Annotated in this window: 201 protein-coding genes, 2 tRNA genes and 12 pseudogenes (2 of these 215 cut by a window edge); 106 read left to right on the top strand and 109 right to left on the bottom strand. The window is 64.2% G+C overall.

The window, feature by feature from the left end:
- The 7 genes from ACI6S0_RS19525 to ACI6S0_RS19495 all read left to right on the top strand — a co-directional run.
- Positions 1–1,143, top strand: the 3' portion of a protein-coding gene (locus tag ACI6S0_RS19525) for a lactate utilization protein B (protein ID WP_434404032.1). 273 nt of this gene lie to the left of the window's left edge; 1,143 of the gene's 1,416 nt are visible here — the last part of the coding sequence; its start codon lies beyond the left edge, outside the window; the stop codon is at positions 1,141–1,143.
- Complete coding sequence (locus tag ACI6S0_RS19520) at positions 1,140–1,778, top strand: LutC/YkgG family protein (RefSeq protein ID WP_434404031.1); 639 nt, start codon at positions 1,140–1,142, stop codon at positions 1,776–1,778. The genes ACI6S0_RS19525 and ACI6S0_RS19520 overlap by 4 nt, the downstream gene beginning before the upstream one ends.
- Positions 1,779–1,857: 79 nt before the next feature.
- On the top strand, positions 1,858–2,697 hold the full coding sequence (gene kduI, locus ACI6S0_RS19515; RefSeq protein WP_099234210.1) for a 5-dehydro-4-deoxy-D-glucuronate isomerase: 840 nt from the start codon (positions 1,858–1,860) through the stop codon (positions 2,695–2,697).
- A 107-nt stretch (positions 2,698–2,804) separates the two neighbouring features.
- A complete protein-coding gene (gene kduD / locus ACI6S0_RS19510) occupies positions 2,805–3,560 on the top strand; it encodes a 2-dehydro-3-deoxy-D-gluconate 5-dehydrogenase KduD (protein WP_434404030.1) in 756 nt (251 codons plus the stop codon).
- A 90-nt stretch (positions 3,561–3,650) separates the two neighbouring features.
- A complete protein-coding gene (locus ACI6S0_RS19505) occupies positions 3,651–6,047 on the top strand; it encodes a beta-galactosidase (protein ID WP_434404029.1) in 2,397 nt (798 codons plus the stop codon).
- Positions 6,044–7,255, top strand: a complete 1,212-nt coding sequence (locus ACI6S0_RS19500) for a glycosyl hydrolase 53 family protein (RefSeq protein WP_434404028.1) — start codon at positions 6,044–6,046, stop codon at positions 7,253–7,255. Before ACI6S0_RS19505 ends, ACI6S0_RS19500 begins: the two co-directional genes overlap by 4 nt.
- Complete coding sequence (locus ACI6S0_RS19495; protein WP_434404026.1) at positions 7,255–8,196, top strand: glycoside hydrolase family 43 protein; 942 nt, start codon at positions 7,255–7,257, stop codon at positions 8,194–8,196. The genes ACI6S0_RS19500 and ACI6S0_RS19495 overlap by 1 nt, the downstream gene beginning before the upstream one ends.
- On the opposite strand, the gene ACI6S0_RS19490 is transcribed toward ACI6S0_RS19495, so the two are convergent.
- From ACI6S0_RS19490 to ACI6S0_RS19460, 7 genes are all read right to left on the bottom strand, one after another.
- Positions 8,152–9,594, bottom strand: a complete 1,443-nt coding sequence (locus ACI6S0_RS19490; RefSeq protein WP_434404025.1) for an efflux transporter outer membrane subunit — start codon at positions 9,592–9,594, stop codon at positions 8,152–8,154. The two genes, ACI6S0_RS19495 and ACI6S0_RS19490, sit on opposite strands and share 45 nt — an antisense overlap.
- Positions 9,587–10,489 carry an efflux RND transporter periplasmic adaptor subunit gene (locus tag ACI6S0_RS19485; protein ID WP_004209329.1) on the bottom strand — a complete coding sequence of 301 codons (903 nt, stop codon included), beginning with the start codon at positions 10,487–10,489 and terminating at the stop codon, positions 9,587–9,589. Before ACI6S0_RS19485 ends, ACI6S0_RS19490 begins: the two co-directional genes overlap by 8 nt.
- Positions 10,486–10,701, bottom strand: coding sequence for a DUF1656 domain-containing protein (locus tag ACI6S0_RS19480; RefSeq protein WP_004209328.1), 216 nt, complete (start codon positions 10,699–10,701; stop codon positions 10,486–10,488). Before ACI6S0_RS19480 ends, ACI6S0_RS19485 begins: the two co-directional genes overlap by 4 nt.
- Positions 10,698–12,797, bottom strand: coding sequence for an FUSC family protein (locus ACI6S0_RS19475; protein WP_434404024.1), 2,100 nt, complete (start codon positions 12,795–12,797; stop codon positions 10,698–10,700). The genes ACI6S0_RS19480 and ACI6S0_RS19475 overlap by 4 nt, the downstream gene beginning before the upstream one ends.
- The gene (locus ACI6S0_RS19470; RefSeq protein WP_037508040.1) at positions 12,794–13,243 is read right to left on the bottom strand and encodes a MarR family winged helix-turn-helix transcriptional regulator; all 450 of its coding nucleotides are present in this window, start codon (positions 13,241–13,243) and stop codon (positions 12,794–12,796) included. Before ACI6S0_RS19470 ends, ACI6S0_RS19475 begins: the two co-directional genes overlap by 4 nt.
- 104 nt (positions 13,244–13,347) lie before the next feature.
- Positions 13,348–13,650 (bottom strand): hypothetical protein, encoded by a 303-nt coding sequence (locus ACI6S0_RS19465; RefSeq protein WP_434404023.1) that lies wholly within the window; start codon positions 13,648–13,650, stop codon positions 13,348–13,350.
- Positions 13,651–13,673: 23 nt separating this feature from the next.
- On the bottom strand, positions 13,674–16,559 hold the full coding sequence (locus ACI6S0_RS19460; protein ID WP_434404021.1) for a M16 family metallopeptidase: 2,886 nt from the start codon (positions 16,557–16,559) through the stop codon (positions 13,674–13,676).
- Positions 16,560–16,745: 186 nt separating this feature from the next.
- Between ACI6S0_RS19460 and ACI6S0_RS19455 the strand changes: the two genes are divergently transcribed.
- Entirely contained in the window at positions 16,746–18,413 is a 1,668-nt protein-coding gene (locus tag ACI6S0_RS19455; protein ID WP_434404019.1) for a M28 family metallopeptidase, read from the top strand.
- Positions 18,414–18,508: 95 nt separating this feature from the next.
- Positions 18,509–21,088: an ATP-dependent chaperone ClpB gene (gene clpB / locus ACI6S0_RS19450; protein ID WP_004209321.1), complete on the top strand. Its 2,580-nt coding sequence runs from the start codon at positions 18,509–18,511 to the stop codon at positions 21,086–21,088.
- Between the two features lie 97 nt (positions 21,089–21,185).
- Here the strand turns inward: clpB and ACI6S0_RS19445 are convergent, their stop codons facing one another.
- Together ACI6S0_RS19445 and ACI6S0_RS19440 are read right to left on the bottom strand one after the other, a co-directional pair.
- Positions 21,186–21,458, bottom strand: coding sequence for a hypothetical protein (locus ACI6S0_RS19445; protein WP_004209319.1), 273 nt, complete (start codon positions 21,456–21,458; stop codon positions 21,186–21,188).
- 98 nt (positions 21,459–21,556) lie between these two features.
- On the bottom strand, positions 21,557–22,831 hold the full coding sequence (locus tag ACI6S0_RS19440) for an aspartyl/asparaginyl beta-hydroxylase domain-containing protein (RefSeq protein WP_206435065.1): 1,275 nt from the start codon (positions 22,829–22,831) through the stop codon (positions 21,557–21,559).
- A gap of 103 nt (positions 22,832–22,934) precedes the next feature.
- Here ACI6S0_RS19440 and ACI6S0_RS19435 point away from each other — a divergent pair, with 103 nt between their 5' ends.
- Positions 22,935–23,966 carry a hypothetical protein gene (locus ACI6S0_RS19435; RefSeq protein WP_434404018.1) on the top strand — a complete coding sequence of 344 codons (1,032 nt, stop codon included), beginning with the start codon at positions 22,935–22,937 and terminating at the stop codon, positions 23,964–23,966.
- Positions 23,967–24,070: 104 nt separating this feature from the next.
- Here the strand turns inward: ACI6S0_RS19435 and ACI6S0_RS19430 are convergent, their stop codons facing one another.
- Positions 24,071–27,028, bottom strand: coding sequence for a TonB-dependent receptor (locus tag ACI6S0_RS19430; protein ID WP_010337510.1), 2,958 nt, complete (start codon positions 27,026–27,028; stop codon positions 24,071–24,073).
- Positions 27,029–27,416: 388 nt separating this feature from the next.
- Between ACI6S0_RS19430 and ACI6S0_RS19425 the strand changes: the two genes are divergently transcribed.
- Complete coding sequence (locus ACI6S0_RS19425; RefSeq protein WP_434404017.1) at positions 27,417–27,965, top strand: hypothetical protein; 549 nt, start codon at positions 27,417–27,419, stop codon at positions 27,963–27,965.
- A 3-nt stretch (positions 27,966–27,968) separates the two neighbouring features.
- On the opposite strand, the gene ACI6S0_RS19420 is transcribed toward ACI6S0_RS19425, so the two are convergent.
- Genes ACI6S0_RS19420 through xseA form a run of 3 tightly spaced genes read right to left on the bottom strand, consistent with a single transcriptional unit; the run spans position 27,969 to position 30,549 of the window.
- On the bottom strand, positions 27,969–28,823 hold the full coding sequence (locus tag ACI6S0_RS19420; RefSeq protein WP_434404016.1) for a M23 family metallopeptidase: 855 nt from the start codon (positions 28,821–28,823) through the stop codon (positions 27,969–27,971).
- Positions 28,820–29,032 carry a DUF2093 domain-containing protein gene (locus tag ACI6S0_RS19415; protein WP_004209312.1) on the bottom strand — a complete coding sequence of 71 codons (213 nt, stop codon included), beginning with the start codon at positions 29,030–29,032 and terminating at the stop codon, positions 28,820–28,822. The genes ACI6S0_RS19420 and ACI6S0_RS19415 overlap by 4 nt, the downstream gene beginning before the upstream one ends.
- Before the next feature lie 23 nt (positions 29,033–29,055).
- The gene (gene xseA, locus ACI6S0_RS19410) at positions 29,056–30,549 is read right to left on the bottom strand and encodes an exodeoxyribonuclease VII large subunit (protein WP_434404014.1); all 1,494 of its coding nucleotides are present in this window, start codon (positions 30,547–30,549) and stop codon (positions 29,056–29,058) included.
- Between the two features lie 7 nt (positions 30,550–30,556).
- Here xseA and purD point away from each other — a divergent pair, with 7 nt between their 5' ends.
- Entirely contained in the window at positions 30,557–31,834 is a 1,278-nt protein-coding gene (gene purD, locus ACI6S0_RS19405) for a phosphoribosylamine--glycine ligase (RefSeq protein ID WP_313393325.1), read from the top strand.
- Between the two features lie 98 nt (positions 31,835–31,932).
- A complete protein-coding gene (locus tag ACI6S0_RS19400) occupies positions 31,933–32,502 on the top strand; it encodes a hypothetical protein (RefSeq protein WP_434404013.1) in 570 nt (189 codons plus the stop codon).
- Here ACI6S0_RS19400 and ACI6S0_RS19395 read toward each other — a convergent pair.
- Entirely contained in the window at positions 32,499–33,455 is a 957-nt protein-coding gene (locus ACI6S0_RS19395) for an acyltransferase family protein (RefSeq protein ID WP_434404012.1), read from the bottom strand. The genes ACI6S0_RS19400 and ACI6S0_RS19395 overlap by 4 nt on opposite strands.
- Positions 33,456–33,605: 150 nt before the next feature.
- On the opposite strand from ACI6S0_RS19395, the gene ACI6S0_RS19390 reads away from it, so the two are divergent.
- Positions 33,606–34,304: a GDSL-type esterase/lipase family protein gene (locus tag ACI6S0_RS19390; protein WP_434404011.1), complete on the top strand. Its 699-nt coding sequence runs from the start codon at positions 33,606–33,608 to the stop codon at positions 34,302–34,304.
- Here the strand turns inward: ACI6S0_RS19390 and ACI6S0_RS19385 are convergent, their stop codons facing one another.
- Genes ACI6S0_RS19385 through ACI6S0_RS19370 form a run of 4 tightly spaced genes read right to left on the bottom strand, consistent with a single transcriptional unit; the run spans position 34,305 to position 38,452 of the window.
- Positions 34,305–35,102, bottom strand: a complete 798-nt coding sequence (locus tag ACI6S0_RS19385) for a 3'(2'),5'-bisphosphate nucleotidase CysQ (RefSeq protein ID WP_434404010.1) — start codon at positions 35,100–35,102, stop codon at positions 34,305–34,307. It abuts the gene before it with no gap.
- A complete protein-coding gene (locus ACI6S0_RS19380) occupies positions 35,089–36,435 on the bottom strand; it encodes a TldD/PmbA family protein (RefSeq protein WP_434404009.1) in 1,347 nt (448 codons plus the stop codon). Before ACI6S0_RS19380 ends, ACI6S0_RS19385 begins: the two co-directional genes overlap by 14 nt.
- Positions 36,436–36,474: 39 nt before the next feature.
- Positions 36,475–37,395, bottom strand: coding sequence for an NAD(+) diphosphatase (gene nudC, locus ACI6S0_RS19375; RefSeq protein WP_434404008.1), 921 nt, complete (start codon positions 37,393–37,395; stop codon positions 36,475–36,477).
- A complete protein-coding gene (locus tag ACI6S0_RS19370; protein ID WP_434404007.1) occupies positions 37,382–38,452 on the bottom strand; it encodes an A/G-specific adenine glycosylase in 1,071 nt (356 codons plus the stop codon). The genes nudC and ACI6S0_RS19370 overlap by 14 nt, the downstream gene beginning before the upstream one ends.
- A 26-nt stretch (positions 38,453–38,478) precedes the next feature.
- On the opposite strand from ACI6S0_RS19370, the gene ACI6S0_RS19365 reads away from it, so the two are divergent.
- From ACI6S0_RS19365 to ACI6S0_RS19345, 5 genes are all read left to right on the top strand, one after another.
- Complete coding sequence (locus tag ACI6S0_RS19365; RefSeq protein ID WP_069338756.1) at positions 38,479–39,021, top strand: DUF721 domain-containing protein; 543 nt, start codon at positions 38,479–38,481, stop codon at positions 39,019–39,021.
- Between the two features lie 41 nt (positions 39,022–39,062).
- A complete protein-coding gene (locus ACI6S0_RS19360; protein WP_004209297.1) occupies positions 39,063–39,731 on the top strand; it encodes a thioredoxin domain-containing protein in 669 nt (222 codons plus the stop codon).
- A gap of 44 nt (positions 39,732–39,775) precedes the next feature.
- Positions 39,776–40,510 (top strand): thioredoxin domain-containing protein, encoded by a 735-nt coding sequence (locus ACI6S0_RS19355; RefSeq protein WP_004209296.1) that lies wholly within the window; start codon positions 39,776–39,778, stop codon positions 40,508–40,510.
- Positions 40,511–40,587: 77 nt separating this feature from the next.
- Positions 40,588–44,031 (top strand): chromosome segregation protein SMC, encoded by a 3,444-nt coding sequence (gene smc / locus ACI6S0_RS19350; RefSeq protein WP_434404005.1) that lies wholly within the window; start codon positions 40,588–40,590, stop codon positions 44,029–44,031.
- A 76-nt stretch (positions 44,032–44,107) separates the two neighbouring features.
- Positions 44,108–45,214, top strand: a complete 1,107-nt coding sequence (locus tag ACI6S0_RS19345) for a pyridoxal phosphate-dependent aminotransferase (RefSeq protein ID WP_434404004.1) — start codon at positions 44,108–44,110, stop codon at positions 45,212–45,214.
- Here ACI6S0_RS19345 and ACI6S0_RS19340 read toward each other — a convergent pair.
- Both ACI6S0_RS19340 and ubiA read right to left on the bottom strand, forming a co-directional pair.
- A complete protein-coding gene (locus ACI6S0_RS19340) occupies positions 45,211–46,677 on the bottom strand; it encodes a phospholipase D-like domain-containing protein (protein WP_434404003.1) in 1,467 nt (488 codons plus the stop codon). The two genes, ACI6S0_RS19345 and ACI6S0_RS19340, sit on opposite strands and share 4 nt — an antisense overlap.
- Positions 46,674–47,582, bottom strand: coding sequence for a 4-hydroxybenzoate octaprenyltransferase (gene ubiA / locus ACI6S0_RS19335; protein ID WP_434404002.1), 909 nt, complete (start codon positions 47,580–47,582; stop codon positions 46,674–46,676). Before ubiA ends, ACI6S0_RS19340 begins: the two co-directional genes overlap by 4 nt.
- 95 nt (positions 47,583–47,677) lie before the next feature.
- Between ubiA and ACI6S0_RS19330 the strand changes: the two genes are divergently transcribed.
- Both ACI6S0_RS19330 and ACI6S0_RS19325 read left to right on the top strand, forming a co-directional pair.
- Positions 47,678–48,424, top strand: coding sequence for a 16S rRNA (uracil(1498)-N(3))-methyltransferase (locus ACI6S0_RS19330; protein ID WP_004209289.1), 747 nt, complete (start codon positions 47,678–47,680; stop codon positions 48,422–48,424).
- Positions 48,425–48,525: 101 nt separating this feature from the next.
- On the top strand, positions 48,526–49,899 hold the full coding sequence (locus ACI6S0_RS19325; RefSeq protein WP_434404001.1) for a glutamate--cysteine ligase: 1,374 nt from the start codon (positions 48,526–48,528) through the stop codon (positions 49,897–49,899).
- Positions 49,900–49,917: 18 nt separating this feature from the next.
- On the opposite strand, the gene ACI6S0_RS19320 is transcribed toward ACI6S0_RS19325, so the two are convergent.
- Genes ACI6S0_RS19320 through ACI6S0_RS19310 form a run of 3 tightly spaced genes read right to left on the bottom strand, consistent with a single transcriptional unit; the run spans position 49,918 to position 52,519 of the window.
- Entirely contained in the window at positions 49,918–51,219 is a 1,302-nt protein-coding gene (locus ACI6S0_RS19320) for a methyltransferase family protein (RefSeq protein WP_434404000.1), read from the bottom strand.
- A gap of 50 nt (positions 51,220–51,269) precedes the next feature.
- Positions 51,270–51,905 (bottom strand): DUF1345 domain-containing protein, encoded by a 636-nt coding sequence (locus ACI6S0_RS19315; RefSeq protein ID WP_434403999.1) that lies wholly within the window; start codon positions 51,903–51,905, stop codon positions 51,270–51,272.
- Positions 51,906–51,943: 38 nt separating this feature from the next.
- A complete protein-coding gene (locus tag ACI6S0_RS19310; protein ID WP_434403998.1) occupies positions 51,944–52,519 on the bottom strand; it encodes a peptidase S14 in 576 nt (191 codons plus the stop codon).
- Positions 52,520–52,660: 141 nt separating this feature from the next.
- Between ACI6S0_RS19310 and ruvA the strand changes: the two genes are divergently transcribed.
- The 4 genes from ruvA (at position 52,661) to ACI6S0_RS19290 (ending at position 56,684) form a co-directional block, all read left to right on the top strand.
- A complete protein-coding gene (ruvA, locus tag ACI6S0_RS19305; protein ID WP_037513240.1) occupies positions 52,661–53,266 on the top strand; it encodes a Holliday junction branch migration protein RuvA in 606 nt (201 codons plus the stop codon).
- Positions 53,267–53,341: 75 nt separating this feature from the next.
- The gene (locus ACI6S0_RS19300; protein WP_434403997.1) at positions 53,342–53,647 is read left to right on the top strand and encodes a GIY-YIG nuclease family protein; all 306 of its coding nucleotides are present in this window, start codon (positions 53,342–53,344) and stop codon (positions 53,645–53,647) included.
- Positions 53,648–53,705: 58 nt separating this feature from the next.
- The gene (gene ruvB, locus ACI6S0_RS19295; RefSeq protein WP_004209282.1) at positions 53,706–54,728 is read left to right on the top strand and encodes a Holliday junction branch migration DNA helicase RuvB; all 1,023 of its coding nucleotides are present in this window, start codon (positions 53,706–53,708) and stop codon (positions 54,726–54,728) included.
- Positions 54,729–54,905: 177 nt separating this feature from the next.
- Entirely contained in the window at positions 54,906–56,684 is a 1,779-nt protein-coding gene (locus ACI6S0_RS19290) for an AMP-dependent synthetase/ligase (protein ID WP_434403996.1), read from the top strand.
- Between the two features lie 14 nt (positions 56,685–56,698).
- On the opposite strand, the gene ACI6S0_RS19285 is transcribed toward ACI6S0_RS19290, so the two are convergent.
- The 3 genes from ACI6S0_RS19285 to ACI6S0_RS19275 form a co-directional block, all read right to left on the bottom strand.
- Positions 56,699–57,100: a hypothetical protein gene (locus tag ACI6S0_RS19285; protein WP_434403995.1), complete on the bottom strand. Its 402-nt coding sequence runs from the start codon at positions 57,098–57,100 to the stop codon at positions 56,699–56,701.
- Positions 57,101–57,168: 68 nt separating this feature from the next.
- Positions 57,169–57,891 (bottom strand): hydroxyacylglutathione hydrolase, encoded by a 723-nt coding sequence (gloB, locus tag ACI6S0_RS19280; RefSeq protein WP_434403994.1) that lies wholly within the window; start codon positions 57,889–57,891, stop codon positions 57,169–57,171.
- A gap of 4 nt (positions 57,892–57,895) precedes the next feature.
- The gene (locus ACI6S0_RS19275) at positions 57,896–58,330 is read right to left on the bottom strand and encodes a VOC family protein (protein WP_434403993.1); all 435 of its coding nucleotides are present in this window, start codon (positions 58,328–58,330) and stop codon (positions 57,896–57,898) included.
- Between the two features lie 101 nt (positions 58,331–58,431).
- Between ACI6S0_RS19275 and ACI6S0_RS19270 the strand changes: the two are divergent.
- Positions 58,432–59,138, top strand: a pseudogene (locus ACI6S0_RS19270) (SIMPL domain-containing protein).
- Positions 59,139–59,142: 4 nt separating this feature from the next.
- Here the strand turns inward: ACI6S0_RS19270 and ACI6S0_RS19265 are convergent.
- Complete coding sequence (locus ACI6S0_RS19265; RefSeq protein WP_136185983.1) at positions 59,143–60,036, bottom strand: tetratricopeptide repeat protein; 894 nt, start codon at positions 60,034–60,036, stop codon at positions 59,143–59,145.
- Positions 60,036–60,788, bottom strand: coding sequence for an alpha/beta fold hydrolase (locus ACI6S0_RS19260; protein ID WP_434403992.1), 753 nt, complete (start codon positions 60,786–60,788; stop codon positions 60,036–60,038). The genes ACI6S0_RS19265 and ACI6S0_RS19260 overlap by 1 nt, the downstream gene beginning before the upstream one ends.
- A gap of 158 nt (positions 60,789–60,946) precedes the next feature.
- Here ACI6S0_RS19260 and ACI6S0_RS19255 point away from each other — a divergent pair.
- Positions 60,947–61,033: transfer RNA gene (locus tag ACI6S0_RS19255), tRNA-Leu, on the top strand.
- A 325-nt stretch (positions 61,034–61,358) separates the two neighbouring features.
- Here the strand turns inward: ACI6S0_RS19255 and istB are convergent.
- Both istB and istA read right to left on the bottom strand, forming a co-directional pair.
- The gene (istB, locus tag ACI6S0_RS19250) at positions 61,359–62,165 is read right to left on the bottom strand and encodes an IS21-like element helper ATPase IstB (RefSeq protein ID WP_434403989.1); all 807 of its coding nucleotides are present in this window, start codon (positions 62,163–62,165) and stop codon (positions 61,359–61,361) included.
- A pseudogene (gene istA / locus ACI6S0_RS19245) lies at positions 62,155–63,677 on the bottom strand (IS21 family transposase). Before istA ends, istB begins: the two are co-directional and overlap by 11 nt.
- 117 nt (positions 63,678–63,794) lie before the next feature.
- Between istA and ACI6S0_RS19240 the strand changes: the two are divergent.
- A pseudogene (locus tag ACI6S0_RS19240) lies at positions 63,795–63,929 on the top strand (IS3 family transposase); the annotation flags it as partial.
- A gap of 213 nt (positions 63,930–64,142) precedes the next feature.
- Here the strand turns inward: ACI6S0_RS19240 and ACI6S0_RS19235 are convergent.
- Positions 64,143–65,436 (bottom strand): annotated as a pseudogene (locus ACI6S0_RS19235) (IS110 family transposase).
- A gap of 153 nt (positions 65,437–65,589) precedes the next feature.
- Here ACI6S0_RS19235 and ACI6S0_RS19230 point away from each other — a divergent pair.
- Both ACI6S0_RS19230 and ACI6S0_RS19225 read left to right on the top strand, forming a co-directional pair.
- Positions 65,590–65,895, top strand: a pseudogene (locus tag ACI6S0_RS19230) (integrase core domain-containing protein); the annotation flags it as partial.
- Positions 65,896–66,566: 671 nt separating this feature from the next.
- Positions 66,567–67,327 (top strand): IS5 family transposase gene (locus ACI6S0_RS19225; RefSeq protein ID WP_434403988.1). Its coding sequence is split into 2 segments (ribosomal slippage): positions 66,567–66,891 and positions 66,891–67,327, totalling 762 coding nucleotides; the frame shifts between segments, so codons are not numbered across the junction.
- Between the two features lie 231 nt (positions 67,328–67,558).
- Here ACI6S0_RS19225 and ACI6S0_RS19220 read toward each other — a convergent pair.
- Positions 67,559–68,143, bottom strand: coding sequence for a CmcI family methyltransferase (locus ACI6S0_RS19220; protein WP_434405967.1), 585 nt, complete (start codon positions 68,141–68,143; stop codon positions 67,559–67,561).
- A gap of 136 nt (positions 68,144–68,279) precedes the next feature.
- A protein-coding gene (locus ACI6S0_RS19215) for an IS3 family transposase (RefSeq protein ID WP_139278864.1) occupies positions 68,280–69,643 on the bottom strand; the annotation gives its coding sequence in 2 pieces (ribosomal slippage) (positions 68,280–69,293 and positions 69,296–69,643; 1,362 coding nt in all).
- A gap of 115 nt (positions 69,644–69,758) precedes the next feature.
- Here ACI6S0_RS19215 and ACI6S0_RS19210 point away from each other — a divergent pair.
- Together ACI6S0_RS19210 and ACI6S0_RS19205 are read left to right on the top strand one after the other, a co-directional pair.
- Positions 69,759–70,736 (top strand): annotated as a pseudogene (locus ACI6S0_RS19210) (IS5 family transposase); the annotation flags it as partial.
- Between the two features lie 133 nt (positions 70,737–70,869).
- Positions 70,870–71,013: pseudogene (locus ACI6S0_RS19205) on the top strand (IS5/IS1182 family transposase); the annotation flags it as partial.
- A gap of 74 nt (positions 71,014–71,087) precedes the next feature.
- On the opposite strand, the pseudogene ACI6S0_RS19200 reads toward ACI6S0_RS19205, so the two are convergent.
- The 6 genes and pseudogenes from ACI6S0_RS19200 to ACI6S0_RS19175 form a co-directional block, all read right to left on the bottom strand.
- A pseudogene (locus ACI6S0_RS19200) lies at positions 71,088–72,076 on the bottom strand (IS5 family transposase); the annotation flags it as partial.
- Positions 72,077–72,304: 228 nt separating this feature from the next.
- Positions 72,305–73,864 (bottom strand): hypothetical protein, encoded by a 1,560-nt coding sequence (locus tag ACI6S0_RS19195; protein ID WP_434403987.1) that lies wholly within the window; start codon positions 73,862–73,864, stop codon positions 72,305–72,307.
- Between the two features lie 75 nt (positions 73,865–73,939).
- Complete coding sequence (locus ACI6S0_RS19190) at positions 73,940–76,525, bottom strand: hypothetical protein (protein WP_434403986.1); 2,586 nt, start codon at positions 76,523–76,525, stop codon at positions 73,940–73,942.
- Between the two features lie 154 nt (positions 76,526–76,679).
- Positions 76,680–77,327: an ABC transporter ATP-binding protein gene (locus ACI6S0_RS19185; protein ID WP_434403985.1), complete on the bottom strand. Its 648-nt coding sequence runs from the start codon at positions 77,325–77,327 to the stop codon at positions 76,680–76,682.
- On the bottom strand, positions 77,327–78,124 hold the full coding sequence (locus ACI6S0_RS19180; RefSeq protein ID WP_434403984.1) for an ABC transporter permease: 798 nt from the start codon (positions 78,122–78,124) through the stop codon (positions 77,327–77,329). The genes ACI6S0_RS19185 and ACI6S0_RS19180 overlap by 1 nt, the downstream gene beginning before the upstream one ends.
- Before the next feature lie 2 nt (positions 78,125–78,126).
- Positions 78,127–79,290, bottom strand: a complete 1,164-nt coding sequence (locus ACI6S0_RS19175) for a Wzz/FepE/Etk N-terminal domain-containing protein (protein ID WP_434403983.1) — start codon at positions 79,288–79,290, stop codon at positions 78,127–78,129.
- A gap of 137 nt (positions 79,291–79,427) precedes the next feature.
- On the opposite strand from ACI6S0_RS19175, the gene ACI6S0_RS19170 reads away from it, so the two are divergent.
- Genes ACI6S0_RS19170 through ACI6S0_RS19145 form a run of 6 tightly spaced genes read left to right on the top strand, consistent with a single transcriptional unit; the run spans position 79,428 to position 84,919 of the window.
- Positions 79,428–80,612 (top strand): polysaccharide biosynthesis/export family protein, encoded by a 1,185-nt coding sequence (locus ACI6S0_RS19170; protein ID WP_434403982.1) that lies wholly within the window; start codon positions 79,428–79,430, stop codon positions 80,610–80,612.
- A 31-nt stretch (positions 80,613–80,643) separates the two neighbouring features.
- Positions 80,644–81,210 carry a dTDP-4-dehydrorhamnose 3,5-epimerase gene (rfbC, locus tag ACI6S0_RS19165; RefSeq protein ID WP_434403981.1) on the top strand — a complete coding sequence of 189 codons (567 nt, stop codon included), beginning with the start codon at positions 80,644–80,646 and terminating at the stop codon, positions 81,208–81,210.
- Positions 81,211–81,213: 3 nt separating this feature from the next.
- Entirely contained in the window at positions 81,214–82,281 is a 1,068-nt protein-coding gene (gene rfbB / locus ACI6S0_RS19160) for a dTDP-glucose 4,6-dehydratase (RefSeq protein ID WP_434403980.1), read from the top strand.
- Positions 82,278–83,165, top strand: a complete 888-nt coding sequence (rfbD, locus tag ACI6S0_RS19155; protein WP_434403979.1) for a dTDP-4-dehydrorhamnose reductase — start codon at positions 82,278–82,280, stop codon at positions 83,163–83,165. Before rfbB ends, rfbD begins: the two co-directional genes overlap by 4 nt.
- A 22-nt stretch (positions 83,166–83,187) precedes the next feature.
- On the top strand, positions 83,188–84,057 hold the full coding sequence (gene rfbA / locus ACI6S0_RS19150) for a glucose-1-phosphate thymidylyltransferase RfbA (protein ID WP_434403978.1): 870 nt from the start codon (positions 83,188–83,190) through the stop codon (positions 84,055–84,057).
- Positions 84,058–84,100: 43 nt separating this feature from the next.
- Positions 84,101–84,919 carry a class I mannose-6-phosphate isomerase gene (locus ACI6S0_RS19145; RefSeq protein WP_434403977.1) on the top strand — a complete coding sequence of 273 codons (819 nt, stop codon included), beginning with the start codon at positions 84,101–84,103 and terminating at the stop codon, positions 84,917–84,919.
- 334 nt (positions 84,920–85,253) lie between these two features.
- Here the strand turns inward: ACI6S0_RS19145 and ACI6S0_RS19140 are convergent, their stop codons facing one another.
- The 4 genes from ACI6S0_RS19140 to ACI6S0_RS19125 form a co-directional block, all read right to left on the bottom strand.
- Positions 85,254–86,747 (bottom strand): phosphomannomutase, encoded by a 1,494-nt coding sequence (locus tag ACI6S0_RS19140; RefSeq protein ID WP_434403976.1) that lies wholly within the window; start codon positions 86,745–86,747, stop codon positions 85,254–85,256.
- A gap of 46 nt (positions 86,748–86,793) precedes the next feature.
- Positions 86,794–87,879 (bottom strand): mannose-1-phosphate guanylyltransferase/mannose-6-phosphate isomerase, encoded by a 1,086-nt coding sequence (locus ACI6S0_RS19135; protein WP_434403975.1) that lies wholly within the window; start codon positions 87,877–87,879, stop codon positions 86,794–86,796.
- Positions 87,880–88,243: 364 nt separating this feature from the next.
- On the bottom strand, positions 88,244–88,723 hold the full coding sequence (locus ACI6S0_RS19130; RefSeq protein ID WP_434403973.1) for an RES family NAD+ phosphorylase: 480 nt from the start codon (positions 88,721–88,723) through the stop codon (positions 88,244–88,246).
- Positions 88,720–89,154: an antitoxin Xre/MbcA/ParS toxin-binding domain-containing protein gene (locus ACI6S0_RS19125; protein WP_434403972.1), complete on the bottom strand. Its 435-nt coding sequence runs from the start codon at positions 89,152–89,154 to the stop codon at positions 88,720–88,722. Before ACI6S0_RS19125 ends, ACI6S0_RS19130 begins: the two co-directional genes overlap by 4 nt.
- A 326-nt stretch (positions 89,155–89,480) precedes the next feature.
- On the opposite strand from ACI6S0_RS19125, the gene ACI6S0_RS19120 reads away from it, so the two are divergent.
- A complete protein-coding gene (locus ACI6S0_RS19120) occupies positions 89,481–90,647 on the top strand; it encodes a nucleotide sugar dehydrogenase (protein ID WP_434403971.1) in 1,167 nt (388 codons plus the stop codon).
- A 74-nt stretch (positions 90,648–90,721) separates the two neighbouring features.
- Positions 90,722–91,477: a class I SAM-dependent methyltransferase gene (locus ACI6S0_RS19115; RefSeq protein WP_434403970.1), complete on the top strand. Its 756-nt coding sequence runs from the start codon at positions 90,722–90,724 to the stop codon at positions 91,475–91,477.
- Between the two features lie 6 nt (positions 91,478–91,483).
- On the opposite strand, the gene ACI6S0_RS19110 is transcribed toward ACI6S0_RS19115, so the two are convergent.
- The gene (locus ACI6S0_RS19110) at positions 91,484–92,311 is read right to left on the bottom strand and encodes a phosphotransferase family protein (RefSeq protein WP_434403969.1); all 828 of its coding nucleotides are present in this window, start codon (positions 92,309–92,311) and stop codon (positions 91,484–91,486) included.
- A 31-nt stretch (positions 92,312–92,342) separates the two neighbouring features.
- The gene (locus ACI6S0_RS19105) at positions 92,343–93,002 is read right to left on the bottom strand and encodes a cupin domain-containing protein (protein ID WP_434403968.1); all 660 of its coding nucleotides are present in this window, start codon (positions 93,000–93,002) and stop codon (positions 92,343–92,345) included.
- Between the two features lie 138 nt (positions 93,003–93,140).
- Between ACI6S0_RS19105 and ACI6S0_RS19100 the strand changes: the two are divergent.
- Positions 93,141–93,425, top strand: a pseudogene (locus ACI6S0_RS19100) (tyrosine-type recombinase/integrase); the annotation flags it as partial.
- Here the strand turns inward: ACI6S0_RS19100 and ACI6S0_RS19095 are convergent.
- Complete coding sequence (locus tag ACI6S0_RS19095) at positions 93,396–94,427, bottom strand: tyrosine-type recombinase/integrase (protein ID WP_434405966.1); 1,032 nt, start codon at positions 94,425–94,427, stop codon at positions 93,396–93,398. The pseudogene ACI6S0_RS19100 and the gene ACI6S0_RS19095 overlap by 30 nt on opposite strands.
- A 257-nt stretch (positions 94,428–94,684) precedes the next feature.
- On the opposite strand from ACI6S0_RS19095, the gene ACI6S0_RS19090 reads away from it, so the two are divergent.
- Positions 94,685–95,767, top strand: coding sequence for an IS5 family transposase (locus ACI6S0_RS19090; RefSeq protein ID WP_434403967.1), 1,083 nt, complete (start codon positions 94,685–94,687; stop codon positions 95,765–95,767).
- 136 nt (positions 95,768–95,903) lie between these two features.
- Positions 95,904–96,398, top strand: a pseudogene (locus tag ACI6S0_RS19085) (IS3 family transposase); the annotation flags it as partial.
- Positions 96,399–96,611: 213 nt separating this feature from the next.
- On the opposite strand, the pseudogene ACI6S0_RS19080 reads toward ACI6S0_RS19085, so the two are convergent.
- Positions 96,612–97,905, bottom strand: a pseudogene (locus ACI6S0_RS19080) (IS110 family transposase).
- 153 nt (positions 97,906–98,058) lie between these two features.
- Here ACI6S0_RS19080 and ACI6S0_RS19075 point away from each other — a divergent pair.
- Positions 98,059–98,406: pseudogene (locus ACI6S0_RS19075) on the top strand (integrase core domain-containing protein); the annotation flags it as partial.
- 228 nt (positions 98,407–98,634) lie between these two features.
- Here ACI6S0_RS19075 and ACI6S0_RS19070 read toward each other — a convergent pair.
- Genes ACI6S0_RS19070 through ACI6S0_RS19060 form a run of 3 tightly spaced genes read right to left on the bottom strand, consistent with a single transcriptional unit; the run spans position 98,635 to position 101,708 of the window.
- The gene (locus tag ACI6S0_RS19070; RefSeq protein WP_434403966.1) at positions 98,635–99,591 is read right to left on the bottom strand and encodes a phytanoyl-CoA dioxygenase family protein; all 957 of its coding nucleotides are present in this window, start codon (positions 99,589–99,591) and stop codon (positions 98,635–98,637) included.
- A 39-nt stretch (positions 99,592–99,630) separates the two neighbouring features.
- On the bottom strand, positions 99,631–100,392 hold the full coding sequence (locus tag ACI6S0_RS19065) for a DUF5672 family protein (RefSeq protein WP_434403965.1): 762 nt from the start codon (positions 100,390–100,392) through the stop codon (positions 99,631–99,633).
- Positions 100,389–101,708, bottom strand: coding sequence for a glycosyltransferase family 2 protein (locus tag ACI6S0_RS19060; RefSeq protein WP_434403964.1), 1,320 nt, complete (start codon positions 101,706–101,708; stop codon positions 100,389–100,391). Before ACI6S0_RS19060 ends, ACI6S0_RS19065 begins: the two co-directional genes overlap by 4 nt.
- 457 nt (positions 101,709–102,165) lie before the next feature.
- Between ACI6S0_RS19060 and ACI6S0_RS19055 the strand changes: the two genes are divergently transcribed.
- From ACI6S0_RS19055 to ACI6S0_RS19045, 3 genes are read left to right on the top strand one after another with little or no spacing between them, the layout of a single operon-like run.
- Positions 102,166–102,864 (top strand): AAA family ATPase, encoded by a 699-nt coding sequence (locus ACI6S0_RS19055; RefSeq protein WP_434403963.1) that lies wholly within the window; start codon positions 102,166–102,168, stop codon positions 102,862–102,864.
- Complete coding sequence (locus tag ACI6S0_RS19050) at positions 102,861–103,028, top strand: hypothetical protein (RefSeq protein WP_434403961.1); 168 nt, start codon at positions 102,861–102,863, stop codon at positions 103,026–103,028. Before ACI6S0_RS19055 ends, ACI6S0_RS19050 begins: the two co-directional genes overlap by 4 nt.
- Complete coding sequence (locus ACI6S0_RS19045; RefSeq protein WP_434403960.1) at positions 103,025–103,237, top strand: hypothetical protein; 213 nt, start codon at positions 103,025–103,027, stop codon at positions 103,235–103,237. Before ACI6S0_RS19050 ends, ACI6S0_RS19045 begins: the two co-directional genes overlap by 4 nt.
- A gap of 56 nt (positions 103,238–103,293) precedes the next feature.
- On the opposite strand, the gene ACI6S0_RS19040 is transcribed toward ACI6S0_RS19045, so the two are convergent.
- Positions 103,294–103,602, bottom strand: a complete 309-nt coding sequence (locus ACI6S0_RS19040) for a hypothetical protein (protein WP_434403959.1) — start codon at positions 103,600–103,602, stop codon at positions 103,294–103,296.
- Positions 103,603–104,249: 647 nt separating this feature from the next.
- Complete coding sequence (locus ACI6S0_RS19035; protein ID WP_434403958.1) at positions 104,250–104,648, bottom strand: hypothetical protein; 399 nt, start codon at positions 104,646–104,648, stop codon at positions 104,250–104,252.
- A gap of 66 nt (positions 104,649–104,714) precedes the next feature.
- On the opposite strand from ACI6S0_RS19035, the gene ACI6S0_RS19030 reads away from it, so the two are divergent.
- A complete protein-coding gene (locus ACI6S0_RS19030; RefSeq protein ID WP_434403957.1) occupies positions 104,715–105,119 on the top strand; it encodes a MerR family transcriptional regulator in 405 nt (134 codons plus the stop codon).
- Between the two features lie 215 nt (positions 105,120–105,334).
- Here ACI6S0_RS19030 and ACI6S0_RS19025 read toward each other — a convergent pair whose 3' ends face one another.
- The 4 genes from ACI6S0_RS19025 to ACI6S0_RS19010 form a co-directional block, all read right to left on the bottom strand.
- Positions 105,335–106,519 (bottom strand): PepSY-associated TM helix domain-containing protein, encoded by a 1,185-nt coding sequence (locus ACI6S0_RS19025; RefSeq protein WP_434403956.1) that lies wholly within the window; start codon positions 106,517–106,519, stop codon positions 105,335–105,337.
- A 2-nt stretch (positions 106,520–106,521) separates the two neighbouring features.
- Positions 106,522–108,627, bottom strand: a complete 2,106-nt coding sequence (locus ACI6S0_RS19020) for a TonB-dependent siderophore receptor (protein WP_434403955.1) — start codon at positions 108,625–108,627, stop codon at positions 106,522–106,524.
- Positions 108,628–108,844: 217 nt separating this feature from the next.
- The gene (locus tag ACI6S0_RS19015) at positions 108,845–110,227 is read right to left on the bottom strand and encodes a nicotinate phosphoribosyltransferase (RefSeq protein WP_434403954.1); all 1,383 of its coding nucleotides are present in this window, start codon (positions 110,225–110,227) and stop codon (positions 108,845–108,847) included.
- 53 nt (positions 110,228–110,280) lie between these two features.
- Complete coding sequence (locus ACI6S0_RS19010) at positions 110,281–111,345, bottom strand: bifunctional nicotinamide-nucleotide adenylyltransferase/Nudix hydroxylase (protein WP_434403953.1); 1,065 nt, start codon at positions 111,343–111,345, stop codon at positions 110,281–110,283.
- A 105-nt stretch (positions 111,346–111,450) separates the two neighbouring features.
- Between ACI6S0_RS19010 and ACI6S0_RS19005 the strand changes: the two genes are divergently transcribed.
- Positions 111,451–112,125, top strand: coding sequence for an NUDIX hydrolase (locus ACI6S0_RS19005; protein WP_434403952.1), 675 nt, complete (start codon positions 111,451–111,453; stop codon positions 112,123–112,125).
- Positions 112,126–112,655: 530 nt separating this feature from the next.
- On the opposite strand, the gene ACI6S0_RS19000 is transcribed toward ACI6S0_RS19005, so the two are convergent.
- Positions 112,656–113,168 carry an outer membrane protein assembly factor BamE gene (locus tag ACI6S0_RS19000; RefSeq protein ID WP_004209273.1) on the bottom strand — a complete coding sequence of 171 codons (513 nt, stop codon included), beginning with the start codon at positions 113,166–113,168 and terminating at the stop codon, positions 112,656–112,658.
- Positions 113,169–113,330: 162 nt separating this feature from the next.
- Here ACI6S0_RS19000 and ACI6S0_RS18995 point away from each other — a divergent pair, with 162 nt between their 5' ends.
- From ACI6S0_RS18995 to dinB, 3 genes are read left to right on the top strand one after another with little or no spacing between them, the layout of a single operon-like run.
- The gene (locus tag ACI6S0_RS18995) at positions 113,331–113,858 is read left to right on the top strand and encodes a ubiquinol-cytochrome C chaperone family protein (protein WP_434403951.1); all 528 of its coding nucleotides are present in this window, start codon (positions 113,331–113,333) and stop codon (positions 113,856–113,858) included.
- Complete coding sequence (locus ACI6S0_RS18990) at positions 113,855–114,400, top strand: YceD family protein (RefSeq protein WP_004209271.1); 546 nt, start codon at positions 113,855–113,857, stop codon at positions 114,398–114,400. Before ACI6S0_RS18995 ends, ACI6S0_RS18990 begins: the two co-directional genes overlap by 4 nt.
- Positions 114,401–114,448: 48 nt before the next feature.
- Positions 114,449–115,546, top strand: a complete 1,098-nt coding sequence (gene dinB, locus ACI6S0_RS18985) for a DNA polymerase IV (protein WP_434403949.1) — start codon at positions 114,449–114,451, stop codon at positions 115,544–115,546.
- Positions 115,547–115,549: 3 nt separating this feature from the next.
- Here the strand turns inward: dinB and ACI6S0_RS18980 are convergent, their stop codons facing one another.
- Positions 115,550–116,353, bottom strand: coding sequence for an EipA family protein (locus ACI6S0_RS18980; protein ID WP_434403948.1), 804 nt, complete (start codon positions 116,351–116,353; stop codon positions 115,550–115,552).
- A 231-nt stretch (positions 116,354–116,584) separates the two neighbouring features.
- Here ACI6S0_RS18980 and ACI6S0_RS18975 point away from each other — a divergent pair.
- Together ACI6S0_RS18975 and ACI6S0_RS18970 are read left to right on the top strand one after the other, a co-directional pair.
- Positions 116,585–116,676 (top strand) — tRNA-Ser (locus tag ACI6S0_RS18975).
- Positions 116,677–116,875: 199 nt separating this feature from the next.
- Complete coding sequence (locus tag ACI6S0_RS18970; protein WP_004209236.1) at positions 116,876–117,151, top strand: HU family DNA-binding protein; 276 nt, start codon at positions 116,876–116,878, stop codon at positions 117,149–117,151.
- Positions 117,152–117,261: 110 nt separating this feature from the next.
- On the opposite strand, the gene ACI6S0_RS18965 is transcribed toward ACI6S0_RS18970, so the two are convergent.
- On the bottom strand, positions 117,262–118,791 hold the full coding sequence (locus tag ACI6S0_RS18965; RefSeq protein ID WP_434405965.1) for a UxaA family hydrolase: 1,530 nt from the start codon (positions 118,789–118,791) through the stop codon (positions 117,262–117,264).
- A gap of 46 nt (positions 118,792–118,837) precedes the next feature.
- On the opposite strand from ACI6S0_RS18965, the gene uxaC reads away from it, so the two are divergent.
- Complete coding sequence (uxaC, locus tag ACI6S0_RS18960; protein WP_434403947.1) at positions 118,838–120,247, top strand: glucuronate isomerase; 1,410 nt, start codon at positions 118,838–118,840, stop codon at positions 120,245–120,247.
- A gap of 4 nt (positions 120,248–120,251) precedes the next feature.
- On the opposite strand, the gene ACI6S0_RS18955 is transcribed toward uxaC, so the two are convergent.
- Positions 120,252–121,286, bottom strand: a complete 1,035-nt coding sequence (locus ACI6S0_RS18955) for a LacI family DNA-binding transcriptional regulator (protein WP_434403946.1) — start codon at positions 121,284–121,286, stop codon at positions 120,252–120,254.
- Positions 121,287–121,377: 91 nt separating this feature from the next.
- Here ACI6S0_RS18955 and ACI6S0_RS18950 point away from each other — a divergent pair, with 91 nt between their 5' ends.
- The gene (locus ACI6S0_RS18950; protein ID WP_434403945.1) at positions 121,378–121,929 is read left to right on the top strand and encodes a phosphotyrosine protein phosphatase; all 552 of its coding nucleotides are present in this window, start codon (positions 121,378–121,380) and stop codon (positions 121,927–121,929) included.
- Here the strand turns inward: ACI6S0_RS18950 and ACI6S0_RS18945 are convergent.
- The 4 genes from ACI6S0_RS18945 to ACI6S0_RS18930 all read right to left on the bottom strand — a co-directional run bounded on the left by ACI6S0_RS18945 (position 121,898) and on the right by ACI6S0_RS18930 (position 127,101).
- A complete protein-coding gene (locus ACI6S0_RS18945) occupies positions 121,898–123,106 on the bottom strand; it encodes a carboxylate--amine ligase (protein ID WP_434403944.1) in 1,209 nt (402 codons plus the stop codon). The genes ACI6S0_RS18950 and ACI6S0_RS18945 overlap by 32 nt on opposite strands.
- Entirely contained in the window at positions 123,103–124,083 is a 981-nt protein-coding gene (locus tag ACI6S0_RS18940) for a polysaccharide deacetylase family protein (protein ID WP_434403943.1), read from the bottom strand. Before ACI6S0_RS18940 ends, ACI6S0_RS18945 begins: the two co-directional genes overlap by 4 nt.
- 157 nt (positions 124,084–124,240) lie before the next feature.
- Positions 124,241–124,738 (bottom strand): flavin reductase family protein, encoded by a 498-nt coding sequence (locus ACI6S0_RS18935; protein ID WP_004209228.1) that lies wholly within the window; start codon positions 124,736–124,738, stop codon positions 124,241–124,243.
- A gap of 101 nt (positions 124,739–124,839) precedes the next feature.
- Positions 124,840–127,101 carry an NADP-dependent malic enzyme gene (locus tag ACI6S0_RS18930; RefSeq protein WP_037509024.1) on the bottom strand — a complete coding sequence of 754 codons (2,262 nt, stop codon included), beginning with the start codon at positions 127,099–127,101 and terminating at the stop codon, positions 124,840–124,842.
- Positions 127,102–127,238: 137 nt separating this feature from the next.
- On the opposite strand from ACI6S0_RS18930, the gene mutS reads away from it, so the two are divergent.
- Complete coding sequence (gene mutS / locus ACI6S0_RS18925) at positions 127,239–129,881, top strand: DNA mismatch repair protein MutS (RefSeq protein WP_434403942.1); 2,643 nt, start codon at positions 127,239–127,241, stop codon at positions 129,879–129,881.
- Positions 129,882–129,890: 9 nt separating this feature from the next.
- Complete coding sequence (locus ACI6S0_RS18920) at positions 129,891–132,653, top strand: [protein-PII] uridylyltransferase (protein ID WP_434403941.1); 2,763 nt, start codon at positions 129,891–129,893, stop codon at positions 132,651–132,653.
- Between the two features lie 23 nt (positions 132,654–132,676).
- On the opposite strand, the gene ACI6S0_RS18915 is transcribed toward ACI6S0_RS18920, so the two are convergent.
- The 13 genes from ACI6S0_RS18915 to ACI6S0_RS18855 form a co-directional block, all read right to left on the bottom strand.
- Complete coding sequence (locus ACI6S0_RS18915; RefSeq protein ID WP_434403940.1) at positions 132,677–133,177, bottom strand: L,D-transpeptidase family protein; 501 nt, start codon at positions 133,175–133,177, stop codon at positions 132,677–132,679.
- Entirely contained in the window at positions 133,174–134,235 is a 1,062-nt protein-coding gene (gene ribA, locus ACI6S0_RS18910; protein WP_048938000.1) for a GTP cyclohydrolase II, read from the bottom strand. The genes ACI6S0_RS18915 and ribA overlap by 4 nt, the downstream gene beginning before the upstream one ends.
- Positions 134,235–135,032 (bottom strand): exodeoxyribonuclease III, encoded by a 798-nt coding sequence (gene xth, locus ACI6S0_RS18905; RefSeq protein ID WP_004209222.1) that lies wholly within the window; start codon positions 135,030–135,032, stop codon positions 134,235–134,237. Before xth ends, ribA begins: the two co-directional genes overlap by 1 nt.
- A 247-nt stretch (positions 135,033–135,279) precedes the next feature.
- Positions 135,280–135,918, bottom strand: coding sequence for a LolA family protein (locus ACI6S0_RS18900; RefSeq protein ID WP_434403939.1), 639 nt, complete (start codon positions 135,916–135,918; stop codon positions 135,280–135,282).
- Between the two features lie 407 nt (positions 135,919–136,325).
- Positions 136,326–138,650: a DNA translocase FtsK 4TM domain-containing protein gene (locus tag ACI6S0_RS18895; RefSeq protein ID WP_434403938.1), complete on the bottom strand. Its 2,325-nt coding sequence runs from the start codon at positions 138,648–138,650 to the stop codon at positions 136,326–136,328.
- Positions 138,651–138,881: 231 nt separating this feature from the next.
- Positions 138,882–139,373: a GNAT family N-acetyltransferase gene (locus tag ACI6S0_RS18890; RefSeq protein ID WP_434403937.1), complete on the bottom strand. Its 492-nt coding sequence runs from the start codon at positions 139,371–139,373 to the stop codon at positions 138,882–138,884.
- Positions 139,370–140,287, bottom strand: a complete 918-nt coding sequence (locus tag ACI6S0_RS18885) for a DMT family transporter (RefSeq protein ID WP_434403936.1) — start codon at positions 140,285–140,287, stop codon at positions 139,370–139,372. Before ACI6S0_RS18885 ends, ACI6S0_RS18890 begins: the two co-directional genes overlap by 4 nt.
- 15 nt (positions 140,288–140,302) lie before the next feature.
- A complete protein-coding gene (locus ACI6S0_RS18880; RefSeq protein WP_004209215.1) occupies positions 140,303–140,533 on the bottom strand; it encodes a hypothetical protein in 231 nt (76 codons plus the stop codon).
- Complete coding sequence (gene ispG / locus ACI6S0_RS18875) at positions 140,530–141,675, bottom strand: flavodoxin-dependent (E)-4-hydroxy-3-methylbut-2-enyl-diphosphate synthase (RefSeq protein ID WP_434403935.1); 1,146 nt, start codon at positions 141,673–141,675, stop codon at positions 140,530–140,532. The genes ACI6S0_RS18880 and ispG overlap by 4 nt, the downstream gene beginning before the upstream one ends.
- Before the next feature lie 51 nt (positions 141,676–141,726).
- Entirely contained in the window at positions 141,727–143,028 is a 1,302-nt protein-coding gene (locus ACI6S0_RS18870; RefSeq protein ID WP_004209213.1) for an OmpP1/FadL family transporter, read from the bottom strand.
- A gap of 422 nt (positions 143,029–143,450) precedes the next feature.
- The gene (gene pgmG, locus ACI6S0_RS18865; protein ID WP_434403934.1) at positions 143,451–144,833 is read right to left on the bottom strand and encodes a phosphoglucomutase/phosphomannomutase PgmG; all 1,383 of its coding nucleotides are present in this window, start codon (positions 144,831–144,833) and stop codon (positions 143,451–143,453) included.
- Positions 144,834–144,852: 19 nt separating this feature from the next.
- Positions 144,853–145,311, bottom strand: a complete 459-nt coding sequence (locus ACI6S0_RS18860; RefSeq protein ID WP_434403933.1) for a J domain-containing protein — start codon at positions 145,309–145,311, stop codon at positions 144,853–144,855.
- Positions 145,311–146,117, bottom strand: a complete 807-nt coding sequence (locus tag ACI6S0_RS18855; protein WP_004209209.1) for a division plane positioning ATPase MipZ — start codon at positions 146,115–146,117, stop codon at positions 145,311–145,313. Before ACI6S0_RS18855 ends, ACI6S0_RS18860 begins: the two co-directional genes overlap by 1 nt.
- A gap of 108 nt (positions 146,118–146,225) precedes the next feature.
- On the opposite strand from ACI6S0_RS18855, the gene panC reads away from it, so the two are divergent.
- Positions 146,226–147,071, top strand: coding sequence for a pantoate--beta-alanine ligase (gene panC, locus ACI6S0_RS18850; RefSeq protein ID WP_037519253.1), 846 nt, complete (start codon positions 146,226–146,228; stop codon positions 147,069–147,071).
- Between the two features lie 15 nt (positions 147,072–147,086).
- Here the strand turns inward: panC and ACI6S0_RS18845 are convergent, their stop codons facing one another.
- The 4 genes from ACI6S0_RS18845 to hemE all read right to left on the bottom strand — a co-directional run bounded on the left by ACI6S0_RS18845 (position 147,087) and on the right by hemE (position 149,617).
- Positions 147,087–147,215 carry a hypothetical protein gene (locus ACI6S0_RS18845; RefSeq protein ID WP_434403932.1) on the bottom strand — a complete coding sequence of 43 codons (129 nt, stop codon included), beginning with the start codon at positions 147,213–147,215 and terminating at the stop codon, positions 147,087–147,089.
- Positions 147,216–147,388: 173 nt separating this feature from the next.
- Entirely contained in the window at positions 147,389–147,997 is a 609-nt protein-coding gene (locus tag ACI6S0_RS18840; RefSeq protein WP_004209206.1) for a hypothetical protein, read from the bottom strand.
- A gap of 118 nt (positions 147,998–148,115) precedes the next feature.
- Complete coding sequence (locus ACI6S0_RS18835) at positions 148,116–148,556, bottom strand: CopD family protein (RefSeq protein ID WP_010335790.1); 441 nt, start codon at positions 148,554–148,556, stop codon at positions 148,116–148,118.
- The gene (gene hemE, locus ACI6S0_RS18830) at positions 148,556–149,617 is read right to left on the bottom strand and encodes a uroporphyrinogen decarboxylase (RefSeq protein ID WP_434403931.1); all 1,062 of its coding nucleotides are present in this window, start codon (positions 149,615–149,617) and stop codon (positions 148,556–148,558) included. The genes ACI6S0_RS18835 and hemE overlap by 1 nt, the downstream gene beginning before the upstream one ends.
- A gap of 291 nt (positions 149,618–149,908) precedes the next feature.
- Between hemE and ACI6S0_RS18825 the strand changes: the two genes are divergently transcribed.
- From ACI6S0_RS18825 to ACI6S0_RS18770, 12 genes are all read left to right on the top strand, one after another.
- Complete coding sequence (locus tag ACI6S0_RS18825; protein ID WP_026108809.1) at positions 149,909–150,736, top strand: pyruvate, water dikinase regulatory protein; 828 nt, start codon at positions 149,909–149,911, stop codon at positions 150,734–150,736.
- The gene (locus ACI6S0_RS18820) at positions 150,733–151,326 is read left to right on the top strand and encodes a Maf family protein (protein WP_004209202.1); all 594 of its coding nucleotides are present in this window, start codon (positions 150,733–150,735) and stop codon (positions 151,324–151,326) included. Before ACI6S0_RS18825 ends, ACI6S0_RS18820 begins: the two co-directional genes overlap by 4 nt.
- Entirely contained in the window at positions 151,323–152,147 is an 825-nt protein-coding gene (gene aroE / locus ACI6S0_RS18815) for a shikimate dehydrogenase (RefSeq protein ID WP_434403930.1), read from the top strand. Before ACI6S0_RS18820 ends, aroE begins: the two co-directional genes overlap by 4 nt.
- A gap of 11 nt (positions 152,148–152,158) precedes the next feature.
- Positions 152,159–152,752 (top strand): dephospho-CoA kinase, encoded by a 594-nt coding sequence (coaE, locus tag ACI6S0_RS18810; RefSeq protein ID WP_434403929.1) that lies wholly within the window; start codon positions 152,159–152,161, stop codon positions 152,750–152,752.
- Between the two features lie 32 nt (positions 152,753–152,784).
- The gene (dnaQ, locus tag ACI6S0_RS18805; protein ID WP_004209199.1) at positions 152,785–153,486 is read left to right on the top strand and encodes a DNA polymerase III subunit epsilon; all 702 of its coding nucleotides are present in this window, start codon (positions 152,785–152,787) and stop codon (positions 153,484–153,486) included.
- Between the two features lie 71 nt (positions 153,487–153,557).
- On the top strand, positions 153,558–154,154 hold the full coding sequence (gene hpf / locus ACI6S0_RS18800; RefSeq protein WP_010335785.1) for a ribosome hibernation-promoting factor, HPF/YfiA family: 597 nt from the start codon (positions 153,558–153,560) through the stop codon (positions 154,152–154,154).
- A gap of 130 nt (positions 154,155–154,284) precedes the next feature.
- Positions 154,285–154,752, top strand: a complete 468-nt coding sequence (locus ACI6S0_RS18795; RefSeq protein WP_010335784.1) for a PTS sugar transporter subunit IIA — start codon at positions 154,285–154,287, stop codon at positions 154,750–154,752.
- A complete protein-coding gene (locus ACI6S0_RS18790) occupies positions 154,712–155,209 on the top strand; it encodes a PaaI family thioesterase (protein ID WP_434403928.1) in 498 nt (165 codons plus the stop codon). The genes ACI6S0_RS18795 and ACI6S0_RS18790 overlap by 41 nt, the downstream gene beginning before the upstream one ends.
- Positions 155,202–155,552 carry a DUF1491 family protein gene (locus tag ACI6S0_RS18785; RefSeq protein WP_004209195.1) on the top strand — a complete coding sequence of 117 codons (351 nt, stop codon included), beginning with the start codon at positions 155,202–155,204 and terminating at the stop codon, positions 155,550–155,552. Before ACI6S0_RS18790 ends, ACI6S0_RS18785 begins: the two co-directional genes overlap by 8 nt.
- 175 nt (positions 155,553–155,727) lie before the next feature.
- The gene (locus tag ACI6S0_RS18780) at positions 155,728–156,399 is read left to right on the top strand and encodes a cell wall hydrolase (protein ID WP_063975995.1); all 672 of its coding nucleotides are present in this window, start codon (positions 155,728–155,730) and stop codon (positions 156,397–156,399) included.
- Between the two features lie 103 nt (positions 156,400–156,502).
- Complete coding sequence (locus tag ACI6S0_RS18775) at positions 156,503–156,997, top strand: MmcB family DNA repair protein (protein ID WP_434403926.1); 495 nt, start codon at positions 156,503–156,505, stop codon at positions 156,995–156,997.
- 20 nt (positions 156,998–157,017) lie between these two features.
- Positions 157,018–157,392, top strand: a complete 375-nt coding sequence (locus tag ACI6S0_RS18770) for a hypothetical protein (protein WP_434403925.1) — start codon at positions 157,018–157,020, stop codon at positions 157,390–157,392.
- A gap of 18 nt (positions 157,393–157,410) precedes the next feature.
- Here the strand turns inward: ACI6S0_RS18770 and ACI6S0_RS18765 are convergent, their stop codons facing one another.
- Positions 157,411–158,049 (bottom strand): ankyrin repeat domain-containing protein, encoded by a 639-nt coding sequence (locus tag ACI6S0_RS18765; RefSeq protein ID WP_004209192.1) that lies wholly within the window; start codon positions 158,047–158,049, stop codon positions 157,411–157,413.
- Positions 158,050–158,093: 44 nt separating this feature from the next.
- On the opposite strand from ACI6S0_RS18765, the gene ACI6S0_RS18760 reads away from it, so the two are divergent.
- Genes ACI6S0_RS18760 through ACI6S0_RS18745 form a run of 4 tightly spaced genes read left to right on the top strand, consistent with a single transcriptional unit; the run spans position 158,094 to position 160,132 of the window.
- Positions 158,094–158,747 (top strand): SCO family protein, encoded by a 654-nt coding sequence (locus ACI6S0_RS18760; protein ID WP_099231183.1) that lies wholly within the window; start codon positions 158,094–158,096, stop codon positions 158,745–158,747.
- A gap of 3 nt (positions 158,748–158,750) precedes the next feature.
- Positions 158,751–159,176 (top strand): YcgN family cysteine cluster protein, encoded by a 426-nt coding sequence (locus ACI6S0_RS18755; protein WP_010335778.1) that lies wholly within the window; start codon positions 158,751–158,753, stop codon positions 159,174–159,176.
- Entirely contained in the window at positions 159,133–159,867 is a 735-nt protein-coding gene (locus ACI6S0_RS18750; protein ID WP_434403922.1) for a M48 family metallopeptidase, read from the top strand. The genes ACI6S0_RS18755 and ACI6S0_RS18750 overlap by 44 nt, the downstream gene beginning before the upstream one ends.
- 4 nt (positions 159,868–159,871) lie before the next feature.
- Positions 159,872–160,132, top strand: a complete 261-nt coding sequence (locus ACI6S0_RS18745) for a hypothetical protein (RefSeq protein ID WP_004209188.1) — start codon at positions 159,872–159,874, stop codon at positions 160,130–160,132.
- Here ACI6S0_RS18745 and ACI6S0_RS18740 read toward each other — a convergent pair.
- Positions 160,129–160,953: a rhodanese-related sulfurtransferase gene (locus tag ACI6S0_RS18740; protein WP_434403919.1), complete on the bottom strand. Its 825-nt coding sequence runs from the start codon at positions 160,951–160,953 to the stop codon at positions 160,129–160,131. The genes ACI6S0_RS18745 and ACI6S0_RS18740 overlap by 4 nt on opposite strands.
- Positions 160,954–161,018: 65 nt before the next feature.
- Between ACI6S0_RS18740 and pdeM the strand changes: the two genes are divergently transcribed.
- Entirely contained in the window at positions 161,019–161,678 is a 660-nt protein-coding gene (gene pdeM / locus ACI6S0_RS18735) for a ligase-associated DNA damage response endonuclease PdeM (RefSeq protein ID WP_434403918.1), read from the top strand.
- A 190-nt stretch (positions 161,679–161,868) separates the two neighbouring features.
- The gene (locus tag ACI6S0_RS18730) at positions 161,869–164,664 is read left to right on the top strand and encodes a TonB-dependent receptor (protein WP_434405964.1); all 2,796 of its coding nucleotides are present in this window, start codon (positions 161,869–161,871) and stop codon (positions 164,662–164,664) included.
- Here the strand turns inward: ACI6S0_RS18730 and ACI6S0_RS18725 are convergent.
- A complete protein-coding gene (locus ACI6S0_RS18725) occupies positions 164,642–165,376 on the bottom strand; it encodes a YggS family pyridoxal phosphate-dependent enzyme (RefSeq protein WP_434403917.1) in 735 nt (244 codons plus the stop codon). The genes ACI6S0_RS18730 and ACI6S0_RS18725 overlap by 23 nt on opposite strands.
- A gap of 23 nt (positions 165,377–165,399) precedes the next feature.
- Between ACI6S0_RS18725 and ACI6S0_RS18720 the strand changes: the two genes are divergently transcribed.
- The 3 genes from ACI6S0_RS18720 (at position 165,400) to ACI6S0_RS18710 (ending at position 166,780) form a co-directional block, all read left to right on the top strand.
- The gene (locus ACI6S0_RS18720; RefSeq protein ID WP_434403916.1) at positions 165,400–165,954 is read left to right on the top strand and encodes a thiamine phosphate synthase; all 555 of its coding nucleotides are present in this window, start codon (positions 165,400–165,402) and stop codon (positions 165,952–165,954) included.
- A 96-nt stretch (positions 165,955–166,050) separates the two neighbouring features.
- Entirely contained in the window at positions 166,051–166,374 is a 324-nt protein-coding gene (locus tag ACI6S0_RS18715; protein WP_010335771.1) for a carboxymuconolactone decarboxylase family protein, read from the top strand.
- Positions 166,358–166,780, top strand: a complete 423-nt coding sequence (locus ACI6S0_RS18710; protein ID WP_434403915.1) for a putative quinol monooxygenase — start codon at positions 166,358–166,360, stop codon at positions 166,778–166,780. The genes ACI6S0_RS18715 and ACI6S0_RS18710 overlap by 17 nt, the downstream gene beginning before the upstream one ends.
- Before the next feature lie 61 nt (positions 166,781–166,841).
- On the opposite strand, the gene ACI6S0_RS18705 is transcribed toward ACI6S0_RS18710, so the two are convergent.
- Positions 166,842–167,570 (bottom strand): hypothetical protein, encoded by a 729-nt coding sequence (locus ACI6S0_RS18705; protein WP_004209179.1) that lies wholly within the window; start codon positions 167,568–167,570, stop codon positions 166,842–166,844.
- Between the two features lie 234 nt (positions 167,571–167,804).
- Here ACI6S0_RS18705 and ACI6S0_RS18700 point away from each other — a divergent pair, with 234 nt between their 5' ends.
- The 6 genes from ACI6S0_RS18700 to ACI6S0_RS18675 all read left to right on the top strand — a co-directional run bounded on the left by ACI6S0_RS18700 (position 167,805) and on the right by ACI6S0_RS18675 (position 175,235).
- The gene (locus tag ACI6S0_RS18700; RefSeq protein ID WP_004209178.1) at positions 167,805–168,251 is read left to right on the top strand and encodes a DUF3576 domain-containing protein; all 447 of its coding nucleotides are present in this window, start codon (positions 167,805–167,807) and stop codon (positions 168,249–168,251) included.
- A 103-nt stretch (positions 168,252–168,354) separates the two neighbouring features.
- Positions 168,355–170,868 carry a leucine--tRNA ligase gene (gene leuS, locus ACI6S0_RS18695; RefSeq protein WP_434403914.1) on the top strand — a complete coding sequence of 838 codons (2,514 nt, stop codon included), beginning with the start codon at positions 168,355–168,357 and terminating at the stop codon, positions 170,866–170,868.
- 64 nt (positions 170,869–170,932) lie between these two features.
- On the top strand, positions 170,933–171,478 hold the full coding sequence (gene lptE / locus ACI6S0_RS18690; protein WP_099231167.1) for an LPS assembly lipoprotein LptE: 546 nt from the start codon (positions 170,933–170,935) through the stop codon (positions 171,476–171,478).
- Entirely contained in the window at positions 171,475–172,503 is a 1,029-nt protein-coding gene (gene holA, locus ACI6S0_RS18685) for a DNA polymerase III subunit delta (protein ID WP_004209175.1), read from the top strand. Before lptE ends, holA begins: the two co-directional genes overlap by 4 nt.
- A gap of 43 nt (positions 172,504–172,546) precedes the next feature.
- Complete coding sequence (gene msrB, locus ACI6S0_RS18680) at positions 172,547–172,951, top strand: peptide-methionine (R)-S-oxide reductase MsrB (protein ID WP_004209174.1); 405 nt, start codon at positions 172,547–172,549, stop codon at positions 172,949–172,951.
- A gap of 190 nt (positions 172,952–173,141) precedes the next feature.
- Positions 173,142–175,235, top strand: a complete 2,094-nt coding sequence (locus ACI6S0_RS18675; RefSeq protein WP_159367659.1) for a transglycosylase domain-containing protein — start codon at positions 173,142–173,144, stop codon at positions 175,233–175,235.
- A 9-nt stretch (positions 175,236–175,244) separates the two neighbouring features.
- Here ACI6S0_RS18675 and ACI6S0_RS18670 read toward each other — a convergent pair whose 3' ends face one another.
- Entirely contained in the window at positions 175,245–176,210 is a 966-nt protein-coding gene (locus tag ACI6S0_RS18670; protein ID WP_017499460.1) for a retroviral-like aspartic protease family protein, read from the bottom strand.
- Positions 176,211–176,488: 278 nt separating this feature from the next.
- Between ACI6S0_RS18670 and rho the strand changes: the two genes are divergently transcribed.
- Positions 176,489–177,745 carry a transcription termination factor Rho gene (rho, locus tag ACI6S0_RS18665; protein ID WP_004209171.1) on the top strand — a complete coding sequence of 419 codons (1,257 nt, stop codon included), beginning with the start codon at positions 176,489–176,491 and terminating at the stop codon, positions 177,743–177,745.
- A gap of 116 nt (positions 177,746–177,861) precedes the next feature.
- Positions 177,862–178,581: a YjbE family putative metal transport protein gene (locus ACI6S0_RS18660; RefSeq protein ID WP_004209170.1), complete on the top strand. Its 720-nt coding sequence runs from the start codon at positions 177,862–177,864 to the stop codon at positions 178,579–178,581.
- 39 nt (positions 178,582–178,620) lie between these two features.
- On the opposite strand, the gene ACI6S0_RS18655 is transcribed toward ACI6S0_RS18660, so the two are convergent.
- From ACI6S0_RS18655 to ACI6S0_RS18645, 3 genes are all read right to left on the bottom strand, one after another.
- Positions 178,621–179,643: a phytanoyl-CoA dioxygenase family protein gene (locus ACI6S0_RS18655; protein WP_434403912.1), complete on the bottom strand. Its 1,023-nt coding sequence runs from the start codon at positions 179,641–179,643 to the stop codon at positions 178,621–178,623.
- Positions 179,644–179,791: 148 nt separating this feature from the next.
- Positions 179,792–180,763 (bottom strand): quinone oxidoreductase family protein, encoded by a 972-nt coding sequence (locus ACI6S0_RS18650; protein WP_434403911.1) that lies wholly within the window; start codon positions 180,761–180,763, stop codon positions 179,792–179,794.
- Entirely contained in the window at positions 180,763–181,464 is a 702-nt protein-coding gene (locus ACI6S0_RS18645; protein ID WP_434403909.1) for a dienelactone hydrolase family protein, read from the bottom strand. The genes ACI6S0_RS18650 and ACI6S0_RS18645 overlap by 1 nt, the downstream gene beginning before the upstream one ends.
- A 164-nt stretch (positions 181,465–181,628) precedes the next feature.
- On the opposite strand from ACI6S0_RS18645, the gene ACI6S0_RS18640 reads away from it, so the two are divergent.
- The 7 genes from ACI6S0_RS18640 to pepN all read left to right on the top strand — a co-directional run bounded on the left by ACI6S0_RS18640 (position 181,629) and on the right by pepN (position 190,142).
- Entirely contained in the window at positions 181,629–181,886 is a 258-nt protein-coding gene (locus ACI6S0_RS18640; RefSeq protein ID WP_004209166.1) for a DUF6489 family protein, read from the top strand.
- Entirely contained in the window at positions 181,887–183,173 is a 1,287-nt protein-coding gene (mnmE, locus tag ACI6S0_RS18635) for a tRNA uridine-5-carboxymethylaminomethyl(34) synthesis GTPase MnmE (protein WP_434403908.1), read from the top strand. It abuts the gene before it with no gap.
- Between the two features lie 89 nt (positions 183,174–183,262).
- Positions 183,263–185,113, top strand: coding sequence for a tRNA uridine-5-carboxymethylaminomethyl(34) synthesis enzyme MnmG (gene mnmG, locus ACI6S0_RS18630; protein WP_434403907.1), 1,851 nt, complete (start codon positions 183,263–183,265; stop codon positions 185,111–185,113).
- Complete coding sequence (gene rsmG / locus ACI6S0_RS18625) at positions 185,110–185,751, top strand: 16S rRNA (guanine(527)-N(7))-methyltransferase RsmG (RefSeq protein ID WP_434403906.1); 642 nt, start codon at positions 185,110–185,112, stop codon at positions 185,749–185,751. The genes mnmG and rsmG overlap by 4 nt, the downstream gene beginning before the upstream one ends.
- Positions 185,748–186,530: a ParA family protein gene (locus ACI6S0_RS18620; RefSeq protein WP_004209162.1), complete on the top strand. Its 783-nt coding sequence runs from the start codon at positions 185,748–185,750 to the stop codon at positions 186,528–186,530. Before rsmG ends, ACI6S0_RS18620 begins: the two co-directional genes overlap by 4 nt.
- Positions 186,527–187,456: a ParB/RepB/Spo0J family partition protein gene (locus tag ACI6S0_RS18615; protein ID WP_004209161.1), complete on the top strand. Its 930-nt coding sequence runs from the start codon at positions 186,527–186,529 to the stop codon at positions 187,454–187,456. Before ACI6S0_RS18620 ends, ACI6S0_RS18615 begins: the two co-directional genes overlap by 4 nt.
- An 82-nt stretch (positions 187,457–187,538) precedes the next feature.
- A complete protein-coding gene (gene pepN, locus ACI6S0_RS18610; RefSeq protein WP_434403905.1) occupies positions 187,539–190,142 on the top strand; it encodes an aminopeptidase N in 2,604 nt (867 codons plus the stop codon).
- 42 nt (positions 190,143–190,184) lie between these two features.
- Here the strand turns inward: pepN and ACI6S0_RS18605 are convergent, their stop codons facing one another.
- The 4 genes from ACI6S0_RS18605 to ACI6S0_RS18590 are packed head-to-tail and all read right to left on the bottom strand — an operon-like array spanning position 190,185 to position 193,764.
- The gene (locus ACI6S0_RS18605; protein WP_434403904.1) at positions 190,185–190,799 is read right to left on the bottom strand and encodes an ABC-type transport auxiliary lipoprotein family protein; all 615 of its coding nucleotides are present in this window, start codon (positions 190,797–190,799) and stop codon (positions 190,185–190,187) included.
- Positions 190,800–190,810: 11 nt separating this feature from the next.
- Positions 190,811–191,773: an MlaD family protein gene (locus ACI6S0_RS18600; RefSeq protein WP_004209158.1), complete on the bottom strand. Its 963-nt coding sequence runs from the start codon at positions 191,771–191,773 to the stop codon at positions 190,811–190,813.
- A 3-nt stretch (positions 191,774–191,776) separates the two neighbouring features.
- Positions 191,777–192,652, bottom strand: a complete 876-nt coding sequence (locus ACI6S0_RS18595; RefSeq protein WP_004209157.1) for an ABC transporter ATP-binding protein — start codon at positions 192,650–192,652, stop codon at positions 191,777–191,779.
- Positions 192,652–193,764: an MlaE family ABC transporter permease gene (locus ACI6S0_RS18590; RefSeq protein ID WP_004209156.1), complete on the bottom strand. Its 1,113-nt coding sequence runs from the start codon at positions 193,762–193,764 to the stop codon at positions 192,652–192,654. The genes ACI6S0_RS18595 and ACI6S0_RS18590 overlap by 1 nt, the downstream gene beginning before the upstream one ends.
- A gap of 98 nt (positions 193,765–193,862) precedes the next feature.
- On the opposite strand from ACI6S0_RS18590, the gene ACI6S0_RS18585 reads away from it, so the two are divergent.
- Positions 193,863–194,537, top strand: coding sequence for an HAD family hydrolase (locus ACI6S0_RS18585; protein WP_434403903.1), 675 nt, complete (start codon positions 193,863–193,865; stop codon positions 194,535–194,537).
- A gap of 4 nt (positions 194,538–194,541) precedes the next feature.
- Here ACI6S0_RS18585 and ACI6S0_RS18580 read toward each other — a convergent pair whose 3' ends face one another.
- From ACI6S0_RS18580 to ACI6S0_RS18565, 4 genes are all read right to left on the bottom strand, one after another.
- Positions 194,542–196,395, bottom strand: a complete 1,854-nt coding sequence (locus ACI6S0_RS18580) for an AsmA family protein (protein WP_434403902.1) — start codon at positions 196,393–196,395, stop codon at positions 194,542–194,544.
- A 67-nt stretch (positions 196,396–196,462) separates the two neighbouring features.
- Complete coding sequence (locus ACI6S0_RS18575; protein ID WP_434403901.1) at positions 196,463–197,395, bottom strand: 2-hydroxyacid dehydrogenase; 933 nt, start codon at positions 197,393–197,395, stop codon at positions 196,463–196,465.
- Complete coding sequence (locus ACI6S0_RS18570) at positions 197,395–198,735, bottom strand: cystathionine gamma-synthase family protein (protein WP_434403900.1); 1,341 nt, start codon at positions 198,733–198,735, stop codon at positions 197,395–197,397. The genes ACI6S0_RS18575 and ACI6S0_RS18570 overlap by 1 nt, the downstream gene beginning before the upstream one ends.
- Positions 198,736–198,937: 202 nt before the next feature.
- Positions 198,938–201,295 carry an arylsulfatase gene (locus ACI6S0_RS18565; RefSeq protein ID WP_434403899.1) on the bottom strand — a complete coding sequence of 786 codons (2,358 nt, stop codon included), beginning with the start codon at positions 201,293–201,295 and terminating at the stop codon, positions 198,938–198,940.
- 163 nt (positions 201,296–201,458) lie between these two features.
- Here ACI6S0_RS18565 and ACI6S0_RS18560 point away from each other — a divergent pair, with 163 nt between their 5' ends.
- On the top strand, positions 201,459–203,870 hold the full coding sequence (locus tag ACI6S0_RS18560; protein ID WP_434403898.1) for a ligase-associated DNA damage response DEXH box helicase: 2,412 nt from the start codon (positions 201,459–201,461) through the stop codon (positions 203,868–203,870).
- Positions 203,871–203,904: 34 nt separating this feature from the next.
- On the opposite strand, the gene ACI6S0_RS18555 is transcribed toward ACI6S0_RS18560, so the two are convergent.
- From ACI6S0_RS18555 to gyrB, 4 genes are all read right to left on the bottom strand, one after another.
- Positions 203,905–204,648, bottom strand: coding sequence for a DJ-1/PfpI family protein (locus tag ACI6S0_RS18555; RefSeq protein WP_434403897.1), 744 nt, complete (start codon positions 204,646–204,648; stop codon positions 203,905–203,907).
- A 52-nt stretch (positions 204,649–204,700) separates the two neighbouring features.
- Positions 204,701–205,240 (bottom strand): COG3650 family protein, encoded by a 540-nt coding sequence (locus ACI6S0_RS18550; protein ID WP_434403896.1) that lies wholly within the window; start codon positions 205,238–205,240, stop codon positions 204,701–204,703.
- Positions 205,216–205,779: a DNA-3-methyladenine glycosylase I gene (locus ACI6S0_RS18545; RefSeq protein ID WP_434403895.1), complete on the bottom strand. Its 564-nt coding sequence runs from the start codon at positions 205,777–205,779 to the stop codon at positions 205,216–205,218. The genes ACI6S0_RS18550 and ACI6S0_RS18545 overlap by 25 nt, the downstream gene beginning before the upstream one ends.
- A 130-nt stretch (positions 205,780–205,909) precedes the next feature.
- Positions 205,910–208,417: a DNA topoisomerase (ATP-hydrolyzing) subunit B gene (gene gyrB / locus ACI6S0_RS18540; RefSeq protein WP_278985141.1), complete on the bottom strand. Its 2,508-nt coding sequence runs from the start codon at positions 208,415–208,417 to the stop codon at positions 205,910–205,912.
- 85 nt (positions 208,418–208,502) lie between these two features.
- Here gyrB and ACI6S0_RS18535 point away from each other — a divergent pair, with 85 nt between their 5' ends.
- Positions 208,503–208,982: a hypothetical protein gene (locus ACI6S0_RS18535; protein WP_434403894.1), complete on the top strand. Its 480-nt coding sequence runs from the start codon at positions 208,503–208,505 to the stop codon at positions 208,980–208,982.
- Here the strand turns inward: ACI6S0_RS18535 and ACI6S0_RS18530 are convergent, their stop codons facing one another.
- The 3 genes from ACI6S0_RS18530 to ACI6S0_RS18520 form a co-directional block, all read right to left on the bottom strand.
- Positions 208,983–209,489: a DUF1993 domain-containing protein gene (locus ACI6S0_RS18530; RefSeq protein WP_010335739.1), complete on the bottom strand. Its 507-nt coding sequence runs from the start codon at positions 209,487–209,489 to the stop codon at positions 208,983–208,985. It lies immediately after the preceding gene.
- Between the two features lie 16 nt (positions 209,490–209,505).
- Entirely contained in the window at positions 209,506–210,699 is a 1,194-nt protein-coding gene (locus ACI6S0_RS18525; protein WP_434403893.1) for a hypothetical protein, read from the bottom strand.
- Positions 210,700–210,837: 138 nt separating this feature from the next.
- A complete protein-coding gene (locus tag ACI6S0_RS18520; protein ID WP_004209138.1) occupies positions 210,838–211,443 on the bottom strand; it encodes a YczE/YyaS/YitT family protein in 606 nt (201 codons plus the stop codon).
- Between the two features lie 88 nt (positions 211,444–211,531).
- Between ACI6S0_RS18520 and ACI6S0_RS18515 the strand changes: the two genes are divergently transcribed.
- A complete protein-coding gene (locus ACI6S0_RS18515) occupies positions 211,532–212,995 on the top strand; it encodes a PLP-dependent aminotransferase family protein (protein ID WP_434403892.1) in 1,464 nt (487 codons plus the stop codon).
- A 67-nt stretch (positions 212,996–213,062) separates the two neighbouring features.
- Here ACI6S0_RS18515 and ppa read toward each other — a convergent pair whose 3' ends face one another.
- Together ppa and ACI6S0_RS18505 are read right to left on the bottom strand one after the other, a co-directional pair.
- Complete coding sequence (gene ppa / locus ACI6S0_RS18510) at positions 213,063–213,605, bottom strand: inorganic diphosphatase (protein WP_004209136.1); 543 nt, start codon at positions 213,603–213,605, stop codon at positions 213,063–213,065.
- Positions 213,606–213,642: 37 nt separating this feature from the next.
- On the bottom strand, positions 213,643–215,574 hold the full coding sequence (locus ACI6S0_RS18505; RefSeq protein WP_434403891.1) for a M61 family metallopeptidase: 1,932 nt from the start codon (positions 215,572–215,574) through the stop codon (positions 213,643–213,645).
- 140 nt (positions 215,575–215,714) lie between these two features.
- Here ACI6S0_RS18505 and hisS point away from each other — a divergent pair, with 140 nt between their 5' ends.
- The 6 genes from hisS (at position 215,715) to ACI6S0_RS18475 (ending at position 223,103) form a co-directional block, all read left to right on the top strand.
- Positions 215,715–217,037, top strand: coding sequence for a histidine--tRNA ligase (hisS, locus tag ACI6S0_RS18500; RefSeq protein ID WP_434403890.1), 1,323 nt, complete (start codon positions 215,715–215,717; stop codon positions 217,035–217,037).
- Positions 217,037–218,128 (top strand): peptide chain release factor 1, encoded by a 1,092-nt coding sequence (gene prfA, locus ACI6S0_RS18495; RefSeq protein WP_010335732.1) that lies wholly within the window; start codon positions 217,037–217,039, stop codon positions 218,126–218,128. The genes hisS and prfA overlap by 1 nt, the downstream gene beginning before the upstream one ends.
- Positions 218,125–218,946 (top strand): peptide chain release factor N(5)-glutamine methyltransferase, encoded by an 822-nt coding sequence (prmC, locus tag ACI6S0_RS18490; protein ID WP_434403889.1) that lies wholly within the window; start codon positions 218,125–218,127, stop codon positions 218,944–218,946. The genes prfA and prmC overlap by 4 nt, the downstream gene beginning before the upstream one ends.
- Before the next feature lie 311 nt (positions 218,947–219,257).
- Positions 219,258–220,016 carry a DUF4167 domain-containing protein gene (locus ACI6S0_RS18485; RefSeq protein WP_333702341.1) on the top strand — a complete coding sequence of 253 codons (759 nt, stop codon included), beginning with the start codon at positions 219,258–219,260 and terminating at the stop codon, positions 220,014–220,016.
- Positions 220,017–220,135: 119 nt separating this feature from the next.
- Positions 220,136–221,539: a DUF4139 domain-containing protein gene (locus tag ACI6S0_RS18480; protein WP_434403888.1), complete on the top strand. Its 1,404-nt coding sequence runs from the start codon at positions 220,136–220,138 to the stop codon at positions 221,537–221,539.
- Positions 221,540–221,552: 13 nt separating this feature from the next.
- Positions 221,553–223,103 (top strand): DUF4139 domain-containing protein, encoded by a 1,551-nt coding sequence (locus ACI6S0_RS18475; protein ID WP_434403886.1) that lies wholly within the window; start codon positions 221,553–221,555, stop codon positions 223,101–223,103.
- A gap of 3 nt (positions 223,104–223,106) precedes the next feature.
- Here ACI6S0_RS18475 and ACI6S0_RS18470 read toward each other — a convergent pair whose 3' ends face one another.
- Together ACI6S0_RS18470 and ACI6S0_RS18465 are read right to left on the bottom strand one after the other, a co-directional pair.
- A complete protein-coding gene (locus ACI6S0_RS18470) occupies positions 223,107–223,487 on the bottom strand; it encodes an acyl-CoA thioesterase (RefSeq protein WP_004209127.1) in 381 nt (126 codons plus the stop codon).
- Positions 223,477–223,776, bottom strand: a complete 300-nt coding sequence (locus ACI6S0_RS18465) for a hypothetical protein (protein WP_004209126.1) — start codon at positions 223,774–223,776, stop codon at positions 223,477–223,479. The genes ACI6S0_RS18470 and ACI6S0_RS18465 overlap by 11 nt, the downstream gene beginning before the upstream one ends.
- Positions 223,777–223,861: 85 nt before the next feature.
- On the opposite strand from ACI6S0_RS18465, the gene ACI6S0_RS18460 reads away from it, so the two are divergent.
- Positions 223,862–224,290 carry a CBS domain-containing protein gene (locus ACI6S0_RS18460; protein WP_004209125.1) on the top strand — a complete coding sequence of 143 codons (429 nt, stop codon included), beginning with the start codon at positions 223,862–223,864 and terminating at the stop codon, positions 224,288–224,290.
- Positions 224,291–224,315: 25 nt separating this feature from the next.
- On the opposite strand, the gene ACI6S0_RS18455 is transcribed toward ACI6S0_RS18460, so the two are convergent.
- Positions 224,316–224,412, bottom strand: partial view of a lipopolysaccharide biosynthesis protein gene (locus ACI6S0_RS18455; RefSeq protein WP_099234606.1) — the 3' end only. Its footprint extends 1,391 nt past the window's final position; the window shows 97 of its 1,488 coding nt (coding positions 1,392–1,488); its start codon lies beyond the right edge, outside the window — the gene reads right to left on this strand; its stop codon occupies positions 224,316–224,318.

Genomic DNA, 224,412 nt, shown 5'->3' with positions numbered 1-224,412 from the left:
GATGAGGCCTGCGACATCGTCATCGCCCTGTGCAAGGCGGCGAAGGCCAAGAGCGTCGCCCGGTCCAAGTCGATGCTGGGCGAGGAAATCGGCCTGCCCCATGCGCTGGCGGAAGCGGGCATCGGCCGGGTCGAGACGGATTTGGCCGAACATATCATCCAGTTGGCCGACGAGCGGCCCTCGCACATCATCTGGCCGGCGATGCACAAGACCCGCGAACAGGTGTCCGCCCTGTTCAAGGCCAAGCATCGCACGCCGCATGAGGAAGAGACGATCGCCGCCATGGCGGAAAGCGCGCGGCGCGAGCTGCGCACGCAGATGCTGGGCGCGGATGTCGGCATTTCCGGCGCCAATTTCCTGATTGCCGACACGGGCGCAATCTGCACCGTCACCAATGAGGGCAATGCCGAGCTGTCGCTGGTCCCGCCGCGCGTCCATATCGTGACCGCCGGGATCGAGAAGATCGTGCCGAGCATGCCGCATGCCGTGCATATGCTGCGGATGCTGGCGCGATCCGCGACCGGCGCGGCGCTGACCCAATACACGACCTTCTACACCGGCCCCAGGCGCCCCGGCGACCGGGACGGACCGGAGGAAATGCATATCGTGCTGGTCGACAATGGCCGCACCCAGATGCGCGAGGACGGGCTGGCCGAGATGCTGCGCTGCATCCGTTGCGGCGCCTGCATGAACCATTGCGTCGTGTTCCGGCAGATTGGCGGCCATGCCTATGGCGGCACCTACCCCGGCCCGATGGGCGCGGTGCTGACCCCGGTGCTGGACGGGCTGAAGCAGAGCCGCGACCTGCCCAATGCCTGCACCATGAACGGCAAGTGCCAGGAGGTGTGCCCGGTGCGCATTCCGCTGCCGACGCTGCTGCGCGGCTGGCGCGAGAAGAGCTGGCGCGAGGGGCTTGAGCCGCAATCCTTGCGCGCGGGGCTGGGCCTATGGGCCTGGGTCGCGACCCGGCCACGCCTCTATCGGATGGGCACCGGCCTGGCGGTGCGGGCGATGCGGCTGCTGAGCAGCAAGGGCTGGATCAGCAAGCTGCCGCTGGCGGGCGGCTGGACCCGCTATCGCGACATGCCCAAGCCCGCGGCCCAGACCTTCATGGACCAATATCGCAAGGAAAACGGCCGATGAATGCGCGCGAGGCCATCCTTGGTCGCCTGAAAGATGACAGCGAAGTTGACATAGCGGCGGAGGCTGCGGCGCTGCTCGGCACGCCGGAGCGGCCGGCGGTCGATGTCGCCCATGTCGAGGCGGAATTTCTGGCGCGGCTGGCGCTGCCCAGCGTCAGCGCCAGTCATGACGTTATCGAAACGATATCGGACCTGCCCGCAGCGGTCGCGCGCTATCTGGATGCGCAGGGCGAGGCGCGCGCGCTCTGCCTGCCGCCCGACCCGCGTCTGTCGGGCTGCGACTGGAGCGGCTTTGCCCTGCACCAGGATGCCGCACCCGACGAGGCGGCAGCGCTGGCGATCGCGCGCAAGGGGATTGCCGAGACCGGGTCGCTGGTCTTCGAGACCAGCCCGCAGGCGCCGATGCTGCCCAATTTCCTGACGCTGCACCATCTGGTGCTGCTGCGCGTGGCCGACATCGCCCCCTGGCTGGAGGAGGCGCCGCTCGCCGGGCCGCAGCCGCGCGCCCATTACTGGATCACCGGCGTGTCGGGCACGACCGATATCGAGGGCACCTATGTACGTGGCGCCCATGGCCCCCGCTTCCTGCATGTCATCCTGCTGCGCGGCGATTTTCCTCATATGTCGGAACAATAGTCCACATTCCGGGAAAACAGGCTTACATTCGCCGCCTGCGCCGTTATAAGCTTCTGCAAAATTTGGATGGAGATTCCCGATGTTCGACAAGACCTATTATGCGACCCACCCCGACATGATGGAGTGCGTGTCGAACGAGGAGCTGCGGGATCGCTATCTGATCGGCGGGCTGTTCCGTGACGGCGAATGCGTGCTGAACTACACCCATGCCGAGCGTTTCGTGATCGGCGGCGTGGCGGTGGCCGATGCGCCGGTGAAGCTGCCGGCGCAGACCGAGCCGGCTTCGGCGGCGGGCCATCCCTTCCTGGAGCGGCGCGAGCTGGCGATCGTCAATGTCTCGGGCGTCGAAGGCACCGTGACCGTCGACGGCGAAGTCTTCACGCTCGGCAACAAGGATTGCCTCTATGTGACGATGGGCGCCAAGGACGTGGAATTCGCCGGCGCCGGCGCGCGCTTCTATCTCGCCTCCTGCCCGGCGCACAAGGCGTTCACCACCCGCAAGCTCGGCATCGCCGACGCCAATGCGCTGGAGCGCGGCAGCCTGGAGGAATCGAACGAACGCACCATCTTCCAGCTCGTCATCCCCGGCATCTGCGACAGCGCGCAGCTGGTCATGGGCCTGACCGTGCTCAAGCCCGGTTCGGTGTGGAACACCATGCCCCCGCACATCCATGAGCGCCGCAGCGAGATTTATTTCTATTTCGAGCTGGATGGCGATGCCGACCGCGTCTTCCACTATATGGGCGAGGGCGATGCGATGCGTCACATCGTCATGGCAAACGAGGAAGCGGTGATCTCGCCGCCCTGGTCGGTCCATATGGGATCGGGCACCAAATCCTATGCCTTCATCTGGGCGATGGCCGGCGAGAACCAGGACTATACCGACATGAACGTGCTGGACATCTGCCAGCTGGCCTGAGCCCCCCTCCCTTCAGGGAGGGGACGGGGGAGGGCATGTCTACGACGCCAATCTCCAAAACCCTCCCCTAACCCCTCCCGCAAGCGGGAGGGGGATTTGGAGCTTATATGAGCAACATCTTCGATCTTGGTGGCAAGGTCGCCATCGTCACCGGCGCCAATACCGGCATCGGCCAGGCGATCGCGCTGTCGCTTGCCGCAGCCGGCGCTGACATTGCGGCGGTCGGCCGCACCCCGGCGGAAGAGACCGTCGAGAAGGTCCGGGCGCTCGGCCGCAAGGCGGAGATCGTCTCGGCCGACCTGTCGAGCATCGAACCGGTGCAGCGCGTCGTCGACGAGACGATCGCCAAGCTGGGCGGGCTCGACATCCTGATCAACAATGCCGGCATCATCCGCCGCGCCGACAGCGTCGACTTCACCGAGGAAGACTGGGACGCGGTGATCGACACCAACCTCAAATCCACCTTCTTCCTCGCCCAGGCGGCCGGGCGGCACATGCTGGCGCAGGGCAGCGGCAAGATCGTCAACATCGCCTCGCTGCTGTCGTTCCAGGGCGGCATCCGGGTGCCGAGCTATACCGCGTCCAAGAGCGGCGTCGCCGGCCTGACCAAGCTGCTGGCGAACGAATGGGCGGCCAAAGGCGTCAACGTCAACGCGATCGCGCCGGGCTATATCGCCACCAACAACACCGCCGCGCTGCAGGCCGACGAAACCCGCAACCGCCAGATCCAGGAACGCATCCCGGCCGGCCGCTGGGGCGACCCGAGCGACATTGGCGGCGCCGCCGTGTTCCTCGCTTCGCCGGCGGCCAATTATATCCATGGCCATGTCCTGGCCGTCGATGGCGGCTGGCTGGCTCGCTGATATCCCGTCCTGCGCCTGCCAGCGGGTGGGCGCAGGACGGACCTGACCGAAGAGGAGGGCTCAGCCTCCCGTTTCATCACAGGAGGACGGATGCCCGATATCGACCGGCGCACGGCGCTGACTGCCACGGGCCTTGCCGGCCTGGGTCTTGCCCTTCCCGCTGACGCCCTGGCCCAGACGGCCAATAGTCTGGATGCGCGCAAGCCGGGCCTGCCGCTCAAATCCGGCCATCTCCATATGGGCACCGGCGCCGGGCCGCAGGGGCGGATCGGCATCACCAATCTCTATCTGACCCGCGACGACCGGCCCTGGCTGCCGGTGATGGGCGAATTTCACTTCACCCGCTTCCCGAGCGCCTATTGGGAAGAGGAATTGCTGAAGATGAAGGCGGCCGGTGTCGGCATCGTCGCCTCCTATGTGCTGTGGAACCATGTCGAGCTGGCGCCCGGCAGGATCGACTGGACCGGCGACCGCGATATCGGGCGTTTCGTGCGGCTCTGCCAGAAACATGGCCTGCTCTTCTTCCTGCGGCCCGGCCCCTGGGGCCATGCCGAGGCGCGCTTTGGTGGCATCCCCGACTGGATCGCCGGCAGCACCCGCACGCGCAGCAATGACCCCGCCTATATGGCGCAGGTCGAGCGCTTCTGGCGCGGGCTGCACGATCAGCTCACCGGGCTGATGTGGAAGGATGGCGGGCCGATCGTCGGCATGCAGGTCGAGAATGAATATAATCTGGGTGGTCCCGGACAGGGCCGGGAGCATATCGCGGCGCTGAAGGCGCTGGCGCTGCGGATCGGCTTCGACGTGCCGCTCTATACCGTGACTGGGTGGGACCAGACCGTCTATCCCAAGGGCGAAGTGGTGCCGGTGCATGGCGGCTATCCCGACGAACCCTGGTCGGCGAAGACGGTGAAACTGCCGCCCAAGGAAAATTACCTGTTCCGCTTCGACAGCCGGGTGAGCGGCGACCTGGGCGCGCAGACGCGCGGCGGGCGGCGCGGCGACGCCGACAGCGACATGGCAGATACGCCCTTCCTGGGCGCGGAATATGGCGGCGGCGTGCCGGTCATGTATCGACGGCGGCCTTTGTTGCAGCCGGCCGACGTGGCGGCGGCGGTGACGACGCAGGTCGGATCGGGCGTCAATCTGCTGGGCTATTATATGTTCCATGGCGGCGCCAACCCGCTGGCGAACGGGCGCATGCTGGAGGAAACGCAGCGGTCGGGCGGCTATAATGACTGCCCGGCGATCGGCTATGATTTCCAGGCGCCGATCGGCCAATATGGCGAGGTCAATCCGGTCAGCGCAGCGTTGCGCCCGCTCCATTATTTCCTGGCCGCCTATGGCGAGACGCTCGCGCCGATGACGGTGCATGCGCCGGCGGTGCTGCCGGCCGACAAGGATGACCTGAAGACGCTGCGCTGGGCGGTGCGGGCGAAGGGGGACAGCGGCTTCCTGTTCGTCAACAATCATGTCCGCCAATATGGCACGGCGGCGCATCCCGGCACGCAGTTCGATGTAACATTGGCCGGCGGCACGGTTCGCCTGCCGAGCCGGCCGGTGACGATCGCACCGGGCGACAATTTCTTCTGGCCGATCGGCATGGATCTGGACGGGGTGCGGCTCGACTGGGCGACGGCGCAGCCGGTGACGCGCATTGCCGACAGGGACGGGCCGATCCATGTGATGGCGGCCTGCCTGCCCGGCCCGGTCGAGCTGGCCTTCCCGGCCGGGACGAAGGTCGATGCGCCGGCACGCAGCGAAGGCGGGCGGGTGATCGTCCAGGTGCCACCGTCCGCAACGCGCCCGGTGCGGGTGACCGGCGCGGACGGGCGATCGGTGCGGCTGCTGCTGATCGACCGGGAGGCGGCAAAGCGCATCTGGGTCGGCGAGATCGGTGGCGAGCGGCGCGTGGTGCTGAGCGCGGCGGATGTGCTGTTCGGGCCGGACGGGCTGGAACTGCGCCAGCGCGGCGAGGCACGTTTCGCCTGGCAGATATTGCCCGGCAAGGCGGCGATGATGACGGCGAAGGCGACAGATATCGTGCCCCTGCCCTTCACCCGGACGCGCGAGGCCGGCACGGCGCCGCCGATCGAGATTGGCGGACCGGCGAAAGCGGCGATGCAGCCCCTGCCTGAGGCGCACAAGGCGGCGGCGGCCTTTAGCTTCACCATCCCCAAGGATGTTCTGGCGGAGGGCGGCGACGCTTTTCTGGAGATCGACTGGCGCGGCGATATCGGCCGGCTGTTCGATGGCCCCGACATGCTGGACGATGCCTATTGGGACGGACGGGTCTGGCGGATCGGCCTGAAGCGCTTTGCCGCGCGGCTGGGCCGGCCCTGGACGCTGACGGTGATGCCGCTGCGCGCCGATGCACCCATCTATCTGGACGATGCCGCGCGGGCCAAGCTGCCGGCGGGGGCGCAGGTCGCGACGCTGGAGACACTGCGCATCGTACCGGAATATCGCATGGAGGTGAAGGCATGACCCGGTTCACGCGCCGCGGCACATTTGGCCTTGCCACCCTGCCCCTGCTGGCCCGGCCGGCGCTGGCCAAGGTGAGCAAGAATGGCGCACGGCTCGGCCCCTATCTGATCGGTGCCGATGTGAGCTGGGTGCCCGAGGATGAGGCGGCGGGGGCGCGCTATTTCGTGGACGGGGTGCAGAAAGACCCGATCCTGATCCTGCGCGATGCCGGGTTCAACGCGATCCGGCTGCGCATCTTCGTCGATCCGGCCAAAGGCTATTCCAGGCGGGAGCCGGACAAGGGCTGGGCCGGTCTGGCCCAGACGGTGAAGCTGGGCAAGCGCGTGCGCGATGCCGGCATGGGGCTGGTGCTGAGTTTCCATTATAGCGACACCTGGGCCGACCCGGAGCATCAGGCGGTGCCGGCGGCCTGGGCCGGTTATGACCTGCCGGCGCTGGCCAAGGCAGTCGAGGCACATACGCACGACACGCTGGTGGCGATGCGGGCGGGCGGCGCGCCGGTCGACATGGCGGTGATCGGCAATGAGACGACCTTCGGCATGTTGTGGCCTTATGGCCGGGTGAAGCTGTCGACGTCGACCGGCAATCCGGTGACCGACGCCAATCATGCCAGGGTCGGTGACGTCGGCGGGTTCGACGGCTTTGCCGCACTGCTGCGCGCGGGGATTGCCGGTGCGCGCCGGGCCGAGCCGGGGGTGGCGATCCAGGTGCATAATCATCTGGGCCGGCACTGGCCGATCGTGCGCGAATGGACCGATGCGCTAATCGCGCGGCAGGTGGATTTCGATGTGGTCGGCTTTTCCTGCTACCAGCAGCGGGCGCAGGGCGACTGGGCCACGACCTTCAGCGAATATGTGAAGCGCTATCCCGACAAGGGGTTGCTGGTCGCCGAATATTCAAGCCGCAAACGCTATATCAACGACCTGGTCCATGCCCTGCCCGGCAAGCATGGTTGGGGCACGTTCATCTGGGAGCCGATCCGGCACCAGGAGGCTATTTTCGACCAGGACGGGCATAATGCCGGCGAAGGCGCCAAGCCCGACCTGATTAGCCAGGGGCTGAACGGGGCGGAGGCACCGGGCGGGCTGGCATCGCAGCAGCCGGCCGTGCCGAAACCCGAACCGACCGGGCCGATGGGCCATGGCGGCGACTATGTCGCCAATGAGCTGCTCGACCTCTACCCGCAAATGGCCAAGGATTATCGCTGATGAGACGGCGCGACTTCACATTGGGACTGGGTGCAATGGCGCTGGCGGGATGTGCCACCCGGTCGGCGGCGCGCGCCGATGACCTGCTGGTCTTTGCCTATTTCACCACCGGCAAGGGCGAGGCCGACGGCCTCAAGCTGGCGGTGAGCGAGGATGGCTTTGCCTTTCGCACGCTGGCGGGCGGGCGCAGCCTGCTGGTGCCGCAGGTGGGCGAGAAGAAGCTGATGCGCGACCCCTATCTGTTCGCGGACAAGGGCGTCTATCATCTGCTGTGGACCACCGCCTGGGAAGGGGTGACGATCGGCCATGCGACCAGCCGCGATCTGGTCCACTGGTCGCCGCAGCGCGCCATCCCGGTCATGCAGGACGTGCCCGGCACCCGCAATTGCTGGGCGCCCGAAGCGGTGCGCGATCCGGCGACCGGGCGCCACATCCTGTTCTGGTCGAGCACGGTGGAGGGCCGTTTCACCGAGACGGCGGGGACGTCGGAGTCGGGCTATAATCATCGGCTCTGGTCGGTCAGCACCAGTGATTTCGAGACGTTCAGTGCGCCCGCGCCGCTCTATGATCCCGGCTTCAGCGTGATCGACGGGACATTCGCGCAGGGCCCGAGCGGCGGCCTCTACCTGATCGTCAAGGACGAGACGGTGCAGCCGCCGCACAAATGGCTGCAGGTGGCGAAGGCGGACAGCCCGACCGGGCCGTTCGGCCCCCTGTCGCCGCCCTTCTCGCCCGGCTGGGTCGAAGGGCCGATGAGCGCGCAGGTCGGTGATGCGCTGCTCTGCTATTATGACGTCTACAAGGAAGGTCGCTGGGGCGCGGCGATGACGCGCGACATGGTTAGGTGGACCGACGTCAGCGCGCGCCTGACCATGCCGGCCGGCGCGCGCCACGGATCATTGCTGCGCGTTCCCCGCGCCCTGGTTGCCGGTATCGTCTGAGGTCCAGCCGCCGCCCAGCGCCAGGAAGATGGCGATCTGGTCCTGCACCAGCTGGACGCGGGCGGCCGCGGCCGAGGATTCGGCGCTGGCGAGGCTGCGCTGGGTATCGAGCAGGTCGAGGAAATCGCTGCGGCCAAAGCGGAACAGCTTGTTCGCCTGCCCCGCCGAGACATTGGCGCTGTCGCGCGCGCGATCGAGCGCGGCGGCCTTTTCCGCATCGCGGCGATAGGTTTCGAGCGCGGTTTCGGTCTGGCGCAGCGCTTCGAGCACGCTGCCGTCGAAGCTGGCGAGATCGGCCTGCACCTGGGCATCGGCCTGGGCGATACGGGCGCGAACCACCGGGCGATTGGGGAAGGTCCAGCTGATGAGCGGGCCGAGGCTGAAGCCGAAGGCGGAGCCGGAGCCGAAATCCTTGAGCGGGCCGGACAGGCCGACCGAGCCGCCGATGCTGACCTGCGGATAGAGATCGGCCATGGCGACGCCCAGGGTCGCGGTGTCGGAGGCGATCATGCGTTCGGCCTGGCGGATGTCGGGGCGACGGCGGATCAGCGCCGTGCCATCGCCCACCGGCAACGGCGCACCGAGCGATGGCAGGGTCGCGCAGCCCTCCACATCCCTGGGGTAATCGGCCGGCGGACGGCCGAGCAGGGTAGCGAGCAGATAGAGGCCGCTCTGGCGCTGGGCTTCATAGACCGGCAGCGTCGCCTCGCTCTGGTCCACCGCCGCCTGGGCGCGGCTGACGTCGAAGGCAGTGCCACGACCGCCCTTGAATAGGCGCTGGGTGGCGTTGAGCGTATCGCGCTGGAGCGAGACGACCCGGCGATTGACGCCAAGCGCATAATTGGCGGCGCAGACCTGGGCATAGGCCTTGGCAGTGGCGGCGGCGACGCTGACGCGGACATAGTCGCGCGCGGCGGTCACCGCCTCGACATTGGCGCCGCTCGATTCGATCGCGCGGCGGATGCGGCCGTTGAGGTCGAGCGGATAGGAGGCGCTGAGGCCGAAATCATAGCTGACCGAGCCGGGCAGATGCTGGGTCACGCCCGAGGGACGCGCCAGCGTTTCGCCGCCGCTAATCGTGGTGCTGATCTGGCGCCCGGCCTCCGTCTCGCGCAGCACGGCCTGTGCCGCGGTGAGATTGGCGTCGGCGACGCGCAGGTCGGTATTGGCGGTCAGCGCTTCGGCGATCAGTGCGTCGAGCCGGGGGTCGTTATAGAGTTTCCACCAATGGTCGGGCAGGTCGGCATTGCTGAAGCCCGCGCCCTGCGCCGACTGGAAGGCGCCCTGCGCGCCCGGTGCGGTCGCGGCCGAATGTTCGGGCGGATGATAGTCCGGCCCGGCGGTGGCGCAGGCGCTGAGCGCCAGTGCCAGCAAGGATGTGGTGATACCCTTATGCATGGCGGCAGCTTTCCGGCTTGGCATCCTTCTTCGCCGGTTCGACCGTCACCGTGGCGGTGCGGCCCGAGATCAGCGTGATATTGGCCGGGACATTGGTGAGCTTCACCCGAACCGGGATGCGCTGGGCGAGGCGGACCCAGGAGAAGGTCGGCTCCACCGTGGGCAGGAGATTGCCGGAATCGCTGCGGGTCGAGTCATTGATGCCGTAGGCGATGCTTTCGACCTTGCCGTGCAGATCCTGCTTCTCGCCCATCAGGCGGACAGTGACGGGCGCGCCGATGCAGACCAGAGGCAACTTGGTTTCCTCGAAATAGCCCTCGACCCGCAGGCTGTCGCTGTCGATCAACGCCATCGCCTGGGTGCCGGCGCCGAGATAGTCGCCGGGGTGAAGATCGAGATTGGTGACGACGCCATTCACGGAAGCGCGGACCTGGGTGCGCTTGAGGTTCAAGGCGGCGGCGTCGCGCGCACTCCGTGCCTCGGCCAGCGCGGCCTGCGCCGTGGCGACGCGGGCGACATTCTGTTCATGGCTTTCCTTGGCGACGAGGTCGCCCAGCGCCAGATCGCGGGTAGCCTCCCGCCGGGCCTGGCCGAGCGTCGCCTGGGCGCTGGCGATCTGCGCCTCCGCCTGTTCCAGCGCCAGCGCATAGCGCGGCGTGTCGATGACGAAGAGCAGGTCGCCCGCCTTCACCTGCTGGTTGTCGCGCACCGCGACCGAGGTGACGAGGCCACCGATATCGGGGGTCACGCGCACCACGTCGGCGCGCACACGGCCGTCGCGGGTCCAGGGGCTGCGCTCATAATGGTTCCACATCCACACCGCGACGATGACGGCGAGGATGACGATGATGATGGTGGCGGCGCTGCGGATCAGCGTCCCGGTCAGGCGGTTCATAGGCGGATTCCCAGCATCGGAACGAGAATGGACAGGCCCCCGAGCGTCAGCACGAACAGGCTGAGGTCGACGAGTGCCCGATAGGCGAGAAAGCGGTAGAGGCCGAACGCCGCGATCAGGCGGGTGAGGCCATAGGTGAGGATGAGCGCGGCCAGCGCCAGCGCCAGCAACGTGGGGAAGAAGACCCCGTCGATGGACAATTCGCCGGTCATGCGGGGACTCCGGTCAGGGGGGGCATGGGTGGCATGCGATAGCCGGCGCTGTCGGCGAAGAGATTACGCCGCAGGCTGACCAGCGCCAGGATCGCATCGCGGCGGACCGAGGGCGCGGGATTGGCGGCAAGGTCGCCGATGGCGCTGTCGATGTCATCGAGCAGGGCGGGATCGGCCGATGCCGGCGCATCGGGATCGAGCCGGCGATAATGGTCGGCCACGCCGCCCAGCACCCGGCCAAGCGGGGCGCCTTCGTCAAAGGGAAGATCGACCCGGAGCTGGCGCAGTTCGCCGATGGCGACACCGGTGCGCAGGTCGCGCAGTGCGTCATAGAGCGGCTTGCCGCTGTCGGTGCGGATGGCGGCGAGGCGTGGGGCGAGCAGCGCGATACGATCGAGCATGCGGTTGATCCAGCCGCGCACATCGGGCTGGGTCATGAGGTTGGCGCGGGTGGCGATATCCGCCCAGCCGGCGCGCACGGTGCGGCGCACGGCGCGCTCCACCCCGGCCGATTGCAGCAGGCCGGCCATGATGATGGCGAACCAGATGCCGACAAGCTGTGCCACCGAGCCGTTCACATAGGAGGCGAAGGCGCTGACATAGGCACTGGAGAGCAGCACCGGACTGCCCAGGCCGAGCAGCGTCGGCAGGGCAATGCCCATCCAGCGCGGCGAGGCCATCATTGCGCCCAATATCAGCAGCGGCGGCGCATAGGCCAGAGCGAGCATGGCGAAGCCGTCGAGCCGGGGCATGATGGCATAGCCATAGAGAGCACCGAGGAAGGTGGCGATGATGGTGCCGATCATGAAGCCCTTGAGCGGGGCGAGCGGATTGTCCGACGCGGAGAAGAGGGCGAGGAAGACGCCGGCCAGCATCACCGCGCTGCCACCGTCATGCCAGCCGCTGCCGATCCACAGGGCACAGCCGATCGTCACCGTCATGAAGGCGGCGAAGGCGCCGCGCGCGGCCCCGGCATAGTCGCGATGCAGTTCCCGGTTGCGGCGCCCCTCCAGCAGTTCGGCGACGCGCGGCGTCACCGGGCTGCGGCTGTGGGTCAGCATCTGGTCGAACAGGTCGCGGCAGTCGCGATGGACGGCGATCAGCGTGCCGAGGCGGGAATAGAGGCTGAGCCGCATCATGCCGGCCCAGTCCATATCGCTGTCGGCTGCCGGTTCGAGCGCGGCGCAGCGGTCGATCAGCGCCTGGGCACCGGCGGCGCGGGTCGCGCTGTCGGTGCCGGGATGGTCGAGCCAGTCGCGCGCATCGGCGATCAGCTGTTCGACCTGGGCCGGGACGATGCCGCCATTGGCCTGTTTCAGCATGGCCAGCCGATCCTCCACCGCGGCGCCGAGCGGCAGCAGCAGCGAGAGTTGGTCCTGCATCGCGCGCACGGTGCGGACGCGCGGCGCGAGGCGGCTGATGTCGAAGGGCAGATGGATCGACATCTGGTGCAGTTCGGTGACGTCCTGCGCCAGGCGGCGGCGTTCGGCATCGAGGCCGGGCACCGGATCGGTCGCGATCGCGTCGCGCGACCAGCGTTCGGCGTCGCGCAGCATGGCTTCGACGCGGGCGAAGAGGTTGCCGGTGATCGAGCCGGGCAGGACGACGCCATGGACGATGCTGCCGCAGGCGATACCGATCCAGATTTCCTGCACGCGCAGGGTGGCGACGGTGAAGATGGTCTGGGGCGAGTCGACGTCGGGGAAGACGATCAGGCAGGCGCTGTAGCCGGCCAGCACGAACATGTAGGAGCGCGGCGTGCGATCGAGCAGCGAGACGAAGACGCAGAGCGCCAGCCAGGCGGCCATGGCGAGGGTCAGCAGTTCGGGCGAATTGACCAGCGGCGGGACGATCGCGACCGAGAAGGCGGCGCCGACGATGGTGCCGATGGCGCGGAAGATCGCCTTGGAAATCACCGCGCCGGCGAGCGGCTGGGCGACGATATAGGAGGTGAGGAAGGCCCAATAGGGGCGTTCCAGGCCAATGCTGAGCGCCACATAAAGGGCCAGCATCGCCGCCAGGAAACATTTGAGCGAGAATAGCGCGGCGGGAACGCCAAGGCGCTCGCTCCAGGCTGACAAAGCGGCCTTTTTCATGACTGGCCCCGGCGCTCCCCGATACGGCGTCGCAGCAGTTCTAACAGATTGACGGCGGTCTCGATATCCGCGTCCGGCACACCATCGAGCAGGTCGTTGCGCATGTTGCTGAGCCGCGTTTCGATGCGGCCGACAAGGTCGCGGCCGGAAGTGGTGAGCGACAGGCAGTTGGACCGGCGATCCTCGGGATTGGGGGTGCGCTCGATCAGGGCGGCGGCCTGAAGATGGTCGAGGGTGCGGACCAGCGACGGCTGGGTGATGCCCAGCACATCGGCCAGCTCGATCTGGCGCACGTCGGCGCCCAGCCGGTCGAGATAGAGCAGGCACCAGCCGGCGGAATTGGAGACGCCGAATTCGGCCAGGGTGGAATCGGCAAGCTGGCGCCAGAGGCGCGCGATCTGCGGCATATTATGCGCCAGGGCGCGCTGAAGTTCGGTCCGATTCACGAACGCTTAGATAGCTAACTAATTTTATAGTGCAACGGGTCGGCCATGAATTTTTGGTAATGTCGGTTGCGGCCCGGCGTGAACCGGGCCGCAGCCGATCGGGATTATGCGCGACGCGCGCCGGTGAACGGCGCGGCACCAAAGGCGCCGAGCTGCATCGTGCCGGTCAGGCTTTCGCCGGTGATTTCGGCTTCGCATTCCAGCGTCATCGGCATGGGGATGGTCATTTCCATCTTCCATGTGAGCTTGTTGCCGGCGACCACGCCGTCCTTGACGTCGAGCGAGCCCATCATGCCGGCAAAGGTGCCGTTGAAACGGTCGCCCGTGCTGATCACGGTGAACACGCCGGTCTGTTCGCCCAGCGGGGTCTTAGCCACGCAATCATAGGCACCATCCACTGCAGCCATCTCACTTCTCCTTTACGTTAGCGTCAATCAGCCAATGTGCCCATTTCCACCGGCAGGCCGACCGCGTCAAGCTGGGGCTTCACCAATTTCGCATCGCCGACCACGACCCAGATCAGCCGATCGGGGTTGATCGCCTCGCGCGCGGCCTGATCCATCTGCGCCGCGGTGATGGCGCGATAGGTGGCCGGCAGGGTGGCGTAATAGTCGTCGGGCCGGCCGAGCAGATTGTTGCGCATCATCGCCGAGAGCAGGTCGGACGAGGTTTCGAAGCTGCCGGGCAGCGACAGGATCTGGCCGTTGATGGTCTGGTCGCGCTCCGCCTGGGTCGTGCCCTTGCTGGTCAGGAAATCCTTGATGTCCTGGCGCGCGGCGATGATCGATTCGCCGGTCTTGTCGGTCTGGACCGGGGCATAGACCAGCAGCGGGATGGTTTCCTTGACGCCGGGCATGCCGGTGCCCGCGCCATAGGCCCAGCCCTTCGCCTCGCGCAGGTCCATGGTCAGGCGCGAGGTGGTGCTGCCGCCCAGCACCTCGTTCGCGGTGATGAGGGTGACCGGATTGTCGGTGCCCGCCTTGTTGGTGAGCTGGCCGGCGAGGATCATCGACTGCGGGCTTTGCGGCTTGTCGATGAGGACGATGCGCGACGGGCGCATCATGCGGTCCATGCGGAACAGCTTGGCGCCCTTGGCAATGGCCGGCGCCTTCCAGTCGCCGAAGCGCTTTTCGAGCAGCGGCAGCAGTTCAGCCAGCGTCGTGTCACCGGTGGCGAAGATGGTCGCATTGTCGGGGCGCATCCATGTGTCATGGAAGGCGACCAGATCGGCGCGCGTCACCGCCTTCACCCCGCTTTCGGTGCCCGAACCGGTGAAGGGAATGCCATAGGGATGGGCCTGGCCATAGAGCATCGGCGGCAGCATGCGCTGGGCGATGGCCATGGGCTGGGTCTTTTCCGCGGCGATGCGGGTCAGCATCTGGCTGCGCAACCGCTCCACTTCCTTGGGATCGAAGGCGGGATTGCGGATGATGTCGGCGAGCAGGCCGAGCGAGGCGTCGAGATTGGGCTTGAGCGCATAGAGGCCGACATTGGTCGCATCCATGCTGTTGGCCGCGCTGATGCCGGCGCCCAGGCGTTCCTGCTCCTCGGAAATCTGCACCGAATTGCGGCTGGTGGTGCCTTCGTCGAGCAGGGCGGTGGTGAGCGCGGCGGTGCCGAGCTTCTGCCGGTTGTCGGCGGCATTGCCCGCGTCGAAGGCGACCGAGACCTTCACCACCGGCACGGTGGCGCGGCGCGAGAAGACGACCGACATGCCGTTGGACAGCTTCGCGCGCTCGACCGGCGGGAAGACCAGATCCTTGACCGGCTCGATCGGCGGCTCGGCCACCTTGGTCGGCGGCGGGGGCGTGCCGACCTTGGGCGACGGGCCATTGGGATCGCGGAAATGGGCGGGATGCATGGTGGCGCTGCCCGTCGGCGCATTGCCGGCGAGCGCATTATCCTCGGCCGAGCGTTCGCCCGGCGACACGGTCAGGCGGAAGACCGGACGGCCCAGCCATTTGCGCGCGGCGGCCGAGACGCTGGCGGGCGTCGCGGCGGCATAGATGGCGAGATCCTTCTTATATTTGCCGGGATCATTGGAATAGACCGCGCCTTCGGCCAGAGTCACCGCCTTGCCGGAGAAGCCGCCAACCTTTTCGAGACCACCGATCGTGCCGGAGAGCTGCTGGGTCGCGGCGCGCAGCACCTCGTCCGCGCTCGGCCCCTTGGCGAGATAGTCGGCGAGCAGCGCGTCGAGCCGCTTGCCCACGGCGACCGGATCCTGGCCCGGCTTCACGTCGACGGTGATCTCGACCATCGACAGCTTCTCGAACGGCTGGATGCTGGCCTTGACCGCGACCGCCACCTTCTCGTCGCGGACCAGGATATTGTCGAGGCGCGAGGAGCCGAGGCCGCCGAATACCGAGAGGGCAAGGTCAAGCTGCTGCAGGTCGGGCGAATTGACGCCGGGGACGATCCAGTTGCGGTAGAGGCGGGTGGCAGCGACATTGTCGTGCATCACCTTTTCCACATCCTTGTCGAGCGTCGGCACGGTCGCGTCGACATCCTGCGGGGCCGGGCCCGACGCGATGTTGCCGAACCATTTTTCGACCTTGGCCCTGGCGGTCGGCACGTCGATGTCACCGGCCAGCACCAGGGTGGCATTGTTGGGGCCATAGTGAGTCTTGAACCAGCTCTGGACGTCGGCAAGGCTGGCCGCGTTCAGATCCGCCATCGAGCCGATGGTCGAGTGGCGATAGGGATGGCCTTCGGGCAGCATGCCGGCAAGCTGGGCATATTCGACCAGGCCATAGGGCTCATTCTCGCCCATGCGCTTTTCATTCTGGACGACCCCGCGCTGGGCATCGAGCTTGGTCTGGGTCACGGCGCCGAGCAGATGGCCCATGCGGTCGGATTCCAGGAACAGTGCGCGATCGAGCGCGCCGGTCGGCACCGTCTCGAAATAATTGGTGCGGTCGAACCAGGTCGTGCCGTTCCAGTCGGTGGCGCCGATATCCTCCAGACGGCCGAAGAAGGGACCGTCGGCATTTTCCGAGCCGTAGAACATCAGATGTTCGAACAGATGGGCAAAGCCGGTCTTGCCGGCGGGCTCGAAGCGCGAGCCGACATGATACCAGACCGAGACGGCGACGATCGGCGCCTTGCGATCGGTATGGACGATGACCCGCAGACCGTTGGGCAGGCGAAATTCCTGATAGGGGATGTCCACCGCCGAAACGAGGCTGGAGAGCGGCGCGGGCGCGGCGGCTGCGGTGGCCGGGGCGGCCAGCGCGGCGGAGCCAAGCGGCGCGAGCGCCAGCGCGGACAGGCCGAGCATCAGGGGAAGCCGGCGGGACATGCGGGTAAGGATCATGAAGGCCTCTAGGAAAGGAGGGCAGTCGATGCGGCCGGAACGAACTCCGCCGCGATGGCGCGCAGCATAGCGGGGCGTGATAGCGGCGCAATACGCATGATATCGACAAGCGGAGGCTGGACAGCGACGGGGCGCAGCGGCAAGTCTGCACGCCATCATCCATAGAGACGGAAAGTCCCCGATCCCATGAAACGCCTGGCCCTGCTGGCCGCCACCGCCGCCCTTGTGCTGCCCGCCACCCTGCCCGCTCAAACAGCAACCCCGGCCGCAGCCGATGCGCCGACCTTTTCGGCCGCCGCTGTGCGCGCCCATGTCGAATTTCTGGCCGACGACCTGCTGAAAGGGCGCGACACCGGTAGCGAAGGGCATGAAATCGCCGCCCGCTATGTCGCCAGCCAGTTCGATGGTCTGGGCCTCAAGCCCGCCGGCGACAACGGAAGCTGGCTGCAGCGCATCGGCTTCCAGAAGACCGAGCGCGCCAAGACGCCGGGCACGCTGACCGTCACCGGTCCGGCCGGCACCAAAAGCTTCACCCATGCCGGCGACGTGCTGATCGGCATGAACGCGGCCGAACCCAAGCTGGACGTGTCGGCGCCTTTGGTGTTCGTCGGCTATGGCCTGGAAAATGCGCGGCTCGGCCTCAACGACTATGCCGGGCTGGACGTGAAGGGGAAGATCGTCGTCACCCTGCGCGGCTATCCCAAGGGACTGCCGAGCGAGGAAGGCGCGCATCTGTCCGCCACCAAGGGCAAGATCGCCGAGGCGCATGGCGCGATCGGCATGCTCTCGATCGGCACGCTCCAGTCGATGAAGGCCCGCCCCTGGAACCGCATGGTCCAGTTCGCCGATGAGCCCGACTTCACCTGGGTCTCGCCCGAGGGCGTGCCGTTCGACGCGGCCCCCGGCATCCGGGTCGGCGCCAGCCTGGACGATGCCGCAGCGCAGGCCGTGTTCGCCGGCGCACCGACCAGCATCGCCGCGATCCGCAAGCAAGCCGACAAGGTCGGCGGCAAGCCCAAGGGCTTTGCGCTCAAGTCGAATGTCCAGATCCAGGTGGAAAGCGTCAGCGAGCGGGTGACCAGCCCCAATGTCGTCGCCATCCTGCCCGGCAGCGACCCCAAGCTGAAGGACGAGTATGTCGTCCTGTCGGCGCATCTCGACCATATCGGCATCAGCCCGGCAAACCCCGGCGACAAGCCCGACACCGACCGCATCAACAATGGCGCGCTGGACAATGGCGCCGGCATCGCGACCATGCTGGAAGTGGCGCGTGCCATGGCCCAGTCGCCCAACAAGCCGCGCCGGTCGATCGTCTTCCTGGCTTCCACCGGCGAGGAGAAGGGCCTGCTGGGCGCGGACTATTATGCCCGCCACCCCACCGTGCCGGGCAAGCAGATCGTCGGCAATGTCGACCTCGACATGCCGCTGCTGCTCTATCCCTTCACCGATGTGATCGCGTTCGGCGCCGACCATTCGACGCTGGGGCCGATCGTCGCCAAGGCGGTTGCGCCGATGGGGATCAAGCTGGCCGCCGACCCGATGCCGCAGGAAACCATCTTCGTGCGGTCGGACCATTATATGTTCGTGAAGCAGGGCGTGCCCGCCGTCTTCCTGGCGACCGGCTATGCCAATGGCGGCGAGAAGGCCTGGGGCGAATTTCTGAGCGGCGCCTATCACCATCCCGGCGACGACATGACGCAGAAGATCGACTGGGATGCGGGCGCCCGCTTTGCCGAGGCAAATTATCGCATTGCGCGGGTTATGACCGATAGCGACACTCCGCCGCAATGGTACAAGGCGGACTTCTTCGGCGACCTGTTCGCACCGGAAGCGGCCAAGGCGCCCAAGCAGTAAGTAAAATAGGCAAGGGGCGCGGATTTTTTGCCCGCGCCTCTTGTGTGTCATTTTTGCAACATTACATCGCCAGCAATGCCTTGAAGGGGATGCTAATGAACCTCGAAAAATTCACCGACCGCGCCAAGGGTTTTCTCCAGTCGGCGCAGACCGTTGCGATCCGCATGAACCATCAGCGGATCAGCCCCGAACATCTGTTGAAGGCGCTGCTGGAAGATGAGCAGGGCATGGCGTCCGGCCTCATCAAGGCGGCGGGCGGCGATGCCGCGACCGCGCTGCGCGAGACCGATGCCGCGCTGGCCAGGGTGCCGGCCGTGTCGGGCAGCGGCGCGCAGCAGACGCCGGGCCTGGACAATGACGCCGTGCGCGTGCTCGATAGCGCCGAGCAGGTGGCGCAGAAGGCGGGCGACAGCTTCGTCACCGTCGAACGGCTGCTGCTGGCGCTGACGCTGGCAACGACCACGACGGCGGGCAAGGCGTTGGCGACCGCCGGCGTGCGCGCCGAGGCGCTGAACGGCGCGATCAACCAGCTGCGCGGCGGCCGCACCGCCGATACCGCCGGCGCGGAAGACCGTTATGATGCGCTCAAGAAATTCGCGCGCGACCTGACCGAGGCGGCGAAGGCCGGCAAGCTTGATCCCGTCATCGGCCGCGACGAGGAAATTCGCCGCACCATCCAGATCCTGGCGCGCCGGACCAAGAACAACCCGGTGCTGATTGGCGAGCCGGGCGTCGGCAAGACCGCGATCGCGGAAGGGCTGGCGCTGCGCATCGCCCATGGCGACGTGCCCGATACGCTGAAGGACCGCACCTTGATGGCGCTCGACATGGGGTCGCTGATCGCCGGCGCCAAATATCGTGGTGAGTTCGAGGAGCGGCTCAAGGGCGTGCTCGACGAGGTGAAGGGCGCGGACGGACAGATCATCCTGTTCATCGACGAGATGCACACGCTGATCGGCGCGGGCAAATCCGAAGGCGCGATGGATGCCGGCAACCTGCTGAAGCCGGCGCTGGCGCGGGGCGAGCTGCATTGCATCGGCGCGACCACGCTCGACGAATATCGCAAATATGTCGAGAAGGACCCGGCCCTCCAGCGGCGGTTCCAGCCGGTGTTCGTGGGTGAGCCGACGGTCGAGGACACGATTTCGATCCTGCGCGGCATCAAGGACAAATATGAGGCGCATCATGGTGTGCGCATCGCCGACGGCGCGATCGTGGCGGCAGCGACCCTGTCCAACCGCTATATCACCGACCGTTTCCTGCCCGACAAGGCGATCGACCTGATGGACGAGGCGGCGAGCCGCATCCGCATGGAGGTGGAGAGCAAGCCCGAGGAAATCGAGAATCTCGACCGGCGGATCATGCAGTTGCAGATCGAGCGCGAGGCGCTGAAGAAGGAAAGCGACCAGGCGTCGAAGGACCGGCTGGCCAATCTGGAGACCGACCTCGCCAATCTGGAGCAGCAGTCGGCCGAGCTGACGACGCGCTGGCAGGCGGAGAAGGACAAGATCGCCAGCGAAGCCAAGCTGAAGGAACAGCTCGACGCGGCGCGCCTGCAGCTGGAGCAGGCGCAGCGCGGCGGCGACTATGGCAAGGCCGGCGAGCTGCAATATGGCACCATCCCGCAGCTGGAAAAGCAGCTGGCCGAAGCCCAGGGCGCGTCCAAGGGCGCGATGCTGCGCGAGGAAGTGACGGCCGAGGATATTGCCAGCGTCGTGTCGCGCTGGACCGGCATTCCGGTCGACCGGATGATGGAAGGCGAGCGCGAGAAGCTGCTGGCGATGGAAGCGGAACTGGGCAAGCGGGTGATCGGCCAGGCCGATGCCGTGCGCGCGGTGGCGACCGCCGTGCGCCGCAGCCGGGCGGGTCTGCAGGATCCGAACCGGCCGCTGGGCAGCTTCCTGTTCCTTGGCCCCACCGGCGTCGGCAAGACCGAGCTGACCAAGGCGCTGGCCGGTTTCCTGTTCGACGACGAGAGCGCGATGGTGCGCATCGACATGAGCGAGTTCATGGAGAAGCACTCGGTCGCCCGGCTGATCGGCGCGCCTCCGGGCTATGTCGGCTATGAGGAAGGTGGCGTGCTGACCGAAGCGGTGCGGCGCCGGCCCTATCAGGTCGTGCTGTTCGACGAGGTCGAGAAGGCGCACAGCGATGTGTTCAACGTGCTGCTGCAGGTGCTGGACGATGGCCGCCTGACCGATGGCCAGGGCCGCACCGTCGACTTCACCAACACGATCATCGTGCTGACGTCGAACCTGGGCAGCCAATATATCGCCGCCCAGCCCGACGACGAGCCCGTCGAGAAGGTCGAGGACCAGGTGATGGAGATGGTGCGCAGCCATTTCCGCCCCGAATTCCTCAACCGTCTGGACGAGATCATCCTGTTCCACCGTTTGGGGGCCGGCCATATGGCGCCGATCGTCGATATCCAGGTGGCGCGGGTGCAGAAGCTGCTGAAGGATCGGAAGGTGGTGCTGAACCTGACCGACGGCGCGCGCGCCTGGCTGGGCCGGGTCGGCTATGATCCCGTCTATGGCGCGCGGCCGTTGAAGCGGGCGGTACAGCGTTACCTGCAGGATCCGCTGGCCGACCTGATCCTGCGCGGCGAGGTGCCGGACGGATCGACGGTGAAAGTGGAAGACGGCGACGGCGCGCTGAAACTCAGTGTCGGCTAATACAAGGCAGGCCGATGGCGATGCCATCGGCCTGCGCATGCGTAGAAATCGGGCCGGTCATGCGAGCACAGGCAAAATAGCATGCCCGCAGGCCGGCTCAGCCGTTCGGGTTCATGCCCGCCCGGCTACGGGTGATCATGTCATCGGCATCACGATTTTGCTGCTCGCTGATCGCCCGCCATTCGGCATTGGTCTTGCAGACACGCTCCTTGCGCACCAGCGAACCCGTGACCTCCAGACGGCGGCAACGCACGGCATTGGGATCATTCCGATCCAGCTTCGCGTCCGCCGCAGGGGCCTGCGCATCCACGACGACGCTGCTGCCGAGCAGCGTCAGCCCCAGGGTCAGTTGAACCAAAAACACCTTCATGATGAAACTCCAGCCATCGGTTCGGTCGAACCGAAATCCATGCAATAATCCTGATATAAATGCCGCATCACAGCAAGTCACAACTGCGTTGCGCGTCCTTATTCCGGCGGCCGATGCGAACTCTGATCTGCAGCTGCATAATAGCGAGCCAACAATTGCTGCTCCAGCGGCGTAAGATGCGGATTCCAAACGTCAAAAATCAGGACAGCGCGCAAGGCGTCACTGTCATTCCACGCTTCATGCTCGATCGTATCGTCAAAGGCGAAAGCTTCGCCCTCGACCCAGGCGCGGGTTTCACCACCGACACGGAAGCGGCAACCGGGCGGCACGATCAGCGGCAGATGGATGATCGTGCGGATATTGGTGACGCCGGTATGCGCCGGAATATGAGCATGCGGCCGCAGCAGCGAGAAAAAGGCCGAAGGGGCACGTCCATCGATGTCGCTGCGCGGCAGCGACTCCAGGATGGCGGCCGTTTCCGGGCATAAATCGCAGACCGCATCATTGCGACGACCATATTCCCACAGGAAACAGGCACCCCAGTCAAGCGACTGGTCCAGTGCCGTCCATTTGTTCGTCGGTGTCCCGTCCTCCAGCCGGACATAAGGGCGAAGCAGGTCATCGCCATTTTCAAGCAGGTTGAGCAGTTCGGCGCGGATCGCATCGGTTTTCGCCTCAAGCTGCGCCATCCATGGGAAGTGAGAGCGGTCGAAAAATTCATCGGCTGGCAGAAACGGAAAATGAAGGCCCGAACATTCATTATGGTAGATGCGCCGCCGCCCCAGCAGCCGGTCCATGCCGGCCTGGAATCGCCGCGTCTCGCCAGGATCAAGCCCCTCCATCGCCGGCTGAAGCGCGGCATCCATTTCCTGCGCGAAGCCCGACATGCGCTGGGCAACAAAGGCCCGCGCCTCGGCCAGCCGATCAGTGAGCGCGGGTGGAAGATCCTCATATCCCGACGCCAGTGCCAGGACGTTGCCCCAGCGCTGGGTCGCAGCGGCCAATTCTCCTGCCCGCTCCTCCCATTCCGCGAGCCTCAGCTGGGCCATGAAGTGAGTCTGGTCGAGCGTGACCACCTGTTCCAGCGCCCGGCGTTCGCCATCGCTGTTCCCCGCACCGCGGGCCGCCGTCGCAAGATTCATCCACAGCGCCGGCTCCTTCGGATCAAGCTGCGCCGCCTGCTCGAAAAAGCCAAAGGCTTCTTTCGCCTGCCCCATCGTCAGCGCCAGCATGCCGCGCCGGTTGAGCAGTTGCGGCGAATTGTCCGCCTGCCGCAATGCGGCGTCCAACTGGCGCGCTTCCTCGGCGCGATCCCCCCGGCTGCGCGCACCATCTGCCGCGCGCAAATAATCTTCCACCATTATCGTCATCATCATTCCCCCTGCACCGAAACTGCCCAAGGGCCGGCCATCCGGCAACCCGAAATCGGCGGGCCGACGCTTGTCGTTCCAAGGGGAGCATGCGATGGCTCCGGCAATGAACGACAAGGTCACCGACATGGGCGCGATCGCCCGCAATCCGGCCTGGCTGGCGCATCGTTATGATGAACGACAGGACCAGATCCATCTGATCCATGTGGACCGCGAACAGCGCGCGTCCGCGACGTTCCTGACCGACGAATATCTGAAGTCCGATCCGCCATTGGTGGTCAGCCGCAGCGCGATGCTGGCCGAGGCGCCCGCGCCGGCGCCGATGCATTTCATTTTTCATACCGCCTATTGCTGCTCGACGCTGCTGGCGCGCGCGCTGGATCGGCCGGGCATGGCTTCGACGCTGAAGGAACCGGTGCTGCTGAACGACATGGTCGGCTGGCGCCATCGAGGTGGCACAGGGCGGCAGATCGCGATGGTGATGGACCAGGGACTGGGCCTGCTTGCCCGTCCGTTCGCGGCGGGCGAAGCGATGATCATCAAGCCGTCCAATATCGTCAACGGACTGATCCCGGCGATGATGGCGATGAAGCCGGATGCGAAGGCGCTGTTGCTTTACGCGCCGCTGGAACAATATCTCTCCTCCATTGCCCGCAAGGGACTATGGAGCCGTCGCTGGGCGCGGGAATTGCTGATCAAGCAGATACGCGACGGCGCCATTCCCTTCGGCTTTGACCAGAGCGACTATCTGGAACTGACCGACCTGCAGGCGGCAGCAGTGGGATGGCTGGCCCAGAAGGCGCAATTTGCCGCGCTGCTGCAATCGCTGGGCCCCGATCGCGTGCGATCCCTGGACAGCGACCGGCTGATGGCAGAACCCGCCAGCAGCATGGCGGAACTGATCCGCCATTTCCGCCTGTCGATCGACGATGGCGGGATCGATGCGATATTGGCCGGCCCCGCCTTCACCACCGACAGCAAGACCGGCAACGCCTTTGGCTCCGAGCGGCGCAACGATGACAAGAGGCAGGCGATCGCCGCCCATGGCGAGGAGATCGCGATGGTGCTGCGCTGGGCCGAAGAACTGGCGACGCGGTTTGAAGTACCGATGCAACTGGACCATGGCCTGAACGGATAAGGCGGACCCGCCGCCCCAGCGCCGACGCAATATCGATTGGACAATAAAAAAGAGGCGGATCCTGCGATCCGCCTCTCTTTTTGTTCAGATGGTTCCGATCAGGATCAGAACTTCATCTTCGCGCTGACGGCGAAACGACGGCCCAGAGCGTCATAGGTCGACGGATAGGTGTTACCGCTGTTGTAGGCGGTCGAACCAACCGAACCACCGACGATCGGGGGCTTCTTGTCGAACATATTCATGACGGTGAAGGTCAGGGTCACGTTATCCGACACGGCGGCGCGGGCCGTCAGGTCGAAATAGTCGTAAGCCTTGATCTTGCGGAACTGCGAGTCAACCACGCAGCCATCCGGATCCGCACCGGCCGGGTCTTCGCAACCCGAGTCCAGACCGGCCTGGATATCGTCAGCCAGCTGCTGCGGCTCGAACTTCACATTGTCGATATGGCGCCACAGGAGCGACAGGTCGACATCACCGAAGGTGAAGGTCGTGCGCTGCGACCAGGAGAACTTCGGCTGGATCGAAGCACAGTTGACCGAATAGTAGCCAACGCAGTCACGGCTCGCCGATTCCGGGCTCGACTGGAAGGTCGAGCTGTTCGTCCAGTTGCCGTTGAACGACAGGTTCAGCGTCGCGAAGTTGAACTCATGCTTATAGTTCAGCGACAGGTCGATACCGTCGGTCTTCAGGCGGCCCAGGTTCGACAGCGGCATGTACAGGCCGGTCGCAACCAGACCGTTCATGCTGCCATCTTCACCGCGACCGATGTTCAGACAGGCGGCGCTCGAGGCGCTGGCTGCGGTGACGTTGCCGAAGCAAGCGTCCATCACGTCGCCCGGAGTCGGGGTGGTGATCGCGTCCTTCACCTTGATGTTATAATAGTCGATGCTGGCGTTGAAGCCCGGCAGGAAGGTCGGCGTGAAGGTGGCGCCAACGCCCCAGCTGTCCGAAGTTTCCGGCTTGAGGTTCAGGTTGCCGCCGCTCAGGTTGTTCACCTGCGCAGCCGACGGCTGCTCGATCAGACCGATGGTCGAAGCAGGCGCGCCCTGAGCGATACAGATCGCCGTCAGGTTGGCATTGCCGACCGGGTTGGTACCGGCGCAGGGGTCGGAGGCCAGGTTGGTCAGGCCGATGGTCTGCGGGGTGAACAGTTCCGACACGTTCGGCGCACGGACGGCGCGCGAATAGTTGCCACGGAACTTCAGGTCAGCGACCGGAGCCCAGCTACCTTCGAACTTGTAGGTCCAGGTGTCGTAGCTCGGGCTGCTCGGCGCGTCGACCGAGTAGCTGGAGTAGCGAACGCCAGCGCCGACCGACAGCAGCTTCGCGAAGGGACGGTCTTCGATCAGCGGGGCAATCAGTTCGCCATAAGCTTCATAGACGTCGAAGCCACCGTCGACGTTCGGCTGGGCACCGCCAGCACCGCCCAGATCGTTCGCCTGCGACAGCAGGTCGGATTCGATCGACGCGGTGTACTTGCGATATTCGCCACCGACGGCGAAGCCGATCGGGTTCGACGCCAGCGGCGAGGTCACGCCGAAGTCACCGCTCAGCGTGGCGTGCGCCTGGGCCAGGGTGGTCTTGGTGGTGATCTGGCTGTTGGCAGTCAGATAGTCGACCATGTCCTGGGTGATCGAGCCGGTCGGGCCGAAGATGTTCAGCGGAACGCACGTATCCGACCCGTCAAGGCAGGTGGTGGTGTTGGTCGCCAGCAGCGCGTTACGAACGCGCGAGTTGAGCGTGTAGCCCTTCTGCGTCTGGACCTGCTCCGATTCGCCATAGGAACCGCCGACGTCCCAGCTCAGGTGCGAGCCGATGTCGCCCTGGAAGCCCAGTGCATAGTCGAAGAAGGTGGTCTTGAATTCCGAGATACGCGGACCGGCTTCGACCGCACGACGCGACAGCGTGGTGCTGAAGGTGCGGTAGTTCGGATCGTTCGGATCCGTCGCAGCAGCAGCAGCCGAGCACTGCGCGGCGGTCAGGCCATTGCCGTTACAGAACTGATTACGGATGCCATCGGTCAGATAGGGATTGCTGTAGGGAACCACGACCGACAGGCCGAAGGCGCCCGACGGAGCGATGATGGTGTTGACCGTGTTCTTCGAGAACATGCCACGGGTATAGGCCTTGACCGAGTCGCTGATCTCGTAATTGGCCTGGCCGAACATGTTGAAACGCTTAAACGGCGTCTGGAAGATGTTGTACGGATTGAAGTTGTAGCGCGAGTAGGTCGGAACCAGCGAGCTGCCGTCCGGAGAGACCTGCAGCGTGCCGGCGCCCGGCACGGTCATGCGCGAAGGCGTGGCAGTGCCCGAACCCTGGCACGAGATACATTCGGCCAGATAGGATTCCAGATAGGTGCTCGAGAAGGAACGGTCGCCCTGATAGACGGGATCGACTTCCTGATAACCGATGCTGAACACGGCGTTACCGCGGCCGTCATCGAAGTTCGCGCCCATGGTGACGTCAGCGCGGAAGGCATTGCCGTCGCCCTGTTCGGTCAGCTGTTCCGAAACGGTCCCTTCGAAGCCCGAGAAGTCCTTCTTCAGGATGAAGTTGGCCACGCCGGCGATGGCGTCGGCGCCATAGGTGGTCGATGCGCCACCGGTCAGCACGTCGACGCGCTCGACGAGCGCCAGCGGAACGTTGTTAAGATCGAAAACGCCGCCAAGGCCATAAGGCACCATGCGACGGCCGTCGATCAGAACCAGGTTGCGGTTCGAACCCAGACCACGAAGATCGAGGGTCGATGCACCGCCGTTGCCGTTGTTCACGGCCGAACCGATGCTGGGAACGACACCCGGAATTTCACGGAGCAGCTGTTCCGCGTTGTTGCTCTGCTTCAGTTCGATTTCGTCCGACGTGGTTGCCAGGACCGGGGTCGACTGGGCCAGGTTCGGATTCTTGATCAGCGAGCCGGTGACGATGATGGTGTCGGCGGCTTCCGCATCGGCAGCCTGCGGCGCATCCTGCGCGAACGCGGCCGTCGCGATCAGCGACGCACCGAGGATCGCCGGAGCGGCGCTGGCACGCAGCAGTGCCCTCTTCGAAAATGTCTTCACGTTTCCAGTCCCTTGCTCTGGAGTTGGGCAGTCACCTGCCTTCATGTGTACCTACAAGGGGATAAGGTGCCCGACAGCGATCCCCCCGTACGGATTGGCGGAACCTGCGCGGTGGGAAAGCTGCTGTAAAGCGCGGGAAATCGTAGTTTGCCGCTTTTGGACAGGGCTGTATCAAAAATGCAACAAGGCGTAATAACCGCAATTTTACACCTGATAAGCAAGATAATTTCACGGTGATTGAAATGATTGCAGCAATGCTGCATTTGCGAGCAAATCAGCGATCATAATATGACCTTGCACCCATCTGCGCTGCGCCAGCCCGGCCGCCCTTGACCTTCTTTCAGGCCGGTGCATGCTGCAGCCCTCATCCGGCGAGCGAGAAAGAATCATGCGCACCAAGGCCATTTCAAGCCTATTTCTGACCCTTTCCCTTTGCCTGGCGACAACCCAAAGCATCGCGGCATCCCGCCAGCAGCCCAAGCCCGAAATTTTCACGGACCTTTTGCAATGTCGTGAAATCCCGGACGACAAGACCCGCCTGGCCTGTTTCGATCGACAGGTTGCCGCTATGGATGGCGCGGCGCAGCGTGACGAAGTGGTCGTGCTCGACAAGAGCGAGCTCACCAAGACCCGGCGGACCCTGTTCGGCTTCTCCTTCCCCAAATTGCCGTTCCTGGGCGACGATGATGACAAGGCGGACACGCCCGAAGCCGAAGGTCTGTCGCAGATCGAAGCGAAGATTTCAGCGGTGAAGAGCATGGGCTATGGCAAGTGGCTGATCACCCTGGAGGATGGCGCGCAGTGGATGACCACCGAAGCCGTTACCGGCCGTGATCCAAAACCGGGCAACATGATCGAGATCAAGCGCGGCGCCATCGGCAGCTTCCTGGGCAAGGTCGAGGGCGGACGCGCCTTGCGGGTCAAGCGCGTCGGCTGATCCCTATCGCGGTTGCGGCATCGGCCCGGCGAGCAGCAGCGGGTCGATGCGCGCGTCGTTCCATTTCATGCCCCAGTGAAGATGGGGGCCGGTGGCGCGGCCGGTGGCACCGATCGCGCCGATGCGTTGCCCCTGTGCCACATGGTCGCCGGGCTTCACGTCGATCCGCGACAAATGCAGGAAGGCGCTGTTGAGGCCATGGCCATGGTCGATCATCAGCAGATTGCCCTCCAGCGTGAAGGGGTGATCGGCGGCCAGGATCACCACCCCGTCCGCCGGCGCCACTACCGGCTCGCCGGTCGCGCCGGCGACATCCACGCCGCCATGATAGGCGCCGGGCTGGCCCTGATAGATGCGCTGCGACCCGAACAAGCCGGAAATCCGGCCGAGGCGCGGCCAGATGAAGGTCTGGCGCCAACCCTGTGCCTCCGTCACCTTGTCACGGGCGGCAGCGATCTGCTCCAGTTCGGGCTTGCGCAGGGCGAGGAAGGCCTCGCTGCTTTTCGTCGGGCGCAGCGGCGCATTGATCCGTTCTAGCCGCCATTCGCGCGGGGCGACGGTAAGGGTTCGGTCGATAACCCGGCCATCCGACAGGCGCGCGCTGAGCTTCGCAGGTGGCGGCGCATCGCGATCGAAGGCGACCAGGAAGCGGCCATCGGCATCGACGGGAACCAGTTGGTCGCCGAAATGGAGCGCGACCGTGCCGGCCGGCGCGGTGCCGAGCAAAGTGCCGCCCTGGATCGCCGGACCGGACAGGATGAAATCGGGTCCAGCCACACTCGTCGGCGCCGCGCGCAGCATCGCCGGGGCAAGCGGCAGCGCGGTGAGGGCCAGCAAAGCGGCGAGCCGGCGGGTCATCCGGCGGCGCGTGCCTTCAGTTCCGCCTCGACCGACAAAGCGGCGCTGGCATAGGGTTCCTGCCGGGCGATCGACCAGTAGCGCAGATCCTCCAGCGGGATGCGCTGGCCGGATATGGCGCACAGCACATGGTCGCCGGCCTGCAGCACGCGGAAGCTGTAGGGCATATAATGCAGCCGGGCCGGGCGGTCGCGGTTGGACATCAACATGAATCAGGCCTTTCTGCGGCGCATCAGGAGAAGAGATCCTGCTGGCCGCCTTCAACATTTTCGCGTGGCTTGCGCGCGGGACGGGATGGAGCGGATATAGCGGGCGCGGGCGCGGCCTCAAGGGGCGCGGCGGCGTCGATCGCGGCGGCCACGGCGCCATCGGCGAAGTGCAGGCTGACCTGGCCCGCGGCCTGTGCATCGGTGACCGAGCGGATCAGCCGATCGCCCGCCATCACCCGAGCAAAGCCGCGCTGCAACGGCAGATCGGGATTGACCGAGGTGAAGAGGCGCGAGAGGCGATCGAAGGCGGTCGCGCGGTCGCGATAGACGCGGGTCAGATAGTCGGGGCGCAACTGCAACCGGTCGACCCGCTCCGCCGCGCGGCTGACATATTGGCGCAGCAAGGCCGGGCGCAGCGCGCCACTGACCTGGCCCAGATGGGCGCGGGCGTCGGCGAGACGGTGGCGCAGGCCGCTGTTGAGACCGTCGGACAGAAGGTCGAGCCGCTGCCGCTGTGGCGCGAGCAGGGTGTCGGGCGTCGGCATCAGCCGCGCCTGCATCTCCAGCCGTTCGCGCGCCTGCATCGCCCCGCGCCGCACCGCCCGGCCCGAGCGCAGGCCCATCTCACCCAGCATCGCCAGCAGTTCGGCGCGGACCGGCACCGCCATTTCGGCGGCGGCCGTGGGCGTGGGCGCGCGCATGTCGGCGGCATAGTCGCACAAGGTCGTGTCGGTTTCATGCCCGACCGCCGAGATGGTCGGGATCGAGCATTCGGCAACCGCGCGGACGACGATTTCCTCGTTGAAGCTCCATAGATCCTCGATCGAGCCGCCGCCGCGCGCGACGATGACGAGATCGGGCCGGGGCAGCGGGCCGCTGCCGTCCATGGCGGAAAAGCCGCGCACGGCGCGGGCAATCTGTTCGGCTGCGCCTTGCCCCTGGACCAGCACCGGCCAGAGCAGCACCTGGGTCGGGCAGCGATCCGCCAAACGGTGGAGAATGTCGCGGATCACCGCGCCGGTGGGCGAGGTGACGACGCCGATGGTGCGCGGCAGGAAGGGCAAGCGGCGCTTGCGATCGCGGTTGAACAGCCCTTCGGCCGCCAGCTTCGCCTTGAGCTTTTCGAGCAGCGCCATCAGCGCGCCTTCGCCCGCCAGCTCCATCCGGTCGATCACGATCTGATATTTGGACCGACCGGGATAGGTGGTGAGCTTGCCGGTGGCGATCACCTCCACCCCGTCCTGTGGCTGGAAGGCGAGCCGCTGCGCCCCGCCCTTCCACATCACGCCGTCGAGCACGGCATTATCGTCCTTGAGCGCCAGATAGAGATGGCCCGAGGCCGCGCGCTTGAAGCCGGAAATCTCGCCGCGCAGGCGGACATGGCCGAAGCGATCCTCCACCGTCCGCTTCAGCAGGCCCGACAATTCGCTGACACTGAGCGGCGGCGCGTTGTCCCCCGCCCTTTCCTCGGCTAACAGGCGGCCCGAACTGTCATAGGCATCAAATTCCGGGGACATGGCCGAGATGAACATCCTTCTGCTTGGCGGCGGCGGCCGCGAACATGCGCTGGCGTGGAAGCTGGCACAATCGCCACGCCTCTCGACGCTTTATGCGGCGCCTGGCAACCCCGGCATAGCCCAGCATGCCACGCTGGTCGACCTCGACGCGACGGATCATCGCGCGGTGCTGGATTTCTGCACCCGCCATTCGATCGCGCTGGTGGTGATCGGGCCGGAAGCGCCGCTGGTCGACGGCCTCGCCGATAACCTCCGCACCATGGGCGTCGCCGTGTTCGGTCCCGACAAGAAGCCGGCGCAGCTGGAAGGGTCCAAGGGCTTCACCAAGGATCTGTGCCAGCGCGCCAACATCCCGACCGCCGGCTACATCCGCGTCACCAGCAAGGATGGCGCGATCGCCGCGCTCGACGATTTCACTTTGCCGGTGGTGATCAAGGCCGATGGCCTGGCCGCGGGCAAGGGCGTGATCATCGCCGAAACGCGGCAGGAAGCGCTCGACGCACTCGACACCATGTTCTCCGGCGCGTTCGGCAAGGCCGGCGAGGAAGTGGTGCTGGAAGAGTTCATGACGGGCGAGGAAGCCAGCTTCTTTGCCCTGACCGACGGCAGCGCCATCCTGCCCTTCGGTTCGGCCCAGGATCACAAGCGCGTCGGCGACGGCGACACCGGCCCAAACACCGGCGGCATGGGCGCCTATAGCCCGGCCCGTGTGCTGACGCCCGAACTGGAAGCGCAGGTGATCGAGCGGATCATCAAGCCGACGGTCGAGACGCTGGCGGCCGAAGGCATGCCCTATTCCGGCGTGCTCTATGCCGGGCTGATGCTGACCGAGGAAGGCCCCAAGCTGATCGAATATAATGCCCGGTTCGGCGACCCCGAATGCCAGGTGCTGATGATGCGCTTCGACGGCGACCTGGTCGAATTGCTGCTGGCGGTGGCCGAAGGCAGGCTGGCCGAGCAGGGGCCGGTCGCGCTGGCCGATCGCACCGCGCTGACCATCGTGATGGCGGCCAATGGCTATCCCGGCACGCCGGAAAAGGGCGGCGCGATCAAGGGGATCGACGCAGCCGAGGCACAGGGCGCCCGCGTCTTCCATGCCGGCACGGCGGAGAAGGATGGTGCGATCGTCGCCAATGGCGGCCGCGTGCTGAACGTCACCGCCACCGGCGATACGGTGGGCGCGGCGCAGGCCGCCGCCTATGCCGCGGTCGACGCGATCGACTTCCCGACCGGCTTCTGCCGCCGCGACATTGGCTGGCGCGAGGTCGCCCGCGAGGCGCAATAAGGGCCAAACCGGCGCGGGATCGGGACATGTCCCCCTTGTCCCGCGCCGCCAAGCGTCCTTAAATAGGGCGACATATCCATTCCGGGAGGCAAAGGGCGATGCAGGAATTCTTCATGGACTATGGCCTGTGGCTGCTGATCGCGCTGCTGGTCGTGATCGGCCTGGTGTTCCTGCTGTCGGGCAAGGGCAAGTCGGCCGTGGCGGAAGACCCCGCCCCGGTGGCACCGCCCGTCGCCGCCGAACCGATTGCCGAGCCTGTCGTTGCGCCGTTGGTGGCGACGCCCGATCCGGTGTCGGTTGCCGAGCCCGTGGTCGCCGAGCCGGTCGCGGTCGAGCGGGTGGTCGAGGAAGCGCCTGCGCCCGCGCCTGTGATCGAACCGACGCCGGCGCCGATCCCGTCATCGCCTGCCGTCGCGGCACCGAGCGATGGCGCCGACGACCTGCTGAAGCTGAAGGGCGTTGGTCCCAAGCTGGGCGCATTGCTGACCGAGCTGGGCGTGACACGCTATGCCCAGATCGCCGGCTGGAGCGACAGCGACATCGCCGCGATCGACGCGAAGCTGGGCAATTTCAAGGGGCGGCCGGTGCGCGACCAGTGGATCGACCAGGCCAAATATCTCGCCGCCGGCGACATTGCCGGCTTCGAAGCGAAATATGGCAAGATCTAAGCTGTGACCGGTTCCGGTTGCATGGCGACCGGGGCCGGCCTGCGTTGCGGCACCGCGCCCAGCAACAGGGGCGGCAATCGCCCCTGCCCCGCAAGCGCGCTGGCGATGTAGAGCAGCAGCACCGCACCAGCGAGGATGACGGCGCCATGCGGGTCGAGCATCGCCACCAGCCCCATCACCAGCGGATGCCAGAGATAGAAGAACAGGCTTTCGCGCCCGATCCGGTTGATCGGGCCGAAATGCAGGCGCACCGCCGAGATGCTGGGCAGCAGCGCAATCAGCGCCAGACACATGAGCAAGCGGGCGGGCACGAAGGCAAGCGCATTGCCGGTGCCATAGAGATCCGACCACCAGAACAGTCCCAGCGCCCCGACCAGCAGCACGGGCCACAGATAGCGTTTGGGCATGCCCCGTTCGGTCATCAGCATGCCGAAGAAGAAATAGACGGGGTAGCGCAGGAAACGGCTGTCGGGCGACAACAGGCTGCCGCCCACTGCACCATGGTCGAGGCCGAAACTATACATGGTGGCCAGGCTGACGGGCGTGCCGATCGCCAGCAGCACAAGCGGCGAAAGTGGTAGCAACCGGGTCACCAGGATCAACAGGAACAGCGCCGGCACATACCAGAGATGGAAGGGCGGACGCAGCAGCAGATCGAGCGGGGTCTGCCAGGAAAGCAGGCCGCCGCTGGCAAGCCAGTAGACAAGCATCGCCACTGCCCAGGGCAGCAGCATGCGTCGGCCATAGCGGCTGAACATCTCGCCCGTCGGCATGGAGCGGGTGCGCGTGACGTTGAGCAGATAACCGGAAATGCCGATCATCAGCGGCATGCGGAAACCCGAGCCGATCCACAGCAGGACATGCTGCTGATGCGTCAATTCCATCGCGTGCCCGCCCATGACGAGCAGGATCAGCAAGCCTTTCAGCAGGTCGATCGACGGGTTCTTGGTCACGATATGCTCGCAAAATTTGCCATCGAAACGATAGCGTCACAATATTGCCAAGCTCTTAAAATCCGCAATGGCATCATTCCGTCGCAGCCATCTTTTCTTAAGGAAAATATCGTTTAGACTTCGGCCATTAGCAGGAGGGTCGCCATCATCTTGCAGAGACTGGATACAGCTTTGGGCAAGCGTCTGCTGGCCCTGTCGATTTTTTGCGTGATCGTCGGGGGCTGGTTCGCCTTCACCCATTATCGCGATGCCAGCCAGACCCTGCCGGACGGGCAGGGGCGCGAAGGGCCATGCGCCCTGTGGTTCGTGGGCAGTTCGTCGATCAAGCGCTGGACCAGCCTGGAGCAGGACATGGCGCCCTGGGTCGCGCATAATCGCGGCATCAACAGCGCCACCTTCAACGAGATATTGCCGCGTTTCGCCAATATCGCGCCGGGAACGCCAAAACCGGCGGCGATCATCCTCTATGCCGGCGAGAATGATCTGGCGGGCGGGCGACAGCTACGGCCGATCTTCCACGATATGGCCCGCTTCCTGGAGATGCGCAGCGACATGCTGGGCAATGTGCCGGTCATCATCCTGTCGATGAAGCCCAGTCCGGGGCGCTGGGCGATCTTTCCGCAGCAGCAAATCTATAATGATGCGACCCGGCGGCTGATCCCGCACATGCAGAATGTCCATTATGCCGACATCACCACGCCACTGCTGAAGGACGGCAAGCTGGGCGACAATTATCAGTCCGACAAGGTGCATATGAACGCGGCCGGTTACCGCATCTGGGCCGATGTCGTGCGGGCTAGACTGAAAGAGGTGCTGCCCGTCCAGACGGTGAAGGCCTGCGCCGGCTGATCAGGCCTTGCCCAATATTTCCTTCGCGCGCGGCGCGAGGCGGGCGGCGGCGGCCGCATGGATGCCCGGCGCCGCGCAGAGCAGGCCGAAGGCGACCGGCTGGGGCCGGTTGAAGGCGAGCGGATCGCCCAGCGCGTCGGTGACGATGGCGCCGGCCTCCTGCGCGATCAGGGCGGAGGCGGCGACATCCCATTCATTGCCCCAACGCACGGTGGCGACCAGATCCGCCTCGTCGGCGGCGACCATCGCCATGCGCAGCGCAATGCTGTTGGGCTTGTCCACGGTGACGAGATCGCGGTCGGCGCGCGGCAGCTGATCGGCGGGCACGCGGGCGCCGGGCAGCATGGTGCGATTACCGGCATGGAGCGGCACGCCATTGCGGGTCGCCCCCTGCCCGGCCTGCGCAATCCACAATTCCTTGCGTGCGGGCGCCGCCAGAATACCGAGCCTGACCGCGCCATCCTGCACCAGGGCGACCGAGACCGCCCAGCCGGGCCGGCCGCGCAGATAGTCGCGGGTGCCGTCGATCGGATCGACCACCCAGACGCGCGATACGCCGAGCCGATGGACGGTATCGGCCGTCTCCTCCGACAGCCAGCCGGCCTGCGGATCGATCGCCGCCAGCCGCTCGCGCAGCATGACGTCGATTTCCAGGTCCGCCTCGCAGACCGGATGGCCGGGCACCTTTTCCCACTGGCGCACACGCGTCTCGCCATCGGCCCATAGCGCCAGCGCGCGATCGGCCGCATCGGTGACCGCCGCGACGACGGCCGGCAACAGAGGCTCAGCCGCCGGCAACGGTCATCCCGTCGACGCGTAGGGTCGGCACGTTCATGGCATAGCGGAACATCAGGTCATTGGCCGGCACCAGGGTGCGGAACATGTCCTTCAGATTGCCGGCGATGGTGATTTCGGACACGGCCGGGCCGACAGCGCCATTTTCGATCAGGAAGCCGGCGGCGCCGCGGCTATAGTCGCCGGTCACGCCATTGACGCCCATGCCGATCAGTTCGGTGACATAGATACCGCGCTTCACATCGGCCATCAGTTCGCCGACCGACACGCTGCCCGCTTCCATATGGACATTGGTGATGCCCGCACCCGGCGCACCGGCGCCGCCCCGGCTGGCATGGCCGGTGGGTTCCAGGCCAAGCTGCCGAGCCGAGGCGCTGTCCATCAGCCAGCCGGTCAGCACGCCATCCTCGATCAGCGCGCGGCGCTCGACCGGCAGCCCTTCGCCGTCGAACGGGCGCGAGCGCAGGCCGCGCAGCAGCAGCGGATCGTCGATGACCGTGATCTTGCTGTCGAAAAGCGTTTCGCCCAGCGAGTCCAGCAGGAAACTGGAGCGGCGGGCGATCGCCGGGCCGACCATGCCGCCGATCAGATGACCGACCAGGCTGGAGCCGATGCGCGGATCGAAGATGACCGGCATGACGCCGCTTTCGACCTTGCCCGGATTGAGCCGCGCCACGGCGCGCTGGCCGGCGCGTATGCCGACCGCTTCGGCATCGTCCAGATCCTTGAGATGGCGGCTGGCATGGCTGGCATGATCGCGCTGCATGTCGGCGCCGCTGCCCGCGAGCACGCTGGCCCAGGTCGAATGGTTGGTCGCGGCATAGGCGCCGGCAAAGCCATGGCTGGTGGCGAGCGCGACCTGGCTGCGGCCGCTAGCGGCGCCGCCGCCTTCGCTGTTGGTGATGCCGGGGATGCTGCGCGCCGCTTCTTCCGCGATCAGCGCACGTTCGCGCAGCGCGGCGGGTTCAGGCTCTTCCTCGTCCACCAGGTCGAGCGAGGGCGCGCGCTTTCTGAGCAGCCGATCCTCCGGCGCGAGGCCGGCATAGGGATCTTCCGGTGCCTCGCGCGCCATGGCGATGCTGCGATCGATCAGGGTGGCGAGCGTCGCCGGGTTCATGTCCGACGCGGAAATGCTGGCCGAGCGCTGGCCGATGAAGACGCGCAGCCCGATCTCCTCACCCTCGGACCGTTCGACATCCTCCAGCGCACCAAGCCGCACCGCCACCGTGGTCGAGGCGTTGCAGGCATAGATGGCGTCGGCCGCGTCCGCCCCCGCCTTGCGCGCCGTCGTCACCAGATCCTGCGCGCGCGACTGGGCTTCTTCGAGGCTGAGCATAAGGGGAGGTCGATCCTGTAGTGAAGACGAAGCCGGGCCTTACGCCCTTGCGTCGGACGGGGCAACCGCGCCGCGCAGCCAATGGTCGAGCAGATGCCAGGCGACCGCCATGCGCGGCGGTGCCAGGAAAGGCGCGTCGGGATCGCCGGCCAGCGCGGCGGCGACGCCATCGGCATCGCACCAGAAGGCATGTTCGATCTCGGTCTCGTCCAGGGTCAGCGCGGGATCGTCGCACTGGGCGGTGCAGGCGATCATCAGCGAGGACGGAAAGGGCCAGGGCTGGCTTATCACATAGCGGACCGAATGGACCGTGATGCCGGCTTCCTCCTTCAGTTCGCGCGCGACCGCTTCCTCGACCGTCTCGCCCGGCTCGATGAAGCCGGCGAGCGCGGAATAGCGGCCGGGCGGCCAGCTATGCTGGCGACCAAGCAGGACACGGCCCTGATGTTCGGCGAGCATGATCGAGACCGGATCGACGCGCGGGAAATGTTCGGAGGCGCAGGATTCGCAGCGGCGCGCCCAGCCGGCCTTGTGCGCATGGGTCGGCCCACCGCAGACCGAGCAGAAACGGTGGCGGGCATGCCAGAAAACCAGGCTGCGCGCGGTGCCGTAGAGCGCCACGTCGGACGCGGAGACGAGATCGGCGAGGCCGCGCGATCGCGGCGTCGCATTGGGGCCCTGTTCCAGCGTCTCGACCAGATGGGCGAAGATCGGCCGATCCTGCAGGTCGACGCCGAGCAATACGTGCTCCTCGATCCGGGCATCGGGACCGAGCGGGGCGAGAGCCAGGCCATGATCGTCCGTCACCGGTTCGAGGCCTTCGAGGACCAGCAAACGGGCGTCAGGCGAGGCAAAGGCCTGCGCATGGAGCGCGGGATTGCTGCGGATATGATCGACCCGATCGAGCGTGCCGCCGACGAAACCGGGCAGGCCGTGCGCTTGGGGGTCAGTTCCGTGCATCGTCCGTCATCTCCTTCATCGCCGCATCGGCCGCCCGCGCGAACAGGGTGGGCAGCCCCGCCTCGCCGATCCGGGCGCGCGGCCACCATTCGCCCGCGCCCGCCGGCACATGGTCCATCCCCACATGGGTAGCGTGGACGCTGAGCGCCAGCGAGAAATGGGTGAAGACATGGGCGACCGGCGGATCGATCGTCCGCCACTGCGCGGCGAAAGGCGGGGTGGCGTCGGGCGCCGCATTCCAGTCGGAACTGGGCAGCGCGCGCATGCCGCCCAGCAATCCCTTGTCCGGGCGACGCACCAGCCAGACCTGGCCGTCGCTCCGTTCGATCCACCAGGCATGGCCCAAGCGATGGGGCTTGGCCTTTTTCGGCGCCTTGACCGGGAAGGCGGCCGGATCGGCAGTGCGCACCGCCGCGCAATCCTGACGCAGCGGGCAGATGCCGCAGGCCGGGTTGCGCGCCGTGCAGATGGTGGCGCCCAGGTCCATCATCGCCTGGGCAAAATCGCCGGCGCGCAGATCCGGCGTGATGCTGTCGGCCGCCGCGCGTATTTCCGGCCGGGCGGCGGGCAAGGGCGTCGCTATCGCGAACAGGCGGGCGACCACCCGTTCGACATTGGCGTCGACCACTACGGCGCGCCGGCCAAAGGCAATCGCGGCGACGGCGGCGGCGGTATAGGCGCCCAAGCCCGGAAGGGCGCGCAATGCATCTTCGGTATCGGGGAAGCGGCCGCCATGGTCGGCCACCACGGCGCGGGCGCAGGCCAGCAGGTTGCGGGCGCGCGCATAATAGCCCAGTCCTGCCCAGGCCGCCATCAGGTCGGCGTCGGCGCTGGCGGCCAGATCCTCCACCGTCGGCCAGCGGACCGTGAATTTCTCGAAATAGGGGCCGACCACCGCGACCGTGGTCTGTTGCAGCATCACTTCGGACAGCCAGACATGATAGGGATCGGCCGCATTGGCGCCCGGCGGCGCGCGCCAGGGCAGGCGCCGGGCATGGACGTCATAATGGGCCAGCAGATCCCGTGCGATTTTTGAACCCGACATCTCGACGCGCATGGCGGCCCTATGCCATGTAGCGCGCCATGACGGAACGCCCCCCGACCGCGAAAAAGACGAGCCGCGCCGCGCCGCCGGCCGAGCGCCCCCGCGTGGGTGCGCCGCGCGCGATCGCCGACCTGATGCCGGAGATCGGCCGTACCGCCTTTCGCAAGTTCGGTTTCGTCCAGTCGAGCATCGTCACCCGCTGGAACGATATCGTCGGCGCCGACTATGCCGCGATCACCGCGCCCGAATCGATCCGCTTCCCAGTGGGCCAGAAATCGGGGGGCACGCTGCAACTCACCGTGATGAGCGGCCATGCCCCGATGATCCAGCATGCGCTGCCCGACATTATCGAGCGGGTGAACCGCTTCTTCGGCTATGCCGCCGTCGCCAAGGTGGCGATGAAGCAGGGCATGGTCGGCCCCGCGCCGGTCGAGCGGCGTCCGCCGCCCCGCAACCTCAAACCCATTCCGGTCGAGCTGGGGGATTCCCTGCGCGACATCGGTGACCCGGAATTGCGCAAAGTCCTCGAATCGCTGGCACAGGGGCTTGCGAATTCGAATGGCCTGCCCAAGATCGGTTGATGCAACCCGCCCCGTCCGGGGCGATGCCTTAGGACTGCCCCATGACCAAGTTCCGCCTTTCCCTGCTTGCCCTGATCGCCGTTCCCGCCATCGCCGTCGCCGCCGCGCCCAACTGGGTCGCGCAGGTGGTACGCTCGCCGATCGGCGGCCATGTCATGGGCAACCCCGCCGCGCCGACCAAGCTGGTCGAATATGTGAGCTATACCTGCAGCCACTGCGCCCATTTCGTGAATGATGCGAGTGCATCGCTGAAGGCCGATTATGTGAAGGGCGGCAAGGTCAGCGCCGAAGTGCGCAACGCGGTGCGCGACAAATATGACCTGACCGCCGCGCTGCTGGCCCGTTGCGGCGGCGCCAAGCGCTTCATGGGCAATCATGAGGCGCTGTTCGCCAACCAGGATGCCTGGATGGAGCAGATCATGGCGTACGACAAGGGCGCCGCCAAGCCGACCGAGCAGAAGGCGGCGCTGCGCGACATCGGCCAGAAGACCGGCCTCTATGCGCTGATGAACAAGCGCGGCTTCACCAATGCGCAGCTGGACGCCTGCATCGCCGACCCGGCTTCGGAAAAGGCGATCCTGGCGATGACCGACGAGGCGTGGAACAAGGTCAAGATCACCGGCACGCCCGGCTTCGTCGTCAACGGCACGCTGGTCCAGGGATCGACCTGGGAGTTGCTCAAGGCCGCATTGCCCGCAGCCGCCCGCTGATCTAAACCGTCCCCAACTATCCATAATTCGGAGCGTCGCCCGTCGTGAAAGTCCTGTCCGGCCTTGCCCTTATCGCCCTGTCCCTGACGCTTGCCGGTTGCGGCAAGAAGGATGAGGGCAATGCAACCTCCGCCGCGCCGATCGCCGCCGTGTCCGCGCCCGCCGGCACCAGCTGGTCGGAAACCGTCGCCGAAACGCCCGAGGGCAATTTCGTGATGGGCAATCCCAATGCCAAGCTGAAGCTGGTCGAATATGGCTCCTTCACCTGCAGCCACTGCCGCGACTTCGCCCATGAATCGTCGGAAGAACTGAAGGCGATGGTCGATAGCGGCAAGATCAGCTACGAATTCCGCGTCTATGTCCGCGACCCGATCGACATCACGACGGCGCTGCTGGCCCGTTGCGGCGGCAAGGACATCTATTATCCGCTGTCGGAACAGTTCTTCGCCAACCAGAGCGCGATGTTCGAAAAGGCGCAGGGCCTGGGCGACGCCCCCTATCAGGCGATGGTGTCGGCGCCGCCGGCGCAGCGTTTCGGCCAGCTGGCCAACGCGCTGGGCCTCATCGACTATGCCAAGCAGCGCGGCATTGCCGAGGATCAGGCCAAGCAGTGCCTGGCCGACACGGCAACTGCCGAGAAGCTGGCCAAGGGCGTCGAAGCGGCCAATGCCCAATATAATATCTCCGGCACGCCGACCTTCCTGATGAATGGCGTGGTGGTCGAGAATGCCTCGTCCTGGCCGGTACTGAAGAACAAGCTCAAGGAAGCGGGTATCTGATTGGCGCAAGGGGGGGCGACATCTGAAGGCCTGAGGCCCAAGGAGACCGGGGCGGCACCCTGCCCCGGCGTTTCCCCATGCAGATAAAGCGGCTCAAGCTTTCGGGCTTCAAGAGCTTCGTCGATGCGACCGAATTGCGCATCGAGCCGGGCCTGACCGGCATTGTCGGCCCCAATGGCTGCGGCAAATCCAACCTCTTGGAAGCGATCCGCTGGGTGATGGGCGAATCCAGCGCCAAGTCGATGCGCGGCGGCGGCATGGAGGATGTAATCTTCGCCGGCACCACCAGCCGGCCGCAGCGCGACTTTGCCGAAGTGTCGCTGCTGACCATCCAGGAACAGGGCGAGCTGTTCAACGCGGTCGATGTCGGCGCGGATGGCGAACTGGAAGTCACCCGCCGGATCGAGCGCGGCGCGGGCAGCGCCTATCGCGCCAATGGCAAGGATGTACGCGCCAAGGATGTGGCGCTGATCTTCGCCGATGCCGCCACCGGCGCGCACAGCCCGGCGCTGGTCAGCCAGGGCCGGATCGCCGCCGTCATCGCCGCCCGGCCACAGGAACGGCGCGCCATGCTGGAAGAGGCGGCGGGGATCGCCGGCCTGCATGTCCGGCGCAAGGATGCCGAGCAGAAATTGCGCGCGGCCGAGGGCAATCTGGCCCGGCTGGACGAGATATTGGCCGACATGGACAGTCGTGCCGGCAATTTGCGGCGTCAGGCGCGCGCGGCGGAACGCTATATCCGCCTGTCCGAACAGATCCGCATTGCCGAAGGCCGGGTGATCTTCGCCCGCTGGCGCGAGGCCAATGCCAGTGCCGAGGCGGCGCGGGCCGAGGCGAAGCTGGCCGAAGCCACGGTGGGCGCGGCGCAGGAGGCGCTGACCGCGGCCAATGTCCATAGCGGCGCGGCCGTGATCGCGCTGGCCGAGCGGCGGGCCGAGGCATTGGCGACGCGCGATGCCGCCAGCGAATCCGGCCACCAGCTCAACACGCTGAAGGCCGAGCGCGACGGGGTGGTGCGCCGGCTGCATGATCTGGCGCAGCAGGCGGCGCGGCTGGACGAGGATCGCGAGCGTGAAGGCACGCTGGCCAATGACGCGGCCGAGGCGATCGCGCGGCTGACCGCCGAGGTTGCGAGCCTAAAGGCCCGGATTGCCGAGACCGAGGCGATGCGTCCCGATTTCGCCGCGCGCATCGCCCGCGCCGAGGATGGCGCACGCGATGCCGAGCTGGAGCTGGCCAGGGCGATGGCAAAACAGGCGGGCGAGCAGGCCGAGCTGCGCGTCGCGGAGGCGGCGCTGGCGGCGGCGCGCGACCGGCTGGGCCGGGCGGAGCAGGCGATGCGGCGGCTGGAGGGGGAGGCAGCGGCCTTGCCCGATGCCGCACCGCTGGAAGCGAAGCGCGACGAGGCGGCGGCGGCGCAGATCCGCGCCAATCACGATCGCGAGGCAGCGGAAGCGGCGATCGCGACGGCCGAGACGGAGCGGCAGGTGGCGAGCGAGGCGCGGGCGGCAGCGGAGGCCGCGCTGGCATCGGCGCGGGCGGCGCTGGCGGCGCTGGACAGCGAGGCGACGGCGCTGCGCAAGGCCATCGATACTGGCGGCAGCGGCCGGGCGCGGGCGCTTGACCAGTTGAAGGCGGCACCGGGTTATGAGCGGGCGCTAGCGGCAGCGCTGGGCGATGATCTGGAAGCACCGATCGGGGCCGAGGGGCCGCGCCGCTGGGCGGGTGCTGACGCGTTGAAGGATGATCCCGGCTTGCCCGACGGCGCCAGCCCGTTGGCCGCGCACGTGACCGCACCCGCGGCGCTGGCGCGGCGGCTGGCGCAGGTGGCGGTGGTGGAGAAGGATAGCGGCCAGGCGTTGCACGTGGGCCAGCGGCTGGTGACGCTGGATGGGCAATTGCGGCGCTGGGACGGCTATGTCGCGGTCGAGGGTGGCGCGGCGGCGGCCGAACGACTGATCCGCATCAACCGGCTGGAGGCGATCGATGCCGCGCGTCCGGCAGCGGCGCAGGCGGTCGAGACGGCACAGGTGGAACAGGCCGAGGCTGGCGCGCGCGAGAAGGCGGCGGTGGATGCGCTGGCGGCCGGGCGCACCAAGCTGAGCGATGCGGACCAGCGGCTGCGTGCCGCCCTGCGCGCGGCGGACGAGGCGGCGGGGGCGCTGGAGCGGCTGAGCGGCAAGCGCGAGGCGATCGAGGAACGGCTGGCCGAGGCACGGCGCGACCAGGGGACGGCGCAGGCCGAGCATGACAAGGCGTCGGCCGCGCGCGCCGCCCTGCCCGATGGCGCCGAGACGCGGGCGCAGGTGGCGGCGCTGTCGCAGGCGAGCGAGAAGGCGCGCATGGCCGTCAGCCAGTTGCAGGCCGACCAGGCGCTGGCCGACCGGGCACTGTCGAGCGACCGCGAGCGCATGGCGGCGGCCGATGCCGAGGCCAAGGGATGGAATACCCGCGCCGGCGAGGCCGCCAAGCGCATCGCCGCCATGGCATCGCGCGGCGAGACGGTGGTGCAGGAGCGCGCCGCAATCGAGGGCCAGCCCGAGGCGCTGGGCGCGAGCATCGCCACGCTGACCGAGGAGCGCGAGGCGCAGGTCGAACGCGCCGAACAGGCCCGCCGCGCCGAGATCGACGCCGAGGCAGTGCTGAAGGCGGCCGAGAAGCGTGCCGCCGATGCCGGCGAGGCGCTGGCCGGTGCGCGTGAGGCACGGGCGACGGCAGTGGCGCGGGCAGAGGCGGCGGACGAGCGGCGGATCGAGACCAATCGCCTGTCGGGCGAGCGGTTCGAATGCCCGCCGCCGGTGCTGCCGGAGAAACTGGGCTTTCCCAGCGCCGACATCCGCATCGCCCAGAGCGAGCAGGCCGAACATGATCGCCTCTCGGCCGAGCGGGAGCGGATCGGCCCGGTCAATCTGGTCGCGGCGCAGGAGTTGGAGGAGCTGGAGACGATCCAGGCGACCAGCCGGGCCGAAAGCGCGGAACTGACCCAGGCGATCAACCAGCTGCGCGGATCGATCGGCAGCCTCAACCGCGAGGGGCGGCAGCGGCTGCTCGCCGCGTTCGAGGCGGTGGACGGCCATTTCCGCCGGCTCTTCACGACGCTGTTCAATGGCGGCCAGGCGCATCTGGAACTGATCGACAGCGACGATCCGCTGGAGGCGGGGCTGGAGATCATGGCCCAGCCGCCGGGCAAGAAGCTGGCGGCGCTGACCCTGTTGTCGGGCGGCGAACAGGCGCTGACCGCGGTGGCGCTGATCTTCGGCCTGTTCCTCACCAATCCGGCGCCGATCTGCGTGCTGGACGAAGTCGACGCGCCGCTGGACGATGCCAATGTCGAGCGTTTCTGCGACCTGCTCGACGCGATGGTCGCCCAGACCCGCACCCGCTACCTGATCGTCACCCATAATGCGGTGTCGATGGCGCGGATGCACCGGCTGTTCGGCGTCACCATGGTAGAGCGCGGCGTCAGCCGGCTGGTGTCGGTCAACCTGCACGGCGCCGAGGCGCTGCTGGCGGCGCAATAGGGCCAGCGCTGCGCAACCGGTCCTTGCCGCCGCGCGTCGGCTGGCCAAGCTGGCGGCCTGATCACGGAGTTGTGCCATGGACCTGCCGCCCTTTGCCCTCGACCATTGGCTGTCGGCCTATGATTTCGCGACGCCGCCGATCGCCTATAATCTGGCTTCGAGCACCGGGCCGCGCTGGAGCGTGGCGGAGATTTGCGCGCTGGGCGACGCGCCGCTGGCGATCGACGACACCGTGCTGAGCTATGCCCCGCCCGAGGGAAGCGCGGCGTTGCGCGCGGCGATCGCCGCCTTTCATGACAGCGAAGCTGACAGGGTGGTGGTGACCACCGGATCGTCGGAGGCCCTGTCGATCTTCTTCTGCCTCGCGGCGCGACCGGGCGCGCATATGCTGATGCCCGATCCGGGCTATCCGGCCTATAAGGCGGTGGCGCAGGCCTGGGGGCTGGGGACGCGGCACTATGCGCTGACCCGCGAAACCGGCTTTGCGCAGGATGTGGATGCGATCCTGGCGCTGGTCGATGGCGACACCGCCGGGGTGGTGGTCAACACGCCGCATAATCCCAGCGGATCGGTGATGCCGCGCGCCGAGATCGCACGGCTGGCGGCGGCACTGGCCGAGCGCGGCGTGCCGCTGCTGGTCGACGAGGTTTATCATCCGCTCTATTTCGGCGCGCCGCAGCAATCGGCCGCCGGCATCCCCAACGCCTATGTCACCAGCGACATGTCCAAGGCGCTGTCGCTGCCGGGGTTGCGGATGGGCTGGATCATCGCGCCCGACGACGCGCAGCGCGCCCGGATCATCGATGCGCGCAGCTATTTCACGATCAGCAGTTCGCCGCTGCTGGAACGACTCGCGACCCATGCGCTGGAGCATAGCGCAGCCATCACCGATCGGTTGAAGGCCGTTGCCACTGTCAACATCGCTGTCCTCGACCGGCTGATCGCGGAAGCGAATGGCAAGCTGCAATGGGTGCGGCCGCAGGGTGGCACCACCGCCTTCCCCTGGCTGGGGGACGGGCGCGACAGCCGGCCGCTGTGCGAGGCGCTGGCGGCGCAGGGCGTACTGCTGGCGCCGGGCGACTGTTTCGGCCAACCGGCGCATATCCGGCTGGGCTTCGCGCAGCAGGCCGAAGGCTTCGCGATCGCGGTGGAGCGGATCGCGACTGCCCTCACCATAGTTTAGCTCCGGCCGAACCAGCCCTTCATCCGGCGGAACAGGCCGCGTTCGCTGACCGGCTCGAACATCTCGTCCGGGCCTTCTGGATCGAGCACCTCATTGTCGGCGAGCCAGGCCTGGACATCGGCAAGGTCCGGCACCTCATAGGGGCGCAGGGTGCGGCCGGGCTTGGTGCGCAATTCCTCGATCGCGGCGATCAGGCCGCGCTGGGCGATCACCGCCGACACACGCTCGCGCGGCAAATCGAGATGTTCGGCGATCAGGTCGTCGCGAATGGCGAGAATGGTTTCCTGCCGGCCGTCATTGCCGGGCAGCGCGGTGTCGATCACCACGTCGCATTCGGTGTCGAGCCGCATCGAGCGGTTGTTCATGTTGGACGAGCCGACGCGGATCAGCCGATCATCGACGATCAATATCTTGGCATGGACATAGATGGGGGCGCCGCGCGTGGTGAACGGGTGGTAGATGCGCAGCTTGCCATGCGGGTCGCGCTCCTTGAGCGCCTCGAACAGGCGGGCGCGCGCCGTGTCCATCGCCTGCTGTTCCAGCCAGCCATCGGCCTGGAGCGGGTTGATGATGACGATGTCCGGCCCGTCGGGATCGCCCAGCCGCTTGGCGATCGCCTCGGCAATGCGGCGCGAGGCGAAATATTGGCTTTCGGCATAGATGCAGTGCCGGGCGGCGGCGATCTGGTGGAGATAGAGCTTCTCGATCTCGATCAGCTCTTCCTGATCGTCCATCTTCGGCGCGGAGCGGGCGATGGCGACATCGACATGCTCGAAATGGACCGGCAGCGCGTCGGGCCAGCAATCATATTCGCCCTCGACCGGGGCCAGTTCATCGCCGCCGGCGCCGACCCAGCGGGCGCGGGCATGGTCGCCCAGCGCCATCGCCACCGGTCCCTGCAAGGCGGTCGTCGCATCATGCCAGGGGCCATAGGGCGAGCCGTCCGGATGGCGGCGCCCCAGTTCCTCGTCACGATGATGGCGCGTGTCCCAGCGGTCGCCGGTCATGTCGATGCCGCCGCAAAAGGCGAAACAATCATCGATCACGACGATCTTCTGATGATGGGAGGCGGCGGGCGGATGATGGCCGTCCAGCTTCACCGTGACGCGCGGATGGGCCATCCATTTGAGCGTGGTGAAGAGGTTGGTCGGCCGGACCATCGACTTCATCGCGCCCATGTCCCAGCGCAGCAGATAGATTTCCAGGTCCGGCGTGCGTTCCACCAGCCAGCTGATGAAGTCGCCGATCACCACCGGCGCGCCATCATCGGCCTGGTCCTCGCGGATCAGGCTGATCGCGGCGTCGAAATCCCAGCCGATCAGCATGATCCGCTTCTTCGCCTTCAGCATCGCGGCGCGGGCATGGCGGAAATAGGCGTCGGCATCGACGATCACGCTGGCGCGCACCGCCTGTTCGATGCGCCAGCAATCCGCGCCGGGGGTGGGAAGGCCGGTCATTCTCATGCGCCGGCACTCCCGACGACCAGACAGGCAAGGAACATCAGCAATCCTGCAAAACGGTTGGAGCGGAATTTGACGAGCGGATCGGTGCCGTCTTCCTTCAGCGTGCCGACCTGCCAGAGCAGATGGGCGGCCATCGGCGCCAGCGCGACCAGCGCCAGCAGCTGCGGCCGGACCTGCCAGATGGCATAGGCCCACAGCGCGAGCGCGACGAGATAGCAGAGCGTCACCCCGCCCCGGACATGGCGGCCCATCGACAAGGCGCTGGAGCCGATGCCGATCAGTGCGTCATCCTCCCGGTCCTGCAACGCATAGATGGTGTCATAGCCCAGCACCCAGAAGATGCAGCCGGCATAGAGGCACAGGCCCGGCAGGGTCAGCGCGCCGGCAATCTCGCTCCAGCCGACCAGCGCCGCCCAGGAAAAGACGATGCCGAGCCAGACCTGCGGCCAGCCGGTGATCCGCTTCATGAAGGGATAGGCGGCGACCAGCGCCAGCGAGCCGAGCGCCACGACCTGGGCATAGCCGCTGAGCTGAAACAGCACGATCAGGCCGATCATGCAGAGCACGAGCAGCCAGGCCCAGGCGGTCTTGACCGACATCGCGCCGCTGGCGAGCGGGCGGGCAGCGGTGCGGGCGACCCGCGCGTCGAGATCGCGATCGACGATGTCGTTGAAGACGCAGCCTGCGCCGCGCATCGCGATGCTGCCGAGCAGCAGCCACAGGATCAGCGGCCAGCGGGCAAAGGCACCGCCCGCCAGTGCCACGGCCCAGGCGCCGGGCCAGAACAGCAGCCACCAGCCGATCGGCCGGTCGAGTCGGGCCAGAGAGGCCAGGATTCGCGGGGTTTCCGGCAGGCGCGCGAGCAGGCCGCGCGCTTCGCTGTCGGGGACGATCGACTGATTCACTGCAACTCCGTTCGTCCCGCGCTTGTCGGGAACGCGCTTTCCTCTTTAGGGAAGATCGGGCCGACGACAAGCGCGGCCGGAATGGACGAGACAAAATGACCGCTACCCCCGCCTGGCCGCCGCAGAGCGCCCCGCGCCTGCATGTCGAAACGCTGCTGGGCGAAGGGGTCGCCGTGCCGGTGGACGGCAATGGCGCCCATTATCTGATCAGCGTGATGCGGGTGAAGCCGGACGATATCGTGCTGCTGTTCGACGGCAAGTCGGGCGAATGGGCCGCGCGGGCGCGCGATATCCGCAAGCGCGACCTGGTGCTGGAATGCGTGCAGCAAACCAAGCCGCCGGAGGTGGTGCCCGATTTCTGGCTGTGCTGCGCGCCGATCAAGAAGGGGCGGATCGACCTGATCGCGGAAAAGGCGTGCGAGCTGGGCGTGGCGCGACTGCAGCCGGTGCTGACCCGGCGGGCGGTGGTCGACAAGCTCAATCTCGACCGGCTGCACGCCCATCTGGTGGAGGCGGCCGAACAATGCGGCCGCACCGCCCTGCCCGAGCTGACCGAGATGGTGAAGCTCGACGCGCTGCTGAAGGGCTGGTCAGCGGAGCGACATCTGTTCTTCGCCGACGAGACCGGCGGCGCATCGCTGGACGAAACCTTGCGCGCCCATCCCGGCCCGGCGGCCTTCCTGGTCGGGCCGGAGGGCGGATTCGACCCGGCCGAGCGCGACGCGATCCGGGCGACGCCGGGGGCAGTGCCGGTGTCGCTGGGCCCGCGAATCCTGCGCGCGGAGACGGCCGCGATCGCCGCCACGGCGGCCTGGATGACGGTGAATGGCGACTGGGGCTAATGGTTTTCTTCCGCAACCAATTGAAGCGGACATAGGCCTGCCTTATCTGTCGCATTCGCGCCTCGATTTGACGCGCAAAGGGGAAAGATTAAGGGCGGGGCATGAGCACCAGAACAGACTCGGGCGGACATGATCCCGTCATCGAAAGCCGCGACCAGCTGATCGCGGCCTTTGCCAAGGGCGCCAAGCCCAAGGATCGCTGGCGGATCGGCACCGAACACGAGAAATTCGTCTATTCGACGAAGGACCATCACGCCCCGGCCTATGAGGAAAAGGGCGGCATCCACACGCTGCTGATCGGCCTGACCCGCTATGGCTGGAGCCCGGTGTTCGAGGGCGAGAATATCATCGCTTTGTCCGGCGCCGACGGCACCATCAGCCTGGAACCGGCGGGCCAGCTGGAACTCAGCGGTGCGCCGCTCGACAATCTGCACCAGACCTGCGCCGAGACCGGCCGCCATCTGGAACAGGTCAAATATGTCGGCGACATGCTGGGGCTGGGCTTCCTGGGGCTGGGCATGTGGCCCGACAAGACCCGCGCCGAGCTGCCGATCATGCCCAAGGGCCGGTACGACATCATGCTGCGGCACATGCCGCGCGTGGGATCGATGGGCCTGGACATGATGCTGCGCACCTGCACCATCCAGACCAACCTCGACTATGGCAGCGAGGCGGACATGGTGCAGAAGTTCCGCGTCTCGCTGGCGCTGCAGCCGCTCGGCACCGCGCTGTTCGCCAATTCGCCCTTCACCGAGGGCAAGCCCAACGGCTTCCTGTCCTATCGCAGCCATATCTGGTCGGACACCGACCCGCTGCGCACTGGCATGCTGCCCTTCGTGTTCGAGGATGGCTTCGGTTACGAGCGCTATGCCGACTATGCGCTCGATGTGCCGATGTATTTCGTCTATCGCGACGGCAAATATATCGATGCGGCGGGGCTTTCGTTCCGCGACTTCCTGGACGGCAAGCTGTCGGTGCTGCCGGGCGAGAAGCCGACCGAGAAGGATTGGGAGGATCACCTCTCCACTGCCTTCCCCGAAGTGCGCCTCAAGAGCTTCCTGGAAATGCGCGGGTCCGACGGCGGCCCGTGGAATCGCATCTGCGCGCTGCCGGCCTTGTGGGTCGGCCTGCTCTATGACCAGGGCGCGCTCGACGCCGCCTGGGATCTGGTCAAGGACTGGAGCATGGAGGAGCGGCAGATACTGCGCGATTCCGTGCCGAAGCTGGGCCTGGACGCGCCGGTGTCGGGCGGGCGCACGCTGCGCGACATCGCGCCACAGGTGCTCGACATCGCTCGCTCAGGGCTGGCCGCGCGCCAGCGGTTCAACGCCGCGGGCGACAATGAGACCGGCTATCTGTCGGCCCTCGACGAAGTGATCGCCACCGGCAAGACCCCGGCTGAGCGGCTGCTCGACCGCTATCATGGCAAATGGGGCGGCGATGTCAGCCGCGTCTATGCCGAGGAAAGCTTCTGATCTTCTACAGCCCGCCGGTCATTCGGCGGGCTGGGTTTCCCGTGGCGCGTCCGGCTTGCGGCCGATTACCCAGGCGAAGAAGCGTGGCACCAGCGCATTGCGCGCCATCCAGTCGCTATAGGCCTGATAAGCGGGATCGGCGGACAGATGCTGTTCCTCCGTCTTGGCCCGCCAATAATAGACAGCGTTGGTGACCCCCAGCAGCGCGCAATTGCGCACCATGTCGGTCAGGCTGCCCGTGGTGGTGAGGAAGGGCAGCGACGAGAACCACCAGAAGAGATTCTTGGTCAGATAGGCCGGGTGGCGGGTCCAGCGATAGGGCCCATGGGTCAATATGCCGCGATGGGTGAGGTTGGAGAAGCGGATGCCGAAGGCGACCGTCGCCCAGGCATAGATGGCGGTCAGCAGCACCAGCAAGGCGCCCAGCCCCCATTGCAGCGCCGGCATGCCCTGCGTCCAGACATCCCATTCGGCGCCGCCGCCATGATAGTCGAACGGCCCGCCCGCCCCCATCATGACGAAGGGCGGATAGCAGAGCAAAGCCGCGAGCCAGCCGCCCAGATAGGGATTGGCGGTGCGGATATGGGAATCCAGCGGTTTCATCGTCAGCAGATAGCCGACCGTCGCCATGCAGACGTCGATCATGAACATGATGCCGATCAGGAGACCGGTCAGCGCGACCGGATTGTGCAGCAGGTCGTCAAGCCGCCAGTCGATGACGCTGGAAAAATTGCCCGGCACGATGCTGATCATGAAGGCGGTGAAAAAGCCCTTCACCGCCCAGGCGCGGGCATGGTTGGCGACCTGCGCCATGTCCGCCTTGCCGGCCGCGCCGCCAATGACCCATTGGCCGAAGGCGAAACAGGCATCGCGCGGTTCGACCAGCCGGCGGTCGAGCCACATGACATAGGGAATGGACAGCAAGAGCAGCCAGGGCGCCGCCGCCATGAGCAGATCCATGGCGAAACGATAGCTGCCGGTCCAATACCAGCGGCCGATGCAGTAGCAGACGGCAATCGCGAGCCACGTCGCCCACAGGCCTGCGATCTTCACCAGGCTGATGTCGAGCATGCTGCGGACCGAGCGGGGCGGTGCGTTCCAGTCGACGCCGGTGCTGGGGTTGCGATGCACCTTGTCTACCAGCAGCGACCAGAGCACCATCGGTATGCCGCACGCGACCACCGCGGCCAGACCGGCATTCGGCCCGTTCATGCCATAATGGCGCGCCACCAGGGTCCAGAGGCCGAGGCCGACGAGGCCGGCAATGCCGACACCATGGCTGACGGCGGATTTGGGGCAGGGATCGACGCTCTTGCTCATGGGACCGGGCTTATAGCCGATATTGGTAAGCAAGCCATGAAGCCCATGGCTCAACCGCCCAATACGTTGATGGTGAAGGCCAGGATGCCGAGGTTGAAGACGAAGGCGGCGAGGCAGTGGAGCGTCACCGTGCGGCGCATCCCGGTCGCGGTGATCGACACGTCGGAGGTCTGGAAGGTCATGCCGAGGGTGAAGCCGAAATAGAGGAAGTCCCAATAGACCGGCTCGTCCGTGTCCGGGAAATCCAGGCCGCCCGCATCCTTGCCCTTGTCATCGGCGAGGTAGAAGGCATGGGCATAGTGCATTGCATAGACGAGGTTGGAAAAGAGCCAGGCGATGACGAGCGTCGCCAATAGCAGCACGACGCTTTCCGCATCGGGATGGCCCGGCGCGCTGGCGGCGACACCGACCGCGATCAGGATGACGATGCACACCACCCCGGTCAGCAGCAGCATCAGTTGCCGGTTGGCGTCGTTGAGCACGGCCTTGCGCCGCATCTGTGCCGGATCGGAATCGATCAGCGGCACGGCGGCGAGACAGAAGGCGATGGCGGCCAGGTCGAACCCGCCCATCACCGCCTCATGCCAGGGCAGCCAAAGGGCCAGCGGCGCGATCGACAACAGCAGCATGAGGAACATGCCATAGCGCCAGGGAAAGAGGGTGGATCGCGTCTGCGTCTTGGCCATGGCGCATCAAAGGCCTGAAAATGCCGCCGCGCAAGCGTTTAGAGCACGGTCGCCACCAGGCAGAGCGCGGCTGCCTCATTGGCTTCCAGATACCAGTTTTCCGGCGCGCGCTGCAGCACCTCCTCCATCGTCACCTGCGATCCCAGGATCAGATTGGCAAAGCCCTCATTCTGGATCGCGATCGATGCCTCGATCTCGTGCAGCGAGGCCTTCAATGTCGCGATGCAGGTGGAGAGCGGCCCTTCGAGATGGATATTCTTGGTGATGAGCCGCTCATGGATCATCAGCCGGGTGCCGCGCGTCAGATAGCGATTTTCGGTGGCGAAGAAGCTCATGAAGGTGGCGCCGGCGGAATAGACCGCGGTCTTGCCGAGGAAGACCAGCCGCCGTTCGGGATAGAGGTCCGAATGGAAGCGGATATCCTCCCCCATCATCCGCGCGATCTCCGGATCGCCGCCCAGGGTGGAAATTTCCACCACCACCAGCCCCTGCTGCGGCGCGGTGGACAGGCAATTTTTGAAATGCAGATACATGCCATGATCGACCACGCCCGACAGCATGATCGCGGGAAATTCGAAATCCTTGGGGGTCAGCATCGGCGCGGTCATCAGCATCGTCTCTTGGTCCTCTGGCGGATGGCAATCGACCGGCATTACGCACGGGCCGCCATTTGGTGCCCGAGCGGCCATGCGCTTTTGTCTGGCGCAGGGCGCAAGAGGCTGTAAAGAACAGATCATGACCATGGGGCAATGGCGATGATCGCGAAACTCAAAGGACGGCTGGACAGCACGGGCATCGACCATGCCATCATCGATGTCGGCGGGGTCGGCTATCTGGTCGGCGCGTCATCGCGGACGCTGGCGGCGCTCGGCCCGGTGGGCGAGGCGGTGACCATCCATACCGAGATGCTGGTAGCCGAGGATTCGATCCGGCTGGTCGGCTTTGCCCGCGCCGAGGAGCGCGACTGGTACCGGCTGCTGACCCATGTGCAGGGCGTGGGATCGCGCGTGGCGCTGGCGATATTGTCGGCGCTGGAACCGCTGGAACTGCATCGCGCGATCATGATGGGCGACAAGGCGATGATCGCGCGTGCCAATGGCGTTGGCCCCAAGCTGGCCCAGCGCATCGTCAATGAGCTGAAGGACAAGATCGGCGCCGCCCCGGCCGGTGCGCCAGGCATGCCGGGCGTGGTCGCGCTGCCGACCGGCAGCTTTGCCGCCGACGCGCTGTCGGCGTTGCAGAATCTGGGCTTCAAGCCGGCCGAGGCGAGCGGCGCGGTGGCCGCCGCCGAAGAGGAACTGGGCGACGGCGCCAGCCTTGACGCGCTGGTCCGCCTGGCGCTGCGGAAGGCGGCGAAGTGACGGCCTTCCGCCAAGGCCGTCATGCTGAACTTGTTTCAGCATCCATGGCGCCGGCTGCACCGAACGGAGGCATCAATGAAGCAGCCGTGCGTCTATATTCTGGCGAGTCAGCCATACGGCACGCTCTACATCGGCGTGACCTCCAACTTGCTGGGCCGGTTGATGCAGCATCGCGCAAGCAGGACGCCGAGCTTTACCGCTCGATATGGCGTCCATCGGCTTGTCCGCTACGAAGCCTGCGATACGATGGAACAGGCCATCCTTCGCGAAAAACAGCTGAAACGGTGGCATCGCCAATGGAAAATCAATCTCATCGAAGCCGACAATCCACAATGGCGCGATCTGGCGATGGAATTGGGATTGCCCCCCTTAAGTCCGTGACGGGGGCAGGATGGATGCTGAAACAAGTTCAGCATGACGAAATGAGTGATATCCGCTGATGAGCGAAGAGGATCGCCTGATCACCCCCGCCCGTCGTGCCGAGGATGTCGATGCGGCGTTGCGGCCCAAGTCGCTCGACGAATTTGTCGGGCAGCAGGCGGCGCGCGAGAATCTGCGTATCTTCATCCAGGCGGCGCGCACCCGTGGCGAGGCGCTGGACCATGTGCTGTTCTTCGGCCCGCCGGGCCTTGGCAAGACGACGCTGGCCCAGATCGTCGCCAAGGAAATGGGCGTGGGTTTCCGCGCCACGTCCGGCCCCGTGATAGCCAAGTCCGGCGACCTGGCCGCGTTGCTCACCAATCTGGACGAGGGCGATGTCCTGTTCGTCGACGAGATTCACCGGCTCAATCCGGCGGTCGAGGAAGTGCTCTATCCCGCGATGGAGGACCGGGCGCTCGACCTGATGATCGGCGAGGGACCGTCGGCCCGCTCGGTGCGGATCGACCTGCCGCGCTTCACCCTGGTCGGCGCAACAACGCGCCAGGGGTTGCTGACGACGCCGCTGCGCGATCGTTTCGGCATTCCGGTGCGGCTGCAATTCTACACGGTCGATGAACTGGAGCTGGTGGTGCGGCGCGCGGCGCGGCTGCTGGATCTGGCGATCACGTCGGACGGCGCGATCGAGATCGCCCGCCGGTCGCGCGGGACGCCGCGCATCGCCGGGCGGCTGCTGCGCCGGGTGCGCGACTTTGCAAATGTCGCCGGCGCCCCGACCGTCGATGCCAAGGTGGCGGACGCGGCGCTGCAGCGGCTGGAGGTCGATCATCTCGGCCTCGACCTGATGGACCGGCGCTATCTCCACATGATCGCCGACATCTATCGTGGCGGGCCGGTGGGGGTCGAGACGCTGGCGGCGGGGCTGTCCGAAGCGCGCGACACGATCGAGGAAGTGGTCGAACCCTATCTGATCCAGTTGGGGCTGATCGCCCGCACCGCACGGGGGCGTTGCCTCAACGGGCCGGGCTGGAAGCATCTGGGCCTCAATCCCCCGGCCGGGTCGCAGGACGGGCTGTTCGACTGATCCCATTGGCGCTTGCGCCATTCGGCCAGCCTTTCTAGAGCGCGCGCTTTCCCGATTCGACGCAGCGATATGCGCCGAAACCGGTTATTGTGCATGGCCGTTACGGCAAGGCCGGGCTATAGCCAGCTGGCGCTGCAGGCGCGCGGCAGACGCGCCGATGTAAGAGGAGTTGAGCCTGTGAGGGCGATCGAACGTTTCCCCAATCTGGTCACCATGTTCTTTGCCCGTGCCAAGGAAAAGGGCGACGCGCCCTTCCTGTGGCGCAAGACGCAGGGGACTTGGCAGTCGCTGAGTTGGGCCGAAGTCGCGCGCCAGGTGGCGGCGATGGCGGCCGGGCTGAAGGCGGAAGGGCTGAAGCCCGGCGATCCGGTGATGCTGGTCAGCGAAAATCGCCCGGAATTCTGCATCGCCGACCTCGCCATCATGGCGGCCGGCTGCATCACGGTGCCGACCTACACCACCAATACGACGCGTGACCATCAGCATATCCTGACCGACAGCGGCGCGCGTGCGGTGATCGTGTCGACCGCCAAGCTGGCGACCACGCTGATGCCCGCGGTGCTGCGATCGCAGGTCAGCCTGGTCATTCCGATGGAGCCGATCCGCGGTGCGCAGGGCAATTATACCTGCCGCCTGTGGTCCGACCTGATCGCCGCCCATCCGGCCGATGTCGATGCCTGCGCGCTGGCCCAGACCGCCGTGCGCAGCGACCAGGCGTGCATCATCTATACCAGCGGCACCGGCGGCGCCCCGCGCGGCGTGATGCAGCATCATGGCGCGATCCTGGCCAATGTCGAAGGCGCGGGACAGGTGGTGCTGGAGGATTTTGGCTGGGGCGACGAGGTTTTCCTGTCCTTCCTGCCCCTGAGCCATGCCTATGAGCATAGCGGCGGCCAGTTCCTGCCGATGCTGCTGGGCGGGCAGATCTATTATGCCGAAGGGCTGGAGAAGCTGGCCAGCAATATCGAGGAAGCCCGGCCGACCATCATGGTCGTGGTGCCGCGCCTGTTCGAGGTGCTGCGCACCCGCATCATCAAGTCGATCGAGAAGCAGGGCAAATTCCCCACCTATCTGCTCAACCAAGCGCTGCGGATCGCCGCCAAGGAGCAGCAGGGCAAGTCGTCGATCGTCGACCTGCCGATGAAGGCGCTTTTGGCGCGCACCCTGATCCCCAAGATTCGCGCGCGGTTCGGCGGGCGGATGAAGGCGCTGGTGTCGGGCGGCGCGCCGCTGAACCCGGATGTCGGCCTGTTCTTCGAGGCGATGGGGCTGATGCTGCTGCAGGGCTATGGCCAGACCGAGGCCGGGCCGGTGATCAGTTGCAACCGCCCCGCCGCCGGCATCGCGATGGACACGGTCGGCCCGCCGCTGGACGGGGTCGAGGTCAAGATCGCAGAGGATGGCGAGATATTGGTGCGCGGCGAGCTGGTGATGCACGGCTATTGGCGCAACCCGGCCGAGACCGAGAAGGTGCTGAAGGATGGCTGGCTGCACACCGGCGACATTGGCGAGATCGACGATCGCGGCCGCATCCGCATCACCGACCGCAAGAAGGATCTGATCGTCAACGACAAGGGCGACAATGTGTCCCCACAGAAGGTCGAGGGCATGCTGACGCTGCAGCCGGAGATCGGCCAGGCGATGGTCTATGGTGATCGTCGCCCGCATCTGGTCGGCCTGCTGGTGCCGGATTCGGAATGGACGATGGAATGGGCGGCGGCCAATGGCCGGCCGATCAAGGGCATCACCGATGATCCGACCTATCTGGCGGCGCTGCGCGCGGCGGTCGACCGGGTTAATGACGATCTGTCGGTGATCGAGCGGGTGCGCCGCTTCATCTTGGCGGATGAGCCGTTCGCGATCGAGAATGAGGAACTGACGCCGTCGATGAAGATCCGACGCCATGTCATCCGCAAACGCTATCAGGACCGGCTGGACGCGCTCTATAAAGGGTAAGCGCGTCCCCGGACCTATTTTGCCGGTGCGCGATAGGGGATGAAATCGCCCAGCGCGCAATTGCCGGTGGCGATGCCGCTGACCAGATCGGCGCTGCTCGTGATGTCGCCCCGGCAATATTGCGAGCCGAAGGTGCGCACGATCATCGTGTCGCCGCGCGCCAGGCCGTTGCAGCTGCCGATCAGTTCATTCTTGTAGATGAGCTTGCGGCTGACCCTGTACAGCAGCGTATTGCCGCTGATGACGGTGAAATTGGTCTGCGGCTCGCGATTGACGCAGGTCAGCTTGTCGCCCGGCACCAGTCCGGCCAGCGCCTTGTCCATCTTGGCCGCCTGCTTCTCGGTCAGCGGTGTGGGCTCATAAGTGCCGCTGCAGGCCGCCAGCGCCAGCGGGGCCAGACATATCCATGCGCGCATCGCCTCTCTCCATCCATGTCCTTGCAAACAGGACGCCATGATAGCGCGGAATCCGTCGAGGACCGCGCCTAAAATGCGTCCTTGCCAGCGCGCCGCTCCGCCAGTTGGGCGACGTCCTGCGCGCGCATGAAGATGTTGGTGTCGCGTTCCAGCGCAATCGTCGTGGGCACTGTCGGCTCGCCATGCGCACGGGTCGCAACGACATCCGCCATGCGCGCCTGAAGCGCGGCATTGTCCGGCTCCACCGTCAGCGCGAAGCGGCCGTTGCTCTCGGTATATTCATGCGCGCAATAGACGATGGTATCGCCCGGCAGCGCCTTGAACCGCTGCATATTGGCGAACATCTGCGCCGCCGTCCCTTCGAACAGGCGGCCGCAGCCCATGGCGAAGAGCGTGTCGCCAACGAAGAGGATCGCATCATCGGCCAGATGATAGGCGATATGGCCGGCAGTATGGGCGGGGACGGCCATCACCATGGCGACATGATCGCCGATGCGGACGCTGTCCCCCTCCCCCACCTGCCGGTCGAGCGTGTCGATCTTCGCCGCTTCGGCCGCCGGGCCGGTGATGATGCAGCCGGTCGCGGCCTTGATGCCGGCATTGCCGCCGACATGATCGGGGTGCCAATGGGTGCTCCAGATCTGGTCGATGGTCCAGCCGCGTTCCGCAGCCGCCGCCAGCACGGGGTCGGCGACCGAGGGGTCGACCGCGACCGTCTGGCCGCTGGCATCATCATGCAGCAGCCAGACATAATTGTCCGAGAGGACGGGGACGCGGACGACCTGCAGCATCGGCTTACCAGGCGCCGATATTGGGCATCGACACCCAGGGTTCGGCCGGGTCGAGCCGGCCATCCTGCAGCAGTTCGACCGAGATATTGTCGGGGGTGCGGATGAAGGCCATGTGGCCATCGCGCGGCGGGCGGTTGATGGTGATGCCGGCGTCCATCAGCCGCTGGCAGGTCTCGTAAATATTATCGACCTGATAGGCGAGGTGACCGAAATTGCGCCCGCCATCATAGATTTCAGCCGGGCTGCCATCTGCCGGCGGCCAGTTGTAGGTCAGTTCCACCTGTGCATCTTCATCGCCCGGTGCGGCGAGATAGACCAGAGTGAAACGACCGGCCTCGCTGTCGAACCGCTTGACCTCCTTGAGACCGAGCAGTTCAAAAAAGGCGATGGTCTTGTCGACGTCCGTGACACGGATCATCGTGTGCAGATATTTGAGCAAGGTTTTCTCCGTTCGTCGCCATCAAGCGACGGTTCATCGGCAGATTGGCAGATATCCCCTAAATAGGACCGGGACCGGCCCGGCGGAAGAGGAAAGCGATCATGGCTCTGGAAATGCGGGACAAGGTGCTTCTGGGTTCGGCGGTGGTACTGGCGATCGGCGTGGTCGCGGGCGGCTATCTGCTGGGTGACGGCCTCAAGCGCGCCAGGGCGGCGGACCGGTCGGTCACGGTGCGGGGCCTGGCCGAGAAGGACGTGACCGCCGACCTTGCCACCTGGTCGATCAGCTATTCGGCGACCGGCACCGACCTGCCGACGGTGCGCGCAGAGATCGACGCCAATACCCGGGAACTGAAGGCCTATTTCGCCAGCCTGGGGTTCAAGCCCGATGCGCTGACCCCGGTTGGCGCGGGCGTGAACCAATATCTCAACAATGGCATCAACAATATCACCATCACCCAGCGGTGCTGCTGCGCACCACCGATATTGCCCGCGCCCAGCGGGCCGTCGCGCAGCAGTTCGACCTGGTCCGGCGCGGCGTGACGCTGCAGGAAGGATCAGGGATGCGCTACAGCTTCACCAGACTCAACGACCTCAAACCCCCGATGGTGGCGGCGGCGACACGCGATGCGCGCGCGGCGGCCGAGCAGTTCGCCAAGGATTCAGGGGCCGGCGTCGGCGGTATCAAGAGCGCGACCCAGGGCTATTTCTCGATCGACCCGCGCGACGGCGAGGGTGGCGACGGATCGAGCGACACGCCCTACAAGAAGGTGCGCGTCGTCACGACCGTGGATTTCTACCTGAAATAGCGGCTCAGTTCGCCGGAGGTGATGCCGGCGCCGGCAGTCGGCCCAGATTGTCGGCCGCTGCCTTGCCGGCCGGCGCATCCGGCGCCAACTTCACCGCCCGCTGCCAGGCCGAGCGGGCGATGTCGGCATGGTCGGTCAGGACGGCGATATTGCCCTCCTCCAGCGCGACCGAGGCATCATCGGGCGACAATTGCACGGCGCGGGCGATATGCGCCTGGGCCAGTGCCAGTTCGCCGGTGCGGCGCGCCAGCGTAGCCGACAGCAGCCAGGCGAGCGGATCCTTGGGCGCCTGGGTCAGAGCAGTGTCGAGCGATCCGCGCGCGCCATCGACATCGCCCAGCGCCACCAGCGCGCGGGCGCGGTCGAGATGCAGTTCGCCCTTTTCCATGCCGTCGGGCAAGCCACGCGCCAGTGCCGCGTCGAAATCCTCCCGCGCCTTCTTCGCGTCGCCGCTGGCAAGGGCGGCATTGCCGGCCTGACCCCAGAGGCGCGCGCTCTGCACGATCTCGCCGCCGCGCTCGGCTTCCTCGGCGGCCTGTTCGAAGGCGACGATCGCCGGCCCCCAGCGTTCGGCCCGCGACAGGGCAAAGCCCATACAGTGGCGGGCGTAGAAGCTGCCGCCGTCGATCCGCCAATTCTGGGCGAAGGTGATTGCCTTGTCCGGCGATTCCAGCGCCTGGTCGAGGCAGGCCTGGAACGGTCCGGCAAATTTGGCCGGGACCGGGATGCGCCCGTCGGCGTCCGGCGCCGAACGGGCGGCCGCGGCCTGCTGCACTGACGCTGCGGAGGCGGCGGCCGCGGCGGCATCCTCCTTCTTCTTGCGGCTGTTGCGCATCACCGCCTCGATCTCGGGATCATAGGCCTGCATGAACATCAGGAGGGGGAGGATGACGGGCATCAGCGATTGTCCAGAAGAGCAGCGACGGTGCGGATCAGCAGGGCGATGTCGCCGTCGCGGGAAAGGCGATGGTCGCCATCCTTAATGAGCAGCGCCTGCACATCGGATGAACGCAGCCGATCGGCCGTGCGCAACGCGATTTCCCAGGGGACATCCGTATCGCACTGGCCCTGGAGCAGCCGGACCGGGCAGTCGATCGCGATTGCATCGTCCAGCAGGCGATGCGCCTGACCGGACTGCCAGAAATCCAGCGTCGTTACATAGGGATGGTCGCCATAGGGCGTGGGTTCCTCGATCCGCCCCTCGGTCGCCAGCAGCGCCTTGTCGGCATCGGTAAAACCCCACTCCGTGAAGTCGGGCGCGGCGGCGATGCCGACCAGTCCCATGATGCGTTCCGGGCGCGCCAGCGCGATCAGCAGCGCCAGCCAGCCGCCCATCGACGATCCGACCAGCAGCAGCGGCCCCTGCGTCAGCCCGTCGATCAGGGCCAGAGCATCGTCACGCCAACTGGCGAGCGTACCATCCTCGAACCGGCCCTCGCTGGCGCCGCAACCGGCATAGTCGAGCCGCAGCATCGCCCTGCCCTGCTCGGCGGCCCAGGCGTCGAGCGCGAGCGCCTTGCTGCCCTCCATGTCGGACATGTAGCCCGGCAGGAAGATGATGGTCGGCCCCTGCCCCGGACGATGGCGATAGGCGAGGCGCAGCCCGTCGGCACGCGCAAGAAATTGGGGGGAAGATTCGGGCGCGTTCAAGTTTCAAAGGCTCCATCGCTGTGGACCGGGGCACGGCATGGCCCCGGATTGCCATGTTTTGACGGCAAAAATAGCCCTTTCCCGTGAAAGTTCAAAAAAAACGCATTGCCGCGTTGACAGGTCTGGAGGCCGCCGTTAGAGGCGCACTCCTACCCCGTGCCCAGATGGCGGAATTGGTAGACGCACCAGCTTCAGGTGCTGGCGATCGCAAGGTCGTGGAGGTTCGAGTCCTCTTCTGGGCACCAGCACTTCTCAAGTGCTTGAAATCTCTCGGGGATCGTCCGAAAAACGGTCCCCAGAGAGCATCTGCTACCCCAAACTGCTACGGGAAAATGGCCCATCATCAGGCCGAAAATCCCGGAAAACCGTGCTTGTTGAGGGCCGTGTTTGCTACGGTAAGCTGCTACGGGATTTGCCCCGTGGCGTGCTTCGACGGGGGCAAAAACTCTACTATCGGCACACCGTCCCGGTGGACGCCCAGCGGCTGCTGAATCGGCTCGAAATCTGGCGCCGTTGATTTCCGCTGAGAAGTGACCCGGGTTTTCCATCGAGAAGTGACCCGTCTGCGGATTATGTTTCGGGTGTCATGGGTGGGTCAACTCGTGGTTTTCTCCTTTGGGTTCTGGCCTGCTTGGCAGAGCTGTTTTTGAAGCGGAAGCTATCGTTGCCGGTCTCCAGGATATGGCAGTGATGGGTAAGCCGATCGAGAAGCGCCGTGGTCATTTTGGCGTCGCCGAACACGGTGGCCCATTCGCTGAAGCTCAGGTTTGTGGTGATGATGACGCTGGTGCGCTCGTAGAGTTTGCTCAGCAGATGGAAGAGCAGCGCGCCACCTGAAGCACTGAACGGCAGATATCCAAGCTCATCCAGGATAACGAGATCGGAGTGCAGGAGGCGATTGGCGATCTGACCGGCCTTGCCCTGTGCTTTTTCCTGCTCGAGCGCATTGACCAGTTCGACCGTCGAGAAGAAGCGGACGCGCTTTCGATGATGTTCGATGGCCTGGATGCCCAGCGCCGTTGCCACATGGCTCTTGCCGGTGCCAGGACCGTCGACCAGCACGATATTGTCGGCGATGTCGATGAAGTCGCAGCGATGCAACTGACGCACCAGAGCTTCATTGACCTCGCTACTGGTAAAGTCGAAGCCGGCCAGATCGCGATAGACAGGGAAGCGCGCGATCTTGAGCTGATAGGCCACAGATCGAACCTCCCGTTCTGCTGTCTCGGCTTTGAGCAACTGGGAGAGGATCGGGATGGCGGCTTCGAACGCTGGAGATCCCTGTTCCATAAGATCGGTGACGGCCTGTGCCATGCCATGCATCTTGAGGCTGCGGAGCATGACGACGATGGCGCCGCTGGCAGGGTCATGACGCATGACGCTTCTCCTTGCGCAGATCATCATAGCGTTCGACATTGGCCATCGGCTCGCTGACCAGCTTGAGCGCCTGGGGCGCCGTCACCGGCGGCGTGGAGATCGGTTTTCCGTCGACCAGCCTATAGAGCAGATTGAGGATATGGGTCTTGGTCGGAACGCCAGCCTCCAGCGCCATGGTGACCGCCGTCAGCACCAGTTGCTCATCATGATGAAGAACCAGCGCCAGTATTTCGACCATTTCCCTGTCGCCGCCGGGATTGCGCAACAGATGTCGCTGCAGACGCTGGAACGCATCGGGTAGCTCAAGGAAGGGCGCTCCGTTGCGCAGGGCGACGGGTTTGCGCTGCACGACCGCCAGATAATGGCGCCAGTCATAAACCGTATGACCTGGACCGTCGTGAGAGCGGTTGATGATGCGCTGATGTGCGCAGATTGGCTGCCCCTCGGCGACGACCTGAAAGCGATCAGGATAGACGCGCAGGCTGACAGTGCGATTGGCGAAAGAGGCCGGTACGCTGTAGCGATTGCGCTCAAAGTGGATGAGGCAGGTCGGCGATACCCGTTTGCGATATTCCACAAAACCATCGAAGGGCCTGCCCGCAACCATCAGACACTCAGATTCATCGGCCCGGGCATTGGCAACCGATCCGGGTTCGATCCCGTGAGGGATGTCCTCCCATAACGCCTTGCAGCGCTCCTCCAGCCACAGGTTCAGCGCATCAAGGCTCTCAGCCTGCGGCGTGGGTTGCCACAGACGGTGCCGCGCATCCTGGACATTCTTCTCGACCTGCCCCTTTTCCCATCCCGCAGCCGGGTTACAGAACTCAGCTTCGAACAGATAGTGGCTGACCATCGTCAGGAAGCGTGCGTTGACGGTGCGTTCCTTGCCACGCCCGACCTTGTCGACGGCCGTGCGCATATTGTCATAGATACCCCGGCGCGGCACGCCGCCCAGCACGCGGAAGGCGTGATTATGGGCGTCGAACAGCATCTCATGGGTTTGCAGAAGGTAGGCGCGCACGATGAATGCCCGGCTGTAACTGAGCTTGAAATGCGCAACCTGCAGCTTGGTCCGAACCCCGGCAATGATTGCCCAGTCCTCACTCCAATCAAACTGGAAAGCTTCCCCGGCGCGAACGACAGGGGCACGAATGTCCCACGCCCGCCAATCTGTTGCTGGCGCCGATAATCTTCGCGCCAGTCGCGAGCAAAAGCGGCAACCCGATTGTAGGATCCTTCATAACCCAGGCTCACCAGATCGGCGTGAAACTGCTTGATCGTGCGCTTCTGCTTGCGCGATCGGCCCATCTCGCGCCGCAGCCAGGCCGCCAGATGCTCAGCAAATGGGTCCAGTTTGCTTGGTCGATCCGGCACCTTGAACCGCGGATCGATCGTCTCGGACCGCAAATATTTGCGGATCGTGTTGCGTGATAGTCCGGTGCGCCGCGCTATCTCCCGGATCGGTAGATGATCGCGAAAATGCCAGCGCCGGATAACGCTCAATAACGCCATGTCCAACACTCCATATACCCTCGCTTGTCAAAGCCAGGGACGAGTTCAACATGGGTCAATTCTCAGTGGAAATTTACGCCCTACCCGGGTCACTTCTCAGCGGAAATCAACACCGTGGCCATCAATGATGATTGCTGCCGGGAGAATCTGTGTCTGGTGGGTGATACCAGCATCTCGAGCGCCTGGGTGGTGCGCGAACTCGACATGCTGGTGCGCCTCCATGGCAAACCGGCCTGCATTGTCAGCGACAACGTCCTGGGTCACGAAGGAAAGCGAGATTTGGTCAACAGATCTCTATGCGCCGGCATTGAGCGGCGAGGCATGCATTCTGAGCCAGATGGCTTCCACCGTCAACGGGATCGCTCCCTGCCATAGCAAACACAGGATCCAGCGGCGCCGAAGCGGCCGTGGTCCTCACCGTCCTTAGAACGAGATACGCACCCAGGTGGAAGGCCCGAACATTATCTACAGGGTCGCTTTCGCGCCCTCACGGCACTTGCAGAGAGGGGTCCTTCCACCTGGCATCCGACCGTTCAAGGAACGGTCGGTACTCTGTCCCCGTCTTGATGACGGCATGGGCAACGCGCGCCATCTTGGCGGTGAGCGCCGTCATCGCCTTGCGGCGACGATCGGCATCATCCGCGTGCCCGGCAGTGTATCGTCCGAGCTTGTCGCGGAAACTGTTGTTGCGCTGACGTGCGGCGACCTGGGCAGCCATCCAAAAGGTCCGCCGCAATCGCGCATTACCGTACTTGGACAGCATCGTGCGGCCTCGGAATGTACCGGACTGCCGGGTCGCAAGATCAAGACCGCAGAACTTCAGGAACTGACGGTGATGGCTGAAGCGGCGTAGATCGCCTGCCTCGGCGAGAATGGTCAACGCATTGATGGGCCCAATGCCGGGGATCATGCGCAGAAGCTGATAATCGCGGTTTTCGGCCAGCATGGCATGCGCCGTTCGCTCGATCTCGTCGCGCTGCCGGATCAGGTTGCGTGCTTGGGCGATCACCATGCGGAACATAGCGATCGAGACGGAATCCTCGTCGACAGGTAGCGCCACGGAGGCGCAGGCGGTCTCGTAGATATCGTTGATCAGCCGGGCTTTGGACACTTTGCGGCCGACCAAGTCCCATGCTTCGCGGGAGAAAGTCTCCTGGCCGAGCACAGTCATGCTGGCTGGAGTCGGGAATCGTTCGAGCAGAGCAAGGAACCAGTCGGATCGGCTGTTGCCAGCGAAGCGTTCAATCTCCGGGAAATAGAGCGGCAGGTAGTGGGTCAGGATGCGATGCCATGTCTGCGTCTTAGCCTTGGAGATCGCCTCGTGCGTTTTCGACATCTCCTGCAGGTCGTTGATCCCGGCGGCGAGCGGATCGACGTATCGCTGGGTGGCGCCAATCCGCAGCATGTGCAGGATCACTTGCGCATCCTTGGAATCGTTCTTGTCCCAGCCATTGTGCAGAGCCTCGCGCGTTCGAGCCAAGGCAACGGACGAGATCAAGCGCAACTCGAAGCCGGCGGACAGCAGGCGATGCGCCAGCGTGCGATGGTAGTTACCAGTAGCCTCGAAGCCGACGATGATCGGACGCCCGATGTCGCTAAGATCCGTGGCCAGGCGATCATAATCTGCCTTTGTCGCCATCACCGTCATGCGACGTCGGGGTCCGCCTTCTGGACGTTCGATCAGGACCTCCTGGCGGTGTTTGGACATATCGATGGCTACCAGCACGGCGTCGGTGGGATTAGAGCTACGCTTGGTCATGGTCGGTCTGTCTCCAAAGGGTTGAGTCGACAACTTCACTTTAGAGACCTGCGGGCCGATCATGACCGCCTTGATGAAGCCTGCGGGCGCTACGCGCCCTTGCCTTCATCAAGGCAGTGCGCCCCTTCGAGGGGCCGCTTCCCAATGTGCTATGGCACCGAATTCACCAGTCGGGCGATCCTGGAATGGGCGGGCAAGAACCGGGTCGAATGGCATTACATCGATCCCGGCAAGCCTCAGCAGAACGGGTTCATCGAGTCCTTCAACGGCTCGCTGCGCGATGAGCTGCTCAATGAGGAACTGTTCGACAGCCTGGCCGATGCCCGCCGGAAGCTGGCGATCTGCCGCTACGACTACAACAATGTCCGGCCCCACTCATCTTTGGGAAACCGGACGCCTGCACAAACGCGTCGAGCCTTCGTGCAGGACGAGACCATCATGCCCGACGCGCTTGTGCAGGCGTCCGGGCCGTCTATTCAACCCCAAGACTCTCGTTATGACCGAGGGACTGCCGGGGGCAGGTCACTCCCTGCAAGACATTTGCGGGTGCAATTTCCAAAACCGCCGCCGGGGGGGGGGGGGATCAACTGCCTTGATCCGGCCGGATTTGGCACGGTGACTATAACGAAGGCCATCACCATCTATTGCCCGGGTGCCAGCAATGGCGGCATCACTAACCCTGGCACAACTGGTATCATCGTCAATGCAGGCGCGAGCGACGATGTGATTGCAGTTGGCCTTGATATTGAAGGCAGTGTTTCAGGCATAAGTGGCATTCGCTTCCTGGCGGGGGGCTCCCTGAATGTGCAGGATGTTTCAATTCGTAATCAGAATAATAACGGTATTGGTTTCGCGCCTAGCACATCGGCTTTTCTGTCTGTGATAAACTCATCAATCATCAGCACAGGAATAATTGGGGCCACTAGGCTCAGGACCCATTAATTGCGGTTCAGATGCGAATGCTTGGGATGCTTGGCGTGTAGGGCATTGGCCATGTTTCTGTTTGATGGGCGAGTGTCGGATAGGCTTTGCACCGGGGATGTATAATAATCGCCAGTGACGTGATGTGTTAGAATGGCTGATTGATCTGAGAGGCGTGATCTGATTCAGACTCCGTAAGGAGATCGAATGTGAGCGACCTATACTGGCTGACGGATGAGCAGATGGCACGTCTTGAGTCCTATTTTCCAAAAAGCCATGGCAAGCCCCGCGTTGATGATCGACGGGTGTTGAGCGGCATCATCTTCGTAAATCGGAATGGGTTGCGCTGGCGGGATGCTCCCCAAGCCTATGGGCCGCACAAGACGCTTTACAACCGCTGGAAGCGGTGGGGTGACAAGGGCGTTTTCCTTCGGATGATGGAAGGTCTGGCAGCGCCTCAGGCTGCGGAGCGCAAGACGGTCATGATCGACGCGACCTATCTCAAGGCCCACCGTACGGCATCGAGCCTTGCGGTAAAAAAGGGGGCGCGGGACGCCTGATCGGACGCACGAAAGGCGGCATGAACACCAAGCTTCATGCCGTTACCGATGCGAACGGCCGCCCAATCAGTTTCTTCATGACCGCAGGGCAGGTCAGCGATTACATCGGTGCCGCCGCCCTGCTGGACGAACTCCCCAAAGCCCAATGGCTGCTCGCCGATCGTGGCTATGATGCCGACTGGTTCCGCGATGCTTTGCAGGAAAAGGGCATCACCCCCTGCATCCCGGGTCGCAAATCCCGCAACAAGGCCGTCAAACACGACAAGCGCCGCTACAAACGGCGCAACCGCATCGAGATCATGTTCGGGCGTCTCAAGGACTGGCGACGGGTCGCGACACGCTATGACCGGTGCCCCAATGCCTTCTTCTCGGCCATCGCCCTCGCTGCCACCGTCATCTTCTGCCTCTGATCAACGAGTCCTGACCCTAGCAAGTTTTGGAACAAGCGCTGGTCTATTGGTTAGAAATTCATCCATATATGGTAATGGAGGTGGTGTTTCACCGTTATCCGGTTCCGCCATTGTTTCATACGGAAACAATAGGATGAATGGCAATAATGGTAATGATGGCGCGTTTACGTCTATTATCGGACTTAAATAATCGGATAGACCCCGGTTCACCATGAATGGTGGGCCGGGTATCTATTTTCGGCGCAACCATCCATTCGGGTTATAGGTCGCGTTGGTCCCGTAAAAATCACAGAGCTCTGTATCGACACTATAATGTGTCCCCTCCTTCGCCAGAAAATCGGCGACTGCGCGGTTGGGTCCATTTTGATATTGGCGATAATTTTCACCGCTCAAATGTTCGACTATGCCGTCTTCCACGACGATATAATCACCAACATCAAGGCGGTTATGGAAAAATTCCAGCGTCGCCATGGAATGATGGTAAAAGTGGCTGCTGTCCTCCACTACAAGCCAAGGACGGGGCAGTGTGGCTAATAGTGTATCCGGCAAACTATTGCCCAATGCTGCCGCATCGCCTTGGATCACCATGATTCTGGGGTCTGCAAAATCGACTTCGGGCGCGATGTCGAGCGCAATGACATGCGGATGCTCGATGCCATGACAGCGCATCATGTCCGCAAACCACAACGCAGAACCACCGAATCGACAGCAAATTTCTATGACTGTTTTTGGCTTTAGTCGCGATAATAGTTGAAGATATAAGCCAATATCAAATGGATTTTTGAGGAATCTTACACCGCGATAGACAGTCTGCATCACGCCATGTTGCATTCGATCAAGAATATGCGTGGATATGCTTGTATCGAAGCTGCGCAAATTGTCCGTCGTCGAAACATTTGGCACAGATGGGATCGTGGATTAGCGGAGAGCGGGCCTCGTCTGGGGCTTGATGTTAGGCGGCGAGCTTGCGGTGAAGCAAGCGGCGATGTTCGATGGTCTTTCGCTTGATGGTTTCGCGGCGCCTGATGATGGCGGGAGCCCTGCCGAAGTAGGCGTCTGCCGGGGTCACGTTGCTCAGGCTCTCGTGGTAGCGCTGGTGATTGTAGTGCTCCACGAACGCCTCGATCTGGGCCTCGAGGTCGCCGGGCAGGAAGTAATTCTCCAGCAGGATGCGGTTCTTCAAGGTCTGGTGCCAGCGCTCAATCTTGCCCTGAGTTTGCGGATGCAACGGGGCTCCGCGAACGTGGCTCATCTGCTGGGCCTCGATGTACTCGGCGAGTTCGCCCGCGATGTAGCCGGGGCCGTTGTCCGATAACAGCCGGGGCTTGTGCAGCACCGTGGCACTATCGCAACCCGAGGCCTTGAGAGCGAGGTCGAGCGTGTCGGTGACGTCCTCGGCGCGCATGTTGGTGCACAGCTTCCAGGCGATGATGTAGCGCGAATAGTCGTCGAGCACGGTCGAAAGGTACATCCAGCCCCACCCGATGATCTTGAAGTAGGTGAAGTCTGTCTGCCACATCTCGTTCGGCCGGGTGGTCTTCGTGTGGAACTGGTCGGCGGCCTTGATCACGGTATAGGCCGGACTGGTGATCAGGTCGTGCGCCTTCAACAGGCGGTAAACCGTGGCCTCCGACACGAAGTAGCGCTTCTCGTCGGTGAAGCGCACGGCCAGTTCGCGGGGGGAGAGTTCGGTCGCATCAAGCGCCATCTCGACGATCTGCTCGCGGACATCCTCGGAAATGCGGTTCCACACCCGGCCTGGCGCACAGGGGCGATCCTCCAGCGATTCGGGGCCGCCTTCGAGGAAGCGATCATACCAGCGGTAGAACGTCCGGCGGGGAATGCCGAGCTTATCCAGCGTGTGCTTGGCGGGCAGGTGCGACTGCTCGACGATCCTGATGATCTCCAGCTTTTCTGCGGCAGGGTACCTCATTCGTCGTCGCCCCCATCCGCGATCATGCTTTTTTTGAGCAGACGGTTTTCCAGCGTCAGATCGGCCACGCATTCCTTGAGGGCACGGGCTTCGCGGCGCAGGTCCTGAACCTCGCCCGTTGTCGCACTGCGGGCGGTGTCACCGGCAAGACGGCGCTTGCCGGCTTCCATGAACTCCTTCGACCAGGTGTAGTAGAGGCTCTGGGCAATGCCTTCACGCCGGCACAGTTCGGCGATGCTGTCCTCGCCGCGCAATCCGTCGAGCACGATGCGGATCTTGTCTTCGGCCGAGAAATGCCGCCGCGTCTGTCGGCGAATATCCTTCACCACGGCTTCGGCAGAGGCCTTCGTCGGCGATTTTCGCAAGGAGGGTTTGGGCTTCATCTGCGTTCCTTCGTCACTACGACGAAGCCCAAACCCTCCTTAAATCTCAACCCATAATCTGTGCCATGGGTGCTGACGCCGGACAATGCTGGAACGGACGGTAGATTTTGAGTATTTTCGGGACTGGCTGGTCGAGGGGCTGGGTTATAGCGATGGGGGCAAGGGTGGTCGTCCGCCGTTCGATCCAGTGCTGATGTTCAAGATCCTGGTTCTACAGGCGTTGTATTCGCTGTCCGACGAAGCGACCGAGTTCCAGATCAAGGACCGGCTATCGTTCCAGCGTTTCCTGGGCGTGGGGCTGGAAGGCACCGTGCCCGATGCCACCACGGTTTGGCTGTTCCGCGAACGGCTTGTGAAGGCCAAGGCGATCGACCGGCTATTCGCGCGCTTCGATGCCGCGCTCAAGGACCGGGGATATCTGGCCATGGGCGGTCAGATCATTGATGCCACCGTCGTGCCCGCGCCCAAGCAGCGCAACACCCAGGAGGAGAAAACGGCGATCAAGGAAGGCCGCATCCCCAAGGACTGGACGCCGGCCAGGGTTCGGCAGAAAGACCGCGATGCGCGCTGGTCGATCAAATATACCAAGGCCAAGGCCCAGGAAGGCGCCGATCCCAGGGCGACAAAACCGGTCGATCTGGCCATTCCGATGTTCGGCTATAAAAATCATATCGGCATAGATCGGACTCACGGCCTGATCCGCACCTGGGATGCGAGCGCCGCCAATGCCCATGATGGGGCGCGACTGCCCGATCTGATCAGCAAGGAGAACACCGCCTCGGGCGTTTGGGCCGATACCGCCTATCGATCGAAGAAGAACGAGGCATTCCTCGCGAGGGGCATGTTCACCAGCAATATCCACCAGAAGCGCTTGCCTAGGCGGCCGCTGCCTGAACGGATAGCCAGAGCCAATGCAAGGCGCTCAAAGGTACGCGCCGCCGTTGAGCATGTCTTTGCCGGACAGAAACACCGCATAAGCCTCGTCATCCGTACCATCGGCATCGCTCGTGCCAGGATCAAGATCGGCATGGCCAACCTGGTCTATAACTTCCAGCGCCTTGCATGGCTCGAGGGCAGAACTACGCCTGCATGACATGGAATTGGCGTCCCGAACTCGGCCGATACCGCGATCACGCCGCCAATGCAGCCGAAACGCCGCCTTTCATCAGCGCCGCGTGCCCCTTCCTACGCCATCAGACCAAAATCACCCGGTTATTCGAGGTGTCCATGTGTTCGACGATCAGAAATCCCGCATGGGCCTGTTCGTGCGCACTGTTGGCTTCAAGAGGGCAGAAATGAAGATCGGCTTGGCAAACCTCGTCTACAATATCAGGCGCTTCCTGTATCTCGAACGCATCAACGCCACCTGACACTGGCCAGTGAAGGTCCGATCTCCCTTCGGACGGCAGAGACACCGCGAATCGCGGGATCAAATCACGCCCTGCCGGGAATGATCAGCCCGAAATGCCCTCAAAACACAGTTCTTCGATCCCTCCACATGTTCGACACGGGATCGGATTACGGATTTTCCGGCGTTGGACCGCCGGGTACGGGTGGGCATGTCGCGATGCGGTGGCTTCTTGTGATGGACCTTCGATACGAAGCCATGGCGCTCCATGAAGCCCTCATTCGCCCCTGAACGATAGGCCGTGTCGGCCTAGACACTGGAGCCGGTGTTGCTGCGATCGAGCAGCCCCTCTCGCAGGCGGGCGCCGTCATGCGCACTGGCGTCGGTCGCTTTCCAGCGTCTGATCAGTCGGAAGCGACAGTCGATGGATATGTGGTTCTTGTACCCGAATGCCGGGATCGCGAGGTCCATCGCCGGCATCGAGCCATCGTCTCTGGGCTTCGCCTTCGTGAACTTGAGCGTCCAGCGCGCATCGCGGTCCTTGCGGCTGAGTTTGGCGGGCTTGTCCTTCCAGTGCTCCGGGATACGCCCGGCCTTGATCTCCGCCTTCTCGGCCGCCGTGTTGCGCTGACGCGGAGCCGCGACGAGCGAAGCATCGAGGATCTGCCCGGACATGGCGATATAGCCCGCGCCCCGCAGCATCGCATCGAACCGGCGAACAGGGTGGCGATGGCACCGGCTTTGGTGAGCCGCTCCCGAAAGAGCCAGATCGTCTTGGCGTCGGGAACACGATCCGAAAGGCCCAGGCCGAGGAAGCGCATGAACGAAAGCCGATCGTTGATCAGATACTCAGTTCGCTCATCTGACAAGGTGTTGATCGTCTGGATTACCAGGATCTTGAACATCAGAACCGGATCGATCGGCGGGCGGCCACCCTTGGTCCCATCCGAATAGGCCACCGTCCGCTCCAGATCAGGCCGGAACTGCTCAAAATCCACTGCCCGAGAAAAGGCCTCCAACTGATCCCCCAGATCGCTCAGCCGGGAAAAACGTTCCTCAACATCGAAAAATCCCCGCTGATCCACCCTACGTTCCTCGCTCACATTACGAGAAAAACAGAATCATATCCGCACCCTCAGCGCCAGAGGTTCTTCGAACCGTCCGTCTCCTGCCGTTGCATCAGCAGGGCGTTCTTCTCGGCCTCGCTCAGCCCTATGCGCGGTGGGATCGCCATGCTCAGGATGAATCAGAATGCCCTTCAGGCCGCACCCCTTTTCTGCCAACCCAGTGAGTAGTTTCACTTGGCCTTGAGGTCAGGGTGTGTCGGCGAATGGTTTGTCATATGTGCCTGCGGCCGTCAGCACGCCTGGCGAAGCAAGCGACTGATAGGAACGGGGGCCGATCGTTCGCAATGTGACGCTGCGGTCGAAAATCTTTGCGGATTGCGATGTTGACGCTTTTACATCGATGGGCAAAAATATGTTGTCATAGGTCGTGTCACTCAGAACATTCAACGCATTGACCACTTGCAAACCGATGCTGGTAGGGGTTCCACCCTGCACATAGCCTGGTCTGAAATTTATCCTGGCTGCTGCGCCGTCGATGCGACAGGCCGGCATGTTCTTTCGTGAACCGTCATTGCGGCCATAAATATCCAGGATACCGCCTGTTATTGACAAAATGACACGCGCATCTGTGTGTATATCACACCAGGATCCCGCAGCGAAGATACCATGAAAGCCGGTGATGGATATCATATGTGTACCCTGGCCACCGAAATCGAAAGCGGGCAGCGCTTGGCCAAGGTCGCGTGAAGTGAGAATATAGCCATTTCCGCCCGACATGGATAATATGATGCCGCCATCGCCGTGGGTGCGCACGATCTGCGCTATCTGGTCATAGCGTTCGTTGCTCATGGTGCCGACATTATACAGGCCGCGCACAATATCTATGGCGCGGGCATAGCCGAAGTTGAAATTATCACTGGGAGCCCAGCCATCTATGCTGCCTGGTCCGCCATCTGGTCTGTTTTTAACATCGATCAGGCGAATGGTGCCATTTTTGGCGGTCCACGCGGCGAGCATGGCTTTGTTGGCAAAAACCGCAGCGCGCTGGTAGACACCAGGGCTATAGATGTTGCCGCGTTCAAATATCGTTTCGGGCGCTATTCCGTGCAAATCATAGACAATATGGACTGCATATATTCGATTGTCTGTTATGCGACCGTCACCGATAACGCTGGAAGGGCCAGTGCTGAAGAAATCAAAGGCGTTGACGACGACCGATCCTTTGATTGTCCAATCTGCACTTTCCTTTAAGATCTTGATCATCGGCGGTCGAACCACCGGTGTCAGCCCTGTACCGGTCTGGCGGGGATCGTATAAAACCACATCTTCCAGAATCCAGCCGCTTCCACTAGGCGCGAACAACGATTCCTGGTTTGAATCATGAGCCAGTACATGGCCCCAGGTGGCAGGAATGTCAGAATTGCGTGTATAAGGAGCGATGGGGCCGCGAATGGTTACTCCACTATTGTCAAGGCTGCCAGTGATACGGAAACACCCTTCCCCACCGATGGCGCGCTTGGTCTTGCGGGCCTGAGCGATGGCGTCGCGATAGGCTTGAGTATCATCTGCTACACAGTCACCCACGGCCCCGAACATGTGAGGGTCGACCGTATCTGCGCTACGGTAAGTGCCACTCGCGTCTATGCACCCGATCGATACGCTGCCAGATGTCGCACCGTCCTGGACATAGACGGTACGACAGCCTTTTTCCTGACTGATCGCCACTTTCTGACGGCCCTGCTGCGCACTTGCGGAAGCAGAGCCCTGCAAAAACAGGCAAAGCAGAATTAGCAACGGCTTCATCATGGCAACATATCGCGAAGCCAGACGGGGGTACAAGCCGGCGCGGCAGAGGCTGGACGATTTCTCAATTGCAGCTGTTTACCACGACCGATTTTCATTGATGCCATGGCGCATATAGTGGACGAGTGGATCCATCCCTGATTCCAGCACATCAGGGAAACGTGCAAGATATGCTGCTCCGTTGAACAGTCCGTCCTTTTCCACCATGCGCCTTTCCCGCTTCTGTCGCTGCTTTGCAGGCAAAAATATCCACCACATCGGTCTGTGTTTCAGCTTTAGGCTGACCTTGCGAAGCCATTCCGTGCGATCATTGGAAGATTCCACCAAATGGCGTTGATGCTCAACGTCCATTTCAGTTCTATTCAATTTTTCCAATAAGATTTCATTATCCCTTTTTAATTGAGATAATGCACCATTATCCTGATTTCTATCGGATATAATTTGTTGAATTTTATGATTTACATTGTCTATTATATTTGATTTCATATCTATGATGATATTGAGCCTTTCAATCTGGCTCTCTGCCGCGCCGCGTTCCTGGGCGTTGGCTTTTATAATCGCTTCCAGAACACTCATTTTATGAGAAATAATGGAAACATCATTATTCTTTTCGTTCAGTAATAATTTAAGGCCGTAAATTTCTTCTTTGGATTCAATAATATCGTTCAGATATTTATCGACTCCAGCTTCTAGATCGCGCTTCTGTTGCTCAAGATAAACGACTTTACGCTGCTCATCACTGACAGCCGATTGTAACTGCGCTTCATGCAGGCGATGCGCATCGACCTCTGCCCAGGCCTGGGCAGCCTCCTCCTGCCGCTGGATCAAGGCGCTTTCGAACATGCTGATGCGTCCACGCAACTGCTGTTCCAACCTGCGCTGGCTTTCCTCCTGTTGCAGGGCTAGTTCATATTGGCGTTCCAGATCAGCCCGGATGGCTTGCATTGCGGCATTGGCCTGATCTGCCTCGTGCTGCGTGTCTTTGCAGGTTTTGTCTAGCGCACTTAATCGATCGCCAAATTGTTTTTCGATTTCGCGCTTTTGATCTTCCTGCACTATTGCCTGTATCGCGGCGGCTTCACGTTCTCGCTCCAGATCGGCCCTGATGGCTTCCAGCGCGGCGTTCGCCTCATCTGCTTCGCGTTGTTTGTCCTGATATACACTGTCGAGTGCATTGAGCCGATCAGCAAATTGCTTTTCGATTTCGCGCTTCTGCTTTTCATGCTCGGCTGCCTGTGTCGCGGCGGCTTCGCGCTCGTGCTCCAGATCAGCCCTGATGGCTTCCATTGCGGTATTGGCCTGATCTGCCTCGCGCTGCTTGTCCTGATATGCGCTGTCCAGTGCACTCAGTTGATCGCCAAACTGTTTTTCGATTTCGTGCTTCTGTTCGGCGGCTTGTGCCGCGGCGACTTCGCGTTCGCGCTCCAGATCGGCCTTGATTGCATCCAGCGCAGAATGAAGCTGATCGACTTCTCGCTGTTTTTCCTCACGTTCGGCGACCGCCTGTGTGCCAGCGTTGCGCTCACCTTCCAAAAGGGCCAGGGTTTCGACCAGCGCGGCTTGGGCCTGGTCTGTTTCGCGCTGCTTGTCTTGACATGCTCTGTCCAGCGTGTCCAATTGACTGAACAGCAATTCCGCTTCGCGCTGCTTTTCGTCTTTTTCAAGTGCCAGCGCATGTGCCGTTTCCACAGAAGAATCTGCTTCAAGGCGAGTTTTAGACAGCCTGTCTTCGAGTTCCGCTACGTGGCTCCGGATATCTGTCAGTTCACGCCGGGCGATGCTTTCCGAACCATGACCATGCCCCAGTCCCACGCCTTTCGTGAGAAGTTGAGCAAAGGATGGGGAGGCGGCATTGAAGGCTAAAAGAATTTCATCCAATCTGCCGTAATCTTCTTGGTTTTCTCCTGCCTCGCTCCAGCGCAGCATGATGGCGAATACATCACGCACCCAGATCGGCATGGCGGTGGAGAGAGCTTCTTCATGTGAAAAATTTTCATGTTTTGCATCTTTAAGAAGAAATTTTGCAATCTCGCTTTCGGCTAATACAGACCTTCTGGGGAATGTTACATGCGTATTTTGCTCAATGATGCTAACCACTTTGGTCCAGTCATTGAGCAATTGTGCGAAATTCATGAAGCAACGCGCCGTGTTTCGGGTCGCGACTTCTGCTTCCAGGACATGGCGCAGCCACAGAAGCAATCCCAGGCCCGTTTCCGATCCGTCGCGCGCAGAAAGAGATGCGCTGACTTCCAGCGGATTGCGCTGGGGAAGAATGATGGCTGGTCGAATGTTGAGATGTTCAAGGACTGCCAGCCAGAATGGGGCCAGCCTGCACATGCGAGGGTCTTTCAGGACGAATAATGGGGATCGCCCATATTCGCTTTGAATCAGCTTGCACGCTCGTTCGAAGAAATCCTGATACGCTGCCGACCGTTCCCAGGACGACGTCAGCGGCAGCCAGTCATTCCAGCGGCTTCCTGCTGAGAACAGTATTTCGTCGTTGAAATTGGCTATGACCTGGGATTCCCAATGACCATTTTCATTTCCCTCGCCGGCAACCATCAGATTGTTTGGGAGATCCGCGCCGAGCAGATTCACTACCTTGGTTAACGCGCTCGTGCCAGACCTGTGCATACCCAGTATGATGACGGCATATCGCATCATGGTATCTGGAGTGCTGCCGGTTGTGTGTCGCGAATAATTTCGTGGGGCCAAGGTAATATCCCGTTCCTGTATTGATAAGAAATTAATCAACGAACATGACGAAATAATTCATTGAATATTTCAATTAATTAATGTGAATAACATTTATAAGATTCTATAGGTTCTCATAAATGCTAATCGCCTCTCCCACATCTTGAAAAACCGTTGCATTTCCATCGGCTATAACTATAGCTCTATTACAGAAATCACGTACGATCTCCGTGCTGTGTGATGCTAAAATCATAGAGCGGTCAGCACGTTTTTCAAAAAGTTCATACTGGCATTTCTTCTGAAAATTCTGGTCTCCAACCAAAATCACTTCATCTATAAGATAGCAGTCAAATTCTATTGCCAGAGAAAGGGCAAAGGCAAGACGGGCGCGCATACCCGAAGAATAGGTCTTGACCGGCATTCTTAGCTGACGGCCCAGTTCGCTGAACTCCTCGACAAAATTCTTCAGATCAGCATAATCCCGATTATATATACGGGCGATGAAACGGGCATTATCATATCCGGTCAGGCTGCCTTGAAAGCCGCCGGCGAAGCCCAGCGGCCATGACACTGACATATGCCGTTCGATTTTGCCGGAGTTGGGCATTTCAACGCCGCCGATCAATTTGATCAATGTGCTTTTGCCTGCTCCATTCCGTCCAAGAAGCGCGATACGCTCTCCGGGGTGGATGACGAAATTCACATCGCGCAGAACCGTCTTGTGATTGGAGCCGTGCTTGTATGACTTATGGATGTTCTTGCAGATAATCATTATTCGACAGTCAATGTTTTTCGCAGACGGCGACACAGTATCAGGCCAATCGATGACGCGACAATAGTGCAGGCGATAGGATTCCATATGTTGTAATAGGCGGTAATCTGATCCCCCCAGACACCTTTGCGCATCAATTCCATGGCATTCACAAATGGAGACCACATCAGATATTCTCGCATCGTCGGCGTAAGCCAGGCATTCATCGTGAACAGTCCAGAAAAAGGCAGCATGACATAGGTTGTCACAGGTATGAACTTTTCAAGAACTTCTGACATTTCGGAAAGCGGGGCAATGATCAGGCAGACCGAGAATGTGAACAACGAATAAAGCAGCCATCCAGCGATCAGCAGGCCAATATTGTCCGGTATGGGAAATGCATCCGCCAGGATCAATATGATAGCAATGAACAGATAGGCCATCATACCCCCGATGATCTCGATCAGGCATCGCACCGATATGAAATCCAGTATCTTGATCTGCCGATGATACATCAGGCTGCCATTGGCGATGAAAATGCTGACGCTGCGGGATATGCAATGGCGAAATAGTGTGATCGGAATATATCCCGTCACGACGAACGCAACGATGCTTATGCCATGTTCCGTTGGGCCATGGGTCAACCGCCAGATCATTGCGACCAGGCTCGCGAAGAGTAAAGGTTCGACCATGATCCACAGGAAACCGATATTTTCCCGACCGAAACGGGTGGTCAGTTCACGGATCATCAGCGCGTGAATGACCCGCACCTGAACGGTCCAGCCATTTCGCAATTTTCGTAAATGCGCGCCAATCATGATCAATCTTCCGGCGCGTGTTCGAGAACGCCGACCATGAACATCCAGGCGATGAAATAGAAGCAGGTGGCGGCCGCAAAGACGATCAGGATGTTGAGAAAGCGTTTGGGCAGCAATGGTGTGTCGGGGACGTTGGGGTCGACAACGCGCTCCAGATAGTATTGTTGACGTTGGGCTTCGGACCGCGCTTGAACGAGCGCGGCGTTGGCGGCGGTCAGGCTCTGGGTAGAAAATTCTTGCTCCACCAGCAGATTTTCATAGCCGCCCAGCTTCGATGCAATGCCACCGCCATCGCCTACAACCCTGTTGTCCTGTGTCTCGATCTGGGTCGAAATGGCATTGATCCGGTTGCGCAGTGCGGGGATCGAAGGATTGCCTGGCGTCAGCTTTTGCATCAAGTCCAGCTGTGCCTGCAGCGCAGCACGCTCGCCTACCATGGTGTTGGCGATTTCCAACACGCCCACGGCTTGCTTGCTGGGGTCTATCAACGCCTGAGCATTGCGATATTGTGCAAGCGCGATACGTGCCGACTTGGCGCGCGTGGTGGCAAGATCTACCTGCTTCTGCGCTTCTATAATTGCTTTGCTATGAGCGCGGCTGTTTAGGCGATTGACCAGATTTTCGCTTTGTTCAAGCAACTGACGGTTGATGAGGTAGGCGTCCTGGGGCGTATAGGCTTTGACCTTGATAACCGCCGTTCCGGCTTCCGTGTCCATATGGGCATCAACCATCCCGCTATAATATTTATAAAGGGATTCGAAGCCGTTATCCGCAAAAGGCTGCGGGAAGCGATTGAGGAAATCGGCCTGTGGGGAAGCGAACCGATCACGGATGTTCACGTCTTTTTCCAGCGCTTTCAGCGCATCGCGTGAACGCACATAGGTCAGAACCTCATTGGTCTGCTCCTGCCCACCTGACAGGCCTGTGGTTTGCACCAGGTTGGCTAGTGTTGAAATCTGTCCCTGCTTTTGCTCCGGGTTTTTTATGACAAACCGAGCTTCGGAGATATAGATGTCGGCTGCGATCATTCCGTAATAGATCGCAGCGAGCAGGGTTGGCAGGGCTACCAGCAGCAGGAACCAGCGCCGCTTTTTCACCCATTTCACAAGAGCGTTGTGCTGGGTCGAGGCTTCGCCGTCGATGGGGAACGAGGTATTGACGTTCATATATATGTGCAGTGCCTTAAGGAAACTGAGCAGCCCTGCGCTAAGGCAACATCGGCTTTCACGCAAGGCAAAGCAGAAGTTCGCCATCTTGCTGCGAGGAACTATTGTTCATTCTCTGATCGCGATGCTAAGGCGTTTTGCTGACACGCCGGCAGCCTTTCGAGACCATATCAATGCAAGTTAAAAATACCGTATATTTGATCCTGCTTGCGGGACTGGCGGGTTGCGCAACGCTTCCTTCCAGTGGTCCAACCGGCAAGCAGATTGAGAAAACCGCCGTTGAACCCGGGGATGGTTCGCCAATTCAGTTGGTCGAGATACGGACGGCAACCGATATACCGACAGCTATCAGCGATGGTTCGCCCCCCGCTCTTTTGCCTGCGACTACGCCCAGCCCCACCGACATGGTCGGTCCCGGCGATATATTGGACATCAGCATCTACGAAGCGGGCGTCACCCTGTTCGCCAGCAGCGCGAATGCAAGCCAATTGACGCAGATGACCAGCAATCCTGGCGTTCAGGTCCAGAAATTGCCGCCGACCCGGATCGACGATCAGGGCGAAATCGCCATCCCCTATGCCGGGACGCTGCACGTCGCCGGGTTGACGACGGGACAGGTCGAAACGAATATCCGCAATGCCCTGCGCCGCCTGTCGCAAAATCCCCAGGTGATCGTGACCCTGGGGGAAACGATCACCAATTCGATCATCGTCGGTGGCGAAGTGGCCAAGCCGGGCCGCCTCGTGCTGCATACCAATCGGGAAAGTCTGTCCGATGTGATTGCGCTTGCCGGCGGCTACCGGGGCAATTCGAAGGATCTGATGGCGCGCATCATGCGCGGGACATCCCATGTGGATGTCCGCATCAACGACATGGTGGAAAATCCGACGCTCGATGTGCGGATGCGTCCGGGCGATCGGTTGATGCTTGTGGATGATCCGCGGACCTATTCCATTCTTGGCGCATCGGGCCGGGTTGAGCAGGTGCCTTTCCGCCGCTCATCAGTTTCATTGGCTGAAGCCGTGGCGACCGCTGGCGGCACCAATCCCAATCTGGGCGATCCCGCGGCTATCTTCCTGTTCCGCTATGTTCGGGATGCGGAAGGCAAGGAAGTGCCGATGGTCTATCACCTCAACATGATGCAGACCGGCTCCTATTTCCTGGCCCAGAAATTCGTGATGCAGGACAAGGATGTCCTCTATTTCGGCAATGCGGCGGCCAACCAGCCCAGCAAGCTGGTCCAGCTCATCAGCCAGCTTTTCTCGCCGGTTCTGACCGTGACCAGCGCGGTGTCGGTGATCCAGAACAGCAACAACCGATAAAAACACCGGGTCGCACTTTTCAGGAGAAATTATGGAAGTCCAGACCTACGATATTGCCGGCGTGACGTTATTGACGCCCCGCCATATCGGCGACGAACGCGGCTATTTCGCGGAAACCTTCCGCGCCGATCTGTTTGCAAAGCATATCGATGACTACAGCTTCGTGCAGGATAATGAATCCCGCAGTGCAAAGGTCGGCACGATCCGTGGCCTGCATTTTCAGAGCGAACCCCATACGCAAGGGAAACTTGTGCGCTGCACCGCAGGCGCGCTGTTCGATGTCGCGGTCGACATCCGCGCCGGGTCGCCCACCTACGGCCAGTGGGTCGGCGAAACGCTCACCCCCGACAATGGCAAGCAGCTCTGGGTGCCACCGGGCTTCGCGCATGGCTTCTGCTCGCTCGAACCCGACACCGTCATCTGCTACAAGGTGACCGGCAGCTACTATAATGTCGATTGTGACAAGGGCCTCGCCTGGGATGATCCGGCGATCGGTATCCAGTGGCCCGACGTCGCCGACGCAGACACTCTTTCCGCCAAGGACCGCAAGCAGCCTCTTCTGGCCGAGCTTCCTGCCTATTTCAGCTGGAGCAAATAACCCATGCGCGTGATCGTTACCGGCGGTGCCGGCTTCATCGGCTCTGCCCTCGTCCGCTATCTGGTGCTGGAAAAGGGCTATGACGTCCTCACCATCGACGCGCTGACTTACGCCGGCTGCGAAGCTTCGCTTAGGCAAGTGGAGGGCAAGAACAACCACCAGTTCCTGCACGCCAATATCTGCGACCGTGCGGCGATGGATGCGGCGATCACCAGCTTCAAGCCCGACCGCATCATGCATCTGGCCGCCGAAAGCCATGTCGACCGCTCGATCACGGGTGCGGCTGATTTCATCCAGACCAATGTGGTCGGCAGCTTTACCCTGCTGGAGGCTGGCCGCGCCTACTGGAACGGGCTTGAAGGCGACGCCAAGGCCGCCTTCCGCTTCCTCCATGTCTCGACCGACGAAGTCTATGGCTCGCTGGGCGATGAAGGCCTGTTCGAGGAAAACACCCCCTATGACCCCTCCTCGCCCTATTCGGCGTCGAAGGCGGCGTCCGATCATCTCGCCAAGGCGTGGCAGCGCACTTATGGCCTGCCGGTGGTGGTGTCCAACTGCTCGAACAATTACGGGCCGTACCATTTCCCCGAAAAGCTCATTCCGCTGACGATCCTGAACGCGCTCGCGGGCCGCAAGCTGCCGGTCTACGGCAAGGGCGAAAATATCCGCGACTGGCTCTATGTCGACGATCATGCCCGCGCGCTGGACATCATCATCGAACGGGGGACCCCTGGCGAAACCTACAATGTCGGCGGTCGCAACGAGCGCAAGAATATCGACGTGGTGCTGCGCATCTGCGCGGTGCTGGACGCACTGGTCCCGACCGACAGCCCGCGTGCGAACTTGATCGAATATGTGACCGACCGCCCCGGCCATGATGCCCGCTATGCAATCGACGCGACCCGCCTTGAAAATGAACTGGGCTGGAAGGCGCAGGAAAATTTCGACAGCGGCATCGAAAAGACCGTGCGCTGGTATCTGGAAAACCAATGGTGGTGGCAGCCGCTGCGCGAACAATATGACGGCCAGCGCCTCGGTCTTGATAAAGCTGACGCCAAGATGCCTGCATGAAGATCGCTGTCACGGGAACGGCGGGGCAGGTCGTCACCAGCCTCATCGAACGGGGCACGGCCGCCGGGCATGAGGTGATTGCGATCGGTCGTCCCGATCTCGACCTGGCCGACCCGGCATCGGTCGTGCGTACGCTGTCGGCCGCTGGGCCAGGCGTGATCGTGTCCGCCGCTGCCTATACGGCGGTGGACAAGGCGGAAAGTGAAAGCGATCTGGCTTTTGCCGTCAACGGCGCGGGTCCGGGTGCGGTGGCGCAGGCGGCCAAGGCGCTGGGCGTGCCGCTCATCCACGTCTCGACCGACTATGTGTTCGACGGCACATTGGACCGCCCCTATGTGGAAAGCGACCCGACCGGCCCGACGGGCGTCTATGGCGCGTCGAAACTGGCGGGCGAACGGGCGGTGCTGGACGGTCACGACGATAGCGCCGTCCTGCGCGTGGCATGGGTCTACAGCCCGTTCGGCGGCAATTTCGTCAAGACTATGCTGCGCCTTGCGGGCGACCGCGACGAATTGGGCGTGGTGGGCGATCAGGTCGGCAACCCGACCAGCGCGCTCGCCATTGCAGACGGCATCATAAAGGTGGCTACCAATATGGTATCTGATAGTAGCCCTGCGCTACGCGGCATTTTCCACATGACGGCGCCAGGCGACGCCAGCTGGGCCGATTTCGCGCAGGCGATCTTCGCGGCGTCTGCTGCGCGTGGCGGCCCGACGGCGGCGGTGCGGCCGATCGGCACGGCCGATTATCCCACACCCGCAACCCGGCCCGCCAATTCGCGGCTCGACTGCGGCCTTATCGCCCGCACCCATGGCGTCACGCTGCCGGACTGGCGCACGTCGCTGGACGATGTGATGGATCGCCTGCAACCGGCGGCCAACTGATTATCTGAGGGACTATAAGAGCATGAAGGGTATCATTCTTGCCGGGGGCAGCGGCACGCGCCTCTATCCGATGACGCTGTCGACCTCGAAGCAGCTCATGCCGGTCTATGACAAGCCGATGATCTATTACCCGCTCAGCACGCTGATGCTGGCGGGCATTCGTGAAGTGCTCATCATCTCCACCCCGCGCGACCTGCCGGCGTTCCAGTCGCTGCTGGGCGACGGCTCTGCCTGGGGCATGACCATCGAATATGCCGAGCAGCCCAGCCCTGACGGCCTGGCGCAGGCCTATATCATCGGTGCGGATTTTGTCGGCAACGAACCCTCGGCGCTGATCCTGGGCGACAATATCTATCATGGCCATGGCCTGCCCGAAATCCTAGACAGCGCGTCGTCGCGGACCAGCGGTGCCAGCGTCTTCGCCTATCATGTCAACGATCCCGAACGCTATGGCGTGGTCAGCTTCGACGATCAGATGAAGGCGCTGACGATCGAAGAAAAGCCGGAAAAGCCGCAGTCGAACTGGGCGGTCACCGGCCTTTATTTCTATGACGCGCAGGTAGTGGATATCGCCGCGAACCTGAAGCCGTCGCCGCGCGGCGAACTGGAGATCACCGACGTCAATCGCGTTTATCTGGAACGCGGCGAACTCAACGTCGAAATCATGGGCCGCGGCTATGCCTGGCTTGACACCGGCACGCCCGACAGCCTGCTCGACGCCGCCGATTTCGTCCGCGTCCTCGAAAAGCGTCAGGGTTTCAAGATCGCCGCGCCCGAAGAAATCGCCTATCGTCAGGGCTTCATCGACGCGGCGGGCCTGGAAAAGGCGATCGGCAAGCTCGGCAAGTCGGATTATGGCCGCTATCTGCGCGCCCTGCTGACCGAAGGCTGATCCTGACTTGACCATGTGCCCCATGGCGACGGATAGTGACGGGATGCTGATGCAAAAGCTCACCCCCCATTATGTCGAAAAGCCATGGGGCCGGACCGACCTTCCGCCGATCTTTGCCGCTGCTGGTGCGGGGCGACAGATTGGCGAGGTCTGGTTTGAAAGCGGCGACGGTCGCGACCTGCCCTTGCTGGTCAAATATATCTTCACCAGCGACCGCTTGTCCATTCAGGTGCATCCCAACGATGCGCAGGCGGTGGCAATGGGGCTGCCGCGCGGGAAAGAGGAAATCTGGTATATCCTCGATTGCGAACCTGGCGCGACCTTGGGCATCGGCCTCACCGCCACCATGACCCCGGAGCAGTTCCGCGCCGCCGCGCAGGACGGGTCGCTGGAACAATGGATCGACTGGAAACCGGTGAAGCCGGGCGACTGCTATTTCATCCCGGCGGGCACAGTCCATGCGATCGGCGCAGGCATCACGCTGGCGGAAATCCAGCAGAATGTCGACGTCACCTATCGCCTCTATGATTATGGCCGCCCGCGCGAACTGCATCTGGACGATGGCGTCGCGGTCAGCCGCCTCACCCCCAATGACCGCGCCCTGAGCGAAGCGCCGCTCGGCAGCGAGGCCCGCTTGATCGGCGCCGACGAAGCCCCCTTCTCGCTCGACCTCGTCCAGTGGACGGAGAACCAAAACGTCACCGTCCCCGACGGCAAGCAACTCTGGTTCACGCCCTTGAGCGGCGCGGGCACGGTCAATGGTCTAGCATGGGAAAAGGGCGACTGTCTGCTGCTAGAGGGCGACTGCGCCTTTACCCTGACGGCAGGGCCGGTTTCCGCGCTCCTCGCCATCCCGCGCTGAAAGGCGGACGGCTACGCCATGGGTGGGGGGGACGGATAGCTTTGCAACCCGGAAATTGCATCGTCATCCCAGCGCATGCTGGGATCTCAGGCCATGACGCGCCAGACCGACTGGGATGATGAGTGATATCTGCAACCGATCAAATGCAGACAATCCGCATCATTTTTCACGCAAAAATATCAGTGACAAGTAACTGAATACAGAGGGAAATAGGACATTTCTCGTTCAAGCCGAACGCAATTATCAAAAAATGCAAGGCTTCTCAACATGTTACAGATGGTCAACAATAACCATCTGTCCAGCCCGCTCTCACTAACAGCATCCCCGCCCGCCATCAGGCCGGAACGCTGTAATCCCGCACCAGCGCCAGCGCCTGCCCATTGAGCGTCACTGCCCGCTCAACACTGTCGCTTTCGGTGTAGCAGCGCAGCTCCGGCGCATTGCCGCTCGGCCGCAGATGGATGATGTCGCCGCCTGCAAAATGGACGCGTAGCCCGTCGGTCCGGTCGATGCCGTCCGCCTCACCCGCCAGCGCCCCGAACATCGCCGTCAGCCGCGCCAGGATCGCATCCTCTTCCCCCTGCATCAGATGCGCGATCAGCGCCTGGCTCTGCGCCGTGGGATAATTCTGCAACCGCTCGCTGAACGTATAGCGTCCGGGCAATTGTACCTGAAGCGCCGACAGCGTGACACCGCGCCGCTTCGCATCGACCAGCACCGACAGGATCGGCAGCACCGCGTCCCGTGTTGGCAGCGCGCCCAATGTCCGTCCGTCCAGCACCACCGGCGTCGCCAGCAGAAAGCCGCCATTGGCCTCATAGCCGCACACGCTGCCCTGCCCCTCGCCCACCAGCGCGTTCATCGTCTCGATGACGAAGGGTGAGCCGATCCGCGTCCGCTCGACAGCGCTGAACAGGCCCGACAGTTCGACCGCGCTGTTGCAGCTGACCGGCGTCGCGATCGCCGTGATGCCCAGCGCCCGCGCGCACAAGATGCCCAGCACGTCGCCGCGCATCCATGTACCGCTTTCGTCGGCCAGCAGCGGGCGGTCACTGTCCCCGTCGGTGGACAGGATCGCGTCCAGCTTGAGGTCTGCCGCCCATTGCCGCGCCAGCGCCTGATCCTCTGGCCGGACCGCCTCGGTATCCACCGGGATGAAGCGATCGGCGCGGCCCAGCGACACCGCCGTGCCGCCCAGCGCCGTGACCAGCGCGACCAATATGTCGCGCCCCACCGCCGAATGTTCGTAGACGCCCAGCGTCATGCCGCGCAGCGCGTCTGCGCCAAAGGCATCGACATAGCGCGCGATATAGGACGCGGCGACATCCACCACCGGCTGCGCGGGCGCTGTGTCCCTCAACATGCCTTCATCGTCGAACAGGTCGGGCAAGGCCACATGCTGCGCCCGGATCGCCATTTCGTCGGGCTTCAGCACTTCGCCGTCGGTGCGGTTGAACTTGATGCCGTTGCGGTCGTCGGGGATATGGCTGCCCGTCACCATTAGCGACGGGATGCCCTGTGCAAAGCCATGGGCGGCCACGGCAGGTGACGGCACGAACCCGCAATCATCGACCGTTCCGCCCCTATGCCGCACCGCCGCGGCGCAGGCTGCCATGATGCGCGGGCTGGACGGGCGCAGGTCACCCGCGATGGCGACAGACGTGCCCGGCGCGAACTGCCCAATATCGGCCATATGTTGCAGGAAGGCGGCGGTATAGGCGAAGCAGACCCGATCCGTCATGGCGCTGACCAGCCCCCGCGCGCCACTGGTCCCGAACGCCACGCCCGATTGCGCCATCAGATCGGCGATTGAAATATTCTGCGTCATGTCTGTCCTCACGCCCCGCCCGTCCGCGTGGCCATGCAACGGAAATTCAGTTTGCCGATGTCGCCGCTGCGATCGCCTTGATCGCATCGGTCACCTTGCGCACTTTCTGGGATTCCCCACGTTTCAGGATCATGACATCGCCCTGCGACACGACGACGATCAGGTCGTCAACATCGACCAGGGTGACGCGGGGCCCGTCGCTATGAACCAGGCAATTGCGCGCGCCCAGCAAGAGGGCGTCGCCCCGCACGGCATTATCGTCGGTGCAACGGGTGCTGACCGTATGGAGTGAATCCCAGCTGCCCACGTCCGACCATCCCATGCTCACCGGCACGCAGGCGACCTGCTTTTCACGTTCCATGATGGCATAATCGACTGAATCCGACGGGCAGGCATGGAAAGCCATGGCATCGGGGAAGATATGCGCGCCATCCCGCTTCGCCTGCGCCATCGCCGTGCGAACGGCGTCCAGCATATCGGGCTGATGCATGTCCATCGCGGCGAGATAGGCGTCGGCGCGGAACAGGAAGATGCCCGCATTCCAGGCATGGCCCCCCTCGGCTATCATGCGCTCCGCATTGGCAACATCGGGCTTTTCCACGAAGCGCACAACTTCGCGCACACCCTCGCCGCAAAGATCGCCCATCTGGATATAGCCATAGCCGATTTCCGGGCCATCAGGCGTGATGCCGAACGTCACCAGCCATCTCTTGGCAACCAGAGGCAGGGCACGAGCAATGGCTTCATGAAAGGCAGGCAGGTCGGCGATGACATGGTCGCTCGGCATGACGAGCATCGCATCATCGCTCTGCGCTTCCAGCGCGGCGAGCGCTATGGCAGGTGCAGTGTTGCGGCCGATCGGCTCCAGGATGACGCTATAGTCTTCGATCCCGATCTGGTGCAGCTGTTCGTCGATAATGTCCGCGTGGGCGGCATTGGACACCAGGATCGGGCGACCAATGGACGCGGCAGCAAAGCCCTGCGTCCGCACTGCGGTCAGCTGAAGCATGGTTTCGTCGGCCGTCAGGGGCAGCAGCTGCTTGGGACGTTCAGGTCTGGAAACGGGCCAAAGGCGTGTGCCCGATCCACCGGACAGGATGACGGGGACGATATTCATGGGATCGCTGGACATATCTCGCCTGAATTAAGTAACCAATTTGCCTTTTTGCGGTGCGACCCCGCAATTGCTTCCGGCTTCATGGGCATAAAGCGAAAGCTTGCCAAGTCATTAAAAACGACATGGGGCAGCTCTGTTACAGGATGGTGCGATGCCTTGCGCTATCGGGATCATTCATCAGCCACATCATTATATCGCAAGGGGTTGGCTCGTCGCACCCATATCCGCCCTACCCAGCTGGTTCGTCATGACAGGTTTATTCCTACGGCCCCGAACCTGCTTTCGCGCGGGGTGGGCCAGGCTTATGGTCGAAAACAGCCTCAGACGATTGTCGGCAGCACAGGCAAATATGCGCTCATGCTATGAACATCCGGGTCTATCACCCGTAAAGTCGATCATCCCACCACACCGGCTCCGGCAGGTGATGGGCGATCCCGGCGGCGTCGGGGTGCAGCGGGTTGATCAGGATATTGCGCTCCACCCGCGCCACCATGGACGGCACGATCAATATGGCGCTGCGCCGCTGCATGAACCATGTCTGCCCGAACGCCTTGCACAGCCCCTCATCCTTTCCGTCCCATCCCGGATGGGCGGCGGTCTGGAATATTTCATAGCTGATGCCGTTGGGGATGGTGATGCGGATATGATGCTGGTTGGGTGGCAGTACGCTGCCTGCATGGACCAGCTTTTCCAGCAGCGCCGTCGAATAATGTTCCGGCGTATAGATGATGGGGCTGGCGGGCGTATTCCACCGCCCCGGATACAGCCGTGCCCCTTCGCTGTCATAGATGGGATGGACGCCGTCAGGGTCGCCGATGCGATAGGCCGTCAGAACCCGGTCGGTCCGCCCGCCCGTCACACGCCCCCGCCATAGGCGGCACGGCCGATCAGGTTGATGACCAGATCCGCGCCCGGACTGGTCGCCAAAGCGACGTCCAGCGGCGCCTTCCCGTCCAGCATCGGATGCGGGCGGCCTAGAAATTCGCGGGCGCGCTCCGGCTCCTTGTAGATGTCGAGTGCAAAGCTGGACACCTTGGCCAGACGGGCCAGACGGTCGCCCTCCTCGCTCGTCAGCCGCTTGGTGGCGAATTTGCGGCGACGTTCCAGCGTTGCCTTGGGGATCAGGCGGAACTTGAAGCGGGCGTCACCGGGCGCAACGCTGTCGGCCAGATGGTCTAGCGCCGCGACCGGCAACCCGCTTTCGATGGACGAAGGCAGTGCCAGACGCGACGCATGGACGCCAGCCTTCACGCCCAGCAAAGCCTCTACAGATTGAAATTGGGTTGCCATGACCTTCCTGCCTCAATTGAGGCAAATATAAGTTCCACATGAGATTTGTAAGGGTCGATTTCTTTTTTTGTCTCGCTCTCCCTATGCCAATGTCCTCGATAATCTGCCCCAGCTTCAGTTCACCCCGATCAGCATCGAATTTATAAGGGCGGTCACGTTGGAAAATGATATAATTTCGATGAAAGCGGAGAAAGCGTCTGGGACCGTGCGATGAACGGTTGTAAGTCGATCGCATCCGTCGCAGTGATGCCTGGGGGCCGATCCGGGACGCCGATATGCTGTCCCGGTGCGGTGATGATTTCGCGTGATGCGGGGAATGGCGAACAATGAAGATCGCGGTTTTCGGCCTCGGCTATGTCGGGCTTTCCAACGCCGTGCTGCTGGCGCAGCATCATGAAGTCGTCGCGGTCGACATCATGGCGGCACGGGTCGATATGCTCAATGCGCGCAAGTCGCCGATCGTCGATGCAGAACTGGAAAACTTCTTCGCCACCCGTCCGCTGAACCTTACCGCCACGCTCGATGCAGGACAGGCGCTGGCCGATGCCGATTATGTGATCGTCGCGACGCCCACCAATTATGATGTCGGCACCAACAAGTTCGATACATCATCGGTCGAAGCTGTGATCCATACGGCCAAGGCAGCCAATCCCGTCGCGACCATCGTCGTCAAATCGACCTTGCCGGTCGGCTTCGTGGAGGATGTGCGCCAACGGCTCGCCACCGATCAGGTTATTTTCAGTCCGGAATTCCTGCGCGAAGGGAGAGCGCTTCAGGACAATCTCCACCCCTCGCGCATCATCGTTGGCGAACGGTCGGAACGGGCGCGCATCTTTGCCGACCTGCTGTTGCAGGGCGCGGTGAAGAAGGATGTGGAAATCCTGTTCACCGACCCCAGCGAGGCGGAGGCGATCAAGCTGTTCGCCAACACCTATCTCGCCATGCGGGTCGCCTTCTTCAACGAACTGGACAGCTATGCCATCACCCATGGCATGGACTCGCGCCAGATCATCACGGGCGTCGGCCTCGATCCGCGCATCGGGTCGCATTATAATAATCCCAGCTTCGGCTATGGCGGCTATTGCCTGCCCAAGGATACCAAGCAGCTGCTGGCCAATTATTCCGAAGTGCCGCAAAACCTCATCCGCGCGATCGTGGACGCCAACCATACGCGCAAGGATTTCCTGGCCGACCAGATCATCGCGAAGCATCCGAAGAAGGTCGGCGTCTTCCGTCTGGTGATGAAGGCGGGGTCGGACAATTTCCGCCAGTCGTCCATTCAGGGCATCATGAAGCGGATCAAGGCCAAGGGCATCGAAGTCGTGATCTACGAACCCGCGATGCAGGAAGAGGCGTTTTTCGGGTCGCGGGTGGTGCGTGATCTGACGACCTTTAAGCAGGAATGTGACGTCATCATCGCCAACCGCATGACGACGGACATAGAAGATGTGGCAGACAAGGTCTTCACGCGCGATCTTTTCGGATCGGATTGACAACGATCCTTGTTGCGACTGTGCTTTCTTGCCATCATGGTAAAATTGCAAAGCAATATAAAACGGAGACTTTGATGATCAGGCTTCCCCGCGTCCTCCGTCGGAAGCGTTCGGCGTCGAAGGACCGTCAAAGCCATTCCGTCCGCGATTATCGGGCGCTCGTCCGTGCCAAGCTGAAATCCCTGCCGGATGACCCGGCGCTTGCCCTGGCGCAGGCGATCGGCGCGCCGACCATGGCTGATTTCATGTCGATCGGCGACGGCCATGTCGCGGTGCTCCGCCACCATGGCTTGACCGACGGCATGACTGTCTATGATCTGGGCTGTGGGTGCGGCCGCACGGCGCAGGCGCTCGTCCGCCATGGGTGGCAGGGCAATTATACCGGCGCGGATGTCGTGCAGGAACTGATCGATGAACTGGCCCGCCAATGTCCGGGCTATGACGTTCTGCTCAACGTCACACCCGCGATCGTTGCGCCCGACGCCTCGCTCGACATGGTCTTTCACTGGTCGGTCTTCACCCATCTTTATCCGGGCGAATCCTATCTCTACACCGCCGATGCCTTTCGCGCGCTCAGGCCCGGCGGCAAGATGATCTTTTCCTTCCTTGAAATGGAGGAGCCAGCGCATGACCGGGTATGGAACGCCAATCTGGATCATCTGCGGACGGGGCACCCCGCCGAACATCTGGACGCCTTCCTGCATCGCGACTGGATCCGTCGCTTCGCCCGCGACGCGGGTTTTGCAGAGCCACGCTTTACCGGCGGGCTGAATGACACCCACCACCCCGCCTTCTGGCAAAGCCTGGCCGTGCTGGAAAAGCCGGCCTGATCCCGATCAACGAATGACGGGCAACCCGGCCTGTTTCAGCGCCCCGTTCAGATAGCGCATGAACGCCGGCGTCCGCCCGGCATCCCGCGCACGCAGCCAGGCCAGTGCTACGACGGGCCGCCAGGCTTCGATGTCGCTGGCGCTGACGCCCGACGCCGCCGCATGGCTTTTGCGCAGCCGCCGCGCGGCCCAGTCGCGCCACAGGTTCGTCACCCAGTCGGACGGCCCGATGCCAAAGCGCATCAGCATTTCGGAACGCACCGCATCGGCCGCCGGATGCCCCGCCGCCGCCTTCGACCAGTCGATCACCATCATCCCCTGCGGCGTCATCATGACATTGCCCAGATGATAATCGCCATGGGTCAGCGCATGCCCGTCCGGCAACGTCTCCAGATAGGCGATGACCGCGCGTTGCAGCGCGTCGGGCGCCGGGCCATAGGCTATGTCCGTCGCCAGCACCTGCTTGAGCGATCGCAGCGTCCCGCCCCCTGCCCTGCCCTCATCTGCCCGGTGCATCGCGGCATGGATTTCGCCCATCCGGTCCAGCGCCCATCCCGCCCGCATCGGATTGCGGCGGATCCAGTCCATCAGCGTCGCGCCTTCAAGCCGGGGGTAGATGATGCCCCGCCGCCCGTCCCAGCTCTGCCGACCGATCGCCGCCGCCGTCGGCACGCCGCACAGACCTGCATGGACAGACGCATCGGCCTCGCGCGCGATCATCTCGTCCGACACGCTGTCGCGAAACAGCTTGAGCGCCCGCCCGTCGCCGATGTCGAACAATTCCGCGCTCGCGCCTCTGGCGATGAAGGGATAGGGGGCCGTCCGCTCGTTCATCCGGGCCTGTTATCAGACGCAGCGACCATGGTCATGCCCGCGCATAGCGATCCTCATAACGAATGATGTCATCTTCCCCGACATAGGGACCGGTCTGCACCTCGATGAAGACCATGGGGATGCGGCCGGGATTTTCGATCCGGTGCTGCGCGCCGACCGGGATGTAGATGGACTGGTTTTCGGTCAGCACCGACATGTCCCCGTCCAGCGTGACGCGCGCCGTACCCTCCACGATGATCCAGTGTTCGGACCGGTGGAAATGGCTTTGCAGGCTGAGCGATGCGCCTGGCAGCACGGTGATGCGCTTGACCTGGAACCGTCCGCCGATCAGCAGGCTTTCGTGCCAGCCCCAGGGGTGATGATCCTTGGGGAAGGTTTCTGCCTGCACCGCGCCTTTGCGTTGCAGCGCCTCGACCACTTTCTTGACGTCCTGCGTGCGCGATTTATCGGCGATCAGCACGGCGTCGTTCATCGCCACCGCGACGATATTGTTAAGGCCAAGGCCGACAATCTCCAGCCCTTCGCTCTCGGACCGGAGCAGCGCGTTGCGGCAATCGATCGCCGTCGCCGCGCCCGACAGCGACACGCCATCTTCATCAGGATGCATATGGCTCCATACAGCATCCCAGTCGCCAAGGTTGGACCATCCCGCATCATAGGGAACGACCGACAGATTGTCGGCACGCTCCATGATGGCGACGTCGATGGCGACATTGTCCGCTTTGCTCCACGGATTGGCCGCCAGACGCAGGAATCCCTCGCAATCCTCTCTTCCATCAGGGAGGTCACCAGCGCCGGGAAGTTTGTGTTTCCCGGTTTCCAGTAACTGAAGCGACCGATGTCCGAAAATGCGCTGAACGGCGCGCTTCGACGGTTGGGCTATTCCGGCGATGAAATGACCAGCCATGGCTTTCGCGCTATGGCGAGCACCTTGCTCAATGAGATGGGCAAATGGCATCCAGATGCGATCGAAAGACAATTAGCACATGCGGAAGCTGACGCCGTGCGGCGGGCCTACGCTCGCGGAGAATACTGGGAGGAGCGCGTCGTGATGATGCAAGCATGGTCCGATTATCTGGACGAGCTAGCCGATAGGTCGGGCACGGTAACCTAATACGCCAAAGTATACGGCACGCCGACACGGCAAGATTTGGCCGATGCGGCCCGCGCGCAGGAGATGATGGCGACCGGCAATTATCTGTGGAACGCAGGCATTTTCCTGTTCGCGGTCAGGGATATCATCGCCGCGTTCGAACGGCACGCCCCGGCCATGTTGGACAGCGTGCGCATGGCCGTCGAACAGGCGGAGGCCGATCTGGGCTTGCCGCGAGAGCGGAACGCGATGCGGACGCCGCATCTTCATCTTTTCCGCCGGGATCGACCACAATGCCTTTTCGAAATCGATCTCAGACCATTCAGCATGGCGCAATTCGCCGGGACGTACAAAGACATGTGGAGCGAGGCGCAAGGCCGCCGTTGTCACAGCATGACCGTCGAAGCCATCGATTGCGCGCAATAGCGGTCCCACCTGCTGGCTGCTGGTGATTGCGGCCAGATGCTTCACCTTCGGGGTCGTCAGGGCATCGCGGAGATTGGCCGAGAGATCGTGCTCGGCTCTCCCGGTGGCGATCGCGTAACGAAAGACCCTCCCGCATACGCTCCGTAACCGTCTGGCAGTTTCATGTCGGCCCCGTCCTTCGACCTGTCGCAGCACTGCCAGCACTTCCATGCTGGTGATCTCTCCGATCTTGCGGTCGCCCAGGCTTGGATACGCAAATTCGAGAAGCCATTTAATCTTGCCGATTGTAATGTCGCCAAGTCCTTCCCGTTCTCGCTTGGCGAGCCACTCTTCGGCGACGGTACGGAAGCCGGTGGTAGCCTCGAAAGCTTCCTGTGCTTCAATCTCCTTTCGCATCGCACAGGGGTCGGATCCTGCTGTAAGGAGCTTGCGGGCTTCCTCTCTTTTCTCTCGTGCCTCCGCCAAGGTGATTAATGGGAAGACGCCCATTGCCATGGTCTTGGCCTTACCACCAAAGCGATAGTTCATGCGCCAGTAGCGACCGCCTTGAGGTGTCACCAACAGGTGGAGGCCATGTCCGTCAGAGAGCTGGCGGATTCGAAGAACCGTCGGATTATGTCCTGATGGACGCAGGAGGAGGCCTCGGCGGGCGGGCAAGGCCGATCGCTGGGTCCGGTTTTCGTGTCATGCAGACGCAGTTTGCGAGGCGCTGGAAATTATAGGCCAGATTGACCATGCCGATCTTGATCCCGGCGCGAACGATGCCGATGGGAGAAAGCTGGACACCTCGAAAAACCGGTGGCGTCTGACGGCTTGAGGTGATTCACTGCCGGTACGCGACAGCGGAGGCAGAGATGGCAGTACAGCCGGGTTTCTTTGATCTTTCGGACCGATACGAGGTGCTGAGCGCGGCGGGCGATCCCCTGGAACGGTTGTCGGCCGTGGTGGACTTCGAGCTATTCCGGGGACCGCTGGTGGCCGCGCTGCGACGCGGCCCTCGTAACAAGGGCGGACGACCGCCGTTCGATCCAGTGCTGATGTTCAAGATCCTGGTTCTACAGGCGTTGTATTCGCTGTCCGACGAAGCGACCGAGTTCCAGATCAAGGACCGGCTATCGTTCCAGCGTTTCCTGGGCGTGGGGCTGGAAGGCACCGTGCCCGATGCCACCACGGTTTGGCTGTTCCGCGAACGGCTTGTGAAGGCCAAGGCGATCGACCGGCTATTCGCGCGCTTCGATGCCGCGCTCAAGGACCGGGGATATCTGGCCATGGGCGGTCAGATCATTGATGCCACCGTCGTGCCCGCGCCCAAGCAGCGCAACACCCAGGAGGAGAAAACGGCGATCAAGGAAGGCCGCATCCCCAAGGACTGGACGCCGGCCAGGGTTCGGCAGAAAGACCGCGATGCGCGCTGGTCGATCAAATATACCAAGGCCAAGGCCCAGGAAGGCGCCGATCCCAGGGCGACAAAACCGGTCGATCTGGCCATTCCGATGTTCGGCTATAAAAATCATATCGGCATAGATCGGACTCACGGCCTGATCCGCACCTGGGATGCGAGCGCCGCCAATGCCCATGATGGGGCGCGACTGCCCGATCTGATCAGCAAGGAGAACACCGCCTCGGGCGTTTGGGCCGATACCGCCTATCGATCGAAGAAGAACGAGGCATTCCTCGCGAGGGGCATGTTCACCAGCAATATCCACCAGAAGCGCTTGCCTAGGCGGCCGCTGCCTGAACGGATAGCCAGAGCCAATGCAAGGCGCTCAAAGGTACGCGCCGCCGTTGAGCATGTCTTTGCCGGACAGAAACACCGCATAAGCCTCGTCATCCGTACCATCGGCATCGCTCGTGCCAGGATCAAGATCGGCATGGCCAACCTGGTCTATAACTTCCAGCGCCTTGCATGGCTCGAGGGCAGAACTACGCCTGCATGACATGGAATTGGCGTCCCGAACTCGGCCGATACCGCGATCACGCCGCCAATGCAGCCGAAACGCCGCCTTTCATCAGCGCCGCGTGCCCCTTCCTACGCCATCAGACCAAAATCACCCGGTTATTCGAGGTGTCCAGATTGAGGAGGAGAACGGCAAGCTCAAGCGATTGCTGGCCGACAGCATGCTCGACAATGTGATCCTGAAGGATCTGTTGGGAAAAGTCTGACGACACCAGGTTTGCGGCGAGACACGGTGCTCAAGGTGCTGGGGCTATCGCCGGATCGGCATCATGCCGGAACGCCAGGGGATGATCATGAACCACAAGAAGCTCTACCGGCTGTATCGGGAGGACGGATTGTCGGTTCGCCGCCGTCGTGGGCGCAAACGGGCGCGTGGCAGCCGCACACCGATGCCCGTGCCGCTGGTTCCGGGCGCGCGCTGGTCGACGGACTTTGTCTCCGACACGTTCGGTGCCTCGCGCAAGTTCAGGATCTTGGCCATCAATGATGATTGCTGCCGGGAGAATCTGTGTCTGGTGGGTGATACCAGCATCTCGAGCGCCTGGGTGGTGCGCGAACTCGACATGCTGGTGCGCCTCCATGGCAAACCGGCCTGCATTGTCAGCGACAACGTCCTGGGTCACGAAGGAAAGCGAGATTTGGTCAACAGATCTCTATGCGCCGGCATTGAGCGGCGAGGCATGCATTCTGAGCCAGATGGCTTCCACCGTCAACGGGATCGCTCCCTGCCATAGCAAACACAGGATCCAGCGGCGCCGAAGCGGCCGTGGTCCTCACCGTCCTTAGAACGAGATACGCACCCAGGTGGAAGGCCCGAACATTATCTACAGGGTCGCTTTCGCGCCCTCACGGCACTTGCAGAGAGGGGTCCTTCCACCTGGCATCCGACCGTTCAAGGAACGGTCGGTACTCTGTCCCCGTCTTGATGACGGCATGGGCAACGCGCGCCATCTTGGCGGTGAGCGCCGTCATCGCCTTGCGGCGACGATCGGCATCATCCGCGTGCCCGGCAGTGTATCGTCCGAGCTTGTCGCGGAAACTGTTGTTGCGCTGACGTGCGGCGACCTGGGCAGCCATCCAAAAGGTCCGCCGCAATCGCGCATTACCGTACTTGGACAGCATCGTGCGGCCTCGGAATGTACCGGACTGCCGGGTCGCAAGATCAAGACCGCAGAACTTCAGGAACTGACGGTGATGGCTGAAGCGGCGTAGATCGCCTGCCTCGGCGAGAATGGTCAACGCATTGATGGGCCCAATGCCGGGGATCATGCGCAGAAGCTGATAATCGCGGTTTTCGGCCAGCATGGCATGCGCCGTTCGCTCGATCTCGTCGCGCTGCCGGATCAGGTTGCGTGCTTGGGCGATCACCATGCGGAACATAGCGATCGAGACGGAATCCTCGTCGACAGGTAGCGCCACGGAGGCGCAGGCGGTCTCGTAGATATCGTTGATCAGCCGGGCTTTGGACACTTTGCGGCCGACCAAGTCCCATGCTTCGCGGGAGAAAGTCTCCTGGCCGAGCACAGTCATGCTGGCTGGAGTCGGGAATCGTTCGAGCAGAGCAAGGAACCAGTCGGATCGGCTGTTGCCAGCGAAGCGTTCAATCTCCGGGAAATAGAGCGGCAGGTAGTGGGTCAGGATGCGATGCCATGTCTGCGTCTTAGCCTTGGAGATCGCCTCGTGCGTTTTCGACATCTCCTGCAGGTCGTTGATCCCGGCGGCGAGCGGATCGACGTATCGCTGGGTGGCGCCAATCCGCAGCATGTGCAGGATCACTTGCGCATCCTTGGAATCGTTCTTGTCCCAGCCATTGTGCAGAGCCTCGCGCGTTCGAGCCAAGGCAACGGACGAGATCAAGCGCAACTCGAAGCCGGCGGACAGCAGGCGATGCGCCAGCGTGCGATGGTAGTTACCAGTAGCCTCGAAGCCGACGATGATCGGACGCCCGATGTCGCTAAGATCCGTGGCCAGGCGATCATAATCTGCCTTTGTCGCCATCACCGTCATGCGACGTCGGGGTCCGCCTTCTGGACGTTCGATCAGGACCTCCTGGCGGTGTTTGGACATATCGATGGCTACCAGCACGGCGTCGGTGGGATTAGAGCTACGCTTGGTCATGGTCGGTCTGTCTCCAAAGGGTTGAGTCGACAACTTCACTTTAGAGACCTGCGGGCCGATCATGACCGCCTTGATGAAGCCTGCGGGCGCTACGCGCCCTTGCCTTCATCAAGGCAGTGCGCCCCTTCGAGGGGCCGCTTCCCAATGTGCTATGGCACCGAATTCACCAGTCGGGCGATCCTGGAATGGGCGGGCAAGAACCGGGTCGAATGGCATTACATCGATCCCGGCAAGCCTCAGCAGAACGGGTTCATCGAGTCCTTCAACGGCTCGCTGCGCGATGAGCTGCTCAATGAGGAACTGTTCGACAGCCTGGCCGATGCCCGCCGGAAGCTGGCGATCTGCCGCTACGACTACAACAATGTCCGGCCCCACTCATCTTTGGGAAACCGGACGCCTGCACAAACGCGTCGAGCCTTCGTGCAGGACGAGACCATCATGCCCGACGCGCTTGTGCAGGCGTCCGGGCCGTCATATTCAACCCCAAGACTCTCGTTATGACCGAGGGACTGCCGGGGGGCAGGTCAGGCTGAATGAGTCCGAGAAGGACGTCCTGCTGATGCAACGGCAGGATATGATCGACGTCTGGTTTCGCTGATATCTGATTTGGCGACCTGGAATAACCGTCGGATTATGTCCTGATATACGCAGGAGGCGGCCATGTGCCAAATTCTTCAGTTCGTATTAATATGAACCAAACTGATCCATAACACTATAATATAATTATTTTTACTTAAATGTTTTTTTCAAAATACGAAAAATTTTCCTTTTCACTCCTGATTTTTTTATATTTTCTTTAGATTCCACATTTACTTCTTCTCCTAAATATTTATTTTTTTTTTCTTCTCCATCATGAATAGAGGAAATGTTCCGCAAGTCCAGCTTGCCGACCGCTTCGTCCGAGAAGGCCGGGGTGTAATAGATGCAGTCGTCGAAATAATAATGGGTCACCTGCGACCAGCGGGTGAGAGTGGGGTCATTCTGGCGACTGCCGCCGTGCAGCAGATTGGCACACCATATGAGCGCTTGCCCCTTTCGCGGCAAAAAACATTCTTCCCGCGCACCGTGCACTTCGCGCAAGGCTTGCCATGCAGAGCCATAAGGGTCCTGCGCGGATGCAAGGTCGCTGCCATAGCCGCGGCGGCCGATCAGCGCGTTGGTCATGATCGGCCATTTATGAGAGCCTGGATAGTAGAAGAGCGGCCCCGCATCCGGCCCGATATCCTCCATCGCCAGCCATACGCCGCACATGAACCTTTCAGGCAGGCTGGAAAAATGGACAGAATCCGAATGGGCATCCTGTTGCGTGCCGACCGGGAAATTCAGCGTCTGGAAGGGAAAGGCCCGGCGACCGTAAAGTTTGCTCAGCAGATCGAGTACCGTCTGATTGGCAGCGATGGCGCGAACATCTTCATCAAATTGCCAGGCGTCCTGCACGCGACGCTGACCGTTCGTCTTGTCGCTGTGCGGATCGGCGAAATCGATGCCATATCGTGGCCCCAGATGCTGCTGGATGCGCCCTATGCGGCCGTCCAGGTCGACGTCGGGGAAATCGAAAACGGCATAGCCTTTTTCGTGCAGATCATAGGCAATCCGCTCCTCCTCTGCGCTTAGCCCCCATTCCACCTTCAGCGCCGGGAATAGCGGGGATTCGATTAGGGGCAGGCCGGGAAAGATGTTGGTCAAGCGCGTCGGTCCCTTTCAGGGCTTGAAGAGGTGGTGGCGTTACCGCCTGAACTGGTCCAGCATCAGGCGCAGGGCGCGTATCCAGCCTCCCCGTCCCCGCCCAATCTGTTTCAATATCGAAGCAAAGTCATGCCGGATCGTGCCGCGATCGTCCAGTTCGCGATAAAGGTTCCAGAATGGCTCCACACCCAGAGCCTGCGGCATCAGCCAGGCGCCATGATAGCCAAAACTGGTTTTGACATCCCCTGCCCGCTCAGCCGCAAACCGGTCTGCCAGTGCGCGGGATGCAAAACGCATGCCCTGCGCCTCCAGCCAGTTGCGGTTGATACGGGCGATCGCAACGTCTTCGGGATGGGATGGCTGGAAAGCGGAATCCCGGCATAATCGCATCAGCCGACGGCTGCGCAGGGAAAAGCCGCCATTGCCGACATCATGGCCATCTGTAAATTGCGGCCAGCTGGCGCCGACATAATCATGGTCGAGAAATTCAGCCTGCCAGCGCGAGGCGTCAAGCACATGGCCGTCCCATTGTGTAATCAGACAATGGGATGTGTCGATATGATCGGCCAGCTGGGTCAGGATGAAGTCCGAATAGGCCCGCGAAGAGGTGATGGGCGCGATCGGTACGACGGTGATACCGGGATGATCGACCTGGACCGGACTGTCAGTCAAAAGCAGCGCGGCCGCGACATCAACCTGTGCCAGGCTGGTTTCCAGCGCCTGGACGGTCGCCGCGACATTGACCGAACTGACCGCGCACAAAGTGACCTGTGGCAGGGGAAGGCGGGACGTAATGTTCATAACGCCACCGAGAACTGTTCGCTGGCACGGCTGAGTTGCGGATGATGGTAAGGGTCGTAGATTTCGTCGGTCTTCCAGAGACGTTTGAGCGCGGCCAGTTCGCTCGCAAAACGCGCAGCCCCCACCGGATCACGATCCAGCCCACGCGACACCGATTCATGATGGATAAGGGTCGCACGGGGTTCGTAAAGCGATTGCCAGCCCCGCTGGTTGAGACGCAGGCAGAAATCGACATCATTGAAGGCGACGGCGAAATCCTGTTCGTTAAGGCCGCCCACCGCCATGAACTTGTCGCGTTCCACCACCAGACAGGCGGCGGTCACCGCCATGGTGAACTGCGGCAGGTTGTGGCGGTGGAAATAGCCTTCCTCATCGGGCGACAGGAACCGATGGGCATGGCATGCCGCATTGCCGACGCCGATCACCACGCCGGCATGCTGGATGCGGCCGTCTGGATAGAGCAGCCGCGCGCCCACCGCGCCGACTTCGGGGCGCAGGGCCTGCGTCGCCAATATGGCGAGCCAGTGCGGGTCGGTCATTTCGATATCGTTGTTGAGCAGGCAGAGCAGCCTGCCCTGCGCCTGCGCCGCCGCGCGGTTGTTGATCGCCGAATAGTTGAACGTGCCGCTATGGCGCAGCACGCGGTGCCGGACGGGATCGAGCGCGGCGAGATAGGCCAGCGTTTCAGGATCGTCGCTGTCATTGTCGACCACGATGACGTCGACCTGCGGATAATGGGCCGCCGCGACGCCATCGAGACAGGTGCGCAGCAGGTCCACCCGGTTGCGGGTCGGCACGATGACCGACAACGGCGGGAGGTCGAGGGCAATGGCGATCGGGCGGGCGGGAAGGCGCGGCGACGGGCGATGACGGCGATGGTGCAGCATCTCGCCCAGATGAAGCGGCGTGTCCTGCCCCTGCTCCACGATGGTCGCGACCAGCCCTGCGGCCCAGTCGGCCCCGTCATCTGCGCTGTCGTCGGCAACGGCCTCCAGATCGGCGCGCGTCGCATGGACGATGCAGGCGCCAGTCAGATAATCCTGATGCCGGAACAGTTCGCCGTTCCAGTCGGGCTTGAAATAGGGCCTGGCGCGACGACGGCCGATCAGCAGGTCGTCGTCGGCATAGATGATGCGCGCCGCAGTGCTGGCCATGGCAGCGCGATAGGCGTCTGCCGCACCGGGAGCGATCCTGTCGCCGGGACGGACCGGCATCAGCCAGGGTTTGGCGGTCCAGTCGATGCGGGCAATGGCGGCGGCAAGCGTGGGTGTTTCCGGGCTGCCAATCGCCAGCGGCGCCAGACCTTCCATCATCATGTTTTGCTGCGTGAGCGCCAAGAATTTTGGATCAGTGCCACCGTGGAGGTCGATAAGTGCGATGATCGGGCAAGCAGCGTCAGGCTCGCTGTACGACCGTTCCTCTTGTTCCTGTCGCAATACCCAAAGAGTATAGGCACGCGGCGACTGGCTGAGCAGCGGTGCAAACTGTCCGCGGGCACGCACGCGCTTGCGCTTGATCCACCATTTCGTCGCGGTCAAATAGGCGCGGGGTTCTGCACGGAAAGCATCGAAATGGACAGACGCCATTAGCCATATGTCGGCGATCCGCTTGAAATGATGAACTATCGACGACGATCGCATGGGCCTTTTGCGAATAACGGCTTTACCTCGGATCGCAAAGGAAATCCTTGGTAATCGTTATGAAAAGATACCTATAGGATACCAGATAGCTATCGGATCGCCTTATGCTATCGGATAGCTATACGACTAGCTTATGCCTACCATCGCTTTCATCAGTCCCAAGGGGGGCGTCGGGAGAACCACCGCTGCCCTGCTTTTGGCGTCGCAGCTGGCGCGCGGCGCCAAAGTGTCCATGATCGACGCCGATCCCAATCATCCCATCGCCGCGTGGGGGCGCGATGCGCAGTTGCCCGAAAATCTGTCGATCGTCGCCGATGTCGACGAGGATAATATTCTGGACCGGATCGAGGAAGCGTCTGCGCAGACCCCCTTCGTCATCGTCGATCTGGAAGGGATGGCGGCCAAGATCGTGCTGCTGGCGGTGAGCCAGGCCGATCTGGTGGTGATTCCGATGCAGGGGGCGCAGCTGGACGCGGAACAGGCGAGCCGGGCGATCTGCGTGCTGAAACAACATGAGAAGATGACCGGCACAGCGGTGCCCTATGGCGTGCTGCTGTCGCGGACCAGCCCGATCATCCGCACCCGCACCATGGGGCATATTCAGGACGGGCTGGTCGGGGCGGGCGTGCCGATGTTCACGACGCAGCTGCACGAGCGCGAGGCGTTTCGCGCGATCTTTTCCTTCCGTCAGACGCTGGAGGAACTGGACCCGAAGGATGTGTCCAATCTGGACAAGGCGATCGCCAATGCCGAACAGTTTGCGGTGGAAGTGATCGAGCAGCTGCGCGCCAACCGGAAAAGCGCGGCCAAGGCGGACGAGGTGACAGGATGAGCAGGGCCAATCCCTTCGGCGATCTCGACGATTTCGGATCGGACAATGGGGCCAAGCCCGTGCCCGCCGACGCGATCGAGAAAATCGCGCAGAGCAGCGGCTTCCCAAGCCGCAAGGCAGGCACTGCGGCCACAGGTGAGGCAGCGAGAGAGAGAGACAGGTGAAGCGACGTCGCCCCCCTGCTCCCTCCCCCGTCGCGCCGCCCGTCCGCCAGCCACGCCGCCATGTGACCGGGCGCAACCGGCAGATCAACATCAAGGCGACCGAGGAGACGATCAGCGAACTCTATCGCATAGCCGACGCCATGAACCTGCCGCTGGGCGCGGTGCTGGAACAGGCGCTGGCGGCGCTGGACCACCAGCGCGGGGAATAAGTTAACGGTTAGCTATCGAGTATCTTATTGGTATCTGATAGCTAACTACTGAGCAGCTACTCATGGGGGCGGGCAACGATCTCCGCCAGTTTGTGACGACCGTTCTGGTGCAGCGCATCGACCATGAAGCGCCAGACATTGGCCGCGTCGCTGCGATGGCCCGCTTCGGATTCCTCTTCGCCCACATGGCGGATGATTTCCGAACCGGCATCCTTCATCACGCTGTCCGGTTCGTGCAGCGCGTCGATCACCGCCATGAGATGGGGCAGGAAAGCCGTCCATCGCGGAGCGCCACCCGACACCTGCTCATCATCATCTCCATGGGCGCGGCACAAGGCGCGGGCGGCTTTTTCGATCGGACTCATGGACCCGATGCTTGCGTCAGGCCGGTGTCGCGTCAAGTGAGATTATCCTACGTGATATCCTTATGATATTGGATAGCTATCGAATATCATAAGGATATCTTTCTGCGCAGATGTGGATGTCGGGCCAGTCGAGTGCCGGACGACATCACCACCGGGCAGACTATCTGAAAGAATCTGGCCAATTCGCGCCATGGCGGGGCGGGGGCGCAGAAAAAGCAAGCCGATCGCGGCTTTCATAGGCTGGCAGGCCAGGTGGAGAGGTAAATATCCGATTTTGCCTCAACTTGTTGTTGCGTGTACAATGAAAACACGCTCGGCGGCCGCAGCATCCCGCCATCGCAGGAAAACCGGGTAGCCAGGATGCATCAAGACTGACTGGATCCTGTTTCCTCCATCAGCCATGCCGCGACCCTGGATCGATGGGGCGCGGTTCAGGCCTTCAATGCCAAAACAACAGACCGGCGAGATCATCTCGTCATTCTCTGACCGCTTTGCACCTGAGACAAAACACAAGCATCGGCTTTTCCGGCGGTGGCAAGGACGCGCTGCCCAGGCCGCTTGCTCCCGCTGGGGCGCATATGCGCCGCGAAGCGGTGCCTCTGGATTAGCCTTTCGAAATGGCGGTGCTGGTTGAGTGGAAGGGTGCGTCACTGGTGCGCCGTCGGGCGCTGATGCGTTGGCCGGCTAGGCCAACTCTGCTGATTTTCTTCTATAAATGAATCCATTAGCGGTTGAGAATGGTTTTGTGACTCACGCTCAGGGGCATGGTCTAGCGCCGCCTCGATCCGGGCGAGGATCTGCGCCAGCTTACCCTTTTCCATCGCCTTGCGCCGTTCCAGCGGGCACACTGTCGCACGCATCGCCGCCATATCCTCCTGCCGGTCGGCTTCGCGCTGGACCTGATCGTCGGGCAGGGGGGGCAGGGCGCATCCAGCGCGGCAGATAACTTCGACGCCAATGCGGTCTATCCACAGAACCTGGCGCCATGCCCGGTCTGTCAGTTTTTTGCTGTTATCCGCCGATCCGCCGCAGCAGCCTGCCGCCATTTGCCATCTCCCAATCCAAAAGATGACGACCTATGTAGGGCCTGTAGCAACTACAGAGTTAAGGCCATGGCATTCACGATCGGCGAAATGGGCAAGGCAACGGCCACGAAGGTCGAGACCATCCGCTATTATGAGCGGATCGGCCTGTTACCCAAGCCGCCGCGCAACAGCAGCAATTACCGGGATTACAGAGCGAATGAGCTGGGGCGCCTCTCTTTCATTCGCCGTGCTCGCGACCTTGGCTTCTCGCTCGACCAGGTGCGGGCGCTTCTGGGCCTGTCGGATGACCGCACATGCGATTGCGCAGCCGTTGATCGCATTGCTAGCGCGCACCTTCTGGAAGTGGACCGCAAGATCGCGGATTTGCAGGCATTAAGGCGTGAGCTTAATGCCGTGATCGTTTCATGCGCCGGAGGGACGGTGGCCGAGTGCAGGATTATCGAAGCCTTAGGCGCGGTCGCCCCCGGCTAATTGCGAGCGGTCAGGCCTTTGAAACTCATCAGATGCTCGAAAGGCAACGGCTCGCAACCATTCTACAAGCTATCAGAAATGGCAGCTATTCCATAGCGGTCGCCTCGAACCTGCCGTTCTCCTTACGGCCAGTCTTGGGCATTCAGAATGGGAAAGGAGACGGACCGCACCTGGGAACGCAAAATCGGCGGCTGAACGGCCGTAAAGGGTCGAATTTAGCTGGCGCCGCCTATCGCGCCCGGCGTCAGCGCCAAAGCGAGCAGAATGAGAGCGAGGCCGATATAGGCCCAGATGCCCATACCCCGCCAGGCGATTCCAATCGCGCCACCTTGCGCGCGTGACGCTTTGGCTAATCGCATCGCATAGATCATCGTTCCCGTCACGGCCATGGCCGTCATCGCTGCTCCAAACAGGAACCACAGGGCCTTTGTCCATATGCCGCCGAAGGTGCCGAAGTGCAGCGGGTCCGCCATTTCCGAAATGCGCTGATGGGCGTTGAGATCACGACCGTCCAGCCGGGCGACGATTATGGCAGTAGCCGGATCCACCGCGACGGCATTGGCGCGGTCCCGCACCAGCCATGCGGATGACTGCCCTAGGAAAACGACGCCGCCATCTTTGGTGAACCGAATCTCGCGAATGTCAAGCTTCGGGTCTGCCTGCCGTGCCAAGGCCATAAGCCGGTCCAGTCGCTCGCCCACTGGCGCGGGCGCGGCGGCAATTTTGGGTAGTTTAGGGACGGCCGCGTTGCCGCCCAGTGTCTCCACCAGATACCAGATGCCCGTCAGCGCGATCAGGGCCACGAACCACAGGCTCCAGAGGCCAAGCAGTCGATGAAGGTCGCCCGTCAGGCGACGACCATCCCCGCCGCGTGGCATGCGGAAGAAGCCGCGCCACCATTTCTTGTAGGTGACGACGCCCGACACAAGCGATACGGCCAGTAACAGCGCGAGCGAACAGACGAGCGGAATGCCGATCTTCGTAGGCAGCATCAGATGGCGATGCACCTGTCGCAGGAAACGGTGGACATTGGCCCAGTCATGCCGGCCCGTCACCTGCGCGGTCCAGGGATCGACATAGATGCGCTCGGGCGCACCCTTGCCATGATCAATCCAGGCTTCAACGGTGAACCAGGGATCGATCGGCGCATAGAGTGTCTGGAGACGCGCATCGGGGGCTGCGCGGGCGGCGGCATCCGCCCACGCCCCCCAGGACGCGACCGGTTCGGCCCGTGGTGCAACGCGCATGGCGGGCGTAACCAGCCAGTCGAACTCATGCGCGAAGACTGCCAGCGTGCCGGTCGCCAGGATGAAAGTCAGGAAGATCGACAATTTGAGGCCGATCCAGCTGTGCACCACCCACCAGAGCGAGCGTCCCTTCTTGCCCTGCGCCTTTGCCATGGTCAGAAGTTGAAGCGCAGTTCAGCGAGGAAGGTGCGCGGTTCGCCGGGAAAATGGCCGCTCTGTGCCGAGAAGCCCGATGCGGCGTAGACCTTGTCGAAGATATTGTCGACACGCAGCATCAGTTCGGCAAAGCCGAGCCCCTTCGTCAGCGAAGCGTCGAATATGGTGTAGGGCTTAACCTCCTGCCCCGAAAGACTGATGCGCCTCGAAACATATTCGCCGCCAACGGCGATGGCAGTGTCGATCGCAGGCAACTGATAGCGGGTCCAGAAGCCAAGCTTGTGTTTTGGTGCATTGGCGAAGCGATTGCCCACGGCATTGGTGATCGCCTGTCCCGCGATGGTCCCGGTGATCTTTGTGTCATTGAAGCCGTAATTGACGAGGGCCACCCAGTTGGGGGTAATGTCGGTGGACAGATCGATCTCGAAGCCCTTGGCTGTCACTTCGCCGATCGGACGCAACTGATCCTGACCATTGACCGGAGGCAGGCTGGTATCGGCCTGAAGGATGTTCTTGCGCACGATGCGATAGGCAGCGAAATTGGCCTGCAACCGGCCGTCGAACAGATCGGTCTTGACGCCGCCCTCGAACTGGTCGCCGGTCACGGGGGCGAAAGGACCGCCGGCATCGATCGTCTGGCTCGACGCGCTCTGCGGCTCGAAGCTCTGCGACCAGCTGAGATAGACCGAGACATCGCGGCGCGGTTTGAAGATTGCGCCGGTGCGGAAGGTTATGTCGTCATCGGTGTAAAAGCGGTTGCCGACCACCCCGTCCTCAAACTTGTCATAGCGAACGCCACCCACGAGCATGAAGGCATCGGTGAGGCTGATCTGGTCCTGCAGATAGGCGCCCTTGCGCTTCGTGCGCGTGTCAGTGACGGTAAAAGGCAGCAGGGCGGCCCGTGCCACGTCGCGCGCGCTGTTGGTGTAGACGGGATTGCTGAGGCTGAGCGGGGTGACGCCCGCGCGCAGAATTCGGCTATTGAGCACGCTCGTCTCGTCATACCAGTCCGCGCCAGTTTGCAGCTTGTGTTCCATGCCGAGCAGGTCAACACGTGCGGTCAGGTTAGCGGAGAAAGACAGGCCATCGACGTCGCGGATCTGGTCGCGAAACTCGCGGGCGACAAGGTCGGTGCTGCCAGCGACGAAGCCGCGCGGTTCGTGATATTGCTGGGTTTCGGTCGCCTTGAAATAGCGCACGCCCGCATCGAACGTCACCCGATCGCCGATCGCCGTGGCATAGCGCGCCTGATAGGCCTGCGATTTGAGGTGCAGGAAGTCGGTCGGTTCGTTTGCATTCCAGCGGATATTGCCCAGAAAATTACCGTCATTGTCGGTCAGTACGCCGCGCAGCCGGTTGGCTTGCAGGTCGTTATCGTAGATCGTGGCCTGAAGCGTCAGCTTGCCGCCCTCATTGGTCTTGATCGCAACGGCACCGTCCCCGATCAGGGAGACATTCTTCGTATTGATGCGATAGGGGTTCGACGCCTCGTAGAAGCCGCCGAGGCGGTAGGTCACGATGCCAGCATCGTCGATCGGGCTGGTTGCTTCGGCGGAGATACCGCGACGGTCGTAATTGCCGGCGGTCGCGACGAGCCGCATGCCGGTCCTGTCCTCCGGCGTCTTCGACACATAGTTGATGATGCCGCCGGGCGAACCGGGGCCGAAGAACAGGCCAGCAGGCCCCTTCAACACTTCGACCCGCTCGATGTTGAACAGTTGTGGCACGGAAAAGCCGATGAACGGGTTGCCACGCATGCCGTCATAGAATGACTGGTCCTGCCGGAAGCCGCGGAAGGTGACGCCAGCATAGCTGAAGAAGCTGACGCCGGAAATGTTGCGGTAGATGTCGGTCGCGTCGCGCGCGCCCTGATCGGCGAACAGATCCTTGTTGATGACCTGCACGGCTTGAGGGATGTTGAGCGGATCTTCCGCCGTCTTGCCGACAGTCGTGGTTTCCGTGCGATAGAGCCGCTGGGCGCGTCCGGTGACGATGATCTGGTCGGCATTGCCGGCTTCGGGCGCCGCAACCGGCGCCTCCTGAGCCGAAGCGACGGACGCGCAAAGGCAGACAGACGCCAGCAGCGCCGCACGAAAAATGGACAAAGCGACCCCCTATTATTCGATTCGCTAATGAGAGTTATTCGCGCTACGCATTTTGGGTTAAGGGCGCAAGCCAGTGGTCAGATGCGGCGTCGATTAGTCATCAAAAAATGGGAAAGCGGACCGACCGCACCTGAGGCCGGAATATAGGCGGCTGAATGGCAATGGTGGGTCGATCGTGTTGGAGGCAGTCCAAAGGACCTGCCTCCAATGATGTCAGTCAGGCTGCCGCTCGTTCGCGGACCCTTTCGAAGTCGTGGCGCATCACCAAATCGCCATCACACCAAACTGGCGCAAGAAGATCGTCTGCCGGGTCAATCGCATCGCGTCGTACTGCTGCCAGCCTGCCCGCACTCATGACCACGGCCTGGCGGCCGGCCTTGCTCGCCTTGGCCATGTCGGTCACAGGGCGCTTGGCGATGTCGTGCCATATTCCCTGATCATCCTTCATGGCGTTGGCCTTCATGGCGAAGCCCAGCGTATCGCGATTGGCGTGTTGCAGCAGACCGCCGCCCATGCCGAAGGCGATATTGTCGATGGCGAATCCCTCCTCGATGAGTCGAACGGTTAGGCGGCGGATGGTGTCCAGCGTCATGCCGTCGCCCTGAATGACCCGCACATGTGGATCGAGCAGCTTGAACCCCTTGCCGTTTACAATGCCGCCGAAGGCATCCCACAGCCTTTTCACCGTGCGGACCGGCATTTCCACGGGATCGCCACTGTCGGGTCGCACGACCAGCGTGCCGCGCCGGTTGAGGACCTTGCTCTTCAGGCTACCACCCCAGATGTTGGCGACGGCATTGTCGAGATCGTAGCTGTCGGACACGACGGCCACCAGCCTGCCGTCACCCTCGAACTGGTCGAGCATATTGGCATAGGCAGTTTCCTCGCGAGCCGGTCCCCAGCTTGTCATCGTGCTGTGCTCCGCTGCGGGAATGGAAAAGCCGGGCATCGCAGCACCATAATATCGACGGGCGGCGAGCAGCCCTTCCATCGTATCCGTGCCTGCGAAGTTCACCAGATGCGCCATACCGCCCAGGCCAGCACTTTCACCGGAAGATACGCCACGTGCGCCGAAATCGTGGAGTTTGAAAGGCAGTTGGCCTTGCCAGTCATCCGAGGTCTTCCGAAGGGCATCGCGGATGACCAGCTTCACCTGACGGCTGATGGTTGCGACAGTGGTCGGATACCAGAGCGCACGTAACAGCGCTGTTTCTATGAAGGTGGTGAGCCAGGGCATGGCGGGGTCGGTATTCTCGACCTGCATCACCGGCACGCCGACAGGCACGATCATGCCCTCTGGCAAGGCACGGATCTCCAGCGGCAGATAGCCGCCATGCCGCGTCAGGATCGCGTCCCAGCCAGCGCGGTTGAAGGGCACACCATGGGCGGCACAGATTTCCTCAGCCTCGTTGATGTCGGCTTCCGTAATAGGCGCACCCAGATAATCGATCAGATAAGGCTGTAATCCGAAGAACAGGATTTCCTCGGCGCATTGGTTGGGACGTGCTTCGGCATAGGCGCTGATGATGCGCGCCTCGGGTGGATATTGCAGATAGTGGCTCTGCTTGTAGCTGTCGGTGGCCAGGATCAAGTTGGGCATGATGTGAACTCCTCACATGTCAGGGCGCAAGCGGGACTCCCCCGCATGGCCGGTCACAGGTCGGCCATCTCCTCGATGATCGACCAATGGTCTTCAAACAGCATGTCCGGGGTCAGGTCGCCAAAGCGGTACCAACGGGCATGCGCGGCATCGTCGCCGCCCTTTACCGCGAACAGCTTGCGCCGTTCGGGCAAGCGGAACAGGTAGGCGTGGGTGACAATCCGGCCACGCAGAGATCGGGTGGGTGCGTCGAAAACGCGGGTACGCGCATCCTCGATGAAGCTGGCGAGCATGGCCGGAGGAATCTGGCCCTTGCCGTCGCTGATTGCGGTTTCCTCGCGCAATTCCCGAATAGCGGCATCGCGGATACGCTCAGTCGGGTTCACGAATCCGCCCGGCAGCGCCAGCAGTCCTTTCCCCGGCGCCTGCCCACGTTCCACCAACAGGATATGGCCTGACTGCACAACGACCGCATCGGCGGTGATGAATGGCCCGACGCCCCATTGAGTCGGATATGCATCCAGATATTCAGCCTCCTCCAACAGGCTGCGGAAGATTTCGCCCATGGCGAAGCTTCGCAAGAAATCGGCCACCCCTAGCGAAAGGATTGTGCCGGCAATTTCGGGAATGCGCTGGAAATAGCGGCGGCGCACATCGGTTGAGGAAAATGTGCCATATTGGCTGTCGATCTGGAGATTTTCCCATTCCGGGAACAGCTTCAGATAGTAGGATGACGCATCCTTGCCATAACCGGTCAGCGCCACACGGAAATCGGCGATGCCCCGGTTCTGAAAGCCATGATGATTGCCATGGTCGAGCACGATGGCGCGCACCTTACGCTGCACATCGGCCACCCAGGCCGTGTCGGAATAGAGATGATCGTCGAGCGGCGCGACGATCAGCCGGCCTTCGGCTATCTCATAGCGGAAGGCTGATCGCAGCATTGCCTCACGTTCGGCGAAGCTGAAGGGGTTGCGTGGATCGCGAGCGACATTGGCCGATCCGACCAGAACGATCAGTCGCTCCACCTTCTCCAGCGCATGGGCGATGACATGTTCATGGCCGATATGCAGCGGCTGGAAGCGTCCGATGAAGACGCCGAAATCAATCTTGTTCATATTCGAGGCTCCCTCGAAACACTGGTGCGAACCAAACTCCTCGATCCGCCTTGGTCATCTTATATGCATTTGACATATATCTAGTCAACACATAACAATTTTTCCATGTCCGAGACTTCTGAACCCTATGATCCGACCGCCTATCCGCCGGTTGCCGTGACGGTGGATCTGGTTTTGATGACTGTCTTGGATGGACAATTGGGGGTGCTACTGCAACGCCGCGACCAGGAACCCTTTGCCGGGCGCCTGGCGCTTCCAGGCAGTTTCGTTGGACCGGACGAAGACTTAGATGGGGCCACCCATCGGGTTCTCGCCCAGAAGGTAGGCCTGTCGGGAGCCTGGCTGGAGCAACTATACAGTTTTGGCGATCCGGCGCGTGATCCGCGTATGCGGATCGTTTCCATCTCCTATTTCGCTCTGCTCCCAGCGGATCGCCTGAAGGCTGCGGTGACGGGTCGCAACGACCTGAGGCTGGTACCAGTCGACGTATATGAAACGCCACTGGCCTTCGACCATGATGCAATTATCGATCTTGCGCGGACCCGCTTGCAGGGAAAGCTCGCTTACACTCCGGTCGCTCTAGCCTTGTTGCCTGACCAGTTTACGCTGCGAGACCTTCAGGCAGTGCATGAGGGCATTCTGGGCACACGCCTAAACAAGCCCGCCTTTCGGCGGCGCATGCTCGATAGCGGTTGGATAGAAGGGACTGGCGAAAAGGAATCTGCCGGTGCCTTTCGACCCGCGGAACTGTTTCGTCAGACAGATCGCCATCGATCTTAAGGGAAAGCTGCCGCTCCACACATGAGAAGCTCAAATCAGCGACTGAGCGTCTCATAGTTGTGGCCGACCGGCAGCTCGGCTCCTGCCTGTATTTCGGAAACAGCCAGAGTTTCACCTCCCGAATCAGCCTATCAGCTTCTTAGGCAGAAAAATCGACGGTCATCGGGTGCGGATTGGGGCGGATTATGGTAGACGCGGATAGATAGATAAATTTTGTCGAAAAGGCGATTTTGGGCATCGAACCACTTCGCCATTTCCGATTGCGGGTACATTTGAAGGTATCGATGCAGATCGATTTCTATCGTTAAGTTTTTAGAACAATTACATAATTTCTGAATTCGAGTCCTCTTCGGGCACCATTTTCCTTCGGTGAGGAAGGAAGCAAAAACCGCCGGAAACGGCGGTTTTTTTGTGCCTGTAGCAGGTCGAACCGTTGTCGATCCGATAGCCAGATCATGCCGTCCGAACAAAAACGCCGCCCGGTCCATGATGGACAGGACGGCGCTTATGTCTTCACAGTGTGGACAGCCTCAGCTGCCGTTCGGGCCGCCGCCCGGACCGGCACCACCGGCCGAGCCGGCACCCATGGCACCCACGGCACCGATATTGCCGAAAATCTCGTCGAACAGGCTGCGATGGCGGCCCAGCGTCGGGGTCTTGTCGCCGGTCGGCGAGATGTGCGCGACCTGCTCCAGGCCCATGCGATCGACCGCGACGACGTTGCCGGCCGGATCGAACCGGACATGCAGGACGGTCTGCGACACCGGCTTGGGGTTGGAGAAGGCGAGCGAGCGCATGTCGCGCGACACATAATACCAGTCCTGTTCGCCGAACTGCGCGACGAAGCTGGGACGGCCCAGCGTGCCTTCAACCGAGGCACGGTTGTCGATGCCGGGCTGGACGGAGTCCACCAGCAGCTTGTCGACCTGATAGCCCTGATGCGTGCGGATGCGGGTGCAGCCCGATGCGCTGATCACGATCGCGCCGAGGCCCAGAGCCAGCAGGAAACGCCCGCGGCGGGACTGGCGGCTAAACTTGCGCATGGTCTTCTCCTGCGGGGACGGGCCCGCGAACCCAAGAAACAGAAAGCCGCCATTGCATCGGGCGGCCCAGCGATCAATATGGAAATGCGCAGGCCCCGGCAAGGGGCGCACGCGCCCGCGAAGCCCGCTGGCCCACATTCCATCACGAAAAGACGGCAACCCATGTCCCAATCCCGTCCTTCCTTCCTCCAGCGCCTGCTGGGCCGCGATGATCCGAAGGCGGGCCTGATGCCGCTTTATCATGCGGTGGTGGCCGAGGGACGGCAGCCGCACTGGTATCTGCAGGGCGGTGTGCCCGATACGCTGGACGGCCGGTTCGACATGATCGTCGCGATATTGGCGCAGGCGCTGATGCGGCTGGAGGCGCTGGGCGCGGCGCAGGAGAGCGTGTGGCTGACCGAGCTGTTCGTCGACGACATGGACGGCCAGCTGCGCCAGGAAGGTATTGGCGATGTTGTCGTCGGCAAGCATATCGGCCGGATGATGAGCGCGCTGGGCGGGCGACTGGCGGCCTATCGTGCGGCCTTGACGGGGGAGGGCGATCTGGAGGATGCGCTGCGCCGAAACCTGTATCGCGGTGATGCCCCGTCGGCAGAAGCGCTCTGCCATGTCGAGGGCGCGTTGCGCGCGCGCTGGACACGCCTGGCATGCCTGACCCGCGACGCCTTGCTGGCTGGAGACCTTGGATGAGCGACATGATCGAATTTTCGCGCCCCGTGCGCGCCGACCAGCTGGGCAAGCTGGGTGACAGCCTGGTGACCATCAGCGCCGATGAGGGCGAGCGCGCCGCGCTGATGCGCCGTTTTGCGCTGCTGGCGCTCGACCGGCTGGAGGCGGATTATCGGCTGAGCGCGGAGGGCAGCACGATCCTGGCACGCGGCCGGGTCCGCGCCGCCCTGGCCCAGCCCTGCGTCGCCACCGGCCTGCCGGTGCCCGAGACGATCGACACCGATTTCCTGCTGCGCTTCGTGCCCGAGAGTGGCGACCTGCCCGAGGGCGAGGAGCTGGAGCTGGACGCGGAGGATTGCGACACGATCGGCTATGACGGCAATGTCATCGACATGGGCGAAGCGGTGGCCGAGACGGTGGCGCTGGCAATGGAGCCCTATCCGCGCGCGCCGGAGGCCGATAGCTATCTGCGCGAGGCCGGGGTGCTGACCGAGGATCAGGCCAGCCCCTTTGCCGCGCTGCTGGCCATGGCCAAGGATGAAAAGGGCAAGAAGAAGGGCTGACACGCCCGACTGTTTCCCTTTCGTTCCCATGGTGGCATAAGGCCCGCCATGGACGCCCCGCCGCCCGCGCTGCGCAAGATCATCCATATCGACATGGACGCCTTTTATGCGTCGGTCGAACAGCGTGACGATCCCGGCCTGCGCGGCAAGGCGATCGCCGTGGGCGGAGGCGGTCCGCGCGGCGTGGTCGCCACCTGCAGCTATGAAGCGCGCAAGTTCGGCGTGCGATCGGCGATGCCGGGCGCCAGGGCACGGCGGCTGTGCCCCGACCTGCTGTTCGTGAAGCCGCGCTTCGAAGTCTATCGCAGCGTATCTGCCCAGATCCGCGCAATCTTTGCGCGCTTCACCGACATGATCCAGCCGCTCTCGCTCGACGAGGCCTATCTGGACGTGACGCAGAACAAGCCGGGGATCGCGTCGGCGACGCAGGTGGCGCAGGAAATCCGGCGGCTGATCCAGGAGGAAACAGGCCTCACCGCATCGGCCGGCGTGTCCTACAACAAGCTGATCGCCAAGCTGGCGTCGGACCAGAACAAGCCCGACGGGCTGTGCGTGGTGCGGCCGGCGGAAGGCGCCGACTTCATGGCGCGCATGCCGGTGCGGCGGATTCACGGCATCGGCCCGGTCACCGCCGAACGGATGCACAAATTGGGGATCGAGACCGGCGCCGACCTGCGCGATCGCGACCTGCCCTTCCTCCAGACCCATTTCGGCAGCAGCGCGCTCTTCTATTATCGCGCCGCGCGCGGTGAGGACGACCGGCCGGTGCATGAGCGGCAGGAACGCAAGTCGGTCAGCGTCGAGGACACCTTCTTCGAGGATCTTGTCGCCGAGGAGGCGCTGTTGCACGAGATCGAGCGGATCGCGCAAAGCCTGTGGGCCCGAATCGAGAAGGCGCAGGCCTATGGCCGGACCGTGGTGCTGAAAGTGAAGTTCGCCGATTTCCGCATCATCACCCGGTCGCGCAGCTTTGCCGCGCCGGTCCGGTCGGTCGAACAGTTGGTGGATGCTGGTCGCGCGCTGCTGAAGGCGCAATTGCCGCTGCGCATGGGCGCCCGGCTGCTGGGCCTGGGCGTCCATAATCTGGAAGGCGAGGGGGAAGCGGGGGAGAGCGGCGGCGCGGGCGCCCAGCTCTCCCTGCTATGACCGTCAGAAGGGCAGCCAGGTCCGCTTTTCGCTGAACTTCATATAGCCCGCATTGACGCCGAGGCGATAACCGACGCCCAGGCGGATCGGGATCAGCACCACGCTGCCCCAGCGCAGATAGCTGGCAGTGAAGCCACCGACCAGATAGGCGGTGCCTTCGGCGGCCGGGAAACGGTGGTAGAGATCCTGGCTGTCATAGAGATTATAGACCAGGACGAAGGTGTTGGCGGCATTGCCGCCGACGTCGAAGCCGATCGACGGGCCGGTCCAATAGACTTCGCGCTTGCCCTCGATCTTGTGATTGAGCGTGCCCGAACCATAGCGCAGGCCGACCACGAAGGCGCCCGACGCCTCGCGCCCGGAAATATAGGCATTGGGCTGGCCCTGATCCTTGAGGATCTTCTCGATGATGCCGGCCAGGCCCTCAGCGCCCTTGCCGAACACGCCTTCGGCCGCGCCGATCAGATCATCTTCCTGATAGGATTCGCCCGGCGCCATCGCGGCCGGCGGCGAATTGGACGTCACGGGCGCGCCGGTGGCGGTGGCACCGCCGACAGCGGGGGCGGCATTATAAGTGCCGGAATCAGTCGAGCTGGCTGGCGGCGGCAGGCTGGAGTCGACGCCCGGATCGGTCGGCGTGTTGTTCTGGACCGGCGGCGGCGCAAGATCGGAATCGATCGCCGTGTTGGGATCGACCGTGCGAATCTGCGCGCTGGCGACCGGCGCCAGCAGGAGCCCGCCGAGTGCCGCCATCAGGGCACCCACCCGTGCGAAGCGGGCGCCCGTGCGCCCCATGCTGCCGATCATTACCCGATACTCCCCGAAGCCCGCTCTTGAAAACATCCGTCAGATTATCCGTCGCCAAGCTGAAACGACAATGAACGAACGCCCACCGGAGTCGATTCTAAGCCAGATTGAATCCGATTGTGCAAATCCGCATGAAAAATCGCACATTTGGACCGTTGCCATGGATCAAAGCCGTCGCTATAGCCCGTCGCCTAGCCACTGCCTCCCGGTTTCCGGTAGGCAAATTCGTGCGGAGACGTGGGTGAGTGGCTGAAACCAGCGGTTTGCTAAACCGTCGTAGCCTTAAGGGGCTACCGAGGGTTCGAATCCCTCCGTCTCCGCCACCTTTCCATTGACGATGATCCGGCCGCTCAGGCCGCAATATCGGCCTTTGACCGGTCGGTTGGCATGCGCGCATGCACAAAGCGTCTGAAACGCCGCATTAACCGCACTTTTAAGCGCAATCGGACGCTTGGGGGCGATGGACCTTGGCTTTCGTGCCAGCTATGCAATGCGCGCCAACAACAAAGGAAAGCCTATTCCATGAACAACAGCGACCTCGCCGACACCCTGGCTTCGGCCCACAACATCACCAAGGCCGATGCCCGCAAGCTGGTCGATGGCGTGTTTGCCGCGATCGCCGATGCTGCTGCCAAGGGCGAAGAAATCTCGCTCAACGGCTTCGGCAAGTTCAAGGTCAAGGAGTCGGCCGCCCGTGAAGGCCGCAATCCTTCGACCGGCGCGACCATCCAGATCGCTGCCTCCAAGAAGCTCGGCTTCACCCCCGCCAAGGCGGTCAAGGACAAGCTGAACGGCTGAGGAACTGGCCCGGTGCCCGCCTGATGGCGCGGCGCCGGGCTTATTCTGCCGGCGTCCTCCGGTCCCGCACGGACGGATCGCCCCAACGCCATTGATCCTTGGGCGAAAAACTAAAGGGTTACGCCGCGCTTCCAGATGCCGATGGCGCGTTCGTCATTCACCTCGTTCCGGGCCGGCGTCCCGCTGGCAATCGCGACGATATGCGCCAGCAGCGCATCGGCCGCAGCATCCATCCCTTCCTGCAGGACGCGTCCGGCGTCGAAATCGATCCAGCCCGGCTTGCGATCGGCCAGCGCGCTGTTCGACGCGATCTTGACCGTCGGCACCGGACTGCCGAGCGGCGTGCCCCGACCGGTCGAGAACAAGGTCAAGGTTGCGCCAGCCGCCGCCAGCGCCGTGGTCGACACGGCATCATTGCCGGGGCCTTCCAATATGGTGAGGCCGGTGCGGCTGATCCGGTCGCCATAGTCGATGACGTCGGTGACGATGGCGATCCCGCCCTTCTGCACCGCGCCCAGCGATTTTTCCTCCAGCGTGGTGATGCCGCCGGCAATATTGCCGGGGCTGGGATTTTCCGACACCGGCTCGCCATGGTCGAGGAAATAGCGCTTGAAGCGATTGACCACCTGCGTCAGCCGATCGAACACCGCTTCATTCTCGGCGCGCTGCATCAACAGTGTCTCGGCACCAAAAATCTCCGGGATTTCGGTCAGGATCGCGCTGCCTCGCGCCTGGGCCACGGCATCGGCCATGCGACCGATCAGCGGATTGGCGGTGAGGCCGCTCATCGCATCGGAGCCACCGCATTTGACCCCCAAACGCAGCGCCGAAAGCGGCACATCCTGCCGCTGATCCGCGCTGGCCAGATCGATCAGTTCAGCGAGCGCCGTCATGCCGGCCTCGAACTCGTCGCTTTCGCTCTGCGCGCGGACGGTGCGCAGCCGGGCGCGCCGATCGGGCGGAATGCGCGACAGCAGCGCATCGAGCTGGTTGGATTCGCAGCCCAGCCCGAGCAGCAACACCCCGCCGGCATTGGGATTGAGCGCCAGAGAGGCGAGAATCGCGGCCGTGCCGTCGAGATCGGCGCCGAGTTGCGAACAACCAAAGGGGTGATTGAAGGCATGGACGCCATCGATACGCCCCTCCGCCAGCGCCGCCCCCTTCATCGCCAGCCGCTCACCCAATCGGCCGACACAGCCCACGGTCGGGAGAATCCAGATCTCGTTGCGCGTGCCGACACTGCCGTCGGCGCGGACATAGCCGCGGAAATGCGGGACGGGTCGGTCCGTCGGGGATAGCGGCTGCGGCTGCGCACCGGTGAAGCGATAGGCCAGTTCGCCCGAAAGCGCGGTGTGGAGATTATGGCTGTGGACATGCTCGCCCGCCAGGATCGCCCGCGTCGCCAGGCCGATCGGCGCGCGATAGCGGCGGACCGGCGCGTCGGCCGCAATATCGTGGAGCGCAAACTTGTGCCCGGCCGGGACCGGATCGCGCAACTGCACATCGACCATGCCGACGCGCACGGTCTGCCCTGCCCCCAGCGGGTGCAGCGCGACGGCGACATCATCTTCGGGTGCGACCTGAAGGGCCAGCAGCGGGGCGGTTTCGGCAAGGATCGACATGGGTTTGGAATAGGCCATTGCCAGCGTTGGCACAAGGCGGTAACCGGCGGACAAGGAGATCGCCATGCATCCGCTTACCCTGTCGCCCGACCGCCTGTTTCCCGCCGATCCCACGACCCGTTCGATCGCCCGCGCGCTCTATGCCGAAGTCGCCAACCTGCCGATCATCAGCCCGCATGGCCATACCGACCCGGCCTGGTTCGCCACCAATGCCCCCTGGTCCAACGCGACCGAACTGCTGCTGGCGCCCGACCATTATCTGTTCCGCATGCTCTATTCGCAGGGCATCGCGCTGGACGATCTGGGCGTGCCGCATCGCGGCGGCCTGCCCGATACCGATCCGCGCGCAGCATGGCGCCTGTTCGCCAGCCATTATCACCTGTTCCGGGGCACCCCGTCGAGCATGTGGCTGGACCATGTCTTTGCCGAAGTGTTCGGGCTGGACATGGCACTGGACACGCAGAGCGCCGACCAGGTCTATGATGCGATCAACGCGGCGCTCGCCACCGACGCCTTCCGCCCGCGCGCGCTGTTCGAGCGGTTCAATATCGAATTGCTGGCGACGACCGAAGGCGCGGACGACGATCTGCGCCATCATCAGGCGATCCGGGAATCCGGCTGGCAGGGGCGGGTGGTCACCACCTATCGCCCGGATTCGGTGATCGATCCCGAGCATGAGGAATTTCGCGACGCGCTGATCCGCTTCGGCGACATGACCGGCGAGGATGTGGAAAGCTGGCAGGGCTATCTGGCCGCCCATGCCAAGCGGCGCGCCGATTTCCGCGCCATGGGTGCGACCGCGACCGACCATGGCTTTGCGACGCCCCGCACCGCCAACCTGTCGACCGTGGAGTGCGAGACGCTGTTCGCGAAGATCGTCGGCGGCACGGCCAATGCCGACGATGCCGAACTGTTCCGCGCCCAGATGCTGACCGAAATGGCCAAGATGAGCCAGGCGGACGGCATGGTGATGCAGATCCATCCCGGTTCCTGCCGCAACCATAATGCCGCGCTGTTCCACAGCCATGGTCGCGACAAGGGCGCCGACATCCCGATGCGCACCGACTATGTCGGTGCCCTGAAGCCGATGCTGGACGTGGTCGGCAACGACGCCAATCTGACCATCATTCTCTTCACCCTGGACGAGACCACCTATGCCCGCGAACTGGCGCCGCTGGCGGGCCATTATCCCTGCCTGCGGCTGGGCCCGGCCTGGTGGTTCCATGACAGTCCGGAAGGGATGCGCCGCTTCCGCGAGATGACGACGGAGACCGCCGGCTTCTACAATACGGTCGGGTTCAACGATGACACCCGCGCCTTCCTGTCGATCCCGGCGCGGCATGATGTCGCCCGCCGCATCGACTGCGCCTTCCTGGCGCGGCTGGTCGCCGAACATCGGCTGGCCGACTGGGAAGCGGCCGAGCTGGCGCAGGAACTGACCGTCGGGTTGGTGCGCCGCGCCTATCGGCTCTGATCGGTCAGGCGGGGGCGGGACCGCTCGATTCCGCCTCCACCAGGCGCAGCGGCGGGGGCAGTTCGGCGGTCACGGCCTGCCCCTCGATCCGGTCGATCAGCTGCTGGGTCGCGATCCGCGCCATGTCGCCAAAGGGGCGCCAGATGGTGGTGAGCGCCGGCGACACGACATGCGACAGCAGGCTGCCGTCGAAGCCGACGACGGACAGCGACTGCGGAACGGCAATGCCCTTGATTCCGGCGCATTTGAGGACGCCGGCAGCCATGACGTCATTGGCGGCGAAGATCGCCGTGGGCGTGGTCGGCAGCGACAGGAAACGCTCGGCGGCGGCAAGACCCGACTGGAAGCCATAATCCCCCTCCGCCTCGTCCAGCAAAGTCACACCGGCGGCGGCCAGCGCCTCGACAAAGCCCGCCCGGCGCTCCTGCGCGGAAATGGCGTTGGCCGGACCGCCGACCATCGCGATGCGGCGATGGCCAAGATCGAGGAGATAGCGCGCCACCTGTGCGGCCGCCTCGCGCTCGGGCGACAGGATCACATCGGCATAGCCGGTGATCGGCAGGGCGGACAGGGCAACGGCGGGAATATGCTCGCGCGCCAGCGCTTCGGGCAGTCCGGCAATGCCCGATACCGGCGGCAGCACCACCAGACCGTCGGTGCGCGAGCGACGGACGAATTGCAGCACATCCTCGACCGAGGCGGCGGCATCCATCGGCGTGGGATGGACCACCAGTTCATAGCCGCGCCGGCCCGCTTCGCCGACGATGCCGCGCTGCACGGCGTCGAGCACCAGCGCATTGCGATCATTATGGACCATGCCGATCAGGAAGGATCGACCCATGGCAAAGGCGCGGGCGCGCATGGAGGGACGGAAATTGAGCGCCGCAATCGCCTGCTGGACGCGCTCGCGGGTTTCCGCATTGACCTTGGGCGACTGGTTGATAACCCGTGATACCGTGCGGATCGAGACGCCCACCGCAGCGGCGACATCGGCAATGGTGGAATCGCTTCCCTGCGGGCTGTCCTTTGTTGATCGCATCTTTGCGGCTAGCCACAGGGGGAGGGAAATCGCAACCTGTTTGGGCTAAGGCCCTTCCAATGGATTCCCTGCTCCCCATCGGCACCGTCGCATGATCAGCGCACGTTTCGGCACATTTCGCGGCCTGGTGCGCCTGGCTTTGTCCTATCCGCAGCTCGCGCTGGGGCGATCGGCCACGCGGCGTCCCGACCCGGCCGAGGTGCGTCGGCTGGTCTTCGTGTGCCAGGGCAATATCTGTCGCAGCGCCTTTGCCGATGTGGTGGCCCACAAGGCCGGCGCCCGCACGGCCTCCTTCGGCCTGTCGACCACCACCGGACGACCGGCCCATGATCCGGCAATCGCGGCGGCGCAGGCCCTGGGCCATGACCTGTCTGCCCACAAGGCGCTCGACAGGACGGACTATCAGCCGCAGCCGGGCGACCTGCTGCTGGCGATGGAAGTGCGGCAACTGCATCGACTGGCTGCCGATCCGCGCCTGTCGCACCTGCCGCGCCAGTTGCTCGGCACCTGGACACAACCGATGATGCCGCATCTCCACGATCCCTATGGCCTGGACGATCGCTACATGGCGCATTGCCTGCAGCGGATCGAGCAGGCGGTGACGGCGCTGATCAGGACTTATCCCGGCGCAACGCCTTCCTGACGATCTGCCCCAGATCGCGCAGCAGCGGCCGGGGATCGCTGAAGCTGAAGACATAATAGCGCATGCGCAAGTCGAGGAAGCCCAGCAGATAGGTGGCAAGGTCGCGCCATGGGCTGGCCCGGAAGAAGGGATCGGCGATCTTCCCGCCCATCAGCAATCGCAGCAGGCGCTTGGTTTCCGGCACCATGTAGCGCGCGCGCAGGGTATCACGGGGCAGGGGTGCCGCATCCGTTTCACCCAGCACCGCCCGGCGATAGGCTTCCCAGGCAAAATGGGCATGGCAATGGCCGGCCAGCGGCAAACTGCCCCAGAAACGGCCGTTCACCTCCATCAGCCAATAATGACCGCTGCCTGCATCATAGCGATATTCGACCATGGCCGGCCCCTGCCAGCCGAGCGCCCGCAGCAATTGTTCGGACAATGCCATCTGTTGCCCATGGCGGTCGCGCGGTTCGGCACGGCACAGGGTCGATACGCCCCCTTCGGGCGGCCATTCGTGCAGGCGGCGATGCTGGAAATGCAGCGTCGCATCGCCATCGGCCATGAACAGCATCTGTCCCAGGCCCACGCCGCTGCAATATTGCTGGATCATCGGCCAGATACCGACCGGACGATAGCGGGCGAGCAGCGCCTGCAACGCATCCGGCGTCCGCACATATTCCGCCTTGATCCATTCCAGCCCGGCCCGCTCAAGCAGCGGCATAACCGCTGGCGGATTGGCCCATTTGGCGACCAGCGGATAGGGCATGGATGCGGCATGGGCCTGGAAATCGTCGCCCGCCATCGGCTGCCAGGTTCGCGGTATCAACAGCCCCTGCGCCGCCGCGGCCGCCAGGGTGCGGCGCTTGTCGATCACCTGGTTGAGCGCTTCGGCGCGCGGGACCAATATATGGCAATCGCCGATCATTGGCGGCAGCAGCGCCAAATCGAGCAGATCGGTCTCCGAAATGGCGAAGACAGCGCGGGCGCCGGTCCGGGTGATCAGGTCGGGCAGCCAATCGGCCGCCGGGCCTGACGGCCGATCAGTGCTGTCCGTGCAGTAGCGCGATGCCGCCGCGATCCCGCTTGCCGGCCCGACACCATGGACCCGCACGCCATGGCGGCCAAGTTCCCGGACGATGGTCAGGCTGATCGCATTTTCCAGGCCGATGACGATCGCGCAGGGCAGGCGGCTCACGCAGGCACCAGCCGATGTTCGTAGCGCCATGTCGCCCAGGCCTGTTGCGCGACACGCAGGCCGGTGCGCAGCCGGCTGGGCGGCACGCGAGTCAGCGCGCGCGCCGGGGCATCGGCGAGCGCAGGCGACAGATCATGGAAGCCGGCAGAACGCATGCCCGGCGTCGCTGCTGCAGTCCGGCACAATTGCTCGAACCGGCGCATCACCGTGCGGTTCGGGCGCATCCGGTCGCGCGAGAGCATTTCGAAACTATGGGTGACGATGACGAAGGCATCATGACCTTCCTGCGCGGCGTGGTGCATGCCGGCGCGCATTTCGGCGGCCGACATGGCGCAGATCTGCGCTGGGCGGAAATGGCCGGGGCGGTCAGCGATCCCCGACACGGGCAGTTCGACCAGCCCCTGGGCGCGAACCGCACCGATCTGGCCGGCGTCCATGCTGATGCCGCATCCCTGGCCGAGATAGGCCGGATTGACGCTGCTGTCCCAGCCGATGCCGATCGCCGCCAGCGCCCGCAGCGTATCGTCATTGGCGCCGAAATTGCCGGCCCGGAACGCGCTGATCCGCGGGGCGCCCGCCTGTTCCAGCAAGTCGCGACCAAGGCCGAGCAGGATGATCTGGTCGGCCAGGCTGAAATCGCCGATATTGCGGCCCTGTCGACCTTCGATCGGCGAATCTTTGACCCAGGCCAGCCATTCGCTGTGCAGATGGAGTTGCACTTCATGCCCGCGCCCGACGATGGCCGCGACGATGGGCTGGAGAAAGGCGGGACCGTGGATCAATGCGGGCAGGGGATCGAGGAAGAAGACGCCCTTGAGGCCATGACGGTCCATCAGGTCCATCTGCCAGCCGATGCCAAAAGCACCGGCCGCCGTCTCGCCCCAGATCGACTGGCGCAAATTCTGCTCAAGACCGAAGCCGCGCTGATGCAGCGCTGCGGACAATTCGGTGTCGATGGTGATGAGCAGCGCAGTCATGATCAGTCCGATCCGGAATGGGGACGATGATAGACGGCAGACGTTAAGGAGCCGTGATGTTTCTGACCCATGTATGGATCATTACGGCCTTTTAACGAGCTTTACCCCTTTTTTCTTGCCCTCTTGCCCGATCAGACGGTGTCGCGCCGCCCGTTCCTCATGCGAGCAGCGAAAATTCGCCATAATTGCCTTGGAAGAACAGCAATGGCCGGTCGGGCCGTTCCACTTCCAGTGCGACCACTTCACCCAGCACGATATAATGATCGCCGGCCTCATGCACGGCATGCAGGCTGCAATCGATCCAGGCGACGACATTGTCGATGATGGGCGATCCATTGTCGGATACGCGGTGCGACACGCCGGCGAACTTGTCGGGGCCTGGTGCCGCCAGCTGGCGGCAGAGCGGCTGCTGATCACTGGCGAGGACATTGACGCAGAAGCGGCCGATCTGCTGAATCCGCGGCCAGCTGCCCGAGCTTTTGGCCGGGAAGAAGGCGACCAGCGGCGGATCGAGCGACACCGAGGTGAAGGAGCCGACCACCATGCCGACCGGGGCGCCATCCTCGGCGGACGCGGTAACGACGCACACGCCGGTTGGATAATGGCCCAGGACGCGGCGGAAGGTGGCACTGTCAATCATGGTTGCGCTGTTCATGCCATGGTCTTCCAGCAGACGATGGCGCAAGGCAAGCGAAACCGGTCAGAAACCAACCGGTCGTAGCGGATAGGGGCGGGGCTGGTGCCCCGCCACGATCATCAGAGGGCGATGCCGCCCGCGGCCAGCACGGCCAGCGTCAGCAACTCGGACGCATTGGACGACATGGTCGCGATCTGCACCGACTTTTCCATGCCGACCAGCACCGGACCGATCATCGACGTGCCGCCCAGTTCGCGCAGCAGCTTGGCCGAGATGTTGGCCGACTGCAGCCCCGGCATGACCAGCACATTGGCCGGGCCGGACAGGCGGCTGAACGGATAATTCTTCATCACGGTCGGATTGAGCGCCGCATCCGGCGTCATTTCGCCTTCATATTCGAAATCGACGTCGCGCTGGTCGAGCAGCTTCACCGCATCGCGCACATTGTCGAGGAAGGCGCCGGGGGGATTGCCGAAATTGGAATAGGAGAGGAAGGCCACGCGCGGGTCATGGCCCATGCGCCGCGCGACCGCGACCGTGCCCTCGGCAATGTCGGCCAGTTCGGACGCGGAAGGCCGTTCATGGACGGTGGTGTCGGCCAGGAAGACGGTCTTGTCCTTGGTCACCATGACATGGATGCCGAAGGGGGTACGGCCCGCAGCCGGATCCATCACCCGCTTCACCTCGCGCAGGGTCTGGCCATAGGGCCGGGTGACGCCGGAAATCATCGCATCGGCCACGCCCATCTTCACCAGCAGCGATCCGAAGATGTTGCGGTCGCGATTGACCATCCGCTCGCAGTCGCGACGCAGATAGCCGCGCCGCTGCAACCGGGCGTAGAGAAGATCGACCATCTCGGGCACCAGCGGCGAATTGACGCTGTTGTGCAGTTCGAAGCTGTCGGGATCCTGGACGCCCAGTTCCTTGAGCTTGTCGCGCACATGATCGCGGCCGACCAGCACGGGGATGCCATAGCCCAGTTCGCGGAACTGGATCGCGGCGCGCAGCACCACTTCCTCTTCCGCCTCGGCAAAGACAACCCGCTTGGGATTGGCCTTGGCGAGTTCATAGGCGCTGGTGAGAACAGAGGTGGTCGGATTGAGCCGCGCCTTAAGCGAGTCGCGATAGGCGGCCATGTCGGCGATCGGCTTCTGTGCGACGCCAGTATCCATCGCCGCCTGGGCGACGGCGGCCGGCACCACCTCCATCAGGCGCGGATCGAACGGCGCGGGGATGATATAGTCGGGGCCGAAGCTGTGCGAACGGCCATAGGCCTTTGCCACTTCCTCGGGCACCTGTTCGCGCGCCAGGTCTGCAATCGCCTTGGCGGCGGCCAGCTTCATCGCCTCGTTGATGCCGGTCGCCCGCACGTCGAGCGCGCCGCGGAAGATGAAGGGGAAGCCCAGGACATTATTGACCTGGTTGGGGAAGTCCGACCGGCCGGTGGCGACGATCGCGTCGGGACGCACGGCATGGGCGTCAGGCGGCAGGATTTCCGGGTCGGGATTGGCCATGGCGAAGATGATCGGATTGGCCGCCATCGACTTCACCATATCCTGCGACATGGCGCCGGCGACCGAGAGGCCGAGGAACACATCGGCGCCCTTGACCGCTTCGGTGAGGGTCCGCGCGTCGGTCTTGACCGCATGGGCCGACTTCCACTGGTTCATGCCCTCGGTGCGGCCCTGATAGATGACGCCCTTGCTGTCGCACATGATGACGTTTTCGTTCGGGACGCCCAGCGCCTTGATCAGCTCGGTGCAGGAAATGGAGGCGGCACCCGCGCCGTTCACCACCACCTTCATGTCCTTCATGTCGCGCCCGGTGAGCAGCGCCGCGTTGATGACGCCCGCCGCCGCGATGATCGCGGTGCCATGCTGGTCGTCATGGAAGACCGGAATGTTCATCCGTTCCTTGAGCGTCGTTTCGATGACGAAGCATTCGGGCGCCTTGATGTCTTCCAAGTTGATGCCGCCGAAGCTCGGCTCCATCAGTTCGACCGCGTCGATGAAGCGATCGACATCCTCGGTCTTCAGCTCGATGTCGATGGAATCGACGTCGGCGAAGCGCTTGAAGAGGACGGCCTTGCCCTCCATCACCGGCTTGGACGCCAGCGCGCCGAGATTGCCAAGACCCAGGATCGCCGTGCCGTTGGAGATCACCGCGACCAGATTGCCCTTGGCGGTATAATCATAGGCGGTCGCCGGATCTTCAGCGATCGCGCGCACCGGCACCGCGACGCCAGGCGAATAGGCGAGCGAGAGATCGCGCTGCGTCGCCATCGGCTTGGAGGCGATGATCTCGATCTTGCCGGGGCGGCCGGTCGCGTGGAAGAACAGCGCCTCGCGCTCGGAAAATTCCACATTTGACTTTTCGGTCATCGCGATACCCACATAATGGAACAATAGCGCCGCCCTAGCGGCAAGATTATCTTGTGGGCAAGTGCGAGAAGCGCAATTTTCCTGCCCTTTGGCGAAGCTCTGGTTTCAGCGGAGCGATCAGGCTATCCGCTTGCCCCATGGCCAATTCGACCTCCACCACCACCCAGCCTACCCCCATGATGGCACAATATTTCACCCTCAAGGCAGAGGCGCAGGATTGCCTGCTCTTCTACCGCATGGGCGATTTCTTCGAACTCTTCTTCGATGACGCCAAGATGGCGGCCGCGACGCTCGACATTGCGCTCACCAGCCGTGGCGAACATGCCGGGCAGCCAATCCCGATGTGCGGCGTGCCGGTGCATAGCGCCGAATCCTATCTCGCCCGACTGATCAAGGGCGGCCATCGCGTCGCCATCGCCGAGCAGACCGAGACGCCAGCCGAGGCCAAGGCACGGGGCGGCAAGGCGCTCGTGGCACGCGCCATCGTCCGCTATGTCACCGCCGGCACGCTGACCGAGGAAACCCTGCTCGACAGCCGGCGCGACAATATGCTGGTGGCGCTCGCCCAGACCGGTGGGGAAGGCGAGCTGGGCTTGGCCGCCGCCGACATCTCGACCGGCCGGTTCGAGACGATGACGGTGCGGGCGGGCGACTTGCCCGCCGAACTCGCCCGGTTGCGGCCGAGCGAAGTGGTGATCGCCGAAGGTTCGACATTGGAGGTCGCCAACAGCCATCCGTTCGACAAGGCTGCCTTTTCCAGCACCCGTGCCGAAGACGCGCTCAAGCGCCTGTTCGCGGTTGCGACGCTGGATGGTTTCGGCCAGTTCAGCCGCGCCGAACTGGCGGCGATGGGCGGGCTGATTGCTTATCTCGACCATGCCGGCAAGGGCACGCTGCCCTTCCTGGCGCCGCCGCTGCGCAAGACCAGCGGCGCCCATGTCGCGATCGACGCAGCGACGCGCGAGAGCCTGGAAATCGTCGCGACCACCGGCGGCACGCGGGCCGGCAGCCTGCTGGGCGCGGTCGACCGGACCGTCACCGGGGCGGGCGCCCGGCTGCTGGCACAGTATCTGTCGGCGCCGCTGATGGATGCGCCGCTGATCGACGCGCGGCTGGGCCTGGTGCAGCTGTTCCATGATGACGCGACACTGCGCAGTCAGTTGCGGGCAGCACTGCGCGCGTTGCCCGACATCGGCCGTGCGCTGGGACGTGTCGCTGTCGGTCGCGGTAGTCCGCGTGACCTCGGCCAATTGCGCGACGGCCTGGGCGAAGCGCGCTTGCTGCGCGAGCGGTTGGGGCGGCTGGCCGATCAGCCGCTGCTGCTGACGCAATTGCTGCCGGCGCTCGACGGTCATGGCGCGCTGGTCGATGCGCTGGCGCGCGCATTGGTGCCGAGCCCGCCGACCGAAACCAATAATGGCGGCTATATCGCCGACGGCTTCGACCCGGCGCTCGACGAACTGCGTCGCCTGGCCGGTGACGGCCGCCGCGCGATCGCTGCGCTGGAGGCGCAATATCGCGAGCAGACCGGGATCAGCGCACTCAAGATCCGCCATAATGGCGTGCTGGGCTATCATGTCGAGGTGCCGGCCCGCGCCGCCGACCAGCTGATGCAGCCCGAAAGCGGCTTCACCCATCGCCAGACGCTGGCCGGGGTCGTGCGCTTCAACTCGATCGACCTGCATGAGCAGGCCGGCCGCGTGGCGCAGGCCGGCGCCCATGCGCTGGTGGCGGAAGCTGCCCATCTCGAAACGCTGATCGAGGCGGTGCTGGACCGCAAGGCCGACATCGCCCGCGCCGCCGATGCGCTGGCGCGGCTGGACGTTGCCGCCGCGCTGGCCGAACGGGCAGCTGAAGGCGGCTGGCAAAGGCCCCATTTCGTGGTTGAGGACGGGGTCGGCCCCTGCCTCGACATTGTCGGCGGGCGCCATCCGGTGGTCGAGGATGCGCTGCGCGCGCAGGGACAGCCCTTCGTTGCCAATGATTGCCGGCTGGTCGCGACCGACCGGCTGTGGCTGGTCACCGGCCCGAACATGGGCGGTAAGTCGACCTTCCTGCGGCAGAATGCGCTGATCGTCATCCTGGCCCAGGCCGGGGCCTTCGTGCCGGCGGAATCGGCGACGCTGACCCTGGTCGACCGCCTGTTCAGCCGGGTCGGCGCCTCCGACAATCTGGCGCGCGGCCGGTCGACATTCATGGTCGAAATGGTCGAGACCGCCGCCATCCTGGCGCAGGCGACCGAGCATAGCTTCGTCATCCTGGACGAGGTCGGGCGCGGCACATCCACCTATGACGGCCTCGCGCTTGCCTGGGCAGTTGTCGAAGCGGTGCATGAGGTCAATCGCTGCCGCTGCCTGTTCGCCACCCATTATCATGAGCTGACCCGCCTGTCCGAAACGCTCGATGCGCTGTCGCTGCATCATGTGCGGGCACGCGAATGGAAGGGCGACCTGGTGCTGCTGCACGAACTGGCCGAAGGGCCGGCTGATCGCAGCTATGGCCTGGCGGTGGCGCGGCTGGCCGGCTTGCCGCCCCTGGTGCTCAAGCGCGCCAAGGATGTGCTGGGCCGGCTGGAGGCAGGCAAGGCGAAGACCGGCGGCATTGCCGCGGGGCTGGACGACCTGCCGCTATTCGCCAGCGTCGCGACGCAGGTCGAAGAGGTGGTCGATCCACTGCGCGACGCACTGGATGGCATCGATGCCGACGCCCTGTCCCCGCGTGAGGCACTCGATCACATATATCGTTTGAAACAACTGGCCGCCGCCAGTCACCACGAGTAGACGAGAGCCATGGTCATGCAGTTCCCCAGCCTGGGGTCGCGCCGCGCGATCATTGACCGGCGCGCGATTTCCGACAGCATCAACGCCCTGGCGCAGGAGCACCGGGGCGATCCGATCAAGCTGCGCGGGCTGATCGTCAAGGAACTCAAGGCCGCTCTGGAACATGGCCGCGAGGATGTCGCGCGCCGGCTGGCGGCGAAACCGACACGCGGGCGCGAGGCGGTGACGGCCTTTGCCTTCCTGATCGACCAGATCTTGCGGCTGCTCTACGACGCGACCACCCATCATCTCTATCCCGCCGGCAACCGCAGCACGGGCGAGCGGATCGTGCTGATCGCCGTGGGCGGCTATGGCCGGGGCGAGATGGCGCCGCACAGCGATGTCGACATCGGCTTCATCACCCCCTGGAAGCCGACCGGCTGGACCGAGCAGATCATTGAATCCATGCTCTATTCGCTGTGGGATCTGGGACTCAAGGTCGGCCATAGCAGCCGTTCGATCGACGAGACGATGCGGATGGCCAAGGCCGACCTCACCGTGCGCACCGCCCTGCTGGAAGCGCGCTATGTGTGGGGCGACAGGGCACTTTACGAGGAAGTGGCTGTCCGCTTCGACAGCGAGATCATGCAGGGCACCGCCCGCACCTTCGTCACCGAGAAGCTGGAGGAACGCGACGAGCGCCACCGCCGCATGGGCGACAGCCGCTATGTCGTCGAGCCCAATGTCAAGGAAGGCAAGGGCGGCCTGCGCGACCTGCACACGCTGTTCTGGATCGGCAAATATGTGAACCGGGTGAAATCGGTCGCCGAACTGGTCGATGTCGGCCTGTTGACGCAGAGCGAGCTGCGCCAGTTCCAGAAGGCCGAGGATTTCCTGTGGGCGGTACGATGTCACCTGCACATGATCACGGGGCGGGCCGAAGACCGGCTGACCTTCGACCTGCAGCTGGAAACCGCGACGCGGATGCACTTCACCGCGCGGGCCGGCCGATCCGGGGTCGAGCGCTTCATGCGCTATTATTTCCTCAATGCGAAGGCGGTCGGCGACCTGACTGCGGTGTTCCTGGCGCATCTGGACGACCAGCTGGCCGAGCGCGGACGCCGCTATATTCCGTCCATCTTTCGCCGGCCCAAGAAGCTGGACGGTTTCGTGCTGGATCGCGGGCGGCTGGCGCTGCCGAGCGACGATTTCTTCCAGGCCGATCCGGTTCGCCTGGTCGAGATTTTCGCCGTGGCCGACAGGCATGGGCTGCAGATTCATCCGAGCGCGATGCGCGCGGCCAGCCGCGACGCCGGCCTGATCACCGCCAAGGTGCGCAAGGACGCACGCGCCAATGCCGCCTTCATGGATGTGCTGACCAGCCCGCGCGACCCGGAAACGGTGCTGCGCTGGATGAACGAGTCCACCGTGTTCGGTCGGTTCATCCCCGATTTCCGCCGGGTCGTGGCGCAGATGCAGTTCGACATGTACCATCATTATACGGTGGACGAGCATACCATCCGCGCCGTCGGCCTGCTGGCCCGGATCGAGAAGGGCGAACTGGCCACCGACCATCCGCTGGCGACCGAGCTGATGGGCAAGATATTGTCGCGCCGGGTGCTCTATGTCGCGGTGCTGCTGCATGACATCGCCAAGGGGCGCGGCGGCGACCACAGCATATTGGGCGCGGAAGTGGCAGAGCATCTCTGCCCGCGCCTGGGCCTTACCGCCGCCGAGACCGAGACCGTCGCCTGGCTGGTGCGTTATCACCTGCTGATGTCGGCCACCGCCTTCAAGCGCGACCTGGCCGACTACAAGACGATCCTCGATTTCGTCGAAGTGGTGCAGAGCCCCGAGCGACTGCGCCTGCTGCTATGCCTGACCGTGGTCGATATCCGCGCGGTGGGGCCGGGCGTCTGGAACAGCTGGAAGCGGCAGTTGCTGGGCGACCTGTATGACGCGGCCGAGGAAGTGCTGCGCCTGGGCCACAAGCAGAAGGGCCGCAGCGAACGCGTTGCCGCCAAGCAGGAGGCCCTGCGCCAGGCGCTCGGCATGGATGAGGCGACCTTCGCCGCCTTCAGCGGCCGCATGCCCGAAAGCTACTGGATCGCCGAACCGGACGATATCCTGGTCCATAATGCCCGGCATATATTGGAAGCGGGTGAATCCTCGCTGTCGATCGCCGCGCAATATTATCCCCAGCGCGGTGCCACGCTGGTCACTGTCTATGCGACCGACCATCCGGGCCTGTTCTACCGCATTGCCGGCGCCATCCATCTGGCTGGCGGCAACATCATCGACGCGCGCATCCATACGACGCGCGATGGCGTGGCTATCGATAATTTCCTGGTGCAGGATCCGCTGGGCGGTGCCTTCCACAGTCCCGAGCAGCTGGCGCGGATCAAGGCGGCGATCGAGGATTCCCTGTCCAACCGCCACCGCATGATCACCAAGCTGGAAGCGCGCCCGCTGCCCCGCACCCGCGCCGAAGCCTTCCGCATCGAGCCCAATGTGTTGATCGACAACAAGGCGTCGAACCGCTTCACCGTGATCGAGGTGAATGCCCGCGATCGGCCGGCGCTGCTGTTCAGCCTGGCCAATGCCCTGTTCCAGTCGAAGGTGACGGTCCACAGCGCCCATGTCGCCACCTATGGCGAGCGCGCGGTCGACACCTTCTACGTCACCGACCTCTTGGGCGGGAAGATCGAGAGCAAGGCCCGGTTGCAGACGCTGGAGCGGCGGCTGCTGGAGGCGGCCGGCGGCGAAGTGGGCGAGGCACTGGAGCGCGCCTGATCACTAGTCAGGCGCCTAAATTTTCAGGCAATGGTCATGACGTCGCCGGGCGACAGCAAAGGCAACAGGCGCAGCATGTCTTCGCGGTCGACCGCGACGCAGCCGGCGGTCGGGCGTCCTTCGGACAGATGGAAGAAGATCGCGCTGCCCATGCCCGGCACCGGTGGCGCATCATTATGGCCCAGGATGACGATCACATCATAGGCTTCGTCGCTACGCTGCAGGCTTTCGGTCGAGAAGGGCCGGGGCAGGCGCACGGGACGGTTATAGGCGGGATCGGCCGGATCATCCGACCAGCCATCGCCCGCCTGGGTCCAGCGCCAGGGCAGGGCGATGCCGGTGGCGGAGACCTTGCCGGGGCGCAGCAGCACCGCACGGATCGGCCAATTGCCCAAGGGGGTGCAGCCATCGCCTTCGCGCTTGTCGGCAGCCGCGCAGGCGCCGCTGCGGCCGATGGTGCAGGCCATGTCGAGATCGCCGAAGCGCAGCCGCCCGGCGGCGGCATCGACATGGACGACGCTCATAGCTGGTGGCCGGTCCGGTCGCGCTTGGTGGCGAGATAGCGTTCATTATGCGGATTGGCCGGCAGGATGATCGGCAACCGCTCGACCACTTCGATCCCCGCCGCCTGCAACCCGGCAACCTTCTGCGGATTGTTGGTAAGCAGCCGCACGCCGCCAATGCCGAGCAGATCGAGCATCCGCGCCGCGACCGAGAAATCGCGCGCGTCGATCGCGAAGCCCAGCCGCACATTGGCGTCGACCGTATCGAAGCCCTGATCCTGCAACGCATAGGCGCGCAGCTTGTTGACGAGGCCGATGCCCCGGCCCTCCTGGCGCAGATAGAGCAGCACGCCCCATTGCGCGTCGGCGATCTGATGCAGCGCCTGATGCAGCTGCGGGCCACAATCGCATTTCAGGCTGCCGAACACGTCACCGGTCAGGCATTCGCTGTGGATGCGGATGACCGGGGGCGATGCGTCGCGCTTGCCGACCACCAACGCGACATGCTCGCGCGGCTCGTCGGGGCTGCGGAAGGCGATGATCTCCGCGCTCTCGCTCGCCGATACCGGCAGGCGAGCACGGGTGGCGATGGCGAGGTGAATGGCATCGTCATAATCGCCGACATCATCGGCGCTGACCTCCGCCTCGACCGGGCCGTCGCCTTCGGTGAGGAAATAGGCGGGCAGGATACCGGCCAACCGGGCTAGGCGCAGCGCCGCCTTGGCCGCCTGGGGCGCCGGCAAGGCCCGCGCGCGAAATGGTCCCTTGAGCGGCGAGGCGAGGTCCAGCACCGGATCGGAAATCGAGGTCGCGACATCCGCGTCGATCCACGGTGCCCGTTCGATCAGCACCGGCAGGTCCGGATCGGCCGCCGCCAGCTGGTTAGCGAGCTTCAGCGTCTCGGCGCGGGCGGCGGAAATCAGGATATCGGCCTGCCCCTGCGGATCGAAATCGGCCAGCGTCACCGCATCCGCGCCCTCGATCGCCATCAGTCGGATCGCGCCATCAGGCGCGGTCAGGCGTATCGCCCAGCCACGACGCAGCGCATCGATGGCGCGGGCAGCATCCCGCCCGTTCATCAGAAGGCGAACTCGGTGATGATCGGGATATGGTCGGACGGCTTTTCCCAGCTGCGCGCGGGTTCGACGACACGGTGGGCGACCGCCTTGTCGGCGACATCCTTGGTCATCCACATATGGTCGAGGCGACGGCCGCGATCCGACGCCGCCCAATCCTTCGCGCGATAGCTCCACCAGGTGTAGAGACGCGCCGGGGCAGGGTGGAAATGGCGGCCGATATCGACCCAGTCGTTCGACGCCTGCAACCGGCCCAGCAATTCGCATTCCTGAGGCGTATGGCTGACCACGTCGAGCAGCTGCTTGTGGCTCCAGACGTCGCATTCCAAAGGCGCGATGTTGAAGTCGCCAGTGAGGATGGTCGGCTTGTTGTCGAGCGCGCCGGACCACTCGATCATCCGCTCGATGAAGTCGAGCTTCTGGCCGAATTTGGGATTGACCGTGCGGTCGGCGACATCGCCGCCGGCGGGGACATAGACATTCTCGATCCGCACGCCATTGTCGAGGCGGATGCCGACATGGCGCGCTTCGCCATTGGCCTGCCAGTCGAACCGGTCATCCTCGTGGATCGGCACCTTGCTCATGATCGCCACGCCATGATGCATGCGCTGGCCGTTCAGCACCTGATGGACATAGCCCAGCCGCTTGAACATGTCGGTGGGGAAAATCTCGTTCACCACCTTGGTTTCCTGCAGGCAGAGAATGTCGGGCGCTTCTTCGGTCAGGAAGCGTTCGACGATGTCGATCCGGGCGCGGACGCTGTTGATGTTCCAGGATGCAATCGAAAGGGTATCGGCCATGAAAAGCACCTAGGGTGCCGCGCGCCCGCGCGCAAGCGCCGGACAAAGTAAGACCCCCGCTCCGGGGGCGTGGAACGGGGGTCTCGATCGCGCCCTTGAAGCGCTTTGCGACGGGAGCGGTGTGCCGGGTAACAGGGGGGAAATCCCGGTCTACGTCTCTCGCCGTGATCTCTATCTAGGCGATCCGATATGAGCGGCAGATGAACGATGGCAGAAAGTTTTCAGCCCATCGTTCCTGCGGCCCGCCCTAGCCGTTCGGACGGCCGCGCGGACGCGGATCGGTCCAGCGGAAGGCGGAATCGGCGACCGGCACGCCATATTGCTGGTTCGACAGGCGCACCGCCGTGCGATTATTCTGCGCGTCGAGCGCGACCCAGCCATAAAGCTCCAGCCCGGCCGGCGACGCAGGCTTGCGCTTGAAGATCATGGTGATGGTGCCGAATTCGGGCCGCTTGGGATCCTTCGCCTGCACGCTCAGCACGGTCGGGTCGCCGGTGGGGACGACGGTGCCGAATTTCGACAGATCCTTGGTCGGGTCGATCAGCGCGGCCAGCGGCGAATTGCCGATCGGCCAGCGCTGCACCTGGCGCACTTCATAATCGATCAGGGTCAGCGCCTTGCCATCACCCACGATCAGCAGCGGCACGCCCTTTTCATATTGGAAGCGGATCTTGCCCGGCTGTTTCAGGGTCAGCTTGCCGGTCAGCACCTGACCATTGCGGTCGGTCTGGCTGAAATCGGCGGTCAGGGTGGTGACGGCGCGGATATAGGCATTGAACTGATTGAGGTCGGACGGTGCCGCCTGCTGGGCAAGGGCATAGCCCGCCGGCACCGCAACCAGCGCGGTGGCGAGGGACAGGGCGACAGGCGCGAGGATGCGCTTCATGCAATCATCTCCGGGTTGTTCGGAAAAGGGGGCATAGGAGGTGGGGCTTGAACCCGCTGTGAACCTTGCTGTTCCATCGAAGGGAAAGGATCGATCGGAAAGACCAGACGGGGGAGAGCGGCCGTGAAATGGCTGGCTCGATCCCCCGTGCTCCCGCCTCGCCATGCCGGTCTTACCGGCGGCACCGCTCCAATTATGTTTATCGGCGCGGCAGCAGCGACGCCTGCCTAGACCGATTCGCGGACAAAAAAAAGGCTGATCCGAAGATCAGCCTGAAAAGTTTTTAGGAGAGGATGCCTGAAAGGCCTGTTCCTAATGTCCCAAAGCCCCTGTCACGACAAATGCGAAGGCAGCAAGCATGGTTGCACGGAACGCAATCGCCCAAGAAAAACAGGCATTTCGTAGCGTCAGAGCGGATTACCATTCTCGTCACGCAGCACTTCGCGGCGGCCGACATGGTTGGGCGGCCCCACTAGTCCTTCCTCCTCCATCCGTTCGATCAGGCGTGCGGCGCTGTTGTAGCCGACTCGCAGCTGGCGCTGCAGCCAGCTGGTCGACGCCTTCTGATTCTCGAACACCAGCTGGCAGGCCTTGCGGAACAGCTGCGCGTCCGGGCTGTCATCACCCAGGTCGACGCCGTCGAGCGCGAAGCTGCCTTCTTCCGGCTCTTCCGTGACCGCCTGGATATAATCGGGCGATCCCTGCGCGCGCCAATGGTCGGCGACCACCCGCACCTCGTCATCCGAAACGAAGGGACCATGAACGCGCATCAGGCCCTTGCCGCCATGCATGTAGAGCATATCGCCCTTGCCCAGCAGCTGCTCGGCCCCCTGTTCGCCCAGGATGGTGCGGCTGTCGATCTTGCTGGTCACGAAGAAGCTGATGCGGGTCGGCAGGTTCGCCTTGATGACGCCGGTGATGACGTCGACCGAGGGACGCTGGGTCGCGAGGATCAGGTGGATACCGGCGGCACGTGCCTTCTGCGCCAGACGCTGGATAAGGAATTCGACTTCCTTGCCAGCGGTCATCATCAGGTCGGCCAGCTCGTCGACCACCACCACGATCTGCGGCAGCGGCTGGAAATCCAGCTGCTCTTCCTCATAGATCGGCTTGCCGCTTTCCGGGTCGTAGCCGGTCTGGACACGGCGGCCCAAGGGCTTGCCCTTGGCCTTCGCGGCACGCACCTTCTCATTGTAATTGGCGAGGTTGCGGACCGAGATCGACGCCATCATGCGATAGCGATCCTCCATCTGCTCCACCGCCCATTTGAGCGCGCGGATCGCCTTGCTCGGTTCGGTCACGACCGGGGCGAGCAGATGCGGGATGTCGTCATAGGTCGACAGTTCCAGCATCTTGGGATCGATCATGATCAGGCGCAGCTGGTCCGGCGTCATGCGGTAGAGCAGCGACAGGATCATGGCGTTGAGCCCGACCGACTTACCCGAACCGGTGGTGCCTGCGATCAGCAGATGCGGCATCGGCGCCAGATCGGCGATGATCGGCTCACCCGAAATATTCTTGCCCAGGATGATCGGCAGGGTCGCTTCCGCACCGAACTGTTCGCTGGTGATCAGTTCACGGAAGGACACGCCCTCACGATTGGTGTTGGGCAGTTCGATGCCGATGACGGTGCGGCCGGGAATGGTCGCGACGCGCGCCGACAGCGCCGACATGTTGCGCGCGATATCGTCGGCCAGCGCGATCACGCGGCTCGCCTTGATGCCCGGTGCCGGCTCCAGCTCATACATGGTGACGACAGGGCCGGGGCGGACCTCGACGATATTGCCCTTCACATGGAAGTCGTCGAGCACGCTCTCCAGCAGGCGGGCGTTGCGTTCCAGCGCCGCCTTGTCGATCTTCTGCCCCTGATTGGCAGGGATGGGATTGAGCAGGTCGGCCGACGGCAGCGAGCTATGGCCGAACAGATCATCCTGCGATACCGGCGCGGTCGAGCGCTGCACCGGGGCGGGCTTGGGCGCCTGGATGGTGATTGGCGGCTTGGGCTCGTTCGACACCTGCTTGCGCGGCGCGATCACCCGTTCGACCGGGCCGTCATCATCCTCGTCCAGATCGACCGCTCCTCCCTGTCCCGCAAAGGCGAGCGAAGGACGCGGCAGGCTGAGCCGGGGCAGGGTCGGGCGGCGGATGGTGAAGATCGGCTTTTCCAGCGCCAGGCTGCGATACCAGACGAACAGGCCGGCCAGCATGGTCACGACCACCAATATGCCGATGATCCAGCCCTGCGCGGCCGGCGCCTGGGCGGTCAGGCTCATCACCCCCTTGGCGGTGACAAGGCCGATCATGCCGCCCCAGCCCGAAGGCAGGCCGACCAGCGGATCGGGTTGGAACAGGGCCAAAGCGATGCCGATCAGGATGATGCCGACCAGGCATTTGCCAAACTGCGCCTTCCACCCGATCATCTCATGATCGCCCCACAGGCGACGGGCGGTAATCCCCATCAGCGGTAGCAGCAGCGCGATCGGCACGCCGAACAGCAGCAGCAGCATGTCCGCCACCATGGCGCCGGGCGCGCGCATGATATTGGCGACATGATCGCCCGCCACCGTGTTCATCGACGGATCGCTGGGCTGATAGCTCAGCAGCGCCAGCGCCAGGAACAGCGTCGCCAGAAACAGCGAGATCGCCCCGATCAGCGCGCCGCTGCGCACGATGCTGCGCTTGAGCATTTCGCGCCATTCCGGCGCGCGCTTGGCTCCGCGGCTGACAGCCATGGTCAAATGTCCCCCAAATGTTCCGTTCCGGCACAATGCGCCGAGCCAGGAGTCCTCGTCAAGCCTGCGGACCATCGGCTCGTCCCGCCCCATCCGCAACATTGCGTATGTCGCGGGCCTGGGGCGCAGGCGCAAAATGGGCGGCGAAAGGAGATGTCGTCATGTTCGCCTCTTTCTATCCCGCCTTTGTCGTGATTGCTCTGAGCAGCTTTGCGATCGTGCTGCTGGGCGTCAGCCTGCAGGATGCGATGCGAGGGCGCTGAGCGCATCGCCATCGACGCGCTGCACGGTCCATTCGTCCATCGGCCGGGCGCCGAGCGCCCGGTAGAAGGCGATGGCCGGTGCATTCCAGTCGAGCACCGACCATTCGAGCCGGGCGCAGTCGCGCGCGATCGCCAATTGGGCGAGACGGGCCAGCAGCGCCTTGCCGGCGCCTAATCCCCGCGCTTCGGGCAGGACGAACAGATCCTCCAGGTAAAGGCCCGGACGCCCCTCGAAGGTCGAAAAATTGTGGAAGAAAAGGGCAAAGCCGATCGGCGCGCCATCATGCTCGGCGATCAGCACCTCCGCCATCGGCCGGGGACCGAACAGATAGCGGGCCAGCGTCTCGCGGTCGGCCTTCACTTCATGGGCCAGCTTCTCATAGTCGGCGAGCGCCAGGATGAAATTTGCGATTGCATCGATATCCGTCGATTGCGCGTGCCTGATGATGACCTTGCTCATGCCGCTCCCGCTTCCACATGGGCGATATCCGCCCGTTTCGTGCGCGCGGCGATAAGGCAGCCGGCGACGATCAACAAGGCACCGGCAAGGGTGGCGAGCGTCAGTTGCTCGCCAAAGGCCAGCCAGCCGAAGATCGCGGCCCAGACGAAGGCGGTATATTCGACCGGGATCAGCCGCTGGGCTTCCGCACGCGCATAGGCCCAGGCGAGCGCCGCGAGAGAAGTGAAGGCCAGCATGGCGGCCAGCAGCACCAGCGGCACCGCCGGTCCGGTCGGCACGATCGCCCAGGCCGGCGCGCCGATCGCGAACACGCCCAGCATGACCAGATGCTGGAAGAAGGCGACCTCGATCGGCGTGGCAAGCTGGGCCTGCTGGCGCTGGAGGATCAGGTTCCAGGCGAACAGCATCGCCGAGAGCAGCACCGCGCCCGCCCCCAGCAGCGCGTCGCCATCATAGTCGCCGCGCATCCGCCCCGACAGGATCACGGCCACCCCGACCAGACCAAGCAGCGAGGCGCCGATCGCCTGCCGTCCGATCCGTTCCTTGAGCAGCAAGGCCGCAAGATAGAGCGCGATCAGCGGGGCGATGAAGGAGAGGGCAATGGCTTCGGCAAGCGGCAGGCGCATGATCGCCCAGAAGAAGAAACTGGCCATCAGCGCCACGACAACACCACGCAGCAGATGCAGGCGCAGCACGGAAAGGTTGGGCCAGCGCTGGCGGGTGGCGAGCATCAGGACCAGCCCGAGCAGGCTGCCGGTGATCGCGCGCCAGAGCAGCGCGTTATAAAGGCCGATCGAGAGGCTGAGCCCCTTCATCGCCGCGTCCATCACCGAAAAAAGCGCGACGCCAAGGCAACAGATGAGGAAGGGCAACAGCACGGACGAGCTGTGGGGAGAGGAAAGCGGACTATCCATCGACGGGTGAAGGGATCAGTCGCGACCGGGGCCGACGATCCTGCCGATATGCAATTCGTCGATATGAAGCCGGGTGATCCGTGCCTTGCCGATGCGCAGTCGACCGATGGCCAGGGCGCCCACCGCTATTGCCCCCAATGCGATCGCGCCCAGGGCCAATGTCCCGATAGCGGACGCGCCGACCGCCTGCGCACCCGTGGCGCTTGCGCCATGGGCGATGGCGGACCGGTCGGCGCTGTCCGTCATTCCGCCGCCTGGACCTGTCCCGCGTCGCTCGCCGCCGCTTCGATCTCGGCCGCCTTGGCCTCGACCAGCCTGACGATATGGTCGACCATGTCGGCATCCTGGATCGTGTGATCGGTGACGCCCGACAGATAGACCATATGCTTGCCATTGCCGCCGCCGGTCAGGCCGATATCGGTCTCGCGCGCTTCACCCGGACCGTTGACGACGCAGCCCAGCACCGAGAGCGAGAGCGGCGTGTTGATATGCTGCAGCCGTTCTTCCAGCGCCTGGACGGTGCGGATCACGTCGAAGCCCTGCCGCGCGCAGCTGGGGCAGGAGATGACCTTGACGCCGCGGGTGCGGATGCCGAGCGTCTTGAGCATCTCATAGCCGACCCGCACTTCCTCCTCCGGTTCGGCCGAGAGCGAGACGCGGATCGTGTCGCCAATGCCGGCCCAGAGCAGGTTACCGATGCCGATCGCGCTCTTGACCGTGCCGCCGATCAGGCCGCCGGCTTCGGTGATGCCCAGATGCAGCGGGCAATCGACCGCATCGGCCAGTTGCATATAGGCCGCGACCGCCAGGAACACGTCGCTCGCCTTCACGGCGACCTTATATTCGTGGAAATTCTGGTCCTGCAGCAGCTTGATATGGTCGAGCGCGCTTTCGACCAGCGCTTCCGGGCAAGGCTCGCCATATTTTTCGAGCAGGTCGCGTTCCAGGCTGCCGGCGTTGACGCCGATGCGGATCGAGCAATTATTGGCCTTGGCGGCGTCCACCACTTCCTTCACCCGCGCGGCCGAACCGATATTGCCGGGATTGATGCGCAGGCAGGCAGCACCGGCATCGGCGGCTTCCAGCGCGCGCTTATAGTGGAAATGGATGTCGGCGACGATCGGCACGCGCGCGGCGCGGACGATCTGTTTGAGCGCCGCGGTCGATTCCTCGTCCGGGCAAGACACACGGATGATGTCGACGCCGGCATCCTCGCAGCGACGGATCTGATCGATCGTCGCCTTGACGTCATGGGTCAGCGTGTTGGTCATGGTCTGCACCGTGACCGGCGCGCCGCCGCCCACGGGGACGTTGCCGACCATGATCTGCCGCGACTGCCGTCGGGCGATGTCGCGCCAGGGGCGCAGGCCGGGATTATGTTCGGACATGAAAAGGGGCTCCAGATCTCTGGAGCCCCCTATAAGCATTAACGCGGCCTTTTAGAAGCGCGCGGTCAGCGATGCGGCAACCTGGTCCGCATTGCCGCTGGTCTGTGCCAGGGTCGTGGCGGTGACGGTGGCCGGCGACGGGAAATAGCTGTCCGGGCGAATGATGTTCGCCTTTTCCACCCAGGTATGGGCGTAGGCGACGTTCAGCGCGAAGGCCGGCGAGATATTCCAGGTCGCGCCGCCCGTCAGCCACACGCGGTCGCCATCGGGCACGCGGGTAGTCAGATGCTGCGGATTGGTCGGCGAACGGTCGAACATGGTGCCGGCGCGCAGCGTGAAGGCGGGGCTGAAATCATATTCGCCGCCCAGGCTGACGCTGTAGCTGTCCTTGTAATCCAGTTCCTTGTTGGTGGTGCCGGTGGCCGAGGTGACCTCGATCCCCTTGAAGCTGGACCAGCCATACCATTTGCCGGTGATCATCGCGCGCAGGTTCGGCGTCAGCTTGTGCATGAAGGACACGGTGACGATATCGGGCAGGTCCAGCGGTGCCGAGGCATCGAACTCGCCATTGGCGGCGCTGAGCGGCGTCACCAGGCCGGAAATGGTCTGGGTGCCCTTGAGCTTGTGGTTGATGCCCGACCGATAGTGGACGCCGACATTGGTGGTGCCGTTGGTGTAGAACAGGCCGGCGTTCCAGCCGACGGTCCAGTCGTCGCCCTTCAGCTTGGTGAAGCCGTCGGTGGTAACCAGCGGCGACACCTGCGGCAGCGCGTTGGTCAGGTTCGCCTTCACATATTGCACGTCGACGCCGCCGCCGATCGAGAAATTGTCGTTCAGCTTGAACGCGGCCGACGGCTGGATGTTGTAGGTCTTGAGGTCGGTGTAGATCGAGTCATAGCGACCGAAGAAACCGTCATCATATTCCAGCTTCAGGCCGAAGGGCGCATTGACGCCGAGGCCCAGCCACAGCCGGTCGGTGACCTGCGCCGAGGCGTAGAAATTGGGGACCGGGATGACGCTTTCGAACGGCTGGCCACCGTCATTGCCGGTCACCGGCACGCGGGCGGTCGAACCGGGGACCGAGCGATAGCTGCCACGGTTGGTCTGGTGGGCGGAAGCCATCAGGGCGTTGACGCCGGCCGAAACCTGGACGCCCGACAGCTGGGTCATGGCGGCAGGGTTGAAATAGATGGTCGAGGGATCGTCACCTGCAGCGGCGCCGCCAGCCATGGCGCGGCCGGTTTCCACCGGCGACTGTTCCTGAAGATAGAAGCCACCGGCCAGCGCCGGCATCGGTGCGACAATCGCGCCGGTCAGCAGGATGGTGGGAAGAATGCGACGGCGAAGGGACATGGCGTTTCCTCTGCTAAAAACTCATTTGGCCATTTGGTGCGGGCGCTTAAACGCCTCATGCGACTTATGGAACCATGCGCATAACAGCTATCCCGACGATTTCTACAGGCGCCAATGACGGATTTCCGCGATTTTTCGCTCAATTGCCCGGATTTCGGCCGGCTGGACGCTACGGCAAGTGCCGCCCTGTTGCGCCAACGTCACAGGTCAAAAAAAAAGCCGCCCCGAGGGACGGCTATGAAGTTTTAGGAGAGGATGCCTGAAAGGCGAGTTCCTTTTGCGGCCAGGCGGCGTTCGTCGCAAATGCGAAACATGATGGCGCGATTGCGTTTCATGCAACCGGTGTCATAAATCCATGTTTCCCTAAGGGAAATTCCGCATGAAATAATGATAGCGATATCAATTTTGCGCGTTGCGATAAGCTATTTCGCCGCTTGCAATCGCTGATCGACGCCCGAATCACGCAAATGGGATTCGATTTCGGCCAACAGGCGCGCCAATCCCGCGGCGTCCGACGCCTCCGCCCGCGCGGTCAGTGCATTCTGGGTGTTGGACGCGCGCAGCAGCCACCAGCCATCGATGGTGCGGACGCGAGCGCCATCGATCGATTCCACGATTGCGCCGGATGCAACCAAGCGGTCGCGCAGGTCTTCGATGATCGCGAACTTGCGGTCTTCCGGCACGGCGATGCGGATTTCCGGCGTGTTGACCATTTCGGCCATGTCGCCGCGCAGGTCGGTGACGGTGCGGCGCAACCGGGCAGCCGCGCGGATCAGGCGAACGGCGGCATAGAGTCCATCATCGAAACCGTAAAAATCGTCGGCAAACATGATGTGGCCGGTCATCTCGCCACCCAGCGGACTGCCAATCTGCTTCATTTTGGACTTGATATGGCTGTGCCCGGTCTTCCACAGCACCGGCTCACCGCCCAGCCGCGCAATCTCGTCGAACAGGGCCTGGCTGGCCTTCATATCCGCGACGATCGGGGCGCCGGGCCGATCCTTCAGCACGACCTGCGCGAACAGGCCGAGCAACTGGTCCCCCCAGATAATCCGGCCGAGGCCGTCGACCACGCCGATCCGGTCGCCATCGCCATCGAAAGCCACGCCGAAATCGAGCTTCCTGGAGAGGACAAGGGAACGAAGATCGGCCAGATTCGCTTCTTCGGTAGGATCAGGATGATGGTTGGGAAAATTGCCGTCTACATCGGTGAAGAGCAGATGATGCTCACCCGGCAGGAGTTGCACCAGCTTCTCCACGACCGGTCCTGCGGCGCCGTTTCCCGCGTCCCAGCCGATCCGCCAGGCGGCGCCGTCAAAATCGCGCACCAGCCGTTCGACATAGGCCGGCATGATATCGACATCGCGCACCCGGCCTTCGCCCGCCAGCCAGTCGCCGGCCGCCGCCATCGCGCCGAGCTGCTGGATCGCCTCGCCATGAAAGGGCGCATGATCCAGGACCAGCTTGAAACCATTCTGATCTGCGGGATTATGGCTGCCGGTCACCTGGATGGCGCCCGCCACCTCCAGTTCGGCCTCGGCATAATAGAGCATGGGCGTGGGCCCCAGGCCAACGCGCAGCACATCGACGCCGCTGTCGGTGAGGCCGCGCACCAGCGCGCCCTCCAGCATGGGCGAACTCAGCCGCCCGTCATAGCCGACCGCAACCGCTGATCCGCCGGCACGCCGCACCCAGGTCGCGAAGCTGCGCCCCAGCGCATAGCCGTCCGCTTCCCCGAGCATCGGGCCGACAACGCCGCGCATATCATATTCGCGCAGCAGGGTCGGGTGGAAGCGGTGGGCCATATAGTCCTTTCTGGGGCAATCAGCCGGCGGACGGACGATCCCGCTCGGCAAGGTCAGCGAGCAACAGGTCGCGCGCGGCATTAATCTGGGCAGCAAGCGCTTCGGTTCCACCCTTGTCGGGATGGACCGAGGCGATCAGGCGGCGATGTGCGGCACGGATATCGGTCGCGCGGGCATCCACCGAAAGGCCGAGCAGGGCGCGCGCACCTTCCACGTCGGCCCTGTCAGTCTGCACCGGCGGCGCAGCCTTGCGCCTGGCGCGGTTAGCGCCCTTCTTCGCCTTGCCCTGCGACGCGAAGAAGAGGGCCGCGCCCAGCAGGATCGGCGCGCCGAGCGCCGGCTTGCCCTTGGCCGCCAGCACCGCGCCGACCAGCGCCGCCCCCAATGCCATGCCATCCTTGGTCGACATGCGCTGCAATCTCCCGGTCCAGATGAGCCAGCCCGCCAGGCCGATCAGCACCAGCGCGATCAGCCCCATCAGGCAGCGCCGAGCATGTCCACGGACGCGGCATGATCGCCGGTCGGCAAGGCCAATCCGGCCACCATCTCGCGCAGTTCCTGGCGCGCGGCGATATGGCTGATGCCCAGGTCGCCCAGATGCCCCTTGTCGAGCAGGGTCAGGCCCGAAGGGAAGAGTTCGCGGAAGATGACGCGTTCCGACAATCCGGGAATGACGCGGAAGCCGACCCGGCGCGACAATTCCATCAGCGCATCGCCGACGCGCTTCTTGTTGCGGGCGTCATGATGCTGGACGCGATTGCGCAGCACGACCCAGTCGATCGACACGCCATCGGCCTTGGCGCGCGACTTGCGCGCTTCGAAGATGAGTTCGGAATAGAAGGACAGGCGGCGCACCCGGAAGGTTTCGGCATCGACCTGGCCGATCAGGTCGAAATCGACGAAACTGTCGTTCATCGGCGTGACCAGCGTGTTGGCGCGGGCCGCCATGTGCCGGGCGAAATCATCGTCGCGGCCGGGCGTGTCGACGATCAGGAAATCCTTGCCCTCGGCAACCGCCGCCGCCTGTTCGTCGAGCGCGGCGACATTGTCGCCCTGGAACACCGCAAAGTCGGGTGCCGACAGATCGATGCCGCGGCGACGCGCGGTTTCGGCGCGGTTTTCCATATAGCGGGTGACGGTGCGCTGGCGCGGGTCGAGATCGATCAGGCCGACGCTATGGCCGAGCGCGGTCAGCGCGATCGCCGTGTGGACGGCGGTCGTCGACTTGCCGGTTCCGCCCTTTTCATTGGCGAAGACGATGAGGTGCGTTTGCGCGTTCGCCATCGGACCTTGATAACCCCGTGTTTGTCGCTCTAGATTCTTGACGGTCCCGTGGCGCGAAGCCTAGCAGGACGCCCCTGTGTCCCTGCCCTTATCGGAGCCCCTCGTCCCGTGCAAATTCTCCGTGACCTTCCCGCCCTGCGCGCTGCCGTTGCCGCGCTGAAGTCCGACGGAAAGACGCTGGCGCTGGTCCCCACCATGGGGGCGCTGCATGACGGGCATATGGCGCTGGTCGAGGAAGCCCGCCGCCATGGCCGCCATGTCGTGGTGTCGATCTTCGTCAATCCGCGCCAGTTCGGCCCGAACGAGGATCTGGACGCCTATCCCCGGCGCGAGGCGAAGGACGCGCAGCTGTTGCAGGCGGCCGGCGTCGACATATTGTGGGCGCCAAGCGTGGAAGTCATGTATCCGGCCGGCTATGCCACCAATATCCGGGTGTCGGGGGTCAGCGAAGGGCTGGATGGCGCGGCGCGGCCGGGCCATTTCGATGGCGTCGCCACGGTCGTCACCAAGCTGTTCAACCAGGTCGCGCCCGATGTCGCGATCTTTGGCGAGAAGGATTATCAGCAGCTCGCCGTGATCCGCCGCATGGTTGCCGACACCAATCTGGACATCGAGATCATCGGCATGCCGACCCAGCGGGCCGAGGATGGTTTGGCGCTGTCGTCGCGCAACGCCTATCTCAGCGAACAGGAGCGCAAGGATGCGCTGGCGCTGCCGCGCGCGCTGGGTGAGGCGAAGCGCCAGATCGAGAAGGGCGAGCCGGTCGAGGCAGCACTGGCGAAGGCAATCGCCACGCTGGCGACCCATGGTTTCGACCCGATCGACTATGTGACCCTGTGCGACGCAGACAGCCTGGAGCCGATCGCGACGCTCGACCGTCCGGCACGGCTGCTGGGCGCAGCGAAGCTGGGCAAGACCCGGCTGATCGACAATATCGCGGTCGATCTGGTCTAAAGGCCCGGCCTTACCTCAGCTCAGACGCTTGAGCAGGACACAGCTGAGGACGAACAGGCCGATCACCGCCCAGCCCTCCCAGGTGCGGGGACCATAGCCCCAGCCGATACGCTTGGGGCCGAACCAGATGCGCGGGTCATTCATGGGTGCCTTCCGCTTAACTTCGCACATTTCCCGCACATTTTGACATTATGTTGCGCGGGGGCGATCCTATTCGCTTGTCACCCGATCGGCGACATCCCGGCTATAGCATGGCCATGGCGGCGTAGGACAGCAGCCCGAGGGACCGGGGCGAAGGCCCCGATCCCCCCTGTAGATCAGAGCGCGCCAGCGGCCGGAGCGGCGGTTCCTTCTGCCGGCGTTGCGGCAGGGGTCGCGGCGATCGGGGCCGGCGTCGCCGCCGCGCTGTCGACCGAGAAGGCCAGATCCTCGTCCAGGAAGGCGGGGATGATCGAGCCCGACGGGATGTTGGCGCTGGTGCCGGTGGTGAAGAAGCCGGCGACCGGGATCAGCGCGATCGCACCGACGACGCCGGCGGTGCCGGTCACGCCCTTGTCATTGAAGGTGCCGGTCAAGCGCACCTGCCGGCCCCCCAGCCGGACATAGAGCACGCGGCCCTCGATGAAGCCGGACTTGCCCCACATGCCCTTGTTCCGCACGCTGGTGATTTCCGCGATGCCGGGCGTGCCCGCAGGGATCACCACATTATTGCCGACCATCACGGCTTCGGCGGTCTCGATATTGACGCGATCGCCGACCTTCACCGCCTTCTTCTTGGTGGTGAGTTCGACCAGCGTGCGAACGGGCACCTTGGCACCGGCACGCAGGACATTGCCATCGACGGCAGGCGCGATGGTGACGGCAGGCTGCTGCGCAGCCGCCATCGGCGCGGCCAACGCGGCCGCGCAGAAAAACAGACGAATCATGATACCCCCACAGAAAGTCCGCAGGATGCGGACCGGCGGAGGCAAAGCATAGTCCGAAGACTTGCGCCAGAGGCCAAGTAAAGCGCCCGATCTTTTCGGACGCTTTACGCTACGACCGTCAGAAGGGGCGGACGATCACCATGATGACGATCACCGCCGCGGCGATGCCGGGCACTTCGTTCAGCATGCGCAACTGCTTGTCGGCCAGGCTGCGCTGACCGCGTGCGAGCTTCTTTGCATAGCTGGCGATCCAGCCATGATAGCCCGACAGCGCCAGGACGAAGAGCAGCTTCAGGTGGAACCAGCCGAAATGCCAGGCGCCGATTTCCACCATCAGCATCAGGCCGAAGACCCAGGTGAGGATCAGCGACGGGTTGAGGATGATCTTGAGCAGGCGCGTCTCACGCTCGATCCAGCGCTGGTCCTCCGCCGAGCCCGGCACGGTTTCCTGATGATAGACGAAGAAACGCGGCATCATGAACAGCCCCGCCATCAGGAAGATGACAAAGATGACATGGGCGGCCTTCACCCACAGATAGGCAGCGCCGAGATAGGGCATCAGCGTGTCTCCGTTCCGCGCACATAGGCGATCAGCGCCTCGACATGGGCGATCGGCGTATCGGGCAATATGCCATGGCCCAGGTTGAAGATATGAGGCCGGCCGGCAAAGGCGGCGCGCAAGTTATCCACAGCCTGTTCCACCGCCTGACCGCCGGCAATCAGCGCCAGCGGATCGAGATTGCCCTGCACCGGAAGCCCGGCGGGCAGCGTCTGGTTGGCCCAATGCGGGTCGACGGTTTCATCCACACCCACCGCATCGACGCCGGTGCCGATCGCATAGGTCGGCAGTTTCGCGCCGGCACCCTTGGGAAAGCCGATCACCGGAATGTCGGGATGGAGCGCCTTCAATTTGCGGACGATCGCGGCATTGGGCTCTATCACCCAGCGTTCGAACTGGAGCGGGGCGAGGCTGCCGGCCCAGCTGTCGAACAATTGCACCGCTTCCACGCCGGCTTCGATCTGGCCGGAGAGATAGATGACGGTGGCATCGACGATCGCGTCGATCAGCGCGGCGAAGCGATCGGGCTGTTGATAAGCCATGCGCCGCGCGGCGCCCTGGTCCTTGCTGCCCTGTCCCGCGACCATATAGGTGGCGATCGTCCAGGGACTGCCTGCAAAGCCCAGGAAGGTCACCGACGGGTCCAGCGCGGCCTTCACCTGCCGCACCGTTTCATACACAGCCTCATAGCGGCTGAAATCGGGTGTCAGCGCCGACAGGTCGGTCTCCGCCAGGATCGGGGCGAGACGCGGGCCTTCCCCGGCCTCGAACCAGAGATCCTGTCCCATCGCATAGGGGACGATCAATATGTCGGAAAAGAGGATGGCGCCGTCGAAGCCGAAGCGGCGTAGCGGCTGGAGCGTGACCTCTGCCGCGGCGGCGCTGTCATAGACCAGTTCGAGGAAGCCGCCCTTGTCGGCCCGGAGTGCGCGATATTCCGGCAGATAGCGGCCGGCCTGGCGCATGAGCCACATCGGCGGGACGGGCGGCACCGCGCCGCGCAATACGGAAAGGAGCGGCTTGGCGCTGACTGCGCCGGCGTGAGCGTCGGGACCCGTCATGAACTCTCTACTTTATAAAGATATTTAAAAAGGAATGTTGAGGTTGTTGGGCTGTTGGTTCGGGGGTTTATGCGCTGTCCCCGCTTTTGCCAACAGCTTGACTCCTGGAGTCACGCGATTCCGCGGCGAGTCATCTGAATCATCCCCATTACCCACAGGCTGTGGATAAGATTCCGGCCCTGTTGAGAGGCTGTGGATAAGATTCCGCTTTCTGGGGACGAAATGGGGCTGCAAAGTTATCCACAACTCTATCCCTTGCTTTATCCACAGGGGACTCACAGAGATATGCCTGTGTCACGTATCCATCTTCACCTGCTTTCGGACTCCACCGGCGAGACGCTGGAGAATATCGCCAAGGCGGCGATCGGCCTGTTCGAAAATGTCGAGGCGATCCGCCATTTCTGGCCGATGGTCCGATCCGAAGTGCATCTCGACCGGATCATGGAGGAGATATCCGCCCATCCCGGCCTGGTGCTGTTCACGCTCACCAACCATGTGCTGCGACGGCGGCTGGAAACGCGCTGCCGCGCGCTCGGCCTGCCCCATGTCGCCGCGCTGGACAGCGTGGCCGATGCCCTGTCCAACATATTGGGGCAGGAAACCCGGACCCGGCCGGGCCGCAAGCATATCCTCGACGAAGCCTATTTCGCGCGGATCGAGGCGATCCAGTTCACCATCGCCCATGATGATGGCGTGGGGCATGAGAATTGGGAGGAGGCCGATATCGTCCTGGCGGGCGTGTCACGCGCGTCGAAGACGCCGACCTCCATCTATCTTGCCAATCGCGGTTACAAGACCGCCAATATCCCGCTGGTGCCGGAATCGCCGCCGCCGCGCAGCCTTTATGGCCTGAAGCATCCGATGGTGGTGGGCCTCACCATCAGTCCCGAGCGGCTGATCCAGATCAGGCGCAACCGGTTGCTGTCGCTCAACCAGGCGCCGGAGACCGCCTATGTGGATAGCGACAAGGTGCAGGAGGAACTGGCCTTTGCCCGGCGCATGTTCGCCGACAATGGCTGGCCGGTGATCGACATGACCCGCCGGTCGATCGAGGAAGCGGCCGCCGCCATCATCAACCTGTTCAACGACCGCGAACTGGCGGAAGGAAATGAAGCATGATCGTCCTAGCCTCGCAGAGCGCCAGCCGGCGCGCCATGCTGAGCGCGGCCGGCGTGCCGTTCGAGGCGCTGTCGCCGGGTGTGGATGAAGAGGCCGCCAAGGAAGCATTGCGCGCCGATGGCCATGACGGTCGCGCGCTGGCCGATGCGCTGGCGGAGCTGAAGGCGCTCAAGGTGTCGCGCCGCGTGCCGGGCGCGCTGGTGCTGGGCTGTGACCAGACCCTGACTCTCGACGACGGGACGATGATCGACAAGGCGATCGACAAGGCGGATGCTGCGCGCATCCTGCGCCTGCTGTCGGGCCGGGTCCATCATCTCCACAGCGCGGCGGTGATCGTGCTCAACAATGAACCGATCTGGCGCCATGTCGAGCGGGTGCGGATGACGGTGCGGACCCTGTCCGACGGATTCATCGATTCCTATCTGGAGGACGACTGGGACGAATGCCAATGGTGCGTCGGCTGCTACCGGATCGAGGGGCCGGGCGCGCAACTGTTCGCCAGGGTGGAAGGCAGCCAGTTCGGCATCCAGGGCCTGCCGCTGCTGCCGCTGCTTGACTTCCTGCGCATAAGGGGCGTTCTGGCGTCATGACCGACAAGCTCCCCTATGCCGAGGTGATCGGCGATCCGATCGACCACAGCAAGTCGCCCCTTATCCACAATTTCTGGCTGCAGGCGCTGGATATCGAGGCGGAATATAAGAAGACCCATGTGACGCCCGAGGGGCTGTCCGCCTATTTCCTGCAGCGCCGGGCCGATCCCGACTGGCTGGGCTGCAATGTCACCATTCCCCACAAGATCGCGGTGATGGACTATACCGACGATCCGGGCGGGGTGCGCGACCGGATCGGTGCGATGAACACCATCGCCAGCGAGACCGCAGGCCCGCTGATCGGCACCAATACCGATGCCGGCGGGTTCCTGCAGCCGCTGCTGCGCGACAAGTGGAAGGGCCGCCATGCGGTGCTGATCGGCGCGGGCGGCGCGGCGCGGGCGATCCTGTTCGCGCTTACCAGCCTGGGCGTGCCGGAGATCACGATCATGGCGCGCGACCCGGCCAAGGGACAGGCGCTGCTCGACCGGGCCGGGGTGAAGGGCAAGGTGATCGGCATGACCGATGCGCTGCCGGCCGCCGACCTGCTGGTCAACAGCACGTCGCTGGGCATGGTCGGCCAGCCGGCGCTGGATCTGGACCTGTCGCCGCTGCCGGGCAGCGCGACCGTCTATGACATCGTCTATGCGCCGCTGGAGACCGGTCTGCTGAAGGCGGCGCGCGACCGGGGCCTCAAGACGCTGGACGGACTGGAAATGCTGATCGGCCAGGCGGCGCTGGCGTTCGATATCTTCTTCGATGCGGAAGCGCCGCGCGAACTGGACGCGGAACTGCGCGCGCTGCTGCTGGCGGCGGACTGAACGGCGACGGGGTGAAGATTTACGGCCTCACCGGCTCGATCGGCATGGGCAAGTCGGCGGTTGCGGCGATGTTTCGCCGCGAGGGCGTGCCGGTGTTCGATGCCGATGCCGAGGTGCATCGGCTGCAGGGGCCGGGCGGCCGGCTGATCCCGGCGATCGAGGCGCGCTTTCCCGGCACCACCGGGCCGCAGGGGGTCAACCGGGCGAAGCTGGGCGCGGCGGTGTTCGGCCATCCCGCCGAATTGAAGGCACTGGAGGCGATCGTCCATCCCGCCGTGGGCGAGTCGCGGCGGCGATTCCTCAAACGCCATCGATCGCGCCAATTCGTCATCCTGGACGTGCCCTTGCTGTTCGAGACGGGTGGCTACCGGCGCATGGCGGGGATCATCGTCGTCAGTGCGCCCGCATGGAAACAGCGGCGGCGGGTGCTGGCCCGGCCGGGCATGACGGTGGCAAAATTTCGTAGAATCCTGCACTTGCAGCTGCCCGATGCTGAAAAGCGGCTAAGGGCAGACTATATCATCAACACGGGTACGACATTTGCCGCAACCCGAGCACAGGTCAGGCGTCTGGTCGCTTGCCTTGGCGCCCGGACAGGCAGATAAGTAGAGTCATAGAGAGTCGGTTCAAAAGGGCGATGCGCGAGATCATTTTCGACACCGAAACGACGGGATTTGATCCGGCATCCGGCGATCGGCTGGTCGAAATCGGGTGCATAGAGCTTATCAATCGCGTGCCGACCGGCCGCACCTTCCACGCCTATTATAATCCACAGCGCGACATGCCCTCCGCCGCCGAGGCGGTGCATGGCCTGTCGAGCCAGTTCCTGTCGGACAAGCCGCTGTTCCGCGAGGGCGTGGCTGAACTGATGGATTTCCTGGAGGACAGCCCGCTGGTCGCGCATAATGCGCGCTTCGACTTCGGATTCCTCAATCACGAATTGAAGCTCTGCGCGCGCGACGCCGTGTCGATGGACCGGATGATCGACACGGTGGCGATCGCCCGCACCCTGCATCCCGGCGCCAAGCACAGCCTGGACGCGCTCTGCACCCGTTACGGCATCGACCGCAGCCATCGCGTCAAGCATGGCGCGCTGCTCGACGCCGAACTGCTGGCGCAGCTCTATGTCGAATTGACCGGCGGCCGTCAGATCGGCCTGGGTCTTGCACAGGAGGAAGAGAAAGAGATCGTCAGGGTGGAACTGACGGAAACCGCCGTTGTTCGCCCTGTTCGTCCCGCGCGCGTCTTCACGGCGAGCGCGGAGGAGCTGGAGAGGCATGCCGCTTTCGTCGCGAAGCTGGATAAGCCGCTCTGGCTCGAGGAGGCGCCGCCGGCCTGAACCTGCCGGCGTTTGCCACGTGCCAACCGGGCCGCTGATCCGGCGTCCCGGCAAGAATAAGGAGAAGGCATATGGATATCCGTGTTTCCGGGCATCAGGTCGAGACGGGCGAGGCGCTCAAGCAGCACGTCAGCGACCGGCTGGAAGCGATAGCCGAGAAATATTTCTCCCGCACGATTTCCGCCCAGGTGACCTTCCGACCGGCGCCGCATGGCGCCTTCCATTGTGATATCGTCTGCCATGTGATGACCGGCCTGATCCTGAAGGGCGCCGGCGAGGCGCAGGAGGCGCATCCCGCCTTCGACCAGGCATCGGACCGGATCGAGAAGCAGCTGCGCCGCTATATGCGCCGCCTGAAGGACCGCAGCATCCAGGCCGCCGCTGCCGAGGCGCAGCGCGCCAATGGCTATAGCGTCGATGATATCGACGGCGCGGGCTATACCATCTTCGCCGGTGCCGCCGACGAGGAGGCCGAAGCGGCCGATGCGCCCCTGATCGTCGCCGAAACGCGGGTCGACATTCCCGAGGCCAGCGTGTCCGACGCGGTGATGATGCTGGACCTGCGCAACACCAATGCGCTGCTGTTCCTCAATGCCGGCACGTCGGCCTATAATATGGTCTATCGCCGTCAGGACGGCACGATCGGCTGGGTCGAGCCGCGCGGCTGACCCCCTGCCAAGCCGGGCCGCCTGTTGACCTCCGGGTGCAGGCGGCCTATGGGGCCGGGCTTTAGTTTCTCCGAGCAACGCGCATTTTTTTCGACAGGCTGGGCGCGCCTCGGCTGCCCCCGGAAGTAAAATGGTGCATTTCAACGATATTGTCTCGCCGGACGCGCTGGCCACCGAGGTGACTGTGAACGGCAAGAAGATGCTGTTCCAGAAGATCGCGGCTCTGGCGGCGCAATCCTATGGCGTGGATGCCGAAGCGGCCGCCGACGCGCTGCTGGAGCGCGAGCGTCTGGGCTCCACCGGCTTCGGTGGCGGCGTTGCCATTCCCCATGCCAAGCTGCCGGGCCTCGACCGCATGTGCGGCGTGGTCGTGCTGCTCGATCCGCCGGCGCCGTTCGACGCGGTCGATGATGCGCCGGTCGATGTCGTGTTCGCGCTGCTGTCGCCGCAGGACAGCGGTGCCGAGCATTTGAAGACGCTGGCGCGTGTATCCCGCTATCTGCGTGACGAGGCGCAGGTGACGCGCCTGCGCGGTGCTAAGTCGGCCGAGGCGCTGCATGCGCTGCTGGCCGGTGGTGAGGCGCGTGACGCCGCCTGAGGCCGCTGCGCTCGCCAGTGGCGAGGCGGCGCATTTTCGCGCGCTGGAGCATCTCTACAACAGCGCGCCGATCAACGACCTGTTCCTGTCGACCCTGTGCGTGCCGGAACCCGGCCGATCGGTGATCGATTTCGAGGTCGACGAGCGGCATTTCCATGCTGCCGGTGCGGTGCATGGCACCGTCTATTTCAAGATGCTGGACGATGCGGCCTTCTATGCCGCCAACAGTCTGGTCAGCGATCGCTTCCTGTTGACCACCGCCTTCAACCTGCTCTTCACCCGGCCGATCGGCCCTGGAAAGCTGCGCGCCGAGGGGCGCTGGATCAGCGGCAAGCGCCGCGTCTATGTCGCCGAGGCAAGCATCCTCGATTCGGACGGGGAAGAGGTGGGCCGGGGCACCGGCACCTTCATGCGGTCGCAAATTCCGCTGTCATCGCTGCCGGGATATCATGGCTGAGGATAGTCCGGCCGCGCGGCTGACCAGCGCGATGCTGGTCGGCGCGCTGGTGAAGCGGGTGAATGCCGCCGGCGGCTTTGCCATGATCCTGGCCAAGGGCGATGCAATGAGCGGCGTCATCCTGGTCCAGGTGATGGACAAGGGGCGGGAATCCGCAATTTTCGAACGAGTATCGAACTTTCGCGGCGGCCATGCATTGATGCGCTGTGGACCCCCTGCGGAAGAGGGGCCGGAGGCGTTCGCCGCCTATGCCGAACGCCGGCGCAGATCGGACCCCGACCTGTGGCTGGTGGAGCTTGATATCGCGGATGCGGAACGGTTCGCCGCTGAAACGATCTGCTGATCGTTGACTCCTTGCACGCGCGCGGGCAATGGCGGCCGACGCTGAACGCGCAGGTTGCCTGCATTCGTCCATGGGGGGCGGGCCGGTAAACACGCAGACGGGGGGCGGCCGAACGTCACAGAATATCGGTTACAATCGACGTTTCTGGCCAATAACCGCACGATTTTGAGCCATAATGAGTTTTCGTCTGAAGGCCGCGATCATCGCGGCATTTACGCTGTCGGCCGCTGCGGCTGTTACGGCGTCGGACATGTCGAGCGCCAGCGAGGCCTCCCTGTCCACGGTTTCCCTGCCGGAAACCGCCGCGCTGACTAGCGCACCCACGGCCGGCACCAAGCCCGCCGTCGTTTTCGCTGCGCCGCAGGAAGTCGCGCAGTCGCTGGATTCCGGCTCCAAGGCTGGCAGCAATTTTTCGACCGATATCGAGCCCAAGGCCGAGACCCTGGCAGCCCTGGTTGATGCGCAAGGCGCTCCCGAGGATGTCGAAGGCGACATGAAGTGCCTGGCCGGTGCGGTCTATTTCGAATCCAAGGGTGAAACGCTGGAGGGCCAGCTGGCCGTCGCCCGCGTCATCATCAACCGCGCCAAGTCGGGCCGCTTCGCCAGCAGCCTGTGCGGCGTCGTCTATCAGCCGAGCCAGTTCAGCTTCGTGCGTGGTCACGGCATGCCGCCGATCAACATCGCCAGCGATTCCTGGCGCGAGGCGGTTGCGATCGCGCAGATCGCCCTCGACGACAGCTGGGACAGCCAGGCCGAAGGCGCACTGTTCTTCCATGCCCGCCGCGTGTCGCCGGGCTGGGGCAAGACCAAGCTGGCGTCGATCGACAATCACGTCTTCTATCGCTGATCCGCGCTCACCGCGCGACAGTGACGCCCTTTTGAAGGCCGGTTCGGACCCCATGTCCGAATCGGTCTTTTCTTTTGTTCCCTTCCTGTTCTAGTCTGGTGCCATGACCATCCAAGACGCCGATCGCTGTTCACCGCTGACCGACGGGACCGCGCTGGCGGTTGCGCGCGGCACGCTGCGCCTGTTCCACCGCCATGACATGAACGGCATATTGGAAGTGCCGCTGCCCAATGGCCGGCGGGCCGACATCATGGCGATCGACAGCGCCGGGCGCCTGACCATCGTGGAGATCAAGTGCAGCCGGGCGGACCTGCTGGGCGACATGAAATGGCCGGATTATTTCGACTATTGCGACCGCTATTTCTGGGCGGTGCCATCGGGCTTCGACACCGGCCTGTTCGACAGCGAGGCGCTGTGGCCGGCCCGCACCGGCCTGATCGTCGCCGACCAATATGATGCCGAACTGGTGCGGGCCGCGCCGTTCGAGCCGCTGGCCGCCGCCCGGCGCAAGGCAGAGACGCTGCGCTTTGCCCGCCGCGCCGCTCGCCGCCTGTCGGCGCTGGCCGACCCGGATTATGCGGCGGAATTGGGCTGGTAATATCAGAAGAAGGGTGGTCGATGCGCTCGCATCTGGAATTTCGATCGGCAGTTTATGCAGACGATGGGGCGGCCATCGCCCAGGTTCTGGCCGAACGCCTGCCTCATTATGGCTTTCAAGCCCAGCCGATCGTTCAGGAGGATTGGGGCTGGTGCGTTCCGATCGCGCATGAGGCCTTCTCACTGTGGATCGGATGCGGCCACTATCTGGAATATCCTGACGGTGTGCTTTGTTTCATCGAACCTTCACGGCCCTTTGTGAGACGTTGGTTTCGTCGCATCAGCACCATGGAGCCGGTGGAAAGGCTGGCTGATGCCCTAGAGGCGATTGTCGAAGCCAGTGGCGAAGCGAAGCATATCCGCTGGTGGACTGACGAGGAAGTGGCCGCGGGCTAAGCACGGCCACCCAATGTTTCAGAAAACCGGACCCTGGACCGGGCCCTTGGGCGCTGCGGCGTTGGCCTTGGCGGAATCGAGGGCCTCGACCAGACCCGGCGTGCGGCTGTCGCGTTCGGCATAGTCGCGGGCGGACATGCCGGCGATCGTGTCGCGCTTGTCCGCATTGGCGCCCTGCGCCACCAGCAGGCGGACCAGGCCGATGTCGCGCAGCTGCACCGCGCGGATCAATGCGGTCTCGCCGCTGCCATTGGTCTTGTCGACCTGGGCACCGCGGGCGAGCAGCAGGCGCACGCCTTCCTCGTACCGGTTCTGCACGGCGAGCAGCAGCGGCGTGGTGCCATTATTGTCGGCCAGGTTCGGATTGGCGCCCTTCGACAGCATGAAGTTGAGCCAGGTCGTGTCGCGGCGGCCGATGACGATGTGCAGCGCGGTTTCACCGGTGGTGACGTCACGGCTGTTGATGACGGTCGAACCCGGCTTCTGCAGCAGGTCGGTCGCCTTTTCGCCGTCGGCGTCCTTCACCGCCTTGAGGAAGTTGTAATTGTTGGAAAACTGGGCCTGGGCCGCAACCGGGGCCATCAGTGCCAGGGTGATGGCGGCAGGCCGCGCCAGAAACAGCCAGGTGGAAAGTCCGCTCTTCATCCCAATCTTCATCGTCGCGCGCCCCGTTCGATTTGCAAATCGGCCCATAGCAAGGCATGGCAGGCGACACCATGAACAAAGCGCTGATCTCGCTCGCCCTGCCGCTTCTGGCCTTGCTGACGGCATGCAATATGGGGGCTGGCGGCAACGCATCAAGCGGCGAGAGCGAGCAGGGCAATCTGGTCGGTGCGCGCATCGGTGCGCCCTTCACCCTGACCGACCAGGACGGCAAGACCGTGCATTGGGACGATTATAAGGGCCAGTATCGGATCGTCTATTTCGGCTACACCTATTGCCCGGATGTCTGCCCGGTCGATCTGCAGCGGATCATGCAGGCGTTCAGTGCCTTCGAGAAGGCAGCGCCCGCCCGCGCCGCGAAGGTGCAGCCGATCTTTATCAGCGTCGATCCCAAGCGGGACACGCCGGCGGTGCTGAAGCCCTATGTCACAGCCTTCCACCCGCGCCTCGTCGGCCTGACCGGCACGCCGGAACAGATCGCGAAGGTGGCCAAGGACTTCGTCGTCCTCTACAATGCGGAAAAGCCGGAAGGGGCGAGCGACTATCTGGTCAGCCACAGCCGCACGCCCTATCTGTTCGGGCCGGACGGCAAGCCGATCGCGCTGGTGCCGGTCGATGATCCGGGCACGCCGGACGTGGACGAGGGCGCTCCGGATATCGTGCGCGCCTTCCTCGAAAAATGGGTCAAGTGACATTTGGACTTCTGGGACAAGCCCCTCGACAAGCTGAACCGCGCCGAATGGGAAGCGCTGTGCGACGGTTGCGGCAAATGCTGCCTGCACAAGGCGGAAGATGAGGACACGGGCCGCATCTATCCGACCAATGTCGCCTGTCGCCTGCTCGACCGGCATAGCGGCCAATGCACCAACTATCCCGACCGGCGGCGGTTCGTGCCCGATTGCGTGCGGCTGACGCCGGCCAAGGTGAAGCAGATCAGCTGGTTGCCGCGCACCTGTGCCTATCGGCTGCGCGAGGCGGGGCTGCCGCTGCCCGAATGGCATTATCTGGTCTGCGGCGATCGCGAGGCGGTGCATCGGGCGAAGGAATCCGTGCGCGGCTGGACCGTGGCGGAGGCCGATGCGGGCGATTGGGAACATCATCTTGTCGACCGAGAGCTGTGACGCGGCCATCCTGATCGATGGCGTGGCCATGCCGGTGCGGGTGCGCCGGTCGGCCCGCGCACGCGCCTACAAACTGACGATCGACGGGTTGCGCGGCGAATTGCGGCTGTCGCTGCCGGCGCGGGCGAACCTCAAGCGCGCGCTGGGCTGGGCGCAGGGGCATGAGGATTGGGTCCGGGCGCAGATGGCGGTGACGCCGGCGGTGACGCTGCTGGGCGACGGCGCGACCTTCCCGCTGGAGGGGCGCGAGGTGCGCATCTGCTGGATTGCAGGGGCGACCCGCACGATCCGGCTGGAGGGCGACCGGCTGATCCTGGGCGGGGCGGCGGAATCGGTCGGCGCGCGGGTGCTGCGCTGGCTGCGGACACGGGCCAAGGCGGTGCTGGAGGCGGAGACGCTGGCGATGGCGCAGGATCATGGCCTGATCGTTGCCTCGGTCGGCACTGGCGACACGCGCAGCCGCTGGGGCAGTTGCACGTCGAGCGGGGCGATCCGCTATAGCTGGCGGCTGATCCTGGCGCCGGCCTGGGTGCGGCGATCGACCGTGGCGCATGAACTGGCGCATCTGCTGCACATGGATCATAGCCCGGCCTTCCACGCCGCCCATGCCCGCATCTATGGCGAGGATCCACGCCCGGCGCGCGCCTGGCTGAAGGCGCATGGGGCGGGCCTGCACCGCTATCAGGCCTGAACCGATGGCGCGCCGGAAACGCTATCTGACCGCCACCATGCCGGATGGCTATGTGAAGAAGATCGGGCCGACCGCCGACCCTTTCACCCATTATTGGCGGATCGTCGCCATACTGGAAAATGGCAAGACCGAAGTGTTCTGGGGCCATACCCGCTCGCTGGCCGAGGCGAAGAAGAAGCGCGCGGCCGCGCCCGATGGCGCACGGATGCGCGGCTGGACATCCTATCAGTTCGAGATGGTCGAACTGGTGGAAAGCGCGGACTAGCCCCGATGCGGCCAGGCGCCGTCGGCGTCGCCGCCGGGGCAGTCATGGTCGGTATCGCGCGGATAGGGCAGGCCACAGGCGCTGCAGGTGGCATAATGGCCCTGTTTCAGGCCGTGGCCGACCGCAACCCGCTCGTCGAAGACATAGCAGTCGCCCTGCCAGCGGCTTTGCGCCTGTGGCATTTCCTCCAGATAGCGCAGGATGCCGCCCTTGAGGTGATAGACCTCGTCAAAGCCGCGCGCCTTGACCAGCGCGGTCGATTTTTCGCAGCGGATGCCGCCGGTGCAGAACATCGCGATCTTGGGGCTGCGGCCTTCGTCGCGCAGCTTGGCGGCAAAATCGTCGAACCAGGCGGGAAATTCGCGGAAGGAGCGGGTGGCCGGGTCGATCGCATTCTCGAACGTGCCGACCGCCACCTCATAGGCGTTGCGCGTGTCGATGATGACGGTGTCGGGATCGGCGATCAGCGCATTCCAGTCCGCGGGATCGAGATGCACGCCGGCCTGATGGGCGGGATCGAGGTCGCCTGCGCCCAGGGTCACGATCTCCGCCTTCACCTTGACCTTCATCTTGCCGAAGGGCGCGCTGTCGGCGGTCGCATATTTCACATCGACGTCGGCGCAGCCGGGCAGGGCGCGGATATGGGCGACCAGCCGCTCGATCGCCTCGGCCGTGCCCGCGACCGTGCCGTTGATGCCCTCGCGCGCCAGGATCAGCGTGCCGCAGGTGCCAAGATCGGCGCACAGTGCGCGCAGATCGGCGGCGGTTGCCTGCGGGTCGGCGAAGGTGGCGAAACGGTAGAGGGCTGCGACGGTGAACATGGGGAGCCCTATAGGCGCTGGCGCGCATACTTGAAAGCCGGGCGAAGAGGGCGCATAGCCGGGCGATGGTTCCCCTTTCGTTCGCAGGTCATGATTTCCTGGCTTTGCCGGAGGCGGCGTTGTTCTGGCCGGCGCAGGGCGCGCTGCTGGTGGCCGACCTGCATTTCGAGAAGGCGAGCTGGTATGCGCGCTTCGGCCAGTTCCTGCCGCCGCATGACAGCGCGGCGACGCTGGACATGATCGAGGCGCTGGTGGCGCGCACCGGCGCGCGGGCGATCTGGTCGCTGGGCGACAGTTTTCATGATGCCGATGGCGCGGCGCGGCTGGACCCGCGGGCGCGGGCGCGATTGCAGGGGCTGACCGAACGGCTCGACTGGCTGTGGATAACCGGCAATCATGACGTCGGCGTGGCGCAGATGCCGGGCGGACGCCGCGCGGTAGAGGCGGAGGTGGACGGCGTCTGGCTGCGACATGAAGCAGACCCGGCCGACCCCCGACCGGAGATATCGGGCCATTTCCACCCCAAGCTGCGCCTGTCGCTGCGCGGCCGGCATGTATCGCGCCGCTGCTTCGTCGGATCGCCGACCAAGCTGATCCTGCCGGCGCTGGGTGCGCTGACGGGCGGGCTGGATGCAGGCCATGGCGAGATACAAAAGGCCGTCGGGCCGGGTGCAATGGCGTTGATACCCGTTTCCGACCGATTGCTGCGCTTTCCGCTGACGTAAGCAAACGCTACGGAAACCGGGCGTTAAATTGTTGCTGCTAGGCAACAGGGCCATGCAGCCATCATCACGCAACTGCGGAAAAAGCCCGGAATCACGCGATATATTGCGTTATTCCGACTGTGGCAGCATAATCGCGCATAGTCCCGACCCGGCAAAAAGCCAGGCGGGCCAGGAGAGGATGCACATCATGATGCACAAGAGCCTTTGGCTGCTGTCCGCCGGTGCTGTCGCGCTGGTGGGCGCCATACCGCTTGCCCATGCCCAGGATGCCGCGCCGCAGGCGGCGGTGGACACCGAAAGCGTCGACATCATCGTCACCGCGACCCGCCGCGCCAGTCCGCTGTCCGACGTGCCGATCGCGGTGTCGGCGGTCGGCCAGCAGGCGATGCAGAATAGCGGCGCCAATGATATTCGCGCGCTCAACCAGCTGGCGCCGTCCCTGCTGGTCTCTTCGACCGGGACGGAGGCCAATGGTTCGGCCCGTATTCGCGGCATCGGCACGGTCGGCGACAATCCCGGCCTGGAAAGCTCGGTCGCGGTGTTCATCGACGGCGTCTATCGTTCGCGCACCGGCGCGGGCCTCAATGATCTGGGCGAGATCGAGCGGGTCGAGGTGCTGCGCGGGCCGCAGGGTACGTTGTTCGGCCGCAATGCGTCGGCCGGCCTGATCAACATCGTCAGCAAGGCGCCGGAATTCACCCTGGGTGGCATGGCTGAGGCGACCTACGGCAATTATGATTATTGGCGCCTGGCCGGGCGCATCACCGGCCCGATCGCCAAGGGGATTGCGCTGAGCCTGGACGGTGTCTGGTCCAAGCGCGACGGTTTCTACGATCTGGTCGATACCAGCGGCAACAAGGTCGGCGACACCAATGATCGCGACCGCTATTTCCTGCGCGGTCAGGCACTGATCGAACCCAATGATGCCCTGTCGATCCGGCTGATCGGCGATTATACCAATCGCGACGAAAGCTGCTGCGGCGCGGCCTATGTCGAGACGCGCGAACGGCGGCCGGCGACCGGCGGCGGCTATAGCACGGCGCCGTTCAACCGCATCGGCGCGATCCTGGCCGGGCAGGGCAGCGTCTTCCCCGCCGATCCCTATGATCGCGAGCTGACCATCACCGAAGGGCGCGACTATGTCAGCAAGCTCAAGGATTGGGGCGTGTCGGGCGAGATCAACTATGATCTGGGCGGCGCGAAACTGACCAGCATCACCGCCTATCGCGACTATAAATCCCGCGACTATGGCGATTATGACTATTCGGGCGCCGACCTTCTCTATCGCGATCCCAACACCTATCGCCAGTTCAAGACCTTCACCCAGGAATTGCGGGCGCAGGGTTCGGCCTTCAACGAGGCGCTCGACTGGCTGGTGGGCGGCTATTACGCCAATGAGAAGCTGACGCTGGAAGATAATATCCGCTTCGGCGCCGATTATGGCCGCTTTGCTGCCTGCCGCCTGATGGCGGGCGCGGGCGTCAACAGCAACTTCACCGCAGCACAACTGGCGGCCTGCGGCAGCGGTCTTGCCACGTCGGCGCTGATCGGCGGCACGCAGGCGAACCTCAACGCCGGCCTGACCGCCGCGCTGATCAATGCCGGGTTGCCGGCCGGCGTCGCGGCGGCGCAGGCGGGGGCGATCTCCACCGGCCTTGGCAACGGCCTGCGCGCGCTGGCGGCGATCCCGGAAGGCACTGGTGACGTTGCCTCCATCTATCGCCAGAAGAGCGAGAATTGGGCGCTCTTCACCCATAATATCATCCACATCACCAAGCGGCTCGATCTGACCCTGGGCCTGCGCTACACCCATGAATCGAAGAAATTCTCTTCGGATTTCAATAACAACAACGCGACCTGCGCGGCGTTGCAGGCCTCTTCGCTGCCGACGCTGGCGACCAATGCGTCGCTGGGCAGTGCGGCGGCGCTGGCGGGCGGCATCCTGACGCTCGGTTGCCTCGGCAATGGCTCGACCACGCTCAATGCGCTCGACCTCAACGACAAGATCAGCGACGGCGAGTTCAGCGGCACGGCGGTGCTGTCGTGGAAGCCGATCGACGAGATGCTGGTCTATGGCAGCTATTCCAAGGGCTATAAGGCGGGTGGCTTCAACCTCGACCGCTTCCAGCTGGGATCGACCGGCCTGAACACGGTGCCGGCGGTTTATGCGCCGCGCACCAATGCCGATGTGACGAGCCTGCGCTTTGCCGCAGAGAAGGTCGATGCCTTTGAAATCGGCTTCAAATATACCCAGCCGAAATGGAGCGCGAACATCGCGGCCTTCCGCCAGGAGTTCAAGAATTTCCAGCTGAACACCTTCAACGGCACCAGCTTCGTCGTGCAGAATATCAATGGCTGTGACAGCGCCCTGTCGGCGGCGCGGACCTGCGATTCCGGCGATGTCGGGCCGGGCCTGATCAGCCAGGGCGTGGAACTGGAACTGACCGCTTCACCGGTGCGCCATTTCCGCCTGACCGGCGGCCTGACCTACGCACGGGCGAAATTCGCCAAGCGGCTGGTCGGCAGCGGCGATGGCAGCGTGCCGCTCGATCCGGCACTGTTCCTGTTGCCGGGATCGATCAACAGCAATGCGCCGCAACTGGTGACGACCGCGAGCATGGCCTGGACGCCGGATATCGGGTCGAACGGCCTGTCCGCGCTCTTCTACATCGATGGCCGCATGATGAGCGATTATAATACCGGGTCCGACCTGTTCCCGGAAAAGGCGCAGGACGGCTTTGCGGTGTTCAATGCGCGGGTCGGCCTGCGGGGCAAGGATCAGCGCTGGGCGGTCGAATTCTGGGGCCAGAATATCTTCAACCAGGATTATACCCAGGTCGCCTTCAGCAGCCCGCTCCAGTCGAGCAGCCCGGCGACATCGACCACCGGGCAGTTCGCGCAAGGGGCGCCGATGGCGAACCAACTGATCTCCGCCTATCTGGCCGAACCCCGCACCTATGGCATTACCTTGCGGGGGCGTTTCTGATCATCCCCAGGCCGCTCCGGGGAACGGGGCGGCTGACGGGGGCGCGTTCGCCGAACAGGGCGGTGCCGACGCGAATGTCGGTGGCGCCCAGCATCAGGGCGGTTTCGAAATCGCCCGACATGCCGATCGACAGGCGCGGGAGGCCCTCTTCCCGCGCCATTTTTGCGAGCAGGGCGAAATAGGGGGCGGGCTCGACATCGGCCGGGGGCACGCACATCAGGCCGAGCAAGGGGATGTCGGCGTCGCGTGCGGCGGCGATCAGCGCCGGGACATCGGCGATCGGACAGCCGCCCTTCTGTTCCTCGGCACCGATATTCACCTGGATGAAGCAGGGCAGGCGCTTGCCCGCGGCGTCCATTGCCTTGGCGAGCGCGGTCAGCAGCGAGAGGCGATCGAGCGAATGGATGACGTCGAACAGGGCGACGGCATCGGCCGCCTTGTTCGACTGCAACTGGCCGACCAGATGCAGGGTCAGATCCGAGAATTGTTCGCGCAGGGCCGGCCATTTGTCCTGGCTTTCCTGGACGCGGTTTTCGCCGAAGACGCGCTGGCCAGCGTGGATCAGCGGAAGGATCGCTTCGGCCGGCTGGGTCTTGGACACGGCGATCAGGTTGATGTCGTCGGCGCTGCGCTGGGTCAGGCGGGCGGCGCGGTCGATCTGGTCGCGCAGGGTGGCGAGGCGGGCCGCAGCTTCGGGGATGTCGGTGGTCATGGCGGCTGCTATAGGCGATGGCCATGCACGCCCGCCACCGCAAAAAGCTGCCCGGCCTCTGGCTGATGACCGATGAGCGGGTGGAGGATGCGTCATTGCTGGCGGCGGCGGCGCGTCTGCCACGCGGGCGCGCGGGAATCGTCTTTCGCCATTATCGCACCGAAGCGGTGAAACGGCGCGCGCTGTTCGAGGCATTGCGGGCGATCGCGCGGCGACGGCGGCTGGTGCTGATGCTGGCGGGGGACGCGCGAACGGCCGCCGCCTGGCGCGCGGATGGCTGGCATGGGCGGGACGGGCCGAAAAATTTCCACAGACTTATCCACAGCCAGGCGGCGCATGATCGGCGGGAGCTTCAGGCGGCCGCGCGGGCGGATATGGTCTTCCTCTCGCCGCTGTTCCCGACTCGGTCGCATCCTGGTGCCGCGGCGCTGGGACGGATCGGCTTTGCGGTGCTTGCGCGGCAGGCGAAAGTCCCCGTGATCGCGCTGGGCGGGGTCAGGGTAAAGCACCGCCATATGCTGCGTGGAATCGGCGCGGCGGGCTGGGCGGCGATTGATGGACTGGCCGACCATATATGAATCCGGGTCATGGGGCCTAGCGCGGATGCGGGCCTAATAGCCTGTGGATAAGTCGGCTAGGCTGGGGGGACGCCGTCCATTTTGCGGAGACCCGACATGACCGAACCCACCGACGCGCGCCGATCCTTTGGCGATCTGGCGCCTCATCTGGCGGAAATGACTGACAAGACCCTGTTCGGCGAAGTCTGGGCCGATCCGGCACTGTCGCCGCGCGACCGCAGCCTCATCACCATCACCAGCCTCATCTCGCTCTATCGCGGCAATGAGCTGCCCTTTCACCTGCAGCGGGCGCTCGACAATGGGCTGACGCGCGCGGAGATCATCGCGACCATCACTCATCTGGCCTTCTATGCCGGTTGGCCGCCGGCGATGACCGCACTGGGGATCGCCCGCAAGCTGTTCGATGATGCGCAGGATTAAGGCAGCGATGGGCGCATTGACGCTGGCCGCCTTCATGCTGGGCGTCGGGGCCGGGCGACAGGTCAAGGCGCAGGCCGCGCCGGACAAGCCGATCGTGCGGATCGCGGAGTTGGAGATCGATCCGGCGCAAATCGAGGATTATAAGGCCTATCTGCGTGAGGAGATTGCCGCATCGGTGGCGCAGGAGCCGGGCGTGCTGTCACTGTCGGCGGTGGCGATCGCCGGAAAGCCGGCGAGCATCCGCCTGCTGGAAGTCTATGCCAGCGACGCGGCCTATCAGGCGCATCTCAAGACACCGCATTTCCTGAAATATAAGCAGGGCACTGCCGACATGGTGCAGTCATTGCGCCTGATCGAGACGGAGCCGGTCATGCTCTGCGCCAAGGGTGGCGGCAGTTACTGCTGACGCGATGGAGCGATCGGCATCAGGCGACGCCGATCATGTTCATCCCTGCCTTTTCAGGCGATCAGAATTTGAAGATGGTGCCCAGATAGACGGCCTGGTTGTCCTGGCGTTCGTCGGTCATCGGGGTCAGGCGGCCGGCAACGCTGTTGTTGTAGCGGATGCCCGCCGTCACGTTCAGGTTGCGGGTCAGCGAATAGGAGCTGGCCAGATCCAGCGAATAATCCTTGTCAGCACTCGGGTTGCGGACGGTCGCCGTCGGCTCGCGACGGCTTTCCAGCAGCACCTTGGTGCTGAAGCGATCCTTCTTGCCATCATCCAGCGAGAAATTCTTCGCATCGACCATGGTTTCGACAGGCACCGGATCCAGCGCCTTGCGGCCGGTATTTTCCGGCAGGGCGAACTTGCGCCAGCCATGCTCGCCGTTCAGGCTGAAGCTGACGGGCGCGATGTTGACCGGCACCACCGAGCGGTTGGCGGCGACGCGATCGACGTCGCTGGCGCGGACCATGACAGTGATCGAGCGCTGGCCGCTGAGCGAACCGCTGGTCGGCGTGAAGCGGAAATTCTGGCGACCGGCCGAGGCGGCAATCTTCGCATAGGCCGCAGCCAGACGCGAATCCTTGGTCGTGGGGGTGAAGGAGGAAATGCTGCCCAGCGCGCCGAGCGACACGGGGGCTTCCTCACGCATGCGGACGAGATCGGTTGCGGCGCCAAAAGCGGGCGACAGCATGAAGCCAGCGACGGCGATTGCCGAGCCTGCCAATGCCAAATGTCCCCGTTTCACGCGCATGATTCGAATCTCTTCCCCACCGGTTATTTTTCAAGACGCATTAGACACCAAAAAGCGCCATTGACCAGAGGCGCTATCCGCTTTTTGTCTGAGCTGTTGCACAGAGCACACAGACTCCGAGGACGGGTTGCGACGATCCGTGGCGTGTCGGACCCGCGCGCCCCCTTGCCCAATGGCGCGCGTCGACTATAGAAGCGGGGCGTTTTTCGTCTTTTTCAAGCTAGGACATGCCTGATGGTCCGTCGCCTTCCCGTTACCCTTTCCTCCGGTCTTCTGCTGGCTGCGCTCCTGCCGCTCGCCGCATGCGGGGGCGGCGCGAAGGAACGGCCCAAGGCCGATCTGGCCGCGTCGAAGGTCACCACCATCGGCGTCAACGCCTATCTGTGGCGCGCCAGCCTGGACACGCTGTCCTTCATGCCGATGGTGCAGACCGATTCCAACGGCGGCGTCATCGTCACCGACTGGTATACCAATCCCAACACGCCGAGTGAACGGATGAAGGTCACCGTGTCGATCCTGGATCAGGATCTGCGGGCCGACGCGCTGCGCGTGGCCGCCAGCCGCCAGGTCAACCAGAATGGCCAGTGGGTCGATGCTCCGGTGCAGGCCGCGACGGTGCAGAAGCTGGAAGAGATCATCCTGACCAAGGCGCGCGACCTGCGCCGCATGGCGATCGGCTGAACCACCCCTTTCGGGCGCGACCGATACGGTAACGCCCTGTTTTCAAACCATCGGGGCTGGGCTTTCACAGAGCCCAGCCCGCTTGCATTTGTAAGGACATGACATGCAAAGGCGCTTCAACCCGCTGGAGGCCGACGCCCGCTGGCAGGCCGTCTGGGACGAGAAGCAGAGCTTCAAGGCGGACGATGCCTCGACGAAGCCGCGCAGCTACGTGCTGGAGATGTTCCCCTATCCGTCGGGGCGCATCCATATCGGTCATGTCCGCAACTACTCGATGGGCGACGTGCTGGCGCGCTTCCGCCGGATGACCGGCCATGAAGTGCTGCATCCGATGGGCTGGGACGCGTTCGGCATGCCGGCCGAAAATGCGGCGATGGAAAAGAAGGTGCATCCGGGCGAATGGACCCGGTCCAACATCGCCAATATGCGCGCGCAGTTGAAGAAGCTGGGCTTCGCGATCGACTGGAGCCGCGAACTCGCCACCTGCGAGCCGGATTATTATGGCCATGAACAGGCGCTGTTCCTGGACATGCTGGAATCAGGCCTGGTCTATCGCAAGGAAAGCCAGGTCAACTGGGATCCGGTCGACATGACCGTGCTGGCGAACGAGCAGGTGATCGACGGGCGCGGCTGGCGCTCGGGCGCGCTGGTCGAGAAGCGCAAGCTCAACCAGTGGTTCCTCAAGATCACCCAGTTTGCCGACGATCTGCTGGAGGGCCTCCAGACGCTCGACCAGTGGCCCGACAAGGTGCGCCTGATGCAGGAAAACTGGATCGGCAAGTCGGTCGGCCTGCAGTTCAGCTTCAAGCCGGTCGCGCCGTTCGACAGCGAGATCGAGGTCTATTCGACCCGCCCCGACACCATCTTCGGCGCCAGTTTCGTCGCGATCGCGGCCGACCATCCGGTCGCGCAGGCCGTCGCCGCGAACAACCCCGATGCCGTTGCCTTCATCGAGAAGTGCAAGGAAGGCGGCACCACCGCCGCCGAGTTGGAAACGGCGGAGAAGCTGGGCTTCGACACCGGCCTGACGGTCGCGCATCCGTTCGATCCGGAATGGCACCTGCCCGTCTTCATCGCCAATTTCGTGCTGATGGACTATGGCACCGGGGCCGTCATGGGTGTGCCCGCACATGACCAGCGCGACCTCGACTTCGCGCGCAAATATATGCTGCCGGTCGAGCGCGTCGTCGCATTGGATGGCGAAGCCGACAAGCCGATCCATGACGAGGCCTATACCGGCCCCGGCCATCTGGTGAATTCGCGCTTCCTGGACGGCATGGCGGTCGAAGCCGCCAAGGCCGCCGTCATCGCGCGCGCCGAGGGTGAAGGCTGGGGCGCGGGCAAGACCGTGTTCCGCCTGCGCGACTGGGGCGTGTCGCGCCAGCGTTATTGGGGCACCCCGATCCCGGTCATCCATTGCGATGATTGCGGCGTGGTGGGCGTGCCCAAGGACCAGCTGCCGGTGAAGCTGCCCGAGGATGTGACCTTCGACATTCCCGGCAATCCGCTGGATCGTCACCCGAGCTGGAAGCATGTCGATTGCCCGTCCTGCGGCAAGGCAGCGCGGCGCGAGACCGACACGCTCGACACCTTCGCGGATTCGAGCTGGTATTTCATCCGCTTTGCCAGCCAGCCCGACGACAAGCCGTTCGATCGTGCGACCGTCGAGCAGTGGTTGCCGGTCGGCCAGTATATTGGCGGCGTGGAACATGCGATCCTGCATCTTCTCTATGCCCGTTTCTGGACCCGTGCGCTGCAGCATATGGGCCAGCTCGGCTTTGCCGAGCCCTTCACCGGCCTGTTCACCCAGGGCATGGTGACGCACGAGACCTACAAGGCTGGCGATGGCAGCTGGCTGTCGCCGCAGGAAATCAAGAAGTCGGGCGACGACTATATCCATATCGAGAGCGGCGCGCCGGTCACGGTCGGCCGCGTCGAGAAGATGTCCAAGTCGAAGAAGAATGTCGTCGATCCCGATGACATCATCGAGCAGTACGGCGCCGACGCCGTACGCTGGTTCATGCTGTCGGATAGCCCGCCCGAGCGCGACCTGCCCTGGACCGAGGCCGGCATCGAGGGCAGCTGGCGCTTCGTCAACCGCGTCTGGCGCCTGTTCGGCGAAGCCGATGCGGCGGCGGAAGGTCAGGACAAGGCGCTCGACCGCAAGCTGCACCAGACGATCGACGGCGTCGCCAAGGATATCGAGGCGCTGGGCTTCAACAAGGCCGTCGCCAAGATCTATGAGCTGGTGAACGCGATCGAGAAGGCCAAGCCGTCGGCCAGCCGCACCGCGGCGATCCGCGCGCTGGCGCTGCTGGTGGCGCCGATGACCCCGCATCTGGCCGAAGAGGGCTGGGCCGAGATGGCGCAGCCGGGCCTGATCGCCGAAGCCGCCTGGCCGGCGGTCGATCCGGCACTGCTGGTCGAGGATGAAGTGACCATCGCCTGCCAGGTGATGGGCAAGCTGCGCGACACCATCACCGTGCCCAAGGGCACGCCCAAGGATGAACTGGAAAAGCTGGCACTGGCCGCGCCGAACGTCGTTCGCACGCTGGATGGCGCCACCCCCAAGAAGGTGATCGTGGTGCCCGATCGTCTGGTCAATCTGGTCATCTGACCTGTGCCCGTCACCCCGACCTTTGGTTCGACAAGGGCGGGGTGACGGGATAAGGATCATGCCCATGAAGCGCATCCTTCCCCTCGTCGCCCTCACTCTTCTTACCGCCTGCGGGCTGCGCCCGGTCTATGGTGGCGGCAGCCATGGCGCGGTGGCGCAGGGGCTGGGCCATGTCGAGGTGCAGGATATTGCGGGCAAGGGCGGCTGGCTGATGCGCAACGCGCTCAACGACCGGCTTGGCGCGATCAGCAATGGTTCCGGCCCCAGCTACAAGCTGGTGGTGAAGCTGGACGACCAGATTAGCGGTTTCGGTCTGCGGTCCGACGCGGCCATCACCCGTGAGCGGCGCACGCTGCGGGCGCGCTATCAGCTGATCGATGAAGCGACCGGCGCGCAGGTGCTGGACGACAGCGCCGGGTCGGACGCCGGCATCAACGCGACGTCGAGCGAATATGCGACGATCGCGGCCGAAGACACCGCGCTGGAGCGGCTGTCGGAGATCGTCGCCGACCAGATCGTCACCCGTCTGGCGCTGTATGCGACGCGCAAGGAAGGCGCCCAGGCGGCGCCATCGCCGGCCCCGTCGTCGGCGGCGTCGACCGGCCAGTGAAAGCCAATCGCGGCCAGATAGAAAAGGCGCTCGACGCGCCGCCGTCGGATATCCGCTTCTTCCTGCTCTATGGTCCTGACGAGGCAGGCAGCACCGCGCTCGCCAGGCGGCTGGAGCGGGCGATGGGGCCGGGGGCCGAGCGGGTCGACCTGGACGTGGCCACGCTGCGCGAGGATCCGGCACGGCTGGCCGACGAGGCTGCGTCCTTCTCCATGTTCGGCGACAAGCGCTGGGTGCGGATCAACGGCATGGGCGATGAATCGCTGCCGGCGGTGACGGCGTTGCTGGAGGCGGAGGCGGCGGGCAATCCGGTGATCGCGATCGCCGGTGCGCTCAAGGCGACGTCGAAGCTGGTCAAGCTGGCGCTCGACCATAAGGGCTGCATGGCCTTCATCTCCTATCAGCCCGATGCCCGCGAGGCGGAGCAGATCGCGATGGCGACCGCGCGCGAGAACGGCCTGCGCCTGCCGCAGGAACTGGCGCGCCGCATCGTCGACCTGGCCAATGGCGACCGGGCGCTGATGGGAATCGAGATCGAGAAGCTGGTCCTCTATCTCGACGCCGCGCCGGAACAGCCGCGCGAGGCGACGGCGGAGGCGCTGGACGCGCTGTCGGCCGACAATCCCGATTCCGATGCCGCGCCGCTGGTCAATGCGGTGCTGGGCGGCGACCTCAGGGCGATGCACAAGGAACTCAACAATCTGGCGGAGATCGGCGCGGCCATGGCGTCGGTAATCCGGCCGCTGCTGACCCGCGCCATGCTGATCGCCAATATCCGCGCGGATTTCGACAGCAGCGGGCGGCTGGAGGCGGCGGTGGAATCGGCCGGCAAGGCGGTCTTCTGGAAGGAGAAGGGGCTTGTCACCCGCCAGGTGCGGCTGTGGGACGCGACCGGCATCGCCCGCGTCATCCAGCGTCTGGCCCAGGCCGAACGCTCCAGCCGCGGCGGCAAGGGGCTGGGCGACCTGCTGGTGCGGCATGAACTGCTGGCGATCGCCCGACAGGCGGCGCGCGAGCGGGCCTGATCGCGGACTTGATAAGGGCTTCGGCGGACGCCATATTGCGGCCATGGAAAAGCTGGACCTGAGCGAAGCCGAATGGCGTGCGCGCCTTTCCCCCGAACAATATCATGTGCTGCGCGAAGCGGGCACCGAACGGGCCTTCACCGGCAAATATAACAGCAACAAGGCTGACGGCGTCTATTATTGCGCCGGTTGCGGCGCCGAGCTGTTCGATGCCGAGGAAAAATATGACAGCGGGTCGGGCTGGCCCAGCTTCACCGCGCCGGTCGATATCGACGCGGTCGAGGAAATTCGCGACGCCAGCCATGGCATGATCCGCACCGAGGTGCGCTGTGCCACCTGCGAGGGCCATCTGGGCCATGTCTTCCCTGACGGCCCCGGCGTCAACGGCCTGCGTTACTGCATGAACAGCGCGTCGCTGGATTTCAAGTCGCGCGACGACGCGGAATAAGAACGACAGAGGGACGGACCGCTGCGGAGCGGGGGCAGTATGTCCTGCCCGCCCCGGCTTGTTCGGACCTCCACCGATAATATTCATCGCGGGTAAAGCCGCATCATCCTTACAGACCGGGGAGTTTTCCGGACGAGCGCCCTGATTTGCGCTGGTCCGGGCCGGTAATAGCGCGTATCCGGGGCGGCAAATGGCACGATCTGACAAGAGCAAGAAGGCGCCGGGCAAGGCGAAGAAATGGCTGGTGCGCGGGCTCAAGATCGGTCTGGTCGGCGCCTTTGCCGGTCTGGTCGCGATCGGCGTGGCCGTGTTCATCGCGATGCAGTCGCTGCCTGACTATAACAGCCTCAAATCCTCCCCCAATGGCCAGATGATCCGCGTCCATGCGGCGGACGGATCGGTCATCGTCTCCCTGGGGCCGAGCTTCGGCCGCTGGCTGAGCTATGACCAGATCCCCTCGGTCATGGTTGATGCGATGGTGTCGACCGAGGATCGCCGTTTCTACATGCACCCCGGCGTCGACCCGGTCGGCATGGCACGCGCGGCCTGGGTCGCGCTGGAACGGCGGGGCAGCGGCCGGCGCTGGCAGGGGGCGTCGACCATCACCCAGCAGGTCGCGCGCAACATCTTCCTCAACAACAGCTATAGCTGGGGCCGCAAGGTCCGCGAGATGGTGCTGGCGATGGCGCTGGAGCGCAAATTCTCCAAGCAGCAGATCCTGGAACTCTATCTCAACAAGGTTTATTTCGGCGGCGGGGCCTATGGCATCGATGCTGCCAGCCGCAAATTCTTCGGCCATCCCGCGCAGAGCCTGGACCTGCCCGAGGCGGCGATCATCGCCGGCCTGGTGAAGGCGCCGTCCAGCTATTCCCCCACCGCCGATGCCGAGGCCGCGATCGGCCGCGCCGGCGTGGTGCTCGACCTGATGCAGGAAAATGGCAAGATCAGCGCAACCGATCATGCCAATGCCAATCTGGACGGCGTGCGCATGGCGCCCGAGCCGCCGCAGAACAGCGTGCGCTATTTCACCGACTGGGCGCTGCCGCAGCTCGACACGCTGATCGACGAGCCCAATGAGCCGCTGGAAGTCTATACGACCATCGACCTTGGCATGCAGAATGCCGCGACCGCTGCGGTGAAGGCAAATGTGTCGAACGGCATGCAGGGCGCGCTGGTCAGCCTGGATCGCGATGGCGCGGTGCGCGCCATGGTCGGCGGGCTCGACTATGTGACGTCCAACTACAACCGCGCGACGACCGCCGTGCGTCAGCCCGGTTCGGCCTGGAAGATCTTCGTATACATGGCGGCGCTGGAGGCAGGCTATACGCCCGATACCGGCGTTACCGACGAGCCGGTGACGATCAATGGCTGGAGCCCGCGCAACAGCAATGGCCGCTTTGCCGGCGCGATCGATATCCGCACGGCCTTTGCCTATTCGATCAACACGGTCGCGGCGAAGCTGGGCGTGGAGGTCGGCTTCCCGACTGTCGCCGACATGGCGCGCCGCTTCGGCATCACCACGCCGATCAACACCCACCCCTCGATGGTGCTGGGCACGTCGGACGTGCGGCTGATCGACATGACCCGCGCCTTCGCCTCGATCGCGCGCAAGGGCGTGGCGGTCACCCCCTATGGCATCACCAAGGTGACGACCGCCGATGGACGGATGCTCTACCAGCATCAGGATGACACCAGCCGCGTGCTGGTGGCGCCCTGGGTCGCGGCGGGCATGACCGACCTGATGCAGACGGCGGTCAGCACCGGCACCGGCAGGGCGGCGCAGATCGGTCGCCCGGTCGCGGGCAAGACCGGCACCACCAACAGCGGCAAGGATGGCTGGTTCCTGGGCTTTTCCAGCGGCATCACCACCGGCGTCTGGGTCGGCCGCGATGACGCCAAGGCGGTGCCTTCACTCTATGGCGGTCGCGCGCCGGCCCACGCCTTCGCCGATTATATGAAGGTCGCCGTCGCCAAGCGGCCGGTGGAGCAGTTCGAGACCCAGGTCACCCTGCCCGAATGGCAGCTGGAGCCGGACGAGGAGGCCTATTACGGCCAGCCGGACAACGGCATGGAAGGCGGCATGATGGTCGATGAAAATGGCCTGCCGATCGACCGTGCCCGGCCGGCCGGCAGCGAGGCGGAGGATGGCGAGGATATGGCCCAGCCCGATCCGGCCGATCGTCCGGCGCCGCCGCGCCTGGACCAGCAATGGATCGACAATGTGCTGGGGCGCACGCCGCGCCAGCGCCAGCCGGCCCAGCAGCAGCGACCCGACAATCCCTGATCCGGTGCCTCAGCGTCCCTGACGGGGCGCTGAGGCGGCCAGCCGGACCGGATCGAGCGCACCGGTATCGGGTAGCAGGAAATCGACCTTGCCCCGGCCGAAGTCGATCGCCACCCGGTCGAACAGCCGCAGCGCGTTCATCCCCAGCATCAGCGCCGGCTTGTCGGCCAAACCCAGCTCGGCAAAGGGGCTGGCCTCGGCAAACAGCACCGGCACGCCGGTCAGCTTGACCCGGCCCATGCGCACGAAATCCAGTCGCCCGACATCACCGGTCAGCGTGTCGCCGGTCACGCTGATGAGGCTCGCCTGCAGCAGTGCGGGCGCGCGCTTCTTGCGCACCAGCTTGTCGCGCAGCGCCAGATTGCCGACGCTGAAATTGGCGCCGGTATCCAGGATGATGTTCACCTTCATCCCGTTGACGTCGGAATCGAGCAGGATCAGCTGTCCCTTGCGCCGGCGCGCCTCGACGATGATCGCATCGGGATCGCGCGGGGGCAGGCGGCGGCTTTCGCTGATTTCCATCCGGCCGGTGCGAAAATTGAGCAGCACCCGCTTGGCATGCAGGCTGTCGAGGCCGAGCAGCCCGGCGGCGCCCAGATGCTCGCCATTCAGCACCGGCGCCTCTATATCGTCCACCGTGGTCGCGCCGAAACCGAGTCGGGGCACGGCGACGGTCGGCACCTCCGCCTTGCCGGTCATGCTGAGGATGGTGACGATCCGCCGATTGGGCAGGGCGAGCCGGTCGGCCAGGTCGCGGGCGATGACTGTGCGCTGCGAGCCGGTGTCGATCACGAAGTTCCACGGCCCCTTGCCGTCGATATTGATGGGAATGGTGACACGGTCGTCGAGCGAGGGGCCGGTGCGGACGACGGTAGGTGGTATGTCGGGATCGAGCGGGGGGCTGTCCTGCGCTGCGAGTGGCAGCGCGGTGAGCGCGCCCGTGGCGATCGCCATCAGGGCACGGAAATAACGCATTTCCTCATCCTTCCGATATTTTATGTCTTATCATATCATGGGGCAGGATATGTCGTCCATCGCCGCAGATGGGGCACCACCTGTCGAAAATCCCCGGATCGCCCATGATTTCAGGCGGAATAGGGAAATGTCCTCGCTTGACTTGAGGGCCGGGCGCTCGCTAAACGCCGACTATTCCCCTCGCCCGTCCGGCGCGAGGCTTTCCCGAGACATTGACCGGGCAAAATCTCCTTTCTTACCCGGCTATTCTATCCCTCACTCCATCGGACCGACTCGCAATGCATCTCAAGGACCTCAAGAAGACAGTTCCCGCCGACCTCGTCACCATGGCGGAAGAACTGGGCGTCGAGGGCGCATCGACCCTGCGCAAGCAGGATCTGATGTTCGCCATCCTGAAGGCCGAGGCCGAAAATGGCGCGCAGATCATGGGTGAGGGCACGATCGAGGTGCTGCCGGACGGCTTCGGCTTCCTGCGCAGCCCGGAGGCGAATTTCCTGGCCGGCCCCGACGACATCTATGTCTCGCCCAACCAGGTCCGTCGCTTCGGCCTGCGCACCGGCGACACGGTCGAGGGCGAAATCCGCGCGCCCAAGGATGGCGAGCGCTATTTCGCCCTGACCAAGCTGCTGTCGGTCAATTTCGATGATCCGGACGTTGTCCGCCATCGCGTCAATTTCGACAACCTGACCCCGCTCTATCCCGAGCAGAAGCTGCGCCTCGACACGCTGGACCCGACCATCAAGGACAAGTCGGCCCGCGTCATCGACATCGTTTCGCCGCAGGGCAAGGGCCAGCGGACCCTGATCGTCGCGCCGCCGCGCGTCGGCAAGACGGTGATGCTGCAGAACATCGCCAAGGCCATCACCGACAATCATCCCGAAGTCTTCCTGATCGTCCTGCTGATCGACGAGCGTCCGGAAGAAGTCACCGACATGCAGCGCAGCGTGAAGGGCGAGGTCGTTTCCTCGACCTTCGACGAGCCCGCCACCCGCCACGTCCAGGTCGCCGAAATGGTGATCGAAAAGGCCAAGCGCCTGGTCGAGCACAAGAAGGATGTCGTTATCCTGCTCGACTCGATCACCCGCCTCGGCCGCGCCTACAACACTGTCGTCCCCTCGTCGGGCAAGGTGCTGACCGGCGGCGTCGACGCCAACGCGCTGCAGCGCCCGAAGCGCTTCTTCGGCGCCGCGCGCAACATCGAGGAGGGCGGCTCGCTCTCGATCATCGCGACCGCGCTGATCGACACGGGCAGCCGCATGGACGAAGTCATCTTCGAAGAGTTCAAGGGCACCGGCAACTCGGAAATCGTGCTGGACCGCAAGGTTGCGGACAAGCGCATCTTCCCGGCGCTGGACGTCGGCAAGTCCGGCACCCGCAAGGAAGAGCTGCTGGTCGAGAAGCCGACGCTCAGCAAGATGTGGGTGCTGCGCCGCATCCTCATGCAGATGGGCACGGTCGACGCGATGGAATTCCTGCTCGACAAGATGAAGGATTCCAAGACCAACGAGGATTTCTTCGCGACCATGAACCAGTAAGCGCGGCGGCGGCTGCGCGGATGTGCAGCCACCCTGCCATATATTTTGCGGTGAGAGCCGGGCCATGTATATGGTCCGGCTTTCTTCATTTTCACATACAGGGACGTTAGGCCGTCATGCTCGACCTTATCGCCACCGCCGCTTCGGCCGCCCAGGGGCTCGGTTCCCCGGCGGATATCTGGCAGCATATCGTCAACGACTTCAGCAATATCGGGACGCCCAGCGCCCTGGCCGCCTTTGGCCAGGTGCTGATGATCGATATCCTGCTGGCGGGCGACAATGCGATCGTCGTCGGCGCGCTGGCCGCTGGCCTGCCGCCCAAGCAGCGCCAGCAGGTCATCCTGATCGGCATCATCGCTGCGCTGGTGCTGCGCATCGGCTTCGCGCTGGTGGTCAGCCAGCTGATGCAGATTGTCGGCCTGATCCTGGCGGGCGGCCTGCTGCTGCTATGGGTCAGCTGGAAGATGTGGCGCGAATTGCGGCCCAATGCCGGCGCGCATACGCCTGACGATCCGAGCGACGATGATGTATCGGGCGTGCGCCCGGCCAAGAGCTTTGCCGCCGCCGCCTGGTCGGTGGCGATCGCCGACGTCAGCATGAGCCTGGACAATGTGCTGGCCGTGGCCGGTGCCGCGCGGGAGCATCCCGGTATCCTGATCATCGGCCTGATCCTGTCGGTGGCGATGATGGGCATCGCGGCGAACATCATCGCCAAATATATCGAGCGCTTCCGCTGGCTGGCCTATCTGGGCCTGGCGGTGATCGTCTATGTTGCCTGCTCGATGATCTATGACGGCATCATGGACCGGTCGGTAGGCATATTGACGCTCTTCTGATCGATCTGATCGACACTATCCCAATCGGCCCGCCCACGCTCAGTCGTCGGCGGGCCTTTTCATGCCTGCGGGCCGCCAGGGGTGGCCGATCCAGCGCGCCACGGCATCGCGCAGCCCCCAGCGCAGGTTGATGCGCCGTTCGGTGATGCCGGGCAGGCTCCAAATGTCGAGCCCCACCAGCGGGCGGAAGGGGTTGCGCCGGCCATAGGCCCAGAGTTCGACGCGGGTGGAACGCTGTGCCGCTTCGCCCCGCGCATGGAAGCCGAATGTGTCGGCGATCACCAATGTGTTGGCAGGGACCGGAAACTGGCGCGGCGGGGGGAGGCCAAGACCGGCCAGTTCCGCTTCGTCGATCCGCAGCGACCCGCGCGCCGACAGGCGGCAATCGCCATCACGCGCTGTCAGGCTGCGCTGTTTCTCCCACGCTGCGCGCGCGGGGGTCAGCCGATGCGATCCGGGCACATAGGTGAAGGGGCCGCCTTCGACCGGGACGTCTTCCAGGAACAGCCAGGCCTTCATGGCCGGATAGAAGGTATCGGCATGAAGCTGGATTTGCGGGTCTGGTGGCGCATCAAGCCTATGGGTCAAGATCGACTGGATATAGAGAAGAGGTTCGATATCGAAGCTGGCGATGTACCGGGCCAGTGCCCGCCAGCGTGGTTGCCGGATAAAGCCATCCAGAGCGGGCATGGCGCGCCGTGCGATGCCATCCAGTGCGAAGCGGCGTGTGATGGTGTGGCCCTGCGCCATTTCACGTGGAACAGCCTGATAGGCGGCAATCTGTTCGCGCAGCGCGGCAAACTGCTCTGGCGGCAGGAAATCGCGGATCTCGATGAAGCCATCGCGATCAAAGGCATGGCGATCAGCGGGGGAGAGTTCCGCCGCCAGCCTGGATCGACGTCGAGCGGTCATCCGCTGGGCCAACCGGACGCGGCCGACATGGAGGCCCAGCGCGTTGAGTCGTGACGAACCGATCAGCGGATTGTCGAGAAAGGACTTGGCCCCAGTCGCCAGCTGCAGGGTCCACCATGGCAACAGGATCCACTGGACCAATCGGGGCATGTTCTTGTTCTTCCGGGACGGATGCATCTCCTGTCGGATACTGCAAATGGCGATCAATAGGGAAGGGCAGCCAGACCGCCTGCACAAAAAAAAGGGACGGCATGTGAAAATGCCGTCCCTGATAGGATTATGTAGATCAGCCAGAGGCTTAGGGGATCAGGATGGTGCTTCCGGTCGTCTGGCGCCCTTCCAGTGCGCGATGGGCGTCCGCAGCGTCGGCGAGAGCGAAGCTCTGGCCGATCTGCGCTGACACGATCCCGCGTGCCATCCGGTCGAACAGGCGTTCGGCGGTGTTGGCCAGATCTTCCGCCGTCGCGACATAGTCGAACAGGGTCGGGCGGCTGACATAGAGCGAGCCGTTGCGGCTGAGATCGAGCAGGCTGATCGGCGGCACCGCGCCCGATGCATTGCCATAGCTGACCAGCAGGCCACGGCGGCGGAGGCTGGCGAGCGATGCGGCCCAGCTATCCTTGCCGACGCCATCATAGGCAACGGCGACACCCTTGCCACTGGTCAGGTCGCGCACTTGTGCCGCCAGATCGTCGAGCGGGCCGGACAGGCTGTGATCGGCATCGACCCTGGCTGCCTTTTCGGGCGATCCGCTATGGGCGATCACGACCACGCCCTTGTCGCGCAGCCAGGGCACCAGCACCGATCCGACACCGCCGGCGGCGGCATGGACCAGCGCCACATCGCCGGGCAGCAGGTCGATCATGTCCTCGGCCAGATAACAGGCGGTCATGCCCTTGAGCATCATTGCGGCGGCATCGCGCGTGCTGACCGCATCGGGGATGCGCACCACGCGATCGGCCGGAACGATGCGGTGGGTGGCATAGGCGCCCAGGCCGGCGGCGCAGCCGACCTTGTCGCCCACGGCAATGCCACTGACGCCCGCACCCACCGCAACGACATGGCCCGCACCTTCCGATCCCAGCGTGAGGGGCAGGGGGGCGGGGTAGAGGCCGGTGCGATAATAGGTGTCGATGAAATTGAGGCCGACCGCATCCTGCGCGATCAGCACTTCGCCGTCACCGGGCATACCCGGATCGAAATCCTCGCGCTCGATCGCCTCGGGCCCGCCATGGGCCCCGACGATCATCCGCCATGCATCACCCGGCATCAGGCGAGCGCCTGCGCGAAGAAGTCGGCGGTGCGACGGTCGGCCAGCTGGGCGGCTTCCTCGACCCGGCGATCGCCCATCTCGGCGGCGAAGCCATGATCCAGCCCTTCATAATCATGTAGGGTGACGTGGCGGTTGTCCTTCAGCCCGTCATGCATCTTGGCCTGCACATCGGCAGGGACGAAGCCGTCTTTGGTCGGGATATGCAGCATGGTCGGCTTGCCGATGGCATGTTGTTCGCCCAGCAGCCCGTCGATGCCCACGCCATAATAGCCGACAAAGGCATCGCCATCGGTGCGGCAGGCGGTCATGAAAGCGACGCGGCCGCCCAGGCAATAGCCGACGACGCCGACCTTGGCCGGGCCTTCCAGCATCGCGCGCGCGGCGCGGATGGTCGCCTCGATATCGCGGACGCCCTGATCCTGGTTGAAGCGGGGGATATAGGCGAGTGCCTGCTGCATCTGTTCGGGGATGTCAGCGTCCAGCTCGATATGCGGATCGATGCGCCAGAACAGGTCGGGCGCGATCGCCAGATAGCCGGCGCGGGCCCAGCTGTCGCACTTGCGGCGTATGCCCTCATTGACGCCGAAAATCTCCTGGATGACGATGATCGCGGCCTTGGCCGGGCTGTCCGGCGTGGCGACATAGGCGTCGAACTGGCCGTCGCCTTCCAGCGTCTTGATCGGAATATAGTCTGCCATGGGATATCCTTCCGCCTTGGGAGTCTGTTAGGTCGAGGCGCATATTGGCGCCTTGGGCGAGGGGTGCAAGCGCGCTGTAGCGCCCAAAAAATTTGCCATCGCCGGCCTGTTTGCGGCATGAGATGGAGCGACAGGCGGATGACCGCGACAGGGAAGGGCAGCAGATGAAAGTGACCGTCGACGTGGATTGCACCCCGGCCGAGGCGCGCGCCTTTCTGGGCCTGCCGGACGTCAGCCCCATCCACGACAAATATATCAAGACGATGCTGGACAGCATGGACGGCATCGGCAGCGTCGAGCAGATGGAGACGCTGTTCAAGAGCTTCTCGCCGATGGGCGATGCGGGCGTGCGGCTGTTCAAGCAGATGATGGATATCGGCCTGTCCGGCATGGCGGGCAAGAATGGCGACAAGAAGGATTAAGTGAGCGAGACGATCTTCGCCCTGTCGAGCGGTGCGCCGCCGGCGGGGATCGGCGTGGTGCGCGTCAGTGGCCCGATGGCGGGCGCGGCGTTGCAGGCACTGGCCGGGCGACTGCCCACCCCCCGCATGGCGAGCCTGGCGCTGCTGAGCGATCCGCGCGACGGTACGCCGCTCGACCGGGCGCTGCTCTTGTGGTTGCCGGGGCCTCGTACGGTGACGGGCGAGGATATGGCCGAGCTGCATTGCCATGGCGGTCGTGCGGTGATCGCAGCGGTTGAAGCGGCACTGGAGGCAATGCCAGAGTTGCGCCGCGCAACTCCGGGCGAATTCACCCGCCGCGCCTTTGCCCATGGCCGCATGGACCTGAACGAGGTCGAAGGATTGGCCGATCTTCTGGCGGCCGAGACGCAGCAGCAGCGGCGTGCGGCGCTGGCGATGATGGAGGGCCATTTTTCGCAGCGGATCGACGGCTGGCGGATGCGGCTGCTCGACCTGTCTGCGATGGCCGAAGCGGCGCTCGACTTCTCCGACGAGGATGATGTCCCAGACGCTGATATCGAGGCGCGGATCGGGCAGGGGGTGATGGCACTGGCGGATGATGTCGGCGCACTGTTATCCGCACCTTCTGCCGAGCGGCTGCGCGATGGCATCCGGGTGGTGCTGGCTGGGCCGCCCAATGCCGGCAAGTCGACCTTGCTCAACCGGCTGGTGGGACGCGAGGCGGCGATCGTGTCCGACATTGCCGGCACCACCCGCGACCGGATCGAGGTGCCAGCCGCGATAGGCGGCACCGCTTTCCTGTTCACCGACACGGCCGGGCTGCGCGACGAGACCGGCGACGCGATCGAGGCGATCGGCATCGATCGCGCACGGGCGGCGCTGGAGGCGGCGGACATCATCCTGTGGCTGGGCGACCCGGACGAGGCACCGCGCGAGGATGCGCTGCTGATCGCGGCGCAGAGCGATGTCGCGCTGTACGGTTCCGACCGGCCCGGCCTGCGTCTGTCGGCGCGGACGGGTGAGGGGGTGGACGCGCTTGTGACGATGCTGATCGATCGGGCGGCGACGCTGCTGCCGGGCGAGGGCGACTATGCCCTGCATGCGCGGCAGCGGGAGGGCGTGCGCCAGCTGCACGATCATCTGCTCGCCGCAGGCGCGGCCCGCGACCTGCTGGTGCTGGCGGAGGAATTGCGACTGGGGCGGCGGACGATCGATGCGCTGACCGGGCAGGCGGGGACCGAGGATATGCTCGACCGTCTCTTCTCGGGATTCTGTATCGGGAAGTAAGCGAAATTTCCGCGTGTGATGGCTGATAGTACGATGTTCCACGTGGAACGCTTTTGACCGCAGGCCCTTGAATCTGATATGGGGCCGCCATGCGAACAAGCTATGATGTGATCGTGGTCGGTGGCGGCCATGCCGGCTGCGAGGCGGCCGCTGCGGCAGCGCGCAAGGGCGCAGCGGTGGCGCTGCTCACCTTCGAGCGGGCGACCGTGGGCGCCATGTCCTGCAACCCGGCGATCGGTGGTCTGGGCAAGGGCCATCTGGTCCGTGAAGTGGATGCGCTCGACGGCTTGATCGGCCGCGCCGCTGACGCCGGTGCCATCCATTATCGCATGCTCAACAGCAGCAAGGGCGCGGCGGTGCAGGGGCCGCGCGTGCAGGCCGACCGCAAGCGCTACAAGGCGGCGATCCACCAGATGCTTGATGCCCAGGCGGGGCTGGAGATCGTCGAGGGCGAGGCGATCGGCCTGATCGTCCACGAGGGCGCGGTGGCCGGTCTGGCGCTGGCCGATGGCCGGACGCTGGAGGCGCCCTCGGTCGTGCTGGCCACCGGCACCTTCCTGGGCGGCAAGCTGTTCCGGGGTGAGGATGTGGATGTCGGCGGTCGCACTGGCGAGCGGGCGGCAACCGCGCTGGGCGTGCAGTTGCGCGAGATCGGCCTGCCGATCGGGCGGCTGAAGACCGGGACGCCGCCGCGCATTGACGGCCGCACCATCGACTGGGCGGTGCTGGAGGAGCAGGCGTCGGACGGCGAGGGCTGGACCATGTCGCCATTGTCGGATCATCGGCCGCTGCCGCAACTGGCTTGTGCCATCACCCGCACCAACGAACGGACGCATGCGATCATCCGCGAAGGGCTGGGGCGATCGCCTTTGTTCAGTGGCGCGATCGAGGGGCGGGGGCCGCGCTATTGCCCGTCGATCGAGGACAAGGTGATCCGCTTCGGCGATCGCGACGGCCATCAGATCTTCCTGGAGCCCGAAGGGCTGGACGATGCGCTGGTCTATCCCAATGGCATCAGCACCTCGCTGCCGGCCGATGTGCAGCGGGCGATGATCCGGTCGATGCGCGGGCTGGAGCAGGCGGAGATCGTCGTGCCGGGCTATGCGGTCGAATATGACCATATCGATCCGCGCGCGCTGGATGCCAGCCTGGAAGTGCGGGCGCTGTCCGGCCTCTTCTGCGCGGGGCAGATCAATGGCACGACCGGCTATGAGGAGGCGGCCGCCCAGGGGCTGGTCGCCGGCACCAATGCCGCGGCGCGGGCACGGAGCGAGGCGCCGATGATCCTCGACCGGGCCAGCTCCTATATCGGCGTGATGATCGATGATCTGGTGTTGCAGGGCGTGACCGAACCCTATCGCATGCTGACCGCGCGGGCCGAATATCGCCTGCGGCTGCGCGCCGACAATGCCGAGACGCGGCTGGGCGAGATCGGCTTGGCCCATGGCATCATTGGTCCGGATCGGGCTGCGCGCTTTGCCGCACGGGCCAGTGCGCGTGCCGCGATCGAAGCGGAATTGGCGCAACCCTTTACCGCGACCGAGATGGCGCGGGCAGGGGCGAGTGTGCGGCAGGATGGCGCGCGGCGCAGCCTGTTCGAATGGGCGCGCTTCCCCGAAGTGCAGGCAGAACTGCTGGTGACGCTGGCGCCGAGCCTAGCGGAGGCGCCCGCCGATCTGCGCGCCGAAATTTCGGAGGACGCCCATTATGCGCCCTATCTCGAACGACAGGATGCCGAGATCGCCGCCCTGCGTCGGGATGAGCGCGTGGCGATTCCGGCGGACTTCGACTTTGCCAGTGTCGGCGGCCTGTCGACCGAGATGATCGAGCGGCTGGACGGCGCCCGTCCCGACACGCTGGCTGCTGCGGGCCGTATCCGCGGCATCACTCCGGCGGCGCTTGCCGCCATCCTTGTCCATGTGCGGCGGAAGGCAGCATGACCGAAGACGAAGCGCGGGCCTGGCTCGACGCGCATTTTGGTGTTCCACGTGAAACATGGGATCGGCTGGAGCGCTATGTGTCGCTTTTGCTGTCCGCCATGGATGAGCAAAATCTGATCGCCGAATCGACCCGGCCCCATGTCTGGGCGCGGCATATCGTCGACTCGGCCCAGCTGCTTCTGCATGCCAAGGATGCGGGGGAGGGGCCATGGATGGACCTCGGCTCGGGCGCCGGCCTGCCCGGCGTTGTCGTCGCCAGCATGTCCGACCGGCCGCTGATCATGGTCGAATCGCGCCGCAAGCGGATCGACTTCCTCAATGATGTGATCGCGGAGCTGGGGCTGACCAACGCCTCCGTCTTTGGCGGGCGGGTCGAGGTCGCGCCGCCGACCAAGTCCGCCGTCATCAGCGCCCGCGCCTATGCGCCGCTGCCCAAATTGCTCCAGTCGGCCCAGCATCTGTCCGATGAAAAGACGATTTGGGTGCTGCCCAAGGGACGAAATGCGCAGAATGAACTGGAGACCGCGCGTCCGGCATGGCAAGGTGCGTTTCATGTGGAACGCAGCGTGACCGACGCCGACAGCGCCATCATCGTCGCGCGATCCGTCAAACCTGTCAAAAAGAAGGGTCGAGGATGATTTGTATCGCCATCGCCAATCAGAAGGGCGGAGTCGGCAAGACCACCACGGCTATCAATCTGGCGACCGGCCTGGCCGCGACGGGGCTGCGCGTGTTGCTGGTCGATCTCGATCCGCAGGGCAATGCCTCGACCGGGCTGGGCGTCAATCATGCCGATCGCGAACGGTCGAGCTATGATCTGCTGGTCGGCAATTGCGAACTGGACGAGGCGGTCGTCACTACCCGCGTGCCCAAGCTGGACCTGATCCCGGCGACCCAGGACCTGTCCGGGGCGGAGATCGAGCTGATCGACTATGAGCAGCGCACCCATCGGCTGGAACGGGTCCTGGCTGAAGCACCGGCCGGCCGCTGGGACATCTGCCTGATCGACTGCCCGCCTTCGCTCGGCCTGTTGACGGTCAATGCGATGGTCGCCGCGCAGTCGCTGCTGGTGCCGTTGCAGTGCGAATTCTTTGCGCTGGAGGGTCTGTCGCAGCTGTTGCAGACGGTCGAGCGCATCCGCAGCCGGTTTAACACCGGCCTGTCGATCCTGGGCGTGGCGCTGACCATGTATGACCGCCGCAACCGGCTGACCGATCAGGTCGCCGACGATGTGCGCGCGGTGCTGGGCGACCTTGTCTTCACCACCGTCATTCCGCGCAATGTGCGCCTGTCCGAGGCGCCGAGCCATGGCGTGCCGGCGCTCATCTATGATTTCCGCTGTTCGGGGTCGGAAGCCTATATGCGTCTGGCGCGCGAATTGATCGCGCGTCTTCCCCGGCAGGAGGTAGCGGCTTGAGCGACGAGATTGGGGAAAAGCAGAAGCCGGTAAAGCGGCCGCACGGCCTGGGCCGCGGCCTGTCGGCATTGCTGGGGGATGTGAGCCGGGAAGAGCCGGTGGCAGCGAGCGCCAACAGCGCCGCGCCGTCGAGCAAGGCTGTGCAGAATATCGAGGTTGCGCTGATCCAGCCGCACCCCGAACAGCCGCGCCGCCATTTCGACCAGGACGCGCTGCAGGAACTGGCTGACAGCATCGCCAAGCGCGGGGTGATCCAGCCGATCATCGTGCGTCCGCACGGCGGCGGTTTCCAGATCGTCGCGGGCGAGCGGCGCTGGCGCGCGGCGCAGAAGGCGCAGCTGCATCGCATCCCGGCGATCGTGCGCGACTTCGACGAGCAGGAAACGCTGGAAATCGCGCTGGTCGAGAATATCCAGCGCGAGGATCTCAACCCGATCGAAGAAGCCGAGGCCTATCGCAAGCTGATCGGCGAATTCCATCATAGCCAGGAAGCGCTGGGCCGGATCGTCGGCAAGTCGCGCAGCCATATCGCCAATCTGATGCGCCTGCTCGACCTGCCCGATCCGGTGCAGCAGGCGGTGTCGCACGGGCGGATCAGCATGGGCCATGCCCGCGCGCTGATCGGCGTGCCGGGCTGCGAATCGATGGCGTTGATGGTCGAGCAGAAGGGGCTTTCGGTCCGCGAGACCGAGCAACTGGTGCGCAAGACCAAGAAGGGCGAGGATGCCGAGCCCAAGTCGCGCGGCGCAACTCCCGGCGGCAAGGATGCCGATATCGCGGCACTGGAGCAGCATCTGGCCGATATTCTTGGCCTGAAGGTCGAGATTGCCGATAGCGGTGAGGGGCCAGGCACATTGTCGCTGCGCTATTCGACCCTCGACCAGCTGGACATGCTGTGCCAGCGCCTGTCGGGCGAGCGGATCTAAAAACGCCGCATCGGTTCGGTTCTGGATGAGGGGGACGTGCAAAGCGCTTCCCCCTCACAGAATCAGGCACTAGGCTGGTGCCATGGCCGATATCCAATCCACCCAAGCCGCCGCCCCCGCCATCATCCGCCGCGCCGATTATCGCGTGCCCGACTGGCTGATCCCCGACATCGCCCTCGACTTCGACCTGGATGCCGCGCGGACGCGGGTCTGGTCCGACATGTCGGTGGCGCGCAATGGCGACCATGACCGGCCGCTGCGGCTGGACGGTGACGGGCTGGTGCCGCTGGCGGTGAAGGTCGACGGCCGCACCCTCAACGAAACGGAATGGACGCTGGAGGCCGGCGCGCTGGTTGTGCCGCTCAGCGGCGCGACGCACAAGGTCGAGGTGCTGGTCGAGCTGGCGCCCGAGAGCAACAGCAAGCTGATGGGCCTTTATGCCAGTGGCGGGCTGCTCTGCACCCAGTGCGAGGCGGAGGGCTTCCGCCGCATCACCTTCTTCCCCGACCGGCCGGATATTCTGTCGCGCTACAGCGTGAAGCTGACCGCCGACAAGGCGCGCTACCCGATCCTGCTCGCCAATGGCGATCCGGTCGAGCAGGGCGATCTGGAGGGCGGCCGCCATTGGGCGCTGTGGAATGATCCTTTCCCCAAGCCCTGCTATCTGTTCGCGCTGGTGGCCGGCGACCTCGCCTGCAACGCCGACCGGTTCGTGACGATGAGCGGGCGCGAAGTGGCGCTGGGCATCTGGGTGCGCGAGGCCGACCTGCCGCGCACCGACCATGCGATGCAGGCGCTCAAGAACAGCATGGCCTGGGACGAGCGCGTCTATGGCCGCGAATATGATCTGGACGTGTTCAACATCGTCGCGGTCGCCGACTTCAATTTCGGCGCGATGGAGAATAAAGGCCTCAACATCTTCAATTCGCGCTACATATTGGCCGATCCGGAGACCGCGACCGACATCGACTATGATGGTGTCGAGGGCGTGGTGGCGCATGAATATTTCCACAACTGGTCGGGCAATCGCGTCACCTGTCGCGACTGGTTCCAGCTGTCGCTGAAGGAAGGCTTCACCGTCTTTCGCGACCAGAATTTCTCGGCCGACATGGGCAGCCATGCGGTCAAGCGGATCGAGGATGTGCGCATCCTGCGCGCGGCCCAGTTCCAGGAGGATTCAGGCCCCCTGGCGCATCCGGTCCGGCCCGAATCCTACATGGAAATCAGCAACTTCTACACCGCGACCATCTATAACAAGGGCGCCGAGCTGATCCGCATGATGGCGCTGATGCTGGGCGCGGAGCGGTTCCGCGCCGGCACCGACCTCTATTTCGACCGGCATGATGGCGAGGCGGCGACGTGTGAGGATTTCGTCCGTGCGATGGAAGAGGGCGGCGAGATCGACCTTGGCCAGTTCCGCCGCTGGTATGAGCAGGCGGGCACGCCCCATGTCCGCGCGCTGCTGAGCCATGATCCGGTCAGCCGCACGGCAGAACTGTTGCTGGAACAGAGCGTGCCGGCGACGCCGGGCCAGCCCGACAAGCGGCCGATGGCGATCCCGCTGCGCGTCGCGCTCTATGATCCGGCGACCGGCAGCCATCATGGTGACCAGTTGCTGATGCTGACGGAGGCGCAGCAGCGTTTCACGTTCGACAATTTCGCCAGCCTGCCGATCCTGTCGATCAACCGCGGCTTTTCCGCGCCGGTGATCGTCGAGACCAATCGCAGCCAGGCCGACCTGGCCTTCCTGTCGGCGCATGATGATGATCCCTTCGCCCGTTATGAGGCGATGCAGCAGCTGATGGTCAATGTGCTGGTCGGCCAGGTGGCGGGCCAGAGCGTCGATGTGAGCGCGGTGGTCGACGCGGTGCGCAACACCATCACCGATCCGCTGCTCGACCCCGCCTTCGTTGCGGAGGCTGTGCGCCTGCCGAGCGAAGCCTATCTGGGCGACCAGATGAAGCAGGTAGACCCGGACGCGATCCATGCCGCCCGCGACGCCCTCCAGACGCGCCTGGGCGCCGATCTGGAGCCGCTGTGGCGGGATATCCATGCCAGGACCAAGGCGAACGGCTTTGCGGTCTCCCCGGCCGCCAAGGGCGCGCGCAAGCTGCGCAATGTCGCGCTGCTCTATCTGGTCGCCTCGGGCGCGGAGGATGGCCCGGCGATCGCCTATGCCCAGTATAGCGAGGCCGACAACATGACCGAACGCCAGTCGGCACTGGCGACGCTGGCAAGCGGCACCAGCCCTGAGCGGGAGGCGGCGCTCGACATCTTCTACAATCGCTACAGCGACGACGCGCTGACGCTGGACAAATGGTTCCAGACCCAGGCCTTCGCCTTCCATCCCGATACGGTGGAGCTGGTTGCAGAGCTGGGCCAGCACAAGGCGTTCACGCTCAATAACCCGAACCGGGTGCGATCGCTCTATGGCGCCTTTGCCGGCAACCAATGGGCGTTCCACCACAAGTCGGGCAAGGGCTATCGGCTGGTCGCCGACTGCATCATCGCGCTCGACAAGCTCAATCCGCAGACGGCGGCGCGGCTGGTGCCGCCGCTCGGCCGCTGGAAGCGCTTCGACGAAGGCCGCGCCGCACTGATGCGGGCGGAATTGCAGCGCATCCTGAACGAGCCCGGCCTGTCCAAGGACGTGACCGAGCAGGCGAGCAAGAGCCTGGAGGGATAAGGAAAAGGCGGCGGCCGGGGCGTTCAAACCCCGGCCGGGCCATCAATCCTTTTGCGCGGCGACCCAGGCGGCCACGTCGGTCGCCACCTTGTTGGCGGCGCTGTTGAGCGGCGCACCCACTGTATTTGCGTCGATCTTGCCGCCGACCGGCGCGCTGGCGGTGAAGCGCTGGCGGGCGATGGCGACGCCGGCCGGGGTCATCAGTGCCGCGTCGAAGGTGACGACGGCATTGTTGCTGGCCTGGTCGATGGTGAAGCTGATCAGCTCGCCGCTCAGGCGCTGGCCGCCGTCACCGGAAAACTGGCCGGGATCGAGCACGATCCGGTCGGTGGTTGCCGACACGGTTTCGGCCAGCAGGCGGCGGAACAGATGGCGGGGCGTTTCGGCCCATTGCACCTTGGTGACATAGGCGACCGAGGTCGGCGTCACCTGCACCGGCACGCGCACCGTGTCGATGACGCGCGCGGCTTCGGGATCGACGATGATCAGGCTGCGGCCACCGCCGGCATTGCTCTGCGCGCCGGTCGGCACCTTGTGCGCGGCGTCGAGCGTCAGCAACTGCTGCGGCGGCTTGCTGCCGATCGAGACGCAGCCGGACAGGGCGATTGCAGCGGCCAGCGCCAGCGATGCGCCACCCAGTTTCTTGTGGACCATCATCCGGCTCCCTTTCATGGCTTATAGTCGGGCAGCTGGGGCGATCCGACGATCGAGCCCGCGCCCTGCTGGTCGAGTTTTTCGGCGACGCCGCGGAAGGCGCGCGACATTTCGCGCAGGTCGCGAACCAGGCGGTTCACTTCCGGCATGGTCTGGTTGCTGAAGGCATGCACGCCGGGCTGCGCTTCGGCGATGGTCTTGTCGAGCGTGTCGATGCTGCGGCTGGCCGAGGCGACGCTCTTGCGCAGGTCGGCCATCAGCGGACGGCCTTCGTCGTTGATCAGGCCGTTGGTGGTCGCGGCCAGCTCGCCAATCTGCTGCGCGGCGACGCCGGTGCGCTGCACCGCGATGCGCGCTTCGGCGAGGGTCGCGGCGATTTCCGGGCTGCGATCGGCCAGCGATCCGGTCACCCGGTCGAGATTGGCAAGGATGCCGGCAATCGACTGCTGATTCTTGTCATTGAGCAGCTCGGTGAGCTTCTCGGTCAGGGTCGACAGCCGCTCCAGCAGCTGCGGCGCATTGTTGAGCAGTTCGCCCAGCGCACCCGGCTTGGTCGGGATCACCGGCACACCGTCGGGGCAGGCCGACGTGATATTCTCGGCCGGGCAGAGGATCGGCGGCGCGCCCTTGACCGCGCCGTCCAGCACGATCTCGCTGACGCCGGTGAAGCCCACGCCGGCGATGGTCGCGGTCGTGCCCTGCAGCACCGGGGTGCCGTCCTTCACCGAAATGCGCACCTTCACGAAGCTGGGATCACGCTTCCACAGTTCGATCTTCTCGACCTGGCCGGAAGGAACGCCGGAATAATTGACGCCCGAACCCTTGGCGAGGCCGTTCACCGACTGCTTGAAGAAGATGTCATATTCCTTGTTGTCGCCCTGCGACAGGCGCGAGAACCAGAAGGCCGCCGCCATGATGGCGGCCAGCAGCAGCAGCGTGACCGCGCCGACCAGCACATGATTGGACCGGGTTTCCATATCCTATTGCCTTCCGTCCGCTTGTTTTTCGGCAGCGGCCTTGCCGCGTTCGCGCGTGACCGCCGCGGTTGCGGCGCGGCCTCGCGGACCGTTGAAATATTCCTGAATCCAGGGGTGATCGAGCGCCAGCAATTCGTCGATCGTCCCGACCGCGATCACCTTCTTGTCGGCCAGCACCGCGACACGGTCGCAGATCGAATAGAGGGTGTCGAGATCATGGGTGATGAGGAAGACGGTGAGGCCCAGCGTTTCCTGCAACTTGCGCGTCTGGTCGTCGAATGCGGCCGCGCCGATCGGGTCGAGGCCGGCGGTCGGCTCGTCGAGGAACAAGAGGTCCGGGTCCAGCGCCAGGGCGCGGGCCAGGCCGGCGCGCTTCTTCATGCCGCCCGACAATTCGGCCGGATATTTGGGGCCGGCCTCGGCCGGCAGGCCGGTCATGCGGATCTTGTAGGCGGCGATCTCGTCGCGCAGCACCGGGCCGATATTGGGATAATATTCGCGGATCGGCACTTCGACATTCTCGGCCACGGTCAGGGTCGAGAAGAGCGCGCCACCCTGGAACAGCACGCCCCAGCGCTTGCGGATCGCCAGAGCCTCGTCATCGTCCAGCCGGCCGACCATATCCTCGCCAAAGACATGGACTTCGCCCTCGTCAGGCACCTGGAGGCCGATGATCGACCGCATCAGCACCGACTTGCCGGTGCCCGATCCGCCGACCACGCCCAATATCTCGCCCTTGCGCACGTCGAGGTCGAGATTTTCGTGGACGGTCTGGTCGCCGAAGCTGTTTTTCAGCCCGCGCACCGAAATGGCGATGTCGTCGGACGCGACCGCGCGTTCGATCCGCTCTTCCTTGGCCTGGCGTTCATCGGTGGTCATCAGTTCCAGCCCACCCAGGTGAAGAAGACGGCGAAGAAGGCGTCGAGCACGATCACCAGGAAGATCGCCTGGACCACGGCCGCCGTGGTGCGCAGGCCGACTTCCTCGGCATTGGCCTTGACCTGCATGCCCTGGAAACAGCCACTGATGCCGATGATGAGGCCGAAGACGGGCGCCTTGATCAGGCCCACCCACAGATCGTGGATCGGCACCACTTCGCGCAGGCGCTGGACGAAGGTGATCGGCGGAATATCGAGCGACACGGCGCACAGGAAGCCGCCGCCGATGATTGCGATGATCGAGGAATAGAAGCCGAGCAATGGCATCATCACGACCACCGCCAGGGTGCGGGGCAGCACCAGCGCTTCCATCGGCGACACGCCGATGGTGCGCATCGCGTCGACCTCCTCGGTCAGCTTCATCGTGCCGAGCTGGGCCGCAAAGGCCGAGCCGGAACGACCGGCGACCATGATCGCGGTCATCAGCACGCCCAGTTCGCGGAAGGTGAGGCGGCCGACCAGGTTGATGGTCAGCATCTCCATGCCGAACTGGCGCAACTGGACCGCGCCCTGCTGGGCGATGACGATGCCGATCAGGAAGCTCATCAGGCCGATGATGCCCAGCGCCGAGACGCCGACCACCTCGAACCGCTGGACCACGGCATTGATGCGGAAGCGGCTGGGATGGCGGATCAGGCCCCAGACCGTGACCAGCACGCCGCCAAAGAAGCCGAGCAGGCCGACCAGCGTGTTGACGGAATTGATCACCGCCTCGCCGATCTGGCCCAATACCCGGTTGAAGGGGGAAACATAGGTCGGGCGGATATCGACCGGCTCGTCGATCTTGCCGACCGCGCCGATCAGTCGCTTGCAGTCCGTGCTGCCGCCGGACACTTCGGTTTCCAGCCGCTTGGCGGTGCGATGGATGGTCCAGGCGCCGATCGTGTCCATATGATCGATATCGGCGACGTCGATGCTGGCGACCGGGCCGGAAATGGCATCCAGCCGGTTCGGCATGTCGTGCAGACAGGCGATCGACCAGGTGCCGGACAGGCGTATGACCTTGCCGCCGTCGTCGCGGCTTTCCTCAACGAGATCAGCGGCTTTGTTCATGTGGAGGGATTAGTGGTCCATTATCGGTTGCGCGGCAAGCCGAAACGGCCCATCCGCCAGACAGAACGACGGGCAGGGATAAAAGTTTCGGACACGGCATGACATACAGGTTGGCGATTTACGACATGGACCGCACGGTGACCTTTTCGGGCACCTATACCGGCTTTCTCATCCATGTGGCCGCCCATATGGCGCCCTGGCGATTGATCTTCCTGCCGCTCATTCCCTTCGTCATGCTGGCCTATGTGGTGAAGCTGATCAGCCGCCAGACGCTCAAGGAAACCAACCAGTGGCTGATGATCGGCGGCCGCGCCGACCGGGCGAAGTTGCAGCCGCATATCGAAAGCTATGCCGACAAGGTGATGGCGAAGAATGTGCGCGCCGGCGCGCTGGAGCAGATCGCCAAGGATCGCGCGGCCGGTTATCGGCTGGTGCTCGCCACCGCCTCCTACCGCCTCTATGTCGAGGCGATCGCGCGGCGGCTGGGCTTCGACACGGTGATCGCGACTGACCATGTCGGGCAGGATCTGCCCTATGTCCGTGCCAAGATTTCCGGCGAGAATTGCTACGACACCGGCAAGCTGCGGATGATCAAGGCGTGGATGGCGGCCGAGGCGATCGACCGCAGCCAGGCGCATATCCGCGCCTATTCCGACCATGTATCGGACGCGCCGATGCTGGATTTCGCCGACGAGGCTTTCGCGTCCAACCCGCACCCGCCGCTCGCCAGGCTGGCGGCCGAGCGCGGCTGGACGCGGGTGGACTGGAGCTAAGGGATCAGCGCATCGCGGTGCGGGCAAGCGCATCGCAATCGGCGTCGCCCACGGTCGGCCGTTTCTCGCCGCCGATCGCATCGCCGATCATCCGGATTATGCCCTTGGCCGAACGGGCGTCCCTGGGCAGCTGAATATCGGGGGTCTTGATCGTGCCGCCGACCGGCACGCTGCCCTTCAGCCGCAACAGGCTGTCCTGCTTGGGAACCCCATTCAGTGCCAGCGCCAGCCGCTCGTCCGACAGCCGTATCGTGCCGGTGGCATGGGTCTGGGCGCGGGAGGTGTCGATCAGCACCGGACCCGGCCGGGCGATCCCGTCGCGCACATCCAGCCGGGTGATGATGCAGCGCAGGACGGCCTCCTTCCGCTTCGACAGGGTCAGGCCGCGGCCGACATCCTGCCCCATCAGCGCGGCGGTGCGGTCCGGGATGCGGCCGTCGCGGGCGACCAGCGCGATCGTGCCGGTCGATGTGCCCAGCGCCTGACGGATGGTTCTGCCCCGTCCCTTGATCGCGACCCGGCCGACCAGGGCGCCGTCGATCCGGGCGTCGGGGAAGAAATCGAGCAGCCGTGCGCCGCGCATCGCCATGGCGATGTCGAGCAGGGGGCCGCCGTCGCGCTGATCGACGCCGATCCGGCCGGACAGCGTGCCGCGTGTGAGGCCCAGCGTCAGCGGTTCGACTGACAGCCGGCTGCGTTCCAGGCTGATCGTGCCAGTGAGCGAGCGGAACGGGCTGGGGCCGGGCCACAGCAATTGCCGGACCTGGAGGTCCAGTTTGCCGTCCGTGTGATCGACGGTGGCGAGGTCGATCGCCGTATCGGGGATCAGCCGCGGTCCGAGCTGCGCGCGCTTGGCCGCCGCCTTCGCCTTGCCGGCATTGCTCGACAGATCGTCGAAATCGAAGCGGTCGGCGCTGAGCGCGCCGTCGATCCGGGTGCGGCCGTCGCGTTTGCGGATGATGGCGTGGCCGGCAATGTCGGACCGGCCGATCGTGCCTTTCAGCCCCTCGACGATCCAGTCTGGCCGGTCGCGCGTGACCCGCGCGGTCAGGCGGACCGGCTGGGTGCCGGGCAGGCCGGCCTCGATGATGGCGTCGAGCAGGGCGAGGTCGGTGCCATGGGCGGTCGCTTCGCCGCGCAGATGGCCGATGTCGAGCGGGCCATCCATCGTGCCTTTCAGGGTGAAGCCGACCGCATCGCCACTGATCGCCGCGTCGAATGGCCAGCGCTGGCCCGGCCGGCTGTCGAGGATCGGGCCGCCGGTCGCGGTGACGATCACGGCATGGCCGCGCACATCGCCGTTGCCCGACAGGCGCAGGCCGCGCGGATCGACCGTCAGCGCGGCATCGACCGATCGCCCGCGCTTGTCGTCGCGATAGGCGATGCGGCTGTCGGCGACGGTCAGGCTGTGCAGCGCCGGACGGCCGCCGCGCCGATCGCTGCCCTTGCTGCGCTCGCCGCTCCAATTCTCGCGGCCCTGCGCGTCGCGATAGAAATGGAGCCGGGCGCGCCGCGCTTCCAGTCGCTCCAGCACCGGCCCGCCGGTCAGCAGGCCCCAGACCGAAAAGCCGGCGCGGATCTCGCCGATCCGGGCCAGGTCGGGCAAAGCGGGCCTGACCCAGCCGGGTTGCGGCACGCGCAGGTCGCGCAGGGTGACGACGGGGTGGAAGGACAGGCTGTCCGCCCGCGCCATCGCGCCGATCGTCACCGGCTTGCCGATACGGTCGGACAGGCGGCGCTCGATCGGCCCCTTCATCCAGCCCCAGGGAAAGGCGGCGAGCGCCAGCAGCAGGATCGCGCAAAGCAGGATCAGGCCCACCAGCCCACGCACCACCCATCCTTTTGCCCCGCTGGCCATCCGCATCGCTCTCCCGTCCGGCCCGGTCGGCCGTGTCGGCGCTCAACGCGCGGCGTTGCGGCTTGGTTCAGAGCACGCGATTGGGCAGCGGTTCTTCCGCCACGAAGGCGCGGATATTGGCGAGCAGCATCTGCGCCATCTGCGCCACCGCCGCGTCGGTCGCGCCGCCGGTGTGGGGGGTGAGGATGCAGTTCGGCACATCGGCCCAGCGCGCCGGATCGGTCGGTTCCTGCGCATAGACGTCAAGCGCCGCACCGCCCAGCCGGCCGGCGCGCAGGGCATCGATCAGCGCATCCTCGTCCACCAGCTGCCCGCGCGCGACATTGACGAGCAGGCCGTCGGGGCCAAGCGCATCGAGGATCGCGGCGGAGATCATGCCGCGATTGTCGTCGGTCGCCCGCGCCGCGACGACCAATATGTCGCTTTCGGCCGCCAGCGCTTCCAGGCTCTCGCTGCGCGGCCAGGCGAGGCCGGGCTTGTCGCGCGGTCCCCACCAGTGGGTCGTCATGCGCAGGGCATCGGCGCGCGCCGCGATGGCGATGCCGATGCTGCCCATGCCGACGATGCCCAGCCGGGCGCTGGCGATCGAGCGGGTGATGGTCTTGCCGCCGGGCAGCCATTCGCCTGCGCGCAGCGCCCGGTCGCCGCTGACGATCTGGCGCCGATGGGCCAGGATCAGGCCGATCGCATGGTCGGCGACATCCTCCGCGTTGGCGTCGCCTGCATGGCTGACGGCGATATTGTTCGCCCGCGCCCAGTCGAGGTCGACCCCGTCATAGCCGACGGTGAAGCAGGCGATCAGCCGCAGCCGGTCCATCGTCGCCAGCATAGCGGGATCGAGCCGGAACTCGCCAGCCGTCACCACTATCTCCGCCTCGGCAAGGCGGGCGCGCCCGGCCTCCTCCCATAGCCCCATGACGTCATATTGCATCGCCAGGATCGGCAGCAGCGGCGCCAGATGGGGCTGGGCGATCAGGATGACCGGGCGCAGATGGACCATTATCCTATCGCCTTCAGCGCCTGGGCGAAGTCGGCGATCAGATCGTCGGCATCCTCGCAGCCGATCGAGATGCGCACCATATTGTCGCCGATCGCCAGCGCCTTCTTGCGCTCGGCCGGCACCGACAAATGGGTCATCGCGGCGGGATGGCTGGCCAGCGTCTCGGTACCGCCCAGACTCACCGCCAACTTGGCGATCTTGAGCGCATCTAGGAAGGCGAAGGCCTCGGCCTCGCCACCTTTCAGATAGAGCGAGAAGGTGGAGCCGGCGCCGGTGCAGTGGCGGCGATAAATGTCGGCCTGCCGCTCGGTCTCGGGGAAGCCGAGATAGACGACCTTCTCCACCTGCGGCTGGTCCTTCAGCCAGGTGCAGACCTTCTGTGCATTCTCGCCGGCGCGGCTCATCCGCAATTCCAGCGTCTCCAGGCTGCGCAACAGCATCCAGGCACTGTGCGGGTCGAGGATCGTGCCGATCGTGTTGCGCATCAGGCGAATGCTGTTGATGAGGGCATTGGAGCCGAGCACGCCGCCCGCGACCAGATCGCTATGCCCGCCGGCATATTTGGTGAGGCTGTAGATGACGAGGTCGGCGCCATGGTTGATCGGCCGGTGCCACAGCGGCCCCAGGAAGGTATTGTCGATCGCGATCGGCGGGACATGATCCTCGCCCGCAAACAGCGTATCGCGCCGCGCGACCACCGCCTCCAGATCGACCAGCACATTGGTCGGGTTGGCCGGGCTTTCCAGATAGAGCATGGCGACGCGGCCCAGCCCCTTGGCCTTCTCGATCACCGCGCCAATCTCGGCCTCGGTCGCGCCGGCGGGGAAATCGAGCCACTGCACCCCGAAACGACCGAGAATCCGGCCGATCAGCGATTCGGTCGCGGCATAGAGGGGGGCGGAATGGACGATCACGTCGCCCGGCTGCACCAAGGCGAGCAGGGTGGTGGCGATCGCCGACATGCCGCTGGAAAAGAGCAGGGCATCCTCCGCTTCCTCCCACACCGACAGCCGGTCCTCGGCGATTTCCTGGTTGGGGCCGTTGAAGCGCGAATAGACCAGCCCCTCGGCGCCGCCGGGCCGGATGCCGGTCACCCCCTCGAAATGGCGCTTGCCTGCGGCCGCGCTCTCGAAGGCGAAGGTGGAGGTGAGGAAGATCGGGGGTTTCAGCGATCCTTCGGACAGGGTTGGGTCATAGCCATGGCCCATCATCAGGGTCGCGGGCTTCAGCTTGCGGCCGTCAATCTCCAGGATCGGCGTCTTGGGGCGGCGGCGATTATGGGGCGGCTCGACGCCGGTCAGGTCGGCCTCGGTGACGGGGGGCGGGGTTTCGCCGGTCATGTCATTCTCCTGCGTCTGGCGGCCTCTGCTGTGCCGCTCATGGATGGCGGGACTGTAACGCAGGAGCGGGGCGGGGGGCCAGCGGAGAGTGATATAATCTTTCTTGTCGGGGTATGATTGTTTCGAACAAAATAGACGGAATCTCGGTCCACAAAGGCACCGGCGCACGGGGCAGCATGTCCCCGTGCGCCGGCATCGCCTCTTATTGCTTGGCGTATTTCGCCTTCAGCGACAGATCATGGTCATGGTGGGATTCGCCGTTGAGGTCGATCCGGACCATTTCGATCGTGCCGGTGAAGGTGCCGCCGGTCGGGCCATAATCCTCCACCACCGGCTCGCCATTGTCCTGGCCGATGTCCATGAAGTCGTCGAAGGAGAAGATGGCCGGAACGGTCTTTTCCACCCGCCCCGTGCCGATCGCCTTGCCGTTCGCCTTGAAGGTGACGGTGCCGCCCTTGCCCGCGCCGCCGCCATCATATTCGAAGTCGAGCAGCAGTTCGTAACTGCCCTCACCCAGCGGCTTGTCCGCGCGCACGGTGAAGGTTTCTAGGCCCACCCAGTTATGGGCATAGGAAAGCACGCCGTCCTTCATGTAGAAACACCAGCCGCCGAACTTGCCGCCCTGCGCAACGATCGCGCCATTGGTCGGCTCCGCGCCGAGTTCCACTTTCGCGGTGACGGTGAAATTGGTGTTCTTGACGTTCGGGACCGTATTCTCGTTCATCCGGGTCATGCCCGGCAGGAAGGTCATCGAGGTGCGGCCGTTGAGCAGGTCCGGTCGGCCGGCGACGCGGGCGTCGAAGCGTTCGCGCTGGCGCGGGTCGAGCGGCAGGACGTTGTACTTGGTCGCCTCGATCAGGAACCGGTCCTGCAACTTGCGCAGCATCTCGGGATTCTTGTCCGCGATATTATGCGCCTGGGTCCAGTCGTCCGGCCCATAGAGCTCCCATGTGTCGTCCTCGATCTCGCCCACCTTTTCCCGCTCGTCCGGCCAGGGCAGGCGGTGCATCGTCACGGCGGTCCAGCCTTCATGATAGATGCCGCGATTGCATCCGATCTCGAAATATTGCGTCGTGTGCCGGTCCTCCGCCTCGGCCTCGTCGAACAGATAGGCCATGCTGACGCCTTCCAGCGGCTTTTGCTGGATGCCATTGACGAAATCGGGCGCGGGCACGCCGGCCAGTTCCAGGATGGTCGGCGCGATGTCGATCAGATGGTGGAACTGGTGGCGCAACTCGCCCTTCGCCTTGATCTTCTCCGGCCAGCGCATCGTCATGCCGACACGGGTGCCGCCCCAGTGCGATGCGACGATCTTGCTCCACTGATAGGGCGTGTTCATCGCATGCGCCCAGCCAGAGGGCATGTGATTGAAGGAATTGGGGCCGCCAATCTCGTCCAGGCGCGGCAGGATGTCCGCCGTCGTCATGCCGACGCTATTCTGGTATGCCATTTCGTTGAAGGTGCCGTAAGGCCCCGCCTCAGCGGACGCGCCATTGTCGCCCAGGATATAGATGACCAGCGTGTCGTCCAGCACGCCGCGTGCCTCCAGCGTGTCGAGCAGCCGGCCGACATGATGGTCGACATGCGTGGCGAACGCGGCATAGGTCTCGGCCAGCCGGCAAGACACCTTGCGATCGTCGTCGGTCAACTCGTCCCATTCGGGCAGCCATTCGGTCGGCACGGTCAGTTCGGCATCCTTGGGGATGACGCCCAGCTCCTTCTGCTTTTCGAACGTGATTTCGCGCTGCTTGTTGTATCCGTGGTCGAACTTGCCCTTGTACTTGTCGACCCATTCCTTGGGCACATGGTGCGGCGCATGGGTGGCGCCGAACGACAGATAGGTGAACCAGGGCTTGTCCGGCGTAAACGTCTGCAGCGATCCGGTCCATTTGATGACCTGATCGACCAGATCCTCGGTCAGGTGATAGCCTTCCTCAATGCTTTTGGGCGGCTCGATCGGGGTCAGGCCGTCGACCAGCGGCGGGGCATATTGATTGCAGTCACCGCCCAGGAAGCCATAGAATTTCTCGAACCCGTCGCCGAACGGCCAATGGTCGAACGGGCCGGACGGGCTGGTTTCCCAGGTCGGCGTCTGGTGCATCTTGCCAAAGGCGCCGGTGCTGTAGCCATTATATTTGAGGATCTGGGCGATCGTCGCACAGCTGTCGGGGCGCAGGCCGGTGTTGCCGGGCATGGCGGTCGCCACTTCGGTGATGCCGCCCATGTTCACCGTATGATGGTTGCGCCCGCACAGCATCGATTGCCGCGACGGCGAACAGAGCGCCGTCGTGTGGAAGCGGGTGAAGCGGATGCCGTCCTTTGCCACCCGCTCGGCATTGGGCATCAGGCACGGGCCACCAAAGGCGCTGCTGGCGCCAAAGCCCATGTCGTCGATCAGCACGATCAGCACATTGGGCGCGCCGGCCGGCGGGCGCAGGAACTCCTTGGCCGGCGGGCTCTGCGCCTCCTTGGCGTTCATCGGCGTGTCGTGCGGCGGCACGCGCTCCGGGATCGGCAGGACATAGCGGTTGAGTGCGGGCGGGCTCTTGCGGGTCGACATGCTGCTATCCTCGTTCGCGATGGACGTGATGGAGCGAAGCCTAGTCGGGACGGCCATATTGGCTATTGGGGTTTCCCCCGATGCTCGATGCTTGATGCCCGATGAGCGGGGTGAACGCATGCACCACTTCCCCCCATCCGCCACAGCCCCTACATCTCCCCCAATGCCACCCGCGCTTCCTCCCATCCTCACCGACTGGTTCGCATCGCGCGGCTGGCGGGTGCGGCGGCATCAGATGGATATGCTGGCGGCGGCGCACCGGGGGGAGCATGCGCTGCTGGTGGCGCCGACCGGGGCGGGGAAGACGCTGGCCGGCTTCCTGCCGACGCTTTCCGACCTGATCGCCCATCCCGCCGATGGGCTGCACACCCTCTATGTCTCGCCCTTGAAGGCGCTGGCGGTCGATGTGCGGCGCAACCTGCTGACGCCGATCGAGGAAATGGGGTTGGCCGTGCGGGTGGAGACGCGCACCGGCGATACGCCGTCGGATCGCAAGGCGCGGCAGCGGGTGCGGCCGCCGCACATCCTGCTGACCACACCCGAATCCCTGTCGCTGCTGCTGAGCTATCCCGACGCGGCGCTGCTGTTCGAACATCTGCGCACCGTCATCGTCGATGAGGTCCATGCCTTTGCCACGCAGAAGCGCGGCGACCTGCTCAACCTGTCGATGGCGCGGTTGCAGGCGATCAACCCGGAGCTGCGCCGGGTCGCGCTGTCCGCGACCGTGGCCGATGTCGATGCCTATCGCGCCTGGCTGGCGCCCGATGGCGATATCGATGCGGTGACGCCGGTGCTGGGGGAGGCGGGGGCCGAGCCGGACGTCACCATCCTGATTCCGGAGGGGCGGGTGCCCTGGTCGGGCCATTCGGGCAAATATGCCGCCAGCCAGGTGATGGCGGAGATCGCGGCGCGGCAGACCACGCTCGTCTTCTGCAACACGCGCGGCCTGGCCGAACTCATCTTTCAGGAATTATGGTCGGTCAATGACGCGAATCTGCCGATCGCCATCCATCATGGCAGCCTGTCGATCGAGGCGCGGCGCAAGGTCGAGACGGCGATGGCGGCGGGCAAGCTGCGCGCGCTGGTGGCGACCGCTTCGCTGGACCTCGGCGTCGACTGGGGCAATGTCGACTGCGTGATCCAGATGGGGGCGCCCAAGGGCAGCTCGCGCCTGCTCCAGCGCATCGGCCGCGCCAATCATCGGCTCGACATGGCGTCGGAGGCGATATTGATTCCCGGCAATCGCTTCGAATATCTGGAGGCGCGGGCGGCACTGGACGCAGTCGAGGCGGGCGAGCGGGACGCCGATGATTTCCGCCCGGGCGCGCTCGACGTGCTGGCCCAGCATGTGATGGCGATCGCCTGTGCCGGGCCGTTTCGCGAAGAGGATCTGCTGGCCGAAATCCGCTCCGCCACCCCCTATAGCGCGCTGACCGACGAGGGCTTTGCCCATGTGCTGCATTTCATCGAGGGCGGCGGCTATGCGCTGCGCGCCTATGACCGGTTCAAGCGGCTGGTGCGCGAGGCGGACGGCACATGGCGGGTGTCGCACCCCAAATTCATCCAGCAGCACCGGATGAATGCCGGCATCATCGTCGATCAGCCCGCACTCGCAGTGCGCTTCGCCAATGGGCGCAAGCTCGGCACGGTGGAGGAGGGCTTTGCCGCCACCTTGCGGCCGGGCGACAGCTTCTTCTTCTCCGGCATGGCGCTGGAGGTGGTGCGGATGGACACCAGCGACCTGGTGGTCCGCGCGACAGCCAAGACCGCGCGCATCCCCAGCTGGGGCGGCACCCGCATGGCGATGTCGACCCGGCTGGCCGACCGGGTGCGCCATTTCCTGGCCGAACCCGACGCCTGGCACCGCTTTCCCGACGATGTGCGCGAATGGCTGGAGGTGCAGCGCGCCCGTTCCGCCCTGCCGCAACCGGGGCAATTGTTGGTCGAAACTTTCCCGCATGAGGGGCGCCATTATATGGTCTGCTACAGTTTCGAGGGCTGGAACGCGCACCAGTCGCTCGGCATGTTGCTGACCCGGCGGATGGAGAGCCAAGGGCTGATGCCGCTGGGCTTCGTGTCGAACGATTATGCGCTGGCGGTCTATGGGCTAAAGCCCGTGACCGATCCGCAGAGCCTGTTTTCCGCCGATATCCTGGACCATGAATTTGTCGACTGGGTCGAGCAGTCGAGCCTCTTGAAGCGCGCCTTTCGCGATGTCGCCGTGATCTCCGGCCTGATCGAGCGCCAGCATCCCGGCAAGCGCAAGACCGGGCGGCAGGTCACTTTTTCCACCGACCTCATCTATGACGTGCTGCGCAAATATCAGCCCGACCATCTGCTGCTCAAGGCTGCCTGGGCCGATGCCCGCGCACGGATGACCGATGTCGGGCGGCTGGGCGACCTCATTGACCGGGCGGCGTCGACCATGCTGCATGTGCCGCTCGACCGGGTCAGCCCGCTGGCCGTGCCGCTCCTGATCCTGATCGGCCGCGAACAGGTGGCGCAGCAGGATGCCGAGGATGCGCTGCTGATCGAGGCCGAGGCGCTGGTGGCGGAGGCCATGCGCGCGGACTGAGGGGGGCGACCGTCCCAACGGAATGTAAGATGGCCTACCCCGGCAGCCCGTTCAATCGCGCAAAGGGATCGTCACTGGCATCCTCCTGCCAGCGATACTCCGTGCGGTTGGCGACCCAGCGGGCCATCTCCTTGCCATAGAGCTTGGCGATCAGGCCCAGCGCCATGTCGGTCCCCGCCGAAATGCCGGAGGAGGAGATGAACTTGCCATCCTCCACCCAGCGGGCATGGGGGATCCAGGCGACCTTGGCCCCCTGCGCCGTCGCCCAGGCCCAGGCCATCTTGTTGCTGGTCGCCTTCACCCCGTCGATCAGCCCGGTCTTCGCCAGCAGGCCCGATCCGGTACAGATGGTCGCCACCTGCGGCGTATCCTGCGCCAATGTGCGGACGGAGGCGAGGAAATCGGGGTTATTCACCTCCCGCCGGGTGCCAAGGCCGCCGGGGATCATCACGATGTCGAGCTTGGGCGCATCGGCAAAGCCATGATCGGCGATCGTCTGCGGCCCGGCGCCGCTGCGCACTGGTCCGGCCTTGTCGGCGATCATGACGATCTCGACCCGGTCTTTCAGCATCCCGAACATTTCCAGCGGGCCGAACACGTCGAGCAGCTCGAACCCGTCGAACAGGACCATGCCCAGCTTCTTCTTCGGCCCGCTCGGCGGCACCGGCGGCTGCACGGAAAGTTGCGCCGATGCAGTCGTGCCGGTCGCGGCGAGCGCGATTCCGGCGGTCAGGAGAAAGTTGCGCCGCGCAACATCGGCTTTTGGCTGGTCGCTCATCGTCACATGCTCCCTGTTTGCGGGGTTAGACGAGTGATGGCGGCGATCCCGCCTATTCGCCGCCGTCCTTGTAGCCGCCGCAGCCCTTCAGCACGCCTTCGCCGAAGGAAAGCTGCACCCGGTCGGACCAGATGGCGTCGCTCATCCCGTCGCTGCACGGCCCTTCGGTCACCGTCATGGCAAAGCCATCGCCGATGAAGCGGATGGCGCGGGGATCATCGGTGCGGGTGACGGGATAGCGCTGCGGACGATGATCGGGCCGCTGCAAGGTCGCGACCGATCCATTGACGATCACCGCCCAGAAAGGCTCGGTGCCGATCGCGCGATACTCCTCAGGGGGAGGAGGGGCGGCGGGTGTTTCACGGGAAACAGTGGCGGCGACCGGTTGTGCCGTTGGGGCAGGGGCCGGTTCGGGCGCGCCATTCTCATTGGCAACGATCGTCTGGTTGAGCGCCGGGGCGGCGTTGGCGATCGCATTGTCGGCGCGATTGTCGCTCCGGTTCGGCGGCACCGGATCGCCCGAGCAGGCGGTGAGGGCCAGCAGCCCTGTCACCATCGCCGTCACTTTCACGCGCCGGCCCGCCGGAAACAATGGACGGCATGATCGTCAACCATGCCGATCGCCTGCATCCAGGCATAGACGATGGTCGGCCCGACGAATTTGAAGCCGCGCTTTTTCAGATCCTTGGAGATCGCCTCCGACAGCGGCGTCTGGGTCGGGAAGGTCTGGCCGTCGCCGATGATCGGCCCTTCGGGCGCGAAGGACCAGACATAGGCGGCGAAATCCTCGCCGGCGTCGCGCATCGCGCGATAGATTTGCGCGCCCCTGATCGTCGCCTCGATCTTGGCACGGGCGCGCACGATGCCGGGATCGGCCATCAGCCGTTCGACATCGTCGGGACCGAAGGCGGCGACCTTGTCCGGATCGAACCCGGCAAAGGCGGCGCGAAACCCCTCACGCTTGCGCAAGATGGTGATCCAGCTGAGCCCCGCCTGGAATCCCTCCAGCATCAGCATTTCCCACAGCATGCGCGAATCATGCTGGGGCACGCCCCATTCTTCGTCATGATAGCTTTGGTAGAGTGGGTCCGGTCCCACCCAGCTGCAGCGTGGCAATACGACTTTATTCATCTCTCACCCAACGTCATGCCAGCGAAGGATGAAGTGAGGCACGTGACTCACTTCATCATCCCTATTTTCCTTCGTCCCAAAAAGAAAAGAGATCCCAGCCTGCGCTGGGATGACGAGGGAGAAAGAAAGATCAAACGTCCAGGTTGGCGACGTTCAGCGCATTGTCCTGGATGAATTCGCGGCGCGGTTCGACCACGTCGCCCATCAGCTTGGTGAAGATTTCGTCGGCGACGTCGGCCTGTTCCACCTCGACGCGCAGCATCGAGCGATTGTCCGGGTCCAGCGTGGTTTCCCACAGCTGTTCCGCGTTCATTTCGCCCAGACCCTTGTAGCGCTGGATCGACAGGCCCTTGCGGCCGGCCGACAGGATCGCTTCCAGCAATTCGCTGGGCCGTGAGATGTTGACGCCCTTGGCCGAAACCGCCGGCAATTCGTCCTCGCCCAGTTCATCCTGCGCGGCGACGGCCTTGGCCGAGACCAGGCGGCTGCCCTTGGCATAGCTTTCCGCCTCTTCGCTGGCGGTGCCGTGCAGCTTGCGCGCCTCAGCCGAGCCCAGGAAGCCATGTTCGATGACATGATGGTCGGTCACGCCGCGCCACAGCCGCTCGAAATGGAAGCCGCCGCCCTCGGCGATGCGGCCGGTCCATTTGCCCTCGGGATCATGCGAGGCGATCCAGGCGACGGCGGTTGCCAGCCGTTCGGCCAGCTGCGCCTCGGACAGTTCGGGATCGAGCGCGCCGGTCAGGCCCAGCGCTTCGATGATCGCCGGGTCGTAGCGACGCGGCACATAGCGCATCACCGCGCGCATGCGGCGGGCATGGTCGATCAGGCTGCGCAAATCGTCGCCGGTGCGGGCGCCGCCGGTGGTTTCCAGCGCCATCGTGTCGACGCCATTGTCGACCAGATATTGCTCCAGCGCGGCTTCGTCCTTCAGATAGACTTCTGACCGGCCACGGCTCGCCTTGTAGAGCGGCGGCTGGGCGATGAAGAGATGGCCTGCCTCGATGATCTGCGGCATCTGGCGATAGAAGAAGGTCAGCAGCAGCGTGCGGATATGCGCGCCGTCGACGTCGGCGTCGGTCATGATGACGATCTTGTGGTAGCGCAGCTTGTCCAGGTTGAAATCGTCGCGAATGCCGGTGCCCATCGCCTGGATCAGCGTGCCGACTTCCTTGGACGACAGCATCTTGTCGAAGCGTGCGCGCTCGACGTTCAGGATCTTGCCCTTCAAGGGCAGGATCGCCTGATTGTGGCGATTGCGCCCCTGCTTGGCCGAACCACCGGCCGAGTCACCTTCGACCAGGAAGAGTTCGGACTTGGCGGGATCGCGCTCCTGGCAGTCGGCCAGCTTGCCGGGCAGCGAGGCGATGTCCATCGCGCCCTTGCGTCGGGTCAGTTCGCGCGCACGCTTGGCCGCCTCACGGGCGGCGGCGGCGTCGATCACCTTCTGGACGATCATCTTGCCGTGGCCGGGATTTTCTTCCAGCCATTCGGCCATCTTGTCGGCCATCAGGCTTTCCAAGGGCTGGCGCACTTCGGAACTGACCAGCTTGTCCTTGGTCTGCGAGCTGAATTTGGGATCGGGCAGCTTGACCGAGACGATCGCGGTCAGGCCTTCGCGCATATCCTCACCAGTGAGGCTCACCTTCTCCTTCTTCAGCAGGCCGGTCTTTTCGGCATAGCTGTTGAGGGTGCGGGTCAGCGCGGCGCGGAACGCGGCCAAGTGCGTGCCGCCATCGCGCTGCGGGATGTTGTTGGTGAAGCAGAGGACATTCTCGTAGTAAGAATCGTTCCACTCCAGCGCGACGTCGATGGTCACATCGTCGCGGGTGCCGGCGATCGCGATCGGATCGGGCATCAGCGCATTCTTGTTGCGGTCGAGATATTTGACGAAGGCCGCGATGCCGCCCTCATAATAAAGCTCGACTTCCTTCTTCTCCTCATGGCGCGCATCGACCAGGAACAGGCGCACGCCGCTGTTGAGGAAAGCCAGCTCGCGATAGCGATGCTCCAGCTTGTCGAAATCATATTCGGTCTGGTTCTTGAACGTACCGCCATCGCCCGGCACCTTCTCGGTCGAGGCGAGGAAGGTCACGCGCGTGCCCTTCTTGCCCTCCGGCGCATCGCCGATCACCTTGAGCGGCGCGGTGGCATCGCCATAGGCGAAGCGCATCCAATGTTCCTTGCCGTCGCGCCAGATGTTGAGGTCCAGCCATTCGGACAGGGCGTTCACCACCGAGACGCCCACGCCGTGCAGGCCGCCCGATACCTTATAGGCATTGTCGTCCGACGTGTTCTCGAACTTGCCGCCCGCGTGCAGCTGGGTCATGATAACCTCGGCCGCCGACACGCCTTCTTCCTTGTGGATGCCGGTCGGGATGCCGCGGCCATTATCCTCGACGCTGACGCTGTTGTCGGGGTTGAGCGTGATGACGATCCGGTCGCAATGGCCGGCCAGCGCCTCGTCGATCGCATTGTCGCTGACCTCGAACACCATATGGTGCAGGCCCGACCCGTCGTCGGTGTCGCCGATATACATGCCGGGCCGCTTGCGCACGGCGTCGAGGCCTTTCAGCACCTTGATGCTGTCGGCGCCATATTCATTGCTGTTGGGGCTGTTCTGCTGTTCGTCGCTCATACCCAGCATATAGGGAATGGCGCCTCGAAACTAAAGCGAAACATGGCGGCTTCCACCCGGCTTTGGGGCGGTTTATCAGGCGCTCATGCGTGTTGTCCCGATCCTTGCCCTGATGCTGCTTTCCGCCTGCTCGCGCAGCAGCGAAGTGGCCGACGAATTGCCCAACAGCTCGCTGGCCGGCGCCCCGCGCGAAGCGATGCCCGAAACCCGGATCGAGGCGACCCTGGCCCGGCCGGTGACGATCGGCGAGGATGGCCCCCGGCTCGACGCCTGCGGCGCGATGGGACAGGCGACCCGTGTCGGGCCGCAGGGATTGAGCGTCCGGTCCGCGCCTTTTGCCGAGGCGAAGGCGCTGGCGCAGCTGGCCGAAGGCGCACGGGTGCATGTCTGCACCCGCAGCATCGACCAGAAATGGCTGGGCGTGGTGATCCCGCCGCCAGTGACTGAAGGCGCGATGCCGACCGATTGCGGCGTGCGCGAACCGGTCGACCGCAAACAGGCCTATGCCGGTCCCTGCGTCAGCGGCTGGGTCTCCAGCGCCTATGTCCGGCTGGTGGCGGGCTGATTACAGCCCGCCCAGATAATCCAGCTTGCCCAGCGGCACGCCGGCCTGGCGCAGCAGGGCATAGGCGGTCGTCAGGTGGAAATAGAAATTGGGTAGCGAGAAGGTCAGCACATGGCTGCGCCCGGTGGAGGAAAATTCACCGCGCGAAGTCTTGAGGGTGACGGTCGCCTCCTCGCGCCCGTCGATCCGGTCGCGCGGCACCGATTCCAGGAAGGCGATGGTGCGGGCGATGCGATCCTGCAGGTCGGCGAACGTCTCCTCCGTGTCGGGCAGGGGGAAGGGCTCCAGCTCGCCGATGCGGATGACCGCGCCCTTGGCGCTGTCGGTGGCAAGCTGCACCTGCGCGGTCAGCGGGCGCATATCCTCTATCAGGCGGGCGCCGGTCAGCGTGGCGGGATCGATCCCCTGTTCGGCGGCAAAGGCGGCGCCCTTGTCGAGCAGGGTGGAGAGGACGCGCAGGCCGCGCAGGAAGGCGGGTACGGTCAGGTCGTAAAGTTCGGTCGCCACGTTGCGAGGATTCCCTTCATTCGATGCCGGTGAAGACCAGCTTCTGCACGCGGCGGCCGGTATTCACTTCGGTCGCATAGATATTGCCGGCGCTGTCGGTATCAATGCTGTGCAGCCAGGTGAATTGCCCCGCCTGTCGCCCGATCCGGCCAAAGGCGCCAAGCACGGTGTGGGTCTTGCGTTCCAGAACCCAGATGCGCCCGTTCATCATGTCGGCGACATAGAGATAGGTCTGTTCCGGATCGGGCGAGAAGGCGATGTCGGTGACGGTGTGGGTGCCGCCGGTGTCCGGTGCGATCGCCAGGTCGCGCACGAAGGTCAGGCCGCCATCCTTCTCCCGCCTGAACAGTTGCGCGCGGTTGTTGTTGCGGTCGCAGACATAGAGGTGGCCGTCCCGCGTCGGCACCACGCAATGGACGATGCTGTTGAAGATGGCGGACTTGGGATCGGCGACCCGGCTAGGATCGACGGCATGGCTCTGGTCGAACGTGCCTTGCAACACCGGTCCGCTCGGCGGCTTGCCATAGGCGCCCCAGCGGCCCTTGTAGCTGTTGGTCCGGTCGTCGAAGCCGATCACCCGGCGGTTCACATAGCCGTCGGATATCAGCACCATGCCATCGCTGTGGTTGACGTCGGACGGGTTGCCGAGCTGGTCGGTCGCGTCATTGCCGCCGGTCTTGTCGCGTCGGCCGAAGCTGCGGATATATTTGCCCTCCGGCGTATAGTTCATGACGACATGGTCGCCCTTGCCATTGCCGCCGAACCAGACGCTGCCGGCCTTGTCGACGAAGATGCCGTGCAGGCTGGCGGGCCATTGATTGACGCCATCGACCGTGGGGGCGCTGTCGGCGCCGCCCCAGCCGCCCAGATAGCGGCCATCGCTGGCGAAGCGCACCACCGGCGGGGCCGGCTTGCAGCAGACGGCGGTGGCGGGCGATTCGGCAAGGCCCGTGTCGGTCGCGGTCAGGCTGTGCGGGCGATGCACGACCCAGACCGAATCGTCCGGACCGACCGCAACGCCGCTGACCTGCCCCAGCAGCAGATCGTCGGGCATGGCCGGCCAGGCGGCATCCACCTTGAAGCGCGGCATCTTGGTGCCGGCGGGCGCAATCTGTTCGAAGGCGAGGGGGGCGAGTGCCTGTTCCGGTGGGGCGGCGGAGGTGGCGACGGCGAAGGGCAGGGTGAGGGCAGCGGCGAGGAAGGCGCGCATGGCGGGGACTCCTTGATCGTCGGGAATGGCGGAGGCGGGATCATGCCCGACTGCCCGGTCCGGTCAAGGAAGGTGCGACGCATTTTCAACGGGGAAAGGACCGGCCGACGGGTTTCTGTCGGCCGGTCAGGGGGCAACCTATGCGGCGATCGCCGGGCGCTCGGGCGGCTTGATCGTGAAGAAGGGCAGGGCATGGTGGACGATCCAGCCGATCGTCGCGGCATAGACGATGGTGCCGATGCCGACCGTGCCGCCCAGCATCCAGCCGGTCGCCAGCACCGCGATCTCGATGCCGGTGCGCACCCATTTGACCGGCCAGCCATTGCGGCGGCACAGGCCCGTCATCAGCCCGTCGCGCGGACCCGGCCCAAGCCCGGCACCGATATAGGCGCCACCGGCAATGCCATTCAGTATGATCCCCGCGCCCAGCCAGGCGGCGCGCATCGCATAGCCGTCCGGCGTCGGCAGATAATGGAGGCTGATGTCCACCGCCGTGCCGATCACCACTATGTTGCAGACCGTGCCGATCCCCGGCCGCTGCCGCAATGGCCACCAGAGCAGCAGCACGACCGCGCCGACCAGGTTGACCGTCATGCCGAAGCTGAGGCCGAGCTTGGGCGCCAGTCCCTGATGCAGCACATCCCAGGGATCGAGCCCCAGATTGGCGCGCAGCATCAGCGCCATGGCAAAGCCGTAAAGCACAAGGCCCCAGAAGAGCTGGAAGAGGCGGCGGGTCATCATCATGGGCATCAGACCTAGCCAAATTGGCCTTTTACAAAAGGACCAATGGCGCGTAAGTGGCCTTCAAATCTCTCTGATTGGATTGATCGTCATGTCCACTTCCTTCCTTCGGCCCCCCTCGCTGCTGCGGTTGCTGGGCGCCTGGCGCGCGCAGGACAGTGCCGAGCCGGCCTATCGCCAATTGGCGCAGGCGCTGCGGATGCTGGTGCTGGACGGGCGGATCGGCCTCAATGTCCGGTTGCCGGGCGAACGGGAACTGGCCGCCGCGCTGGGGCTCAGCCGCACGACCATCGCCGCCGCCTTCGATCGGCTGCGCGACGAGGGCTATCTGGAAAGCCGGCAGGGATCGGGCAGCGTCACCCGCCTGCCGCCCGGCCGGGTCGAGACGCCGACGCCCGACATCGACGGGGTCACTGGCGACAATCTGCTCAATTGGACCCATGCCGCGTTGCCGGCCGCCCCCGGCGTGGGCCTGGCCTATGCCCATGCGGTCGAGGCGCTGCCGGCCTATCTGGGCGACCTTGGCTATGACCCACTCGGCCTGCCGGTGCTGCGCCGGGCGATCGCCGCCCATTATGAGCGGCGCGGCTGTCCGACCGATCCCGACCAGATCATGATCACCAATGGTGCGCAGCAGGGTTTCTCGCTGCTGCTGCAATGGCTGGCGGGGCCGGGCGACCGGGCGGTGATCGACCATCCCACCTATCATAATGCGATCCAGGCGTTGCAGCGGGCCAATGTCGTGCCGGTGCCGGTCGGCCTGCCGGTCCATGGCTGGGACATCGACGCGATGGACGCGGCCTTCCGCCAGACCGCGCCGCGCTTTGCCTATATCATCGCCGATTTCCATAACCCCACCGGACGCAGCATGGACCCGGCGACCCGTCGCGCGCTGGTTGCGGTGGCGATGCGCACCCACACGCCGCTGGTGATCGACGAGACGATGGTGGCGATGGGCCTCGACGGATCGCCGCCGCCGCCGGTCGCCTGCCATGACACGTCGGGTCGCCATGTCATCACCCTGGGATCGGCCAGCAAGATCTTCTGGGGCGGTCTGCGCGTCGGCTGGATCCGCGCCGATCCGCAGACCGTGGCCGCGCTCGGCCGCATCCGCACGACGATGGACATGGCCAGCCCCGTGGTCGAGCAGCTTGCCGTCGCCCAGTTGATGGACGCGGACGAGGGGCTGGGGCCGCGCGCGGCGATGCTGCGCGACCGGCGCGACCATCTGCTGGCGCAGCTTGAACAACATCTGCCGCACTGGCGGGTGGAATCGCCGGCTGGCGGCCTGTCGCTCTGGGCCGAACTGCCCCGCGCGGAGGCAAGCGCGCTCGCCGCGCTGGCGGGCAATCATGGCGTGCGCATTGCTGCCGGGCCGCGCTTCGGCGTCAATGGCGCGTTCGAGCGGTTCCTGCGCCTGCCCTTCACCCTGCCGCAAGCGCAGCTCGACATGGGCGTCGCCCGACTGGTGGAGGCGGATGCCCGGCTCCACGCCCGCACTCCGCGCGGCCGCGATCCGCTGGCCCTCGCCCTGGAGGCCGACCGATTGATCTGACCCATAAGAAAAGGGCCGCGCAGATCATCACCGCGCGGCCCTTTCAGATGGCTATACCGAGAAGGGCTCAGCCCTTCTTCTTCTCGGCCTGATAGCGTTCGATCGCTTCCAGCGTGATCCGCTTGGCGTCTTCCGCGCCACCCCAGGTGCCGATGCGCACCCACTTGGTCTTTTCCAGATCCTTATAGTGGGTGAAGAAATGCTCGATCTGCTCCATCACGATGGTGGGCAGATCGTCCTTCTCGCCGACATTATTATAATAGGGGAAGGTCTTGTTGTCCGGCACGCAGACCAGCTTCTCGTCGCCGCCGGCTTCGTCTTCCAGGTTCAGCACGGCGATCGGGCGTGCGCGCACGACCGAGCCGGGCACGAACGGCGAGCGGGCGATGACCAGCGCGTCGAGCGGATCGCCATCGGGCGACAGGGTGTGCGGCACGAAGCCGTAATTCGCCGGATAGCGCATCGGCGTGTGCAGGATGCGATCGACGAACAGCGCGCCCGACGCCTTGTCGAACTCGTACTTCACGGGTTCGCCGCCAACCGGCACCTCGATGATGACGTTCAGGCTGTTTGGCGGATCTTCGCCGACGGGGATCAGGTCAATATTCATGCATCTTCGCCTTTTACATGCGGTTGCTTGGAAATCTTCAGGTGCGCGGCTGCAGCAGCTTGTCGAGGCTGCCTTCGCCGGTGCCGGTCTTTTCGAGGTGCGGATAGCGCAGGCCATCCGAATAAGCGAGGGTCAGGGTGCGATAATATTTGTCCTGCTTTAGGATAAGCTGGATCGGCTTCTTGGCGTCCTTAGCCTCGGTCAGCGCCGTCTTGAATGCGTCGCTCGAATATTCATTGCCGTTCACCGCAATAATCTTCGATCCTACCGCAAGGCCGGCCTTGAATGCTGCGCTGTTCCAGATCACCGCCGCGATATCGCCGTCATTCTTGACCGTCAGGCCCACGCCAAAGCTCTGGTCGACCGTCTTCTGCGCGCCTTCGGCCGCCTTGGTGATGGCGTTGGGCGTATCGGTATAGACCAGCTTGTAGCCGCCCAGGGTGAAGCCGCCCTTGGGCGTTTCCGTGGTGGGGCTGTCGACATATTTGTGGAACAGGCCGGCCCAGTCATAGGGGGCGACGCCGTTCAGCGTGTCGATCACGTCCTGGCGATTATAGACGACCTGGCCCCAATCGCCCGGCTTGATGCCGAAAAAGGCCTTGGCGAAATCGTCGATGCCCTTGGCGCCCCTGGTTTGCTGGCGCAGGATGCCGTCGACCTCCAGCCAGATCATCAGGCCTTCATTATAATAATCCTCCGACCGCTGCCAGTTGGCCCAGCCCTTGGGACGGCGGGCGGAGATGATCGGATCATTGGTGGTGTCGACCATCGGGCGCCATTCGCGGCCGCGCGTGGTGTCCAGCTTCGCCGCGATCTGGGCATAGGCGTCCAGCGTCTCCTGCTTGGAGAACATGCCCGAACGGGCGCCCAGCACATAGCCCCAGAACTGGGTCTGGCCTTCATAGACCCACAGCAGGCTGTCCTGCATCGGCACGTCGAAATTGGGCGTCCACAGCAGGTCGGGGCGGCGGAACTTGCCGTCCCAGCTATGGGTGAATTCATGCGGCAGCAGGTTGCGGTCGAGCAGCGCCTCGCCCGAATCCCACTTCTTGAAATAGCCCGGCTCGACCTGATTCTCGGACGAGCGATGATGTTCCAGGCCAATGCCGCCCATTTCGTCGGTGATCGACAGCAGGAAATCATAATGGTCGAAATGATAGGTACCGAACGCGGCGCCGGCTTCGGCCACCAGCTTCTTGTGCTTGGCGATCTGGTCATTGTTGAACACCAGCTCGTCGGCATCGTCGGCAACGATGTTCAGCGTGACGTTATGGCCCAGGTCCACCGCCTTGAAATGGGTGCCGGCAAAGACCGGCGAGTCCTGCAGCGCTTCATAGTCGATCACGTCATAGGCGATGGTGTCGCCGGTGCGCTTGCCGCGCAGCGCGGTCGCCGCCTGCCAGCCGGCGGGATAGGTGACATTGGCCTGCACCGGGATCTGGCGGGTATAATAGCCGGCCGGGTAGAGCGAGACATCTTCCCACTGGATATTCTGCATCTTGGGGGTCACGACGACGCGGCCCTGGTTGGTCGCGGTTGCCGACAGGAACTGGAAGGACGCCACGACCTGCTTGGTGCCGGCCGGCACGTCGATCTCGAACGCATAGACGTTGAGCGGATTGCGCTTCCAGCTGATCGGCTTGCCATCGGCGGTGAAGGTCAGGCCGGTCAGCTTCTCGATCGGGCCGCGCGGGGCATGGTTGCCCGGCAGCCATTCGGGCATCAGCAGGGTCATCGGGCCGCTCGACGCGACGGGAATGGTTTCCTTCACGCGGAAGATGCGCTGCACCGTGTCGGTGGCGTCGACGTCAAGGCGGATCGTGCCGCCCGGATAGGGGACATCCTTGGGCATCGGCTTGGCGCTGTCGACGGGCAGGGCGGTCGGCTTGGAACGGATGACATCCTGCGCCAGCAACGGGCTGGCAATCGCGGTCGAAAGGCAAAGGGCGGCAGCAAGGCTGCGGATCATGACGGTCTCCAGAAAAGGAACGGGGGCCGGACGGCCCGTCTGTCCCAAGCATGGCGGGGCGAATCGCCCGCGTCCACCCCTTATGCCGCCATAAAAAGCGCGTTTCCTTGGGCCGCGATTATCGTTAAAGGCGCTGCCCCATGGCGAAGATCGAAACGCCGCGCCCGGTGCGCGGAACGCAGGACATGTTGGGCGGCACGGCGGAGGCGTTCCAGGAACGCTTCGCCCATGTCGTCGCCACCTTTGACCGGGTGCGCAAACTCTATGGATTCCAGCGGGTTGAAGTGCCCATCTTTGAATCGACCGCGGTGTTCGCCCGTTCGCTGGGCGAAAGCACCGACGTCGTGTCGAAGGAAATGTACACGTTCGAGGATCGCGGCGGTGACAGCATCACCCTGCGCCCCGAATTCACCGCCGGTATCTCGCGCGCCTATATTACCGAGGGCTGGCAGCAATTTGCGCCGCTGAAGGTCGCGACCCATGGTCCGCTGTTCCGCTATGAACGCCCGCAAAAGGGCCGCTTCCGCCAGTTCCACCAGCTCGACGCCGAAATCCTGGGCGCGGGCGAGCCGGCGGCCGATGTCGAACTGCTGGTACTGGCCGACCAGCTGCTGCGCGAACTGGGCGTGTCGGAAGGCGTGACCCTGAACCTCAACACGCTGGGCGACGCGGAAAGCCGCGAAGCCTGGCGCGCCGCGCTGATCGCCCATTTCGAGGCGCATCGTGGCGAACTGTCGGAAGAAAGCATCGACCGGCTGGCGAAGAACCCGCTGCGCATCCTCGACAGCAAGGATCCGCGCGACCGCCCGATCGCCGACAGCGCGCCGGACATCGACGCCTATCTGACCGACGAGGCGCGCAGCTTCTTCGACAAGGTGACCAGCGGCCTCGACGCTGCCGGTGTCGCATGGGAACGCAATTCGCGGCTGGTGCGTGGCCTCGATTATTATCGCCACACCGCGTTCGAGTTCATCACCGACCGGCTGGGCGCACAGGGCACGGTGCTGGGCGGCGGCCGCTATGACGGCCTGATCGAAAATCTGGGCGGTCCGTCGACCCCGGCGGTCGGCTGGGCAGCGGGGATCGAGCGGCTGGCGATGCTGATCGATAAACCTGCATTACCGACACCAGAACTGAACTTCATTCCGGCGAATGAAGAGTCGCGTCTGCTCGCAACTGAACTACTGGCAGCAGTTCGTCGAAATGGCATTAGCGCTGAAATGGCGTTCCGAGGCTCTCCGAAAAAGCTTTTTGACAAAGTGAAGCGCGATCTCAGCGCTGCTCGCGTCGTTATGGTCGAAGTCGGGAGTGAAAATGACGTTATCGGATCGATCCGGTTGCGCGATGTATGGCAGGAAGCTCAGCCTGTGCGGAAGCACTTGAAAGAGGCGCTCAGTCAGCGGTTCATTATAGATGAGAACGAAGAAACTCGGGTTATTTCGTTGGTGAAGCGTAAGGCCTGATGCACATTTCCGCCGAACGCATTGCGCAGATCGAGGCGCGCCGGGACGAGGTGCAGGCGTCGATGACGCGCGCCGACCTCGCGCCCGATGCGTTCGTGAAACTGTCCAAGGAATATGCCGAGATCGAGCCGGTGGCGCGGGCCGCGCATGAAGTGCGCCGGCTGCGCCAGGAGCTCCGCGCGCTCGAACAGATGGCCGGCGGCGAGGACAGCGATGCCGATCCGCTGATGCGCGAAATGGCGCAGGAGGAAATGCAGCTGCTCAAGGGGCAGTTGCCCGATGCCGAGCGCGCGCTGGCGCTGCAGTTGCTGCCCAAGGATTCGGCCGATGCCCGCCCGGCGATGCTGGAAATCCGCGCCGGCACCGGCGGGGACGAGGCGGCTTTGTTCGCCGGCGACCTGTTCCGCATGTATCAGCGCTATGCCGATACGCAGGGCTGGAAGATGGAGATGCTCTCCGCCAACGCCTCGGAACAGGGCGGCTTCAAGGAAGTGGTGGCCAGCATCAACGGCACCGGCGTCTTCGCCAAGCTGAAGTTCGAGAGCGGCGTGCATCGCGTCCAGCGCGTGCCGGTCACCGAAAGCGGCGGCCGCATCCACACGTCCGCGGCGACTGTCGCCATCCTGCCCGAGCCGGAGGAGGTCGATGTCCAGATCGCCGATAGCGACCTCAAGATCGACATCTACCGCGCGTCGGGCGCCGGTGGCCAGCATGTCAACACCACCGATTCCGCCGTGCGCATCACCCATTTGCCGACCGGCATCGTCGTGACCCAGCAGGATGAGCGGTCGCAGCACAAGAACAAGGCCAAGGCGATGCAGGTGCTGCGTGCCCGCATCTATGAGGCAGAGCGCGAGCGCACCCAGAGCGAACAGGCCGGCGCGCGCAAGGCGATGGTCGGATCGGGCGACCGGTCGGAGCGCATTCGCACCTATAATTTCCCGCAGGGGCGGGTGACCGACCACCGCATCAACCTGACCCTGCACCGCCTGCCCGAAATCCTGGAAGGGCCGGGCCTGGCCGAAGTGATCGACGCGCTGGTGGCCGAGGATGAGGCCGCGCGCCTCGCCCAGCTGGACGGGGTGGCGTGAGCGTCGCCGATGCGCTGCGCGACGCCACTGTCAGCTTAGCCGCGATCAGCGACACCCCCCGGCTCGACGCCGAACTGCTGATGGCCCATGCACTGGGCATCGGTCGCAACGACCTGTTGCTGCGCCAGCGCGACCTGTCTGTCCCTGTCACTTTCGCTGTCCATCTGCAGCAGCGGCTGGCCGGCGCACCGGTCGCCCATATCCTGGGCAGCCGCGATTTCTGGACGATCAGCCTGACCGTCACGCCCGACGTATTGATCCCGCGCCCCGACAGCGAGACGCTGATCGAGGCGGCGGTCGATCATTTCCGTGATCGTGCGCCCGCGACCATATTGGATCTGGGCACCGGATCTGGCGCGCTGCTGCTCGCTGCGCTCGACCAGTGGCCCGATGCGATGGGGCTGGGCATCGACGCCTCGGCCGCCGCGCTGGCGGTGGCGCAGGGCAATGCCGATCGGCTGGGTATGGGGACGCGCGCGCGCTTCCAGCTGGGCGATTGGGCGGCCGGCGTGACCGGACCGTTCGACCTGCTGCTGATCAACCCGCCCTATATCGCGACCGACGCGCCGCTCGCCGGCGATGTGCTGCACGACCCTGCCAGCGCATTGTTCGCCGGCGCCGACGGGCTGGACGATTATCGCCGCATCGCGCCGCAACTGCCCGCGCTGATCGCGCCGGGCGGCATGGCCGCGATCGAGATCGGCTATGATCAGGGGCAAAGCGTGTCGGCGCTGCTGCGGGCGCAGGGGCTGGGCGTGTCGCTGCGCCGCGATCTTGCGGGGCATGATCGCTGCCTCGTCGCCACGCCGGGCGAATAAGAAGGCGGGATTTCATGCTGCCACAGCGAAAATTGCTTGGTTTATCGCGTGAATGCCATTACATCGGGATCAGGAAAACCGCCATTCCGGCGACATGGCCTTATCAGGCCATTGATGGATAAGGCATTTTCCTGCTCCTGAAAGTCAAGATGGCGCTGCTGCGCAAGCGCCTCTGGTGGCTGAGGGCGTGGTCCGGTTCGGATCATGTCCGGCGGAGCCACATCCGGCCCCACGGAAGGGGCGGTGCTTGGGGATAGCAGCTGAACAGTGTTTTCAGTGAATATTATCATAGCGAACGCAAGGATCATGTCTTGATCAACAACCGGCAGGCCGGTCGCCGCAATCGCGGCCGGAATAATAACAACAACGGTCGTCCCAATGGCGGTAACCGGGGTGGTGGCGACAACGGCAACCGTATCGACAACCGCGCCCGCGGCAATGCGGCCCAGCTTCTTGAGAAATACAAGAATATGGCGCGCGATGCCCAGATGGCCGGCGACCGTGTGAACGCCGAATATTATCTGCAGTTCGCCGATCATTATTTCCGCGTGCTGGCCGACAATCGTTCGCGCCAGGAGGAGCAGCAGCAGCGCTTCCGCCGGAATGACGAGAATTTCGACGACGAAGGCGAAGAGTTTGAGGGCAATGAGGACGGCGCCGAAGAGGGCCGCACCGAACAGCCCGAGCGCGCCGAACGCGATTATGACCGTCGCGAACCGCGCGGCGAGCGCCAGGATCGTGGTGATCGCAATGACCGGGGCGACCGCAATCGTCGTGACCGCAATCGTCGCGACCGCCCGGTGGCCGAGGACGCGACCGAGCAGCAGCCGGTGGCAGCCGAACAGCCCGCAGAACTTGCAGCCGAGCCGGCCGCCGAAGCGCCCAAGCCGCGCCGCGGCCGTCCGCGCAAGGCCGATGCCGCGCCGACCGAAGCGAATGAAGGCCTGGATGTCAGCATCCTGCCGCCCTCGATCGCCCGCGCCGATAATGACAGCGACACGGACGTGACCGAGGAAGCGCCCCGCAAGCGCACCCGTCGCGCCCGTCCGGCAACCGAAGCCGCCGAATAAGCGCGGCTTTCGGGCAACCCCAAAAACAAAAAGGGCGGTGCCATCCCGGCGCCGCCCTTTTTGTTTGCAAATATAGCCGCTTGGGGCAGAAGATCGTCGCATAAGGGGAGTGCGACCTGATGACGACTGTCCGCCTGCTGACCGGTCTGGCGCTGCTGCTGCCGGCCGCCGCCTTTGCCCAGACCGCTGCTGTCGATCCCACCGGCGCCACTGCCCAGGGCGATGTCGCCGTCACCATCTATAATGGCGGTCCGTCGCTGGTGCAGGATGACCGGCAATTGAGCGTCAATGCCGGCCGCAACCGCATCGAATTTCCTGACGTCTCGGCCCGCATCCGGCCCGAAACGGTCAATCTCTCCGGCCCCGGCTTCTCGATCGTCGAACAGAATTTCGATTTCGACCTGCTCTCGCCTGACAAGCTGATGGACAAAGCGGTGGGGCAGGAAGTGACGCTGGTGCGCACCAATCCAGCGACCGGCGCCGAGACGCGCGAGCGCGCCAAGATACTCGCGGCCAATGGCGGCATCGTCATGCAGATCGGTTCGCGGATCGAGGTGCTGCGCGACGACGGCCTGCCGGTACGGGTGATTTTCGATCGGGTGCCGCCCAATTTGCGCGCCCGTCCGACCCTGTCGGTGACGATCGAGGCGGCGCGCGGCGGCACCGTGCCGGCCCGGCTATCCTATCTGACGCCCAATCTCGGCTGGACCGCCGATTATGTCGCGCTGTTCGACGCAGCCAAGGGCGCGATGGACATGCAGGGCTGGGTGACGCTCACCAACAATACGGGCACGAGCTTCACCAATGCGAAGACCATCCTGGTCGCCGGCAATCCGGCCAATGGCGGGGGGCGGCGTAACTGGTGGCAGTCGTCTAGCGGCGCGGTCGACCAGGCCGGCACCGAAAGCGGCCCGCGCGAGCGGCTGGGTGACTATTATCTCTATCCGCTGGCCGATCGCACGACCATCGCCAATGCCCAGCAGAAGCAGGTCAGCTTCCTCGACGTGAAGGGGGCGCCGGCGCGGGCCACCTATGAATATCTCAATAGCTGGATGGGCAGTTCGACCGAGCCGATGAGCGCATCGAGCGTACTCAAATTCTCGACCTCGAAACAGGGCGGCCTTGGCGATCAGCTGCCGGCCGGCACGATCCGCGTCTATATGCGCGACGCGCGCGGTGATCCGCAGTTCATCGGCGAAAACAGCATCGACCATACGCCGATGGGTTCCTCCATGGCGCTGCGCACCGGCGAGGCATTCGACGTCAAGGTGCGCCCGACCGTCGAGCAGCGCACGAAGAAGGGCGGCCAGCGCTGGGAAACGCGGATGCGCTACACGCTCACCAATGCCCGGCCCGAAGCGGTGACGATCGACCTTGCCCAGCAGGGACTGTGGGGCGACACCCGCGTCACCGCACAAAGTCTGGAAGGCAAGCGCATCTCCGCCGACCGGATGGAATGGAGCGTGCCGGTGCCGGCCAATGGCTCGGTCGATCTCAGCGTCACCTTCGATTCGCGCTACTGACCGGGCCGGCGCCGTGCTGCTGCGCGTCCTTGTCCTTCTCCTGCTGTGTCTCGGCATCGCGCCGGCGCAGGCCGGGACGGTGATCTCCGCCAAGGCCGATTCGGTCTCGGTCACCGTCTATCGCCAGCCCGATCGTGTCAGGGGCGCGATCGATCCCAAATGGCCGGGCGGCTATGCGCTGATCAACGAAACGCGCATCATCGACCTGCCGAAGGGCGACTCGGTGGTGCGATTCGAGGGCGTGGCAGAGGGGCTGATGCCCGAAACCGCCATCCTCTCCGGCATGCCGCAGGGCGTGCAGGAGAAGAATCGCGATGCCCGGCTGCTCTCGCCGGCTGGTCTGGTCGACGCCTATCTCAAGCGCAGCGTCACCCTGCGCCGCACCGATCGCAAGACCGGCAAGGTCAGCGAGCAGGATGCGATCATCAGTGCCGGGCCGATGGGCGGCGTCATCGTCCAGACGGCGCAGGGCTATGAGGCGCTGGGGTGCAGCGGCCTGCCCGAACGCATGCTCTATCCGCGCGTGCCGACCGACCTGTCGCCGCGCCCGACGCTATCGGTGATCGCCACCAGCGCCCGGTCGACCCGCGTCACGCTGCAACTCACCTATCTGGCCGAGGGTTTCGACTGGGCCGCCAATTATGTCGCCGACATGCAGGATGATGGCCGCCATCTCGATCTCATGGCCTGGCTGACCGTGGCCAATGGCGGCGTCACCGGCTTTGCCGACGCCCGGCTCAGCGTCATCGCCGGCCAGCCCAACAAGCAGGGGCGCAAGACGCAACCGCGCCCGACCGGCGGCCCACTGTCGCTGCGCTGCTGGCCGATGGACATCACCAGTACCCATCCGCAGTGGGAACTGTTCCCGATCGACATGCCGCAGGCCGAGGCAATGATGGATTCGACGCAGGAGATCGTGCTGACCGCGCGCCGTGTGCCCGCACCTATGATGGCCGCGCCGCCACCCCCGCCGCCGCCTCCACCTCCTCCACCGCCGGAGGATGTCGGCGACCTCAAACTCTATCGCGTCCCGGTGACGGTGGATGTTGCGGCGAAAGGCCAGAAACAGGTCGCCCTGTTGCGCCAGCCCGACGTGCTGGTCGAACGTCTTTATGCGGCGACGATCGACTATGGCGACGGCAATGGCCGCTCACGCCCGATGACGCTCCGCTTGCGGCTCCAGAATCGCAAGGCCGACGGCCTGGGACTCGCCATGCCTTCGGGACGCGTCGCCCTGTTCGAGATGATCGACGGCCAGCGCCTGCTCGCGGGCGAAACCGACATTGGCGACAAGGCGGAAGGGGAACGGGTCGATTATGACATCGCCCAGAGCGCCGATGTCCGCATTATGGCGGTCATCGGCGGCCAGTCGGCCAAGGCGCGGCGCTGGACGCTGACCCTCACCAATGCACGGCCGTTCGACGCGACGGCGGAAATCCTCATTCCCCACGACATCGCGCCGCGTCCGATGCAGATGGAGCGCCGCGGCAATAGCTGGGTGTGGCGCGCCATCATCCCTGCCAATGGGCAGGTCAGCTATAGCTACGACCAGAAGCTGCGCTGAGCTTCAGTCGCCGGGAATGGGGCGGGGGCGGTGGGTCTCGTCCAGTGCGACGAAGGTGAAGACGCCGCTGGTCAGCGCCACCGTTTCCGCGCCGCCGCCGCGAGTCGCCACCACGTCGATGCGGATCGCCACCGATGTGCGACCGCGTTTCTCTTCCTGGGCATAGACCGACACCAGGTCGCCCATCAGGATCGGCGAGATGAACTTCATGCTCTCGATCGCGACCGTCGCTACCGCGCCCTGGGCGATTCGGCCCGCGACGATACCGCCGGCAATATCCATCTGGCTCAGCACCCAGCCGCCGAAGATATGGCCATTGCTGTTGATGTCGGCCGGGCGCGGCACGACCCGCAATATCACTTCGCGATGGGGATCAATCGTCAAGCGGCACCTCGTCCTTCAGCCGGTCCATTACCTGGTCGTCATGCCCCGTCCCGGCGGAGAGGAAGACGAGCGCCATCAAGCCCGTTCCCAGCATGAAGGTCAACCAGACGCCCAATATGGTGGCGATGATCATGTGAACCGGCATCGGCCCGGTCCATAGCCGCAGGAACAGCAAGGCCGCGCCGACGCATAATGCGCCGATCAGCGCCATCCAGAGCATGATCCGGCGGAATCGCGACCAGGCGATTGCCGCGATCCGGGGATCGTCCAGGCCCTTTTTCTCTGTCATTCTCTTGCTCTCCTCCCTTTTCTTTGCGCCGCGAAAGTGGGATCATCAAGCGCAGAGACAGTAAGTCCACAAAAGGAGAGCGGCCATGACCATCGCGGCAATCTTGCAGGGCAAGGGGCGCGACGTCGTCCAGGTCCAGTCGACCGACAGCGTATTGTCGGTGGTGACCTTGCTGGCGGATCGGCGGATCGGCTGCGTGCCGGTGGTCGATGGCGGCCAGGTGGTCGGCATCTTTTCCGAACGCGATGTTGTCTATCGTCTGGCCCAGCAAGGGGCAGAGGCGTTGAACCACACGGTCGCCGATGTGATGACCCGGCCCGCGATCACCATCGACGACCAGATGCCGGTGATCCACGCCCTGTCGCTGATGACCAAGCGGCGCATTCGCCATCTGCCGGTGGTGAAGGGCAGCGATCTGATCGGCCTGGTCTCGATCGGCGATCTGGTGAAGTTCCGCATCGACAATATCGAATCGGAAGCCGCCGCCCTGCGCGATTATATCCAGACCGCCTGACGAAGGCCGGGCGTCCGCCGGTCCGTCAGGCGGGCGCTTGCACCGGCGGCGCGCGGCGCACGATCAGGCGCACCAACTCCATCAGCGTGCCGCGCGCGCACAGCATCAGCGCCGCCAGGAAG

Source organism: Sphingobium sp. DN12 (assembly GCF_051058005.1).
GTDB classification, from domain to species: domain Bacteria; phylum Pseudomonadota; class Alphaproteobacteria; order Sphingomonadales; family Sphingomonadaceae; genus Sphingobium; species Sphingobium yanoikuyae.
The sequence above is the reverse complement of the archived record's forward strand: the minus strand, read 5'-3'. Positions and strand labels throughout refer to the sequence as shown.

What these genes read in the sequence shown, in the direction of transcription:
- ACI6S0_RS19520 (WP_434404031.1), top strand. Translation starts at nt 1,140, where the DNA reads ATGAATGCGCGCGAGGCCATCCTTGGTCGCCTGAAAGATGACAGCGAA.
- kduI (WP_099234210.1), top strand. Translation starts at nt 1,858, where the DNA reads ATGTTCGACAAGACCTATTATGCGACCCACCCCGACATGATGGAGTGC.
- kduD (WP_434404030.1), top strand. Translation starts at nt 2,805, where the DNA reads ATGAGCAACATCTTCGATCTTGGTGGCAAGGTCGCCATCGTCACCGGC.
- ACI6S0_RS19505 (WP_434404029.1), top strand. Translation starts at nt 3,651, where the DNA reads ATGCCCGATATCGACCGGCGCACGGCGCTGACTGCCACGGGCCTTGCC.
- ACI6S0_RS19500 (WP_434404028.1), top strand. Translation starts at nt 6,044, where the DNA reads ATGACCCGGTTCACGCGCCGCGGCACATTTGGCCTTGCCACCCTGCCC.
- ACI6S0_RS19495 (WP_434404026.1), top strand. Translation starts at nt 7,255, where the DNA reads ATGAGACGGCGCGACTTCACATTGGGACTGGGTGCAATGGCGCTGGCG.
- ACI6S0_RS19490 (WP_434404025.1), bottom strand. Translation starts at nt 9,594, where the DNA reads ATGCATAAGGGTATCACCACATCCTTGCTGGCACTGGCGCTCAGCGCC.
- ACI6S0_RS19485 (WP_004209329.1), bottom strand. Translation starts at nt 10,489, where the DNA reads ATGAACCGCCTGACCGGGACGCTGATCCGCAGCGCCGCCACCATCATC.
- ACI6S0_RS19480 (WP_004209328.1), bottom strand. Translation starts at nt 10,701, where the DNA reads ATGACCGGCGAATTGTCCATCGACGGGGTCTTCTTCCCCACGTTGCTG.
- ACI6S0_RS19475 (WP_434404024.1), bottom strand. Translation starts at nt 12,797, where the DNA reads ATGAAAAAGGCCGCTTTGTCAGCCTGGAGCGAGCGCCTTGGCGTTCCC.
- ACI6S0_RS19465 (WP_434404023.1), bottom strand. Translation starts at nt 13,650, where the DNA reads ATGGCTGCAGTGGATGGTGCCTATGATTGCGTGGCTAAGACCCCGCTG.
- ACI6S0_RS19460 (WP_434404021.1), bottom strand. Translation starts at nt 16,559, where the DNA reads ATGATCCTTACCCGCATGTCCCGCCGGCTTCCCCTGATGCTCGGCCTG.
- ACI6S0_RS19455 (WP_434404019.1), top strand. Translation starts at nt 16,746, where the DNA reads ATGAAACGCCTGGCCCTGCTGGCCGCCACCGCCGCCCTTGTGCTGCCC.
- clpB (WP_004209321.1), top strand. Translation starts at nt 18,509, where the DNA reads ATGAACCTCGAAAAATTCACCGACCGCGCCAAGGGTTTTCTCCAGTCG.
- ACI6S0_RS19445 (WP_004209319.1), bottom strand. Translation starts at nt 21,458, where the DNA reads ATGAAGGTGTTTTTGGTTCAACTGACCCTGGGGCTGACGCTGCTCGGC.
- ACI6S0_RS19440 (WP_206435065.1), bottom strand. Translation starts at nt 22,831, where the DNA reads ATGATGACGATAATGGTGGAAGATTATTTGCGCGCGGCAGATGGTGCG.
- ACI6S0_RS19435 (WP_434404018.1), top strand. Translation starts at nt 22,935, where the DNA reads ATGAACGACAAGGTCACCGACATGGGCGCGATCGCCCGCAATCCGGCC.
- ACI6S0_RS19425 (WP_434404017.1), top strand. Translation starts at nt 27,417, where the DNA reads ATGCGCACCAAGGCCATTTCAAGCCTATTTCTGACCCTTTCCCTTTGC.
- ACI6S0_RS19420 (WP_434404016.1), bottom strand. Translation starts at nt 28,823, where the DNA reads ATGACCCGCCGGCTCGCCGCTTTGCTGGCCCTCACCGCGCTGCCGCTT.
- ACI6S0_RS19415 (WP_004209312.1), bottom strand. Translation starts at nt 29,032, where the DNA reads ATGTTGATGTCCAACCGCGACCGCCCGGCCCGGCTGCATTATATGCCC.
- xseA (WP_434404014.1), bottom strand. Translation starts at nt 30,549, where the DNA reads ATGTCCCCGGAATTTGATGCCTATGACAGTTCGGGCCGCCTGTTAGCC.
- purD (WP_313393325.1), top strand. Translation starts at nt 30,557, where the DNA reads ATGAACATCCTTCTGCTTGGCGGCGGCGGCCGCGAACATGCGCTGGCG.
- ACI6S0_RS19400 (WP_434404013.1), top strand. Translation starts at nt 31,933, where the DNA reads ATGCAGGAATTCTTCATGGACTATGGCCTGTGGCTGCTGATCGCGCTG.
- ACI6S0_RS19380 (WP_434404009.1), bottom strand. Translation starts at nt 36,435, where the DNA reads ATGCTCAGCCTCGAAGAAGCCCAGTCGCGCGCGCAGGATCTGGTGACG.
- nudC (WP_434404008.1), bottom strand. Translation starts at nt 37,395, where the DNA reads ATGCACGGAACTGACCCCCAAGCGCACGGCCTGCCCGGTTTCGTCGGC.
- ACI6S0_RS19370 (WP_434404007.1), bottom strand. Translation starts at nt 38,452, where the DNA reads ATGCGCGTCGAGATGTCGGGTTCAAAAATCGCACGGGATCTGCTGGCC.
- ACI6S0_RS19365 (WP_069338756.1), top strand. Translation starts at nt 38,479, where the DNA reads ATGACGGAACGCCCCCCGACCGCGAAAAAGACGAGCCGCGCCGCGCCG.
- ACI6S0_RS19360 (WP_004209297.1), top strand. Translation starts at nt 39,063, where the DNA reads ATGACCAAGTTCCGCCTTTCCCTGCTTGCCCTGATCGCCGTTCCCGCC.
- smc (WP_434404005.1), top strand. Translation starts at nt 40,588, where the DNA reads ATGCAGATAAAGCGGCTCAAGCTTTCGGGCTTCAAGAGCTTCGTCGAT.
- ACI6S0_RS19345 (WP_434404004.1), top strand. Translation starts at nt 44,108, where the DNA reads ATGGACCTGCCGCCCTTTGCCCTCGACCATTGGCTGTCGGCCTATGAT.
- ACI6S0_RS19340 (WP_434404003.1), bottom strand. Translation starts at nt 46,677, where the DNA reads ATGAGAATGACCGGCCTTCCCACCCCCGGCGCGGATTGCTGGCGCATC.
- ACI6S0_RS19330 (WP_004209289.1), top strand. Translation starts at nt 47,678, where the DNA reads ATGACCGCTACCCCCGCCTGGCCGCCGCAGAGCGCCCCGCGCCTGCAT.
- ACI6S0_RS19325 (WP_434404001.1), top strand. Translation starts at nt 48,526, where the DNA reads ATGAGCACCAGAACAGACTCGGGCGGACATGATCCCGTCATCGAAAGC.
- ACI6S0_RS19320 (WP_434404000.1), bottom strand. Translation starts at nt 51,219, where the DNA reads ATGAGCAAGAGCGTCGATCCCTGCCCCAAATCCGCCGTCAGCCATGGT.
- ACI6S0_RS19315 (WP_434403999.1), bottom strand. Translation starts at nt 51,905, where the DNA reads ATGGCCAAGACGCAGACGCGATCCACCCTCTTTCCCTGGCGCTATGGC.
- ACI6S0_RS19310 (WP_434403998.1), bottom strand. Translation starts at nt 52,519, where the DNA reads ATGCTGATGACCGCGCCGATGCTGACCCCCAAGGATTTCGAATTTCCC.
- ruvA (WP_037513240.1), top strand. Translation starts at nt 52,661, where the DNA reads ATGATCGCGAAACTCAAAGGACGGCTGGACAGCACGGGCATCGACCAT.
- ACI6S0_RS19300 (WP_434403997.1), top strand. Translation starts at nt 53,342, where the DNA reads ATGAAGCAGCCGTGCGTCTATATTCTGGCGAGTCAGCCATACGGCACG.
- ruvB (WP_004209282.1), top strand. Translation starts at nt 53,706, where the DNA reads ATGAGCGAAGAGGATCGCCTGATCACCCCCGCCCGTCGTGCCGAGGAT.
- ACI6S0_RS19285 (WP_434403995.1), bottom strand. Translation starts at nt 57,100, where the DNA reads ATGCGCGCATGGATATGTCTGGCCCCGCTGGCGCTGGCGGCCTGCAGC.
- gloB (WP_434403994.1), bottom strand. Translation starts at nt 57,891, where the DNA reads ATGCTGCAGGTCGTCCGCGTCCCCGTCCTCTCGGACAATTATGTCTGG.
- ACI6S0_RS19265 (WP_136185983.1), bottom strand. Translation starts at nt 60,036, where the DNA reads ATGCCCGTCATCCTCCCCCTCCTGATGTTCATGCAGGCCTATGATCCC.
- istB (WP_434403989.1), bottom strand. Translation starts at nt 62,165, where the DNA reads ATGCGTCATGACCCTGCCAGCGGCGCCATCGTCGTCATGCTCCGCAGC.
- ACI6S0_RS19220 (WP_434405967.1), bottom strand. Translation starts at nt 68,143, where the DNA reads ATGCAGACTGTCTATCGCGGTGTAAGATTCCTCAAAAATCCATTTGAT.
- ACI6S0_RS19195 (WP_434403987.1), bottom strand. Translation starts at nt 73,864, where the DNA reads ATGATGAAGCCGTTGCTAATTCTGCTTTGCCTGTTTTTGCAGGGCTCT.
- ACI6S0_RS19190 (WP_434403986.1), bottom strand. Translation starts at nt 76,525, where the DNA reads ATGATGCGATATGCCGTCATCATACTGGGTATGCACAGGTCTGGCACG.
- ACI6S0_RS19185 (WP_434403985.1), bottom strand. Translation starts at nt 77,327, where the DNA reads ATGATTATCTGCAAGAACATCCATAAGTCATACAAGCACGGCTCCAAT.
- ACI6S0_RS19180 (WP_434403984.1), bottom strand. Translation starts at nt 78,124, where the DNA reads ATGATTGGCGCGCATTTACGAAAATTGCGAAATGGCTGGACCGTTCAG.
- ACI6S0_RS19175 (WP_434403983.1), bottom strand. Translation starts at nt 79,290, where the DNA reads ATGAACGTCAATACCTCGTTCCCCATCGACGGCGAAGCCTCGACCCAG.
- rfbC (WP_434403981.1), top strand. Translation starts at nt 80,644, where the DNA reads ATGGAAGTCCAGACCTACGATATTGCCGGCGTGACGTTATTGACGCCC.
- rfbB (WP_434403980.1), top strand. Translation starts at nt 81,214, where the DNA reads ATGCGCGTGATCGTTACCGGCGGTGCCGGCTTCATCGGCTCTGCCCTC.
- rfbD (WP_434403979.1), top strand. Translation starts at nt 82,278, where the DNA reads ATGAAGATCGCTGTCACGGGAACGGCGGGGCAGGTCGTCACCAGCCTC.
- rfbA (WP_434403978.1), top strand. Translation starts at nt 83,188, where the DNA reads ATGAAGGGTATCATTCTTGCCGGGGGCAGCGGCACGCGCCTCTATCCG.
- ACI6S0_RS19145 (WP_434403977.1), top strand. Translation starts at nt 84,101, where the DNA reads ATGCTGATGCAAAAGCTCACCCCCCATTATGTCGAAAAGCCATGGGGC.
- ACI6S0_RS19140 (WP_434403976.1), bottom strand. Translation starts at nt 86,747, where the DNA reads ATGACGCAGAATATTTCAATCGCCGATCTGATGGCGCAATCGGGCGTG.
- ACI6S0_RS19135 (WP_434403975.1), bottom strand. Translation starts at nt 87,879, where the DNA reads ATGTCCAGCGATCCCATGAATATCGTCCCCGTCATCCTGTCCGGTGGA.
- ACI6S0_RS19125 (WP_434403972.1), bottom strand. Translation starts at nt 89,154, where the DNA reads ATGGCAACCCAATTTCAATCTGTAGAGGCTTTGCTGGGCGTGAAGGCT.
- ACI6S0_RS19120 (WP_434403971.1), top strand. Translation starts at nt 89,481, where the DNA reads ATGAAGATCGCGGTTTTCGGCCTCGGCTATGTCGGGCTTTCCAACGCC.
- ACI6S0_RS19115 (WP_434403970.1), top strand. Translation starts at nt 90,722, where the DNA reads ATGATCAGGCTTCCCCGCGTCCTCCGTCGGAAGCGTTCGGCGTCGAAG.
- ACI6S0_RS19110 (WP_434403969.1), bottom strand. Translation starts at nt 92,311, where the DNA reads ATGAACGAGCGGACGGCCCCCTATCCCTTCATCGCCAGAGGCGCGAGC.
- ACI6S0_RS19105 (WP_434403968.1), bottom strand. Translation starts at nt 93,002, where the DNA reads ATGGAGCGTGCCGACAATCTGTCGGTCGTTCCCTATGATGCGGGATGG.
- ACI6S0_RS19090 (WP_434403967.1), top strand. Translation starts at nt 94,685, where the DNA reads ATGGCAGTACAGCCGGGTTTCTTTGATCTTTCGGACCGATACGAGGTG.
- ACI6S0_RS19065 (WP_434403965.1), bottom strand. Translation starts at nt 100,392, where the DNA reads ATGAACATTACGTCCCGCCTTCCCCTGCCACAGGTCACTTTGTGCGCG.
- ACI6S0_RS19060 (WP_434403964.1), bottom strand. Translation starts at nt 101,708, where the DNA reads ATGATGATGGAAGGTCTGGCGCCGCTGGCGATTGGCAGCCCGGAAACA.
- ACI6S0_RS19055 (WP_434403963.1), top strand. Translation starts at nt 102,166, where the DNA reads ATGCCTACCATCGCTTTCATCAGTCCCAAGGGGGGCGTCGGGAGAACC.
- ACI6S0_RS19050 (WP_434403961.1), top strand. Translation starts at nt 102,861, where the DNA reads ATGAGCAGGGCCAATCCCTTCGGCGATCTCGACGATTTCGGATCGGAC.
- ACI6S0_RS19040 (WP_434403959.1), bottom strand. Translation starts at nt 103,602, where the DNA reads ATGAGTCCGATCGAAAAAGCCGCCCGCGCCTTGTGCCGCGCCCATGGA.
- ACI6S0_RS19035 (WP_434403958.1), bottom strand. Translation starts at nt 104,648, where the DNA reads ATGGCGGCAGGCTGCTGCGGCGGATCGGCGGATAACAGCAAAAAACTG.
- ACI6S0_RS19030 (WP_434403957.1), top strand. Translation starts at nt 104,715, where the DNA reads ATGGCATTCACGATCGGCGAAATGGGCAAGGCAACGGCCACGAAGGTC.
- ACI6S0_RS19025 (WP_434403956.1), bottom strand. Translation starts at nt 106,519, where the DNA reads ATGGCAAAGGCGCAGGGCAAGAAGGGACGCTCGCTCTGGTGGGTGGTG.
- ACI6S0_RS19015 (WP_434403954.1), bottom strand. Translation starts at nt 110,227, where the DNA reads ATGCCCAACTTGATCCTGGCCACCGACAGCTACAAGCAGAGCCACTAT.
- ACI6S0_RS19010 (WP_434403953.1), bottom strand. Translation starts at nt 111,345, where the DNA reads ATGAACAAGATTGATTTCGGCGTCTTCATCGGACGCTTCCAGCCGCTG.
- ACI6S0_RS19005 (WP_434403952.1), top strand. Translation starts at nt 111,451, where the DNA reads ATGTCCGAGACTTCTGAACCCTATGATCCGACCGCCTATCCGCCGGTT.
- ACI6S0_RS19000 (WP_004209273.1), bottom strand. Translation starts at nt 113,168, where the DNA reads ATGCGCAAGTTTAGCCGCCAGTCCCGCCGCGGGCGTTTCCTGCTGGCT.
- ACI6S0_RS18995 (WP_434403951.1), top strand. Translation starts at nt 113,331, where the DNA reads ATGTCCCAATCCCGTCCTTCCTTCCTCCAGCGCCTGCTGGGCCGCGAT.
- ACI6S0_RS18990 (WP_004209271.1), top strand. Translation starts at nt 113,855, where the DNA reads ATGAGCGACATGATCGAATTTTCGCGCCCCGTGCGCGCCGACCAGCTG.
- dinB (WP_434403949.1), top strand. Translation starts at nt 114,449, where the DNA reads ATGGACGCCCCGCCGCCCGCGCTGCGCAAGATCATCCATATCGACATG.
- ACI6S0_RS18980 (WP_434403948.1), bottom strand. Translation starts at nt 116,353, where the DNA reads ATGATCGGCAGCATGGGGCGCACGGGCGCCCGCTTCGCACGGGTGGGT.
- ACI6S0_RS18970 (WP_004209236.1), top strand. Translation starts at nt 116,876, where the DNA reads ATGAACAACAGCGACCTCGCCGACACCCTGGCTTCGGCCCACAACATC.
- ACI6S0_RS18965 (WP_434405965.1), bottom strand. Translation starts at nt 118,791, where the DNA reads ATGGCCTATTCCAAACCCATGTCGATCCTTGCCGAAACCGCCCCGCTG.
- uxaC (WP_434403947.1), top strand. Translation starts at nt 118,838, where the DNA reads ATGCATCCGCTTACCCTGTCGCCCGACCGCCTGTTTCCCGCCGATCCC.
- ACI6S0_RS18955 (WP_434403946.1), bottom strand. Translation starts at nt 121,286, where the DNA reads ATGCGATCAACAAAGGACAGCCCGCAGGGAAGCGATTCCACCATTGCC.
- ACI6S0_RS18950 (WP_434403945.1), top strand. Translation starts at nt 121,378, where the DNA reads ATGATCAGCGCACGTTTCGGCACATTTCGCGGCCTGGTGCGCCTGGCT.
- ACI6S0_RS18940 (WP_434403943.1), bottom strand. Translation starts at nt 124,083, where the DNA reads ATGACTGCGCTGCTCATCACCATCGACACCGAATTGTCCGCAGCGCTG.
- ACI6S0_RS18935 (WP_004209228.1), bottom strand. Translation starts at nt 124,738, where the DNA reads ATGAACAGCGCAACCATGATTGACAGTGCCACCTTCCGCCGCGTCCTG.
- ACI6S0_RS18930 (WP_037509024.1), bottom strand. Translation starts at nt 127,101, where the DNA reads ATGACCGAAAAGTCAAATGTGGAATTTTCCGAGCGCGAGGCGCTGTTC.
- mutS (WP_434403942.1), top strand. Translation starts at nt 127,239, where the DNA reads ATGGCCAATTCGACCTCCACCACCACCCAGCCTACCCCCATGATGGCA.
- ACI6S0_RS18920 (WP_434403941.1), top strand. Translation starts at nt 129,891, where the DNA reads ATGGTCATGCAGTTCCCCAGCCTGGGGTCGCGCCGCGCGATCATTGAC.
- ACI6S0_RS18915 (WP_434403940.1), bottom strand. Translation starts at nt 133,177, where the DNA reads ATGAGCGTCGTCCATGTCGATGCCGCCGCCGGGCGGCTGCGCTTCGGC.
- ribA (WP_048938000.1), bottom strand. Translation starts at nt 134,235, where the DNA reads ATGAACGGGCGGGATGCTGCCCGCGCCATCGATGCGCTGCGTCGTGGC.
- xth (WP_004209222.1), bottom strand. Translation starts at nt 135,032, where the DNA reads ATGGCCGATACCCTTTCGATTGCATCCTGGAACATCAACAGCGTCCGC.
- ACI6S0_RS18900 (WP_434403939.1), bottom strand. Translation starts at nt 135,918, where the DNA reads ATGAAGCGCATCCTCGCGCCTGTCGCCCTGTCCCTCGCCACCGCGCTG.
- ACI6S0_RS18895 (WP_434403938.1), bottom strand. Translation starts at nt 138,650, where the DNA reads ATGGCTGTCAGCCGCGGAGCCAAGCGCGCGCCGGAATGGCGCGAAATG.
- ACI6S0_RS18890 (WP_434403937.1), bottom strand. Translation starts at nt 139,373, where the DNA reads ATGAGCAAGGTCATCATCAGGCACGCGCAATCGACGGATATCGATGCA.
- ACI6S0_RS18885 (WP_434403936.1), bottom strand. Translation starts at nt 140,287, where the DNA reads ATGGATAGTCCGCTTTCCTCTCCCCACAGCTCGTCCGTGCTGTTGCCC.
- ACI6S0_RS18880 (WP_004209215.1), bottom strand. Translation starts at nt 140,533, where the DNA reads ATGACGGACAGCGCCGACCGGTCCGCCATCGCCCATGGCGCAAGCGCC.
- ispG (WP_434403935.1), bottom strand. Translation starts at nt 141,675, where the DNA reads ATGTCCGAACATAATCCCGGCCTGCGCCCCTGGCGCGACATCGCCCGA.
- ACI6S0_RS18870 (WP_004209213.1), bottom strand. Translation starts at nt 143,028, where the DNA reads ATGTCCCTTCGCCGTCGCATTCTTCCCACCATCCTGCTGACCGGCGCG.
- pgmG (WP_434403934.1), bottom strand. Translation starts at nt 144,833, where the DNA reads ATGGCCCACCGCTTCCACCCGACCCTGCTGCGCGAATATGATATGCGC.
- ACI6S0_RS18860 (WP_434403933.1), bottom strand. Translation starts at nt 145,311, where the DNA reads ATGGGGCTGATCGCGCTGGTGCTGATCGGCCTGGCGGGCTGGCTCATC.
- ACI6S0_RS18855 (WP_004209209.1), bottom strand. Translation starts at nt 146,117, where the DNA reads ATGGCGAACGCGCAAACGCACCTCATCGTCTTCGCCAATGAAAAGGGC.
- ACI6S0_RS18845 (WP_434403932.1), bottom strand. Translation starts at nt 147,215, where the DNA reads ATGAATGACCCGCGCATCTGGTTCGGCCCCAAGCGTATCGGCTGGGGC.
- ACI6S0_RS18840 (WP_004209206.1), bottom strand. Translation starts at nt 147,997, where the DNA reads ATGATTCGTCTGTTTTTCTGCGCGGCCGCGTTGGCCGCGCCGATGGCG.
- ACI6S0_RS18835 (WP_010335790.1), bottom strand. Translation starts at nt 148,556, where the DNA reads ATGCCCTATCTCGGCGCTGCCTATCTGTGGGTGAAGGCCGCCCATGTC.
- hemE (WP_434403931.1), bottom strand. Translation starts at nt 149,617, where the DNA reads ATGACGGGTCCCGACGCTCACGCCGGCGCAGTCAGCGCCAAGCCGCTC.
- ACI6S0_RS18820 (WP_004209202.1), top strand. Translation starts at nt 150,733, where the DNA reads ATGATCGTCCTAGCCTCGCAGAGCGCCAGCCGGCGCGCCATGCTGAGC.
- aroE (WP_434403930.1), top strand. Translation starts at nt 151,323, where the DNA reads ATGACCGACAAGCTCCCCTATGCCGAGGTGATCGGCGATCCGATCGAC.
- dnaQ (WP_004209199.1), top strand. Translation starts at nt 152,785, where the DNA reads ATGCGCGAGATCATTTTCGACACCGAAACGACGGGATTTGATCCGGCA.
- hpf (WP_010335785.1), top strand. Translation starts at nt 153,558, where the DNA reads ATGGATATCCGTGTTTCCGGGCATCAGGTCGAGACGGGCGAGGCGCTC.
- ACI6S0_RS18795 (WP_010335784.1), top strand. Translation starts at nt 154,285, where the DNA reads ATGGTGCATTTCAACGATATTGTCTCGCCGGACGCGCTGGCCACCGAG.
- ACI6S0_RS18790 (WP_434403928.1), top strand. Translation starts at nt 154,712, where the DNA reads ATGCGCTGCTGGCCGGTGGTGAGGCGCGTGACGCCGCCTGAGGCCGCT.
- ACI6S0_RS18785 (WP_004209195.1), top strand. Translation starts at nt 155,202, where the DNA reads ATGGCTGAGGATAGTCCGGCCGCGCGGCTGACCAGCGCGATGCTGGTC.
- ACI6S0_RS18780 (WP_063975995.1), top strand. Translation starts at nt 155,728, where the DNA reads ATGAGTTTTCGTCTGAAGGCCGCGATCATCGCGGCATTTACGCTGTCG.
- ACI6S0_RS18775 (WP_434403926.1), top strand. Translation starts at nt 156,503, where the DNA reads ATGACCATCCAAGACGCCGATCGCTGTTCACCGCTGACCGACGGGACC.
- ACI6S0_RS18770 (WP_434403925.1), top strand. Translation starts at nt 157,018, where the DNA reads ATGCGCTCGCATCTGGAATTTCGATCGGCAGTTTATGCAGACGATGGG.
- ACI6S0_RS18765 (WP_004209192.1), bottom strand. Translation starts at nt 158,049, where the DNA reads ATGAAGATTGGGATGAAGAGCGGACTTTCCACCTGGCTGTTTCTGGCG.
- ACI6S0_RS18760 (WP_099231183.1), top strand. Translation starts at nt 158,094, where the DNA reads ATGGCAGGCGACACCATGAACAAAGCGCTGATCTCGCTCGCCCTGCCG.
- ACI6S0_RS18750 (WP_434403922.1), top strand. Translation starts at nt 159,133, where the DNA reads ATGCGGGCGATTGGGAACATCATCTTGTCGACCGAGAGCTGTGACGCG.
- ACI6S0_RS18745 (WP_004209188.1), top strand. Translation starts at nt 159,872, where the DNA reads ATGGCGCGCCGGAAACGCTATCTGACCGCCACCATGCCGGATGGCTAT.
- ACI6S0_RS18740 (WP_434403919.1), bottom strand. Translation starts at nt 160,953, where the DNA reads ATGTTCACCGTCGCAGCCCTCTACCGTTTCGCCACCTTCGCCGACCCG.
- pdeM (WP_434403918.1), top strand. Translation starts at nt 161,019, where the DNA reads ATGGTTCCCCTTTCGTTCGCAGGTCATGATTTCCTGGCTTTGCCGGAG.
- ACI6S0_RS18730 (WP_434405964.1), top strand. Translation starts at nt 161,869, where the DNA reads ATGCACAAGAGCCTTTGGCTGCTGTCCGCCGGTGCTGTCGCGCTGGTG.
- ACI6S0_RS18725 (WP_434403917.1), bottom strand. Translation starts at nt 165,376, where the DNA reads ATGACCACCGACATCCCCGAAGCTGCGGCCCGCCTCGCCACCCTGCGC.
- ACI6S0_RS18720 (WP_434403916.1), top strand. Translation starts at nt 165,400, where the DNA reads ATGCACGCCCGCCACCGCAAAAAGCTGCCCGGCCTCTGGCTGATGACC.
- ACI6S0_RS18715 (WP_010335771.1), top strand. Translation starts at nt 166,051, where the DNA reads ATGACCGAACCCACCGACGCGCGCCGATCCTTTGGCGATCTGGCGCCT.
- ACI6S0_RS18710 (WP_434403915.1), top strand. Translation starts at nt 166,358, where the DNA reads ATGATGCGCAGGATTAAGGCAGCGATGGGCGCATTGACGCTGGCCGCC.
- ACI6S0_RS18705 (WP_004209179.1), bottom strand. Translation starts at nt 167,570, where the DNA reads ATGCGCGTGAAACGGGGACATTTGGCATTGGCAGGCTCGGCAATCGCC.
- ACI6S0_RS18700 (WP_004209178.1), top strand. Translation starts at nt 167,805, where the DNA reads ATGGTCCGTCGCCTTCCCGTTACCCTTTCCTCCGGTCTTCTGCTGGCT.
- leuS (WP_434403914.1), top strand. Translation starts at nt 168,355, where the DNA reads ATGCAAAGGCGCTTCAACCCGCTGGAGGCCGACGCCCGCTGGCAGGCC.
- lptE (WP_099231167.1), top strand. Translation starts at nt 170,933, where the DNA reads ATGAAGCGCATCCTTCCCCTCGTCGCCCTCACTCTTCTTACCGCCTGC.
- msrB (WP_004209174.1), top strand. Translation starts at nt 172,547, where the DNA reads ATGGAAAAGCTGGACCTGAGCGAAGCCGAATGGCGTGCGCGCCTTTCC.
- ACI6S0_RS18675 (WP_159367659.1), top strand. Translation starts at nt 173,142, where the DNA reads ATGGCACGATCTGACAAGAGCAAGAAGGCGCCGGGCAAGGCGAAGAAA.
- ACI6S0_RS18670 (WP_017499460.1), bottom strand. Translation starts at nt 176,210, where the DNA reads ATGCGTTATTTCCGTGCCCTGATGGCGATCGCCACGGGCGCGCTCACC.
- rho (WP_004209171.1), top strand. Translation starts at nt 176,489, where the DNA reads ATGCATCTCAAGGACCTCAAGAAGACAGTTCCCGCCGACCTCGTCACC.
- ACI6S0_RS18660 (WP_004209170.1), top strand. Translation starts at nt 177,862, where the DNA reads ATGCTCGACCTTATCGCCACCGCCGCTTCGGCCGCCCAGGGGCTCGGT.
- ACI6S0_RS18655 (WP_434403912.1), bottom strand. Translation starts at nt 179,643, where the DNA reads ATGCCCCGATTGGTCCAGTGGATCCTGTTGCCATGGTGGACCCTGCAG.
- ACI6S0_RS18650 (WP_434403911.1), bottom strand. Translation starts at nt 180,763, where the DNA reads ATGCCGGGTGATGCATGGCGGATGATCGTCGGGGCCCATGGCGGGCCC.
- ACI6S0_RS18645 (WP_434403909.1), bottom strand. Translation starts at nt 181,464, where the DNA reads ATGGCAGACTATATTCCGATCAAGACGCTGGAAGGCGACGGCCAGTTC.
- ACI6S0_RS18640 (WP_004209166.1), top strand. Translation starts at nt 181,629, where the DNA reads ATGAAAGTGACCGTCGACGTGGATTGCACCCCGGCCGAGGCGCGCGCC.
- mnmG (WP_434403907.1), top strand. Translation starts at nt 183,263, where the DNA reads ATGCGAACAAGCTATGATGTGATCGTGGTCGGTGGCGGCCATGCCGGC.
- rsmG (WP_434403906.1), top strand. Translation starts at nt 185,110, where the DNA reads ATGACCGAAGACGAAGCGCGGGCCTGGCTCGACGCGCATTTTGGTGTT.
- ACI6S0_RS18620 (WP_004209162.1), top strand. Translation starts at nt 185,748, where the DNA reads ATGATTTGTATCGCCATCGCCAATCAGAAGGGCGGAGTCGGCAAGACC.
- pepN (WP_434403905.1), top strand. Translation starts at nt 187,539, where the DNA reads ATGGCCGATATCCAATCCACCCAAGCCGCCGCCCCCGCCATCATCCGC.
- ACI6S0_RS18605 (WP_434403904.1), bottom strand. Translation starts at nt 190,799, where the DNA reads ATGATGGTCCACAAGAAACTGGGTGGCGCATCGCTGGCGCTGGCCGCT.
- ACI6S0_RS18600 (WP_004209158.1), bottom strand. Translation starts at nt 191,773, where the DNA reads ATGGAAACCCGGTCCAATCATGTGCTGGTCGGCGCGGTCACGCTGCTG.
- ACI6S0_RS18595 (WP_004209157.1), bottom strand. Translation starts at nt 192,652, where the DNA reads ATGACCACCGATGAACGCCAGGCCAAGGAAGAGCGGATCGAACGCGCG.
- ACI6S0_RS18590 (WP_004209156.1), bottom strand. Translation starts at nt 193,764, where the DNA reads ATGAACAAAGCCGCTGATCTCGTTGAGGAAAGCCGCGACGACGGCGGC.
- ACI6S0_RS18585 (WP_434403903.1), top strand. Translation starts at nt 193,863, where the DNA reads ATGACATACAGGTTGGCGATTTACGACATGGACCGCACGGTGACCTTT.
- ACI6S0_RS18580 (WP_434403902.1), bottom strand. Translation starts at nt 196,395, where the DNA reads ATGGCCAGCGGGGCAAAAGGATGGGTGGTGCGTGGGCTGGTGGGCCTG.
- ACI6S0_RS18575 (WP_434403901.1), bottom strand. Translation starts at nt 197,395, where the DNA reads ATGGTCCATCTGCGCCCGGTCATCCTGATCGCCCAGCCCCATCTGGCG.
- ACI6S0_RS18570 (WP_434403900.1), bottom strand. Translation starts at nt 198,735, where the DNA reads ATGACCGGCGAAACCCCGCCCCCCGTCACCGAGGCCGACCTGACCGGC.
- ACI6S0_RS18565 (WP_434403899.1), bottom strand. Translation starts at nt 201,295, where the DNA reads ATGTCGACCCGCAAGAGCCCGCCCGCACTCAACCGCTATGTCCTGCCG.
- ACI6S0_RS18560 (WP_434403898.1), top strand. Translation starts at nt 201,459, where the DNA reads ATGCCACCCGCGCTTCCTCCCATCCTCACCGACTGGTTCGCATCGCGC.
- ACI6S0_RS18555 (WP_434403897.1), bottom strand. Translation starts at nt 204,648, where the DNA reads ATGAGCGACCAGCCAAAAGCCGATGTTGCGCGGCGCAACTTTCTCCTG.
- ACI6S0_RS18545 (WP_434403895.1), bottom strand. Translation starts at nt 205,779, where the DNA reads ATGAATAAAGTCGTATTGCCACGCTGCAGCTGGGTGGGACCGGACCCA.
- gyrB (WP_278985141.1), bottom strand. Translation starts at nt 208,417, where the DNA reads ATGAGCGACGAACAGCAGAACAGCCCCAACAGCAATGAATATGGCGCC.
- ACI6S0_RS18535 (WP_434403894.1), top strand. Translation starts at nt 208,503, where the DNA reads ATGCGTGTTGTCCCGATCCTTGCCCTGATGCTGCTTTCCGCCTGCTCG.
- ACI6S0_RS18525 (WP_434403893.1), bottom strand. Translation starts at nt 210,699, where the DNA reads ATGCGCGCCTTCCTCGCCGCTGCCCTCACCCTGCCCTTCGCCGTCGCC.
- ACI6S0_RS18520 (WP_004209138.1), bottom strand. Translation starts at nt 211,443, where the DNA reads ATGATGATGACCCGCCGCCTCTTCCAGCTCTTCTGGGGCCTTGTGCTT.
- ACI6S0_RS18515 (WP_434403892.1), top strand. Translation starts at nt 211,532, where the DNA reads ATGTCCACTTCCTTCCTTCGGCCCCCCTCGCTGCTGCGGTTGCTGGGC.
- ppa (WP_004209136.1), bottom strand. Translation starts at nt 213,605, where the DNA reads ATGAATATTGACCTGATCCCCGTCGGCGAAGATCCGCCAAACAGCCTG.
- ACI6S0_RS18505 (WP_434403891.1), bottom strand. Translation starts at nt 215,574, where the DNA reads ATGATCCGCAGCCTTGCTGCCGCCCTTTGCCTTTCGACCGCGATTGCC.
- hisS (WP_434403890.1), top strand. Translation starts at nt 215,715, where the DNA reads ATGGCGAAGATCGAAACGCCGCGCCCGGTGCGCGGAACGCAGGACATG.
- prfA (WP_010335732.1), top strand. Translation starts at nt 217,037, where the DNA reads ATGCACATTTCCGCCGAACGCATTGCGCAGATCGAGGCGCGCCGGGAC.
- ACI6S0_RS18480 (WP_434403888.1), top strand. Translation starts at nt 220,136, where the DNA reads ATGACGACTGTCCGCCTGCTGACCGGTCTGGCGCTGCTGCTGCCGGCC.
- ACI6S0_RS18465 (WP_004209126.1), bottom strand. Translation starts at nt 223,776, where the DNA reads ATGACAGAGAAAAAGGGCCTGGACGATCCCCGGATCGCGGCAATCGCC.
- ACI6S0_RS18460 (WP_004209125.1), top strand. Translation starts at nt 223,862, where the DNA reads ATGACCATCGCGGCAATCTTGCAGGGCAAGGGGCGCGACGTCGTCCAG.